General features: G+C 56.8%; 196 protein-coding genes, 1 pseudogene, 1 riboswitch and 1 other annotated feature (2 of these 199 only partly in view). Of the genes and pseudogenes, 94 read left to right on the forward strand and 103 right to left on the reverse strand.

Going from position 1 to position 230,686, the window contains the following annotated elements; all coding sequences use genetic code 11:
• The 19 genes from lpxC to ilvI all read right to left on the reverse strand — a co-directional run.
• On the reverse strand, window positions 1–792 hold the 5' portion of the coding sequence (lpxC, locus tag HFD87_RS13695) for a UDP-3-O-acyl-N-acetylglucosamine deacetylase (protein WP_010253894.1). It extends 126 nt beyond the left edge of the window; the window shows 792 of its 918 coding nt (coding positions 1–792); its start codon is at window positions 790–792; the stop codon falls past the left edge of the window.
• 101 nt (window positions 793–893) lie between these two features.
• Window positions 894–2,048: a cell division protein FtsZ gene (ftsZ, locus tag HFD87_RS13700; protein WP_010253892.1), complete on the reverse strand. Its 1,155-nt coding sequence runs from the start codon at window positions 2,046–2,048 to the stop codon at window positions 894–896.
• Window positions 2,049–2,119: 71 nt separating this feature from the next.
• Window positions 2,120–3,376, reverse strand: a complete 1,257-nt coding sequence (gene ftsA / locus HFD87_RS13705; RefSeq protein ID WP_010253890.1) for a cell division protein FtsA — start codon at window positions 3,374–3,376, stop codon at window positions 2,120–2,122.
• On the reverse strand, window positions 3,373–4,212 hold the full coding sequence (ftsQ, locus tag HFD87_RS13710) for a cell division protein FtsQ (RefSeq protein WP_010253887.1): 840 nt from the start codon (window positions 4,210–4,212) through the stop codon (window positions 3,373–3,375). The genes ftsA and ftsQ overlap by 4 nt, the downstream gene beginning before the upstream one ends.
• Before the next feature lies 1 nt (window position 4,213).
• Window positions 4,214–5,134: a D-alanine--D-alanine ligase gene (locus HFD87_RS13715; protein WP_010253885.1), complete on the reverse strand. Its 921-nt coding sequence runs from the start codon at window positions 5,132–5,134 to the stop codon at window positions 4,214–4,216.
• The gene (gene murC, locus HFD87_RS13720) at window positions 5,124–6,602 is read right to left on the reverse strand and encodes a UDP-N-acetylmuramate--L-alanine ligase (RefSeq protein WP_010253883.1); all 1,479 of its coding nucleotides are present in this window, start codon (window positions 6,600–6,602) and stop codon (window positions 5,124–5,126) included. The genes HFD87_RS13715 and murC overlap by 11 nt, the downstream gene beginning before the upstream one ends.
• Before the next feature lie 70 nt (window positions 6,603–6,672).
• Window positions 6,673–7,731: an undecaprenyldiphospho-muramoylpentapeptide beta-N-acetylglucosaminyltransferase gene (murG, locus tag HFD87_RS13725; RefSeq protein WP_163799010.1), complete on the reverse strand. Its 1,059-nt coding sequence runs from the start codon at window positions 7,729–7,731 to the stop codon at window positions 6,673–6,675.
• Window positions 7,728–8,942, reverse strand: a complete 1,215-nt coding sequence (ftsW, locus tag HFD87_RS13730) for a cell division protein FtsW (RefSeq protein WP_010253879.1) — start codon at window positions 8,940–8,942, stop codon at window positions 7,728–7,730. Before ftsW ends, murG begins: the two co-directional genes overlap by 4 nt.
• The gene (gene murD / locus HFD87_RS13735; RefSeq protein WP_010253876.1) at window positions 8,942–10,258 is read right to left on the reverse strand and encodes a UDP-N-acetylmuramoyl-L-alanine--D-glutamate ligase; all 1,317 of its coding nucleotides are present in this window, start codon (window positions 10,256–10,258) and stop codon (window positions 8,942–8,944) included. The genes ftsW and murD overlap by 1 nt, the downstream gene beginning before the upstream one ends.
• Window positions 10,259–10,260: 2 nt before the next feature.
• A complete protein-coding gene (gene mraY, locus HFD87_RS13740; protein WP_003854755.1) occupies window positions 10,261–11,343 on the reverse strand; it encodes a phospho-N-acetylmuramoyl-pentapeptide-transferase in 1,083 nt (360 codons plus the stop codon).
• Window positions 11,337–12,695: a UDP-N-acetylmuramoyl-tripeptide--D-alanyl-D-alanine ligase gene (gene murF, locus HFD87_RS13745; RefSeq protein ID WP_167423563.1), complete on the reverse strand. Its 1,359-nt coding sequence runs from the start codon at window positions 12,693–12,695 to the stop codon at window positions 11,337–11,339. The genes mraY and murF overlap by 7 nt, the downstream gene beginning before the upstream one ends.
• A complete protein-coding gene (murE, locus tag HFD87_RS13750; protein ID WP_010253868.1) occupies window positions 12,692–14,179 on the reverse strand; it encodes a UDP-N-acetylmuramoyl-L-alanyl-D-glutamate--2,6-diaminopimelate ligase in 1,488 nt (495 codons plus the stop codon). Before murE ends, murF begins: the two co-directional genes overlap by 4 nt.
• A complete protein-coding gene (locus tag HFD87_RS13755) occupies window positions 14,166–15,932 on the reverse strand; it encodes a peptidoglycan glycosyltransferase FtsI (RefSeq protein ID WP_010671821.1) in 1,767 nt (588 codons plus the stop codon). Before HFD87_RS13755 ends, murE begins: the two co-directional genes overlap by 14 nt.
• A 16-nt stretch (window positions 15,933–15,948) precedes the next feature.
• Window positions 15,949–16,269 (reverse strand): cell division protein FtsL, encoded by a 321-nt coding sequence (gene ftsL / locus HFD87_RS13760; RefSeq protein WP_003854764.1) that lies wholly within the window; start codon window positions 16,267–16,269, stop codon window positions 15,949–15,951.
• A complete protein-coding gene (gene rsmH, locus HFD87_RS13765; protein WP_010253859.1) occupies window positions 16,266–17,207 on the reverse strand; it encodes a 16S rRNA (cytosine(1402)-N(4))-methyltransferase RsmH in 942 nt (313 codons plus the stop codon). The genes ftsL and rsmH overlap by 4 nt, the downstream gene beginning before the upstream one ends.
• A 2-nt stretch (window positions 17,208–17,209) precedes the next feature.
• The gene (gene mraZ / locus HFD87_RS13770) at window positions 17,210–17,668 is read right to left on the reverse strand and encodes a division/cell wall cluster transcriptional repressor MraZ (RefSeq protein WP_111139399.1); all 459 of its coding nucleotides are present in this window, start codon (window positions 17,666–17,668) and stop codon (window positions 17,210–17,212) included.
• Between the two features lie 494 nt (window positions 17,669–18,162).
• Window positions 18,163–19,173: a catabolite repressor/activator gene (gene cra, locus HFD87_RS13775; RefSeq protein ID WP_010253851.1), complete on the reverse strand. Its 1,011-nt coding sequence runs from the start codon at window positions 19,171–19,173 to the stop codon at window positions 18,163–18,165.
• Window positions 19,174–19,369: 196 nt separating this feature from the next.
• Window positions 19,370–19,861, reverse strand: a complete 492-nt coding sequence (ilvN, locus tag HFD87_RS13780) for an acetolactate synthase small subunit (protein ID WP_003854770.1) — start codon at window positions 19,859–19,861, stop codon at window positions 19,370–19,372.
• Window positions 19,862–19,863: 2 nt separating this feature from the next.
• Window positions 19,864–21,585 (reverse strand): acetolactate synthase 3 large subunit, encoded by a 1,722-nt coding sequence (ilvI, locus tag HFD87_RS13785; protein ID WP_010671820.1) that lies wholly within the window; start codon window positions 21,583–21,585, stop codon window positions 19,864–19,866.
• A 731-nt stretch (window positions 21,586–22,316) separates the two neighbouring features.
• On the opposite strand from ilvI, the gene leuL reads away from it, so the two are divergent.
• The 5 genes from leuL (at window position 22,317) to leuD (ending at window position 27,166) form a co-directional block, all read left to right on the forward strand.
• Window positions 22,317–22,400 carry a leu operon leader peptide gene (leuL, locus tag HFD87_RS23175; RefSeq protein ID WP_167423602.1) on the forward strand — a complete coding sequence of 28 codons (84 nt, stop codon included), beginning with the start codon at window positions 22,317–22,319 and terminating at the stop codon, window positions 22,398–22,400.
• A gap of 89 nt (window positions 22,401–22,489) precedes the next feature.
• A complete protein-coding gene (leuA, locus tag HFD87_RS13795) occupies window positions 22,490–24,052 on the forward strand; it encodes a 2-isopropylmalate synthase (RefSeq protein ID WP_031594411.1) in 1,563 nt (520 codons plus the stop codon).
• A 2-nt stretch (window positions 24,053–24,054) separates the two neighbouring features.
• Complete coding sequence (leuB, locus tag HFD87_RS13800; protein WP_132499959.1) at window positions 24,055–25,146, forward strand: 3-isopropylmalate dehydrogenase; 1,092 nt, start codon at window positions 24,055–24,057, stop codon at window positions 25,144–25,146.
• 4 nt (window positions 25,147–25,150) lie between these two features.
• On the forward strand, window positions 25,151–26,557 hold the full coding sequence (leuC, locus tag HFD87_RS13805) for a 3-isopropylmalate dehydratase large subunit (protein ID WP_022625402.1): 1,407 nt from the start codon (window positions 25,151–25,153) through the stop codon (window positions 26,555–26,557).
• Between the two features lie 3 nt (window positions 26,558–26,560).
• A complete protein-coding gene (gene leuD, locus HFD87_RS13810; protein WP_010253835.1) occupies window positions 26,561–27,166 on the forward strand; it encodes a 3-isopropylmalate dehydratase small subunit in 606 nt (201 codons plus the stop codon).
• A gap of 272 nt (window positions 27,167–27,438) precedes the next feature.
• Here leuD and HFD87_RS13815 read toward each other — a convergent pair whose 3' ends face one another.
• Window positions 27,439–28,617 (reverse strand): MFS transporter, encoded by a 1,179-nt coding sequence (locus HFD87_RS13815; protein WP_010253833.1) that lies wholly within the window; start codon window positions 28,615–28,617, stop codon window positions 27,439–27,441.
• A 254-nt stretch (window positions 28,618–28,871) separates the two neighbouring features.
• Between HFD87_RS13815 and sgrR the strand changes: the two genes are divergently transcribed.
• The 4 genes from sgrR to thiQ all read left to right on the forward strand — a co-directional run bounded on the left by sgrR (window position 28,872) and on the right by thiQ (window position 33,975).
• Window positions 28,872–30,533, forward strand: coding sequence for an HTH-type transcriptional regulator SgrR (gene sgrR, locus HFD87_RS13820; protein ID WP_010671817.1), 1,662 nt, complete (start codon window positions 28,872–28,874; stop codon window positions 30,531–30,533).
• Between the two features lie 35 nt (window positions 30,534–30,568).
• Window positions 30,569–30,671, forward strand: a riboswitch (TPP riboswitch).
• A gap of 46 nt (window positions 30,672–30,717) precedes the next feature.
• Complete coding sequence (thiB, locus tag HFD87_RS13825; RefSeq protein ID WP_089414576.1) at window positions 30,718–31,704, forward strand: thiamine ABC transporter substrate binding subunit; 987 nt, start codon at window positions 30,718–30,720, stop codon at window positions 31,702–31,704.
• Window positions 31,680–33,290 carry a thiamine/thiamine pyrophosphate ABC transporter permease ThiP gene (thiP, locus tag HFD87_RS13830; RefSeq protein ID WP_033787387.1) on the forward strand — a complete coding sequence of 537 codons (1,611 nt, stop codon included), beginning with the start codon at window positions 31,680–31,682 and terminating at the stop codon, window positions 33,288–33,290. Before thiB ends, thiP begins: the two co-directional genes overlap by 25 nt.
• Entirely contained in the window at window positions 33,274–33,975 is a 702-nt protein-coding gene (thiQ, locus tag HFD87_RS13835; protein ID WP_031594583.1) for a thiamine ABC transporter ATP-binding protein ThiQ, read from the forward strand. The genes thiP and thiQ overlap by 17 nt, the downstream gene beginning before the upstream one ends.
• A gap of 5 nt (window positions 33,976–33,980) precedes the next feature.
• Here thiQ and HFD87_RS13840 read toward each other — a convergent pair whose 3' ends face one another.
• On the reverse strand, window positions 33,981–34,745 hold the full coding sequence (locus HFD87_RS13840; protein WP_010253821.1) for a DedA family protein: 765 nt from the start codon (window positions 34,743–34,745) through the stop codon (window positions 33,981–33,983).
• 168 nt (window positions 34,746–34,913) lie between these two features.
• Here HFD87_RS13840 and polB point away from each other — a divergent pair, with 168 nt between their 5' ends.
• The 3 genes from polB to rluA all read left to right on the forward strand — a co-directional run bounded on the left by polB (window position 34,914) and on the right by rluA (window position 41,026).
• The gene (gene polB / locus HFD87_RS13845) at window positions 34,914–37,274 is read left to right on the forward strand and encodes a DNA polymerase II (protein WP_167423603.1); all 2,361 of its coding nucleotides are present in this window, start codon (window positions 34,914–34,916) and stop codon (window positions 37,272–37,274) included.
• A gap of 152 nt (window positions 37,275–37,426) precedes the next feature.
• Window positions 37,427–40,333 carry an RNA polymerase-associated protein RapA gene (gene rapA / locus HFD87_RS13850; protein ID WP_010253817.1) on the forward strand — a complete coding sequence of 969 codons (2,907 nt, stop codon included), beginning with the start codon at window positions 37,427–37,429 and terminating at the stop codon, window positions 40,331–40,333.
• 39 nt (window positions 40,334–40,372) lie between these two features.
• The gene (rluA, locus tag HFD87_RS13855; RefSeq protein ID WP_167423564.1) at window positions 40,373–41,026 is read left to right on the forward strand and encodes a bifunctional tRNA pseudouridine(32) synthase/23S rRNA pseudouridine(746) synthase RluA; all 654 of its coding nucleotides are present in this window, start codon (window positions 40,373–40,375) and stop codon (window positions 41,024–41,026) included.
• Window positions 41,027–41,089: 63 nt separating this feature from the next.
• Here rluA and djlA read toward each other — a convergent pair whose 3' ends face one another.
• Window positions 41,090–41,899, reverse strand: coding sequence for a co-chaperone DjlA (djlA, locus tag HFD87_RS13860; protein WP_010253811.1), 810 nt, complete (start codon window positions 41,897–41,899; stop codon window positions 41,090–41,092).
• Between the two features lie 182 nt (window positions 41,900–42,081).
• Here djlA and lptD point away from each other — a divergent pair, with 182 nt between their 5' ends.
• From lptD to apaH, 6 genes are read left to right on the forward strand one after another with little or no spacing between them, the layout of a single operon-like run.
• Entirely contained in the window at window positions 42,082–44,457 is a 2,376-nt protein-coding gene (gene lptD, locus HFD87_RS13865) for an LPS assembly protein LptD (RefSeq protein WP_010671814.1), read from the forward strand.
• Between the two features lie 54 nt (window positions 44,458–44,511).
• Window positions 44,512–45,807: a peptidylprolyl isomerase SurA gene (surA, locus tag HFD87_RS13870; protein ID WP_010253800.1), complete on the forward strand. Its 1,296-nt coding sequence runs from the start codon at window positions 44,512–44,514 to the stop codon at window positions 45,805–45,807.
• Window positions 45,797–46,789: a 4-hydroxythreonine-4-phosphate dehydrogenase PdxA gene (pdxA, locus tag HFD87_RS13875; protein WP_167423565.1), complete on the forward strand. Its 993-nt coding sequence runs from the start codon at window positions 45,797–45,799 to the stop codon at window positions 46,787–46,789. The genes surA and pdxA overlap by 11 nt, the downstream gene beginning before the upstream one ends.
• Window positions 46,782–47,603, forward strand: coding sequence for a 16S rRNA (adenine(1518)-N(6)/adenine(1519)-N(6))-dimethyltransferase RsmA (gene rsmA, locus HFD87_RS13880; protein ID WP_003854805.1), 822 nt, complete (start codon window positions 46,782–46,784; stop codon window positions 47,601–47,603). Before pdxA ends, rsmA begins: the two co-directional genes overlap by 8 nt.
• 3 nt (window positions 47,604–47,606) lie before the next feature.
• Entirely contained in the window at window positions 47,607–47,984 is a 378-nt protein-coding gene (gene apaG / locus HFD87_RS13885; protein ID WP_003854807.1) for a Co2+/Mg2+ efflux protein ApaG, read from the forward strand.
• Window positions 47,985–48,037: 53 nt separating this feature from the next.
• The gene (gene apaH / locus HFD87_RS13890) at window positions 48,038–48,895 is read left to right on the forward strand and encodes a bis(5'-nucleosyl)-tetraphosphatase (symmetrical) ApaH (protein WP_033787393.1); all 858 of its coding nucleotides are present in this window, start codon (window positions 48,038–48,040) and stop codon (window positions 48,893–48,895) included.
• Window positions 48,896–48,928: 33 nt separating this feature from the next.
• Here the strand turns inward: apaH and HFD87_RS13895 are convergent, their stop codons facing one another.
• The 12 genes from HFD87_RS13895 to ribF form a co-directional block, all read right to left on the reverse strand.
• Window positions 48,929–50,812 carry a PhoX family phosphatase gene (locus HFD87_RS13895; RefSeq protein WP_010253756.1) on the reverse strand — a complete coding sequence of 628 codons (1,884 nt, stop codon included), beginning with the start codon at window positions 50,810–50,812 and terminating at the stop codon, window positions 48,929–48,931.
• An 89-nt stretch (window positions 50,813–50,901) separates the two neighbouring features.
• The gene (gene folA, locus HFD87_RS13900; protein WP_167423566.1) at window positions 50,902–51,384 is read right to left on the reverse strand and encodes a type 3 dihydrofolate reductase; all 483 of its coding nucleotides are present in this window, start codon (window positions 51,382–51,384) and stop codon (window positions 50,902–50,904) included.
• Between the two features lie 234 nt (window positions 51,385–51,618).
• Window positions 51,619–52,758, reverse strand: a complete 1,140-nt coding sequence (locus HFD87_RS13905; protein WP_010253747.1) for a porin — start codon at window positions 52,756–52,758, stop codon at window positions 51,619–51,621.
• 253 nt (window positions 52,759–53,011) lie between these two features.
• Window positions 53,012–56,239: a carbamoyl-phosphate synthase large subunit gene (gene carB / locus HFD87_RS13910; protein ID WP_010253739.1), complete on the reverse strand. Its 3,228-nt coding sequence runs from the start codon at window positions 56,237–56,239 to the stop codon at window positions 53,012–53,014.
• 14 nt (window positions 56,240–56,253) lie between these two features.
• Window positions 56,254–57,402: a glutamine-hydrolyzing carbamoyl-phosphate synthase small subunit gene (carA, locus tag HFD87_RS13915; RefSeq protein ID WP_010253731.1), complete on the reverse strand. Its 1,149-nt coding sequence runs from the start codon at window positions 57,400–57,402 to the stop codon at window positions 56,254–56,256.
• A 128-nt stretch (window positions 57,403–57,530) separates the two neighbouring features.
• The gene (locus tag HFD87_RS13920; protein ID WP_167423567.1) at window positions 57,531–57,809 is read right to left on the reverse strand and encodes a hypothetical protein; all 279 of its coding nucleotides are present in this window, start codon (window positions 57,807–57,809) and stop codon (window positions 57,531–57,533) included.
• Between the two features lie 61 nt (window positions 57,810–57,870).
• On the reverse strand, window positions 57,871–58,686 hold the full coding sequence (gene dapB, locus HFD87_RS13925) for a 4-hydroxy-tetrahydrodipicolinate reductase (RefSeq protein ID WP_010253726.1): 816 nt from the start codon (window positions 58,684–58,686) through the stop codon (window positions 57,871–57,873).
• Window positions 58,687–58,909: 223 nt separating this feature from the next.
• A complete protein-coding gene (gene ispH, locus HFD87_RS13930) occupies window positions 58,910–59,863 on the reverse strand; it encodes a 4-hydroxy-3-methylbut-2-enyl diphosphate reductase (RefSeq protein WP_010253724.1) in 954 nt (317 codons plus the stop codon).
• The gene (gene fkpB, locus HFD87_RS13935; RefSeq protein ID WP_010253720.1) at window positions 59,844–60,314 is read right to left on the reverse strand and encodes an FKBP-type peptidyl-prolyl cis-trans isomerase; all 471 of its coding nucleotides are present in this window, start codon (window positions 60,312–60,314) and stop codon (window positions 59,844–59,846) included. Before fkpB ends, ispH begins: the two co-directional genes overlap by 20 nt.
• Before the next feature lie 3 nt (window positions 60,315–60,317).
• Window positions 60,318–60,824 (reverse strand): signal peptidase II, encoded by a 507-nt coding sequence (gene lspA, locus HFD87_RS13940; RefSeq protein WP_167423568.1) that lies wholly within the window; start codon window positions 60,822–60,824, stop codon window positions 60,318–60,320.
• Window positions 60,824–63,640, reverse strand: coding sequence for an isoleucine--tRNA ligase (gene ileS, locus HFD87_RS13945; protein ID WP_010671810.1), 2,817 nt, complete (start codon window positions 63,638–63,640; stop codon window positions 60,824–60,826). The genes lspA and ileS overlap by 1 nt, the downstream gene beginning before the upstream one ends.
• A 29-nt stretch (window positions 63,641–63,669) precedes the next feature.
• Entirely contained in the window at window positions 63,670–64,599 is a 930-nt protein-coding gene (gene ribF / locus HFD87_RS13950; RefSeq protein ID WP_010253714.1) for a bifunctional riboflavin kinase/FAD synthetase, read from the reverse strand.
• Between the two features lie 306 nt (window positions 64,600–64,905).
• Between ribF and rpsT the strand changes: the two genes are divergently transcribed.
• Window positions 64,906–65,169: a 30S ribosomal protein S20 gene (rpsT, locus tag HFD87_RS13955; RefSeq protein ID WP_008925553.1), complete on the forward strand. Its 264-nt coding sequence runs from the start codon at window positions 64,906–64,908 to the stop codon at window positions 65,167–65,169.
• Between the two features lie 38 nt (window positions 65,170–65,207).
• Here the strand turns inward: rpsT and nhaR are convergent, their stop codons facing one another.
• The 4 genes from nhaR to dnaK form a co-directional block, all read right to left on the reverse strand.
• A complete protein-coding gene (nhaR, locus tag HFD87_RS13960) occupies window positions 65,208–66,116 on the reverse strand; it encodes a transcriptional activator NhaR (RefSeq protein ID WP_033770947.1) in 909 nt (302 codons plus the stop codon).
• Between the two features lie 30 nt (window positions 66,117–66,146).
• Complete coding sequence (gene nhaA, locus HFD87_RS13965) at window positions 66,147–67,325, reverse strand: Na+/H+ antiporter NhaA (protein ID WP_010253702.1); 1,179 nt, start codon at window positions 67,323–67,325, stop codon at window positions 66,147–66,149.
• An 804-nt stretch (window positions 67,326–68,129) separates the two neighbouring features.
• Window positions 68,130–69,275 (reverse strand): molecular chaperone DnaJ, encoded by a 1,146-nt coding sequence (gene dnaJ / locus HFD87_RS13970; RefSeq protein ID WP_010253699.1) that lies wholly within the window; start codon window positions 69,273–69,275, stop codon window positions 68,130–68,132.
• A gap of 104 nt (window positions 69,276–69,379) precedes the next feature.
• Window positions 69,380–71,290, reverse strand: coding sequence for a molecular chaperone DnaK (dnaK, locus tag HFD87_RS13975; RefSeq protein ID WP_010253698.1), 1,911 nt, complete (start codon window positions 71,288–71,290; stop codon window positions 69,380–69,382).
• Window positions 71,291–71,592: 302 nt separating this feature from the next.
• On the opposite strand from dnaK, the gene satP reads away from it, so the two are divergent.
• Window positions 71,593–72,162, forward strand: a complete 570-nt coding sequence (gene satP, locus HFD87_RS13980) for an acetate uptake transporter (RefSeq protein ID WP_050680515.1) — start codon at window positions 71,593–71,595, stop codon at window positions 72,160–72,162.
• A 52-nt stretch (window positions 72,163–72,214) separates the two neighbouring features.
• Here satP and HFD87_RS13985 read toward each other — a convergent pair whose 3' ends face one another.
• The 3 genes from HFD87_RS13985 to tal all read right to left on the reverse strand — a co-directional run bounded on the left by HFD87_RS13985 (window position 72,215) and on the right by tal (window position 75,296).
• Window positions 72,215–73,522: an MFS transporter gene (locus HFD87_RS13985; RefSeq protein ID WP_045140784.1), complete on the reverse strand. Its 1,308-nt coding sequence runs from the start codon at window positions 73,520–73,522 to the stop codon at window positions 72,215–72,217.
• A gap of 106 nt (window positions 73,523–73,628) precedes the next feature.
• Window positions 73,629–74,216 (reverse strand): molybdopterin adenylyltransferase, encoded by a 588-nt coding sequence (mog, locus tag HFD87_RS13990; protein ID WP_010253692.1) that lies wholly within the window; start codon window positions 74,214–74,216, stop codon window positions 73,629–73,631.
• 126 nt (window positions 74,217–74,342) lie between these two features.
• Window positions 74,343–75,296 (reverse strand): transaldolase, encoded by a 954-nt coding sequence (gene tal / locus HFD87_RS13995; protein WP_010253690.1) that lies wholly within the window; start codon window positions 75,294–75,296, stop codon window positions 74,343–74,345.
• Between the two features lie 209 nt (window positions 75,297–75,505).
• Here tal and yaaA point away from each other — a divergent pair, with 209 nt between their 5' ends.
• Window positions 75,506–76,279 (forward strand): peroxide stress protein YaaA, encoded by a 774-nt coding sequence (gene yaaA / locus HFD87_RS14000; RefSeq protein WP_167423569.1) that lies wholly within the window; start codon window positions 75,506–75,508, stop codon window positions 76,277–76,279.
• Window positions 76,280–76,340: 61 nt separating this feature from the next.
• Here the strand turns inward: yaaA and thrC are convergent, their stop codons facing one another.
• The 5 genes from thrC to HFD87_RS14025 form a co-directional block, all read right to left on the reverse strand.
• Window positions 76,341–77,624, reverse strand: a complete 1,284-nt coding sequence (gene thrC / locus HFD87_RS14005) for a threonine synthase (protein WP_010671693.1) — start codon at window positions 77,622–77,624, stop codon at window positions 76,341–76,343.
• 3 nt (window positions 77,625–77,627) lie between these two features.
• Entirely contained in the window at window positions 77,628–78,557 is a 930-nt protein-coding gene (gene thrB / locus HFD87_RS14010; protein ID WP_010671694.1) for a homoserine kinase, read from the reverse strand.
• A gap of 2 nt (window positions 78,558–78,559) precedes the next feature.
• Window positions 78,560–81,022, reverse strand: coding sequence for a bifunctional aspartate kinase/homoserine dehydrogenase I (gene thrA, locus HFD87_RS14015; RefSeq protein ID WP_167423570.1), 2,463 nt, complete (start codon window positions 81,020–81,022; stop codon window positions 78,560–78,562).
• 26 nt (window positions 81,023–81,048) lie between these two features.
• Window positions 81,049–81,167, reverse strand: a sequence feature (Thr leader region).
• Complete coding sequence (thrL, locus tag HFD87_RS14020) at window positions 81,106–81,174, reverse strand: thr operon leader peptide (protein WP_071591720.1); 69 nt, start codon at window positions 81,172–81,174, stop codon at window positions 81,106–81,108. Its footprint overlaps the feature before it by 62 nt.
• A 188-nt stretch (window positions 81,175–81,362) precedes the next feature.
• The gene (locus HFD87_RS14025; protein WP_010253680.1) at window positions 81,363–82,067 is read right to left on the reverse strand and encodes a tRNA/rRNA methyltransferase; all 705 of its coding nucleotides are present in this window, start codon (window positions 82,065–82,067) and stop codon (window positions 81,363–81,365) included.
• 609 nt (window positions 82,068–82,676) lie between these two features.
• On the opposite strand from HFD87_RS14025, the gene arcA reads away from it, so the two are divergent.
• Window positions 82,677–83,393 (forward strand): two-component system response regulator ArcA, encoded by a 717-nt coding sequence (arcA, locus tag HFD87_RS14030; protein ID WP_010253677.1) that lies wholly within the window; start codon window positions 82,677–82,679, stop codon window positions 83,391–83,393.
• 71 nt (window positions 83,394–83,464) lie between these two features.
• Here arcA and creA read toward each other — a convergent pair whose 3' ends face one another.
• Complete coding sequence (creA, locus tag HFD87_RS14035) at window positions 83,465–83,938, reverse strand: protein CreA (RefSeq protein ID WP_010253671.1); 474 nt, start codon at window positions 83,936–83,938, stop codon at window positions 83,465–83,467.
• A 194-nt stretch (window positions 83,939–84,132) separates the two neighbouring features.
• Here creA and robA point away from each other — a divergent pair, with 194 nt between their 5' ends.
• Window positions 84,133–85,014, forward strand: a complete 882-nt coding sequence (robA, locus tag HFD87_RS14040) for an MDR efflux pump AcrAB transcriptional activator RobA (protein WP_033756504.1) — start codon at window positions 84,133–84,135, stop codon at window positions 85,012–85,014.
• Window positions 85,015–85,054: 40 nt separating this feature from the next.
• Here robA and gpmB read toward each other — a convergent pair whose 3' ends face one another.
• Window positions 85,055–85,702, reverse strand: a complete 648-nt coding sequence (gene gpmB / locus HFD87_RS14045) for a 2,3-diphosphoglycerate-dependent phosphoglycerate mutase GpmB (protein ID WP_010253664.1) — start codon at window positions 85,700–85,702, stop codon at window positions 85,055–85,057.
• Between the two features lie 206 nt (window positions 85,703–85,908).
• Here gpmB and yjjX point away from each other — a divergent pair, with 206 nt between their 5' ends.
• Window positions 85,909–86,427 (forward strand): inosine/xanthosine triphosphatase, encoded by a 519-nt coding sequence (yjjX, locus tag HFD87_RS14050; RefSeq protein WP_010253660.1) that lies wholly within the window; start codon window positions 85,909–85,911, stop codon window positions 86,425–86,427.
• Here yjjX and trpR read toward each other — a convergent pair whose 3' ends face one another.
• Window positions 86,428–86,745: a trp operon repressor gene (gene trpR, locus HFD87_RS14055; protein WP_010253656.1), complete on the reverse strand. Its 318-nt coding sequence runs from the start codon at window positions 86,743–86,745 to the stop codon at window positions 86,428–86,430.
• A 45-nt stretch (window positions 86,746–86,790) separates the two neighbouring features.
• A complete protein-coding gene (gene sltY / locus HFD87_RS14060; RefSeq protein ID WP_010253653.1) occupies window positions 86,791–88,710 on the reverse strand; it encodes a murein transglycosylase in 1,920 nt (639 codons plus the stop codon).
• 269 nt (window positions 88,711–88,979) lie between these two features.
• Here sltY and atzF point away from each other — a divergent pair, with 269 nt between their 5' ends.
• The 8 genes from atzF to urtE all read left to right on the forward strand — a co-directional run bounded on the left by atzF (window position 88,980) and on the right by urtE (window position 100,623).
• The gene (gene atzF / locus HFD87_RS14065) at window positions 88,980–90,776 is read left to right on the forward strand and encodes an allophanate hydrolase (RefSeq protein WP_167423571.1); all 1,797 of its coding nucleotides are present in this window, start codon (window positions 88,980–88,982) and stop codon (window positions 90,774–90,776) included.
• Between the two features lie 2 nt (window positions 90,777–90,778).
• A complete protein-coding gene (gene uca, locus HFD87_RS14070; RefSeq protein ID WP_022625380.1) occupies window positions 90,779–94,396 on the forward strand; it encodes an urea carboxylase in 3,618 nt (1,205 codons plus the stop codon).
• A 9-nt stretch (window positions 94,397–94,405) separates the two neighbouring features.
• Window positions 94,406–95,107 carry a GntR family transcriptional regulator gene (locus HFD87_RS14075; RefSeq protein ID WP_167423572.1) on the forward strand — a complete coding sequence of 234 codons (702 nt, stop codon included), beginning with the start codon at window positions 94,406–94,408 and terminating at the stop codon, window positions 95,105–95,107.
• A gap of 28 nt (window positions 95,108–95,135) precedes the next feature.
• Window positions 95,136–96,404 carry an urea ABC transporter substrate-binding protein gene (urtA, locus tag HFD87_RS14080; protein ID WP_031292851.1) on the forward strand — a complete coding sequence of 423 codons (1,269 nt, stop codon included), beginning with the start codon at window positions 95,136–95,138 and terminating at the stop codon, window positions 96,402–96,404.
• Window positions 96,405–96,496: 92 nt separating this feature from the next.
• Window positions 96,497–98,062 (forward strand): urea ABC transporter permease subunit UrtB, encoded by a 1,566-nt coding sequence (gene urtB / locus HFD87_RS14085; RefSeq protein WP_167423573.1) that lies wholly within the window; start codon window positions 96,497–96,499, stop codon window positions 98,060–98,062.
• Window positions 98,062–99,135, forward strand: a complete 1,074-nt coding sequence (urtC, locus tag HFD87_RS14090; protein ID WP_033769609.1) for an urea ABC transporter permease subunit UrtC — start codon at window positions 98,062–98,064, stop codon at window positions 99,133–99,135. The genes urtB and urtC overlap by 1 nt, the downstream gene beginning before the upstream one ends.
• Window positions 99,132–99,923: an urea ABC transporter ATP-binding protein UrtD gene (urtD, locus tag HFD87_RS14095; protein ID WP_010253634.1), complete on the forward strand. Its 792-nt coding sequence runs from the start codon at window positions 99,132–99,134 to the stop codon at window positions 99,921–99,923. The genes urtC and urtD overlap by 4 nt, the downstream gene beginning before the upstream one ends.
• Window position 99,924: 1 nt before the next feature.
• Window positions 99,925–100,623 (forward strand): urea ABC transporter ATP-binding subunit UrtE, encoded by a 699-nt coding sequence (gene urtE, locus HFD87_RS14100; protein ID WP_033769607.1) that lies wholly within the window; start codon window positions 99,925–99,927, stop codon window positions 100,621–100,623.
• A gap of 7 nt (window positions 100,624–100,630) precedes the next feature.
• On the opposite strand, the gene HFD87_RS14105 is transcribed toward urtE, so the two are convergent.
• From HFD87_RS14105 to rbsK, 3 genes are read right to left on the reverse strand one after another with little or no spacing between them, the layout of a single operon-like run.
• A complete protein-coding gene (locus HFD87_RS14105; protein WP_167423574.1) occupies window positions 100,631–101,644 on the reverse strand; it encodes an aldose 1-epimerase family protein in 1,014 nt (337 codons plus the stop codon).
• The gene (fucP, locus tag HFD87_RS14110; protein ID WP_167423575.1) at window positions 101,641–102,966 is read right to left on the reverse strand and encodes an L-fucose:H+ symporter permease; all 1,326 of its coding nucleotides are present in this window, start codon (window positions 102,964–102,966) and stop codon (window positions 101,641–101,643) included. The genes HFD87_RS14105 and fucP overlap by 4 nt, the downstream gene beginning before the upstream one ends.
• Before the next feature lie 9 nt (window positions 102,967–102,975).
• Window positions 102,976–103,893 carry a ribokinase gene (gene rbsK, locus HFD87_RS14115; protein WP_010253623.1) on the reverse strand — a complete coding sequence of 306 codons (918 nt, stop codon included), beginning with the start codon at window positions 103,891–103,893 and terminating at the stop codon, window positions 102,976–102,978.
• A 392-nt stretch (window positions 103,894–104,285) separates the two neighbouring features.
• Between rbsK and deoR the strand changes: the two genes are divergently transcribed.
• From deoR to HFD87_RS14135, 4 genes are all read left to right on the forward strand, one after another.
• Window positions 104,286–105,050, forward strand: a complete 765-nt coding sequence (gene deoR, locus HFD87_RS14120) for a DNA-binding transcriptional repressor DeoR (protein ID WP_010253621.1) — start codon at window positions 104,286–104,288, stop codon at window positions 105,048–105,050.
• 191 nt (window positions 105,051–105,241) lie between these two features.
• Entirely contained in the window at window positions 105,242–106,909 is a 1,668-nt protein-coding gene (gene ettA / locus HFD87_RS14125; RefSeq protein ID WP_010253620.1) for an energy-dependent translational throttle protein EttA, read from the forward strand.
• 64 nt (window positions 106,910–106,973) lie between these two features.
• Complete coding sequence (locus tag HFD87_RS14130) at window positions 106,974–107,138, forward strand: YhfG family protein (protein WP_109652447.1); 165 nt, start codon at window positions 106,974–106,976, stop codon at window positions 107,136–107,138.
• Window positions 107,139–107,150: 12 nt separating this feature from the next.
• Window positions 107,151–107,753: a putative adenosine monophosphate-protein transferase Fic gene (locus tag HFD87_RS14135; RefSeq protein WP_089414589.1), complete on the forward strand. Its 603-nt coding sequence runs from the start codon at window positions 107,151–107,153 to the stop codon at window positions 107,751–107,753.
• Here the strand turns inward: HFD87_RS14135 and HFD87_RS14140 are convergent.
• Window positions 107,734–108,630, reverse strand: coding sequence for a LysR family transcriptional regulator (locus HFD87_RS14140; RefSeq protein WP_010253616.1), 897 nt, complete (start codon window positions 108,628–108,630; stop codon window positions 107,734–107,736). The two genes, HFD87_RS14135 and HFD87_RS14140, sit on opposite strands and share 20 nt — an antisense overlap.
• 204 nt (window positions 108,631–108,834) lie before the next feature.
• Between HFD87_RS14140 and HFD87_RS14145 the strand changes: the two genes are divergently transcribed.
• Window positions 108,835–109,836, forward strand: coding sequence for a zinc-binding alcohol dehydrogenase family protein (locus tag HFD87_RS14145; RefSeq protein ID WP_167423576.1), 1,002 nt, complete (start codon window positions 108,835–108,837; stop codon window positions 109,834–109,836).
• A 45-nt stretch (window positions 109,837–109,881) separates the two neighbouring features.
• On the opposite strand, the gene nadR is transcribed toward HFD87_RS14145, so the two are convergent.
• From nadR to serB, 3 genes are all read right to left on the reverse strand, one after another.
• Window positions 109,882–111,123: a multifunctional transcriptional regulator/nicotinamide-nucleotide adenylyltransferase/ribosylnicotinamide kinase NadR gene (gene nadR, locus HFD87_RS14150; protein WP_010253612.1), complete on the reverse strand. Its 1,242-nt coding sequence runs from the start codon at window positions 111,121–111,123 to the stop codon at window positions 109,882–109,884.
• Window positions 111,124–111,198: 75 nt separating this feature from the next.
• Window positions 111,199–112,581 (reverse strand): DNA repair protein RadA, encoded by a 1,383-nt coding sequence (gene radA, locus HFD87_RS14155; protein WP_010253610.1) that lies wholly within the window; start codon window positions 112,579–112,581, stop codon window positions 111,199–111,201.
• A 13-nt stretch (window positions 112,582–112,594) separates the two neighbouring features.
• Window positions 112,595–113,572: a phosphoserine phosphatase gene (serB, locus tag HFD87_RS14160; protein ID WP_033770935.1), complete on the reverse strand. Its 978-nt coding sequence runs from the start codon at window positions 113,570–113,572 to the stop codon at window positions 112,595–112,597.
• 107 nt (window positions 113,573–113,679) lie between these two features.
• Between serB and HFD87_RS14165 the strand changes: the two genes are divergently transcribed.
• The 3 genes from HFD87_RS14165 (at window position 113,680) to HFD87_RS14175 (ending at window position 117,241) form a co-directional block, all read left to right on the forward strand.
• Window positions 113,680–114,330 (forward strand): YtjB family periplasmic protein, encoded by a 651-nt coding sequence (locus HFD87_RS14165; protein ID WP_010253606.1) that lies wholly within the window; start codon window positions 113,680–113,682, stop codon window positions 114,328–114,330.
• Window positions 114,331–114,846: 516 nt separating this feature from the next.
• On the forward strand, window positions 114,847–115,743 hold the full coding sequence (locus HFD87_RS14170; protein WP_022623984.1) for an alpha/beta hydrolase: 897 nt from the start codon (window positions 114,847–114,849) through the stop codon (window positions 115,741–115,743).
• A gap of 1,105 nt (window positions 115,744–116,848) precedes the next feature.
• Window positions 116,849–117,241: a helix-turn-helix domain-containing protein gene (locus tag HFD87_RS14175; protein ID WP_243207482.1), complete on the forward strand. Its 393-nt coding sequence runs from the start codon at window positions 116,849–116,851 to the stop codon at window positions 117,239–117,241.
• A gap of 284 nt (window positions 117,242–117,525) precedes the next feature.
• Here HFD87_RS14175 and gorA read toward each other — a convergent pair whose 3' ends face one another.
• Window positions 117,526–118,878 carry a glutathione-disulfide reductase gene (gorA, locus tag HFD87_RS14180; protein ID WP_167423578.1) on the reverse strand — a complete coding sequence of 451 codons (1,353 nt, stop codon included), beginning with the start codon at window positions 118,876–118,878 and terminating at the stop codon, window positions 117,526–117,528.
• Between the two features lie 128 nt (window positions 118,879–119,006).
• Between gorA and rnz the strand changes: the two genes are divergently transcribed.
• On the forward strand, window positions 119,007–119,918 hold the full coding sequence (rnz, locus tag HFD87_RS14185) for a ribonuclease Z (protein ID WP_022623987.1): 912 nt from the start codon (window positions 119,007–119,009) through the stop codon (window positions 119,916–119,918).
• On the opposite strand, the gene HFD87_RS14190 is transcribed toward rnz, so the two are convergent.
• Together HFD87_RS14190 and HFD87_RS14195 are read right to left on the reverse strand one after the other, a co-directional pair.
• Entirely contained in the window at window positions 119,915–120,733 is an 819-nt protein-coding gene (locus tag HFD87_RS14190) for a CPBP family intramembrane glutamic endopeptidase (protein WP_167423604.1), read from the reverse strand. The two genes, rnz and HFD87_RS14190, sit on opposite strands and share 4 nt — an antisense overlap.
• A 60-nt stretch (window positions 120,734–120,793) precedes the next feature.
• A complete protein-coding gene (locus HFD87_RS14195; protein ID WP_167423579.1) occupies window positions 120,794–121,636 on the reverse strand; it encodes a 23S rRNA (adenine(2030)-N(6))-methyltransferase RlmJ in 843 nt (280 codons plus the stop codon).
• 430 nt (window positions 121,637–122,066) lie between these two features.
• Between HFD87_RS14195 and prlC the strand changes: the two genes are divergently transcribed.
• Window positions 122,067–124,109: an oligopeptidase A gene (gene prlC, locus HFD87_RS14200; protein WP_167423580.1), complete on the forward strand. Its 2,043-nt coding sequence runs from the start codon at window positions 122,067–122,069 to the stop codon at window positions 124,107–124,109.
• Window positions 124,110–124,117: 8 nt separating this feature from the next.
• The gene (rsmJ, locus tag HFD87_RS14205) at window positions 124,118–124,864 is read left to right on the forward strand and encodes a 16S rRNA (guanine(1516)-N(2))-methyltransferase RsmJ (protein ID WP_010253398.1); all 747 of its coding nucleotides are present in this window, start codon (window positions 124,118–124,120) and stop codon (window positions 124,862–124,864) included.
• A 50-nt stretch (window positions 124,865–124,914) separates the two neighbouring features.
• On the opposite strand, the gene uspA is transcribed toward rsmJ, so the two are convergent.
• Entirely contained in the window at window positions 124,915–125,352 is a 438-nt protein-coding gene (gene uspA, locus HFD87_RS14210; protein WP_010253396.1) for a universal stress protein UspA, read from the reverse strand.
• A gap of 416 nt (window positions 125,353–125,768) precedes the next feature.
• Between uspA and uspB the strand changes: the two genes are divergently transcribed.
• A complete protein-coding gene (gene uspB, locus HFD87_RS14215; protein WP_010253393.1) occupies window positions 125,769–126,104 on the forward strand; it encodes a universal stress protein UspB in 336 nt (111 codons plus the stop codon).
• Window positions 126,105–126,141: 37 nt separating this feature from the next.
• Here uspB and pitA read toward each other — a convergent pair whose 3' ends face one another.
• The gene (gene pitA / locus HFD87_RS14220) at window positions 126,142–127,644 is read right to left on the reverse strand and encodes an inorganic phosphate transporter PitA (RefSeq protein ID WP_010253391.1); all 1,503 of its coding nucleotides are present in this window, start codon (window positions 127,642–127,644) and stop codon (window positions 126,142–126,144) included.
• Window positions 127,645–127,887: 243 nt separating this feature from the next.
• Between pitA and HFD87_RS14225 the strand changes: the two genes are divergently transcribed.
• On the forward strand, window positions 127,888–129,072 hold the full coding sequence (locus HFD87_RS14225; RefSeq protein WP_010671506.1) for an NAD(P)/FAD-dependent oxidoreductase: 1,185 nt from the start codon (window positions 127,888–127,890) through the stop codon (window positions 129,070–129,072).
• Window positions 129,073–129,077: 5 nt separating this feature from the next.
• Here HFD87_RS14225 and HFD87_RS14230 read toward each other — a convergent pair whose 3' ends face one another.
• Entirely contained in the window at window positions 129,078–130,064 is a 987-nt protein-coding gene (locus HFD87_RS14230) for an aldo/keto reductase (RefSeq protein ID WP_167423581.1), read from the reverse strand.
• A 292-nt stretch (window positions 130,065–130,356) separates the two neighbouring features.
• On the opposite strand from HFD87_RS14230, the gene HFD87_RS14235 reads away from it, so the two are divergent.
• Both HFD87_RS14235 and HFD87_RS14240 read left to right on the forward strand, forming a co-directional pair.
• Complete coding sequence (locus tag HFD87_RS14235) at window positions 130,357–130,554, forward strand: hypothetical protein (RefSeq protein ID WP_010253388.1); 198 nt, start codon at window positions 130,357–130,359, stop codon at window positions 130,552–130,554.
• A gap of 1 nt (window position 130,555) precedes the next feature.
• Window positions 130,556–131,383 carry a hypothetical protein gene (locus tag HFD87_RS14240; protein ID WP_010253387.1) on the forward strand — a complete coding sequence of 276 codons (828 nt, stop codon included), beginning with the start codon at window positions 130,556–130,558 and terminating at the stop codon, window positions 131,381–131,383.
• A 58-nt stretch (window positions 131,384–131,441) separates the two neighbouring features.
• Here HFD87_RS14240 and HFD87_RS14245 read toward each other — a convergent pair whose 3' ends face one another.
• Complete coding sequence (locus HFD87_RS14245) at window positions 131,442–132,461, reverse strand: LacI family DNA-binding transcriptional regulator (protein WP_010253385.1); 1,020 nt, start codon at window positions 132,459–132,461, stop codon at window positions 131,442–131,444.
• A 228-nt stretch (window positions 132,462–132,689) separates the two neighbouring features.
• Between HFD87_RS14245 and HFD87_RS14250 the strand changes: the two genes are divergently transcribed.
• Window positions 132,690–133,367 carry an SDR family oxidoreductase gene (locus HFD87_RS14250; RefSeq protein ID WP_010253382.1) on the forward strand — a complete coding sequence of 226 codons (678 nt, stop codon included), beginning with the start codon at window positions 132,690–132,692 and terminating at the stop codon, window positions 133,365–133,367.
• 15 nt (window positions 133,368–133,382) lie between these two features.
• Here the strand turns inward: HFD87_RS14250 and HFD87_RS14255 are convergent, their stop codons facing one another.
• Entirely contained in the window at window positions 133,383–134,771 is a 1,389-nt protein-coding gene (locus tag HFD87_RS14255) for a sugar porter family MFS transporter (protein WP_163851034.1), read from the reverse strand.
• 271 nt (window positions 134,772–135,042) lie between these two features.
• Between HFD87_RS14255 and HFD87_RS14260 the strand changes: the two genes are divergently transcribed.
• The gene (locus HFD87_RS14260) at window positions 135,043–135,702 is read left to right on the forward strand and encodes an epoxyqueuosine reductase QueH (protein ID WP_022623997.1); all 660 of its coding nucleotides are present in this window, start codon (window positions 135,043–135,045) and stop codon (window positions 135,700–135,702) included.
• Here the strand turns inward: HFD87_RS14260 and HFD87_RS14265 are convergent, their stop codons facing one another.
• Entirely contained in the window at window positions 135,703–136,203 is a 501-nt protein-coding gene (locus tag HFD87_RS14265; RefSeq protein WP_064691023.1) for a helix-turn-helix domain-containing protein, read from the reverse strand.
• Between the two features lie 344 nt (window positions 136,204–136,547).
• On the opposite strand from HFD87_RS14265, the gene HFD87_RS14270 reads away from it, so the two are divergent.
• On the forward strand, window positions 136,548–137,570 hold the full coding sequence (locus tag HFD87_RS14270) for an alpha/beta fold hydrolase (protein WP_167423582.1): 1,023 nt from the start codon (window positions 136,548–136,550) through the stop codon (window positions 137,568–137,570).
• A 26-nt stretch (window positions 137,571–137,596) separates the two neighbouring features.
• Here HFD87_RS14270 and HFD87_RS14275 read toward each other — a convergent pair whose 3' ends face one another.
• From HFD87_RS14275 to uxuA, 5 genes are all read right to left on the reverse strand, one after another.
• Window positions 137,597–138,565 (reverse strand): diguanylate cyclase, encoded by a 969-nt coding sequence (locus HFD87_RS14275; RefSeq protein ID WP_010253370.1) that lies wholly within the window; start codon window positions 138,563–138,565, stop codon window positions 137,597–137,599.
• A gap of 103 nt (window positions 138,566–138,668) precedes the next feature.
• Complete coding sequence (gene hemB, locus HFD87_RS14280) at window positions 138,669–139,646, reverse strand: porphobilinogen synthase (protein ID WP_010671515.1); 978 nt, start codon at window positions 139,644–139,646, stop codon at window positions 138,669–138,671.
• A gap of 127 nt (window positions 139,647–139,773) precedes the next feature.
• Window positions 139,774–141,279 (reverse strand): glycine betaine/L-proline transporter ProP, encoded by a 1,506-nt coding sequence (gene proP / locus HFD87_RS14285; RefSeq protein ID WP_010253365.1) that lies wholly within the window; start codon window positions 141,277–141,279, stop codon window positions 139,774–139,776.
• A 424-nt stretch (window positions 141,280–141,703) separates the two neighbouring features.
• Window positions 141,704–143,311: an EAL domain-containing protein gene (locus HFD87_RS14290; protein ID WP_167423583.1), complete on the reverse strand. Its 1,608-nt coding sequence runs from the start codon at window positions 143,309–143,311 to the stop codon at window positions 141,704–141,706.
• 286 nt (window positions 143,312–143,597) lie between these two features.
• The gene (gene uxuA / locus HFD87_RS14295; protein WP_010253360.1) at window positions 143,598–144,782 is read right to left on the reverse strand and encodes a mannonate dehydratase; all 1,185 of its coding nucleotides are present in this window, start codon (window positions 144,780–144,782) and stop codon (window positions 143,598–143,600) included.
• Between the two features lie 149 nt (window positions 144,783–144,931).
• Between uxuA and HFD87_RS14300 the strand changes: the two genes are divergently transcribed.
• The gene (locus HFD87_RS14300; protein WP_010253357.1) at window positions 144,932–145,615 is read left to right on the forward strand and encodes a FadR/GntR family transcriptional regulator; all 684 of its coding nucleotides are present in this window, start codon (window positions 144,932–144,934) and stop codon (window positions 145,613–145,615) included.
• Here the strand turns inward: HFD87_RS14300 and HFD87_RS14305 are convergent.
• Window positions 145,604–146,659 carry an AI-2E family transporter gene (locus HFD87_RS14305; protein WP_010253354.1) on the reverse strand — a complete coding sequence of 352 codons (1,056 nt, stop codon included), beginning with the start codon at window positions 146,657–146,659 and terminating at the stop codon, window positions 145,604–145,606. The two genes, HFD87_RS14300 and HFD87_RS14305, sit on opposite strands and share 12 nt — an antisense overlap.
• Before the next feature lie 300 nt (window positions 146,660–146,959).
• On the opposite strand from HFD87_RS14305, the gene HFD87_RS14310 reads away from it, so the two are divergent.
• Window positions 146,960–148,183, forward strand: a complete 1,224-nt coding sequence (locus HFD87_RS14310) for an MFS transporter (RefSeq protein WP_033773075.1) — start codon at window positions 146,960–146,962, stop codon at window positions 148,181–148,183.
• An 84-nt stretch (window positions 148,184–148,267) separates the two neighbouring features.
• Here HFD87_RS14310 and HFD87_RS14315 read toward each other — a convergent pair whose 3' ends face one another.
• Entirely contained in the window at window positions 148,268–149,083 is an 816-nt protein-coding gene (locus HFD87_RS14315; protein ID WP_167423584.1) for a TIM barrel protein, read from the reverse strand.
• A gap of 421 nt (window positions 149,084–149,504) precedes the next feature.
• Here HFD87_RS14315 and HFD87_RS14320 point away from each other — a divergent pair, with 421 nt between their 5' ends.
• Complete coding sequence (locus HFD87_RS14320; RefSeq protein WP_010671520.1) at window positions 149,505–151,010, forward strand: CoA-acylating methylmalonate-semialdehyde dehydrogenase; 1,506 nt, start codon at window positions 149,505–149,507, stop codon at window positions 151,008–151,010.
• Window positions 151,011–151,129: 119 nt separating this feature from the next.
• A complete protein-coding gene (iolB, locus tag HFD87_RS14325; protein ID WP_010671521.1) occupies window positions 151,130–151,948 on the forward strand; it encodes a 5-deoxy-glucuronate isomerase in 819 nt (272 codons plus the stop codon).
• A 98-nt stretch (window positions 151,949–152,046) separates the two neighbouring features.
• Here iolB and HFD87_RS14330 read toward each other — a convergent pair whose 3' ends face one another.
• The gene (locus HFD87_RS14330) at window positions 152,047–152,889 is read right to left on the reverse strand and encodes a MurR/RpiR family transcriptional regulator (RefSeq protein ID WP_010253340.1); all 843 of its coding nucleotides are present in this window, start codon (window positions 152,887–152,889) and stop codon (window positions 152,047–152,049) included.
• Between the two features lie 440 nt (window positions 152,890–153,329).
• Complete coding sequence (gene iolC / locus HFD87_RS14335; RefSeq protein WP_033773070.1) at window positions 153,330–155,243, reverse strand: 5-dehydro-2-deoxygluconokinase; 1,914 nt, start codon at window positions 155,241–155,243, stop codon at window positions 153,330–153,332.
• A 545-nt stretch (window positions 155,244–155,788) separates the two neighbouring features.
• On the opposite strand from iolC, the gene iolD reads away from it, so the two are divergent.
• The 3 genes from iolD to iolE all read left to right on the forward strand — a co-directional run bounded on the left by iolD (window position 155,789) and on the right by iolE (window position 159,746).
• Window positions 155,789–157,729 (forward strand): 3D-(3,5/4)-trihydroxycyclohexane-1,2-dione acylhydrolase (decyclizing), encoded by a 1,941-nt coding sequence (iolD, locus tag HFD87_RS14340; RefSeq protein WP_033768026.1) that lies wholly within the window; start codon window positions 155,789–155,791, stop codon window positions 157,727–157,729.
• 62 nt (window positions 157,730–157,791) lie between these two features.
• Window positions 157,792–158,802, forward strand: coding sequence for a Gfo/Idh/MocA family protein (locus tag HFD87_RS14345; protein WP_033780961.1), 1,011 nt, complete (start codon window positions 157,792–157,794; stop codon window positions 158,800–158,802).
• Between the two features lie 47 nt (window positions 158,803–158,849).
• Window positions 158,850–159,746 (forward strand): myo-inosose-2 dehydratase, encoded by an 897-nt coding sequence (gene iolE / locus HFD87_RS14350; RefSeq protein ID WP_010253335.1) that lies wholly within the window; start codon window positions 158,850–158,852, stop codon window positions 159,744–159,746.
• 55 nt (window positions 159,747–159,801) lie between these two features.
• On the opposite strand, the gene HFD87_RS14355 is transcribed toward iolE, so the two are convergent.
• Window positions 159,802–160,356: a DcrB family lipoprotein gene (locus HFD87_RS14355; RefSeq protein WP_010253333.1), complete on the reverse strand. Its 555-nt coding sequence runs from the start codon at window positions 160,354–160,356 to the stop codon at window positions 159,802–159,804.
• A 116-nt stretch (window positions 160,357–160,472) separates the two neighbouring features.
• Window positions 160,473–161,138, reverse strand: a complete 666-nt coding sequence (locus HFD87_RS14360) for a 7-cyano-7-deazaguanine/7-aminomethyl-7-deazaguanine transporter (protein ID WP_010253331.1) — start codon at window positions 161,136–161,138, stop codon at window positions 160,473–160,475.
• Between the two features lie 204 nt (window positions 161,139–161,342).
• On the opposite strand from HFD87_RS14360, the gene tusA reads away from it, so the two are divergent.
• Window positions 161,343–161,594, forward strand: a complete 252-nt coding sequence (gene tusA / locus HFD87_RS14365; RefSeq protein ID WP_010253330.1) for a sulfurtransferase TusA — start codon at window positions 161,343–161,345, stop codon at window positions 161,592–161,594.
• Between the two features lie 54 nt (window positions 161,595–161,648).
• On the opposite strand, the gene HFD87_RS14370 is transcribed toward tusA, so the two are convergent.
• Together HFD87_RS14370 and HFD87_RS14375 are read right to left on the reverse strand one after the other, a co-directional pair.
• Window positions 161,649–163,940 carry a zinc/cadmium/mercury/lead-transporting ATPase gene (locus HFD87_RS14370; protein ID WP_064691026.1) on the reverse strand — a complete coding sequence of 764 codons (2,292 nt, stop codon included), beginning with the start codon at window positions 163,938–163,940 and terminating at the stop codon, window positions 161,649–161,651.
• Between the two features lie 93 nt (window positions 163,941–164,033).
• Complete coding sequence (locus HFD87_RS14375; protein ID WP_010253326.1) at window positions 164,034–164,663, reverse strand: lysoplasmalogenase; 630 nt, start codon at window positions 164,661–164,663, stop codon at window positions 164,034–164,036.
• Window positions 164,664–164,807: 144 nt separating this feature from the next.
• On the opposite strand from HFD87_RS14375, the gene HFD87_RS14380 reads away from it, so the two are divergent.
• Complete coding sequence (locus tag HFD87_RS14380; protein WP_033759060.1) at window positions 164,808–165,164, forward strand: DUF2500 domain-containing protein; 357 nt, start codon at window positions 164,808–164,810, stop codon at window positions 165,162–165,164.
• 26 nt (window positions 165,165–165,190) lie between these two features.
• Here the strand turns inward: HFD87_RS14380 and HFD87_RS14385 are convergent, their stop codons facing one another.
• A complete protein-coding gene (locus HFD87_RS14385; RefSeq protein WP_003852192.1) occupies window positions 165,191–165,463 on the reverse strand; it encodes a DUF1145 family protein in 273 nt (90 codons plus the stop codon).
• On the reverse strand, window positions 165,453–166,052 hold the full coding sequence (rsmD, locus tag HFD87_RS14390) for a 16S rRNA (guanine(966)-N(2))-methyltransferase (protein WP_124890383.1): 600 nt from the start codon (window positions 166,050–166,052) through the stop codon (window positions 165,453–165,455). The genes HFD87_RS14385 and rsmD overlap by 11 nt, the downstream gene beginning before the upstream one ends.
• 232 nt (window positions 166,053–166,284) lie before the next feature.
• On the opposite strand from rsmD, the gene ftsY reads away from it, so the two are divergent.
• The 4 genes from ftsY (at window position 166,285) to rpoH (ending at window position 170,721) form a co-directional block, all read left to right on the forward strand.
• The gene (ftsY, locus tag HFD87_RS14395; protein ID WP_124890382.1) at window positions 166,285–167,976 is read left to right on the forward strand and encodes a signal recognition particle-docking protein FtsY; all 1,692 of its coding nucleotides are present in this window, start codon (window positions 166,285–166,287) and stop codon (window positions 167,974–167,976) included.
• A 5-nt stretch (window positions 167,977–167,981) separates the two neighbouring features.
• On the forward strand, window positions 167,982–168,650 hold the full coding sequence (gene ftsE, locus HFD87_RS14400; protein ID WP_010253318.1) for a cell division ATP-binding protein FtsE: 669 nt from the start codon (window positions 167,982–167,984) through the stop codon (window positions 168,648–168,650).
• A complete protein-coding gene (ftsX, locus tag HFD87_RS14405) occupies window positions 168,640–169,623 on the forward strand; it encodes a permease-like cell division protein FtsX (protein WP_010253316.1) in 984 nt (327 codons plus the stop codon). Before ftsE ends, ftsX begins: the two co-directional genes overlap by 11 nt.
• 240 nt (window positions 169,624–169,863) lie before the next feature.
• Entirely contained in the window at window positions 169,864–170,721 is an 858-nt protein-coding gene (gene rpoH, locus HFD87_RS14410) for an RNA polymerase sigma factor RpoH (RefSeq protein ID WP_010253314.1), read from the forward strand.
• Between the two features lie 59 nt (window positions 170,722–170,780).
• Here rpoH and panM read toward each other — a convergent pair whose 3' ends face one another.
• Window positions 170,781–171,176: an aspartate 1-decarboxylase autocleavage activator PanM gene (panM, locus tag HFD87_RS14415; RefSeq protein WP_033759053.1), complete on the reverse strand. Its 396-nt coding sequence runs from the start codon at window positions 171,174–171,176 to the stop codon at window positions 170,781–170,783.
• A gap of 395 nt (window positions 171,177–171,571) precedes the next feature.
• On the opposite strand from panM, the gene HFD87_RS14420 reads away from it, so the two are divergent.
• The 10 genes from HFD87_RS14420 to ugpQ all read left to right on the forward strand — a co-directional run bounded on the left by HFD87_RS14420 (window position 171,572) and on the right by ugpQ (window position 181,937).
• Window positions 171,572–172,684 carry a branched-chain amino acid ABC transporter substrate-binding protein gene (locus HFD87_RS14420; protein WP_010253311.1) on the forward strand — a complete coding sequence of 371 codons (1,113 nt, stop codon included), beginning with the start codon at window positions 171,572–171,574 and terminating at the stop codon, window positions 172,682–172,684.
• A 134-nt stretch (window positions 172,685–172,818) separates the two neighbouring features.
• On the forward strand, window positions 172,819–173,745 hold the full coding sequence (gene livH / locus HFD87_RS14425) for a high-affinity branched-chain amino acid ABC transporter permease LivH (protein WP_009087789.1): 927 nt from the start codon (window positions 172,819–172,821) through the stop codon (window positions 173,743–173,745).
• Window positions 173,742–175,013, forward strand: coding sequence for a high-affinity branched-chain amino acid ABC transporter permease LivM (locus HFD87_RS14430; RefSeq protein ID WP_010671528.1), 1,272 nt, complete (start codon window positions 173,742–173,744; stop codon window positions 175,011–175,013). The genes livH and HFD87_RS14430 overlap by 4 nt, the downstream gene beginning before the upstream one ends.
• Window positions 175,010–175,777, forward strand: coding sequence for a high-affinity branched-chain amino acid ABC transporter ATP-binding protein LivG (livG, locus tag HFD87_RS14435; RefSeq protein ID WP_010253302.1), 768 nt, complete (start codon window positions 175,010–175,012; stop codon window positions 175,775–175,777). Before HFD87_RS14430 ends, livG begins: the two co-directional genes overlap by 4 nt.
• Before the next feature lies 1 nt (window position 175,778).
• Window positions 175,779–176,492 carry a high-affinity branched-chain amino acid ABC transporter ATP-binding protein LivF gene (gene livF, locus HFD87_RS14440; protein ID WP_167423585.1) on the forward strand — a complete coding sequence of 238 codons (714 nt, stop codon included), beginning with the start codon at window positions 175,779–175,781 and terminating at the stop codon, window positions 176,490–176,492.
• Window positions 176,493–177,021: 529 nt separating this feature from the next.
• On the forward strand, window positions 177,022–178,338 hold the full coding sequence (gene ugpB, locus HFD87_RS14445) for a sn-glycerol-3-phosphate ABC transporter substrate-binding protein UgpB (protein ID WP_010253297.1): 1,317 nt from the start codon (window positions 177,022–177,024) through the stop codon (window positions 178,336–178,338).
• A gap of 54 nt (window positions 178,339–178,392) precedes the next feature.
• The gene (ugpA, locus tag HFD87_RS14450) at window positions 178,393–179,280 is read left to right on the forward strand and encodes a sn-glycerol-3-phosphate ABC transporter permease UgpA (protein WP_010253295.1); all 888 of its coding nucleotides are present in this window, start codon (window positions 178,393–178,395) and stop codon (window positions 179,278–179,280) included.
• On the forward strand, window positions 179,277–180,122 hold the full coding sequence (gene ugpE, locus HFD87_RS14455; protein WP_010671530.1) for a sn-glycerol-3-phosphate ABC transporter permease UgpE: 846 nt from the start codon (window positions 179,277–179,279) through the stop codon (window positions 180,120–180,122). Before ugpA ends, ugpE begins: the two co-directional genes overlap by 4 nt.
• Before the next feature lies 1 nt (window position 180,123).
• Window positions 180,124–181,197, forward strand: coding sequence for a sn-glycerol-3-phosphate import ATP-binding protein UgpC (locus tag HFD87_RS14460; RefSeq protein WP_010253289.1), 1,074 nt, complete (start codon window positions 180,124–180,126; stop codon window positions 181,195–181,197).
• Complete coding sequence (gene ugpQ / locus HFD87_RS14465) at window positions 181,194–181,937, forward strand: glycerophosphodiester phosphodiesterase (protein WP_167423586.1); 744 nt, start codon at window positions 181,194–181,196, stop codon at window positions 181,935–181,937. The genes HFD87_RS14460 and ugpQ overlap by 4 nt, the downstream gene beginning before the upstream one ends.
• On the opposite strand, the gene HFD87_RS14470 is transcribed toward ugpQ, so the two are convergent.
• Window positions 181,934–182,221 carry a DUF2756 domain-containing protein gene (locus HFD87_RS14470; protein ID WP_022624015.1) on the reverse strand — a complete coding sequence of 96 codons (288 nt, stop codon included), beginning with the start codon at window positions 182,219–182,221 and terminating at the stop codon, window positions 181,934–181,936. The two genes, ugpQ and HFD87_RS14470, sit on opposite strands and share 4 nt — an antisense overlap.
• 206 nt (window positions 182,222–182,427) lie before the next feature.
• Between HFD87_RS14470 and ggt the strand changes: the two genes are divergently transcribed.
• Window positions 182,428–184,179, forward strand: a complete 1,752-nt coding sequence (gene ggt / locus HFD87_RS14475) for a gamma-glutamyltransferase (protein WP_031292113.1) — start codon at window positions 182,428–182,430, stop codon at window positions 184,177–184,179.
• Between the two features lie 251 nt (window positions 184,180–184,430).
• On the opposite strand, the pseudogene HFD87_RS14480 reads toward ggt, so the two are convergent.
• A pseudogene (locus tag HFD87_RS14480) lies at window positions 184,431–184,925 on the reverse strand (GNAT family N-acetyltransferase).
• 348 nt (window positions 184,926–185,273) lie between these two features.
• Here HFD87_RS14480 and HFD87_RS14485 point away from each other — a divergent pair.
• The 4 genes from HFD87_RS14485 to gntU all read left to right on the forward strand — a co-directional run bounded on the left by HFD87_RS14485 (window position 185,274) and on the right by gntU (window position 189,087).
• Window positions 185,274–185,969, forward strand: a complete 696-nt coding sequence (locus HFD87_RS14485; RefSeq protein ID WP_010671535.1) for a pirin family protein — start codon at window positions 185,274–185,276, stop codon at window positions 185,967–185,969.
• A 102-nt stretch (window positions 185,970–186,071) separates the two neighbouring features.
• Window positions 186,072–187,067 carry a gluconate operon transcriptional repressor GntR gene (gene gntR / locus HFD87_RS14490; protein WP_010253274.1) on the forward strand — a complete coding sequence of 332 codons (996 nt, stop codon included), beginning with the start codon at window positions 186,072–186,074 and terminating at the stop codon, window positions 187,065–187,067.
• Window positions 187,068–187,207: 140 nt separating this feature from the next.
• Window positions 187,208–187,744, forward strand: coding sequence for a gluconokinase (gene gntK, locus HFD87_RS14495; RefSeq protein WP_010253272.1), 537 nt, complete (start codon window positions 187,208–187,210; stop codon window positions 187,742–187,744).
• 2 nt (window positions 187,745–187,746) lie between these two features.
• Window positions 187,747–189,087: a gluconate transporter gene (gntU, locus tag HFD87_RS14500; protein ID WP_010671538.1), complete on the forward strand. Its 1,341-nt coding sequence runs from the start codon at window positions 187,747–187,749 to the stop codon at window positions 189,085–189,087.
• 13 nt (window positions 189,088–189,100) lie between these two features.
• Here the strand turns inward: gntU and HFD87_RS14505 are convergent, their stop codons facing one another.
• The 3 genes from HFD87_RS14505 to HFD87_RS14515 all read right to left on the reverse strand — a co-directional run bounded on the left by HFD87_RS14505 (window position 189,101) and on the right by HFD87_RS14515 (window position 190,566).
• Window positions 189,101–189,436, reverse strand: a complete 336-nt coding sequence (locus HFD87_RS14505; protein ID WP_371742443.1) for a DUF805 domain-containing protein — start codon at window positions 189,434–189,436, stop codon at window positions 189,101–189,103.
• Window positions 189,427–189,873 (reverse strand): hypothetical protein, encoded by a 447-nt coding sequence (locus tag HFD87_RS14510; RefSeq protein WP_233600688.1) that lies wholly within the window; start codon window positions 189,871–189,873, stop codon window positions 189,427–189,429. The genes HFD87_RS14505 and HFD87_RS14510 overlap by 10 nt, the downstream gene beginning before the upstream one ends.
• 99 nt (window positions 189,874–189,972) lie before the next feature.
• A complete protein-coding gene (locus HFD87_RS14515) occupies window positions 189,973–190,566 on the reverse strand; it encodes a YhgN family NAAT transporter (protein ID WP_003853054.1) in 594 nt (197 codons plus the stop codon).
• A 217-nt stretch (window positions 190,567–190,783) separates the two neighbouring features.
• On the opposite strand from HFD87_RS14515, the gene asd reads away from it, so the two are divergent.
• From asd to HFD87_RS14550, 7 genes are all read left to right on the forward strand, one after another.
• Window positions 190,784–191,893, forward strand: coding sequence for an aspartate-semialdehyde dehydrogenase (gene asd, locus HFD87_RS14520; RefSeq protein ID WP_010671542.1), 1,110 nt, complete (start codon window positions 190,784–190,786; stop codon window positions 191,891–191,893).
• Window positions 191,894–192,253: 360 nt separating this feature from the next.
• Window positions 192,254–194,437 (forward strand): 1,4-alpha-glucan branching enzyme, encoded by a 2,184-nt coding sequence (gene glgB, locus HFD87_RS14525; RefSeq protein ID WP_010253252.1) that lies wholly within the window; start codon window positions 192,254–192,256, stop codon window positions 194,435–194,437.
• On the forward strand, window positions 194,434–196,416 hold the full coding sequence (gene glgX / locus HFD87_RS14530; RefSeq protein ID WP_167423588.1) for a glycogen debranching protein GlgX: 1,983 nt from the start codon (window positions 194,434–194,436) through the stop codon (window positions 196,414–196,416). Before glgB ends, glgX begins: the two co-directional genes overlap by 4 nt.
• Before the next feature lie 10 nt (window positions 196,417–196,426).
• A complete protein-coding gene (gene glgC / locus HFD87_RS14535) occupies window positions 196,427–197,719 on the forward strand; it encodes a glucose-1-phosphate adenylyltransferase (RefSeq protein WP_010253246.1) in 1,293 nt (430 codons plus the stop codon).
• Between the two features lie 63 nt (window positions 197,720–197,782).
• Window positions 197,783–199,216 carry a glycogen synthase GlgA gene (gene glgA, locus HFD87_RS14540; protein WP_010253243.1) on the forward strand — a complete coding sequence of 478 codons (1,434 nt, stop codon included), beginning with the start codon at window positions 197,783–197,785 and terminating at the stop codon, window positions 199,214–199,216.
• A gap of 19 nt (window positions 199,217–199,235) precedes the next feature.
• Window positions 199,236–201,683 carry a glycogen phosphorylase gene (gene glgP, locus HFD87_RS14545; protein WP_010253240.1) on the forward strand — a complete coding sequence of 816 codons (2,448 nt, stop codon included), beginning with the start codon at window positions 199,236–199,238 and terminating at the stop codon, window positions 201,681–201,683.
• A gap of 222 nt (window positions 201,684–201,905) precedes the next feature.
• Window positions 201,906–202,841 carry a LysR family transcriptional regulator gene (locus HFD87_RS14550; protein WP_010253237.1) on the forward strand — a complete coding sequence of 312 codons (936 nt, stop codon included), beginning with the start codon at window positions 201,906–201,908 and terminating at the stop codon, window positions 202,839–202,841.
• Here the strand turns inward: HFD87_RS14550 and mdcH are convergent.
• The 9 genes from mdcH to glpD form a co-directional block, all read right to left on the reverse strand.
• Entirely contained in the window at window positions 202,822–203,724 is a 903-nt protein-coding gene (gene mdcH / locus HFD87_RS14555; protein WP_010253234.1) for a malonate decarboxylase subunit epsilon, read from the reverse strand. The two genes, HFD87_RS14550 and mdcH, sit on opposite strands and share 20 nt — an antisense overlap.
• The gene (locus HFD87_RS14560; RefSeq protein ID WP_010671544.1) at window positions 203,721–204,341 is read right to left on the reverse strand and encodes a malonate decarboxylase holo-ACP synthase; all 621 of its coding nucleotides are present in this window, start codon (window positions 204,339–204,341) and stop codon (window positions 203,721–203,723) included. Before HFD87_RS14560 ends, mdcH begins: the two co-directional genes overlap by 4 nt.
• A 1-nt stretch (window position 204,342) precedes the next feature.
• Window positions 204,343–205,302: an AEC family transporter gene (locus HFD87_RS14565; RefSeq protein ID WP_010253228.1), complete on the reverse strand. Its 960-nt coding sequence runs from the start codon at window positions 205,300–205,302 to the stop codon at window positions 204,343–204,345.
• Between the two features lie 133 nt (window positions 205,303–205,435).
• The gene (gene mdcE, locus HFD87_RS14570; RefSeq protein WP_167423589.1) at window positions 205,436–206,236 is read right to left on the reverse strand and encodes a biotin-independent malonate decarboxylase subunit gamma; all 801 of its coding nucleotides are present in this window, start codon (window positions 206,234–206,236) and stop codon (window positions 205,436–205,438) included.
• On the reverse strand, window positions 206,236–207,069 hold the full coding sequence (locus HFD87_RS14575) for a biotin-independent malonate decarboxylase subunit beta (RefSeq protein ID WP_111534734.1): 834 nt from the start codon (window positions 207,067–207,069) through the stop codon (window positions 206,236–206,238). Before HFD87_RS14575 ends, mdcE begins: the two co-directional genes overlap by 1 nt.
• On the reverse strand, window positions 207,062–207,361 hold the full coding sequence (mdcC, locus tag HFD87_RS14580) for a malonate decarboxylase acyl carrier protein (RefSeq protein WP_010253220.1): 300 nt from the start codon (window positions 207,359–207,361) through the stop codon (window positions 207,062–207,064). Before mdcC ends, HFD87_RS14575 begins: the two co-directional genes overlap by 8 nt.
• An 8-nt stretch (window positions 207,362–207,369) precedes the next feature.
• Window positions 207,370–208,230 (reverse strand): triphosphoribosyl-dephospho-CoA synthase, encoded by an 861-nt coding sequence (locus HFD87_RS14585; RefSeq protein ID WP_163763328.1) that lies wholly within the window; start codon window positions 208,228–208,230, stop codon window positions 207,370–207,372.
• The gene (gene mdcA, locus HFD87_RS14590; RefSeq protein WP_010253213.1) at window positions 208,230–209,885 is read right to left on the reverse strand and encodes a malonate decarboxylase subunit alpha; all 1,656 of its coding nucleotides are present in this window, start codon (window positions 209,883–209,885) and stop codon (window positions 208,230–208,232) included. Before mdcA ends, HFD87_RS14585 begins: the two co-directional genes overlap by 1 nt.
• A 381-nt stretch (window positions 209,886–210,266) precedes the next feature.
• Complete coding sequence (gene glpD / locus HFD87_RS14595; protein WP_010671548.1) at window positions 210,267–211,772, reverse strand: glycerol-3-phosphate dehydrogenase; 1,506 nt, start codon at window positions 211,770–211,772, stop codon at window positions 210,267–210,269.
• A 227-nt stretch (window positions 211,773–211,999) separates the two neighbouring features.
• On the opposite strand from glpD, the gene glpE reads away from it, so the two are divergent.
• The 5 genes from glpE (at window position 212,000) to malQ (ending at window position 218,619) form a co-directional block, all read left to right on the forward strand.
• Window positions 212,000–212,326: a thiosulfate sulfurtransferase GlpE gene (gene glpE / locus HFD87_RS14600; RefSeq protein WP_010253207.1), complete on the forward strand. Its 327-nt coding sequence runs from the start codon at window positions 212,000–212,002 to the stop codon at window positions 212,324–212,326.
• A 29-nt stretch (window positions 212,327–212,355) separates the two neighbouring features.
• On the forward strand, window positions 212,356–213,177 hold the full coding sequence (glpG, locus tag HFD87_RS14605; RefSeq protein WP_010671549.1) for a rhomboid family intramembrane serine protease GlpG: 822 nt from the start codon (window positions 212,356–212,358) through the stop codon (window positions 213,175–213,177).
• Window positions 213,178–213,208: 31 nt separating this feature from the next.
• Window positions 213,209–213,967: a DeoR/GlpR family transcriptional regulator gene (locus HFD87_RS14610; RefSeq protein WP_010253201.1), complete on the forward strand. Its 759-nt coding sequence runs from the start codon at window positions 213,209–213,211 to the stop codon at window positions 213,965–213,967.
• 155 nt (window positions 213,968–214,122) lie between these two features.
• Window positions 214,123–216,528, forward strand: coding sequence for a maltodextrin phosphorylase (gene malP, locus HFD87_RS14615; protein WP_167423590.1), 2,406 nt, complete (start codon window positions 214,123–214,125; stop codon window positions 216,526–216,528).
• 9 nt (window positions 216,529–216,537) lie between these two features.
• Window positions 216,538–218,619, forward strand: coding sequence for a 4-alpha-glucanotransferase (gene malQ / locus HFD87_RS14620; protein WP_167423591.1), 2,082 nt, complete (start codon window positions 216,538–216,540; stop codon window positions 218,617–218,619).
• 252 nt (window positions 218,620–218,871) lie between these two features.
• Here the strand turns inward: malQ and nfuA are convergent, their stop codons facing one another.
• The gene (gene nfuA / locus HFD87_RS14625) at window positions 218,872–219,447 is read right to left on the reverse strand and encodes a Fe-S biogenesis protein NfuA (RefSeq protein ID WP_010253194.1); all 576 of its coding nucleotides are present in this window, start codon (window positions 219,445–219,447) and stop codon (window positions 218,872–218,874) included.
• Between the two features lie 58 nt (window positions 219,448–219,505).
• Complete coding sequence (gntX, locus tag HFD87_RS14630; RefSeq protein WP_163799539.1) at window positions 219,506–220,186, reverse strand: DNA utilization protein GntX; 681 nt, start codon at window positions 220,184–220,186, stop codon at window positions 219,506–219,508.
• A 34-nt stretch (window positions 220,187–220,220) separates the two neighbouring features.
• Between gntX and bioH the strand changes: the two genes are divergently transcribed.
• Together bioH and HFD87_RS14640 are read left to right on the forward strand one after the other, a co-directional pair.
• Window positions 220,221–220,994, forward strand: coding sequence for a pimeloyl-ACP methyl ester esterase BioH (bioH, locus tag HFD87_RS14635; protein WP_033773020.1), 774 nt, complete (start codon window positions 220,221–220,223; stop codon window positions 220,992–220,994).
• A gap of 173 nt (window positions 220,995–221,167) precedes the next feature.
• Entirely contained in the window at window positions 221,168–221,437 is a 270-nt protein-coding gene (locus tag HFD87_RS14640; protein ID WP_010671554.1) for a YdgH/BhsA/McbA-like domain containing protein, read from the forward strand.
• Here HFD87_RS14640 and HFD87_RS14645 read toward each other — a convergent pair whose 3' ends face one another.
• The 4 genes from HFD87_RS14645 to yjbE form a co-directional block, all read right to left on the reverse strand.
• Complete coding sequence (locus HFD87_RS14645) at window positions 221,438–223,123, reverse strand: alpha-amylase family glycosyl hydrolase (RefSeq protein ID WP_010253185.1); 1,686 nt, start codon at window positions 223,121–223,123, stop codon at window positions 221,438–221,440.
• 128 nt (window positions 223,124–223,251) lie between these two features.
• Window positions 223,252–225,579 (reverse strand): Tex family protein, encoded by a 2,328-nt coding sequence (locus HFD87_RS14650; RefSeq protein ID WP_167423592.1) that lies wholly within the window; start codon window positions 225,577–225,579, stop codon window positions 223,252–223,254.
• 103 nt (window positions 225,580–225,682) lie between these two features.
• Entirely contained in the window at window positions 225,683–226,156 is a 474-nt protein-coding gene (gene greB / locus HFD87_RS14655) for a transcription elongation factor GreB (protein WP_010253180.1), read from the reverse strand.
• Window positions 226,157–226,338: 182 nt separating this feature from the next.
• Complete coding sequence (gene yjbE / locus HFD87_RS14660) at window positions 226,339–226,587, reverse strand: exopolysaccharide production protein YjbE (protein ID WP_033780986.1); 249 nt, start codon at window positions 226,585–226,587, stop codon at window positions 226,339–226,341.
• A 537-nt stretch (window positions 226,588–227,124) separates the two neighbouring features.
• Between yjbE and ompR the strand changes: the two genes are divergently transcribed.
• Both ompR and envZ read left to right on the forward strand, forming a co-directional pair.
• Window positions 227,125–227,844, forward strand: a complete 720-nt coding sequence (gene ompR, locus HFD87_RS14665; RefSeq protein WP_003853014.1) for a two-component system response regulator OmpR — start codon at window positions 227,125–227,127, stop codon at window positions 227,842–227,844.
• Entirely contained in the window at window positions 227,841–229,208 is a 1,368-nt protein-coding gene (envZ, locus tag HFD87_RS14670) for a two-component system sensor histidine kinase EnvZ (protein WP_010253168.1), read from the forward strand. The genes ompR and envZ overlap by 4 nt, the downstream gene beginning before the upstream one ends.
• 39 nt (window positions 229,209–229,247) lie before the next feature.
• Here envZ and pckA read toward each other — a convergent pair whose 3' ends face one another.
• Window positions 229,248–230,686 carry the 3' portion of a phosphoenolpyruvate carboxykinase (ATP) gene (gene pckA / locus HFD87_RS14675; RefSeq protein ID WP_167423593.1) on the reverse strand. Its footprint extends 181 nt past the window's final position, so 1,439 of the gene's 1,620 nt are visible here — the last part of the coding sequence; the start codon falls outside the window, past its right edge; the stop codon is at window positions 229,248–229,250.

Raw genomic sequence — 230,686 nt, forward strand, 5'->3', positions numbered from 1 at the left:
GCCCGATTTGAACGCAGTGAATGCGCCAATGATGTTGTGACCACACATAAACAAGTCGCCAATCGCGTCCAGCATTTTGTGACGGACAAACTCGTCCTCAAAACGCAGGCCTTCTTCATTCAGTACGCGGAAATCATCCAGACCTATCGCACAATCTAAGCTACCGCCCAGGCACAGGCCTTTAGACTGCAGATATTCGATTTCACGCATAAAGCCAAATGTACGCGCCCGGCTAATTTGACGAACAAAGGCGTCAGCAGAGAAGTTCATCGCATAACGCTGTGAGCTGGAATCAATAGCCGGGTGTTTGAAGTCGATGGTGAAATCAAGCGAGAAGCCGTTAAACGGTTTGATCTCGGCCCATTTGTCACCCTCTTCCACACGCACGGTCTGCTTAACACGCACAAATTTCTTCGCGCTGTTGAGCTGCTCGATGCCCGCATCCATCAGCAGATAGATAAACGGTGCTGCGCTGCCATCCATGATCGGGATTTCTGGCGCATCGACTTCAACAATAATGTTGTCGATACCCAGACCCGCCAGGGCGGCATTGAGGTGTTCAACCGTGGAAATACGCACGCCTTCATCATTCACCAGGCAGGTACTCAGCATGGTGTCGCGCACGTATTTTGCATCAGCCGGAAAATCTACCGGTGGATTCAAGTCGGTGCGACGATAGATGACCCCGGTATTAGCCGACGCAGGGCGTAATGTCAGGGTGACTTTTTTGCCGGTATGTAAACCGACACCAGTCGCCTGAACAATACGTTTTAATGTCCTTTGTTTGATCATCGTATTATCTCGCAATATCACCTGTCCGACCGCCAGTATACTTTACCAGCGGACAGAGACTTTAGCACAAAGAGCGGAGAATCCCAATTATAGGGTTAATCCTAATCGGCCTGCTTACGTAAAAAGGCCGGAATATCAAGATAATCGGGCTCTTTGTTCGACTGCGCAGCCTGGTCGTTAACGACTTTGGCAGCAGGTTTCTGCTCCTGCGGCAGCGGTGACATACCGTGCTGCTGATAGCGATGATCCATCACTGGCTGACTGGCTGGCTTGTTGGTTACCAGGGTGATTTCAGGACGCTTGTCCATGCCGATACCGGTTGCCACCACGGTAACGCGCAGTTCGTCATTCATTTCCGGATCCAGTGAAGTACCGATCACGACGGTCGCGTTGTCAGAGGCGAAGGCGCGTATAGTGTTACCCACGGTCTCGAACTCATCCAGACGCAGGTCGAAGCCCGCCGTAATGTTGACCAGCACGCCACGCGCACCAGAAAGGTCGATATCTTCCAGCAGTGGGCTGGAGATCGCCATTTCAGCCGCTTCTTCCGCACGATCTTCACCGCACGCGACGCCTGAACCCATCATCGCATAGCCCATTTCGGACATGACGGTACGCACGTCAGCAAAGTCGACGTTCATCAGGCCAGGACGGGTGATCAGCTCAGCGATACCCTGAACGGCGCCTTTCAGCACGTCATTAGCTGCACCAAACGCATCCAGCAGAGAGATACCACGGCCCAGCACTTTCAGCAGCTTGTCGTTTGGAATGGTGATCAGTGAATCGACATGCTTAGAGAGTTCGGCGATCCCCTGCTCGGCAAACGCCATGCGCTTTTTGCCTTCGAAGTTGAACGGCTTGGTGACAACCGCCACCGTCAGGATACCCAGCTCCTTAGCCACTTCAGCCACGACAGGCGCTGCACCGGTACCGGTACCGCCGCCCATACCTGCTGCGATGAAGACCATGTCTGCCCCTTCCAGCGCAGAACGCAGTGCTTCGCGATCTTCTTCTGCAGAGTTACGGCCCACTTCCGGGTTCGCACCCGCACCCAGACCTTTGGTAATGTTATTACCGATCTGAATGGTCTGGCCGACAGCTGTTTTACGCAGCGCTTGCGCGTCGGTATTCACAGCAAAGAATTCCACACCTTCGATACGCTCGCGTACCATGTGCTCTACGGCGTTACCGCCGCCGCCACCGACGCCGATGACTTTAATCACCGCGTCGTTGGTTAATTCCATAGGTTCAAACATGATTTCTCTCCGTTATGTGCCTGTCGCCTGGAGATCACTAAAGAAAACAGCATGATCCCCTTTCACAAAAATTAAAACTCTTTTTTTAACCAACTGTTAATACGCTTGAACCAGTTACCTACTGAGACCCGTTTTTCGGTCTCTGCATCACCGTTCATGTGCGACTCTTTGCCGTAATGCAACAGTCCCACGGCAGTGGAGTAGTACGATTCCTGCGCATAGTCAGTCAGGCCGGTAATATTCAGCGGCTGTCCGATACGCACCTGCGTATGGAATACGCGTTGCGCACAGGCCGCCAGTCCTTCGATTTGCGCTGCACCACCGGTCAGGACAATGCCTGCGGCTAAGTGATGCTTCACGCCCTGCTGACGCAGTTGTTCCTGTAACTGCAGAATCTCGTCATTGACCAGATTCAAAAGTTCGGTGTAACGCGGCTCAATCACTTCAGCCAGCGTCTGACGTTGCAGGCTACGTGGTGGACGTCCGCCCACACTCGGCACCTCAACGTTCTCATCTTTGCCGACAATCGAGCCCAGCGCGCAACCATGGCGCACTTTGATCGCCTCAGCATCCGTTGGTGGTGTGCCAAACGCATAGGCGATGTCGCTGGTAACGACGTTGCCTGCATACGGAATAACCTTAGTGTGCCGTAAAGCGCCGCCGGTATATACGGCTATGTCCATTGTACCGCCACCAATATCGACAACACACACGCCCAGCTCACGTTCGTCTTCAGTCAGAACGGCAAAACTGGAGGCGAGACCGGCAAAAATCAGCTGATCCACTTTCAGCCCGCAACGCTCAACGGCTTTAACGATGTTCTTAGCCATATCGTTGTGGCAGGTGATCAGATGCACTTTCGCCTGCATACGCACGCCGGAAAGCCCGACCGGATTTTTAATCCCTTCCTGATAGTCGATGGCGTATTCCTGAGGAATGACGTGCAGGATGCGATGCTCGTCACGTACTCTCACCGATTTGGCGGTATGTACGACGTTCTCTACATCATCCTGAGTCACTTCCTCTTCGGAAATCGGAACCATCCCGATTTCGTTCTGACAACTAATATGTTTGCCCGATAAAGCAAGGTAGACGGAGGAGATCTGGCAATCTGCCATCAGCTCAGCCTGATCGATGGCGCGCTGAACGCATTTCACCACCGACTCAAGGTCGTTTACGCCACCTTTATCCATACCGCGGGAAGGGCAGCTGCCCACCCCAATAATGTTGACCATACCATCGGGCAGAACTTCCCCAACCAGGGCGGCAACCTTCGCAGTGCCGATTTCGAGTCCAACTACCAGTTTTCTGTCCGTTGCCTTGATCATTGTTGTTTAGCCTGTGCCTGGTTCTGTTGCTGATTACTGTCCTGTGGCTCCATCACGATCGGTGTCCAGCCAACAGAAGCGCCAGAGTCGTATCGTAAATCCACGTAGCTGATACGTTTGCTCTCGTTCTGACCTTGCTGTTGCAGCACCGGGTAGAGCTCAATAAAGCGATTCAGTCGTTTCATGGTGTCGCTGCGGCCCAGTTCGATACGAACATCGTCGCTGGTGACCAGCTGCCATGAACGCCGCGCCGTCATCGACGCCACCTTCAGAGTAAACTTCCGGGCTTTCAGCACATCATCCATGCTGTGATAGCCCGCCAGGACCTCTTTCTCACTCCCTTCCGGCCCGTATAACATCGGCATTGTCTCTTTGCCGACATGACTGGCGGGTACGCTGAAGGAGACACCCTCAGCATCCACCATGTGCAAATCGTTCCAGCGCGCCACCGGTGTGTACTCCACAAGGTGGATCTTCAGTTCGTCCGGCCACTGCTTACGTACGCTGACCTGCTTAATCCAGGGCAGCCGCTCAATCTGCTGCTGCAGGATGTCCACGTCCTGAGACATAAACGTACCAGGCGGACCCAGCGACAAAATCGCCTGACGAATATCATCGTGTGTGGTGTAGTGCGTCTGTCCTGTCACCACCAGTTTTGACAATGGCAGCCGGGACGCATCGTTCATCCACTTCAGTACCACCAGCCCGCCAGCAACCATAATCCCGATGACGATCAGCAGAAAAATAATGCCGAACAGTCGGGCACCGTTACTGCGCCCGGTGCGAATACGCTCCTGCGGTTCACGGTTTCGAACTCTCATCGCCGCCTGTGACATATCAGTCGGCCAGCTCCAGAATATGGGCAACCAGCTGCGGGAAGCTCATGCCCGCCTGTTTCGCTGCCATTGGCACCAGACTGTGGCTGGTCATGCCCGGTGAGGTATTGGCTTCCAGTAACTGAAAGCGCCCTTCCCCGTCGGTCATCACATCAACCCGTCCCCAGCCGCGACATCCCAGCGCACGCCAGGCCGCAAGTACCAGCTGTTGTAATTCCGCTTCACGTTCAGCGCTTAAATCGGCCGGACAGACGTACTGAGTATCGTCAGAAATGTATTTAGCTTCATAGTCATAGAACTCGCTGGCGCTCTTTATTTCAATCGAGGGCAGAATACGATCGCCCACAATCGCGACGGTATACTCCGCGCCGCTAAGAAACGCCTCGACCAGCACGTCATTGTCATGCTTAAACGCCATGTCCAGTGCCGCCGGCAGCGCGCTCAGATCGTTAACCCGACTGATGCCCACGCTGGAGCCTTCACAGGCTGGCTTGACGAACAACGGCAGGCCAAGTGCCGCAATTGCCGCGTTGTTTTCTGCGTCCAGACCGGCATCAAACTGCTGACGCGTCAGCCAGACAAACTTTCCTGACGGTAAACCACGTCCCTGCCACAGCAGCTTGGTGCGCAGCTTATCCATAGTCACGGCCGATGCCATCACGCCGCTGCCGGTGTACGGCAGTTGCAGGAACTCCAGCACCGCCTGCAGCGTGCCATCTTCGCCGCCCCGGCCATGCAGTGCGATAAAGGCTTTGGTAAAGCCCTGCTCTTTCAGCGTCAGCACAGAGACATCACGGGTATCGATGCCATGCGCATCAATGCCCATTTCCCGTAATCCGGCGAGGACGGCCTGACCTGAGTTCAGCGAAACCTCGCGCTCTGCCGAGGTGCCACCCATTAATACTGCAACTTTATCCGCCATGACGATCCTCCGCTTTGCGTTCCGGCTGGAGCTTAGTGTCAGCCAGCTTGCGGGCAACCTTGCCGACGTTACCGGCTCCCTGCACCAGAATCAGGTCATTGCCTGACAGCAGCGGTGCCAGCATCTCTGGCAGCGCGTCATGTTCCGGCACCAGAATCGGATCCACCTTGCCGCGATTACGAATCGCACGGCACAGCGAACGGCTGTCAGCACCCGGAATAGCGGTTTCACCGGCAGAGTAAACATCCAGCATCAGCAACACATCCACATGCGACAGTACGTTGGCGAAATCATCAAACAGATCGCGGGTACGGCTGTAACGGTGCGGCTGAAACACCATCACCAGTTTTTTATCCGGCCAGCCTGCGCGCGCGGCTTTAATTGTCGCGTCCACTTCGGTGGGATGATGACCGTAATCATCAACCAGCATCGCGGTGCCCGGCTGTCCGTTGACCGGCTCTGTCGGGAATTCACCCAGCAGATCAAAGCGACGGCCCGTGCCCTGGAAACTCTCCAGCGCAGCCAGGATAGCATTGTCTTCAATGCCTTCTTCACTGGCGACGGCGACGGCGGCTGCCGCATTCAGGGCGTTGTGGCGTCCCGGCGCGTTCAGCGTAATCTGCAGCGGTGCTTTATCCTGACGGATCAAGGTGAAATGCCCCTGCGCGCCACTCTGTTCATAATTTTCAATGCGCAGGTCAGCATCATCACTGAAACCGTACGTGGTGATATGGCGTCCCACGCGTGGGATCAGATCACGAATAACCGCATCATCCACACACATCACCGCACGACCGTAAAACGGCAGGTTGTGCAGGAAGTTAATAAACGTCTGCTTCAGGTTCTCAAAATCGCCCTGATAAGTGTCCATATGGTCAGCTTCGATGTTGGTCACAATCGCCACCATCGGTTGCAGATGCAGGAACGACGCATCACTCTCATCCGCTTCAGCAATCAGATACCGGCTGTGACCCAGACGGGCATGGGTGCCTGCTGCTTTGACCAGTCCGCCGTTAACAAAAGTCGGATCGAGACCCGCTTCCGCATAAATACTCGACACCATCGCCGTGGTGGTCGTTTTGCCATGGGTACCCGCAACGGCGATGCCGTGACGAAAACGCATCAGCTCAGCCAGCATCTCCGCGCGACGGATCACCGGGATACGCTGTTCACGTGCCGCCACCAGTTCTGGGTTATCCTGCGAAACGGCGCTGGAAACCACCACGACGCTGGCATCGGTCACGTTTTCGGGGCGATGGTTAAAATAAATGGTGGCACCCAGCGCAATCAGGTTCTGCGTCACCGGGTTAGGGGCCAGATCTGAACCGCTGATATGGTAGCCTTCATTTGCTAACACTTCGGCAATACCGCCCATGCCAGCACCGCCGATGCCGACAAAGTGGATGTGCCGGACGCGACGCATCTCGGGCACGATAGAACGCAGTTTTGCCAATTGTTGTGTATTCATCGCTCTCAGTTACCTGCTATTTCAGTTTGTACCCAGTCCGGGTACAGGTCAGACGCGCTGACCGGAATGATTACTTTGCGGCGCGAGCCACTTCCTGAGCGACCCGTTCAGTCGCATCGGGGATCGCCACCTGACGGGCCTGCTCAGCCATCGTCAGCAGTGTTGCGCGATCCCAGTGGCGTAGCTGATCCGCTACAGCCTCCGCAGTAAATTGCGGCTGCTCAAAAATTCTGGCGGCGCCCGCTTTCTCCAGCGGCAGCGCGTTCCAGTACTGCTGGCGATCTTTGTGCTGAAATGGCACGAAAATCGCCGGTAAGCCAGCGGCAGCGACTTCGCTCACGGTTAACGCGCCGGAGCGGCACACCACCACATCAGCCCAGGCGTAGGCGGCAGCCATGTCATCAATAAACTCGCTCACCTTGTGCTGCGTCTGCCCGACCTGCTGATAAGCTTTCTCTGTTTCGGGCAACGACCCTTTACCGGTCTGATGCCACAGGGTGATCTCATCACCCACCAGCGCGGCAACCTGCGGCAGCGTCTGGTTCAGTATCCGCGCACCCTGACTGCCACCGATCACCAGCACCCGTATCGGGCCATGACGATCTGCCAGACGTTGCGCGGGTAAAGGCAGTGCCAGTACATCAGTGCGAACCGGATTTCCCACCACATCGGCGGCGGGAAACGCGCCCGGAAACGCCTGCAATACTTTCGTAGCGATTTTCGCCAGCCATTTGTTGGTCAGCCCGGCAATACCGTTCTGCTCATGCAGCACCACCGGAATACCGCAACTCCAGGCCGCTAAGCCGCCAGGACCGGAAACGTAGCCACCCATGCCCAGCACGACATCCGGCTGCCAGGCCTTCATGATGCGACGGGCCTGACGCCATGCATTAAAGATGCGCAGCGGTGCCAGCAGCAACGCCTTCATGCCTTTACCACGTAATCCGCTGATGCGGATGAAGTCGATGTCGATGCCGTGCTTTGGCACCAGATCGGCTTCCATACGGTCAGCAGTGCCTAACCAGCGGACCTGCCAGCCCTGTTCCATCAGATGATGGGCGACAGCCAGACCGGGAAAGACATGTCCGCCGGTTCCGCCTGCCATCACCATCAATCGCTTACCGCTCATCGACCACCTCGGGTAAACGCCTGCGCTTTCGCCAGGCGCGTTTCATAATCTATGCGTAATAAAAAGACGATGGCAGTCGACATAATGATCAGACTTGACCCACCGTAACTGATCAGCGGTAAGGTCAGACCTTTGGTCGGTAACATACCGGCTGCTGCACCGACGTTAACCAGCGCCTGGAAGCTGAACCAGACTCCGATTGAACAGGCTAAAAAGCCGGAAAAACGCTGATCCAGTTCCAGAGCACGACGGCCAATCGACATCGCACGAAAAGCGACGAAGAATACCATTAAAAGTGCCATTACCACACCGACGTAGCCGAGTTCTTCCCCGATGATGGCGAAAATAAAGTCGGTATGCGCTTCGGGCAGATATTCCAGCTTTTGCACGGAGTTACCGAGCCCCTGGCCCCAGAATTCCCCGCGACCAAATGCCATCAGTGACTGGGTCAGCTGGTAGCCGCTACCAAAGGGATCTTCCCACGGGTTCCAGAACGAGGTCACACGGCGCATACGGTAGGGTTCTGCAATGATCAGCAGGATCACCGCAAAGATGCCGGAACCGATGATTGCCAGGAACTGCCACAGTTTGGCGCCCGCCAGGAACAGCATCGCCAGGGTCGTCACAAACAGCACAACCACCGTACCGAGATCCGGCTGCGCCAGCAGTAACACGGCCAGCACCACCATCACGCCCATCGGCTTACAGAAGCCCCAGAAGTTGTTACGCACCTCTTCCACTTTGCGCACCAGATAACTGGCGAGATAGCAGAACAGAGAGAGCTTCGACAGCTCTGCAGGCTGAATACGCAGCGGACCCAGCGCGATCCAGCGCGATGCACCGTTAACCGAGCTACCGACCACCAGAACAATCAGCAGCATCGCGACCGTGACCATCAGCATCACGTTGCTGTAGCGCTGCCAGAAATCCATCGGCACCCGCAGCGTGACCAGCGCCATACATACAGCCAGCACGATGTAGAAAGCATCGCGCTTGGCAAAATAAAAGAGATCGTCATTCAGACGCTGACCCACCGGCATTGAAGCCGACGTCACCATCACGAAACCAATCACCGCCAGGCCCAGCGTCAGCCATAGCAGTGTGCGGTCATAGAGCACCAGCGAAGAGTCATCACTTTCGCGTGCGCCCATGACCCAGTCTTTCAGGCGTCCTGAGAAATATCCCGCCAGTCCGGCACCAGGAATACGCATCAGCTCAGCTCCTTCGCCAGTTGCGCGAACTGCTCACCGCGCTGCTCAAAGTTTCGGAACTGGTCAAGGCTGGCACAGGCTGGCGACAGCAGAACCATATCGCCTGCTTTAACCTGCGGCGCAATCTGCTCCATCGCCTGGCGCATGGTTTCAGTGCGCACGGCGATTTCAGGACGCAGCGCCGCCAGCGCATCGCCATCGCGACCAAAGCAGTAAAGGCGCACATTGTCGCCCTGCAGCCAGGGGATCAGCGGCGTAAAATCGGCCGACTTGCCATCACCGCCCATCAGCAGCCACAGCGTTCCCTTCACCTGCAGGCCATTCAGCGCTGCTTCGGTGCTGCCGACGTTGGTGGCTTTGGAGTCATTGATCCAGCGCACGCCCTGATGCTCATGGACCAGCTGGAAGCGATGCGCCAGACCGTTAAAGTGCGTTAAGGCGGCCAGACTGGAGGCGCGTGGCAGACCCACCGCATCGGCCAGCGCCAGCGCAGCCAGCGCATTGGTGTAGTTGTGCTGTCCCACCATCTTCATTTCGGCCGTGTTCAGGACCTTCTCGCCTTTCACCCGCAACCAGATACTGCCCTGCTGCTTGTTAAGGTGGTAGTCCCCGAAATCGACACCAAAGCTGACGCAGCGGGTGTCCGCGCCGCGTACCGGCATCGTCAGGGCATCATCGGCGTTAACGATGCAGACCTGTGCATTTTCATAGACCCGCAGCTTAGCGGCGCGATACTGCTGCATACCCAGCGGATAGCGATCCATATGATCTTCGCTGACGTTAAGTATGGTTGCCGCCGCGGCTTTCAGACTGTGCGTGGTCTCCAGCTGAAAACTGGAGAGTTCCAGTACATAGAGTTGCGCCGGTGACTGCAGCAGACTCAGCGCGGGCAGACCAATATTGCCGCCGACGCCCACCTGCCAGCCTGCGGCTTTCGCCATTTCACCCACCAGCGTAGTCACCGTGCTTTTACCGTTGGAGCCGGTGATCGCCACGATCGGCGCCTGCGCCTCGCGGCAAAAGAGCTCAATGTCACCGACAATTTCAATGCCGGCTTCGACGGCTTCGCTGAGAATCGGATGCGCCAGCGCGACGCCAGGGCTGGCAACAATCAGATCGGCCGCCAGCAGCCAGTCGCCGTTGATGCCGCCCAGATGGCGTTCAACCTGCCCGGGCAATTTATCCAGCCCCGGTGGCGAGACACGGGTGTCCATCACGCGAGGCGTTACGCCCTGCGCTAAAAAGAAATCAACACAGGAGAGCCCGGTGAGGCCCAGCCCGATGATGACGACTTTTCTACCCCGATAGTCAGCCATGATTAACGCACCTTCAGCGTGGCCAGGCCAATCAGCACCAGCATTAGCGAAATAATCCAGAAGCGCACAATGACGCGCGGTTCCGGCCAGCCCTTAAGTTCATAGTGGTGATGGATCGGCGCCATGCGGAAAATACGCTGGCCGCGCAACTTAAACGATCCCACCTGCAGGATCACCGACAGCGTTTCAACCACAAACACGCCGCCCATGATCACCAGTAAAAATTCCTGACGCAGCAACACCGCAATGGTGCCCAGCGCGCCGCCCAGTGCCAGCGAACCCACGTCGCCCATAAAGACCTGAGCCGGATAGGTGTTGAACCACAGGAAGCCCAGCCCTGCCCCGACAATGGCGGTACAGACAATCACCAGCTCACCGGCGTGACGCAGATAGGGAATGTGCAGATATTCAGCAAACTTCACGTTACCGGTGGCCCAGGCAACCAGCGCAAAGCCCGCGGCGACAAAGACGGTTGGCATAATCGCCAGCCCATCCAGGCCATCGGTCAGATTGACCGCATTACCCGTTCCGACAATCACAAAGTAAGCCAGCAGCACATAAAACAGACCTAGCTGCGGCATGATGTCTTTGAAAAAGGGCACGACCAGTTGGGTCGCGGGGGTATCTTTGCCCGCCGCATAGAGCCCGAACGCGACGCCCAGCGAAATTACCGACATCCAGAAATATTTCCAGCGGGCGATCAGGCCTTTGGTGTCTTTGCGTACCACTTTGCGGTAGTCATCGACAAAGCCGATGATGCCAAAGCCGATTAACACGAACAGCACGCACCAGACATAGGGATTCGACGGATATGCCCACATCAGCACCGAAATGGTGATGGAGGTCAGAATCATGATGCCGCCCATGGTCGGCGTGCCGCGCTTACTGAAATGCGATTCCGGGCCATCGTTACGGACGACCTGGCCAATCTGTAATTTCTGCAGCCAGGCGATCAGGCGCGGCCCCATCCAGAGAGAGATGAATAACGCGGTCAGCAGGCTGACAATGGCGCGAAACGTCAGATAGGAAAAGACGTTAAATCCCGAATAAAAAGCGACCAGATGCTCGGCCAGCCAAACTAACATGTTCCTTTCTCCTTTAAGCTCTGTACTACCTGCTCCATGGCGGCACTACGTGAACCTTTTATCAGGACGGTAATTTCTGAGTGTTCGGACAACAATTGACGCAAACGTTCAGTCAGCGCAGTCTTATCGCTGAAATGTTCGCCAACTTCACTGCTTTCACTGATGAAATGGCTGAATTTTCCGGTGCTCAGCACGCGATCAATGCCTGCATCACGTGCCGCTTGCCCCACTTCGCGGTGACAACTTTCGGTCTCTTCACCCAGTTCCGCCATATCACCCGTGACCAGCACCCGGTAACCCGGCATCTCTGACAGGACCTGAACAGCTGCTGTCATCGAACCGACGTTAGCGTTGTAGCTGTCATCCAGCAGCAGCTGATGCGCAGAGAGGCGAACCGGGAACAAACGACCTGGCACCGACTGCAGGTTTTTCAGCCCCTGCTGAACGGCGCTAAGCGGTGCATCCACTGACAGAGCCAGTGCCGCCGCCGCCAGGGCGTTGGCTATGTTATGCCGACCCGGCAATGGCAGCACGATCTCAGCTTCGCCACGCGGCGTTATCATCACAAAATGGGTACCATCCTGAGCAATGCGGATATCACGGGCGGAGAATTCACACTCTGCCGCCTGCGGTGAGAAACGCCACACGGTTTTATCCTGCAGCGTGCTCTGCCAGTTGGGCCAGTCATTGCTCTCTGCGTTCAGAATCGCAATGCCGTGAGCCGGTAAGCCCTGGAAGATCTCGCCCTTGGCTTTAGCGACACCGGCCAGCGAACCAAAGCCTTCCAGATGCGCCGCGGCCAGGTTATTCACCAGCGCGCTTTCCGGTTGAACCAGATCGGTGGTGTAAGCGATTTCGCCCTGATGATTCGCACCGAGTTCAATGACCGCATACTGATGTTCTGCGGTCAGCCGCAGCAGCGTCATCGGTACGCCATAATCGTTGTTGAGATTGCCTGCGGTGTAGAGCGTTTCGCCACACTGACGCAGAATCGCCGCCGTCATCTCTTTAACCGAGGTTTTGCCGGAGGAGCCGGTCAGCGCCACTACACGGGCGTTCGACTGCTGACGAACCCATGCACCCAGCCTGCCAAAGGCGAGACGGGTATCTTCAACCACCACCTGTGGCACAGCGACAGGTAAATGCTTACTTACCAGTAGCGCCTGTGCGCCATTCGCAATGGCATCGCCGGCGAAGTCGTGCGCATCAAAGCGTTCGCCCACCAGTGCAACAAACAGGCTGCCCGCCGTCACTTTGCGGGTATCGGTGGTCACGTCACTCAGCGTTAAATCGCTGCCGTGCAGCGTGCCGCCGGTGATCTCCGCCAGGGTTTTTAATGAAACCGGAATCATGCAACGCCTCCCAGCAGTGCCGCAACGGTGGCACGATCGGAGTAGTCGAGACGGCGATTGCCAATGATCTGATAATCTTCATGGCCTTTGCCAGCCACCAGTACGATATCGTCGGGCTGCGCCTGCATAATGGTGTTAGTGACCGCCTGCGCACGACCAGAGACCACGCGGGCGCGGCCTGGGTCCAGCAAACCGGTCAGAATATCTTTTACAATCGCCTGCGGATCTTCGCTGCGCGGATTGTCATCCGTAATCACCACCACATCCGCATATTGCTCAGCAATCGCGCCCATTAACGGGCGTTTGCCTTTGTCACGGTCACCGCCGCAGCCAAACAGGCACCAGAGTTTTCCTTTGCAGTGCAGACGTGCCGCTTCCAGCGCTTTTTCCAGCGCATCCGGGGTGTGGGCATAATCCACGACAACCGTCGGTTTTCCTGCGGCGCTGAACACTTCCATACGTCCGTTGACCGGCTGCAACTGCGGTGCAACGCTGATTAGCGTCGCCAGCGGATAATCCAGTGACAGCAGCGTCGCCAGCGCCAGCATCAGATTGCTGACGTTGAAGGCACCCATCAGCGGACTGTCGATTTCGCCGTTGCCCCAGCTGGAGCTGAAACGAATATGTGCGCCGTTATCGTGGTAATCCACCGCATCGGCTTTAAGCCAGCGCCCGTGGCAGCCCGGCTGGAGGTTATCCTCCATGGTGACCGCAACGGCATCAGGTAAGCGCGCCAGCCAGCGACGACCGACTTCGTCATCCGCGTTAAGAATCGCCTGCCCGACCTGATGCTCAGAAAAGAGCAGCCATTTAGCTGACTCATAGCTCTGCATATCACCGTGGTAATCGAGGTGATCGCGACTGAGATTGGTGAAGACCGCCGCGGCAAACGGCAGCGCAGCGACGCGATGCTGAACCAGTCCGTGTGACGAGATTTCCATTGCGGTCAGGGTCGCCCCTTTTTCAGCCAGATCGTGCAGCAGATGCTGAACATCAACCGCTGAACCCGTGGTATTTTCTGCCGCCGCTAAATGACCTACCAGCCCATTACCGACGGTGCCCATCACCGCGCTGGTCTCACCCAGTAGCGTCGCCCACTGCGCCAGCAGCTGGGTGGTGGTGGTTTTACCGTTGGTGCCGGTGACGCCAATCAGCTTCTGTTTTTCGCCCGGCTGCTGATAAAAACGGCCTGCCAGGGCCGAAAGGCGCTGATGCAGCTGCGCCAGATAGATAACCGGTACGCCGTGCATTTCACGGATTTCGCCGTCGACCGCTTCACCCTCAGCTTCCGCCACCACAGCGGCAACGCCCTGCGCAATTGCCTGCGGAATGAAACGGCGTCCATCAACCTGATGGCCTGCAACAGCGACAAACAGATCGCCAGAAGCCGCAATGCGGCTATCCAGGGTCATGTCACGCAGTGGGCGCGCCGGCGCGCCTGGCACCCAAGGGCCGAGTAAATCGCGCAGGTTACGATCTGTCACTTGATTCCTCACTTCTGTTAGTCACCAGCTCATTCTTGTCATTGGTCGGTAACGCGTCCGGCTCGATGTTCATGGTACGCAGTACGCCACCCATGATGGCTCCAAATACCGGAGCGGAGACCGCACCGCCGTAATACTTGCCGGCCTGGGGATCGTTGATCACCACCACCAGCGCGAATCGGGGATGACTGGCAGGCGCGACGCCTGCGGTGTAGGCAATGTATTTATTGACGTAGCGTCCGTCCGGCCCGACCTTTTTCGCCGTACCGGTTTTTATCGCAATGCGATAACCCTTGATTGCCGCTTTGACGCCCCCGCCACCGGGCAGCGCCACGCTTTCCATCATGTGCATCACGGTTTTCACCAGTGACTCATCGAAAACGCGTTGTCCCGCGACGGGCGGATCCACTTTGGTGATCGACAGCGGGCGATTAATGCCATAGCTGCCAATCGTTGCGTAGACTCGCGCTAACTGTAACGGCGTTACCATTAGCCCGTAGCCGAAAGAGAAGGTGGCCCTCTCTATGTCAGACCACCGTTGTTTTTTAGGGTATAAGCCACTGCTTTCCCCGACCAGCCCCAAATTGGTCGGTTTGCCCAGTCCAAAGCGCGCGTAAGTTTCTACCAGCGCTGAGGAAGGCATCGCTAACGCCAGACGTGAAACACCGACGTTACTCGACTTCTGTAAAACCCCTGTCAGGGTCAATTCGTTGTAGCGCGCCACATCTTTGATCTCATGACCATTGACGCGGTACGGCACGGTATTCAGGACGCTGTTCTCTCTCACCACACCACGCTGCAACGCCGTCATCACCACCATCGGCTTCACGGTAGAGCCAGGTTCGAAAATGTCGGTGATGGCGCGGTTACGCATCAGATCTTTTGGCGTGTTGCCGAGATTGTTCGGGTTGTAAGCCGGGCTGTTGGCCATCGCCAGCACTTCACCGGTATTGACATCCACCAGCACCGCCGTACCCGATTCCGCTTTGTTAAAGGCAACGGCGTTATTCAGTTCACGGTAAACCAGCGCCTGTAACCGCTCATCAATGCTCAGCGTCAGGTTATGAGCGGCCCGGCTGTCCACCGAAGAGATATCCTCGATGACCCGACCGTACCGATCTTTGCGCACCGTCCGCTCGCCGGGTGCACCGGTCAGCCACTTATCAAAGCTCTTCTCGATGCCTTCAATGCCCTGCCCGTCGATGTTGGTAAAGCCAATGAGATGGGAGGTGACCTGCCCGGCAGGATAGTAACGGCGCGACTCTTCGCGCAGATGAATACCGGGAAGTTTGAGTTTTTTAACGTAGTCGCCGATAGCCGGATTGACCTGGCGCGCCAGATAGACAAAGCGGCCTTTGGGATTGGCATTCACGCGGGCGGCCAGCTGATCAAGGGGAATAGAGAGCGCATCGGAAAGCGCCTTCCAGCGGCTGTCCAGCGTCACGCCGCCACCGGCGTGCAGCTCTTTGGGATCGGCCCAGATAGCGTTGACCGGCACGCTGACTGCCAGCGGGCGTCCGGCGCGATCGCTGATCATACCGCGTGAGGTGGGCACCGCCTGAACACGCAGCGAGCGCAGATCGCCCTCTTTTACCAGCTTGCCAGGATTAATCACCTGCAGCCAGGCCACACGTGACAGCAATCCACCCAGCGCCAGTAAAATACAGCCGCACAGCAACGCAAAACGCCAGCTTACAAAGCTGGCTTTATCTTCCGGTTTCTTCAATTTCAGCGTTCTGCCTGTGCCGCTCATTCGCTATCTGAGGTCCTTATTTCTGCACCACGATATTTTCTTGTGAAGGATCAACGTGCTGCAGTTGCAGCTTCTCGGTGGCGATGCGTTCAACACGGCTGTGATCGCCCAGTGCATTCTCTTCCAGGATCAGGTTGCGCCACTCAATATCGAGTGCGTCACGCTCCAGCACCAGCTGTTCGCGCTGCGCGGTTAACAGCCGTGTTTTATGGGTGGTGGTCACCACCAGCACGGCAGAAACCACTACAGCGATCAGCAACAGCACCGGAATCTTGCCCTTTCGCAGCAGATCCCCGCCGATGACGGCAGGCAGACTGTGACGCTCATTACCGATCATGCGTCGGTTTTCTCCGCGATACGTAATACCGAGCTGCGCGCACGTGGGTTTTCAGAGACTTCAGCGTCACCCGGCGACATTTTGCCGAGCAACTTCAGTTCACGCCCACCCAGGGCACGCAGCTGATGTTCAGTCATAGGAATCCCAGGCGGCACCTGCGGCCCGCGACTCTGATCGCGCATAAAGCGCTTCACCAGCCGATCTTCCAGTGAATGGAAGCTGATAACAGAGAGACGACCCTGCGGAGCCAGCACTTCAACAGCGCCTTTCAGGGCAATATCGATCTCTTCCAGTTCGCTGTTAATCCAGATACGAATCGCCTGGAAGCTGCGCGTGGCCGGATGCTTAAACTTATCTTTTACCGGCATGGCGATTGAGATCACCTCAGCCAGTTCCCGGGTCCGGGTCATCGGCTGTTCGCGATTACGCTCGACAATGGCCCGGGCGATACGTTTGGCGAATCGCTCTTCACCGTAAGTCTTCAGGACAAACGCGATATCCGCCTCTTCCGCGTGCAGCAACCATTCTGCGGCGGAGTGCCCGCGCGACGGGTCCATTCGCATATCCAGCGGTCCGTCACGCATAAAGGAGAAGCCACGTTCGGCGTCATCCAGCTGCGGTGATGAAACCCCCAGGTCCAGCAAAATGCCGTCAATCTTTCCGACCAGATCCCGTTCAGAGACATACTCTGCCAGCGCGGAAAAAGGGCCATGAATAATTGAAAAACGCGGGTCGGTGATCTCTGCGGCAGCGGCGATAGCTTGCGGATCACGATCGATGGCGATCAGCTTTCCCTTCTCTCCCAGCTGCGAAAGAATCAGGCGTGAATGGCCACCACGACCAAAAGTGCCGTCGATGTAAATACCGTCTTCCCTGATATTGAGGCCGTTAACCGCCTCATCCAACAGCACGGTGGTATGTTTGAAATTTTCCTGCATAGCTATAGCGACAAGTCCTGCAACCGCTCAGATAAAGGCTCCTGAGCCGACTGTTCTGCGTCAATATCGTCCCTGACTTGTTGATACCAGGTCTGTTCATCCCACAGCTCAAATTTATTGAACTGTCCAACCAGCATCACTTCTTTGGTTAATTTTGCGTGCTGCCGAAGCGTATTCGCCAGCAGCAGGCGGCCTGCACTGTCCATCTGACATTCACTGGCATGCCCCAGCAGCAAACGCTGCACGCGGCGCTCAAGTGGATTCATACTGGAAAGGCGTGCCAGCTTTTTTTCAATGATTTCCCATTCGGGCAGGGTATAAAGCAACAGGCATGGCTGGTGGAGGTCGATGGTACAGACCATCTGCCCCTGAGACTCCCCAATCAGCAAATCGCGATATCGCGTAGGTACGGCGAGCCGCCCTTTGCTGTCGAGATTGACTAACGTTGCTCCGCGGAACATGCCAGTCTCTTCTCCTCATCACCCATTTACGCCACTTTATCCCACTTTTTACCACGAAACGAGTTTAAGGATCCCATGAAATCCTTGTCAAGCCGGAGCGGCAGGTGAATATCACTATTTACAGAGTGAAGAATTAATCTCTGGCGACGATATAAACGAATAAAAGGGGAAAGTAAAAATTAAGCCGATGAATACCTGAATAAAAAAAACGACCCGGGAAAAAACGACTAAAAATGAAACAATGTAAAGGGCTAAATATTAATCGTGGTTTCTGAGACAGCGGCGGCATTTTAGGGGATTTCCGAAAGGAAGCCCAGCGGCTTCAGGCCAGACGGGAAAGTAAGTTTGTTGAAGTTGTAAGCAGATAATAAAAATAACCCTTTCTGCTTTGTTAGATTTGATGAGCAGAATTTACGCTTTTTTACGTCGACCTGTTTATTTAATCAGTTAAATCGTTAAATAAAATGGGCGGGCAGCGTAATACTGCCCGTGACTCATTTAACTTTTCGGCTTAATTGTCCGCGACGGTATAAATTACGGCGAATGCGGGTTAACCCGGGTTTTGGTTTTCTGGGTTCATCCAGCGAGGCTAAAACTAATTCCAGCACGCGCTCTGCCACGTCGCGATGACGCTGACCCACCGCCAGCACCGGACACTCAAGAAAGTCCAGTAATTCGTGGTCGCCAAAGGTGGCGATGGCCAGCTCGGTCGGAAGCCGTCCGTCTCGTTTCAGCGTCACATCCATCACACCCTGCAGCAGACCAAATGAGGTGGTAAAAAGCGCCTCCGGCATCGGGTGATCTTCAAGGTATTGTTCAAACAGTGCCGCGGCGGCTGTGCGTTCGAAGCTATTGCAGTAGATGTAGTCAATCGGCCGGGGATCGTCTTTCCATGCATCGCGGAAACCCAGCTCGCGCAGGAAACTTACCGACAGCTCGGGTAACGCACCGAGGAACAGCACATTTTTGACCTCAAGCTGACGCAGTTCAGCCGCCAGCATATGGGCATCGTCCTGATCGGCACCCACTACGCTGGTGAAATGTTCACGATCCAGCGCGCGATCTAACGCAATAATCGGCAGGGGATCGTTGATCCAGCGCTGATAAAAGGGATGCTCTGGCGGTAACGAGGTAGAGACGATGATCGCATCGACCTGCCGCTGTAACAGATGCTCAATGCAGCGCATCTCGTTATCGGGCTGATCTTCAGAACAGGCGATCAGCAGCTGATAGCCGCGCTGACGGGCCTGCCGCTCAAGATAGTTCGCAATACGGGTATAACTGGTATTTTCCAGATCGGGGATCACTAACCCAATTGAGCGCGTACGCCCGGCGCGCAGCCCGGCAGCCACCGCATTGGGGTGATAATTATGCTCACGTACCACCGCCATGACTTTCTCAACGGTTTTGTCGCTGACACGATACTGCCGCGCTTTGCCATTGATCACATAACTGGCCGTGGTGCGCGACACGCCTGCCAAACGCGCAATTTCATCCAGTTTCACGATAACCCCACCATCAAATCCGCTTTTACGGCAGAAATAGCCGCAGTTAAGCTATGGATAACTCATGGCTATCATCTAACAGCAGAAAAGTGCGCGGAGCAACCGCTTTTCTGAATGTAACTCGCCTGGCGCATAAAAAATAAAAAAACCCGGCATTTCGCCGGGTTAGGTGAGGATTGATGATGACGCTGCGTGATTAACGCATGATACGATCGCCGCGTGAAACGCCGACGATACCGGAGCGTGCCACTTCAACAATTTCGGCAACATCGCGGACGGTACTCAGAAAGGCGTCCAGTTTGTCACTGGTGCCTGCCAGCTGAACCGTGTACAGCGTCGGCGTCACGTCGATGATCTGACCGCGGAAGATCTCGGCGTTACGCTTCACCTCTTCACGTCCGTAGCCGCTCGCCTGAATCTTCACCAGCATGATTTCGCGCTCAACATAGGCGCCCTGCCCCAGCTCGGTAACGCGCAGCACATCTACCAGCTTGTGCAGCTGCTTTTCAATCTGCTCCAGCACCTTCTGATCGCCCACCGTCTGAATGGTCATCCGCGACAGCGTAGGATCATCCGTTGGCGCCACGGTCAGGCTCTCAATGTTATAGCCGCGCTGCGAGAACAGGCCGACGACACGGGATAATGCGCCGGATTCGTTCTCCAGCAGAACTGATAAAATACGACGCATAATTATGTCCTCTCCGTTTTGCTCAACCACATCTCATCCATGCTGCCACCGCGAATCTGCATCGGGTAAACATGCTCGCTACCGTCAACGGTGACATCCACAAATACCAGACGTCCCTTCGCCAGGGTTTCCAGCGCCAGCGCCAGCTTCTCTTCCAGCTCAGCCGGGTGCTCAATCGCGATCCCGACGTGGCCGTAGGCTTCCGCCAGACGCACGAAGTCAGGCAGTGACTCCATATAAGACTGGGAGTGACGACCGGAGTAGATCATATCCTGCCACTGCTTCACCATGCCCAGCACCCGGTTATTCAGGTTCAGCACCAGCACCGGCAGATCGTACTGCAGCGCGGTGGAAAGCTCCTGAATGTTCATCTGGATACTGCCATCGCCCGTTACGCAGATGACTGTTTCATCCGGCAGCGCCATCTTCACGCCCAGCGCAGCAGGCAGGCCAAAGCCCATGGTGCCCAGACCACCGGAGTTGATCCAGCGACGCGGTTTGTCGAAAGGATAATAGAGCGCAGCAAACATCTGATGCTGGCCCACATCCGAGGTCACATACGCATCGCCTTTGGTCAGACGGCTGATAGTTTCAATCACTGCCTGCGGCTTGATTTTGTCGCTGGTGCGATCAAATTCCAGGCAGTGACGACTGCGCCAGCCCTCAATCTCCTGCCACCAGTCGTGCAGGCTCTCAGCGCGCTGGCTTTCGCTTTGCGCCAGTAACTCCAGCATCTGCTGCAGCACCTGCTTCGCATCACCGACAATCGGGATATCCGCCGCCACCGTCTTAGAGATAGAGGTCGGGTCGATATCGATATGCATCACCGTGGCGTTGGGACAATACTTCGCCAGGTTGTTGGTGGTGCGGTCATCAAAGCGCACACCAATACCAAAAATCAGGTCGGTATTGTGCATCGTCATGTTGGCTTCGTACGTGCCGTGCATACCGAGCATGCCAACGCACTGACGATGAGTGCCAGGGAACGCGCCCAGGCCCATCAGCGAGGTCGTCACCGGAATATTCAGGCTTTCGGCCAGCTTTAACAGTTCGGCTTCGCAGCCTGCGGTAATGGCACCACCACCAGCGTAGATCACCGGCTTCTTCGCGGCCAGCAACGTGGTCAGCGCACGCTTAATCTGACCTTTATGGCCCTGAATGGTCGGATTGTAGGAGCGCATGCTCACCGTATCCGGCCAGTGATAAGGCAACTTATTGGCCGGATTCAGAATATCTTTCGGCAGATCGATCACCACCGGCCCCGGACGTCCGGTGGAAGCCAGCCAGAACGCCTTTTTCAACACGGTTGGGATCTCTTCGGTACTTTTCACCAGGAAGCTGTGCTTCACTACCGGACGAGAGATGCCGACCATGTCGCACTCCTGAAAGGCGTCATAGCCAATCAGCGACGAGGGAACCTGACCCGAGAGGATCACCAGCGGAATCGAGTCCATATAAGCGGTGGCGATACCGGTAATCGCATTGGTTGCGCCGGGTCCGGAGGTGACGAGCACCACGCCGACTTCACCGGTGGCGCGCGCCAGGCCGTCAGCCATGTGCACCGCACCCTGCTCATGACGCACCAGAATGTGATCGATACCCCCGACGGTTTGCAGCGCATCATAGATATCCAACACTGCGCCACCCGGATAACCGAATACCTGCTTAACGCCCTGATCGATTAACGAACGGACGACCATTTCGGCTCCTGACAACATCTCCATCTTCTGCCTCCAGGCTTGCGGACCCGGCTCTGTTAATACGCCCGTTAACGCGTACCACATAGCCCCGGTGCCTGCTTTGCCAATCAAAATCTTATGTTTATGCATGACAGCGGAAACAACTGCCGCTGTCCGGTTACAGAGAAATCTGTTGAGTTTATTTTTCTGAGAGTAGGTCGATTACCATAACCGCAGTTAACCGGGCAGGCAAACCGCAAACCCACGTAAATTAAAAGGCAGGGGCGTAAAGGCTCTGCCCGATAAGAATTGGCTGCGCGGATTAAACTAATTACGCGGCAGAACCGCAGAGGAAAATGCTGATTAAGAAATTATTTTCAGCGTGATCTAAGAAATAACGAAAACTTATTACCCGGCTGCCCTGGCCCACAATCGCCTGACACTTTTCTTTTCTGGCGTAATTAACCAGTAAATCGCTGAGACGCATTCGATTATGCTAAAGAGCAGGTGATATATCCTGTATCCTCGTGAGACACCTTCCCGATAAAGTCTTTAATTTTCAACACAATAAAATCAAATACCCGCAGAATCAGTGCTCATTCCCGGGTCGATTGCCTCCGCAGCCACTACGGCGCTGTTCATTACGCTGCCTGACCGTTAAATAACAGAATATCTTCCTCTGGCACCACTAAGAATACCCCTGCATTGAAGGTTGACATCCCTGAGTGATTCCAGTACCAATATGTACAGCACAACATTTTATAAGGTTTGAATCCATGTTTCGTTCTGTTCGCCTTCTCGGTCTACTACTAAACGCATTCAGCTTGCGCGGTAGACTTGTGGGCGGAATCAAACACTGATTCAAACCTGCTGAAAGTTAAAAACCCGCGCCTGTCGCGGGTTTTTTTATGCTCGTTGCCAGGCCAGAAAAAGCATAAGGATGATTACGATGAGCCAGCAAGTCATTATTTTCGATACCACTCTGCGCGACGGTGAGCAGGCATTACAGGCCAGCCTGAGTGTGAAAGAAAAATTGCAGATTGCTTTAGCGCTGGAGCGCATGGGCGTGGATGTGATGGAAGTCGGTTTCCCGGTCTCCTCACCGGGCGACTTTGAGTCTGTGCAGACCATTGCGCGCACCATTAAAAACAGTCGGGTTTGCGGTCTGGCACGCTGTGTGGAAAAAGATATTGATGCGGCGTACGAATCACTGCGCGTTGCCGAAGCCTTCCGTATTCATACCTTTATCGCTACCTCACCGATGCACATCGCCACCAAACTGCGCAGCACGCTGCCAGAAGTGATTGAGCGTGCGGTGCATATGGTGAAACGTGCGCGTAATTATACCAGCGACGTTGAGTTCTCCTGCGAAGATGGCGGCCGTACCCCGATTGATGACCTGTGCCGGATGGTAGAAGCCACGATTAACGCCGGTGCCACCACCATCAACATCCCGGATACCGTTGGCTACACCCTGCCAGGCGAGTATGCCCACATCATCAGTGAGCTGATGAATCGTGTTCCTAACATCGATAAAGCGATTATCTCTGTTCACACTCACGATGACCTGGGTATGGCAACCGGCAACGCCCTGGCTGCCGTACAGGCGGGCGCGCGTCAGGTTGAAGGAACGATGAATGGCCTGGGTGAACGTGCCGGTAACTGTGCGCTGGAAGAGGTGATCATGGCGATTAAAACCCGCCAGCAGATCATGAACGTGCATACCAATATCAATCATCAGGAAATCTACCGTACCAGCCAGATGGTCAGCCAGATCTGCAACATGCCGATCCCGGCGAACAAGGCAGTGGTCGGCTCTAACGCCTTCGCTCACTCCTCGGGTATTCATCAGGATGGCGTGCTGAAGAACCGCGAGAACTATGAAATCCTGACGCCGGAATCGATCGGCTTACACAAAATCCAGCTGAACCTGACCTCACGTTCTGGCCGCGCGGCGGTAAAACATCGTATGGAAGAGATGGGCTATGCCGAGCAGGATTACAATCTGGATACGCTGTATGACGCCTTCCTGAAACTGGCCGATAAAAAAGGTCAGGTTTTCGATTACGACCTGGAAGCGCTGGCCTTCATCAACAAGCAGAATGAAGAGCCGGAACATTTCCAGCTGCACGAATTTAACGTCCAGACCGGTTCCAGCATCACCGCCACCGCCTCTGTCAATCTGGGCTGCGGCGATGTCGCTAAATCGGATGCAGCCACCGGTAATGGCCCGGTTGACGCGGTCTACCAGGCGATTAACCGTATCACCCAGTTCGACGCTGAGCTGGTTAACTACAAGCTGACCGCGAAAGGCCACGGCGAGAATGCGCTGGGTCAGGTCGATATCGTCGTGAGCTACAACGGCCGCAAGTTCCACGGCATTGGTCTGGCGACCGATATTGTGGAGTCCTCCGCCAAAGCGATGGTCAACGCTCTGAACAATATCTGGCGTGCCCGTCAGGTTGAACAAGAATTGCAGCGCAAATTTAAAGATCAGAAGGAAACCGTATAACCATGTCCAGCTCATCTCATATCGCAGTTTTACCCGGTGATGGTATCGGCCCGGAAGTGATGGCGCAGGCTATGAAAGTGCTGGATGCCATTCGTCAGCGCTTTGATATGCAGATCACCACCCAGGAGTATGCGGTCGGCGGCATTGCTATCGATCAGCATGGCGAACCCCTGCCACCCGCAACGGTTGCAGGCTGCGAGCAGGCCGACGCGATCCTGTTTGGTTCCGTTGGCGGCCCGAAGTGGGAGCACTTACCGCCGGCATCGCAGCCGGAGCGCGGTGCGCTGCTGCCGCTGCGCAAACATTTTAAGCTGTTCAGTAACCTGCGTCCGGCTGCACTCTACAGCGGACTGGAGGCGTTTTGCCCGCTGCGCGCCGACATTGCTGCCAAAGGCTTCGACATTCTGTGCGTGCGTGAACTGACCGGCGGCATCTACTTTGGTCAGCCGAAAGGACGTGAAGGCAGCGGCCCGGAAGAGCGTGCATTTGATACCGAGGTTTATCACCGTTTCGAAATTGAGCGCATCGCCCGCATCGCGTTTGAATCGGCGCGCAAACGCCGTAACAAAGTCACCTCGGTTGATAAAGCCAACGTGCTGCAGACCTCCGTGATGTGGCGTGAAATCGTCAACGAAGTGGCCAAAGAGTACCCGGACGTGCAGCTGAGCCACATCTATATCGACAACGCCACTATGCAGTTGATCAAAGACCCGTCGCAGTTTGACGTGCTGCTCTGCTCCAACCTGTTCGGTGACATTCTCTCTGATGAGTGCGCCATGATCACCGGCTCAATGGGGATGCTGCCTTCCGCCAGCCTGAATGAAGCGGGCTTTGGCCTGTTCGAACCCGCGGGTGGCTCGGCGCCAGATATCGCCGGTCAGAATATTGCCAACCCGGTCGCCCAGATCCTGTCGCTGTCGCTGCTGCTGCGTTACAGCCTGAATGCCGATGAGGCTGCCGACAGTATCGAACGCGCCATCAGCCGTGCGCTGGAACAGGGCTATCGCACCAAAGATTTAGCCGGTGATGGCCCAGCGGTCAGCACAGATGAGATGGGCGGCATCATTGCCCGCTTTATCGCCGAGGAAAAATAAAAAAATGAAAACCTTATACCAGAAGTTATTTGATGCACATGTCGTCCACGAAACGCCAGAAGAAACGCCGTTACTCTACATTGATCGCCATCTGATCCATGAGGTGACCTCGCCCCAGGCCTTTGATGGTCTGCGCGCGCACGGACGTAAAGTTCGTCAGCCGGGCAAAACCTTTGCCACCATGGATCACAACGTTTCTACGCAGACCAAAGATATCAATGCGTCGGGAGAGATGGCGCGTATTCAGATGCAGGAGCTGATGAAGAACTGCGCTGAGTTTGGCGTACAGCTGTATGACCTGAATCATCCGTTCCAGGGCATCGTCCACGTTATCGGTCCTGAGCAGGGCATGACGCTGCCGGGCATGACGATTGTGTGCGGCGACTCGCACACCGCCACGCACGGTGCGTTTGGCTCGCTGGCCTTTGGTATCGGCACCTCTGAAGTTGAACATGTGTTTGCTACCCAGACCCTGAAACAGGGTCGGGCAAAAACCATGAAGATTGAAGTGCTGGGCCAGGCGTCAACCGGCATTACGGCTAAAGATATCGTGCTGGCGATCATCGGCAAAACCGGCAGCGCAGGCGGAACCGGCTATGTGGTCGAATTCTGCGGTCCGGCGATTCAGGCGCTGAGCATGGAAGGTCGTATGACCCTGTGCAACATGGCGATTGAGATGGGTGCGAAAGCGGGCCTGGTGGCACCGGATGAGACCACCTTCAACTATCTGAAAGGTCGTCAGTTCTCGCCGCAGGGTGAGAAATGGGAGCAGGCCGTTGATTACTGGCGCACCCTGAAGTCTGACGAAGGCGCGAAATATGATGCGGTGGTAACGCTGCATGCTGAAGAGATTGCACCGCAGGTCACCTGGGGCACCAATCCGGGTCAGGTCATTGCCGTTGATCAGGTGATCCCGAATCCGGCCTCGTTCGCCGATCCGGTTGAGCGCGCCTCAGCCGAAAAAGCCCTGGCCTACATGAACCTGCAGCCAGGCATCAGACTGACCGATGTGGCGATTGATAAAGTGTTTATCGGCTCCTGCACCAACTCACGCATCGAAGATCTGCGTGCCGCCGCCGCCATCGCCAAAGGCCGCAAAGTGGCGCCTGGCGTGGTCGCCATGGTGGTGCCGGGTTCCGGCCCGGTGAAAGCGCAGGCCGAAGCGGAAGGTCTGGACAAAATCTTCCTGGAAGCGGGCTTTGAATGGCGTCTGCCAGGCTGCTCTATGTGTCTGGCGATGAACAATGACCGCCTGAATCCGGGTGAGCGTTGCGCGTCAACCAGCAACCGTAACTTTGAAGGCCGTCAGGGTCGTGGTGGACGTACCCATCTGGTCAGCCCGGCGATGGCCGCGGCGGCTGCCGTAACCGGCCACTTTGCCGACATCCGTGAACTGACGACAGGAGCTTAAGTCATGGCGAATAAATTTACTCAGCACACTGGCATTGTTGCGCCGCTGGATGCCGCGAACGTCGATACGGACGCAATCATTCCCAAGCAGTTTTTGCAGAAGGTCACCCGCACCGGTTTTGGACAGCATCTGTTCCACGACTGGCGCTTTGAAGATGACGCGGGCACCGTGCCAACGCCCGGCTTTGTGCTGAACAAGCCTGAGTTCAAAGGCACCAGCATCCTGCTGGCGCGTGAAAACTTTGGCTGCGGCTCTTCACGTGAGCATGCGCCCTGGGCACTGACCGATTTTGGTTTTCACGTGGTGATTGCGCCGAGCTTCGCGGATATCTTTTATGGCAACAGCTTCAACAACCAGCTGCTGCCGGTGAAGTTAAGCGAAGAGGAAGTGGATGAGCTGTTCAGACTGGTTGCGGACCAGCCCGGCATCAGCTTTACGGTAGACCTGGAGGCGCAGACGGTCACCGCTGGCGATAAAGTCTATTCGTTCGAGCTCGACAGCTTCCGCCGCCACTGCATGATTAACGGCCTGGACAGCATCGGTCTGACGCTGCAGCACGAAGCCTCCATTTCGCAGTATGAGCAGAATCAGCCCGCCTTCCTGCGCTGATTGAGTTAAAGCAGGGCGACATCGGGTCGCCCTGATGTTACTGACAACGTCTGCTCTGGCCCAGCTGTAAGACCGAGCCTGCGAAGGGAACACGGTCAGATCGGAAAGTCGCTTAAACCATCCCTGGCCGCTCGGCCCGCGCCGTCCCTGGCGCGGGACGCTTTCCTCCTCTGCCCGTGTTCCCTGCGTGTAAAGCTTGTCAGCTGCGGTCCGATTCACTCGGGTTTGGGTTTGTCAGCACTCTGAGGGCGACATCCGGTCGCCCTTCTTCTTTATACGTCGCGCACTCGTGCCGACATCACCAGCGCCACAATAGCCAGCCCGAATGCCAGCCAGTAAACCGCCTCATGTCCCAGTCGCTCACTCAGCGTGCCCTGAATAACACCAGCCAGAATCATGCCGGTCGAGATCGAGTTGGTGAACATGGTGGTCGCTGCACCAGGCCGTCCTGGCATCAGATCCTGAAACCACAGCATCCCTATGCCAGCAATAATCCCGACAAACACCGCGTTAAACAGCTGCAACACCATCAGCGACGTGCGGGAATTGAACAGCACCAGCCCCAGATAAAACAGTACGCCAGCCGCCACCGCGATCAGCATTAACCGGCGCTTGCCGATACGCCGCGCGTAATGTCCGGCCAGCAGCATCACCGGGATCTCCAGCCCCGCCGCCGTCCCCATCAGCAGACCGGCCAGCTTCTCGGGCAGGCCCAGCGTGGTGCTGATATAGAGCGGCATATCGATGATATACATAGTGTTGCAGGTCCACATCGCGACTGAGGCCAGGAACAGTAAACGCACATCGCGATCGCGCCAGCCACTTAGCGGCAGCCCGCCGCTTTGCATCAGGGGCTGCGAACGTGGCACCGACGGCACGGTGAACCAGACCAGCAGGATACAGATCAGAAACAGCGCGGCGGCCACCATAAATAGCGTCACAAAGCCGTAGTTCAGCGCCAGCGCGAAGGAGAGCGGCGGCCCAATCACCCACGCCAGCGACAGCTGTGCACGCATCACTGAACTGAACATCACCGCTTCACGCGCCGACTGATCGGCATATTCCCGCGCCAGCGCAAACAGCTGAGGCATTGAGACGCTGGCCAGCGCTGACAGCAGCACGCCCAGCGTCAGTAAGGTCAGATAGTGGCGGGTAAAGGCAAACAGTAGCGCATTGACCAGCGCCATCAGGCAGCAGAAGAGAATGATATGACGACGATCGCCGACGCTGTCAGAGCGCTTTGCCACCAGCATGCTCACCACGATACCGGCCACCGCATTGATGGTGAAAAACAGTCCGACCCAGAAGGGCCGCGCCTGCACCTCGCGCGTCAGAAACAGGCTGAGCGTCGGCGCCTGCAGCGCGCCCGCGATGCCCAGCATGAACGAGGCGACCATAAAAGCGAGGTAAACCGGATTGATGCGGCGCTGCCGCGTTAACAGCGATTTCATACCGAAATCCCTTACAGAACAAACAGAGGGGAAAAAAGAAGGGTAGACGATACCGCGCAACATGAAAAAAGCCAGCAGAGATCATCTGCTGGCGGTGTAAATGCACCCTACTCAGAAAAGCACTCCGCTGAACAGCGAAGTCAGGGTCGAACGCCATTCAGTGCTGAATGCCTCCCGCTCTTCCCATAACGCAAAGTTTGCTCTTAAAATAGGGCAAGAAAAACAGAGCGCTTTTCACCGGGAGTTCCTCTTTTATGTCCTCATCACGTCTGAAGCAGCAGTTCATTCGCCTGTGGCAGAGCTGTCAGGGGCAAACGCAGGAGATTACCCTTAGCGAACTGGCTGACCTGCTGCACTGCTCGCGCCGCCATATGCGCAATCTGCTCAACCGGATGCAGGCCGCGGGCTGGCTAATCTGGCAGGCGGAAGCCGGACGCGGCAAGCGTTCACAGCTTACCTTCTGCTATACCGGACTGGCTTTGCAGCAGCAACGTGCCGAGGATTTGCTGGAGCAGGATCGCATCGATCAGCTGGTCCAGCTGGTGGGCGATAAAAATCAGGTACGGCAGATGATCGCCGCGCATCTGGGCCGCAGTTTCCGTCAGGGCAAGCATATCCTGCGGGTGCTCTACTATCGTCCGCTGCTCAATCTGCTGCCCGGTTCGCCGCTGCGGCGCTCCGAAACCCACATTGCGCGACAGATTTTCAACGGCCTGACGCGGATAAATGAGGAAAACGGGGAAATCGAGCCCGATATTGCGCACCACTGGCAGCAGACTTCCCCGCTTCACTGGCGCTTTTTTCTGCGTCCGGCGATTCGCTTTCATCACGGCAGAGAACTGGAAATGGAGGATGTGCTGGCCACGCTTGAGCGTCAGCGCCCTCATCCGCTCTTTTCCCATATCGAGCAGATCGACTCGCCCGCGCCCTGGACGCTGGATATCCGCTTAAGCCAGCCCGATGAAGGGTTGCCCTGGCTGCTGGGCAGCGTCAGTGCGATGATCCTGCCGCGCGAATGGCCGACGCTGCACGATTTTGCCCGCCAGCCGGTTGGCACCGGTCCTTACCGGGTGATCCGCAATCAGGAGAGTCAGCTGAAGATCGAAGCGTTTGATGACTATTTTGGTTTTCGCGCCCTGATTGATGATGTCTCGATCTGGGTACTGCCCGACATCAGCGATGAGCTGGTCTATGCCGGTGTCCGTCTGCAGGGCGACGGAGCCGATGAGGTTCAGGAGGAGAGCCGCCTTGAAGAGGGCTGCTACTATCTGCTGTTCGACCAGCGTTCAGAACAGGGACGCAACGAGGCGGTCCGGCGCTGGGTCAGCTACCTGTTTAATCCTATCGCCCTGCTCAATCACGCCGGTGTCGGCTACCAGCGCTACTGGTTTCCGGCGTATGGCCTGCTGCCGCGCTGGCATCACCGGCGCGACCTGACGCCAGTGGAAAAACCGCCCGGCTTAACCCACCTGACGCTGACCTGGTACAGCCAGCACGTGGAGCATGAAGGCATCGCTAACGCGCTGCGTCCGCTATTGGCAGAACATGGCGTCACGCTGGAGACCCGCGAGATCAGCTACGAAAGCTGGTATCAGGGCGAAGCGGAAAGTGATATCTGGCTTGGCAGCGTGAACTTTACCCTGCCGCTGAATTATTCTCTGTTTGCGCAGCTTTATGAGATCCCGTTGCTGCATCACTGTCTGCCGATCGACTGGCACAGCGATGCGGCCCGCTGGCGCGAGAAAACGCTGCCGCTGGCCGAATGGAGTAAACAGTTAGTCGAAGAAGCGGGTCTTCATCCGCTGTTTCACCACTGGCTGTTGCTTGAAGGTCAGCGCAGCATGCGCGGCGTTCGGATGAATACGCTGGGCTGGTTTGATTTTAAATCCGCCTGGTTCGCGCCACCCGCGCTGTGAGGCTTTCGCCCCGGCGCTGAAATGACTAGAATGTGACGTTCTCAACGGGGTGCCGCCTGCCACCAGCAAGCAGCTGAGAGATACCCGTCGAACCTGATTCGGTTAATACCGACGTAGGGATTTGGGAGGCCTCTGTGCTCAGATCCTTTGCGACTCATCCCCTATTCTCCTGAAGGAGCGCAAAGTGTTAAACAAAGTTCTGCCGGTGCTGCTGTTACTCTCCGCCCCCGTTCTGGCGGCTAAGCCGGTTCTCACGGTCTACACCTACGACTCCTTCTCCGCTGACTGGGGCCCTGGCCCGGCGGTTAAAAAAGCCTTCGAGGCGCAGTGCAAATGCGAGCTGAAATTCGTCACGCTGGAAGATGGCGTGTCGCTGCTGAACCGCGTGCGCATGGAAGGGAAAAACAGCAAAGCCGATCTGGTACTGGGGCTGGATAACAATCTGGTACAGGCGGCGCAGAAAACCGGTCTGTTTGCCGAAAGTCAGGTCGATACCTCGACATTAAAACTGCCCGGCGGCTGGCACAACACCACCTTCGTGCCGTTTGATTATGGCTACTTCGCGTTTGTCTATGACAAAACCCGGCTGAAGAATCCGCCAAAAAGCCTGAAAGAGCTGGTCGACAGCCCGGAGAAGTGGCGGGTGATCTACGAAGATCCCCGAACCAGCACCCCCGGCTTAGGCCTGCTGTTGTGGATGCAGAAAGTCTATGGCGATCAGGCACCGCAGGCGTGGCAAAAGCTGGCGCAGAAAACCGTGACGGTGACCAAAGGCTGGAGTGAAGCCTATGGCCTGTTCCTCAAGGGCGAAGGCGATCTGGTGCTGAGCTACACCACCTCACCGGCTTACCACATCATCGAAGAGAAAAAAGAGAGCTATGCCGCCGCGCCGTTTGCAGAGGGCCACTATCTGCAGGTTGAAGTTGCCGCGCAGTTAGCCAGCAGCAAGCAGCCGGCGCTGGCACAGCAGTTTATGAAGTTTATGGTGTCACCCGACTTCCAGCGCACGATTCCCACCGGTAACTGGATGTACCCGGTAATCGACACGCCGCTGCCTGCCGGTTTTAGCGCGCTCACTGTGCCCGCCACCGCCCTGCAGTTCTCGCCGGAAGAGGTTGCCAGCCAGCGTTCAGGCTGGATCAGCCAGTGGCAACGCGCCGTCAGCCGCTGATGCCGCGCTGGCTTATCCCCGGTTCGCTCGCCACGCTGCTGTTAATCAGCGTGGCGCTGCTGGCCTTCGGTGCACTCTGGAGCGCCGCGCCAGAGAATGACTGGCGCAGCGTGCTGCAGGATGATTACCTGCATCACGTTATCGCCTTCTCTTTTGGTCAGGCGCTGCTCTCCGCGCTGTTGTCGCTGTTGCCAGCGGTGCCGCTGGCGCGCGCGCTCTATCGACGCCGTTTCCCTGGCCGTCAGCTGCTGCTGCGTCTGTGCGCCATGACCCTGGTGCTGCCGGTGCTGGTGGCGGTATTTGGTCTGCTCACCGTCTATGGTCGTGTCGGCTGGCTGGCGCAGCTGTGCCAGCTGGCAGGGATTGATTACCACTTCTCTCCCTACGGTCTGTCGGGCATTTTGCTGGCGCACGTCTTCTTTAACCTGCCGCTGGCGACCCGCCTGATGCTGCAGGCGCTGGAGAGCATTCCGGCGGAACAGCGTCAGCTGGCGGCACAGCTCGACCTGCGCGGCTGGCACCATTTTCGTCTGCTGGAGTGGCCCTGGCTGCGGCGTCAGCTGCTGCCGACCGGCGCGCTGATCTTCATGCTCTGTTTCGCCAGCTTTGCTACCGTGCTCTCACTGGGCGGCGGCCCGCAGGCGACGACCATCGAGCTGGCGATTTTCCAGGCGCTGAGTTATGACTACGATCCGGGGCGCGCTGCACTGCTGGCGCTGATCCAGCTTGGCTGCTGCGTGACGCTGGTGCTGCTCAGCCAGCGCTTCAGCAAGGCCATTCCCGCCGGAACCAGCCAGCTGAACGGCTGGCGCGATCCGCAGGATTCGCGCGGGGCGCAGCTGGTTGATGCGCTGCTGATCCTGCTGGCGCTGATCCTGCTGCTGCCCCCGCTGGCGGCGGTTATCATCGATGGTCTGCACGGCGGACTGCGCGGCGCGCTGGCGCAGCCTGCACTCTGGCAGGCGACGTTTACCTCACTGCGCATCGCCACCGGCGCCGGTCTGCTCTGTGTGGTGCTGACCATGATGCTGCTGTGGAGCAGCCGCGAGCTGCGCCTGCGTCAGCGCCCGGCGGCGGCAACCCTTATCGACACCAGCGGCATGCTGATTCTGGCGATGCCAGGCATCGTGCTCGCCACCGGCTTTTTCCTGTTGTTTAACGCCACTATTGGTCTGCCGGCGTCGGCGGACGGGCTGGTGATCTTCACCAATGCGCTGATCGCCATTCCCTATGCGCTGAAAGTGCTAGAGAACCCGATGCGTGACGTCGCGGAGCGTTACGGCAGACTCTGTGATTCGCTGGATATCCACGGCTGGAACCGGCTGCGGCTGATTGAACTGCGGGCGCTGAAACGTCCGCTGGCTCAGGCGCTGGCCTTTGCCTGCGTGCTGTCGATCGGTGATTTTGGCGTGGTGGCGCTGTTTGGTACTGCCGATTTCCGCACCCTGCCGTTCTACCTTTATCAACAGATCGGTGCCTATCGCGGTGCTGACGGTGCAGTGACCGCGCTGCTGCTGCTGCTGCTCTGTTTGCTGCTGTTCACCCTGATGGAAAAATTACCAGGCCGCCATGCTGACACTGAATAACCTCACGTACCTTTATCAGCATCTGCCGATGCGCTTTAGTCTCAACGCCACCCGCGGCGAGCGCATCGCGATCCTCGGCCCCAGCGGGGCCGGTAAAAGCACCCTGCTGAGCCTGATTGCCGGTTTCCTGCCGGTGAAACAGGGCACCCTGATGATTGACGGCCAGGAGCACACCCACAGCGTGCCGGCCAGACGGCCCGTGTCGATGCTGTTTCAGGAGAACAACCTGTTTCCGCACCTCAGCGTGCAGCAGAACATGGCGCTGGGATTGCACCCCGGACTGAAGCTGAGCGCCGGGCAGCGCCAGCAGCTTGCAGCGCTGGCCGATCAGGTGGGATTAGGCGATCTGCTGACGCGGCTGCCGGGCGAGCTGTCAGGCGGACAGCGACAGCGCGTGGCGCTGGCACGCTGTCTGCTGCGTGACCGTCCGGTGCTGCTGCTGGATGAGCCTTTTTCTGCGCTGGATCCCGCGCTGCGTGGAGAGATGCTGCAACTGGTGCGTTCGGTGTGTGAAGCGCGCAGCATCACGCTGCTGATGGTGTCGCACAGTCTGGAAGATGCCCAGCAGATTGCGCCGCGCAGCGTGGTGATTGTGGATGGCCGGGTTTACTGGGATGGCGAGACCCGACAGTTACTGTCGGGCGACACGCGGGAGGCCGACGTGCTCGGCATCCCGCGTCGTTAAGCGATTCAGGCGAAGAAAACCTGCCACAGCAGATGACGGAAAATGGGCATCATCGGATGGAACTGAATGCCGACGAAAGCCGCGACGGCAATCACCAGCCCCAGCGGCCCAGCCCAGCGCAGGCGCTCAGGCGGCAGCCAGGCCGATGCCCAGTCGCGACTCTTGCCGCTGCGCCACCAGCGCCAGCATAACCAGACACCCAGCCAGATCAGCAGTGCTGCGCCGAGTAACAGCCATTTAAAGCTGCCGCCCTGCGCGGCTTTGGGCACATCGATCGCCACACCCGCCAGAATACCGGGCAGCAGATAGAGCGGCGGCCAGAGAATGCAGCCGATAATGTTTGGCGGCAGGAATTTACGCACCGGCAGCTCCAGCATACCGGCCGCCAGCGGGATCAGCGGACGCGTGGGGCCAACAAAGCGTCCGACCAGAATCGTAAACATGCTGTGCTGATGCAGGGCGTGCTCGGTTTTATCCAGCAGGCCTTTATACTTTTGCAGATACTTCCAGCGATGCAGCGGCCCCTGAAATTTCCAGCCGATGCCGTAGGAAACCCAGTCACCAATCAGGCAGCCCGCAAAGCCCGCCGCCCAGGCCGGGTAAAGGCCAAGTTCGCCACTGCCGACCAGCGCGCCCAGACTGGCCATCATCACCGTACCTGGCAGCAACAGCCCGACCAGCGCCAGCGACTCCAGAAACGTCACCAGCGCAACGGCAAACAGCGCCCACTCCAGGGACTGCGTAATCAGTTGTTGAATCCAGGCTTCCATAATCATCCTAAGTAAAAGCAGAAGGCTGGATTGTCCTGAGCCAGCCACACAGCGTCAAGGCAAGAATTGTAGGACAATGTTGACAAAACCGGGTGGCGGGAACTGTATAAATATCCATGTTATACTGAAGCGGTTTTCTCATCCTGAAATGCTGAGTCTGGAGAACATCTGAATATGCCCCGTGCAGGTTTTCTGCTCACCCGCCACTGGCGCGACAGCCCGCATGGCACCGAAATTATCCTCTGGCTCGCGACCGATGCGGGCGCGCAGCGCGTGGTGCTGCCGGTGCAGGAGTCCGTCGCGTTTATTCCTGAGGAATTTCAGGCGCAGGTCAGCGAATTACTGAAAGATGAACGTCAGTTTCGGATTCAGTCGCTGGCGCTGAAAGATTTTCGGCGTCGCCCGGTTTTCGGCCTCTACTGCCAGCAGAACCGCCAGCTACAGCGCATTGAAAAACGGCTGCGCGAAGAGGGTATTCCGGTCTATGAAGCCGATATCCGTCCGCCGGAGCGCTACCTGATGGAGCGTTTTATTACCGCGCCGGTCTGGTTTGACGGCGAGCAGCGCGGTGACAGCGTGGTCAATGCGCGGCTCAAACCCCATCCCGACTATCGCCCGCCGCTGAAATGGGTCTCGCTGGACATTGAAACCACACAGCATGGCGAGCTTTACTGCATCGGGCTGGAGGGATGCGGTCAGCGCCAGGTCTTTATGCTCGGCCCGGCCAACGGTGATGCCAGCACGCTGGATTTCGAGCTGATCTATCTCGACAGCCGGCCGCAGTTACTTGAAGCCCTGAACCAGTGGTTTGCAGAGCATGATCCGGACGTCTTAATTGGCTGGAACGTCGTGCAGTTTGACCTGCGGGTATTGCAAAAGCATGCCGATCGTTACGGCATTCCGCTGCGCCTGGGACGCCAGCAGGCCGTGCTGGAGTGGCGTGAACATGGCTTCAAACCCGGCGTATTTTTCGCTCAGGCCAGTGGCCGGTTGATTATCGATGGCATTGACGCGCTGAAATCAGCGTTCTGGGATTTTCCCTCATTCAGCCTCGAGTCCGTGTCGCAGCAACTGCTGGGAGAAGGGAAAGCGATTGATAATCCCTGGCAGCGTATGGAGGAGATCAACTGGCGTTTTGCCAACGATAAACCGGCGCTGGCGCGCTACAACCTGAAAGACTGCGAACTGGTGACGCGCATTTTTCACAAAACGGCGATTATGCCGTTTCTGCTGGAACGCGCGGCGGTCAATGGACTGGCGGTGGATCGCCACGGCGGTTCGGTAGCGGCCTTTGGTCATCTCTATATTCCGCGGATGCATCGCGCCGGGTTTGTCGCCCCGAACATGGGTGATGTGGCCCCGGAAGCCAGTCCTGGCGGTTATGTGATGGATTCGCGCCCCGGCCTGTATGACTCAGTGCTGGTGCTGGATTACAAAAGCCTCTACCCGTCGATTATCCGCACCTTCCTGATTGACCCGGTGGGTCTGGTGGAAGGGCTGGCCCATCCTGATGATGCCGATTCGATTGAGGGTTTCCGTGAAGCGCGTTTTTCGCGGCATACCCACTGCCTGCCTGCGATAGTTGAACAGATCTGGCTGGGTCGCGAAGCGGCGAAAAAGCAGAATAATCAGCCGCTGTCCCAGGCGCTGAAAATCATCATGAACGCCTTTTACGGCGTGCTCGGCACCAGCGCCTGCCGCTTCTTCGATCCGCGTCTCGCCTCCTCTATTACGCTGCGCGGTCACGCCATCATGCAGCAGACCCGAACGCTGATTGAGGCGGAAGGCTACGACGTCATCTATGGCGACACCGACTCCACCTTTGTCTGGCTGAAGTCGGCGCACAGTGAAGAAGATGCCGCCGCGATTGGTCAGCAGCTGGTGCAGAAAGTGAACGCCTGGTGGCGCGACCATCTGCAGCAGACGCAGGGGCTGACCAGCACACTGGAACTGGAGTATGAAAACCACTTCTGCCGTTTTCTGATGCCCACCATTCGCGGCGCGGAACAGGGCAGCAAGAAACGCTACGCCGGACTGATTCGTGACGCCGCCGGTGAGCGCATGGTCTTTAAGGGGCTGGAGTCGGTGCGAACTGACTGGACGCCGCTGGCAAAAGCGTTCCAGCAGCAGCTCTACCACCGTATCTTCCACCGTCAGCCGTGGCAGGATTATATCCGTACAACCGTGGCGCAGCTGCTGGCGGGTGAACTCGACGATCAGCTGATCTACAAAAAGCGGCTGCGGCGTCCGCTGAAAGAATATGAACGAAACGTGCCCCCGCACGTGCGCGCCGCCAGGCTGGCCGATGAGCACAATCGTAAATTAAACCGGCCCTTGCAGTACCAGAATGGTGGCCGGATCCGTTATGTCATCGCCACCGCAGGCCCCGAGCCACTGGAGGTGCGCAGCACGCCGCTGGACTATGACCACTACGTGACGAGGCAACTTCAGCCGGTTGCAGAGGGGATTCTGCCTTTTGTCGAGGGGGACTTTGCTACACTTATTACCGGACAGCTGGGGCTTTTTTGACAGGTGACGAACGTCCTGCCATCCAGTACCATAGCGCCCTTCCTGAAACTCACCGCTCTTAAGTACGCTCCAGGCCTTGTTGTCTGGCGGTAACGCTATTGCCTGAGCTTTGGGAACACCTCTAAAAACGTTAAAATTCGAGCAAAAAATATATGGTTTTTACATTAGGTCAGCGCTGGATTAGTGATACGGAAAGTGAACTGGGACTGGGCACCGTGGTGGCGATCGATACCCGCATGATCACCCTGCTGTTTCCGGCCACGGGGGAAAACCGCCTCTACGCCCGCAACGATTCGCCAGTTACCCGCGTCATCTTTAATCCGGGTGATACCATCACCAGCCACGAAGGCTGGCAGATGCGCGTCGATGAAGTACGCAACGAAAATGACCTGATGACCTATATCGGTACCCGTCTGGATACCGAAGAGAGCGAAGTGATGCTGCGCGAAGTCATGCTCGACAGCAAGCTGGTGTTCAGTAAGCCGCAGGATCGCCTGTTTGCCGGCCAGCTCGACCGGATGGATCGTTTTGCCCTGCGCTTCCGCGCCCGTAAATACCAGAGTGAGCAATATCGCCTGCCAATCAGCGGATTACGCGGCATGCGCACCAATCTGATCCCTCACCAGCTGCATATCGCCCACGATGTCGGCCGCCGCCATGCGCCGCGCGTCCTGCTGGCCGATGAAGTTGGCCTGGGTAAAACTATTGAAGCCGGGATGATCATCCAGCAGCAGCTGCTGGCTGGCCGCGCCGATCGCGTCCTGATCGTGGTACCTGAAACTTTACAGCATCAGTGGCTGGTCGAGATGCTGCGCCGCTTCAACCTGCGCTTTGCGCTGTTTGATGACGATCGCTATACCGAAGCGCAGCACGACAGCGATAACCCATTTGAGACGGAGCAGCTGATTATCTGCTCACTGGACTTCGTGCGCCGTAACAAGCAGCGTCTTGAGATGCTGGCCGATGCCGAATGGGATCTGCTGGTGGTCGATGAAGCGCACCATCTGGCCTGGTCAGAAGGCGAGCCCAGCCGTGAATATCAGGTTATCGAACAGCTGGCTGAGAAAACCGCCGGGGTTCTGCTGCTGACCGCAACGCCGGAGCAGTTGGGCATGGAGAGTCACTTCGCCCGTCTGCGTCTGCTCGACCCTAATCGTTTCCATGACTTTGCCGCCTTTGTTGAAGAGCAGCAGCATTTCCGTCCGATTGCCGATGCCGTCACCGCGCTGCTGGCCGATAAAGCGATCTCCCAGGAGGAGATGAACCGGATCAACGATCTGGTCGGCGAGCAGGATATTGAGCCACTGCTGCAGGTCGCCAACAGCGACCGTGACGGCAAGCTGGAGGCGCGTCAGGAGCTGATCTCCATGCTGATGGACCGCCACGGCACCAGCCGCGTGCTGTTCCGTAACACCCGTAACGGGGTTAAAGGCTTCCCGAAACGCGAACTGCACCAGATCCGCCTGCCGCTGCCTGCGCAGTATCAGACGGCGATTAAAGTCTCCGGCATTATGGGCGCGCGAAAAAGTGCAGAAGAGCGGGCGCGTGACCTGCTCTATCCGGAACAGATTTATCAGGAATTTGAAGGCGACAGCGGCACCTGGTGGAACTTCGATCCGCGCGTGGAATGGCTGATGGGCTATCTCACCACCAACCGCAAAGAGAAAGTGCTGGTGATCTGCGCCAAAGCGGCCACCGCGCTGCAACTGGAGCAGGTACTGCGTGAACGCGAAGGTATCCGTGCAGCGGTGTTCCACGAAGGTCTGTCGATCATTGAACGTGACCGTGCTGCCGCCTGGTTCGCCTCAGAAGAGAATGGCGCGCAGGTGCTGTTGTGCTCCGAGATCGGTTCTGAAGGCCGTAACTTCCAGTTTGCCAGCCGTCTGGTGATGTTCGACCTGCCGTTTAACCCGGACCTGCTGGAGCAGCGTATCGGTCGTCTGGATCGTATCGGTCAGGCGCACGACATTCAGATTCTGGTACCGTGGCTGGAGCAGACCGCACAGGCGGTTCTGCTGCGCTGGTATCACGAAGGGCTGGACGCGTTTGAACACACCTGCCCGACCGGCCGGACAATCTATGACAGCGTCCATTCGCAACTGATCGGCTATCTGGCCGCGCCGGAAAACAGCGAAGGTTTTGATGCGTTTATCACCGACTGCCGTAAACAGCATGACGCGCTGAAACTGCAGCTGGAACAGGGTCGCGATCGCCTGCTGGAGCTGAACTCCAACGGCGGCGAATCGGCTCAGCTACTGGCCAATGCCATCAGCGAGCAGGATAACGACACCGGTCTGGTGAACTTCGCGCTTAACCTGTTTGATATCGTTGGTATCAATCAGGAAGATCGCAGCGATAACCTGATTGTGCTGACCCCTTCCGACCACATGCTGGTGCCCGATTTCCCTGGCCTGCCGGAAGATGGCTGCACCATCACCTTTAACCGCGATCAGGCGCTGTCACGCGAAGATACCCAGTTCATTACCTGGGAACATCCGCTGATCCGCAACGGTCTGGATCTGATTCTGTCGGGCGATACCGGCAGCAGCGCACTGTCACTGCTGAAGAACAAGGCGCTGCCGGTGGGGACGCTGCTGGTCGAGCTGATCTATGTGGTTGAAGCACAGGCACCGAAGCATCTGCAACTGACCCGGTTCCTGCCGCCAACGCCAATCCGTCTGCTGATGGATACCAAAGGCACTAACCTGGCGGACAAAGTGGAGTTCGAAAGCTTTAACCGTCAGCTGAATGCGGTTAACCGTCATACCGCCAGTAAACTGGTGAATGCGGTGCAGCAGGATGTGCATGCGATTCTGACCCAGGGCGAAGAGAGCGTGGTCAGCGAAGCGCGTGCGGTGATTGATGCAGCGCGTGCCGAAGCGAATGAGAAGCTGGGCGCAGAACTCTCCCGTCTCAACGCGCTGAAAGCGGTGAACCCGAACATCCGTGACGATGAAGTCGAGGCACTGGAAAGCAACCGTGAACAGGTGCTGGAAAGTCTCGATCAGGCCAACTGGCGTCTCGACGCGCTGCGCCTGATTGTGGTGACACACCAGTAAGCTCAGGGGCCGCATGGCCCCTTATTTTTGGAAAGCCCCATGGAACCTTACAACCCACCGCGTGAACCCTGGCTGCACATCCTTTATCAGGATGCGCACATCATGGTGGTGAACAAACCCAGCGGTCTGCTCTCGGTACCCGGTCGGCTGGACGAACATAAAGATAGCGTGATGACGCGGGTTCAGCGTGATTTCCCGCAGGCTGAATCTGTCCACCGACTGGATATGGCGACCAGCGGCGTAATGGTCGTGGCGCTGACTAAGGCTGCTGAGCGCGAGCTGAAACGACAGTTCCGTGAGCGGGAGCCTTCCAAGACTTACGTGGCCTGCATCTGGGGTCATCCGGCGAAGGAAGAGGGATTGGTTGACCTGCCGCTGATTTGCGACTGGCCAAATCGTCCGAAGCAGATGGTCTGCTTCGAAACCGGCAAAGCCGCGCAGACGGAATATCAGGTGCTGGAATATCGTGCGGATGACAGTGCGCGTGTTTCGCTGAAACCGATTACCGGCCGCTCACACCAGCTGCGGGTGCATATGCTGGCGCTGGGCCATCCGATTCTGGGGGATAACTTCTATGCGCATCCGGAGGCCAAAGCGATGGCGCCCCGTTTACTGCTGCATGCGGAGTCACTGACCATTACCCATCCGGCATTTGGTAATGCCATGACGTTTCGTCAGCCCGCCGATTTTTAAGGTTTACTGCTCGCCTGTCACCGTGGCCTCCTCTGTTGCAGAAGCGGCCACGGAACAGGGTGTTTACTTAAAGCCTTTCTCTTTGCGAATCAGATCGTACGCCGCCTGAATTTCCTGCGCTTTCTGCTTCGCCATCTCCATCATCTCTGGTGGTAACCCTTTCGCTACCAGCTTGTCAGGATGATGTTCGCTCATGAGTTTGCGGTAGGCGCGTTTGATGGTGGTGGCGTCGTCGCTACTCTTCACACCCAGCACGCTACAGGCATCTTCCAGCGTTGGCCCGCGTTGCGCCTGCTGAAAACCGCCTGAACTGCGCTGACCACCGCCAAACTGCTGGCCACCTTCCATCATGCGCAGGAACTGATCGAACTGACCGCGTGAAATGCCCAGCTCTTCGGCAATCACATAGAGCACCTGGCGCTCATTGGGATGCAGTGAACCGTCGGCAAAGGCGGCCTGAATCTGGATCTCCAGGAACATCCGAATCAGATCAAACCGGCCAAAACAGGCGCTGCGCAGTTCACGCAGTTTGCTGCGTAACGGATAATCCGCCTGCTTGCCTTCGCGGAACGCGCGCTGGGCAGCCGTACGAGAGTCACCGTGCAGTTGCATCCGCTCCATTAACAGCGAAGCAATCTGAATATCCGCTTCCGTGACGCGCCCTTTTGACTTGGTCAGATGGCCCATCACCTGAAAGGTGGTGCTGAAAAACAGCGTCTGTCGGGTCTGATTATTTGAGAAGTAAGCCTTGCCTTGCGCGCCGCGTACTTTGTCAATCATATGGCCAATGATCAAACCGATCACAATACCCCAAAAGCCTGCGCCGGAAAGTAATCCCACCGCCAGACCCACAACTTTTCCCCAGTAGCGCATAAACTCCTCAATTCGCCATGCTTGCGGCTGAAAATTGCATTATCATACCTGTCATTTATCTCAGCGCCTAACGGCAACGCTGACTGACCAGGATTAACACTGGCGCAACGCCGGGCAGTAAGTTAGTCTCTGACCCGATTGTCGGCATGATGCCAGTTTTCATGGAATTCTCGATACCGCGTATGAAAAAACATATACCTACCCTGCTGGCCACACTGATCGGCGCAGCCATTAGCCAGCAAGCCTTTGCCGACGATTTGATGTCGCAGTGTATGTTAGGCGTGCCGAGTTATAACCGCCCGCTGGTGAATGGCGATACGAATCAGATGCCCGTCACCATTCACTCCGACGCCGCCAAAGGGAACTATCCCAACGATGCGGTATTCACCGGTAATGTGAATATTGAGCAGGGCAACAGCCGTATGCAGGCGGATGAAGTCCAGCTTCATCAGCGTCAGCAGGAAGGCCAGACCGCGCCCGTACGTACCGTCGATGCGCTGGGTAATGTGCACTACGATGACAATCAGGTCATCCTGAAAGGTCCGAAAGCCTGGTCAAACCTCAACAGCAAAGATACCAACGTCTGGAATGGTCAGTACCAGATGGTAGATCGTCAGGGGCGCGGCGTCGCAGATCAGATGAAGCTGCGCGGCGATAACCGCTACACCATTCTGGAAAACGGCACCTTTACCTCCTGTCTGCCCGGCTCCAACAGCTGGAGCGTGGTGGGTTCAGAGGTCATCCAGGATCGCGAAGAGGAAGTGGCGGAAATCTGGAACGCCCGCTTTAAAATCGGTTCCGTTCCGGTGTTCTACAGCCCCTATCTGCAGTTACCGATTGGCGATCGTCGCCGCTCCGGTTTCCTGATCCCGAATGCAAAATATGGCAGCAACAACGGCTTTGAGTTCACGCTGCCCTATTACTGGAACATCGCGCCGCAGGCCGATGCGACCATCACGCCGCACTACATGAGTAAGCGCGGCATGCAGTTTGAAAACGAATTCCGTTATCTGACCACGCTGGGTGCGGGTCTGGTTGAATTCGACTACCTCGGCTCGGACAAACAGTACGATAACGACAAAGCGGTGCGTGGCATCGCCGAAAATGACAGCTCCGATCGCTGGCTGTTCTACTGGCGTCATGCCGGTGTCTATGACCAGAACTGGCGTTTCAACGCGGACTACACCAAGGTCAGCGATAAGTACTACTTCAACGATCTCGACTCGAAGTACTACAGCTCGACCGACAACTACGCCACGCAGAAATTCAGCATCGGCTATGCGGACACCAACTGGGACGCTACGCTCTCCACCAAAGATTTCCAGGTGTTCGGCGATACCACCAGCAATAACGTCTACCGCGCCATGCCGCAGCTGGACGTCAATCTCTATCAGAACGATATCGGCCCGTTTGATGGCCGGGTTTATGCCCAGGCGGTGAAGTTCACCAACGTCAGCAGCCGCTATCCCGAAGCGACCCGTTTACATGTTGAGCCAACGCTGAACCTGCCGCTGTCAAACGGCTGGGCCAGCCTGGATACCGAAGCGAAGTTCCTGGCGACCCACTATCAGCAGACTGACGTTGATTTCTATAACAACGCTGCCAATGGTCTCAGGGGTGATAAGAGCGGCGAACTGGATGAGTCTGTCAACCGCACCCTGCCGCAATTTAAAGTTGATGGTCGTCTGGTGTTTGACCGCGATATGAACTCGGCGGTGGGTTATACCCAGACGCTGGAACCGCGCGTGCAGTACCTTTATATCCCGTATCGTAATCAGAGCAATATCTATCCGTACGACTCAACGTTGCTGCAAACCGACTACACCGGTCTGTTCCGCGATCGTACTTATAGCGGCCTGGATCGCATCGCTTCCGCCAATGAAGTGGCTACCGGCGTCACCTCGCGTATTTATGATAACGATCTGGTTGAACGTTTTAACGTTTCTGTAGGTCAAATCTACTCGTTTACCCCTTCTCGTACTGGTGTGAATCAAACCAGTAAAGAAGATGATACCGGCAGCCTGATCTGGGCTGGCGATACATACTGGAAAATCAGCGATCGCTGGGGCGTCCGTGGTGGACTGCAATATGACACCAAACTCGACAACGTCTCCCAGGGCAATACCGTACTGGAATACCGTCGTGATGCCGACCGCATGGTGCAGCTGAGCTACCGTTACAGCAGCCCGGAGTATGTTGCGACCGCGCTGAACGATAGCAGCCTGGTCACGAATCCTATCTACAAAAATGGGATTTCACAGGTAGGTACTACGGCCAGCTGGCCGATTGCCGACGCATGGTCTGTGGTAGGCGCTTACTACTACGATACCCGCAACACGCGTCCGGCTTCACAACTGGTTGGCCTGCAATACAGCTCATGCTGTTACGCTATCCGGGTCGGTTACGAACGCAAAATTAACGGTTGGGAAAACAACGACAGTAAGTATGACAACCAAATCTCATTCAACATTGAGCTGCGTGGTCTGAGTCCGAACTATGGCTTAGGCACCAACGATATGCTGCGTCAGGGCATTATCCCTTACCAGCCTGCTTTCTGATGTTGTGATGTTTGACAGGCAATCCCGCAGTGCGGAACCAACAATGGATAAAGTATGAAGAACTGGAGAATGCTGATTCTTGGTGTGGCAATCAGTGCCAACACCGCGTTCGCAGCACCACAAGTCGTTGATAAAGTTGCAGCCGTGGTCAATAACGGCGTGGTTCTTGAGAGTGACGTGGATGGCATGATGAGCACCGTTAAATCTCAGGCCCAGCAGGCTGGTCAGCAGTTGCCGGATGATAAAACGTTGCGCCATCAGATTCTGGAACGTCAGATCATGGACAACATCATCCTGCAGATGGGTGATAAAGCGGGAATTCAGATCAGCGACGAGCAGCTGGACCAGGCTATTCAGAACATCGCTGCGCAGAACAAGATGAGCCTTGATCAGCTGCGTAGCCGTCTGGCTTATGACGGCATGAACTACAGCGTGTATCGTTCTCAGATCCGCAAAGAGATGACTATCGCCGAAGTGCGCAACAACGAAGTGCGTCGTCGTGTCACGATTCTGCCGCAGGAAGTGGATACGCTTGCTACCCAGATCGGCTCTCAGAACAGCCAGGGTACTGAACTGAACGTCAGTCATATTCTGCTGCCGCTGCCGGAAAACCCGACGCAACAGCAGGTTGATGAGCAGGAAACGCTGGCGAAACAGCTGGTTGGCGAACTGAAAAATGGCGCTGACTTTGGCAAGATGGCCGTGACCTACTCTGCCGACTCCCAGGCGCTGAAAGGCGGCAACATGGGCTGGGGTAAAATCGAAGAGTTACCGACCCTGTTTGCTCAGGCACTCTCAAGCGCCAAAAAAGGCGATATCGTCGGGCCGGTGCGCTCTGGTGTGGGCTTCCACATCCTGAAAGTGAACGACCTGCGTGGCGAGAGCAAAAATGTCTCGGTCACCGAAGTCCATTCGCGTCACATTCTGCTGAAGCCATCGCCGATCCTGACAGACGATCAGGCACGCGCACAGCTGGAGCAGATTGCTAACGATATCCGCAGTGGCAAAACCACCTTTGCGGCGGCGGCTAAACAGTACTCTGACGATCCGGGTTCGGCGAACCAGGGCGGCGACCTCGGCTGGACCTCTCCGGAAGTCTTTGACCCGGCGTTCCGTGACGCGCTGCTGCGCCTGCAGAAAGGCCAGACCAGCCAGCCGGTTCACTCCTCTTTCGGCTGGCATCTGATTCAGTTGCTGGATACCCGTCAGGTGGATAAAACCGATGCGGCCCAGAAAGAGCGTGCTTACCGTATGCTGTTTAACCGTAAGTTCGCGGAAGAAGCGCAGACCTGGATGCAGGAACAACGTGCCAGTGCCTACGTGAAGATTCTGGATGGCAATGCGCAGTAATGCCCGTGTGGTGATCACGCCCGGCGAACCTGCCGGGATTGGTCCCGATCTTACCGTTCAGCTGGCCCAGCAGTCGTGGCCGGTTGAACTGGTGGTCTGCACCTCGCCTGCCCTGTTGCAGCAGCGTGCGGCGCAACTCGGTCTGCCGCTGACCCTGCGGCCCTACCAGCCTGGTGTGGCAGCCGAGCCACAGCAGGCGGGTACACTGACTATCCTGCCAATTGAAACGGCAGCGCCGGTCACACCCGGCGAGCTTTGCGTCGCCAACAGCGACTATGTGCTGGCCACGCTGACGCGCGCCTGCGACGGTTGTCTCGACGGTGAATTCGCTGCCCTGATTACCGGCCCGGTGCATAAAGGCGTGATTAACGATGCCGGCATCGCCTTTACCGGCCATACCGAATTCTTCGCCGATCGCGCAGGCGGCCATCGGGTGGTCATGATGCTGGCGACAGAAGAGCTACGAGTCGCACTGGCCACCACCCATCTGCCGCTGAAAGATGTGCCCGCTGCGGTAACCCGTGAATGTCTGCATGAAGTGATTACGATTCTGCATCGTGATCTGCAGCAGAAGTTTGCGATTGCCGAACCGCATATTTATGTCTGTGGTCTTAACCCTCATGCCGGCGAAAGCGGTCACATGGGTCGGGAAGAGATCGAGACCATCACGCCGGCACTCAATGAACTGCGTCAGCAGGGCATTAATCTGACCGGCCCGCTGCCTGCGGATACCCTTTTCCAGCCCAAATATCTGCAATACGCCGATGCGGTGCTGGCGATGTATCACGACCAGGGCCTGCCGGTACTCAAATTTCAGGGGTTTGGACGGGCGGTAAATATCACCCTGGGCCTGCCCTTTATCCGGACTTCAGTTGACCACGGCACCGCGCTTGAACTCGCTGGCCTGGGTCAGGCTGAGCCGGGCAGCTTCATCACGGCGCTTAACCTCGCCATCACTATGATCAAGAGCAGTAATGAATAATCGCGTCCATCAGGGGCACTACGCCCGTAAACGTTTCGGGCAGAACTTCCTGAACGATCAGTACATTATCGACAGCATTGTCTCCGCCATCCATCCTCAGCGCGACGAAGCGCTGGTGGAGATCGGCCCAGGCCTGGGTGCCTTAACCGAGCCGGTAGGCGAACGCCTCGATAAATTAACGGTGATAGAGCTGGACCGCGATCTCGCTGCGCGTCTGGAAACGCATCCGTTCCTTGGCCCGAAACTGACTATCTTCCAGCAGGATGCCATGACATTCGACTTCGCCGCGCTGGCGCAGGAGAGAGGCCAGCCGCTGCGGGTATTTGGTAACCTGCCGTACAATATTTCGACCCCGCTGATGTTCCACCTTTTCAGCTATACTGGTTCGATCAAAGATATGCACTTCATGCTGCAGAAAGAGGTGGTTAATCGTCTGGTTGCCGGTCCGGGTAACAAAACCTACGGTCGTCTGACGGTGATGGCGCAGTACTACTGCCAGATCATTCCGGTGCTGGAAGTGCCTCCGCACTCTTTCACGCCACCACCGAAAGTGGACTCTGCCGTGGTGCGTCTGGTGCCGTATGCCGAGCCGCCGTATCCGGTCAGCGATGTGCGTATCCTGAGCCGTATTACCACTGAAGCGTTCGGCCAGCGTCGTAAAACGCTGCGCAACAGCCTGAGCCACATGGTGGCCGCGGGTGCGCTGGAAGAGTTATCCATAGATCCAACCCTGCGTGCCGAGAACGTCTCGGTGGCGCAATATTGTCAGCTGGCGAACTGGCTGGCGAATCATCAGGGAAAATCGCAGGAGTAAGTCATGAGTGAAACGGCCCGCGTCTCCGTCCATGTGCAAAGCCAGTACGTCGCCTCACAATCCTCACCGGATGATGATCGCTACGTCTTCGCCTATACCATTACGATACGCAATCTGGGCCGTTCCTCAGTGCAACTGCTGGGACGCTACTGGTTGATTACCAACGGTAACGGCCGCGAAACGGAAGTTCAGGGTGAAGGCGTGGTCGGTGAACAGCCGCTTATCGCCCCAGGCAATGAATTTCAGTACACCAGCGGGGCCGTGATCGAAACCCCGATGGGCACCATGCAGGGGCACTATGTGATGGTCGACGAACAGGGTGACACTTTTCACGTAGAGATCCCGGTGTTCCGCCTCGCCATTCAGACCCACATTCATTGATTCACACGCTTTTTGCCCGTTAAGTCGGGCACCTTCCTGATGGATAAAACGTTATGAGCACATACCTGATTGGCGACGTTCACGGTTGCTACGATGAATTACGTGCATTGCTGCAACAGGTCGACTTCAATCCTGAACAGGATACCCTGTGGCTGACCGGCGACTTAGTGGCGCGCGGTCCTGGCTCACTGGAAGTCTTACGCTACGTAAAATCGCTGGGCGACGCGGTGCGTCTGGTGCTGGGCAATCACGATTTGCATCTGCTGGCGGTCTACGCCGGCATCAGCCGTAACAAGCCTAAAGATCGCCTGACCCCGTTGCTGGAAGCGGATGATGCGGATGAGCTGATCAACTGGCTGCGTCGTCAGCCGCTGTTACAGGTTGATGAAGAGAAAAAGCTGGTGATGGGACACGCCGGTATCACGCCGCAATGGGATATTGAGACCGCGAAAAAGTGTGCGCGTGAAGTCGAAGCGGTTCTCGCCAGCGACAGTTATCCGCTGTTCCTGGATGCCATGTATGGCGACATGCCGAACAACTGGAGTGAAGATCTGACCGGCCTGGCGCGTCTGCGCTTCAGCACCAACGCCCTCACCCGCATGCGCTACTGCTTCCCCAACGGCCAGCTGGACATGATCTGCAAAGATGCCCCGGAATCGGCGCTTCCGCCGCTGAAACCCTGGTTTAACATTGAGGGGCCGGTCGCACGTGACTACACCATCGTCTTTGGTCACTGGGCCTCGCTGGAAGGCAAAGGCACGCCAGAGGGCATTATCGGGCTGGATACCGGCTGCTGCTGGGGCGGAACGCTGACCCTGCTGCACTGGGAGACGCAGCGCTATGTGGTGCAACCTTCTAATCGCGAAAAAGCCCTGGCCTCCAGCGAAAGTCTGGCACCGCCCACGCTATAACGGCGATGCTGGCCATCAGGCCAGCATCCTGTTTTATGCGCCGATAATGCCGCCATCTTCACGGGTGATCATAATCACCGACGACCGCGGACGCGGACTGTTGTCTGGGAAGTGCGAGTCACCCTCTTCGCCGGGATGCTGCACATTCACGAACAGCGTTTTGTAATCGGGCGTGAAGGTAATACCGGTCAGCTCGCACGATTTTGGACCGACCATAAACCGGCGGATCTCGCCACTATCAGGATCACCCACCAGCATCTGATTATTCCCCTGCCCCTGATAATCCTCTTTGTTGCTGTACTTGCCATCGGTCAGGATCCATAACCGCCCCTGCGCATCAAACCCCAGCCCATCCGGACTGTTAAAGGTATTCTCCGCGGTGATGTTCGGTGTGCCACGATAGATCCCCTCAGGATGTGCTATCGGGTTGCCACACAGCGCATAGATATCCCACTCAAACGTCTGCGCGGTAGCATCGCCCTTCTCATCCCAGCGAATAATCTGACCGTAGATATTTTTTGGCCGCGGATTCGCTGCATTGACCGGCATGCCTTCATTTCCGCGCTTGTTGTTGTTGGTCAGAGTGCAGTAGGCACGGCCGTCATGCGGGTTAACCGCAATCCACTCCGGCCGGTCCATTCGCGTTGCGTTGACCACATCTGCCGCGGCACGCGCATTGATCAAAACATCGGCCTGGCTATTGAATCCCTTTTCAGCGGTGAGTCCATTTTCGCCCCACTTCAGCGCCAGCCAGCGCCCGGTGCCTTTAAGCGGCGTGCCCTGCGCATCGCCGTTGAACTGCGCCACATAGAGCGTGCCCTTATCAAGCAGTCCGTGATTGGCTTTAGCATCATCCGGAGTGACCTTGTCATCTGAGACAAATTTATAGATATATTCGCCGCGCTCATCGTCGCCCATATAAACCACCAGCTGGCCGGTTTTCGCGACCGTCACGGCGGCATTCTCGTGCTTGAAGCGGCCCAGCGCGGTCCGCTTTACCGGCACGGAGTGAGGATCGAAAGGATCGATTTCGACAATCCAGCCGTGGCGGTTAAATTCGTTGGGATTCTTAGCGATATCGAAGCGGGGATCAAAATCGGCCCAGTTGCGCTCCGGCTCAGCGGCATTCAGGGTATAGCGCTTCTGCTGTGGGGTCGGCGTAAAGTCCGCCTGATGGGTGCCAAAGTAGGTGTCGTAGTTCTCTTCACAGGTGAGATAGGTGCCCCACGGCGTTTTGCCGTTGGCGCAGTTACCAAAGGTGCCCAGGACATGCATTCCCTGCGGATCGGCGGCAGTCTGCAGCGCTTTATCCCCCGCTGCCGGACCGGAGAAGCGCATCGGAGTATTGGCGGTAATGCGGCGGTTATAGTCAGAGGGACGTACCACCTGCCAGCGATTGTCCTCACCCCGTTTGACTTCAACGATGGAGATACCGTGCGCCGCCTGCGACTTTTTGACATCTTCCAGGCTGGTCGCTTTACTGCCGCCGTGGGCGAACAGCGTCGGCTCATTCACATATTCATTGTTAATCGCCATCACGCCGCGATGGTCATTAATCGCGAAGAAGCTCATACCGTCGTTGTTGTCACCGAACTGCTTTTCCTGGTCTTCGGCGCTGTTGTTGCCCTGCGGATCAAACGCGGCTGCGCCATTCACCAGCGGATCACCCCAGGAGATCAACACGTCGGCGCGATAGCCAGGGGCTACCACAATCTCATCGGCCGTGGACGCGGCAATCGCCTGAAAGCCCAGCAGTGGGCTGCCCGCAGGCTTCTCCTGTGCCAGTGCACTGCCCGAGAGCGTCAGGCCGCCGCTGAGAAAGCCGGTCAGGCCGATAGCACCGGAACCGGCAAGGAATTTACGACGCAGTGGATCAGGCAGGCGGTCAGTGCTTAATGCGGAGAGTTCGATTTTCATTAGTGATTGCTTCCTTTGTGTCGATCCCAGAAAAGAAGCAATGCTAATGAATAAAGATGACAGCCAGGTTACAGCCCGGCAGGGGGGGATTAGCGACGACGGTCAAGGATCTCAAAGCAGTAGCTGTGGGAATTTTGCTCGTCAGCGTCGTGGAATTCGCTGAACGTTGACTGCCACTCATCCGGCTCGTAATCCGGAAACTGCGTATCACCTTCGACTTCCGCATCAATGTGCGTCAGATAGAGACGATCGGCACGCTTCAGCATCTGCTCATAGACGCGGCCACCGCCAATCACCATGATCTCTTCAGCGTCACCGGCTGCCTGTAATGCCTCATCCAGCGAAGTGACCCAGGTAACGCCTTCGGTGGTGCTCGGCTGGCTGCTGACCACGATATTCAGTCGGCCAGGTAACGGACGGCCAATAGATTCAAAGGTCAGTCGGCCCATAATCACCGGTTTCTTCAGCGTATGGCGCTTGAACCACGCCAGATCTGCAGGCAGGTCCCACGGCATGGCGTTCTCCATTCCAATAATGCGATCTGCTGCTAATGCCGCGATAAGACTAATCATGTTAACCACTCACTGAAAAAAATTGGCGCCATGATACGTAAAGGTGAAACTTTCGTCGATAGGGGGAAAGGTCTAATTGCGTAAAGCTTTTCATGACGTCGTTTTTCAAGGCCTGTGCAGCGTTTTTCACCGCCTAATCGCGTCAGTTTGCCGCAGCTCGCCAGCGATCGGCCTTATGCTGGCACAAAAGTCGTGCGCAAAAGAAAACGGCTCCCGGAGGAGCCGTCAGGGTTATCAGAAGTCGTAGCGCAGACGCACCAGATTCATATCACCCAGGTTATCGGTGCTGGAGGTAAACACATGTTCGTAATCGACACGGAAACCGTAGTCGAGGAACAGCACCACACCCAGACCGTTGTCGATGCGCTGATAATCACGGCCTGTCGCATACTCAATGCGATCGCCCATGACATATGGCTGTACCGCTTTCAGACCATACTGCCCCACCGGAATCTTGTAACCGGCGAAATATTCAATGCCCCACGCGTCGCCGGCAAAGTAGTCATGCACATCTTTGCGTTTGGTGGTCATGAAGTTCTCATACCAGCCACCGCCGGCTGACAACGTCCAGTTGCCTGGAGTCCAGCTCAGCGCGGTGCCGTAAATGTTCTGATCGTAATCGCGGCTGTCGCCGTTGTTCGGGTTACGCATCGCCGCGCGGGTGTAGTTCCACGCCGTGCCCCAGCTCAGATCGTCCGTGATGTGGTAGTCCACACCCAGCGAGCCGCCGCCTTTGCGCTTATAGCGCAGGCCGTTGCCTGGCAGATACTCGTTATCTTCGAACAGATAAGAGGCGTAAAGATCCGCATCGCCGAAGCTGTTTTTATACTTCAGCTGTTTGCGTGAGCGGTAAGATCCGTCGTAGTCGCCGTTGATCCCGTTACCCGGAGCCTGGCCGACCATGTCGTAATCCCAGATATCGGTCTTGGCGCCCACGGTATCGTAATAGACACTGTTCTGCTGACCAAAGGTAAGCTGGCCCCAGGTTTTGCTTTTCAGACCGGTGTAGAGCTGACGACGCGTGGTGTTATTGGCACCGTCCGCATAGTGACGATCCCAGCTGAAGACCGCCGGGACGTTAACGCCCAGCTCGTAGTAGCTGATCCAGCTGACGTCATCAAACAGGTAGTAGTCAGCGCCGAAACGGAAACGGGTGCCGCCATCAAAACCGTCGCGCTTGTAGGATTTATCATCCACGCCGGTCTGATGATTGAACTGAGCACGAATGCTGCCGCCAAAAGTAAAGTTAAGACGGCTAAGCGGATCGCCTGCCTGCGGATCCTGTTTCAACAGGGTAATTTCCGCCTGGCTGGCGAAAGGAAGAATTGCCATCAGTGCAGCCACTGCACTCAGAGAAAAAGTACGCATTTTCATTTTTTATTTATGTCCTGATACGCTCCAGTGATGAGCGGCAGGCATAGTACTGACGAAAAATCCGCACAGGAAGTGTTTATATTATAAATTTGTGCGAACCGGCCTTATTCGCACCTATAGCTAAAAAATTAAGCCAAATCAGTCACTTTAACGCAAACTCTTTGCTTTCCCTGGACCCTGCTTTCGGATTATCGCCAATAAGATGGTCAAAAAAAACGGCTCCCGCAGGAGCCGTTTTTCACATTATATCGCCTTACATCGCCTTGATCTGGGCATGCATCTCCTGAACGGAGATAACCTGTTCCGTCGGGTCTGCATTCAGTGCCATCGCGGTGGCGAAGCCGCCGTTCAGCGTGGTGTCGTAGTGCACTTTATACTGCAGGGCACTACGGCGAATCAGTTTCGAATCTTCAATCGCCTGACGACCCGCCGTGGTATTAACGATGTAGCTATACTCGCCATTCTTCAGACGGTCCTGAATGTGCGGACGCCCTTCGTGCACCTTGTTCACCAGGCGCGGATTGATGCCCGCTTCGCCCAGCACAACCGCCGTGCCGTGAGTCGCATCCAGTTCGAAACCAAACTTCTGCAGCTTAGCGGCCAGGTCGACAATACGTTTCTTGTCGCCTTCACGCACCGACAGCAGCGCACGGCCCGACTTCTTCATGTTGCTCTGTGCGCCCAGCATCGCTTTGGAAAACGCCTCAGCGAAGGTGCGGCCCACGCCCATGACTTCACCGGTAGAGCGCATTTCTGGCCCCAGAATCGGGTCAACGCCCTGGAACTTGTTAAACGGCAGCACCACTTCTTTGACAGAGTAGTAAGGCGGAATCACCTCTTCAGTGACGCCCTGCTCTGCCAGCGTTTTACCTGCCATCACGCGCGCGGCAACTTTCGCCAGCGGGACCCCGGTCGCTTTAGAGACGAACGGCACGGTACGCGCCGCGCGAGGGTTAACTTCGATCAGGTAGACTTCGTTGTCTTTCACCGCGAACTGGACGTTCATCAGGCCACGAACGTTCAGCTCAAACGCCAGCTTCTCAACCTGCTGGCGCATCACATTCTGAATCTCCTGACTCAGGGTGTAGGCCGGCAGTGAACAGGCGGAGTCACCGGAGTGAACGCCAGCCTGCTCGATGTGTTCCATGATGCCGCCAATCAACACCCGCTCACCGTCGCAAATCGCATCAACATCCACTTCGACCGCATCATCCAGGAAGCGATCCAGCAGCACCGGTGCATCGTTGGAAACCGAGACCGCCGTCTGGAAGTAGCGCTTGAGGTCGATCTCGTCGTAGACGATCTCCATGGCACGGCCACCCAGCACATAAGAAGGACGCACCACCAGCGGATAACCCAGGCCCGCGGCTTTCTCAACCGCCTGCTCCAGTGTGGCCACCGTGGCGTTGGCGGGTTGCTTCAGGTTCAGGCGATCAACCGCCTGCTGGAAACGTTCACGGTCTTCAGCACGGTCGATAGAATCCGGGCTGGTGCCGATAACCGGTACGCCTGCGGCTTCCAGCGCACGCGCCAGTTTCAGCGGAGTCTGACCGCCATACTGCACAATCACACCTTTTGGCTGCTCAATGCGCACAATCTCCAGCACATCTTCCAGCGTGACCGGCTCGAAGTAGAGGCGATCAGAGGTGTCGTAATCGGTCGAGACTGTTTCCGGGTTACAGTTGACCATAATGGTCTGATAACCATCTTCACGCAGCGCCAGGGCGGCGTGAACGCAGCAATAGTCGAATTCGATACCCTGGCCGATACGGTTTGGCCCACCGCCCAGAATCATGATTTTTTCGCGATCCGGACTTGGATTGGCTTCGCACTCCTCCTCATAGGTGGAGTACATATAGGCGGTGTCTGTCGCGAACTCTGCGGCGCAGGTATCCACGCGCTTATAAACCGGGTGCAGGTTAAACTGCTGACGCAGCTTGCGGATTTCGCTCTCTGCCACGCCCGCCAGTGTCGCCAGCCGTGCATCAGCAAAGCCTTTACGCTTCAGGGCGCGCAGGAACGTCTCATCCAGACTATTAACCCCTTCACGGGCAACCTGCTCTTCCAGCCGCACCAGCTCTTCGATCTGCACCAGGAACCAGCGGTCAATATTGGTCAGGTTGAACACGCCATCCACTGACATGCCGGCACGGAAGGCGTCCGCGATGTACCAGATGCGGTCTGAACCGGCATCTTTCAGCTCACGGCGGATGCGGGTTAATGCTTCCGGGTCGTCGAGGTGGACTTTCGGGTCGAAGCCGTTAGCGCCTACTTCCAGGCCGCGCAGCGCTTTCTGCATGGATTCCTGGAAAGTACGACCAATTGCCATCACTTCCCCGACCGACTTCATCTGCGTGGTCAGGCGATCGTTGGCACCGGCAAATTTTTCGAAGTTGAAACGCGGGATCTTGGTGACAACGTAGTCGATGGAAGGCTCGAACGAGGCTGGCGTTAAACCGCCGGTGATATCATTCATCAGCTCGTCGAGGGTATAGCCGACCGCCAGTTTGGCCGCCACTTTAGCAATCGGGAAACCGGTCGCTTTGGAGGCCAGCGCCGAGGAGCGTGACACGCGCGGGTTCATCTCAATGACAATCAGGCGGCCATCTTTCGGGTTAACCGAGAACTGCACGTTGGAGCCACCGGTTTCAACACCGATCTCACGCAGTACCGCCAGCGAGGCGTTACGCATGATCTGATACTCTTTGTCGGTCAGCGTCTGGGCAGGTGCCACCGTGATGGAGTCACCGGTGTGGATCCCCATCGCATCGAAGTTTTCAATTGAGCAGACGATGATGCAGTTGTCGTTTTTATCGCGCACCACTTCCATCTCATACTCTTTCCAGCCAATCAGCGACTCATCAATCAGCAGCTCATTGGTCGGTGAGAGGTCGAGACCGCGTTCGCAAATCTCTTCAAACTCTTCGCGGTTGTAGGCGATGCCGCCACCGGTTCCGCCCATAGTAAATGAGGGACGGATAATGCAGGGGAAACCGACATCTTCAGCCACGGCCAGCGCTTCTTCCATGGTGTGCGCAATGCCGGAGCGCGCGGTATCCAGACCGATGCTTTTCATCGCCACGTCGAAACGACGACGATCTTCTGCTTTGTCGATCGCATCAGCCGTTGCGCCGATCATGGTGACGCCAAACTCTTCCAGCACGCCATGACGTTCCAGCTCCAGCGCACAGTTCAGCGCTGTCTGACCGCCCATGGTCGGCAGTACCGCGTCCGGGCGCTCTTTTTCGATGATTTTGCGCACCACTTCCCAGTGAATCGGCTCAATGTAAGTCGCATCAGCCATTTCCGGGTCGGTCATGATCGTCGCCGGGTTGGAGTTCACCAGAATGACGCGGTAACCCTCTTCACGCAGCGCTTTACACGCCTGCGCACCGGAATAGTCAAATTCGCAGGCCTGGCCGATCACAATCGGACCGGCACCAAGAATCAGGATGGATTTTAGGTCTGTACGTTTTGGCATGAATTAGCTCCTGATTACTTCGCTTGCAGACGGAATGCGTCAATCAATTCAATAAAGTGGTCAAACAACGGCGCAGCATCGCCTGGGCCCGGGCTGGCTTCCGGGTGTCCCTGGAAGCTGAATGCGGGCTTGTCGGTGCGGTGAATGCCCTGCACGGTTTTATCGAACAACGAAATGTGTGTAACACGCAGGTTAGCGGGAAGATTGTTCTCATCGACCGCAAAACCGTGGTTCTGCGCGGTGATCATCACGCGATTGTTATCGAGATCTTTCACCGGATGGTTGCCGCCGTGGTGGCCCAGCTTCATCTTCACGGTCTTAGCCCCGCTGGCCAGCGCCAGCAGCTGATGACCCAGACAGATTCCGAACACCGGGATCTCTGTTTTCAGGAAGGCCTGAATCGCGCTGATGGCGTAGTCGCATGGCTCCGGGTCGCCAGGACCGTTAGAGAGGAAGATGCCATCCGGATTAAGCTTCAGTACTTCTTCGGCAGGCGTCTGTGCCGGAACGACGGTCAGACGACAGCCGCGATCGACCAGCATCCGCAGAATGTTGCGCTTGGCACCGTAATCGTAAGCCACCACATGGTAAGGCAGTGATTCAGCGTCGGCCTGCTCTGGCAGCCCTCCCTCCAGCGTCCAGCTGCCCTGCTGCCAGCTGTAGGTCTCAGTGGTGCAGACCTCTTTCGCCAAATCCATCCCTTTCAGTCCCGGGAACGCCTGAGCTTTTTGCAGCGCCAGCGCGGCATCCGGATTATCGCCCGCAATGATGCAGCCGTTTTGCGCACCTTTCTCACGCAGCAAGCGCGTCAGCTTGCGGGTATCGATATCGGCAATCGCCACGATGTTGTTGCGCTGCAGGTAGGCGGATAAGCCCTCTTCACTACGGAAGTTGCTGGCAATCAGCGGCAGGTCACGGATAACCAGGCCCTGCGCATGAATCTGGCTGGATTCTTCGTCGGCGGCATTGGTTCCGACATTACCGATATGGGGATAAGTGAGAGTAACGATTTGGCGGGAATAGGAAGGATCAGTGAGGATTTCTTGATAACCGGTCATTGAGGTATTGAAAACGACTTCTCCCACTGCCGACCCTGTTGCCCCGATGGCCCGACCGTGGAATTGGGTTCCGTCTTCCAGAACCAAGAGCGCTGACTTAATCAAAACATCCTCCAGGGAATAAACAGTCACAATATCTGCATATTAATTCAAAATAGCCGCCTGAATCAATGCAAAAACCGCCTGAATTGTCGATTTTTGGCAAATTGCGCGCATTCTAATGATCGCCCTGGCTATTGTCTACCCTGCGGCGGGATTTTTTCACCCTTATCTGCCTTCTGAGGAAAATAACGGGCATAAGCAGCAAAAATAGAGGAAAACTCGGTGGAATAATCGTTTGCCAGGCAGCGTAAAAGCAAAACAGATGCAGCGCGGCCTTTATTTTTGACCAAATGGTCAAAAATAGCATCCGGCAGAGCAAATAAATGAAGAAAACAGGCAAAAACAGAAGTCAGAGATAAATTTATATCGGGAAGGCACATTTCAGATAAAATTAAGGGCAATGAAAACATTGCCCCTTTTCAATCAAGCGATTATCGATTGAAACAACCACATCACGATGGTTCACAACACTTACAACATCGACAAATCCAGCACATCCCGCATGTCAAACAGGCCAGATTTCTTATCTTTCAACCATAAAGCGGACTTAACCGCGCCATTTGCAAAGGTCATACGGCTTGAAGCCTTGTGGGTTATCTCTACGCGCTCGCCAATATCTGCAAACATCGCAGTATGCTCACCGACGATGTCGCCCGCGCGTACTGTCGCAAAACCGATGCTCTGCGGCTGGCGTTCGCCGGTGTGGCCCTCACGCGTATAGACCGCATGCTCATCCAGTTTCCACTGCATCGCATCGGCAATCGCCTCACCCATCGCCAGCGCGGTTCCGGAGGGCGCATCCACTTTATGGCGGTGGTGCGCTTCAACGATCTCAATGTCCGCATACTCCCCCATCACTTTGGCAGCCTTCTCCAGCAGCTTCAGCACCAGGTTGACCCCCACGCTGAAGTTAGCGGCGAATACAATAGGGATATCTTCCGCCGCGGCCCGAATGGCCGCTTTGCCTGCTTCATCAAAACCGGTGGTGCCGATCACCATCGCTTTGCCCTGCTCACGGCAGATCGCCATATACTCCAGCGTGCCTTCCGGGCGGGTGAAGTCGACCAGCACATCAAAATCGTTAATCACCGCGCGTAAATCGTCAGCGATGATGATGCCATTTTTTCCGATGCCCGCTAATTCACCAGCGTCGCTGCCGGTCAGCGATGAGCCCGGGCGAGCCAGTGCCGCACCCAGTTCTGCGCCTTCTGCCTGCTGCGTCGCCTGAATCAGATTACGGCCCATACGGCCTGGCGCGCCCACAATAGCAATGCGGATTGTGTTCATATTTATTCATTCCTAAAACAAAACTATGCATCCAAAGCGTCATCAGGTTAACGATGAGTTAACAGTCACGCCACTATTAATCCGTGATAATAAGAATTTTATGCCAGCCGCCCGTGATTATCAGTAAAAGCAATCACCGCAGCAAATAACGACTTTTTTTGTCAGATTCAAAAAACAAAAAAGGCCGAACAGAGTCGGCCTTTTTATCAGTAATATCGCAGAGTTACTGCACGTTACGCACTTCGACACGTAACTCTTTTGGCACTTCGAAGACAATATTCTCTTCACGGCCAATCAGCTCAATTGCCGCTTCGCCGCCCAGTTCACGCAGCCGCTGGATCACCTGCTGCACCAGAATATCGGGCGCTGACGCGCCTGCGGTAACGCCAATGCAGGCCACGCCTTTTACCCACTCTTCCTGAATATCATCCGCAGAGTCGATCAGCTTCGCCAGCTTACCGGCACGCTGAGCCAGCTCAGCCAGACGGTTAGAGTTAGAGGAGTTCTTCGACCCCACCACCAGCACCACTTCCGCATCTTTAGCCAGAGTACGAACCGCTTCCTGACGGTTGGTGGTGGCGTAGCAGATATCATCTTTACGCGGCCCGATAATCGCCGGGAAGCGCTGGCGCAGAGCATCAATGATGTCAGAGGTGTCGTCCACAGAGAGCGTGGTCTGCGTCATGAAGCTCAGATTGTTTTCGTCTTTCACTGTCAGTCTGAAGACATCTTCCGGTGACTCCACCAGATACATGCCGCCATTAGGGTTGTTGTACTGCCCCATGGTGCCTTCAACTTCCGGATGACCCGCATGACCAATCAGTATTGCCTCAACGCCTTTACGGCTGGCGCGAGCCACTTCCATATGCACCTTGGTCACCAGCGGACAGGTAGCGTCAAACAGCATAGTCAGATTGCGCGCTTTGGCTTCGGCACGCACTGCCTGAGAAACACCGTGCGCAGAGAAGATCAGAATCGCGTTATCCGGCACTTCACTGATCTCTTCAATGAAGATGGCACCGCGCTCACGCAGGCTGTTTACCACGTAACGGTTATGCACCACTTCGTGACGGACATAGATTGGCGCGCCATACATCTCCAGCGCGCGCTCAACAATACTGATGGCACGATCAACGCCAGCGCAGAAGCCGCGCGGATTAGCTAACAGGATTTGCATCGTTGGCCTCCAGTGCGGGATCGATTTCCAGCACCTCTACATCAAACTGAATACGACGACCTGCCAGCGGATGGTTGAAATCCACAGTGATAGAGTCACCGGAGATTTCACGGATCACGCCAGGCATTTCACTGCCGCCCATGCCGCTGAACAGCATGATGGCTCCCACTTCCGGCTCACCCGCATCGATAAAGTCCCGACGCGAGAAATACTGGATCAGGTCAGGGCTGACGCCGCCAAAGGCGTCGTCCGGTTCCAGGGTAAACTGTTTAGTTTCACCCGCTTTCAGCCCCAGCAGTGCCTGCTCAAGTGCCGCAGAGAGGCTGCCATCACCGAGACGGAACAGCGCGGGCTTGCCGTTTGCACGGGTCGATTCCGCCGTCGAGCCATCTTCCAGCTTCAGCGTAAAATGCACCAACACCGCGCTTTCGCGCTGTACGGACTCAGTCATCACTTACCCTTTCTGTTTAGCCTTTTTGCCGTTCGGGCTGAAAAAGCCCTCCAGCACCACCAATGCAGCACCGATACAGATGCCGCAGTCAGCGATATTAAATGTAGCGAAGTGCCAGTTACCGACATAGAAATCGATAAAATCGACCACAAAGCCATGGTATGAGCGATCAAACAGATTGCCTATCGCGCCGCCGATGATCAGGGCATACGCGATGTTAGCGATCTTCTGACTGGCATGATTACGATACATCATCACGACCAGTGAGATCACGATAGCCAGCGCAATACCGGCAAAGAACCAGCGCTGCCAGCCGCCTTTGTCCGCCAGGAAACTGAACGCCGCGCCGTAGTTGTGCGCGTAGAACAGGTTCAGGTAGGGCATCAGTGGCTGGGTTTCATGCAGCATCATGTTGTTCATCACCCACTGCTTGCTGGCGAAGTCGACAACAATCACCACCAGCACCAGCCACAGCCAGCGCAATCCGGTTGATAAAATAGGTTTACGCATCAGGCAAATTCACGCTGTTCGCCGTCACCGGCTACGTTAGTGTAACAACGACCACAGACCTCAGCATGCTCAGGATTCTGTCCGACGTCGGTAGTGTAATGCCAGCAGCGCTGACATTTCTCGCCTTCCGCCTTGTGCAGCGCGATTTTCAGACCTTTCAGCAGCTCACTCTGCTGCGCTTCGTCGTTCGCCAGGGCGTAATCAGCCACCTGTGCGCCAGAGGTCAGCAGCACAAAGCGCAGCTCATTACCCAGCGCCTGCAGTTTAGCCGCCAGCTCCGGATCGGCATAGAGCGTTACCGTTGCTTCCAGTGCGCCACCGATACGTTTATCCGCACGCGCCTGCTCGATCACCTTGTTCACTTCGCCACGCACTTTCAGCAGCTCAGCCCAGTAGGCGTCATTCAGCGCTTCATCTTCAGCCAGGCCAAACAGCCCCTGATACCACTCTTCGGTAAAGACATACTGCGCACGTTCGCCTGGCAGGTAGCCCCAGATCTCATCCGCCGTAAAGGACATGATCGGTGCCATCCAGCGTACCAGCGCTTCGACGATATGCCACAGTGCGGTCTGGCAGCTGCGACGCGCCAGGCCATCGCCTTTCGCGGTGTACTGACGATCCTTGATGATGTCGAGATAGAAGCTGCCCATCTCAATTGAGCAGAACTGCATCAGACGCTGGATCACTTCGTGGAAATCGTAGTTCTCGTAAGAGGCAACGATATCGGCCTGTGCCGCCTGAGCGCGACCGACGGCCCAGCGATCCACCACCACCATCTCTTCCGGTTTCACCAGATCGGTAGCCGGGTTAAAGCCGCTGAGGTTAGCCAGCAGGAAACGCGCGGTGTTACGGATGCGGCGATAGGCATCGGCAGAACGTTTAAGGATCTCATCGGAGACCGCCATTTCGCCCGAGTAGTCGGTTGATGCCACCCACAGGCGCAGAATATCGGCGCCCAGTTTGTTCATCACATCCTGCGGCGCAACCGTGTTACCGATCGATTTCGACATCTTGCGGCCCTGACCATCTACGGTGAAACCGTGCGTCAGTACCTGACGATAAGGCGCTTTGCCCTTCATCGCCGTGGAGATCATCAGCGAGGACATAAACCAGCCGCGATGCTGATCGGACCCTTCCAGATAGAGGTCAGGCGCATGTCCGCCAAATTCCGGACGCGCATCAACCACGGAATAGCTGGTTGAACCGGAGTCAAACCAGACATCCAGCGTATCCGGCACTTTTACGTAATGATCGGCATCGTCGCCCATCAGTTCGCGCGGATCGAGATCCCACCAGGCCTGAATCCCCTCCTGCTCAACGCGCTGCGCCACTTTTTCCATCAGCGCCAGCGTGTCCGGGTGCAGCTCTTCGCTCTCTTTATGAACGAACAGGGCCATCGGTACGCCCCAGGTACGCTGACGAGAGATACACCAGTCAGGGCGGTTAGCCACCATCGATTCGATACGCGCCTGGCCCCAGTCCGGGATCCACTGTACGCCTTTGATCTCCTTCAGCGACTGCGCACGCAATCCTTTCTGATCCATGCTGATGAACCATTGCGGCGTGGCGCGGAAAATAATCGGCGTTTTATGGCGCCAGCAGTGCGGGTAGCTGTGCAGCAGTTTCTCAACGTGCAGCAGCGCGCCCTTCTCTTTCAGCAGCTCAACGATCATGTCGTTGGCTTTAAAGACGTTGACTCCATCCAGCGTCGGATAGGTGCCTGGCAGATAGCGGCCATCCGGTCCGACCGGATTGGCGGTTTCGATGCCATATTTCTGCCCGATAACATAGTCATCCGGGCCGTGGCCAGGTGCCGTGTGGACTGCACCGGTACCCGCTTCCAGGGTGACGTGATCGCCCAGTACCACCAGCGACTCAAGCGCCAGGAACGGATGCTGGAATTTCTGCAGCTCCAGCGCCGCGCCTTTGCATTCGCCCAGTACCTGCCATTCGCTGACGCCCGCGCGCTTCATCACGCTCTCGACCAGATCTTTTGCCAGGATCAGCGCGCGACCGTCGATCTGCAGCAGCTGATACTCAAATTCCGCGTTTAACGAGATGGCGCGGTTAGCCGGCAGCGTCCACGGTGTCGTCGTCCAGATCACCAGTGAAATCGGACCATTAACCTGTGCCACACCAAACGCCTGACGCACCGCGTCGGCATCAATGGCGTTGAACATCACATCAATCGACGGTGACGTTTTGTCGTAATACTCCACTTCCGCTTCTGCTAAGGCAGAACGGCAATCCAGGCACCAGTGCACGGGCTTAGCGCCTTTGTGCAGGTGGCCGTTGCCGATGATTTTACTCAGCGCACGAATGATGTTGGCTTCGGTACCGAAATCCATGGTCAGGTAAGGGCGATCCCAGTCGCCCAGCACACCCAGACGGATAAAGTCCGCCTTCTGGCCTTCAACCTGTTCCGCGGCATATTTGCGGCACGCTTCGCGGAATTCAGCAGCGGTGACTTTCTCGCCTGGCTTGCCGATCATCTGCTCAACTTTGTGTTCGATTGGCAGACCGTGACAGTCCCAGCCCGGCACATACGGCGAGTCATAACCCGCCATGCCTTTCGACTTAACGATAATGTCTTTCAGAATCTTGTTAACGGAGTGACCAATATGAATGCTGCCGTTCGCATACGGAGGGCCATCATGCAGGATAAAGGTTTTTTTCCCTTTTTTGGCTTCGCGGATGATGCCGTACAGGTTGTCGGCATACCAGCGTTGCAACATTCCCGGTTCGCGTTTGGCCAGATCGCCACGCATCGGGAATCCCGTTTCCGGCAAATTCAGGGTAGATTTATAGTCACTCATCAGATTCTCGATTCCGTTTTTCGCTCAGGTTAAAGCAGCCCAAAGAACTGCCGGGCCGTTACCACATCGTTCGCAATTTGTTCTTTCAACGCCTCCAGTGAGGCAAAGCGCTGCTCGTTTCGTATTTTCTGTTTCAGCACCACATCAATGTGACGACCATAGAGATCCATATTGATGTCGAGCAGGTGAACTTCAAGCTGCTGGCGTAAACCTTTTACGGTCGGACGGGTGCCGATATTGGCGACACCTGGCAGTGGCTCGGGCGTCAGACCCCGTACCTCCACCGCATAAACCCCTTTCACCGGCGAGACGCTGCGGCGTAAAGGGAGGTTCGCCGTGGGGAAACCCAGCGTGCGTCCCAGTGCATCACCGTGCACAACGCGGCCGGAAATAGTGAAAGGGTGACCAAGCAGCGACTGCGCCAGCGCTAAATCATCCACGGCCAGCGCCTGACGCACGGCAGTACTGCTGATTCGCTTACCACCATCACAGAAGGTTTCGGTGCTGACGACCTCAAAGCCGTACTCCGCACCGGCTTTCTGTAATAACAGGAAATCACCTTGGCGACCAGCGCCGAAGCGGAAATCATCGCCTACCGCAAGGTACTTTACGTCCAGCTTTTCGACTAACAGGTCACTGATAAAACGCTGGGCGGACAAGGCCGCAAAGCGACGGTCGAACCGCACGCACAACACTTTATCGACGCCGGCTTCCGCCATGTATCGCAGTTTTTCACGCAGACGCGTCAGACGAGCCGGCGCTTTGTCACCGGCAAACAGCTCCAGCGGCTGTGGCTCAAAAACCATGACCACCACCGGCAGATTGCGCTTACGTCCCTCTTCACACAGCCGCGACATCAGCGCCTGATGCCCACGGTGCACGCCATCGAAATTACCAATGGTCAGAACGCAGCCGCGATGCTGCTCGTTAAGATTATGAATACCGCGGATAAACTTCATGGCTGGCCCAAACCGGTGGAAATCGGCGGATTATACCCTTGAAAGCGACTCAGGTTAACCCGTCAGCACGCCTTTCATGCTTTAGGCGCTGCATTTCCTGTTGCAGAAGCGCATGTTAAGAATTTTGTCGCGAAATACTGTATTCAGCGAGGGGAAGCTGGTAGAATCCTGCGCCATCAAATACGTAACCGAGTGCCGCTCTCAGGGCGACGCTTATTTGCACAAATCCATTGACAAAATCAGGTTAGAAGGGCATAGTCCTCGGCCTTTGATTTGTCTCTATAGAACACATTTGGGAGTTGTACCTTGGCTAATATCAAATCAGCTAAGAAACGCGCCGTAACATCTGAGAAACGCCGTAAGCATAACGCTAGCCGCCGCTCTATGATGCGTACCTTCGTTAAGAAAGTATACGCGGCGATCGCTTCAGGCGACAAAGCTGCTGCGCAGAACGCATTCAATGAAATGCAACCACTCGTGGACCGTCAGGCTGCTAAAGGTCTGATCCACAAGAACAAAGCTGCACGTTATAAGTCTAACCTGACTGCACAGATCAACAAACTGGCTTAATCGCCTGTTGTTAATCGCTTTGTTAAAAAAGCCGGCGCTTACGCCGGTTTTTTTTCGTCTGTCCCCTGGCGGGGAAAGAGTTCGCTGAAGTCTGCGTGACAGAGTCGCTGCACCGCCGGATGCTGAATCATCCGCTCCGCGAAGAGTATGTGATACTCCTCTGATACCGCGTCGAGCCGCCCGACTTCATATATCCCCTCACGTTGACCCATCTCCAGCAAAGGCGCGACAAAAATCGCATTCTGTCGCGCACCAAACGCCGTCATCAGTGCCGCATCATCAAACTCACCGAGAATCTCCACCTGCACTCCCTGGGTGCTGATCCAGTTGAGGATTTTGCGCCCCAGCATGGAGCGGCGCCCCGGAATCAGCAGGGGACGCGTCTCCAGGCAGGCCGGAAAAGAGAGATCGCTGAGCGGCTGGGTTGACCAGAAGCTGATCGGGCATTCCCCCAGCTTCACCGAAAATAGCCCTTCCTGTTGGGTGGGGTCGATGGAGCAGTCAGAGATAATCATATCCAGCTTGTGCTGACTGAGCTGCTCCAGCAGCATTTCGTGGGTCGATTCAAAACAGCGCAGATGAATTTTCTCCTCTGCGACCACCGCCGTCTCCAGCACCTTGCTGACCAGCTGCTTTGAGAGCGCATCTGCCACGCCAACATCCAGTAGCAGATGAGACTCTTTGCGGTAATTCACAATATCCAGCATCTCCTGACTCAGCATAAACATGCGGTCAGCATAGCGAAAAACCAGCTGCCCCAGTTCAGTCGGTACCAGGCCCCGTCCCTGACGCCGGAAAAGCTTGCCCTGCAGGCGCTCCTCCAGTGCCTTAATCTGCCCGGTAATGGTCTGCGGCGTCAGGGAGAGTGCCTCTGCTGCCGCCGTAATTGATCCCGCACGGCAGGCGTGCCAGAAGTAGTAGAGATGATTGAAATTGAGCTGATTCATAGAAAAAAGGAGGCTTTCGCCTCCTCTCCATTAGCGCAGTTTAATTCGCAGCAGCGTATAGCCGATGACGGCTGAAAGCAGAGAGCCGGTCAGAATGCCCAGTTTAGAAAAGGTCACCAGCTGTTCATGCGCGGCATCAAAGGCCAGCGAACTGATAAAAATTGACATAGTGAAGCCAATTCCGCACAGCACACCAATCGCCATAATATCGCGTATGGTTGTGCCGTTGGGTAATACTGCCAGCCGCAGTTTTACCGCCAGCCAGCAGAAGAGCGTAATGCCTAATGGCTTACCGATTAACAGGCCGAAGATGATACCTGACGGTTCAGGCGAGAGGACATCACTCAGCGTAATGCCAGCAAGTGAGATACCAGCATTAGCAAAGGCAAACAGCGGCAGAATCATCCAGTTCACCCACGGCATCAGACCATGCGCCAGATGTTCCGCTGGAGAGTGCCCCTCTTTCTTCTCCAGAGGCACGAAAAAGCCCACAATGACGCCAGCCAGGGTTGCGTGGACGCCCGACTTCAGCACGGCGGTCCAGAGTACGATACCCACCAGTATGTAGACTGAGATTCTACGGACGTTAAAGCGGTTCAGGAGTGCCAGCACGACAATTGCGCCAGCAGCCACGCACAGGGAGAGTACTGAGAGATCACTGGTATAGAACAGAGCGATAATCACAATGGCACCCAGGTCATCAATAATCGCCAGTGCCATCAAAAAGACTTTCAGCGCAACGGGAACACGGCTGCCCAGAAGGGCCAGCACACCCAGCGCAAAAGCGATATCGGTTGCGGTGGGAATGGCCCAGCCGTTACGTGCAATCTCATCACCATGGTTGAAAAGCAGGAAGATCAGAGCGGGTAACGCCATGCCGCCTATTGCCGCGATGACCGGGAATATCGCCTTGTCACGGCTGGCAAGTTCGCCGACCATCAACTCACGCTTAACTTCCAGGCCAATAACCAGAAAGAAAAGTGCCATCAGCGCATCGTTGATCCACAACAGCAAATTTTTGCTGATATCCAGCGCCCCGAAGCGGATTTGTACCGGTTCATTCAGCAACGCCTGGTAACCCTGGGCGGTAGCGGCCGTATTGGCGAGGATCATCGCCGCGACCGCCGCCACAATCAACATCACGCCATTGCTGGCATCACTTTCAATAAAACTTTTTAGCAGATTTTTTAATTTGCGCGGCTTGTTCAACGTTCATCTTCCTGAGCAGAGACAGAATGTTAAACAGTGTAACGATTCATATAGTTCGTTAAAAGCAGCTTATACCGCGCTATATGCTCGGTTTCGCCGAGCAGTAATAGCAGTAAACGTCGACATTTTTATGAGTGCTGCGGTGAGGGAGAGATAATGCAGCCATCACAGGCAGGGGATTTAAAGTAAAAAAAAGCGGAGCCGGGGCTCTAATGCTGGTCAGTTAAGCGACAGGTGATAACGCAGTCTGGTGCCGGGCAGGGGCTGGCGGTCCTCGCGCCGCTTCGCGGTTCCTTCACTTCATTCCTCTGCCTGACGGACCGCCGGGGATGGCACATCCTGTGCCGCCCCGCCTTTCGCCCGCGTCCTGCGGGCTCTCCTGGCAGACTCATTCTGTTCAGCGCTGCGGATTGCCTGCCCCTGCCCGGCATCAGCCTGCTCTGAAATTTCAGTGTGTATTGTTAAAAAGGGCACGAGAATGGAGGCCTGAGCGCCTCTGCTGCTGAAAGGGCTATCCACAGCGCTGAGGCGTGACGGTGGGCCAGAAGTCCACGCCGGGAAGCGTGGACAGTTCGGGACCGGCCAGGGAGGGCCGATCCCCGAACGGTTCGTCGGCACGACGTCAAAGCCGAAGGTACCGCGTGAGCGGCGCGAGGACGGCCCGGCAGCAGCAGAGGTGCGCTGGCCCGCACTGCGGCTCGCTCGCCCAAAAAAAAGCTGCCACGTTTGACCGTGACAGCCTTTACAAATCTAATCTTAGCTGCTCAGCATCAGAGCCGGGGCTCCACTTTTTATCAGGCAGACTTAACGAGTCAGATCATCAAAGAATTTTTTCACGCCGTCGAAAAAGCTCTTGGAGCGTGGGCTGTTATGCTCGCCGCTCGGGCCGCCAAAACTCTCTTCCAGTTCACGCAACAGCGCTTTCTGTTTCTCATTCAGGCTGACCGGTGTTTCCACCACGACACGACACAGCAGATCGCCGACCGCGCCGCCACGCACAGATTTTACGCCACGTCCGCGCATGCGGAACAGCTTGCCGGTCTGAGTTTCTGACGGCACTTTCAGCTTCACGCGACCATCCAGGGTCGGTACTTCAATCTCACCGCCCAGCGCTGCCATCGCAAAGTTGATCGGCACTTCACAGTAAAGATTGTTCTCTTCACGCTCGAAGATCGGGTGTTTCTTCACCGAGACCTGAACGTAGAGATCGCCTGCAGGTGCGCCCTGCTCGCCCGCTTCGCCTTCGCCGCTCAGACGAATGCGATCGCCGGTGTCGACCCCTGCCGGGATTTTCACTGACAGCGTTTTCGACTTCTCAACGCGGCCATGACCATGACAGGCGTTGCACGGATCTTTAATCACCGAGCCGCGACCATGACAGGTCGGACAGGCCTGCTGAACGGTGAAGAAGCCCTGGCGCATCTGCACCTGGCCTGCACCGTGACAGGTTGAACAGGTTTGTGGCTGCGTTCCCGCTTTCGCGCCGCTGCCGTGGCAGACGTCACACTCTTCCAGCGTTGGAATGCGGATCTCTTTGGTCACGCCGCGTACCGCTTCTTCCAGCGACAGCTCCATGTTGTAGCGTAAATCGGCGCCACGGGAGGCGCGCTGACGGCGTCCACCACCAAAGATGTCACCGAACACGTCGCCAAAGATATCGCTGAAGTCTGCGCCGCCGCCACCAAAGCCGCCGCCGCCGTATCCACCGCCACCCATACCGCCCTGTTCAAAGGCTGCATGACCATATTGATCGTAGGCCGCACGCTTCTGCGCATCGGTCAGGATTTCGTACGCTTCCTTGACCTCTTTGAATTTGGCTTCGGCTTCTTTGTCACCGGGATTACGGTCCGGGTGAAATTTCATTGCCAGGCGTTTGTAAGCCTTTTTGATTTCACGCTCGTCCGCGGATTTGGCGACGCCTAAAATCTCGTAGTAATCACTCTTCGCCATGTTTATTTAGCCCTTAACATGATCGCACGGGCGTGGAGAGATCTCCTACGCCCGTGCTGGTTTCAACGGCTGTCAGGCCAACCGTCGCGCCCGGTCAGGGGCAATTATTTCTTGTTGTCTTTCACTTCTTCGAATTCAGCATCGACAACGTCGTCATCTTTCTTCGCTGACGCGTCACCGGCATCCGCTGCACCCGCCTGAGACTGCTGTGCCGCTTCCATCAGTTTGCCGGACACTTCCATCAGCGCCTGCATTTTGGCGTCGATTTCAGCTTTGTCTTCGCCTCTCAGCGCAGTTTCCAGCGCGGCCAGAGCGGCTTCGATTGGCGCTTTGTCATCAGCTGACAGTTTGTCGCCCGCTTCTTCCAGCTGCTTACGCGTGCTGTGGGCAATCTGATCGCCCTGGTTACGCGTCTGTACCAGCTCTTCGAACTTGCGGTCAGATTCAGCGTTCGCTTCCGCATCACGCACCATTTTCTGGATCTCTTCATCGCTCAGACCTGAAGAGGCTTTGATGGTGATTTTCTGCTCTTTACCGCTGTTCTTATCTTTCGCCGACACGTGCAGGATACCATCCGCATCGATGTCGAAGGTCACTTCGATCTGCGGCAGACCGCGTGGCGCGTTCTGGATACCGTCGAGGTTGAACTGGCCCAGTGACTTGTTGTCATTGGCGCGCTTACGCTCACCCTGCAGCACGTGAATGGTCACGGCTGACTGGTTATCTTCAGCAGTCGAGAAGACCTGGCTGTGCTTGGTTGGGATGGTGGTGTTCTTGCTGATCAGCGAAGTCATCACGCCACCCATGGTTTCGATACCCAGTGACAGCGGGGTAACGTCCAGCAGCAGCACGTCTTTCACGTCGCCACCCAGTACACCACCCTGAACCGCAGCACCAACCGCGACCGCTTCGTCCGGGTTCACGTCTTTACGTGGCTCTTTACCGAAGAACTCAGTCACTTTGGCCTGAACCAGTGGCATACGAGTCTGACCACCCACCAGGATAACGTCGTTGATGTCTGAAACAGACAGACCCGCATCCTGCAGCGCAACTTTCAGTGGCGCGATTGAGCGAGCAACCAGATCTTCAACCAGTGACTCCAGTTTAGAGCGGGTCACTTTGATGTTCAGGTGTTTAGGACCGGTCGCATCTGCCGTGATATATGGCAGGTTAACGTCGGTCTGCTGTGCAGAAGAAAGTTCGATTTTCGCTTTCTCTGCCGCTTCTTTCAGACGCTGCATCGCCAGTGGATCGTTGTGCAGATCGATGCCCTGGTCTTTCTTGAATTCAGCAACCAGATAGTTAATCAGGCGGCTATCGAAGTCTTCACCACCCAGGTGGGTATCACCGTTGGTCGCCAGAACTTCAAAGGTTTTTTCGCCGTCAACTTCGTCGATCTCAATGATTGAGATATCGAAGGTACCGCCACCCAGGTCATAAACCGCGATGGTGCGGTTACCCTGGCCTTTATCCAGACCGTATGCCAGTGCAGCAGCAGTCGGTTCGTTAATGATACGTTTGACTTCCAGACCTGCGATACGGCCGGCGTCTTTGGTTGCCTGACGCTGCGCATCGTTGAAGTAAGCAGGTACGGTAATAACCGCTTCAGTCACTGGCTCACCGAGGTAATCTTCGGCGGTCTTTTTCATTTTCTTCAGCACTTCAGCAGAGATCTGCGGCGGTGCCATTCTCTGACCTTTCACTTCCAGCCATGCGTCGCCGTTGTCAGCGCCGGTGATTTTGTACGGCATGATTTTAATATCACGCTGTACTTCTTCGTCCTGGAAGCGACGACCGATCAGACGCTTAATTGCGAACAGGGTATTCTGCGGGTTGGTCACTGCCTGACGTTTAGCCGGTTGACCGACCAGAATTTCGCCATCCTGTGTATACGCAATAATTGAAGGCGTGGTGCGATCGCCCTCGGCATTTTCCAGCACGCGTGCTTTAGTGCCATCCATGATCGCAACACAAGAGTTGGTTGTACCCAGGTCAATACCAATAATCTTACCCATCTAAACATCTCCCACTTAAATTCGTTGCCAATTTGGGTTGTGAACCTTTTATGTGGGCGGGTTGTTTGCATTCAACTGCCAGCACATGCTTTTTTTCCAACGTTCACAACGCTCGATGACAAGTAAATGGGGCCGCTTCGATGCGCATCAAGGGCTAAACCAAAAAAAAATTTTTACCTTTGGCCCTGTCGGGATCAAAGAACGCTGCCACAACGCTGAATATGATGCGTCGCCTTGTTCCCCTCAGGGAGCAGGACGGAATCCGTTTATTACATCAACGATCATTTTACTGCCGAGGAACTATGGCAAATTCAACGCTGGCTAACCCTGCCCCGCTGGGATTAATGGGATTTGGCATGACGACCATTTTGCTGAACCTGCACAACACGGGTCTGTTTGCCATGGACGTGGCGATTTTAGCCATGGGCATTTTTTATGGCGGGATTGCGCAGGTGCTGGCCGGTCTGCTGGAGTTTAAAAAGAACAACACTTTCGGGCTGACCGCCTTTACCTCTTACGGCATGTTCTGGTTAAGCTTTGTGGCGATTCTGCTGTTACCTGAAATGGGACTGGCAAAAGTGCCAGACGAACGTTTCCTGGGGGCCTGGCTGGCACTGTGGGGCATTTTCACGCTGTTTATGTTCGTCGGTACGCTGAAAGGTGCGCGGATGCTGCAGTTTGTTTTCGGCTCGCTCACGCTGCTGTTTCTGCTGCTGGCCGTGGCTCATCTTATGCACCTGCCGGCGCTGGTGGTCTCCGCGGGCTGGGTCGGGATACTCTGTGGTGCCAGCGCCTGCTATCTGGCGATGGGTGAAGTGCTGAACGAAACCTTTGGCCGCACCATTCTGCCGATTGGCGCGAAATCGCTTTAAGCCTGCTTTTACACATAAAAAAAGACGCGGAGCCAGGCTCCGCGTCCCCGCATTACAAAGAGTTAATCCCCTGCTGCAGGCCAGGCTCGTGGCTGACATCACGCCGCAGCCAGATCCCCGTCAGCAATCCTACCAGCGCCAGCGCCATCACATACCAGCAGGGTGCCATCACTGAGACGTTCATCAGCAGCGACACAAAGATCGGTGTCAGCCCGCCGAAGATCGCATAGGAGAGGTTGTAGGAAAATGAGAGTCCGGTAAAACGCACTTCTGCCGGAAAGGCGCGCACCATCACAAAGGGCACCACGCCGACGATACCGACGCTGAGACCCGCCACGCCATAAAGCAGGAAGAGCTGCTGTGGATAGAGGGCGGTCAGGTGATAAAACTGCCAGCTACAGATCGCCAGCAGCAGGCTGCCGACACACAGCGTACGACTGGCACCAAAGCGATCGGCCGCGAGTCCGGCAATAATGCAGCCAATGCAGAGCATCACGGTGGCGATGCTGTTGGCCTGCAGGGTCAGCGCAGGCGCGATGCCCTGCTGTTTTTGCAGCCACACCGGCGACATCAGGATCACCACCACGATGCAGGCGGAGAGCAGCCAGGTCAGCAGCATAGAGATGACAATCGACTTTTTATGCTCTGCCAGCACGGTCTTCAGCGGCAGGGTTTCCGCCAGCGCTTTACGCTGCTGCATCTCAATAAACACCGGCGTCTCATGCAGCCAGCGACGCAGGTACATCGCGACCAGCCCGAACACGCCGCCGAGGAAGAACGGGATGCGCCAGCCGCCATCATGGATCGCCTGCTGCGACATTGAGGTATTGATCAGCGTGGCTACCAGTGACCCCAGTAAAATGCCGATAGTCAGCCCGGCCGTCAGCGTGCCGCAGGCGATGCCGATACGTTTATAGGGCACGTGTTCCGCGACAAACACCCAGGCGCCCGGCACTTCACCGCCAATCGCCGCGCCCTGTAACATCCGCATCAGCAGCATCAGCAGTGGCGCAGCAATGCCAATCGTCTGCCAGGTGGGTAAAGCGCCCATCATCAGGGTCGGCAGCGCCATCAGCAGAATGCTCAGGCTGAACATCTTTTTGCGCCCGAGCTTATCGCCAAAATGCGCCATCACGATGCCGCCCAGCGGACGAGCCAGATAGCCTGCGGCAAAAATGGCAAACGTCTGCAGCTGACGCAGCCATTCTGGGATATCCGAGGGGAAAAAGAGTTCGCCAATCACGGTGGCGAAGAAGACGAAGATAATGAAGTCGTAGAATTCCAGCGCGCCGCCCAGCGCGGCCAGCGCCAGGGTCTTGTAATCCTTACCGGTCAGACGCTGAGTGTGAGTCGGATTCATAATATTCCAGAGGCAAAAGAGATAAGGTTGTAAAGATCTTATTACTATACCGTCAATCTTTTGCCACACCAGCAAGGCTATAGCTTATGCCTGAAATGGGGAATATTTAGTTATTTATCTCACGTATAGCGCTTTTAGGCCGAAATGCTGCTACTACGCTGGAATGCGTTTCGACGTAAGGCCCTTCCAGCAACTGTAAACAATAAGGTACAGATGCAAAGATGCCGTGAACTTTTACGTTGCCCTGCTCATCCTTCAGCCCTTCCAGCGTCTCTTTGATCGACTTCGGCTGACCAGGCAGATTGAGGATCAGCGACTGTTTGCGGATCACCCCGACCTGACGCGACAGAATCGCGGTCGGCACGAACTGCAGGCTAATCTGGCGCATCTGCTCACCAAAACCAGGCATTTCACGATCGGCAACGGCTAAGGTGGCATCGGGCGTGACATCGCGTCGGGCCGGGCCGGTGCCGCCGGTGGTTAACACCAGATGGCAAAAACGTTCATCGACCAGTTCGCAAATCGCCTGCTCAATCATCGGCTGCTCGTCGGGCACCAGTCGGGACTCAATCTCAAACGGGCTGCTGATTGCGCTGCCGAGCCAGCTCTCCAGCGCGGGAATACCCTGATCCTGATAAATGCCGTTCGCGGCGCGATCGGAGACCGAGATCAGGCCAATGCGTAATGTATTCATGATTAGCTTCGCTGTGATTTACCGCGGTGCGGTTGGAGTAAAAGGGGAATAGCCGAGAGGATAATATAAAGTGAAAGGGTCGGAAAAGGGAAAACCGTGGCAGCCTGCGCCGCCACGGTCAACAGATTACAGCAGTTCTGCCAGCATCTTCTCAAGTTTGCCCTGATCAACGGCAAAATTGCGGATACCTTCTGCCAGCTTCGCAACCGCCATAGGATCCTGGTTGTGCTGCCACAGGAACTCAGACTCGGTCATGCGGGCCGGACGCGCTTTCACTTCGCCGCTGTAGCTCAGTTTACGCTCCAGGGTGCCTTCGCTCTCCGCCAGCTCTTTCAGTAGCGCAGGAGAAATGGTCAGGCGGTCACAGCCAGCCAGCTCGATGATTTCGCCGACGTTACGGAAGCTGGCGCCCATCACCACGGTTTCATAGCCGTGCTGCTTGTAGTAGTTGTAGATTTCAGAAACTGAAACCACGCCTGGATCTTCGTGCGCGGCATACTCTTTCTTGTCAGTGTTGGCTTTGTACCAGTCGAGGATACGGCCAACAAACGGAGAGATCAGGAACACGCCCGCTTCAGCACAGGCACGCGCCTGAGCAAAGGAGAACAGCAGCGTCAGGTTACAGTTGATACCCTCTTTTTCCAGCTGCTCTGCAGCACGGATGCCCTGCCAGGTAGAGGCCAGTTTGATCAGGATGCGGTCGTTGCTGATACCGGCATCATTGTAGAGTTTGATCAGGCTGCGGGCTTTGGCGATGCTGCCTTCAGTGTCGTAAGAGAGACGCGCATCCACTTCCGTCGAGATGCGGCCTGGGATCAGTTTGAGGATTTCCAGACCAATGTTCACGGCCAGCTTGTCAGAAACCAGCTGCAGCTGCTCTTCTTTGTTGCTGCTCTGATCACGCGCCCAGCCGATCGCTTCATCGATCAGTTTACGGTATTCAGGAATTTGCGCGGCGTTGAGAATCAGAGAAGGGTTGGTGGTGGCGTCTTGTGGCTGATACAGCTTCATGGCTGCAATATCACCGGTGTCGGCGACGACGGTGGTGAGCTGACGCAGGGAGGTAAGTTTGTCCGTCATGTTCTTTTCTCTTAGTTAACTGTCAATGTGAAAAAAGGCTGTTGCGATAATATCACGCGGCAACGGTGGCGCAAGGTCAGGGAATGCCGTTTACGATAGCGCGAACAAATAGGTGTGATTCGTCATTCTTTGCGGCTTTTTTGGTACACTGCGAAGCCTGATAAGCAGCCAATGCCCTGTTAAACCAGGCATTAACCGAGGAAGCAACTATGTTGATGGTGATCTCTCCCGCCAAGACGCTGGATTATGAAAGCCCGCTGGCGACAACGCGTTTCACCCAGCCTGCGCTGTTAGAAAAGTCACAACAGCTGATTGAAATTGCGCGCGAGCTGTCACCCGCCAGCATCGCCTCGTTAATGGGCATCAGCGATAAACTGGCGCACCTCAATGCCGAGCGCTTTAACAGCTGGCAGCCCGATTTTTCCCCTAAGAATGCCCGTCAGGCTATCCTGGCGTTCAAAGGTGATGTCTACACCGGTTTACAGGCAGAGACCTTCAGCGATCAGGATTTCGATTTTGCTCAGCAGCACCTGCGTATGTTATCAGGCCTGTATGGCGTACTGCGTCCACTCGATTTAATGCAGCCTTACCGTCTGGAGATGGGCATTCGCCTGGCGAATCCGGCGGGCAAAGATCTCTACACCTTCTGGGGCGATCTCATCACTGAAACGCTGAATGCCGCGCTGGCGGAACAGGGCGATGAGGTGCTGATCAACCTCGCCTCGGACGAATATTTCCGGGCGGTTAAGCCGAAGACGCTGCGGGCACAGATGATTAAGCCGGTGTTCCTCGACGAGAAGAATGGCAGTTACAAAGTGATTAGCTTCTATGCCAAAAAGGCGCGTGGATTAATGAGTCGCTATGTGATTCAGCAGCGCCTGACGAAGCCGGAACAGCTTAAGGCGTTTGATCTGGATGGCTATCGTTTTAATGCAGCCAGCAGCAGCGAGAGCGAGCTGGTCTTTAAGCGCGCAGAGCAGTAACACCCCGCGCCCTCTGCTTTCCACAAACAGGCTTCCCGCAACCGGGAAGCCTTTCACAGGTTTACTTCAGCAGAAACGCCCGCAGCGAGGCGAAATCACCCTTCATCTGATGCGACAGCAGCGGCAGGTCGGCGCGCTCCGCTAACTCCGGCGGCAGCGTCAGGGTCTGTTCAAGGATCGCTTCCACACTTTCGCGGAATTTCGCCGGATGCGCGGTTCCCAGGAACACACCATACTCCCCTTCCTGCAGCTGATCGCGCAACAGACGCCAGGCGATGGCGGCATGCGGCTCGGAAATGTAGCCCATCTCAGCCAGTTCACGCATGGCGGCGCGCGTGGTCTCATCCGAGACCGCACCACAGGCCAGATCGGTTAAGCGCCAGGTTTTACGGCGGAACAGCTCTTCCACACGCGGCCAGTTATTAGGCTGGCTGACATCCATGGCATTCGACAGCGTAGAGACCGTCTGGTTTGGCTGCCACTCGCCGTTGCCCAGGAAGCGCGGCACCGTGTCGTTGGCGTTGGTGGCGGCGATAAAGCGTTTGATCGGCAGGCCCAGCGATTTCGCCAGCAGACCGGCGGTCAAATCACCAAAGTTGCCGCTCGGCACTGACACCACCAGCTGATTACGTTTTTCCTGAGGCAGCTGTGCAACCGCTTCAAAGTAGTAGCAGATCTGCGCCAGCAGGCGGCTGATGTTGATGGAGTTAGCCGAGTTCAGGCCAATCGCGCGCTTCAGCTCTTCATCATCAAACGCCTGTTTCACCAGCGACTGGCAGGCATCAAAATCGCCGTCGATAGAGATGGTTTCGATGTTGCCGCCCAGGGTACAGAAGAGTTTCTCCTGCAGCGGACTGATTTTGCCCTGCGGATAGAGGATCACCACGCGCACGTTCTTCATGCCGTAAAAGGCGTGCGCCACGGCCGCGCCGGTATCACCGGAGGTGGCGGTGAGAATGGTGATCTGCTCATCTGAGCCTGAGACATACGACAGCATCTGCGCCATAAAACGGCCGCCGAAATCTTTAAACGCCAGCGTCGGGCCGTGGAACAGCTCCAGACAGGCGATATCTTCGCTGACGGCTTTCACCGGGGCCGGAAAAGCAAAAGCGGCTTTAACACGCTCATGCAGCTGCTGGGCCGGAATCTCGTCACCAATGAAAGCCGAGAGAATTTTGCTGCTGCGGCTGACAAAATCCATCTCCAGCATCGCGTCGATGTCGGTCAGTTCAAACTCCGGCAGTTCCAGCGGAAAGAACAGACCCTGCTGCGAACCCAGACCCTGTTTCACCGCCTGGGCGAAGCTGACCTGCTCGTTGTGATCCTTAAGATTGTAGAGTTTCATGCGTTATCCCAATTGTCGTGCGCCAGCCGTGTCGAGACGGCAGATATGGACGAAGCCTTCATCATTCTGCAGATAGTGCTGGCTCAGCCAGTCAGCCATCCGCTGTGCCGTTTCCATCTGATTGCAAACGGCGAAAAGTGTCGGACCAGAGCCTGAGATACCGCACGCCAGTGCGCCAATATCTTTCGCGGCCTGCCGCGCCTCGGTGAAGCCTGGCAGCAGCCGGGTCCGGTAAGGTTCGGCAATCACATCCTGCATAAGTTTAGCTGCCAGCTGCGGCTGACGCGTATGGCAGGCGTGAATGAAGCCAGCCAGCAAGCGGCCATGCCTGATGCAGTCCTCTTTGCGGTACTGCGCCGGTAAAATGGCGCGCGCTTCTGCGGTTGAGACTTTAATGCCCGGATAGGCCATCACCCACAGCCAGTCATCAAAGCCCGGCACCGCCTGGCTAATGATGTCATTTTCCTGCAGCATCAGCTGAATGCCGCCGAGGAAGCAGGGGGCGACATTATCATAGTGCACGCTGCCGGAGATCCGCCCTTCCAGCTCGCCCATCAGGGTCAGTAACGTACTGTCGCTGAGTGGCTTGCCGCAAAACTCGTTCATCGCCATTAAACCGGCCACCACCGAGCAAGCGCTGGAACCCAGCCCGGAGCCGATGGGCATGTTCTTCTCCAGCGTCATCGCCACCGGGATCGCTTTGCCGATTTCCTGGCAGAAACGCTGCCAGCACTGGTAAACAATATTCTCTTTCGGATCGGCGGGCAGCTTACTGACAAAACGTCCGGCGTTGGTCAGTGAAAACTGCTCTGCCGCTTCTACGGAGACGCAGTCACCCAGCAGGGAGCCATCTACCGGCGAAACCGCCGCGCCCAGCACATCGAAGCCGACGCTGACGTTACCAATCGAGGCCGGTGCGTAAATTTTTACCATGATTAAACTCCCAACTTCCATGACAGCGTCCGCAGCAGGTCGGCAAAAACACCGGCCGCTGTGACATCATTTCCTGCACCGTACCCGCGCAGCACCAGCGGAATCGGTTGATAGTAGCGGCTGTAAAACGCCAGCGCATTCTCGCCGTTTTTCACCTTATAGAGTGGATCGTTGCCGTCAACGGCGTCGATCTTCACTTTGCAGATGCCGCCCTCTTCAATCACGCCAACATAGCGCAATACTTTGCCCTCATCCTGCGCCTGCGCAACCCGGGCGGCAAAAGCGTTATCCAGCTCAGGCAGACGCTGCATAAACTGCTCAATGTCCTGGATTTCGGTCAGGCTGGCGGGCAGCAGCGGCTCAATCTCAATGTCGCTCAGCTCCAGCTGATGACCCGCTTCACGGGCCAGGATTAGCAGCTTACGCGCCACATCGGTGCCGGAGAGGTCGTCACGCGGATCGGGCTCGGTAAAGCCCATCTCACGCGCCATCGTTGTCGCCTGCGACAGTGACATTCCGTCATCCAGCTGGCCGAAAATGTAGGACAGCGAGCCAGAGAGGATACCGGAGAAGCGCAGCAGCTCATCACCGGCGTTCATCAGGTTCTGCAGGTTTTCGATCACCGGCAGTCCGGCGCCGACGTTGGTATCATAAAGGAATTTACGCCGCGATTTGGCAGCGGCGGCGCGCATCTGCTGATAGTAATTCCAGGATGAGGTGTTGGCCTTTTTGTTTGGCGTCACCACATGGAAACCTTCGCTGAGAAAATCAGCATACTGATCGGCGACCGCCTGGCTGGAGGTACAGTCCACAATCACCGGATTGAGCAGATGATACTCTTTCACCAGACGGGTCAGACGACCGAGATTGAACGGCTCTTTCGCTTCGCCTAATGCCGCCTGCCAGTTGCTTAAATCGATGCCGTGGACGTGGGTTAACAGCGCACGGGAGTTAGCGATGCCGCAGACGCGCAGGTCGATATGCTTTTTCTTCAGCCACGCCTGCTGGCGATGTAACTGATCCAGCAGCGCGCCGCCGACGCCGCCGACGCCGACCACAAACACTTCGATTACCTGATCGGTGGCGAACAGCATCTGATGCACCACGCGAACCCCGGTGATCACTTCATCATTGTTCACCACCACCGAGATTGAACGCTCGGAGGAGCCCTGAGCAATCGCCACGATATTGATATTAGCGCGCGCCAGCGCCGAGAAGAATTTGGCTGAAATGCCGCGCAGCGTGCGCATGCCATCGCCCACCACCGAAATCACCGCCAGGTTTTCAATGATATCCAGCGGATCCAGCAGGCCATCTTTCAGCTCCAGGTAGAACTCCTCCTCCAGCACCTGACGCGCCCGCGCCAGCTCGCTCTGCGGCACGCAGAAACTGATGCTGTATTCGGAAGAGGATTGGGTGATCAACACCACCGAGATGCCGGTGCGCGACATCGCCGCAAAGACTCTGGCCGCCATCCCGACCATCCCTTTCATGCCAGGACCGGAGACATTGACCATCGCCATATTATTCAGGTTGGTGATGCCTTTTACCGGGTTCTCATCCTGTTCGCCTTCTGCTCCAATCAGGGTGCCGGGTGCCTGCGGATTGGCCGTGTTTTTGATCAGGCAGGGGATCTGGAACTGGGCAATGGGCGCGATGGTGCGGGGATGCAGCACTTTGGCGCCGAAATAGGAGAGCTCCATCGCCTCCTGATAGGACATCGACTTCAGCAGGCGCGCATCCGGCACCTGACGCGGATCGCAGGTATAGACGCCATCCACATCAGTCCAGATTTCACAGCAGTCGGCGCGCAGACAGGCGGCCAGCACAGCGGCTGAATAGTCAGAACCGTTACGGCCCAGTACGACCAGCTCGCCTCGCTCGTTACCAGCCGTGAAGCCCGCCATCAGGATCATGTTCTGCGGCGGAATCTGACTTGCTTCAATGCGGCGGGTTGATTCGGCGATATCGACAGTAGATTCAAGGTAGTGGCCAACCGCCAGCAATTTTTCCACCGGATCGATCACGCTGACCTCATGGCCGCGCGCCTGCAGCAGCGCTTCCATGACCGCAATCGAGAGTTTTTCACCGCGGCAGATAATCGCCGCGTTGACGCTGTCCGGGCACTGCCCCAGCAGGCTGATACCGTGCAGAACCTGCTTCAGCTGCGCAAACTCCAGGTCAACGCGGGTTTTCAGTCGATCGTACTCAAAGCCCGGCTGCGCGTCAGCCAGTCCCTGCAACAGCTCGCTGAAGATGCGTTCGGCGTCGCTGATATTCGGCAAAGCATCCTGACCACTGATGGTTTTTTCAATCATCGCCACCAGATGGTTAGTGATCTTTGCTGGCGCAGAGAGCACGGTTGCAACCTGTCCTTGTTGCGCATTACTTTCCAGAATGTCAGCGACGCGAAGAAATCGCTCCGCATTCGCTACCGAGGTCCCGCCGAATTTCAGCACTCGCATAATATAAACTCTCCTGAATTTAAGCCGAAAAAAAAGCCCGCACTGTTTAGGTGCGGGCTTATTTTCTGTTTTTCCTGTATGCGTCAGCCCGCACCGTTACCTGTGGTAATGGTGGTGGTAATAATTGTGGTGTTCAGGCTGATTTTACGCATTTAGATTTATTTTCTGTCTGTTTTTGTCTGTCCGTCTTGCTTCCAGAAGTAAAGCAAAGCGCACATTAAGTCAACCCGATTTGTCCGGCGGACAGATTTCCACCACTGCGCACAGCCACCGGTGAAAGCGTAAAACGCTGTTCGATCGGTTGCTATGCAGAAATTCCCTGCGATCTGTTGCTGTAAAATCAGCTTTTTGCCGAGGATTTATCTGTGAGTTTTTTTTCAATATCGTGCAGCAGACGATGCAGCATCGCACTGTCGCGCTGTTCCAGCAGCCCCACCCGCTGATCGATCCAGTCTGACAGCTTCTCATCATCACTGACCTCCAGTTGCGCCAGCAGCTGATGGAAACGCTGACGCAGCGCCTGCAACTGCTGCCCATCCGCCGCAGAGGCTTTTGATGCCTCAACCTGATTCAGCTTCGACAGCTGATAGCAGTAGACCATCACCGCCTGTCCGAGATTGAGTGAAGGATAGTCATTCGCCATCGGGATGCCGGTCAGCAGGTCTACAAGCTCCAGCTCCTCGTTGGTCAGCCCGCTATCTTCGCGGCCAAACACCAGCGCCATACTGTTTACCCACTGGCGTTTCTCCAGCAGTTGCGTTTCAACCTGCTCCGGTGTGGCGTAATAACGAAACTTTGCCCGGCTGCGCGCGGTGGTCGCGACCGAAAAATCGATGTCCGCTAACGCGTCGGCAAGGGTTGCAAAGGTCTGAACGTTGTCGAGAATTTCGCCGGCACCATGTGCCACCCGGCGCGCGGCGGGATCCTGCCAGGCGTCACTGGCAACGATGCGCAGCTGACTGAATCCCATGGTTTTCATGGCACGCGCCGCAGCGCCGATATTTTCTGGCCGCGCGGGCGAGACGAGAATCAGGGGAAAAAGCATATTTATTCCATTGGTCCATTAACATAACGCCATATTAACATGGCTGTTAATGATTCAGTCGCCAGAAGGTAATAAGAAAATCGTGTGTTAACCATGTTAAAACTGGTTAAAAGTGATGGCCTGAATCTTTTTATCCCTGAAACGTGCTTTATTAAAGAAATCATTATTAAACCATTTAACTTCAACGAGATAGAATGTGATTTCCGTCGGGTTTTATTTTGGCCCGACTGCATAAAAAATGTAACGAAAATGATGCTTTTTGTGAGCTAAACAGGCAATCTGCGAGAAGTTTTTCACAAAAGTGTTAACGTGCTACAATTGCATTTGATATAAGTCAACGAAGCGTTGTTTTTATGCTTATCGGTTGTAGTTGGTGCTGTTAGGTTGCTGTTAATACAGTTAGGATATGCGCCATTATCATTAACGCCCGGGGCATGCAATTTTCATCCTGACTGGCTGAGCTAATACTGTTGTTGACGTTGATAGATGGCTTATCAAAATATGATTTCGTACAACGGTTCAGCGCGGCCCGCCGCTCTCGATGATGGAGAACGCCATACCGCTGTACGCCCTGTTTTCAATTTGTTGGCAAATTTTAGGTAGCTAAACATGCAGACCCCGCACATTCTTATCGTTGAAGACGAACTGGTCACGCGTAATACCCTCAAGAGTATTTTTGAGGCGGAAGGTTATGTGGTGTATGAGGCGACTGATGGTGCTGAAATGCATCAGGTGCTGACCGACAATGACGTTAACCTGGTCATCATGGACATCAACCTGCCCGGTAAAAACGGCCTGTTGCTGGCCCGTGAACTGCGTGAGCAGGCCAATGTCGCCCTGATGTTCCTGACCGGCCGTGACAACGAAGTCGATAAAATTCTTGGTCTGGAAATTGGCGCTGACGACTACATCACCAAACCGTTTAATCCGCGTGAGCTGACTATTCGTGCCCGCAACCTGCTGTCGCGCACCATGAATCTGGCCATGCCAGGCGAAGAGCGTCGTCAGGTAGAGAGCTACAAGTTCAACGGTTGGGAGCTGGATATCAACAGCCGCTCACTGATCAACCCGAACGGCGAGCACTACAAACTGCCACGCAGTGAGTTCCGCGCCATGCTGCACTTCTGCGAAAACCCGGGTAAAATTCAGACCCGTGCCGATCTGCTGAAAAAAATGACCGGCCGCGACCTCAAGCCACACGATCGCACTGTCGATGTCACCATCCGTCGTATTCGTAAGCATTTCGAATCAACGCCGGACACGCCAGAGATCATCGCCACCATTCATGGTGAAGGTTATCGCTTCTGCGGTGACCTGCAGGATTAAACCCCTGTCAGACGCGGCAAATAAAAAACGCCCCTGCGGGCGTTTTTTTTGTCCTTAGTGTGACGGCATAATCAGTGCCACGGCATAATTGGCACAGCGCTAATCGCATTTTTCGGTGAGCCATCAACCACTTTATCGGAATAGGTCAGATAGACCAGGGCGTTGCGCTTTTTGTCGAAGAAGCGTACAACCTGCAGCTTCTTGAAGATCAATGAGGTGCGCTGGCGGAATACCACTTCACCCTCTGCTTTGCCCTGAGCGATTTTATCACTCAGTTCGACCGGACCCACCTGCTGACAGGAAATCGCGGCATCAGAGGTATCTTCTGCCAGACCCAGTCCGCCTTTAATACCCCCGGTTTTCGCCCGACTGATATAACAGGTTACATTTTTAACGTCCGGATCATCGAAAGCCTCAACGACAATCTTGTGGTCAGGCCCGAATATCTTGAATACCGTATCAACAGAGCCAATCTGTTCGGCAAACAGCGGGCTGGAAAAGGTCAGCGTGGTCAGCGCAGCGATCATAAGTCGGAATATTGTCATGGAGTTACCATTGCAAATGGAATAGATGAGAATGTAATGTACTGTTAATCGAGTTAATGACCAAACCAAAACGGGTTGAAGCCCGTACTGATTTAGCACAACCTTCCCCGGAAAACGGCCCACGTCTTTTGAGCAATGAGTGCTAATATTCTTCGAATGCGTTTAGCTGCACCACCAGAGTATGAGGATGTTTTATGGACCAAGCCGGTATCATTCGCGATTTGCTTGTCTGGCTGGAGAGCCATCTGGATCAACCCCTTTCACTGGACAATGTTGCCCAGAAAGCCGGTTACTCTAAATGGCATTTACAGAGGATGTTTAAAGACGTAACCGGACACGCAATAGGTGCCTATATTCGTGCGCGTCGTCTGTCTAAAGCCGCCGTGGCGCTGCGCCTGACCAGCCGCCCGATTCTGGACATCGCACTGCAGTATCGTTTTGATTCACAACAGACTTTTACTCGCGCATTCAAGAAGCAGTTTGCTCAGACACCGGCGTGGTATCGCCGCTCTTCCGACTGGAACTCATTCGGTATTCGTCCCCCTATTCGCCTGGATGATGAGACGCAGCCGGAACCGGCTTTCGTCACCTTACCGGAGACGGTGCTGGTAGGACAAACCCAGAACTACACCTGTATTCTGGAGCAGATTTCCAGCTACCGCGACGAAATGCGTATTCATTTCTGGAAGCAGTTCCTGCTGGAAACCGACACGGTGCCGCCGGTACTATATGGCCTGCATCAGGTGCGCGCCAGCCAGGACAAAGATGATGAGCAGGAGATTCTCTACACCACGGCGGTGCCTGCTGACAGCGCGGTCAACCTGCACTCCGGGCAGAACGTGATTCTGGAAGCGGGCGACTACGTGCAGTTCACCTATACCGGCCCGCGCGTCAATCTGCAGGAGTTTATTCTGCTGCTCTATGGCACCTGCATGCCGACGCTGGGGCTGACCCGCCGTCAGGGACAGGACATCGAACGCTTTTACACCGATGGCGGTAAAAAACGCGCTGAGCCACCGACCGAGATCCGTTGCGAATATCTGATTCCCATTCGCCGCCAGACCGTAGCCAGCTGACGTTAAGGCTGCCGTCATCGCGACGGCAGCCTTAAGTAAATCAGCGTTGAAGCTCGTCGAGTGCAGGCGCATCCAGATGGGAAATATCCCCCGCCGTCTCGACAATCCAGCCTTCTGCCAGCCAGGCGCTCTGCTGATAATCAACACGTGAGAGTGAGCAGTTACGCAGACGCAGACGACGTTCCGCATAGGCGGGCAGACCGAGGATCGTGCTGACCAGCGCCCCCAGCGCCATACCGTGACTGACGAGCAGTGGACGGCTTCCGGCAGGAAGATCAAGACAGGCATTCAGCGCGGCGTGCATGCGCGTCGCCATCTCAGTCATCGACTCCCCTTCAGGAATACGGCCCCCTTCGGTGCCGTTGACCAGCGTGGCGCGCCACTGCTCTTCTTCCGCGGTTAAGCCATCCAGCGGACGCTTCTCCAGCACCCCCATATTCAGCTCACGCAACCGCGGATCAAGCGTGACTGAGCAACCGCAGGCATCCGCAATAATCTCCGCGGTGCGGCGCGTACGCCCCAGATCGCTGGCAATAATGTGCGTAATGCCCAGATGTTTCACGCGCTCACCCACCTGCCAGGCTTGCTGCTCACCTTTTTCCGTCAGCGGACTGTCGGACTGACCCTGAATGCGACGCTCCGCATTCCATACCGTTTCACCGTGACGAACAAGATAGACCTGTAGCATGTTAGTTTCCGTTATACTGCGACAAAAATCGCTTTAGAGCTTACCCCATCAGGCGTCATTGTTGCAGTCAGTCTGCACACGGAGAGCGCGAAACAACCGGCGCGTACGGAAAGTACGTGAGGATTGTGAGCACTGCCCGGGTTCAGAATGACAAATCAAACAGCCCGATAGGCCAGGCGCTTAATCACCTGAGGGTTCAACCAATTATGTACCATGTTGTCGCAGCCACCACCAATCCAGCGAAAATTCATGCGATTGCTCAGGCATTCAACGACGTTTTCGGCGAGGGATCCTGCCATATTGAAGGGGTCGAGGTCGATAGCGGCGTAGCAGCACAACCGTTAACCCATCTCGAAACGCGAACTGGCGCACGTCAGCGCGTGATGAATGCCCGGCAGGTCCGGCCAGAAGCGGCGTTCTGGGTAGCGATTGAGGCGGGCATTGAAGATGACAGCGCGTTTGCCTGGATGGTGGTAGAAAATCAGAAGCAGCGCGGCGAATCGCGCTCGGCCAGTTTCACCCTGCCGCCGGTGGTGCTGGCGGGTCTGCGTGAAGGCCGGGAGCTGGGCGAAGAGATGGCGCGGTTAACCGGCATCGAAAATATTAAACACCAGGGTGGCGCTATCGGGGCGTTCACAAACGGCCTGCTCAGCCGCTCCAGTGTCTATCATCAGGCACTGATTCTGGCGCTCTGCCCGTTCATCCATCCGCTTTACCAGCAGTGATCAGGCGCGTCCCAGACGCGCCTCCAGCCAGCGTTTCAGCTCCGGCGGCGCCTCTTTCAGGCTGTTCGAGCCACGTGTAATGGTCGCGATGCCGACGCCAAGCTCATTTTTCAGTTCACGCTGGCTCATCTCGCCGTTCATTAACTCTTCGATAATCCGCAGGCGGGTGCCGAACGCTTCCCGCTCGTCGGGCGTCATCATCAGTTGCATCAGTGGCAGCGCATGACCATCAGCAAAGGCCTGCTGCATCAGCACGACAAAGCGCTGCCAGCTATCTTCTGCCGGATGCGCATCGGTGGGGGAATCAGAATGGGTCATGAAGAGGCTTCCGTACTCGCTAAAGAGTACGGAAGCTTAGCACAGCTAGTAACGGCGATTCCACTCAGCATCTGACAGGATCTTGTCAGGCTTGCCCATGAAGTGACGATAGTAGGCGTCGTACGCCAGCACATTCTTCACATAGCCACGCGTTTCAGAGAACGGGATGGTCTCGATAAACGCGACGGCATCAAGATTGCCTGCACTGGTTTTCTGCCAGCTTCGCACCCGGCCCGGCCCGGCATTGTAGGCCGCCGAGGCGAAGATCCGGTTCTGATTGAACTGCTGATAGACATATTCCAGATACTGGGTGCCGATCTGAATATTGGTTTCCGGATCGAGCAGCTGGCTGGTGTTGCTGTAGCCAGGGATGTTGTACATCTTCACGGTATGCGCCGCCGTGGCAGGCATAATCTGCATCAGACCGCTGGCGCCGACCGGTGAACGCGCTTTCGGATTCCAGGCGCTCTCCTGACGCGAAATCGCCATCGCATAGCTTGGCGGGATCTGCTTCACCGCGGTGTTGCGCTCATAGACGCTCTGCCACGCCAGCGGGAAACGCTCTTTCAGGCTGTCCCACATTTTGGCCGTGATGGTCGCCTGCACGCTGAGATCCCACCAGTCCTGCTCATTGGCGTAGCGCGCCAGCATCTGCTGCTGCGTGTGCGTGCGGCTGCCGATCAGGTTGCTCCACTCGCTGCGCGCCAGGTTATCCAGACCCCAGTACATCAGCTCGCGAACGCGGGCCAGCTCAGGTCCCTGCACCGTGGCACTGTCAGGCTTCGGCGCTTCATCCACCTGCAACGGGTAGTCAACGCCCAGCCGCTGCGCGGCCACCATTGGATAGAAGCCACGCGCCTGCATCAGTTTGCGCAGGATCTCTTCCGCTTCCTCTTTACGATCTTTCTCAAACAGCAGATCGGCCTGCCAGTACTGCCACTCATCTTTCTCTTTGGCTTCCAGCGGCAGACGGGCGATCCAGGTGTTGAGGCCGCGTCGGTCATGCTGAGAGAGTGCCAGTCGTACCCGGCGTTCTACCAGCGCGGTAGACTCGCTGTTCATCACCACCGCATCGCGCCAGCGTGCCTGCTCAGAGGTGAGATCGCTGCCCATCATGCGCCAGACCACAATCTCCTTCAGCGCCTGCTCATCCTCCGGTCCCATCTTCTGCGCCCGGACCAGGATCGGAATCAGGCTGCGGGCATTTTCCATGTCCTGCCGCGCCACACGCGTAAAGGCGTAAATCGTCGCCTGGCGGGTAAAGTCGGTTGGCCCGACGGCGCTGGCGAAGGTGCTGACCGTTAACGGGTCCTGCTGCAGGGCCTGTATCGCGTCAGACATGGTCTGATAGTCAGTTGGCAACGTTTTCGCCAGATAGCTCACCAGGCTGTCGTTGCCTGCTTTCATCGCCAGCCGGATACGCTCCAGGATCGTAATTGGCGAAATCTGACCGGACGCCTGCCAGACCGAAAAGAGCTTATCGCAGTCCGCGGGCAGCGCCGTGCCGCGCAGCCAGATCTGCTTCGCGCCGTCAAACGCGGCCTGCTGCTGACCGGTGGCCCATTTGGCGTAATACCAGTTACAGCGTGCCTGCACCGGCTTAGGTTCGGTCGGACTGAAGTTCAGCACACCCTGCCAGTCCTGTCGGTAAGCCAGCACATTAATAAAGCGGGTGCTGAGCGAACGCGCGGGTGGCAACGTTGGATACTGGCGAATAAAGTTCTGTACCGCCAGGGTGGTCTCCTGATCGAGATCCTGTGCCAGCAGGCGATATTGCAGATAAGGATAGAGCGGATAATCCTGTAGCGTGGGCAACAGCTGATCCACGGTGGCCATCTGATTGCTGTCCCAGGCCTGTTTAATTTGTTGATAACGTTGCCGTTGTTGATCAAGCGAATCGGCCCATGCGCTGCTGGCCGTGCCGGCCATGCAGATCCCTATCATCCAGTTACGCCACTTCACCACGTAAATCTCCTCTGTTGCTGGGGCCGGCGAGTTGCCAGACAGTCTTCATGCTAACCAGGCCACCGGACTCTTGCCATGTTCTTCACAAAATTTACGCACACGAAAGGTAAACGCACCGTCATCGTTCAGCGTACGCGCCGTAATTGTGCAAATTATCATCAGAAAATCTTATCACCGAACGCATTAAACTGTTGAATCATCGCGTTAAAAAAGTGGCACAGCCTTTGCTCTGTTGAATTCCATCTTGTATACCAGCTGGAATTCTTCGTATGACTTCAACCTTTGGCCTGACGCTTCACACCTGGCAGCAGCGCTATCAGCAGGCGCCGCAACAGATTACTTCGCTGCTGAGCGCACACCTGGCGGCTCTCGACACGCACGATAATGCCTGGATCTATCTGGCGACACCGGAGCAGTTAGCGGCTCAGATTGAGCCACTGCTGGCGCACTATCAGCGCGATCCCGGATCGCTGCCGCTGTTTGGTGTTCCCTTCGCCGTCAAAGACAACATTGATGTGGCGGGCTGGCCGACCAGCGCCGCCTGCACCGCCTTTACCTATACCGCCAGCGAAGACGCGGTAGCGGTCGCCCGGCTGAAAGCCGCCGGCGCGATAGTCATCGGCAAAACCAACCTCGATCAGTTCGCTACCGGCCTGGTGGGCACCCGCTCCCCGTTTGGCGCGGTCAGTAACACCTTTGATGCCGATTACGTCAGTGGCGGCTCCAGCTCCGGCTCCGCATCGGTGCTGGCGCGCGGGCTGGTCGCCTTTTCACTGGGCACCGATACCGCGGGATCGGGCCGCGTTCCGGCGGGCTTTAACAATATTGTCGGACTGAAGCCGACCAAGGGCTGGTTCTCTGCACGCGGCGTGGTGCCCGCCTGCCGCCTCAACGACACGATTTCCGTGTTTGCGCTGACGGCAGAAGATGCCTTTAGCGTCGCCAGCGTCATGGGTGGCTATGATGCCGGTGACGCCTATTCGCGCATTAATCCGCGCACCGCACCGGCCAGCCTGCCCGTCCATCCCCATTTTGCGGTACCTTTGAACCCGGAGTTTTTTGATGATGCCGCCGCCGAAGCCGCCTGGGACCAGGCGCTGGAGGCATTGCAGGCGGGTGGCGTGACGCTGCACCCTATCGACTTCACCCCGTTCCGGAAGCTGGCTGAACAGCTCTACTACGGTGCCTGGGTCGCCGAACGCACGGCGGCGGTGGGCGGGATGCTTGATCGCCCGGCGGAGATGGATCCGGTGGTACACGAGATTATCGCCAGTGGCCTGAAATACAGCGCAGTCGATGCCTACAAGGCGGAGTATCTGCGGGCCGAACTGACGCGTCAGATTCAGCAGACGCTGGCACAGTTTGACGCGCTGGTGGTGCCGACCTCGCCCACGATTCATACCCTGGAGGAGATGAAGCAGGAGCCGATTCACTTCAACTCGCAGTTCGGCACCTATACCAACTTTACCAACCTTGCCGACCTCGCCGCGCTGGCGCTGCCCGCACCGTTTCGCAATGACGATCTCCCGGCAGGCATCACGCTGATTGCGCCCGCCTGGCACGATCGGGCGCTGGCTGAGTTTGGCATTCGCTGGCAGCAGCAGCTTGCTCTGCCACTGGGCGCGACCGGCCAGCCCTGCCCTGCCTGGCGCACCAGCCTGCCCGCCTCCGCCGACCATGTCCGGCTGGCGGTAGTGGGCGCGCATCTCACCGGAATGCCGCTTAATTTCCAGCTCACCGATCGCCATGCCGTCTGGGTGGAAGAGACGAAGACCGCGCCACACTATCGCCTGTTTGCCCTGCTGGAGGGCGCGATCAAAAAACCCGGCCTGATGCGTGACGAACAGGGCGCCGCTATCACCGTGGAGCTGTGGGATATCCCGCTGGCGCGCTTTGGTGAGTTTGTGGCCGAGATTCCCGCACCGCTGGGCATCGGCAGCCTGACGCTGGCGGATGGGCGGGTGGTGAAAGGCTTTATCTGCGAAGGCGCGGCGCTGAACAACGCGCTGGAGATTACTGAGACGGGCGGCTGGCGCAACTGGCTGGCATCACAGGGGAGTCACTGATCATGTTCACCACCGTACTGATTGCCAACCGCGGCGAAATTGCCTGTCGCGCCATTCGGACGCTGAAGCGCCTGGGCGTCAAAAGTGTCGCGGTCTATTCAGATACTGACCGCAACGCGCAGCACGTTAAGCAGGCGGATATCGCTATCGCGCTGGGCGGCGATAAAGCCAGCGACAGCTATCTGCGCATCGACAAAATTCTGGCGGCGGCTCAGCAGAGCGGCGCCCAGGCTATCTGGCCGGGCTACGGTTTTCTTTCAGAAAGCCAGCCGTTTGCCGAAGCCTGTGAAGCGGCGGGGATCGCCTTTGTCGGCCCCACCGCGCAGCAGATTGGTGAGTTCGGCCTTAAGCACCGTGCCCGTGAGCTGGCAGCCAGTGCAGGTGTACCAATGACGCCCGGCACACCGCTGCTTGCGTCGCTGGAGGAGGCGATGCAGGCGGCCGATAAGATCGGCTATCCGGTGATGCTGAAAAGCACGGCGGGCGGCGGCGGCATTGGCCTGACGCGCTGCGCCGACGCCGGTGCGCTCGCCAGCGCCTGGGAGAGCGTACGCCGTCTTGGCGAGCAGTTCTTCAGTGATGCGGGCGTGTTTCTGGAGCGCTGCATCGATCGCGCCCGCCACGTAGAAGTGCAGATTTTTGGTGACGGTAACGGCACTGTGGTCGCGCTGGGTGAACGCGACTGCTCACTGCAGCGCCGCAATCAAAAGGTGGTGGAAGAGACGCCCGCGCCCGGCCTGTCTCCGGCGACGCGTGACGCCCTGCTCGCCTCGGCGGTGCGGCTCGGCGAGCGGGTAAACTACCGCAGCGCAGGCACCGTGGAGTATATCTACGACGTCGACCAGCAGGCCTTTTACTTTCTGGAAGTGAACACCCGCCTGCAGGTGGAGCATCCGGTCACTGAGTGCGTCACCGGACTCGATCTGGTGGAGTGCATGTTGCAGGTGGCGGCGGGCGATGCGGTTGACTGGTCACGTCTGCAGCAGGCGCCGCAGGGCGCCGCCATTGAAGTGCGGCTCTATGCGGAAGATCCACTCAAGAACTTTCAGCCCAGCCCCGGCCTGCTAACCGGCGTAACTTTCCCTGACGGCGTGCGGGTCGACAGCGGCATCGAAACCGGCAGCGAGGTCTCCAGCTTCTACGATCCGATGATCGCCAAACTGATCGTGCATGCCGACACCCGCGATGCGGCGCTGGAAAAACTTCGCCATGCGCTGGATGCCACTCAGCTGCACGGCATCGCCACCAACCTCGACTATCTGCGCCAGATTACCGCCAGCGACGCGTTTCGCAGCGGCAACGTCTGGACGCGCTACCTCGACAGCGTGGTGCCTGCCTCCTCCGTGGTGGAAGTGCTGCAACCTGGTACCTTCAGTTCGGTTCAGGACTATCCAGGCCGCCTCGGCTACTGGGATATCGGCGTGCCGCCTTCCGGCCCGATGGATGACTTCGCTTTCCGGCTGGCTAACCGCATCGTCGGTAATCATGACGCGGCGGCGGGGCTGGAATTTACCCTGCAGGGGCCGACGCTGCGTTTCCACTGTGATGCCATCGTGGCGCTGACCGGTGCTGACTGCGACGCCACGCTGGAGGGCGAACCGGTCAGCACCTGGCAGCCGCTGGCGGTGAAAGCGGGAGAGACTCTGGCGCTGGGACGCGCCCGGACGGGCTGCCGCAGCTATCTGGCCGTACGTAACGGCTTCGACGTGCCGGAGTATCTGGGCAGCCGCAGCACCTTTTCGCTGGGCCAGTTTGGCGGTCACGCCGGACGCACCCTGCGGGTTGCCGATATGCTGGCGATCTCCCAGCCTGATCGGGCAGCCTGCACCACGCCTGCCCCGGTCAGCGATCCGCAGCCGCTCGATGCGGCGCTGATTCCGCACTACGGCAGCGAGTGGCGCATCGGCGTGCTCTACGGCCCGCACGGCGCACCGGACTTCTTCACCCAGGCCGCCATCGATGCGTTCTTCGCCAGTGACTGGCAGGTGCACTACAACTCCAACCGCCTCGGCGTGCGGCTGGTCGGCCCGAAACCGACCTGGACCCGCGCCAACGGCGGCGAAGCGGGCCTGCATCCCTCCAACGTTCACGACTGTGAATATGCCATTGGCGCGGTCAATTTCACCGGCGACTTCCCGGTGATCCTGACGCATGACGGCCCAAGCCTCGGCGGCTTTGTCTGTCCGGTGACTATCGCCAAAGCCGAGCTGTGGAAAGTGGGCCAGGTTAAACCTGGCGACACCATCCGCTTCCACCCCATCACCGCAGACGATGCGCTGGCGCGGGAAAAAGCGCAGATGCATCTGATTGAGACATTGCGGCCTGAGCATCCGCCCACATTTGCCGTGCCGTCACTGGCCGAAACCGCCCACGGTTCCGCCACGATTCTGGCCGCTCTGGAGGCCACGACCAGCACGCCGAAAGTGGTCTATCGCCAGGCGGGCGACAAATATGTGCTGATTGAGTATGGCGACAATGTGCTGGATCTGGCGCTGCGTCTGCGTGTCCATCTGCTGATGAATGCGCTGACGGCGCAGGCGGAGCCCGGCGTAGAGGAGCTGTCGCCTGGCGTGCGTTCGCTGCAGGTGCGCTACGACAGCCGCATCATTAACCAGTCCCGGCTGATGTCGCTGCTGCTGGCGCTGGAAGCGACGCTGGGCGACGTCAGCACGCTGAAAGTGCCCTCCCGCGTGGTGTGGATGCCGATGGCATTTGAAGACAGCGCCACGCTGGGTGCCGTCAGCCGCTATCAGGAGACGGTGCGCGCCAGCGCCCCCTGGCTGCCCAACAACGTGGACTTTATCCAGCGGATTAATGGCTTAAGCAGCCGCGATGAGGTGCGCGATACCCTGTTCAACGCCAGCTATCTGGTGCTGGGGCTGGGCGACGTCTACCTTGGCGCGCCCTGTGCCGTTCCGATCGATCCACGCCATCGCCTGCTGAGTTCCAAATACAGTCCGGCGCGCACCTTCACCGCCGAAGGTACCGTAGGGATCGGCGGCATGTACATGTGCATCTACGGCATGGATTCGCCCGGTGGCTATCAGCTGGTGGGCCGCACGCTGCCCATCTGGAACACCTTCCTGAAAAATCCGCAGTTCGCTACCGATGCGCCGTGGCTGCTGCGCTTCTTCGATCAGGTGCGCTTCTATCCGGTGAGTGAAACCGAACTGACCCAGCTGCGCGAAGATTTCCGCGAAGGCCGCGCCAGCCTGCGTATTGAAGAGACGCAGTTTGATTTTGCCGCCCACCAGCAGTTCCTCGCCGACCACGCCGCTGAAATTGCAGCGTTCCGCCAGCGCCAGGCCGCCGCCTTTGAACAGGAAGTGCAGCTATGGGCGCAGGAAGAGCAGAACGCGCCGCCGGAGGATGAAACGCGCGCCAGCGTCAGCGAAGAGGAGGAAAACGGGCTACCGGTGCAGGCGGATCTCAATGGCAACATCTGGAAAGTGCTGGTGCAGCCGGGCGACGAGGTCAGCGCCGGGCAGACGCTGATTATCGTAGAGGCGATGAAGATGGAGCTGGCGATAGTCGCCCCGCAGGCCGGTCGTGTGACGCGGATTGCCTGTCAGGCGGGCCGTCCGGTCAGTCCTGGCGATAACCTGCTGTGGCTGGAATAAGGAGCGGTAATGACAACGCAACCCCACTCCCCTAAAGCCCGCCCGGAAGCGCTGGCGGAACGGGTTTATCAGGCGCTGAAGGACGATATCTTCGCCTTTCGCCTGATGCCGGGCGATCGCTTCAGCGAAAGCGAAATCGCCGGACGGATGGCGGTCAGCCGCACCCCGGTCCGTCAGGCGCTGTTCCGGCTGGAACGCGAAGGCTTTGTCGAAGTCTGGTTTCGCAGCGGCTGGCAGATTAAGAACTTCGATTTCGCCTGGTTCGAATCGCTGTATGACCTGCGCACCGTGCTGGAGTGCGAGGCGGTCAAACGCCTCTGCGCACTGCCTGCGCCGCAGTGTGTCGCGCTGTTAAACGAACTGAACCAGTTCTGGTGCGAGGCGGAAGCGCTTACAGAGGGCCTGGTGGTATCGCAGCATGACGAGGCATTTCACATGACGCTGGTGGCAGCAGCGGGTAACCCGGAGATGGCACGCATTCATGCCGAACTCACCGAGAAGATCCGCATTATCCGTCGGCTCGACTTCACTCGCGACGATCGCATCTGTGCCACTTATCAGGAACATGCACAGATTTTACAGGCAATTTTTCAGCAGCAGACCGCCGGGGCGCAACGCATCCTGACCGATCACATCGCCGTGAGTAAGGCGGAGGTCAGAAAGATCACGCTGCACCGCCTTCAGCAGGCCCGACTCCAGCTCACCGAATAACACAACAACTACTCAGGGGTTTCAGATGATGAAAAGACGTTCGTTGATCAAGGCTTTCGCCCTCTCCGCTACCGTTGTCAGCATGGGGTTCGCCTGGAGTGCGCAGGCGGCTGACACCATCAAAGTGGGGATCATGCATTCGCTCTCCGGCACCATGGCGATTTCGGAAACGCCGCTGAAAGATGTGGCGCTGATGACCATTGATGAGATCAACGCCAAAGGGGGCGTGCTGGGGAAAAAGCTGGAGCCGGTGGTGGTCGATCCCGCCTCTAACTGGCCGCTGTTTGCCGAGAAGGCGCGGCAGCTGCTGACCCAGGATAAGGCGGCGGTGGTGTTTGGCTGCTGGACCTCGGTGTCGCGCAAATCGGTGCTGCCGGTGTTTGAAGAGCTGAACGGCCTGCTGTTCTATCCGGTGCAGTATGAAGGGGAAGAGATGTCACCCAACGTCTTCTACACCGGCGCTGCGCCTAACCAGCAGGCGATTCCGGCCGTGGAGTATCTGATGAGCGAAGATGGCGGCAGCGCGAAACGCTTCTTCCTGCTTGGCACCGACTATGTCTATCCGCGTACTACCAACAAGATCCTGCGCGCCTTCCTGCACAGCAAAGGCGTGGCGGATAAAGATATCGAAGAGGTCTACACGCCGTTTGGTTACAGCGACTACCAGACCATTGTCTCCAACATCAAAAAGTTTGCGGCTGGCGGCAAAACGGCAGTGGTTTCCACGATCAACGGCGACTCCAACGTGCCGTTCTACAAAGAGCTGGCGAACCAGGGGATCAAAGCCACTGACATTCCGGTGGTCGCTTTCTCGGTGGGCGAAGAGGAGCTGCGCGGCATCGACACCAAACCGCTGGTGGGTCAGTTAGCCGCCTGGAACTATTTCGAGTCTATCGATAATCCGACCAACGCGAAGTTTGTCGCCGACTACCGCGCATATGCCAAAGCACATAACCTGCCGAACGCCGCCACCGTCGTCACCAACGACCCGATGGAAGCGACCTATGTTGGCATTCATATGTGGGCGCAGGCGGTGGAAAAAGCGGGCACCACGGATGTGGACAAAGTGCGGGCGGCGATGGCCGGTCAGACCTTTAAAGCGCCGGATGGCTTTACCCTGACCATGGATCAGACCAACCATCATCTGCATAAGCCGGTCATGATTGGCGAAGTGGAAGAGAACGGCCAGTTCAGCGTGGTGTGGCAGACCGATCAGCCGGTACGCGCGCAGCCGTGGAGCCCGTACATTGCCGGTAACGACAAAAAACCCGATCACCCGGTGAAGACCGCGCAGTAATCGCGGGTTGCTGATAGATACGCAGCGTCACCCGCTGTGAAGCGGCAGCACGGCACCCCGCCGTGCTGCCCTCCCCTGACGAGGCTCCTTTTATGAATCTATGTCGCTGCTTTTTCAGCCTGCTGCTGCTGATGCCGCTGTTGGCCAGTGCCGGACCGGCGGCTGACTTTGCCGCCGCCAGCCGCAGTCAGCAGGCCACGCTGCTGCAACAGTGGGCCGCCGCACCGGATAGTCCTCGCCTGCCGCTGCTGGAAGCGCTGCATGCCGAAACGGTGGTCATCGACCAGAATAAACAGCCGTTCAGCCAGCAGGGAGCCACGCTGCAGCCGCTGGATGCGGTGGCGCAGCCCACGGGCAACCTGAAAAAGCTGTTTATGAACAATCGCCTGCGCGTGCTGGTTAACAACGCGCTGGCCGCCCACCAGCTTGTCAGCACTGATACGGCCCTGCGTCTGCGTGCAGCGCAGCAGTTGCAAAGTGAGGGCGTTGCCGACCAGCTGCCGCTGCTGGAGCAGCGTTTTGCCGCCGAGCAGGACAGCCGGGTTCATGCCGCACTGGCACTGGCGCTGGCGAATCTGCAACTGGCGGATGGCGAGCCGATGGTGCGCCTGCGGGCGGTGAAACTGCTGGGTGAGTCCAGCGATCCCAATACGCAGGCCAGCCTGCAACGCCTGACCCAGCCCGCGAATGAGCCGGACGCCACGGTACGGGCCGCCGCGGCGGAAAGTCTGCAACAGATTCAGAAACGGCTGATGTGGGGCGATCTGCTGGGGCAGGCCTTTAGCGGCCTGTCGCTGGGTTCCATACTGCTGCTGGCCGCGCTGGGTCTGGCGATCACCTATGGCCTGCTCGGGGTGATCAACATGGCGCACGGTGAAATGCTGATGCTCGGCGCTTACGCCACCTGGTGGGTACAGAGCCTGTTTCAGCAGTTTGCGCCGCACTATTTAGCCTGGTATCCGCTGCTGGCGCTGCCGGTTGCCTTTCTGGTTACCGCCGCCATCGGCATGGCGCTGGAACGCACGGTGATCCGCCATCTCTATGGCCGTCCGCTGGAGACGCTGCTCGCCACCTGGGGGATCAGCCTGATGCTTATCCAGCTGGTGCGGGTGCTGTTCGGGGCGCAAAACCTGGAGGTGGCGAATCCGGCGTGGCTTTCGGGTGGCTTGCAGTTGCTGCCCAATCTGGTGCTGCCGTGGAACCGCATCGCGGTGATCCTGTTTGTGGTGTTTGTGCTGGCACTCACCTGGCTGCTGCTGAACCGGACCCGCCTTGGCATGAACGTGCGCGCCGTGACCCAGAACCGCGCCATGGCGGATTGCTGCGGCGTGCCGACCGGCCGCGTCGATATGCTGGCGTTTGGCCTTGGCTCGGGGATTGCCGGGCTGGGCGGCGTGGCGCTGTCGCAGCTCGGTAACGTCGGGCCGGAGCTGGGCCAGGGCTACATTATCGACTCGTTCCTGGTAGTGGTGCTGGGTGGCGTCGGTCAGCTGGCGGGCACCGTGGTTGCCGCGTTCAGCCTGGGCATTCTCAACAAAGTGCTGGAGCCGCAGATTGGCGCCGTGCTGGGCAAGATCCTGATTCTGGTGATTATCGTGCTGTTTATTCAGAAACGTCCGCAGGGGCTGTTTGCGGTAAAAGGAAGGGTGACTGACTGATGACGCAACCCATCACGCTTCGCGTGGCGCGCACCGCGCCGCGCCTGACCATCAGCATTGGCCTGGCGATTACCGTGGCGCTCCTGGTGATGCCGTTTCTGGCGCTGCTGCCCGCCACGCATCCGCTGGCGATCTCCACCTATACCCTGACGCTGGTCGGCAAAATCCTCTGCTACGCGGTAGTCGCGGTGGCGCTGGATCTGGTGTGGGGCTACGCCGGACTGCTGTCGCTGGGCCACGGCCTCTTTTTCGCCCTGGGTGGATATGCCATGGGCATGTACCTGATGCGCCAGGCCGCAGGCGAGGGTTTACCCGCCTTTATGTCCTTTCTCTCCTGGCGTGAACTACCCTGGTTCTGGACCGGCACCGACTATTTCGTCTGGGCGCTCTGCCTGAGCATGCTGGTGCCGGGCCTGCTGGCGCTGATTTTTGGCTTCTTCGCCTTTCGCTCGAAGATCAAAGGCGTCTACTTCTCCATCATGACCCAGGCGCTGACCTACGCCGGGATGCTGCTGTTCTTCCGTAACGAAACCGGTTTTGGCGGCAACAATGGCTTTACCGGCTTTACCACCCTGCTCGGCTTTTCGGTGACGGCAACCCCCACCCGTATCGGGCTGTTTATCGCCACGGTGCTGCTGCTGCTGCTGAGCCTGGCGATCGGCTTCGCCCTGGCGCGCAGCAAATTTGGCCGGGTGCTGACTGCGGTGCGGGATGCGGAGAACCGCCTGATGTTCTGTGGTTACGACCCGCGCGGTTTCAAGCTGTTTGTCTGGACGCTCTCCGCCGTGCTGTGCGGCCTGGCCGGGGCGCTCTATGTGCCGCAGGTCGGCATTATCAATCCGGGTGAGATGTCACCGGCCAACTCGATTGAAGCGGCGATCTGGGTGGCGCTGGGCGGACGCGGCACGCTGATTGGCCCGCTGCTGGGCGCGGCGATTGTTAACGGCGCACGCAGCTTCTTCACCGTCGCCTTTCCCGAATACTGGCTCTTTTTCCTGGGGCTGATGTTTATCCTGGTCACGCTGTTTCTGCCGCACGGCGTGATTGGCCTGTTGCGCCGGAGGAAAAAATGAGTGATGTCCTGTTTACCCAAACTCAGCTGGCGGATCGCCATCGGGTGCAGCGCGATCCGGTGCTGCAGCTGGAGAAGATCAGCGTGTCGTTTGAAGGCTTCCGGGCGCTGACCGATCTTTCGCTGCAGATCGGCGTCGGGGAACTGCGCTGCGTGATCGGCCCCAACGGCGCGGGCAAAACCACGCTGATGGATGTGATCACCGGCAAAACCCGGCCCGATGCCGGCCGGGTGATCTACGACCAGGACAGCGATCTGACCCGTCTCTCACCGGTGGAGATCGCCCGCGCAGGGATCGGCCGCAAGTTCCAGAAGCCCACGGTGTTTGAGGCGTTAACCGTGTTCGAAAATCTGGAGATCGCGCTTAAAGCCGATAAATCGGTCTGGGCCAGCCTGCGCGCCCGCCTCAGCGGTGAACAGCGTGATCGCATTGATGAGGTGCTGAAACTGCTGCGGCTGGGCGGCGAACGCCAGCGTCGCGCGGGCCTGCTGTCGCATGGCCAGAAGCAGTTTCTGGAGATCGGCATGCTGCTGGTGCAGGAGCCGCATCTGCTGCTGCTGGATGAACCGGCCGCGGGTATGACCGACGCCGAAACGGACTATACCGCCGAGCTGTTCCGCAGCCTGGCGGGCAAGCATTCGCTGATGGTGGTGGAGCATGACATGGGGTTTGTCGAAACCATTGCCGACCATGTGACGGTGCTGCATCAGGGTCAGGTGCTGGCCGAGGGTTCGCTGCGCGACGTGCAGGCCAACGAGCAGGTTATCGACGTTTATCTGGGGCGCTGAAATGTTACAGGTTACTGAACTGAATCAATATTATGGCGGCAGTCATATTCTGCGCGGCCTGTCGTTTGAGGTAAAGATTGGCGAAATCACCTGTCTGCTGGGGCGCAATGGCGTTGGGAAGACCACGCTGCTGAAATGCCTGATGGGGCTGATCCCGGCGAAGTCGGGCGAGATTCACTGGCAGCAGCAGCGCATGAATGGCCGCAAGCCGCACCAGCGGGTGCAGGCTGGCATCGCCTATGTGCCCCAGGGGCGGGAAATCTTTCCGCGTCTGACGGTGGAAGAGAATCTGCTGATGGGGCTGTCACGCTTTCCGGCTGCGCAGGCGCGTGAAGTGCCGGAGGAGATCTACCAGCTCTTTCCGGTGCTGCTGGCGATGAAGTCACGCCGGGGCGGCGACCTCTCTGGCGGTCAGCAGCAGCAGCTGGCGATTGGCCGGGCGCTGGCCTGTCGGCCTCAGCTGCTGATCCTTGATGAGCCGACCGAAGGGATCCAGCCTTCGGTGATCAAAGAGATCGGCGCAGTGATCCGCCAGCTGGCGCAGCGGGGAGATATGGCGATCCTGCTGGTGGAGCAGTTTTATGACTTCGCGGCGGAGCTGGCGGACAGCTATCTGGTGATGTCGCGCGGAGAAATTGTGCAGCGTGGCCGCGGCGACACCATGGAAGCAGAGGGTGTGCGCGGCCTGGTGGCAATTTAAACCCGGCTCAGAGTAAGCCGGTCTCGACAGAAAAGTGGCGCTGTTCACCGTGCGCCAGGGTGATCAGCGTGCCAGCCTGCTGCGCGGCAAGAAAGCCCTCTGGCCGGCAGGTGGCGGGCAGAATATAGGCCGCCACCTGCTGATCGTGGTTGTGCAGCAGCCAGCGAGTGGCGTGCGGGAACTGTGCGGTAGAGAAGCGCGTCATCAGCGCATAGCCCTGCGGCGCATGCAACTCAAACTGCACCTCATCGCCATACTGCGGCAGATCGTCCGCGAAGAAGACGATCTCCGGATCGCAAAGCTGCGGCTGATCGAGCTGCTGTAACGCCTGCGGATCGCGCGCCAGCCGATCGGTGTAATCCCGCCAGGCGGGCGTTGGTCGCAGATGCGCCGGGATCGAGCGACGCAGCTGGAATGCCTGTTCGGGGATCGACTGCCGGAAGCGGCCCTGATCGATCCACGCGCTGTTGAGGTGACACATATACTGCAGCGGCATCGGCGCGCCAGCCAGATTAGTGACTGTCATCTCAATCGTCAGCCGGGGCTGGCCGGCCGGAATGCGGACGGCGGGTGCGGCCAGGTAGTGATGGCCGAAGCCTTTGACATATTCACACTCCCCTTCCAGCGACAGCGTCTGATCCTCCAGCACCAGCCAGGCGCTGTCCATGCGGGCGCAGGCCATCTCACCGTGCAGCGGATGATCGTCCTCTGGTGCGGGACAGCCGTTGGCCAGCAGTCCCGAATGAAACGCGAAACAGCCATAGGTGTCGATGATCGAATTTGCGGGCAGTGGCTGCTTAAAACTGTGGCCCATGGTCAGGTTGTGATCGTCGAACTCTGCGTCCCAGATCATCTGCCCGAGAAACGGCAGCACGGTCACGCTGCCGCGCCGGTTATGAATGCGCACCGCCTCAATGCCCGCCGGATAGCGAAACAGCTCAACCCGGAAATCATCGCTCTCCAGCAGCACCCAGGGTGTGGTGTGAAACTGTTCACGCGCTAAGGGTAAACGGGTTTTCATGGTAACTCCTCCGCCAGACGACCGGTCGCAACCGGCTGTTTTTTATGGCGCAGTTCGCCATAGAAGTAGAATCCGACCCAGGCGAAACAGAGCAGCGAGACGCCAAATGCCAGCTGCATAGAACCCAGTGAGTCCGAAACCAGGCCCTGCAGCGCCGGGACAAAGGCCGCACCGACAATCGCCATCACGATAAACGCGCCCGCGACTTCGGTGTATTTGTTATCGACCGTCGCCAGCGTTCCCGCGTAGATCGTCGCCCAGCAGGGACCAAACAGCACGCTGACAAAGACGGCAGCGTAAACGGCGGTAAAGTTCGGCACCAGCATCACATAAGCCAGCGTCAGCACGCCCAGCACCGAATAGGCAATCAGCACCTTCTCTGCGCGGAAACGGGTCATCAGGAAGTTCGCCACGAACTTGCCGATAAAGAAGCAGATGAAGCTGTAGATCATAAAGTTCGAGGCGTGACGTTCATTAGTCGCCCCCAGCGTCAGCGCCAGACGAATGGTAAACGACCAGACGGCCACCTGCATGCCGACATAGAGGAACTGGGTCACAATTCCGCGTTTAAAGTGTCGGTTGCCAGCCAGATAGCGGAAAGTCTCGCCCAGCGAGGGGCGCGACCTCTCGCTGCTTTCGGGTTTACAGCGCGGATAGCGGGTGAACATAAACAGCAGCATCACCACCATCAGCACCATCACCAGATATTTGTAGGGCTCCAGCGTGTGTTCCAGCATCGTCAGGCGGAACGCATGCGCCTGCTCTGCCGTCATGGTCGCCATCTGACTCTCCAGGCTGTCGCCATCCTGGAACACCAGATATTTACCCAGCACGATCCCCATCAGCGCACCTATCGGATAGAAGGTCTGGCTGACGTTGAGGCGCAGCGTGGCGTGATCACGATGGCCAATCATCGAGCTGAAGGTGTTGGCGGCGGTTTCCAGGAAACTCAGGCCGATGGCGATGGCAAATATCGCTGCCAGGAACATGGTGTAGGTCGCCATGTGCGAGGCGGGATAGAAGGCGATACAGCCGGCGATGTAGAGCGCCAGGCCGATCATGATCGCCATCTTGTAACTGGTCTTGCGGATCACCAGCGACGCGGGGATCGCAATCAGAAAATAGCCGCCATAAAAGGCACTCTGCACCAGCGCACTGGCAAAGTCGCTCAGGGCAAATACGCTTTTAAACTGGGTGATCAGGATATCGTTAAGACTCGCCGCACAGCCCCAGAGCGGAAAGAGGCACGACAGCAGAATGAACTGGAACAGCGGCGTTTTATTCAGATAGCCATCAGATTGCTGAACAATTTTCTGGTGCATGGCAGAACCTCAGTTACGGTTGAGAAAACGCTGGAAACTCTCTGCGTCGGGATAGGCGCGCTGGGTGCCGCGCCCGGTGACGCTGCAGGCGGCATAGGCAGACGCCTGGGTCATGGCGGCTGCCACATCGCCGGTTTCCACCAGCAGATACGCAAAGCAGCCGATAAAGGCATCGCCCGCGCCGCTGGTGTCGACCGCCTGAACCGGTGTGGCATCCACGCGATGGATCTCGTCGCCGCTCATCCAGACCGATCCCCGGCTGCCCAGGGTGATGATCAGATTTTTAAGGCCGCGTTTCAGCAGCGACTGTCCGGCGAGGATCACCTCTTCATCGCTGCTGACCGGCAGGCCGGTGAGGATCTCCAGCTCGGTTTCGTTGGGCATAAAGAAGTCGCATTTGCAGGCGTAATCAATATCAAGCGTGGCGACGGCCGGCGCCGGATTAAGGATCACGTTGATCTGATGCTGGCGGGCAAAATCGATGGCGTAATAGACCGTCTCCAGTGGGATCTCCAGCTGCAGGATGATCAGCTGGCAGGCTTTCAGCGCCTCAGCCGCGTCGTCGATATCGGCCGGTTTCAGCTGCTGGTTAGCACCTTTGATAATCAGAATGCGGTTCTGCGACTGGTCATCGACAAAAATTGGTGCCACGCCGCTGGAGGTGCCCGGTGCGGTGGTGACGAAGCGCGTGTCCACGCCCTGTTGTTGAAGATTTGCAACGGTGTTCGGAGCAAAGAGATCGTCACCGACCTTGCTGACCATCATCACGTTGCCGCCCATTTTTGCCGCCGCGACCGCCTGGTTGGCCCCTTTACCGCCGCAGCCAATGGCAAAGTCGGGCGCTTCAAGGGTTTCGCCCGCTTTCGGCAGGCTGTTGGTATAGGTAATCAGATCGACCATGTTTGAGCCGATGACCGCAATTGTCATGACCTTTTCTCCCGGATGTTTTTTAAACTTAAAATGTTATTAAAGTAACAATAACAATTCTTAAAGGTTAAATATGTGACAAAAACCACATCCTGACACGGTGGTGATGGGCGAACAACGGCATGCAATGGGATTTTCAGTGTTATTATTATAACAATCTAACATCATTGAACGCGGATGGTGAAAGCCACAACCGCCCGCGGTGATGTGCCGATATCACCACGCGCTGACAGTACGGCGGAGGTTTGCGGCCCTCACGGATTGCGGGTAAGATTGACTGCCAGCCTGGCGGATGAGACGCAACTCATTCAAATCTGTGAGGTTTGTAGCGTATTGACGTCGATCCCGGCGTCTTTCCTCCGCACTGCAGGATAGGGAACAGAGAGATGACCATGGAAACCCGGCGCGACGAACGCATTCACAAGCTGACGCAGGCGCTGAAACGCACCGACAAACTGCATCTGAAAGATGCGGCCCAGCTGCTTGGCGTCTCAGAGATGACGGTTCGCCGCGATTTAACCGAGCCGGGCTCCAGCGTAGTCCTGCTGGGCGGCTATATCGTCAGCGATCCGAAAAGTCATGCCAGCCACTATTTTGTCAGCGATCAGCATGGCCAGAATGCCGCCAGAAAGCAGCGGCTGGCACAGGCGGCCGCCAGCCTGATCAATGAGAACGATACGGTCTTTTTTGACTGCGGCACCACCCTGCCCTACATCGTGGATGCGATTCCCGACACCCTGTCGTTTACCGCCATCTGCTGCGCCATGAATACCTTTCTGACCCTGAAAGAGAAACCGGCCTGTAACGTGATTCTCAGCGGCGGTGAATTTCATGCCGACAACGCCCTGTTTACGCCGATTGGCGTGCATACCATCCTTGACGATCTCTGCCCGACGCTGGCCTTTATCTCTGCGGCGGGCATCGACAAAGATCAGGGCGCGACCTGCTACAACACCAATGAGCTGATGATGAAACATCACGCCATGCTGCGCGCCCGAAAGTCGGTGCTGGTGGCTGACAGCAGTAAATATGGCAAGGTGCTGCCTGCCCGCATCGCCGAGCTGCAGCGCTTTGATCTGCTGGTGAGTGACAGCGCGCCCGATCAGGCGTTGCAAAACTGGCTGGCCCAGCAGGCGATCCCGCTGCGCCTGCCCTGACGCCTCTTTCTGACATCCTCTCCTGACTCTGTCAGCGATTGAGCGTGGAAATCAGTCAGTTATGCCTGACATCGCCCGGCATCGGCTCCGCCACGCTAATATTCGCCGCCCCCCGGCTGGGATTAAACGGTGAAAAAGGCTAAACTTCGACATCATTCAAACGACCAACAGACCCAGAGGCTCAAACCAACGTGGCTCAATTCGTCTATAGCATGCATCGCGTCGGCAAAGTGGTTCCGCCGAAGCGACATATCCTGAAAAACATCTCGCTCAGCTTCTTCCCTGGCGCAAAAATTGGCGTACTCGGCCTGAACGGCGCGGGTAAATCTACCCTGCTGCGCATCATGGCCGGCATCGATAAAGATATCGAAGGGGAAGCGCGTCCGCAGCCAGGCCTCAAGATTGGCTACCTGCCGCAGGAACCGCAGCTTAACCTTGAACACACCGTGCGTGAGTCGGTAGAAGAAGCGCTGTCAGAAGTCGTTGGCGCACTGAAGCGTCTCGACGAAGTCTATGCGCTCTATGCTGAAGAAGGTGCAGACTTCGACAAACTGGCCGCTGAACAGGGCCGTCTGGAAGAGATCATCCAGGCTCACGATGGTCACAACCTGAATACCCAGCTGGAACGTGCTGCCGATGCGCTGCGCCTGCCTGACTGGGACGCGAAAATCGCCACCCTTTCCGGTGGTGAACGTCGTCGCGTCGCCCTCTGCCGCCTGCTGCTGGAAAAACCAGACATGCTGCTGCTGGACGAACCGACGAACCACCTGGACGCCGAATCTGTCGCCTGGCTGGAGCGCTTCCTGCACGACTTCGAAGGCACCGTCGTCGCGATTACGCATGACCGTTACTTCCTGGATAACGTTGCAGGCTGGATTCTGGAACTTGACCGCGGCGAAGGGATTCCGTGGGAAGGTAACTACTCCTCCTGGCTGGAGCAGAAAGATGCGCGTCTGGCGCAGGAAGCCTCCTCTGAAGCCGCTCGTCGCAAGTCGATTGAGAAAGAGCTGGAGTGGGTGCGCAAAGGGCCAAAAGGCCAGCAGTCTAAAGGCAAAGCCCGTCTGGCACGCTTTGAAGAGCTGAACAACACCGACTACCAGAAGCGTAACGAAACCAACGAACTGTTCATTCCGCCAGGTGCCCGTCTGGGTGACAAAGTGCTGGAAGTCAGCAATCTGCGTAAGTCTTATGGCGACCGTGTGCTGATTGACGATCTCTCGTTCTCGGTACCGAAAGGTGCGATTGTCGGGATTATCGGTCCGAACGGCGCGGGTAAATCAACGCTGTTCCGCATGATGTCTGGTCAGGAACAACCTGATTCCGGCGAGATTGTACTGGGTGAAACCGTGAAACTGGCCTCTGTGGATCAGTTCCGCGACAGCATGGATAACGCCAAAACCGTGTGGGAAGAAGTTTCCGGCGGTCAGGACATCATGCGCATCGGTAACACCGAGATGCCAAGCCGCGCCTATGTCGGCCGCTTTAACTTTAAAGGCGTCGATCAGGGCAAACGCGTAGGCGAACTGTCGGGTGGTGAGCGTGGTCGTCTGCACCTCGCGAAGCTGCTGCAGGTTGGCGGCAACATGCTGCTGCTCGATGAACCAACCAACGACCTGGACATTGAAACCCTGCGCGCGCTGGAAAACGCCCTGCTGGAGTTCCCGGGTTGTGCCATGGTGATCTCGCATGACCGCTGGTTCCTGGACCGTATCGCCACACACATTCTGGATTATCAGGATGAGGGCAACATCGAATTCTTCGAAGGTAACTTTACCGAATATGAAGAGTATAAGAAGCGTACCCTCGGCGCCGAAGCGCTGGAGCCGAAGCGCATCAAGTACAAGCGTATGACGAAGTAACGATGTCAGGGGGAGGCTCAGGCCTCCTCCTGCTTCACCAGTGACGTTTTAAGGGCTGAACGCAATGAAGAAAAAAGCTGAGCGGCCAGTGGCTAAAAAAGCTGAAGCGATTTATGAAGCCACTAAAGTCGCAAACTTTGCCGCAAGTTCCCTGCTGGAGGGGATACGTATTTCAGCAGATGCTGAATTATCGACCCTGGAACAGGTTCGACGCCGCTATAAGCAGTAGCAGGAAGCCAACGTGAATCGTTATCTTGTCTGGCGAGATCACTACTGTTATCCCGATTCCGATGTGCTGATCAATCGCTATGATATCCGCGAACAAACCCTGCTGGATCAGGCTGAGCGTGATGTTACCGCACTGACCATTCACACCATTAAGCTCTCTCATCCTCCTTTTACCCTTCAGTCACTGTGTCACATTCATTACTGCCTGTTTAACGAGCTTTATAGTTGGGCGGGGCAGATACGCGATATCTCTATCAGCAAAGGAGAGACCCGCTTTTGCCAGCCGGCTTTTATTCTGCGTGAAGCGGAGAAATTATTTGCAAAACTGGCGTGCGAAAGATGGCTGGAGCAGACTGACCATGAAGCTTTTTGTCATCAGGTTGCCTGGTATTACTGCGAGTTCAATATCCTGCATCCCTTTCGGGAAGGAAACGGTCGGGCATTACGCATTCTGTTCGAGCATATCATTCTTCACGCAGGCTATCAGGTGAGCTGGGAAGGCGTGAGCCCCAGCGACTGGTTAGCGGCAAATATCGCGGGTTACCAGAGTGGCCCGGAAAAAATGGCGGCACTCTTCCTGCGCCACATTGTACCGGTCAGCGATAAAACTCCCTGAACACCGGTGACTGCAGCGCGAACTCAATAAACCGCGCCAGCGCAGGTGAATTCAGTTTACGGCCCGGATAGACCAGCCAGAGCTCATTCCCCTCGATTTCCCATTCCGGCAGTACCGGCACCAGCCGGGGATCCGCCATCGCCCCGTCGGTCAGAAAGTGCGGCAGCAGCGTAATGCCCGCATCGCCCAGCGCAGATTCGCGCGCATAGAGTAAATTATCCGTGAGATGGCCTGGCGGCAGCAGCCAGCGGTAGAACTCATCATCGCGCTGCAACACCCATTCATTCCAGGCACGATGCGCTATACAGCGGTGGGCAGACAGCTGCTGTGGATGAACCAGCGGCGGATGCTGATCAAGATAGCGCTGTGAAGCGACCAGCAGTCGCGGGCAGTTGCCTATCCGGCGGCCAATCAGCGAGGACTCCTGCGGCTGACCGGTGCGCAGCGCCACATCAAAGCCCTCCTGCACCAGATCACGCATCTCATCGGAGATCGAGACATCCAGCGTCACATCGGGATAGAGACGTAAAAACGCCGCGTTACAGCGCGCCAGCAGCGTGGCACCAATCCCCGCCGGGCTGGTGATGCGCAGACGCCCGCTGGGGTTTTCGCGCAGGCTGGCGATCGCCTGATCGGCGCGTTCACTGGCCTGCATCATCTCCTGACAATGCAGCAGATAGCGCTCACCGGCAAAGGTCAGATTGAGCTGGCGGGTGGTGCGGTTCAGCAACCGAATTCCCAGCCGCTGCTCCAGCTGGCTGATGCGCTGACTGACGCTCGATTTTGGCAGCCCAGCACGTTCTGCCGCGCCGGTAAAGCTGCCGCACTCCGCCACCAGCGCAAACAGTGCCATATCCTGCCACTGACGAAATGCCATTGTTCACCTCAGACGAACACTCTATGAAAGATTGTCCATCTTATCACTGCTAAAATCAGGTTCTACACTTAAAGCCTGTTCCGAATCATCAGCCAGTCTGCCACGGACAGCGTGGCACAGCCCCTGCGGAGTGTGAGCACTCTTCAGGGCCAGAATGGCAACCACCAGATCCAGGCTTCCAGCCTGACTAAACAGGAAAAATTTATGTCTATTCGCGCTATCGCAATTAATCCGGAAAGTCCTGAAAACTTCACTGAAATTTTCCCTGACACCCCAGCACCAGGTGAGTATGACCTGCGGGTCGAAGTCAAAGCCGCGTCGGTCAACCCGGTCGATACCAAGGTTCACAAAGGGGCGAAGAAGAACGGATTAGAGCAGCCACGCATCCTCGGCTGGGATGCCAGCGGTGTGGTGCTGGAAGTGGGCAGCAAAGTCAGCAACTTTAAGCCAGGCGATAAAGTTTTTTATGCGGGTGACCTGACCCGTCCTGGCAGTAACAGCACCGAGCAGCTGGTTGACTCACGCATCACCGGTCACAAGCCAGAGAGCCTGGACTGGGCGCAGTCGGCCGCGATCCCGCTGACGGCCCTGACCGCCTGGGAAGGGCTGTTTGAGCGACTGAACCTGGAGACGGCAACGGAAGATCAGACGCTGCTGATCGTGGGCGGCGCAGGCGGCGTCGGATCGCTGGCGATCCCGCTGGCGAAACTGCGCAGCAAGGTGAAGATCATTGCCACCGCTTCGCGTGAAGATTCCGCGCAGTGGTGCCGCGATCGTGGCGCCGATCTGGTGATCAACTACAAAGATATGATTGGAGAGCTGGAAAAACAGGGCATTAAGCAGGTCGATTATATCTTCTGCCTGAATGATACCGACGGTCACTGGGAAACCATGGCAAAGCTTATTGCCCCGCAGGGTCATATCTGCACCATCGTGGAAAATGAACATCCGCTGTCGATGGATCAGCTGAAGCTGAAGAGTGCCGCACTGCACTTCGAGCTAATGTACACCCGCAGCATGTTTAACACACCGGATATGGCGCGTCAGGGTGAGATTCTGGATGCCGTCTCGGCGTTGCTGGATGAAGGTAAGCTGCAAACCACACTGAGCGAGACGCTGCACGGCCTAAGCGTTGAGACGTTAACTGCCGCCCATCAGCGCGTGCTGGAAGGCCACATGCGCGGCAAAGTGGTGATGGTGTATTAATGCGCTGACCCGGCTGCCCTGCGGCAGACCGGGTTACAGCATGCGTTACGGCTGGGCGTTTTTCTCGCCCAGCATCGCTTTCACCAGTTCAATGCAGCGCAGGAACCGGGTGTCATAATCATCTTCCTGCACGTGCAGGAATTCGATGTTGTTTTCCCGCAGCATCGTCACCAGCATCGACTGAAACTCGCGTCGATCCACGGAACTGCCCAGGCTGCGCAAGCCATCCGCAACCCACGGCACGTTGTTCTCCAGCAGAATCACCAGATCAAAGCGATATTCATCGATCAGTGCCTGCACAAACGGATGTTCACGCCCTTCATACTTCAGACAAAACGCCTGCGTGGTCACAAAGTCGGTGTCGATAAACGCCACTTTATTGGCGTATTTAACCGCGAAATCGATGTACTGCGCCTGGCCCAGCGCGATCTTGTCGTAATCTGAATATTGCAGCGCCATTTCATCACCGCCCAAGTGGGAAAAGACATAGTCGCGGCCATATTCCCAGGCACTGGTGGTATTGAAGATGTTGGCGAGTTTATTCACCAGCGTCGATTTACCGCTCGACTCCCCGCCGAGGATCGCCACGGTGCGCACAAAGAAAGGTTTCACTTCGGTCGGGATGTAATCCCAGAAGCGGAACGGATCCTGACGGATCTGCGCGCCGCTGATGCTCATAAAGGATCGGCTGGGATCGACCAGTACGGTCTGAATGCCCAGATGCTGCTGATACATCTCCGCATCGGGCGCTTCGCTGGTGTAGATGCAGTCCGGCGCAATACCGTGCTCGCTGAGAAACGCGCTGACGCCCTTACTCCAGACATCCCAGCCGTGTGGATAGGGCTCAATCCCCTCCTCATCAAAGGCGTGAATGCGGATATTTTTCTGATACTTAAAGGTCTGCAGCAGCCAGCGCAGGCGATCGCTGACCGTGGGCTGTTGTGACATCGCGCTGTTCTCAAACAGTTCGCGGTCACGTGGCTCGTCGTAGCCCATAATGATATGCAGCTCATCGACCTGGCTACAGGCGCGCTGAATCAGATAGATATGGCCGGTGTGCAGCGGATAGAATTTACCAAACACCACGCCGACCGTTTTATCGCGGCGCGGAAACTCCAGACCCAGAAAACGGTGCAGCGCCTCCAGCTTTTGCGCGCTGGGGCTTTTGATTTTGGCATTGAGCAACTGGCTCAGATAGCCTTTGGTCATGCCGCTGGCATCAGCGACCTGTTGCAGCGTGTGACCCTGCTGGCGAATGGCCGTTTTCAGATAATCAAACGACGACATGTCGTGCCTCCTGCATCAATGCGGTTAAGGTGGGAGCGGCCTGCCAGCGGCTTTTCGCTGGCGGCCGCAGGCGCGTTACAGATCGTCCAGAATCGCCAGCGCATCGGCCAGCTTCTTCGCGCTGAAAACCTGCATCCCGGCAATCGGTTTTTTCGGTGCATTCCCTGCCGGCACTATGGCGCGTTTGAAGCCATGCTTCGCCGCTTCAGCGATGCGCTCCTGACCGCTGGGCACCGGACGGATTTCGCCCGCCAGTCCCACTTCGCCGAAGATCACCAGATCCTGCGGCAACGGACGATCGCGCAGGCTCGACACCATCGACAGCATCAGCGCCAGGTCAGCACTGGTTTCAGTGACTTTGACGCCGCCGACCACGTTAACGAACACATCCTGATCCGCCATCTGCAATCCGCCATGACGGTGCAATACTGCCAGCAGAATCGCCAGGCGGTTCTGCTCCAGACCCACGGCCACGCGGCGTGGATTGCCCATCATGGAGTGATCGACCAGCGCCTGAATCTCCACCAGCAGCGGTCGCGTTCCCTCCCACAGCACCATCACCGAACTGCCCGAGGTGATCTCTTCGCCGCGCGACAGGAAAATAGCTGACGGGTTGCTGACTTCACGCATGCCCTGCTCGGTCATGGCAAACACACCCAGTTCATTAACCGCGCCGAAGCGGTTTTTATGACTGCGCAGGGTGCGGAAGCGGGAATCGGCATCGCCATCCAGCAGCACCGAACAGTCGATACAGTGTTCCAGCACTTTCGGTCCGGCCAGGGAGCCATCTTTGGTGACGTGACCGACCATGATGATCGCCACGCCGCGCGTCTTGGCGAAGCGCGTCAGGTAAGCGGCGGTTTCACGCACCTGGGCGACGCTGCCCGGCGATGACTGGATCTCCGCCATGTGCATCACCTGGATCGAGTCGATCACCATCAGTTGCGGCTGCTCCTGTTCGGCGATCAGGCAGATCTGCTCAATGCTGGTTTCCGACAGCATATTCACATTTTCGGTGGGTAATCCCAGACGATGGGCGCGCATTGCCACCTGCTGCAGTGACTCTTCGCCGGTGACATACAGGGTTTTCATCCCCTCTGACAACCGGCACATCACCTGCAGCAGCAGCGTGGATTTGCCTGCGCCGGGGCTGCCGCCAATCAGAATGGCGCTGCCCGGCACCACCCCGCCGCCCAGCACCCGGTCAAACTCTTTGAAGCTGGTCGAGAAGCGCGGTAACGCCTCCAGGCTGATTTCAGAGAGCTTCTGCACCCGGCTGGTTCCGGCGCTGCCAGCATAGCCACTCAGGCGCTCGTTACGCGCAGCCGCGGGCGAGGCGGCAATGCGCACCTCGGTGATGGTGTTCCAGGCGTGACAGGCGCTGCACTGCCCCTGCCAGCGTGGGTAATCTGCGCCACATTCGTTACAGACAAATGCGCGTTTTGCCGCTTTGGCCAAATCAATACCTCAGTTAACGCTCTTCGTGGATCAGGCTGCCGGTGAGGATGCAGAACACCCCCATTAAATCGGCATGGCGAATGGTGACCGCAGTCTGCTCATTCACCTTAGGTTTAGCATGGAACGCAATGCCCAGCGCTGAGGCTTTGATCATCAGCAGGTCATTGGCACCATCGCCGATCGCCACCGTCTGTTCCGGCGCGATGTCAAAACGCTGCGCCAGCTTCTTCAGGGTATCGGCTTTGTATTGTGCGTCGACAATCGGTCCCAGCACGTTGCCGGTCAGTTTGCCGTCGCGAATTTCGAGTTCATTAGCCACCACCGCCGACAGATGCAGCTTGTCGCGCAGGTATTCGGCGTAGTAGGTAAAGCCGCCAGACGCGATGGCAACCTGCCAGCCCAGCGCCTGCAGCTTCTGCGTCAGGGTGGTTAAGCCAGGCATCAGCGGCAGGGCATCACGCACCTGTTTCAGAATATTGGCGTCCGCGCCCTGCAGCGTGGCCACGCGCTGACGCAGGCTGGCGGTGAAGTCGAGTTCGCCGCGCATCGCACGTTCCGTGACTTCCGCCACCTGCTCGCCGCAGCCCGCCAGTTTTGCAATCTCGTCGATGCACTCGATCTGAATCGCGGTGGAGTCCATATCCATCACCAGCAGGCCTGGCGTTTTGAGATGCGGGATTTTGCCCAGCGGCGCAACATCCAGTCCGGCGTCGTGCGCCAGCTTGCTGGCAAACGGCGTCAGCGATCCCGCCAGGCGAATCACCTGATACTCATCGACGTTCCAGGCGCTGACGATCACCATGGCGGCACCCAGCTGGTGCTGGTAATCGGTCAGCCGCTGCTTATCCAGCCCGCGGCCATACAGCAGCCAGCCGGTACGGCCAGCGCGATAATCCAGCGGCATCACTTCATCACCGCTAAGAGAAAGGGGCAAACCCGGCCAGAGGGAGACATCGGCGGGAAGATCGCACCAGGTTAAACGATTTGGCATCAGAGCTCCTGTAGGGACAACAAAACCACGCAAGAGGCTACCTTGTCTGCGCCGCTTCTGGCAACATAATCTCCAGGCTTTCTGTTGTGATATGACCCGGATGATTAATGGCTAAAACCGCACTGAAATTTCGCTTACATCGTACCGTGATCGTTCTCATCTCGATGGCGCTGCTGGTCGTGCTGATGCAGGGCGCATCCTGGTTCAGCCTCGGCCATCAGGCGGCGCGTTCTGAACAGGTCGAGGAGCTGGCGCATACGCTGACCAGCCAGGTGGCGTTCAGCCTTAAGCCGTTGATGGACAACAGTGAAAATAACCGGACTCAGATAGAAGCCATTCTTAATCAGATGACGGCTAACAGCCGTATTCTGGATGCATCGGTCTATGACGGCGACGGCAGCCTGGTGGCGCACAGCGGTGAAAACATCAATGTCCGCGATCGGCTGGCGCTCGACGGCCAGCGCGCGGGCAGCTATTTCAACCATCAGATTGTGCAGCCGCTGGCCGGAAACGAGGGTCCGCTGGGCTTTTTGCGCGTGACGCTGGATACCCACGTGCTGGTCACCGACTCACATCAGGTCGATAACACCACCAATATTCTGCGTCTGATGATGCTGCTGGCGCTGGCAATTGGCATTATTCTCTCACGCACCCTGCTGCGCCACCGCCGCACCCGCTGGCAGCAGTCGCCTTTCCTGCTCACCGCCAGTACACCGGTGAAAGAGGATCGGGATGAGGACGACGAGAAGAAAGAGTAACGCTCCGGCTGCGGTAAAGATAAAACAAGAAAGGCCCGCTATGCGGTAATGCCAGTCAGTTAAGATTAGATTTGTAAAGGCTGTCACGGTCAAACGTGGCAGCTTTTTTTTTATGGGCGAGCGAGCCTCAGTGCGGGCCAGCGCAGGCTGGTGCCGGGCAGGGGCAGGCAATCCGCAGCGCTGAACAGAATGAGTCTGCCAGGAGAGCCCGCAGGACGCGGGCGAAAGGCGGGGCGGCACAGGATGTGCCATCCCCGGCGGTCCGTCAGGCAGAGGAATGAAGTGAAGGAACCGCGCAGCGGCGCGAGGACCGCCAGCCCCTGCCCGGCACCAGACGGCGTTATCACCTGTCACTTAACTGATCAGCATTACGCCTGGCGGGCGCGTTTTTTTATGGCTTTTCAGGGGCCATTGCGTACATAATCGCCAGCCATGGCACCCGACTTGCATCTGTTGATTCTACTGCAGCCTGCCGCAACGGTTTGCTCACTCTTCTGGTATCACATAACAGGCATTATGATTACGCGTCGACGCTTTATTCTCGGCACGGGAGCGCTCGGGCTCTCCATGACCACTGGCAAAATATTTGCCCGCGATGACATTATTCCCCTCTGGCCGGACGATCCGCCCGGCGGCGGCGGCCCATCGGGCCAGTTGCATATTAACAGCACCGGTTCCTGGTCAAATATCGTCAGCCCGGCGATTCAGCGCTTTAAACCTGAAAATCCCAATGGCGAAGCGGTATTAATTGCAGCGGGTGGCGGTTATCGCTGGATCGGCATGGGACGCGAAGCCTGGCCGGTCGCGCGCTGGCTCAATGCCAATGGCTATACCGCCTATGTGCTCAGCTACCGGCTGCCGCATGAGAAGTGGCAGGCGGGGCGGCTGGCACCGCTGCAGGATGCGCAGCGTGCCATCCGGCTGGTGCGATCCTTTGAGCGCAAGGTGCATGTGCTGGGCTTCTCGGCAGGTGGGCATCTGCTGGGGCTGGCGGCGGCGCGTCCGGACTTTGAATCCTATCCGGCCATCGATCCGCTGGATGAAGTGGTGCCCAAAGTCGACAGCGTGGGTCTGATCTATCCGGTCATCACCCTGGAAGCGCCTTATCAGCACACCAATACCCATCTGATGATGGTCGGCAAAAATGCCACGCCGCAGGATGAGGCGAACTGGTCAGTGCAGAACTACGTAACCCGGCAATATCCGCCGACGTTTCTGGCGCAGGCCGAGGACGATCACACCTCAAATCCGTTCAACACCGAGCTGATGCGCGATACCTGCCGCCGTAATCGTGTGCCGGTTGAGCTGATTCAGATCAGCAAAGGCGGGCATGGCTTTGGCCTTGGCAAGGCGGGCACGCCAGCGGCGTTATGGGATCAGGCTTATGTTCGCTGGCTGGATCGCGTGAGCTGAGTTGCACTGGCGCGGTGCACAACTGCACCGGGGGATCCGTTCTCCCCCTGCCTGGCGCAAGGTCACCAGATCGAAGGTGGCCTTTTGTCCCGGTCCCGGTTAATGCTGCGTCCTCTGTCATCTTAAATCTCCCAAACCCAAACCCAGCCCCTCAATATTGATATCAGCGGACTAGGCTGACAGGTCAGGGCGCATTAATAACTCATTCTTATTTATCACGTTAACGAGGATGTATGGAGCTAAGGGGCACTCACGCTTATTTCTGACTCTGTATACAATGAGATGACAATCTCCTGCCGTTAGTACGGTACAAAATAGCTAAATAAGGACGCTTTAATAATTATCTTAATAAACAAACGGATCTGATTAATTCCCGGGCAAAGAACATTCCTATCTCATATCTTTTGCTTCTGTTTTTCCGCCATTACTTTGCTTTTTCCACCGATATATTGCCAGTTGATACAGATCAAAAATTGGCCAGAAATATCAGATCTTATGGATTATAAAAAAACTAATGAAAGCGTTGAAGCGGGCTTGTTCGGATGACGCAATCGTCTTTCAATCCAAAGCGATTCTTCTTTTAAGCTTTATTTTGGCTGATTCTGCTACAGATGGTCGTAATAAAAACCGTAAGTTTTGAACTAAAATAAAAATCCCACTTTATTGTCTTCGTTAACGTTAGATGATTTCATAACGGCTACGCATAAGATGAGGCAAATCAGACAGCAATCCATCCTGGTCAGTTTATCGGTGGTTTCTGATTTAACTAAGAAATATTTAAGTTTTTCTTGTCGGCGATGATAAGCAACAACATCTTATTGCATTCTGTCGGATGAGTATTAAGGTCAGTCTGCTTCTCCGCCAGAACAGACTTATTTATTATTACTTTTATTAACGATGTGGCGAGGTGGATAGTCAGGATTTTAACACACAACAAAGCGTTATATGCATGACGATCATCGAGGCATCGCTATTACAGACCAGGAACAATGGAAAGGCGTGGCCAGGGCTGATTAAAAAGTAATGTACAAATAATGAAGGGATGTTTTTTAAATACCTGAATAAAAGTTATTATCTTGTTTTCATCATTGTTCTGGAGAACCTCATGCTACCGGGTAATGAAGTAAATTTTATTGGCTATCTTATTGAAGGGAACGTGGTTTATTTACACAAGACAAAGCGACTAATTTGTTTGAATGGGTATGGTGAAGATATCATCCTGAGAAAAACCATGGCGCACGTATTAGAGTATCTTTTTGAAAATGCTACCGTCGATGTTGTCACGGATTCGGAACTGATGGAGAACGTCTGGGATAAACATGGACTGAGTTCTTCTACGCAGCGGGTCTGGCAGGTTATGTCTAATTTAAAGTCGAAGTTCTTTTTTCTGGGTTTAAGTGATGATGTGATCCTGAGAGTTTCGAAGAAAGGCTATCTCCTCAAAAGCGACAGCGTGGAGAGGTTATTTAGCAGTCGTATCACTTCAGGCATTCATTAAGCACAGCGATAAATTCACTAACGATAATCCTGTGGAAATGGAGGCCGGGACTGTGAATATAATCGGTAGTCATTAAATAATTTCATATATAAATGGATTTAATTACTGTCGGTTCGGTTTTTCCGCTGTTAATCAGCCTGGCTCTTGCTGGGTGTTGAAAATATGAAGAGAAACGCAGGTTTTACATTTCGCGTCAGCGGGCGCATTAATTTTCGTTGAGCGCAGTTGCAGGAAAAAACTGGCCCTGATGACCAGTTTTTCCCAATAGTATTTTGTTCGGGGAATTAACGCATCGTCACAAACTCTTCCGCTGCGGTCGGATGGATCGCCACGGTGTTATCGAAGTCCTTTTTAGTGGCACCCATTTTCAGCGCCACAGCGAAGCCCTGCAGCATCTCATCCATGCCGAATCCGATACCGTGGATGCCGACAATTTTCTCATCTGCACCCACACAGACCAGCTTCATGCGACACGGCTGACGGTGCTGGGTTACCGCAGTGTACATGGCGGTAAATGACGATTTATAAACCTTCACCTGGTCGTCGCCATACTGTTCCCGTGCCTGCGGCTCGGTCAGTCCCACGGTACCAATCGGCGGATGACTGAACACCACCGTCGGAATATTGCTGTAATCCAGATGCTCGTCCGGTTTGTTGTTAAACAGACGCTCAGAGAGACGACGGCCCGCCGCGACCGCAACCGGCGTCAGCTCAACCGCACCGGTGTTGTCGCCTACGGCGTAGATGCCTGACACATTGGTGTTCTGGAATTTATCGACTTTGATATAACCTTTGTCGTCCAGCGCGACGCCAGCGGCGTCAATATTCAGGGCATCGTTGGCGGGCTCACGGCCAATCGCCCAGACCAGGCAATCCACGGTATATTCGCTGCCGTTTTCCAGTTGCAGCGTCAGGCTACCATCGCCGTTTTTAATCACAGCTTTTGGAATAGATTCGGTGTGCAGCGCCGGGCCTTCGCTGTTCATCACTTCGACCAGCGTTTCGGTGAGTAGCGGATCGAAGCTGCGCAGCGGCGCGTGTTTACGGACGAACAGATGCGTTTCCGATCCCAGCGCGTTAACCACGCCAGCCAGCTCAACCGCAATGTAGCCTGCGCCGATGACCGCCGTACGTTTTGGCAGCGCGTCCAGCTCAAAGAAACCGTCGGAATCAATGCCGTACTCTGCACCCGGTATAGAAGGGTGGACCGGACGACCGCCGGTGGCGATCAGAATATGGTTAGCCGTGATAATCTCGCCGTTGACTTCAACGCTGTGCGCATCGACAAAGCGGGCAAAGCCTTTGATCACTTCGACTTTGTTTTTACCCAGCACGTTGTCATAGGAGTTGTGGATGCGATCAATGTAGGCGCTGCGGTTTTTCACCAGTGTGGCCCAGTCGAAGCAATTCACGGTGGTGTCGAAGCCATAATCCGGTCCGTAGAGATGGATCGCTTCGGCGATTTGCGCGGCATGCCACATGATTTTCTTCGGCACGCAGCCCACGTTCACGCAGGTGCCGCCCAGCTCTTTCGCTTCAATCAGGGCACATTTCTGGCCATACATAGCCGCACGGTTAATTGAGGCGATGCCGCCACTGCCGCCGCCAATGGCGAGATAGTCGAAATGTCGGGTCATTGAAGTATCCATCCGGTTGCATAAAAAATTGGGGTTGAGTGTAACGCTGCGGGTCGAAATGACGCAAAGTTTGCGCCTATGATTGTAATAGGGTTCTGTTTTTTCACTCGCTTACAGGGAAGCATACCATGCACCTTACTTTTCTCGGCACCGGCGGCGGTGCTCCCAGCCTGCAACGTAACGTCACGTCTATTGCTTTTACCCGCGCGCTGAGTGGTGAAACCTGGCTGTTCGACTGCGGGGAAGGCACACAATTACAGTTTATGCGCTCCAGCCTCAAACCGGGCAAGCTGGATAAGATTTTTATCACCCATCTGCATGGCGATCATATTTTCGGGCTGCCGGGATTACTCACCAGCCGGTCAATGGCCGGGCTGACCACACCGATGACGGTCTATGGCCCCAGGGGATTAAAAACCTTTGTTGAGACGGCGCTGTCGATCAGCGGCTCTTACACCGACTACCCGCTGACCATCGTTGAGATTGAGGCGGGCTGGACGCTGGACGACGGTGAGTTTCGTATCAGCGCCTGGCCGCTGAGCCATCCGGTGGAGTGTTTTGGCTATCGCATTGAACAGCATGACAAACCCGGCCTGCTGGATGCCGCCCGGCTGAAAGCGGAAGGGGTGCCACGCGGCCCGTGGTTTCAGCAGCTGAAGCAGGGTGAATGCGTGACGCTGGAAGATGGGCGGGTAATCAACGGTGCTGACTATCTTGGCCCCGCGACACCCGGCAAAACGCTGGCCATCTTTGGCGATACGGCACCTACTGAGGTCGCGCTGCAACTGGCGGCCAATGTTGATGTGATGGTGCATGAAACCACGCTGGAGGCCGCGATGGTGGAAAAAGCCAACGGGCGCGGGCACTCCACCACACTGCAGGCCGCCGAAGTGGCAAAACGCGCCGGGGCAAAACGGCTGATCGCCACCCATTTCAGTTCACGCTATCTGGCAAAAGACATGAACCGCCTGCTGGCGGAGTGCCAGACGATTTTTCCCTGCACCGAGCTGGCCTGGGATCTGGCGGTTTTTAACCTCTAATGATGCAGTGCGGGATAAGTGAAAAACAGCAGATGGGTCAGGTTAAGGCCAAAATGCAGGGCGGTCGCCAGCCATAAGCGGCCGCTCCAGTGCCACGCCAGCCCATATAACAGCCCGGCCAGGGTGGCGAAGATCACCAGCAACAGGCCGCCGCTCAGATGCACCAGACCAAACAGCAGCGCGCTCAGTAACAGCGCAGGGATGCCGCCCACTACCTGCTTTAATCGCTGCTGCAGATAGCCACGAAACAGGGCCTCTTCCGCCAGCGAAACAAAGAACAGGTTGGCGAGCATAAATTGGCCCAGCCAGTCCGGCGTATGTTGCTCAAACGCTAATCCGCCCAATAATACCGCGCAGTACAGCAGCAGCGGAATGGCCGCGATCAGCGCCAGTGCGGCGGGTAGCCGATAGCGTGGTGGCGTGGCAGGCGCGCGAAACAGCGTCGGCAGGCAGGCCAGTAGTACAAAAGGAATAAGCGCTTTATCGAAGTTAAACCCGAAGCTGAAAGGCACGCTGCGCGGTCCGGCCTGCACATCCTCTGCCTTAAGGGGATTATTAAAGCCTGGAAAAAGATGGAGGAGCAACCCGATGGCGATCAGCACCAGCAGCGCTTCGGTCACTATTTGTCGTCGATGATGGTCACGGTCATAAATACGGAGTGCCACCACAGCGGCGGTGCCGGTAAACAGCAGCAGCACCGGCCACGCTAATACGTCCTGATAAAAACCCAGCAGTGTGGCGAGCGCCAGTAATAATAATGCCAGCCGTCGGGCCGGTTGCAGCGCGGCCAGCGCGCCAGCCAGTATGATCCACATGGTAAAGACCTGGTACAACGCCGCCGCACCGGTAGTGAGCGGCGTAGAAGACAAAGAGAGTTATTCGGGTACGATCTGGTTAACCGCGTAGTGGCCGGTACCCGTCGGAACCAGTTTCTGGTGCAGCCACGGCAGCAGGGTATTCATCTGCTGGGCCAGCTTCCACGGCGGGTTAATCACGATCATGCCGGAGGCGGTCATGCCGCGCTGATCGCTGTCCGGACGGGCCGCCAGTTCGATTTGCAGAATATTGCGAATGCCGGTCGCTTCCAGATCGCGCAGCATATGTTTGATTTGCTGGCGTAAAACCACCGGATACCACAACGCAAAGACGCCGGTGCCAAAACGTTTATGGCCTTCCTGAATCCCTTTCACCACTGCCTGGTAGTCGCTTTTCATCTCATACGGCGGATCGATCAGCACCAGACCGCGACGTGACGGCGGTGGCAGTTTCGATTTTAACTGCTGATAACCGTCGGCACGATCGACGCGGGCGCGGTCATCTTTGCTGAATTCGTTACGCAGCAGCGGATAGTCGCTGGAGTGCAGCTCAGTGAGTTGCAGTTTGTCATCTTCACGCAGCAGATGGCGGGCAATCAGCGGCGAGCCGGGATAATAACGCAACGTCCCGTTACGGTTTAATGCACGAATCGCATCAAAATAGGGTTGCAGCAATTCCGGCGCATCGGGCTGCTGCCAGATACGTGAGATGCCTTCCAGATATTCACCGGTACGCTCGGCGTGCTCGCCGCTCAACTGGTAGCGACCTGCGCCCGCATGGGTATCCAGGTAGAAAAACGGTTTCTCTTTCTCTTTCAGCGCCGTGATGATCAGGCTCAGAACGGTGTGCTTCAGCACGTCGGCGTGATTGCCAGCATGGAAGCTATGGCGATAACTCAGCATTGTTTATCCTGTTGAATGTATAAGGTTTTAATTGATGGAAAATCAATTTATACCAATTATTACCTCACGTATTACCCACAGAACGACGCACAGCAACCGACGCAGGAAAAGCATGAGAATCCGCGATTATATCAGGGATGACCTGTTGATGGGCCAGAAGCGTGATAACAAATCGGGATTACCGCAAGCCGCTCAGGGCGGGGCGTGTGGTTCCCGGCACGCAGTCAAGGAAAGCGACCGCAAATCCTCCCCGACGTGCCAGCCAGCATTACGTGCATGAGATAAAAGCGTGCATCTTCCGTGCTGCTATTCGCGCGTTTCTTCCCCACCTCATCCTGGCTGCCATTGATTTTCGCTACACTAAGCCGCATGTTACTTAGATTGCGTTGCGCGACCCGCTGCGCCCCATACATCTATAAAGGACTGCGCTATGACCAATCCGCTACTGACATCTTTTACGCTACCCCCTTTTTCTGCCATTAAGCCTGAACATGTGGTGCCTGCCGTGACGGAAGTGCTGAGCCACTGTCGCGCAGAAGTCGAAAAAGTCGTGGCGCAGGGTGCGCCGTATACCTGGGATAATCTGGTTCAGCCGCTGGCAGAAACTGACGATCGCCTGAGCCGTATCTTCTCACCGGTCAGCCACCTTAATGCGGTGAAAAACAGCCCGGAGCTGCGTGAAGCCTATGAGCAGACGCTGCCGCTGCTCTCTGAATACAGCACCTGGGTTGGTCAGCATGAAGGGCTCTATCAGGCGTATCGCAACCTGAAAGGGGGCGATCAGTACGCTGCACTGGATCTGGCGCAGAAGAAAGCGGTCGATAATGCCCTGCGTGATTTCGAACTCTCCGGTATCGGCCTGCCAAAAGATAAACAGCAGCGCTACGGCGAAATCGCCGCGCGCCTCTCTGAGCTGGGCTCGGCTTACAGCAACAACGTGCTTGATGCCACCATGGGCTGGAGCAAGCTGATTACCGATGAAAGCGAGCTGGCCGGTATGCCGGAAAGCGCGCTGGCGGCGGCGAAAGCACAGGCTGAAGCCAAAGAGCAGGAAGGCTGGCTGCTGACGCTGGATATCCCAAGCTATCTGCCGGTCATGACCTACTGCGACAACGCCGCGCTGCGTGAAGAGATGTATCGCGCCTATGCGACGCGCGCCTCCGATCAGGGTCCGAACGCCGGTAAGTGGGATAACGGCCCAATCATGGCGGAAGAGCTGGCGCTGCGTCACGAGCTGGCACAGCTGCTGGGCTTCGACTCCTACGCCGATAAATCGCTGGCGACCAAAATGGCGCAAAGCCCGTCCCAGGTAATCGACTTCCTTAATGACCTGGCGGAACGCGCCCGTCCGCAGGGTGAAAAAGAGCTGGAGCAGCTGCGCGCCTTTGCCCGTAAAGAGCACGGCGTGACCGAGCTTAATCCGTGGGATCTCACCTATTACGGTGAAAAGCAGAAGCAGCACCTTTACACAATCAGCGATGAGCAACTGCGCCCTTACTTCCCGGAAGAGCGTGCGGTCGCCGGTCTGTTTGAAGTGGTGAAACGCATTTACGGCATCACGGCGAAGCAGCGTAACGACGTTGAGGTTTATCATCCTGACGTGAAGTTCTTCGATCTGTTCGATGAAACCGGCGAACTGCGCGGCAGCTTCTATCTCGATCTCTACGCCCGCGAACATAAACGTGGCGGTGCCTGGATGGATGACTGCGTCGGCCAGATGCGTAAAGCCGATGGCAGCCTGCAGAAGCCGGTTGCCTACCTGACCTGTAACTTTAACCGTCCGGTGAAAGGCAAACCTGCGCTGTTCACCCATGACGAAGTGATCACCCTGTTCCATGAGTTTGGTCACGGCCTGCATCACATGCTGACCCGTATCGAAGCGCCTGGCGTCTCCGGTATCAGCGGTGTGCCATGGGATGCAGTGGAACTGCCAAGCCAGTTCATGGAGAACTGGTGCTGGGAACCGGATGCGCTGGCCTTTATCTCGGGCCACTTTGAAACCGGCGAACCGCTGCCGAAAGAGCTGCTGGATAAAATGCTGGCGGCGAAGAACTATCAGGCTGCGCTGTTTATCCTGCGTCAGCTGGAGTTCGGCCTGTTCGATTTCCGCCTGCATACCGAGTTTAATCCGGAGAAAGGCGCACAGATTCTGGAAACCCTGCGCGAAGTGAAAAGCCGCGTGGCAGTGGTTCCGGGTCCGGAATGGGGCCGTTTCCCGCACGCTTTCAGCCACATCTTTGCCGGTGGCTATGCGGCGGGTTACTACAGCTATCTGTGGGCAGACGTGCTGGCGGCGGATGCTTACTCCCGCTTCGAGGAAGAGGGCATCTTCAACCGTGAAACCGGTCAGTCCTTCCTGGATAACATCCTGACCCGTGGCGGTTCTGAAGAGCCGATGGAACTGTTCAAACGCTTCCGTGGCCGTGAACCGAAGCTCGATGCGATGCTGGAACATTACGGCATTCAGGGATAAGTCGGTTCGTGAAAATCTGTTTGCTCGATGAATCAGGCGCCGGAGACGGCGCCTTATCACGTTTAGCGCAGCGCTGGCAGCTGGAGCACGATGAAGACGCACTGCTGGCGCTGGTGCAGACCCCGACGCACCTTGAACTGCGCAAGCGTGATGAGCCAAAGCTGGGCGGCATTTTTGTTGATTTCGTCACTGGCGCGATGGCCCATCGCCGTCGCTTCGGCGGTGGACGCGGCGAAGCCGTCGCCAAAGCGGTCGGCATCAAAGGCGGTTATCTGCCGGATGTGGTCGATGCCACCGCCGGGCTGGGACGAGATGCGTTTGTACTGGCGGCGCTGGGCTGCCGGGTGCGAATGCTGGAGCGTCATCCTGTTGTCGCTGCGCTGCTGGAAGATGGATTGCAGCGCGGTTATCAGGATGCGGAAATTGGCCCCTGGCTGCGCGATCGGCTGACGCTGATTCATGCGGCCAGCGCGCAGGCGCTGGGGGATATCACGCCGCCGCCGGATGTGGTCTATCTCGATCCGATGTATCCCCATCGCCAGAAAAGTGCGCTGGTGAAAAAGGAGATGCGGGTGTTTCAGTCGCTGGTGGGGCCGGATGAAGATGCTGACGCATTACTGGAACCCGCTCGCCGGCTGGCGAAGAAACGCATCGTGGTTAAACGGCCAGACTATGCACCGCCGCTGGCGGGTATTGTGACGCAGGCGGCCGTGGTAACCAAAAGCCATCGCTTTGATATTTACCCACCGCTTTAAAGCATAAAAAAGCCGGCTCTGCGCCGGCTTTAATCATTTATACGGCGAAATTACGCCTCGTCTTCATCGCGCAGCGGCACAATCAGCATGTCGATATGCACGGTGTTGATCAGCTGACGGGCTGAGGACATCAGCTTGCTCCAGAAATCCTGATGATGACCACATACTACAAGGTCAACGTCATATTTTCTGATCGCGTCAACCAGTACCTGGCCGAGGTCGCCACTGCCGCTCAGCGTCTCACTGATCGGGTAGCCCGCCGCATCTGACAACCCTTTCAGCGCCGCATGCGTCTCTTCAGAGATACGCTTCTGCATATCCCCTAAGTTGACATCAATCAGGCCGGTGTAGAGGTCGGAGTAATTGACATCAACGTGAATCAGGGAAATTCTGGCATCGTACGGACGAGCCAGCGAGACGGCCTTATCCACCAGCAACTGGCTTTCGGGAGAAAGGTCTACTGCAATCAGGATATGTTTATAAGCCATGATAAAACTCCTTTCACGAGGTTAAGGATGGCATCCGGTGTTCCTGCCGCGTCACAGCTTAGCGAAATCCCTTGCGCGAGCGGGCGATGAGCGCCACCAAAGTGTCTACCTGCATTGCAGGTGATGATGTTGTTATGTCCTCAGTATAGCCTTCTCCCACTGTAAATGCTGCCGTTGCCGCCTGGCTTATGAATAAGATCAAGGCTATGCCAGATTTACTCGCGCTGAACGAAAATCATCGTTGGAAAAAATGTAAAGATTTCTCCTACACTGAAAAAAGGCGGTCCGATTCGCAACCGCTCAGGGGGTCGAAAAACTTTCGCAGTCCGGTGATTCAGTGGCTGGTTATTTCTGCAGGTGGACTCAGTATCTGACGCTGGGCCTGTTGCTGCGATTCCAGCCGGGAGGGGGAGAATATGATCAGCACTATTGCGCTTTTTTGGGCGCTTTGCGTGGTGTGTATCGTGAATATGGCGCGCTATTTTTCATCCCTGCGCGCCCTGCTGGCGGTCTTACGCGGTTGTGATCCGCTGCTGTATCAGTATGTCGATGGGGCGGGTTTTTTCACCTCTCATGGTCAGCCGAGCAAGCAGGTGCGGCTGGTCACTTATATCTGGGCAAAGCGCTATCTTGATCATCACGACGATGAGTTTATCCGGCGCTGCGAGCGGGTGCGTGGGCAGTTTATGCTGACCAGTGCGCTGTGCGGACTGGTGGTCATCAGTCTGGTGGCGCTGGCGATCTGGCATTAAAAAAGGGCGACTTGCGTCGCCCTTTTTTTAGCTGGCATCACACCAGTTTTAAGGCAATCCAGTAGAGCGAACCTGACAGCAGAATACAGACCGGCAGGGTGAAGATCCACGCCATGGCGATGTTCTTGATGGTCCGGCTCTGCAGCCCGCCACCGTCGACCAGCATGGTACCGGCAACCGATGAGGAGAGGATATGCGTGGTGGAGACGGGCATGCCGGTATAGCTGGCGACGCCAATCGACAGCGCTGCTGTCACCTGTGCTGACATTCCCTGCGCATAGGTCATGCCTTTTTTACCAATCTTCTCACCAATGGTGGTGGCAACACGACGCCAGCCAATCATGGTGCCGATGCCCAGCGCCAGCGCGACGGCCACAATAATCCAGATAGGCGCATACTCGATGGTGCCAAGCAGGTCGCTTTTCAGCTTATTGAGGAAGCGTTTGTCATCTGGCGAGGTTTCCTGCAGACGGGCCGCTTTATCGGCGGTATCGGAGATACACAGCAGCAGACGACGCATCTGACCGCGCTGATCAACCGTCAGCTGATCGTAGCTCTGCAGGTTATTCAGCAACACCTGCGCACCCTGTACCGCCTGTAATGCGCGCGCGCTGTCACAGTGGAACTCCTGCGGGCTGGTTGCTGGCACTTCTTCCGGCGTTGGCAGCTTAGGCGGTGCCATCTGGATGATGTGGGTCAGCGAGGCGTTATGCTGCTGATAATACTGCTCCAGGTGATTGACCGCATCGCGGGTTCGCGTGATGTCGTAACCGGAGGCATTCATATTCACCACGAAACCAGCAGGTGCCACGCCAATCAGGACCAGCATGATCAGGCCGATCCCTTTCTGACCGTCGTTTGCACCGTGCGAGTAACTTACGCCAATTGCCGAAACAATCAGGGCGATACGGGTCCAGAACGGCGGCTTTTTCTTGCCGTCGATCTTCTCACGGTCAGCAGGCGTCATATGAATACGCGCACGCTTTTTGGTATTGCTCCAGTAGCGACGCAGTATAAAGATTAAGCCGCCCGCCATCACCAGGCCGACAATCGGCGACAGGATCAGAGAAAGGAAGATGTTCAGCACTTTCGGGATGTTGAGCGCATCAACCACCGAGGTTCCGCTCATCAGGGCGTTGGTCAGACCGATACCGATAATGGCGCCGATCAGCGTATGGGAGCTGGATGCCGGCAGACCGAGATACCAGGTGCCGAGGTTCCAGATAATCGCCGCCAGCAGCATAGAAAACACCATGGCGAGACCGTGAGCCGATCCAACGTTTAACAACAGATCGGTGGGAAGCATATGAACAATAGCGTAAGCGACACTCAATCCACCGAGCAGCACGCCAAGGAAGTTAAATACACCCGCCATGACCACAGCAAGCTGGGCACGCATGGCACGCGTATAGATGACCGTCGCAACTGCGTTGGCCGTGTCGTGGAAACCGTTGATCGCTTCGTAAAACAATACAAACAGCAGGGCAAGAACCAATAACAGGCTAGTACTGAGGTCTAGACCAGCAAACAGATGTAGCATAAACGTTACGCCATTTTTGGAGGACATGAACGCGGCGCATTATCCGCGACAACGTGCTGTATGGGAAAGGAAAATATAGCGCTAATTTAACCTTTCGATGTAAGGCGTAAGGGTAACTCAGAGAAAAAGGGTTAGATATTAGACAGATACAATATGACACATTTGCGGCATTTTTTTGACGCTGGCGTCTCAGTGAGCAGATCACTACAATCTGCGCCTTTCCAGTTAAGTGAGCGAGTCGTAGTGGAACAGTTTGACGTTATCATCATTGGTGCCGGAGCCGCAGGGCTGTTCTGCGCCGCCCAGGCCGGGCAGCGGGGACGCCGCGTGTTACTGCTGGATAACGGCAAAAAGCCGGGACGTAAAATTCTGATGTCTGGCGGTGGCCGCTGCAACTTCACCAATCTCTACACCGAACCGGCGGCGTATCTGTCGCACAATCCTCATTTCTGTAAATCGGCGCTGGCGCGTTATACCCAGTGGGATTTTATCGATCTGGTTAATCGCCACGGCATCGCCTGGCACGAGAAAACCCTGGGCCAGCTCTTCTGCGACGACTCCGCCCAGCAGATTGTCGATCTGCTGCTGGCCGAATGTGACAAAGGCAATGTCACCCTGCGGCTGCGCAGTGAAGTGCTCAGCGTGGCGCGCGATGAAAGCGGCTATACCCTGCAACTTAACGGCAGCACGGTTCAGGCGGAGAAGCTGGTCATCGCCAGCGGCGGTCTGTCGATGCCAGGCCTGGGCGCCACGCCGTTTGGCTATAAAATAGCGGAGCAGTTCGGGCTGAGCGTCTTTCCGACGCGGGCGGCGCTGGTGCCCTTTACCCTGCACAAGCCGCTGCTGGAGCAGTTGCAGACGCTGTCAGGCGTCGCGCTGGAGACCACTATCGATGCGCAGGATGGCACCCGCTTCAAAGAGGCGATGCTGTTTACCCACCGCGGCCTCTCCGGCCCGGCGGTGTTACAAATCTCCAGCTACTGGCTACCCGGAGAATTCGTCACTATCGATCTGTCGCCTGCCACGCCGCTTGAGGCGTTTCTGACGGCGCAGCGTGAAGCACACCCTAATCTCAGCCTGAAGAACAGCCTGGCGAAAATCCTGCCGAAGCGTCTGGTGGAAGTATTACAGGCGCTGAAGGTGGTGCCGGATATCACTCTGAAGCAACTTAACAGCAAACAGCAAACCGAGCTGGCGCAGACGCTGCACGCCTGGCGCATTCAGCCAAACGGTACCGAGGGATATCGAACTGCTGAAGTGACACTGGGCGGCGTGGATACCACACAGCTCTCCTCGAAAACGATGGAGGCGCGTGCGGTGCCGGGACTTTACTTTATTGGTGAAGTGGCTGATGTCACCGGCTGGCTGGGCGGCTATAACTTCCAGTGGGCGTGGAGTTCCGCCTGGGCCTGCGCCCAGGCGTTGTAAGGCGCTTACCAGCGCTGATGCACGTGAGGCGCGATCTTCTCCTGATAGATCTGCTTCAGCGCCGCCATCGTATCTGCAGAGAGCGCATCGACATCGCTGGCGCGGGCATTGGCTTCAGCCTGTTCGCGGTTTTTCGCGCCAGGGATCACTACGCTGACATCTTCGTTCATCAGGATCCAGCGCAGGGCAAACATCGCCATGGTGGTGTCGCCAGTGACAAAGCGGCGAATCTCTTCAACCGCCTCCAGCGCCACCTCATAAGGTACGCCGGAAAAGGTCTCGCCTTTATCGAACGCTTCGCCATTACGATTAAAGGTGCGGTGGTCGTCATCGGCAAACACGCTGTCGGCACGCATTTTGCCGGTCAGCAGGCCCGACGCCAGCGGCACACGGGCGATGATCGCCACATCACGGCGTTTCGCTTCACGCAGCAGCAGTTCAGCCGGACGCTGGCGGAAAATGTTGTAGATCAGCTGAATTGACGAGACGTTTGGAAACTCCAGCGCCTTCAGACCTTCTTCAACTTTCTCAACGGAGACACCGTAGTGACGGATTTTTCCGGCAGCGACCATCTCATCCATCACCGCAAAGACGTCCGGGTTGTAGTAGACCTCGGTCGGCGGGCAATGCAGCTGCACTAAATCCAGCGTGTCGGTTTGCAGGTTCTCGCGTGAACGGTCAATAAAGGCGTTGAGGTTTTCAGCATTGTAACCTTCAGCCACATGTGGCGAGAGGCGACGCCCCAGCTTGGTGGCGACAAACGGACGTTCACCGCCGCGCTGATTCAGCACCTCTGCGATGATTTTTTCGGAACGGCCATCGCCATAGACATCGGCGGTATCAATAAAGGTGATGCCCGCATCCAGCGCAGCATTCAGCGCGGCTTTGGCATCCTCCATGCTCACTTCCCCCCAGGTTCCGCCAATGGCCCATGCGCCAAAGCCAATTTCGGAGACGCGCTGACCGGTACGGCCCAGTGTTCGTAGTTTCATGCAAACATTCCTCGATGCGTTTCAGACAGGGTGACAGAAAGCGGCTAACCAATGAGCTTAGCGCTTCCTGGCAGAGAGGCGATGTGACGTCGTTGCAGACCTGCACGGTAAAAATACGATGCTGCTACGCCATGCTGCTGGTTACGTTGAAGATTTCAGCGGAAAACGGCATGGGCAAGGTGACTACCGCTTCGCTAATTAATTGATTTTAAGAAATTTCACCCGAAATTAAACAGGCGAGAGTGTGGATTCGGTCACATACTTCAATTTTAAGGCCAACAAGTGGATCGCTATGTTTAAATTTGTTAAGTCGGTCTTTGCCAGTCCGGATAAGTTTCTGCAGATCATGACCCGTCAGGATATCAACGACTCGATCGCTGAAGGTGAGCGCATCATTATTGATGAAAACGGCAATATCTCGGTCAACACGCTGAGCGAGGAAGTCCATGAAGATTTTGCCCGCCACGTGAATACGTTAAAGGGAGTGTGAGGTGGGTACCGCAATATTTATGGTGTTGATGGTCAGTGGTTACTGGTACACCAGCCGTGATTTGAACAGCCGCTTTAAAATCCGTCGTTCGTCGGGCTGGGATGTCTATTTCCTGGTCGCGCTTTACGGTTGTATTTTCGTCCTGCAGGGTGTGTTTGCGACCGGTATCATCTGGCTGGTGCTGCTCTGTATCTCCGGCATCGCCAACGCCGTCCAGATGATCCCCGGCGTCCACCTGAAGTGGCAGGTGGAGTTTATGAACTGGAGTTTCCTGGGCATCCAGGCTCCCGTGGTGATCATGCTCACCTTTGCCATTCTTCTCTGCCTTTACCGCTCAAACTGGGCAGGCAGTGCACGACTGAACGTTTCCGGTCGTAAAGACCTCTATCAGCAGCTGTCACGCTCTAATGGTGTGGAGCAACTGTTATTTCAATGCATGGAAGAGGGCGAACTGGCGTGGATTACAATGAAGTCGCGCCGCATTTACATTGGCATGATCCATGCTTCAACTTTTGAATATGAGAGCACCAAAAATATCGTGCTGATCCCGATGCTGAGCGGATATCGCGACAGCAAGACGCTGAAGCTGGCGGTGGAACATAACTACAGCAAGTGGTACGCCGAGCACGACATCACGCTCGACTCGAAACCCAAAGATGCGATGTCGTTCCGTAAAGTGATCATGGTTGACCAGATTGAGAGTCTGTCGCTGTTCGACCCGGCCAGTGCGGCTGCGCTTTCGATGGGACATCCGCAGGAAGTGGAGAAGAGCCAGGGTAATGACGATGCGGACAGCCCGGACGATAAAAGCCGGGATGCCGCGGGTTAATCGAGCCCGATCTGTTTCCCTTAATGACAGCGCTTCATCAGGGGAAACAGATTCCACCTCACACCATATTTTCCGCCGTAAACAGCCGAAAGGCCACTTTGCCCGCCTGATAGACATCCGGCTGATAGCCGGTTTCGAGATGACTCAGCATCAGATCAATCGCTAAACGGGCATGCTGCTGAGCATGCTGATCCAGGGTAAAGGCCACTTCATCGTTCAGCAGTAGCTGGCGGGTGACATCATAAAGCTCATGGGTGATGTAGGTGCATTTACCCAGCAGCTGGTGGGCGCGCAGGGTGTCGCTGACATCACTATTCCCCATGCCGGTGTTATAAACCCCTGCAATCGCCTGCGACGGACGCAGATGGCGGGCCAGCTCACTGCGGATGGTTTCCCGCTGATCCTGACCCGACAGCACTTCCCGCAGATGACGCTGCGGCGCGCGCTGCTCCATGGCCTCACGAAATCCCGCGATGCGCTGACGATGGGCGCGGTAATCAAAACGGCCACTGACCATCAGAATATCGCCGGGCTGATTCACTGTCTTACTCATCAGCAGTCCGGCTGTGCGTCCCGCCTGATACTGGTCGATACCAACATGACACAAACGGTCGGCATCGGGCAGATCGGTGACGATGGTGATCACCGGCACATTGCGGCTGCGGCACAGCGCCAGTGCCCGATAGATGGGCGGCGAGTCATGCGCAAAAACAATGATGCCGTCGCGGGTGCTGCTGCGGGCGATAATGCTTTGCGCCAGCTGCTCAGGCTGCGCTTCGGCCACCAGGGTTTTGTGTAGTTTCAGGCGGCGATAGCCAAGCTGACTGGCGACCTCGCTGAAATGGGTGGTGAGCTGTTGAAAAAAGGATGAGCCGTTATTGCTGAGGAACACCTCAATCTGCCACGGATGCTGGTACTCCTCTGGCAGCAGACGCTTCAGCCCCACTTCGCGTGCGGCTTTCAGGACTTTACGGCTGGTCTCCAGGGAGACGCCGCCGCGCTCATTCAGCACCCGATCGACCGTCGCAATCCCGACGCCTGCCATTTTTGCCACCACCTCTAAGGTGAGCTTTTTCATTCAGACTCCATGCGAAAATGGCAAATTGACTGCTGCCTGCCAGACTGTTTATCTCTTCTAACCGGTTAAAAGTAAAAGATAAAGCGATTTAATGATGGAAAACCATCAACAGCGCTACGCCGTGGGGTTTTACCTGCAGTGCGGTCGTCTGGCTAAAAAGCACAACTGGCCGCTGCCTGGGCAGATTTACCGTTAAGCTTGTGACGAGACAATCAACGAGGAATGAATATGGCTCAGCAAAAAGAGGTTCTGATTATTGGTGCTTCACGCGGTATCGGTCTGGCGGTGGCGCAGGCCTTTGCCGATGAGGGCTGGCAGGTCACGGCCACGCATCGCAGTGGCATCCCGGAGCAGGGTAACCGGCCAGACATTCACTGGCATTCGCTGGATATGACCCACTCATCAGCGGTTCAACAGTTTGCCAGCCAGCTCAGTGGCAAGTCGTTCGATGCGATTCTGATTAACGCCGGGATTTCCGGGCCTGCGCACCAGAAGGTGTCGCAGAGTGACGATCAGGCGCTGGCGCAGCTGTTCCTGACCAATGCGATAGCCCCGGTTCGCAGCGCAGAGATCCTGTTGCCGCTGCTGAAACAGGATGGCGTGCTGGCGCTGACCTCATCCCAGCTCGGCAGCCTGAATGAAAATCCGGAGGCGCAGATGCCGATTTACTCGGCAAGCAAAGCCGCACTGAATATGCTGAGCCGCACGCTGACTCCGGCAGTGGAAGCGCAGAGCGGGACGCTGCTGACGCTGCATCCCGGCTGGGTGAAAACGGATATGGGCGGCGAGAGTGCGCCCCTGACGGCAGAAGAGAGTGCCGCCGGTATCGTCCAGCAGCTGATCCAGTGGCGCGGTCGCGGTGGTCATCACTACGTCGATTACGCCGGCCAGCAACTGCAGTGGTAGCCTGAAGCGGGGCGGTTACGCCCCGATGTCACGCAGCGCTTTACCCTTCATCAGATTGCGTTCAATGTGCTCCAGCGTCACATGTTTGGTCTCCGGTACCAGCATCAGCGTCAGCACGATAAACACCAGGTTGAGCGCGCCGTAGAACCAGAAGGTGTTGGCATTACCCAGTTGATCCAGCATGGTCAGGAAGGTGGCGCCAACAATCATATTGCCGACCCAGTTAGTGGTGGTGGAGGCGGTAATGCCGAAATCACGCCCTTTCAGTGGCTGAATCTCTGAACAGAGCAGCCAGATCACCGGTCCGGCCGCCATCGCAAAGCCGACGATAAACATCAGCAGCATCGCGACAGCAAAGTATTTGCGGAAATCTGTTTCAACGCCGATGTGCAATAGCGTTCCCAGCACGCCCATGCCAACCGCCATCACCAGAAAACTGGTGGTGAGCATCGGCTTGCGACCCCAGCGATCGACAAAGAAGATTGCAATCAGCGTGGCCAGCATATTGACCAGCCCGACAATCACTGTGCCCCACATCTGCTCGCTGGTGCTGGAGAAGCCGGCGATGTTGAAGATTTTAGGTGCGTAATACATCACCACATTCATGCCGGTAAACTGCTGCATAACCTGTAGCAGCATACCCAGCCACACCGCGCGGCGGAAATTGCCATTAGAACGGAACAGCGACCAGCCGCGCTGCTTCACCTGCAGGCTTTCCCGGATCTCTTCCAGTTCCTCCCGGGCCTGTTCGCTGCTGTTACGCAGCCGATCCAGCACCCGCTGCGCCTCGTTAAAGCGTCCGTGCGCCGCCAGCCAGCGCGGACTGTTGGGCAGAAACAGCACGCCGATAAACAGGATCACCGCCGGAATGGCGATCACGCCGAGCATCCCGCGCCAGTTACCGCTGTAGCTGAACGCGGTGTCGGAGAGATAGGCCACGACAATGCCAGTGGTCAGCATCAGCTGGTACATCGAAATCATTGAGCCACGAATACGTTCAGGCGCAATCTCCGCCAGATAGAGTGGCGCGGTGTAAGAGGCGATCCCCACCGCCAGACCCAGCATCACGCGGGCACAGACCAGCGACGCCACATCCGGTGAGAAGGCTGACCACAGCGAGCCAATGACAAACAGCGTCGCCCCCGCCAGCATACTTTTCTTGCGTCCCAGCTTTGATGACATCCAGCCCGCCGCTAGTGCGCCCAGCGCCGCGCCAAACATCATCGAACTCACTACCCACTCCTGCTGATGGTTAGTGATCTGCAAATCCTTCGCCAGAAACGGCAAGGCACCTGCAATGACGCCGATATCCAGACCAAACAGCAGGCCGGACAGCGCAGCCATAAAACAGACGAACCAGGTAAAGCGGTTCTGTTGATTTCCCGATTTTTTTGCCGCGACCATGCGAGTCTCCTTGCGGGGGGTCAGTGTCAAGATTGTTAATGTTATGTAAACATAGTCGATGCCAGCGTGGGGGCGATCACACTTCCGGCTATCACCGGTGCCACACAGCATTGCTGCGATAAGAAAGCATCAGAGATCAGCGGGTTGGTTCAGGAGAGGGAAACCGCGGCCGGGGCACGATTACGCAAAACAGGGCGCGTCAGGTCAGGTTTTGCAACTGCCCGCCTGCGGCATTACACTGCCGCTTTACTGCTATTGATTGAAGGTGCTTATGTCTGAACCTTTCCAGCGTCAGCCGCTGCCTCTGCCGGGCGGCCATAAAAAAGTCCTGCTGCACTCCTGTTGCGCACCCTGCTCGGGTGAGGTGATGGAAGCGATGCTGGCATCCGGCATTGAATACACGATCTATTTCTACAACCCGAATATTCACCCGCTCAAAGAGTATGAGCTGCGTAAAGAGGAGAATATTCGCTTTGCCGAAAAATTTGGTGTGCCGTTTATTGATGCGGACTATGACCGGGATAACTGGTTTGAGCGGGCGCGCGGCCTGGAGTGGTCACCGGAACGGGGTGAACGCTGCACCATGTGCTTTGATATGCGCTTTGAACGTACGGCACTCTATGCCCATGAGAACGGTTTTCCGGTGATGACCAGTTGCCTGGGTATTTCGCGCTGGAAAGATATGAAGCAGATTAACAGCTGCGGAGTCCGCGCAGCGGCGGCGTATCCGGATCTGATGTACTGGGATTTTAACTGGCGTAAAGGTGGTGGGTCATCGCGCATGATTGAAATCAGCAAGCGCGAGAGTTTCTATCAGCAGGAATATTGTGGCTGTGTCTATTCACTGCGCGACACCAATCGTCATCGCGTCACCCAGGGACGTGAGCGTATTCAGATTGGTGTGCAATATTATCAGCCGGATGAATCCTGATTAACCTATTTCGCGGAAAGCGTCTGATGGCGCATATCCACGCGCTGAGCGCGTAACAGGCCGGACTGTTACGCCACAGCTCTGCTTTATCCTTTCCGCCCGACCGTAACTGCACAGCGCACAGGGATCATCAACGTCGGCCAGCTGCTGCTTTGCCTCGTCCTTCATCAGACGTTTACGGCAGACGCTCGGCGTGCAACCCATAATCTGCTTAAAAGATCGGGTAAAGGATTGCTGGCTTTCAAAATGGTATTTCAGCGCCAGGCTGATGATGGGCGTGCGGCTGTTTTTTAAATCATGAACACTGGCGTTAAGCTTTTTCTTACGAATATATCGCGCCAGGGTTTCATTATGATAACGGGCAAAAAGTTTCTGTAAATACCACTTAGAGTAACCCGCCTTTTCTGCAATATCATCAACGCTTAAACGCTGATCCAGATTATTATTAATCCACTCAGTGATAGAGACGATCACGCTTTCGTTATATTTATTTTCGTTCATAGAACCCCCTGTTTGATTTAAGAAGATTCTAAAATATTTATCTTAATGTGCTTATTCTTTGCGTAAAGATTTTTCAGGATTTTAATCGTTATCTCTGAAGATATTCATTTGAGGGGGTGTTATTAATAAAAAAGATGAATTGTGATTAATCTGTTGGTAATTGTAGGTGAATGAATAAGTGGTTCCGCGGGACAATAATCAAAATGAGCCGTGAGTCCGCAGCCAGACTCACGGTTTACCTTGCCGGAATCTCTGTAATCACGGCTATAGCACGGCACATCAATAGATTTTTGGCTGCGACATGCCAGGCTTACGGCTCACCTTTAACCTGGAGAACCCCCCGGATGAGCCCGACATACGCGCTGAAAAAACCGCTTGCCGCCTTGCTCACCTCGCTGGCGTTATTTGCTCATGCACCTGCCAGTGCCGCTGGTGTGTATGGCGAACAGCTGGAAGGATTTCAATACCCCTATCCGTTGCAGCATTTTGATTTTAAATCCCAGCAGCAATCGCTGAGTATGGGCTATATGGATGTGAAACCGGCGCAACGGGCCAACGGCGAAACCGTGGTGCTGATGCACGGTAAAAACTTCTGTGGCGCGACCTGGGAAGAGACCATTCGCGCACTCAGTCAGCAGGGATATCGCGTTATCGCGCCCGACCAGATTGGCTTCTGCAGCTCGACCAAACCAGCCAGTTACCAGTACAGTTTTCAGCAGCTGGCAGATAACACCCATCAGCTGCTCGCCCGGCTGGGTGTGAAGAAGGCGGTGATTATGGGTCACTCCACTGGCGGAATGCTGGCAACACGTTATGCGCTGATGTACCCGGAACAGACACAGAAGCTGGTGCTGGTTAACCCGATCGGGCTGGAGGACTGGAAAGCCAAAGGCGCACCGTGGCGATCCGTGGATCAGTGGTATCAGCGCGAACTCAAACTCAGCGCAGAGGGCATTAAGAAGTATGAGCAGCAGACCTACTATGTCGGTCGCTGGAAACCCGAATATGACAAGTGGGTTGATATGCTGGCCGGACTCAACAGTGGGCCAGGGCACCAGAAGGTGGCGTGGAACTCCGCCTTAATCTACGACATGATCTTCACTCAGCCCGTATTTTATGAATTCGGCGATCTGAAAGTGCCCACCACGCTGATGATCGGCACCTCAGACACGACTGCCATCGGCAGTGATATCGCTCCGGCAGAGGTGAAAGCCCGGCTGGGTGATTACGCGGTACTGGGGAAAGAGGTCGCAAAACGCATTCCGGGGGCGCGCTTAATCGAATTCCCCGGTATGGGACACGCGCCGCAAATGGAAGAGCCGGCAAAATTTAACCAGACGCTGCTCGACGATCTGGCGCGTCCCTGAACCGTCAGGCGCTGCGGCGCCTGACCTTAGATCGCCACGCGTTTCTGCTTTTTACTGAGGTACATCTGCTCATCGCTGTCGTGCAACAACTGCTCCAGCGATTGCGGATGCGCCGCGTCAAACTCCACGACGCCGGACGAGAATTGCAGGCGGTAACGGCGGTTCAGACTGACTGATTGCTGTTGCAGATAACGGTCAAACTGCAGGAGCAGCGCTTCGCTCTGCTGCTGCTGCAGACCATTAAACAGCACCACAAATTCATCGCCGCCCAGACGGGCAAACAGATCCGAATGCTTAAACACCACTTTCATCGCATCGGCAAAGTCCATCAGCGCGCGGTCGCCTTCACGGTGGCCCAGCGTGTCATTAATCTGCTTAAATTTGTCGAGATCGAGAAAGGTCAGGCAGGCAGGCCGGTTTTTCAGCCGGCACTCGTTCAGCACCATCTGTCCCAGCGTCATAAAGCCGCGACGATTGGTGATCTGCGTCAGTTCATCACAGGTGGCAGTCTGAAAGGCGACCAGTTCCGCTTCGGCCATGGCGGCCAGGTCGCGCATCGTGGCCTGATCCTCTTCATTAAACTGACGCGGTTCACGACCAATGATACAGAGGGTACCCATTTTAGCGCCGCCCGGTGCCCGCAGCGGACAGCCGGCATAAAAGCGGATGTGCGGTTCGCCGGTAACCAGCGGATTATCATAAAAACGTTCATCTTCTGCGGCATCTTCAACGATCATAATCTCATCCTGCAGGATGGCATGACCGCAAAAGGAGATGTCGCGGGGCGATCCTGCGGGTTCATAGCCCTGAGCGGATTTAAACCACTGATGATCAGCTTCCAGCAGGCTGACTAACGCGATAGGAACGTCATACAGGCGGCGCGCCAGACGGGTTAAACGATCAAATCGTTCTTCCGCTGGTGTGTTCATTATGTTCAGCGCACGCAACTGCGATAAACGTTGTGCCTCGTCGGCAGCGATTTCAGGTGCTTTCATCACAGAGCCCTTTATTTTTTTAGCTCAAGCCAGGTTCTGGTGTTTGCCTTACGGCGAAGAAGAAGAGCGTGACATAGCCATCACGCTCTTTATAAGGAGGGGATCAGAGCACTTTTTGTTCGGCGAGATCAAGGGCGAAATAGCTGAAAATCAGGTCTGCACCGGCACGTTTAATCGCACCCAGGCTTTCCAGCACCACATTGCGTTCATCAATTGCACCGGCCTGAGCGGCAAATTTGATCATCGCGTATTCACCACTCACCTGATAAGCCGCCAGCGGCAATTCGGTACGTTCACGGATATCGCGCAGGATATCCAGATAAGCACCTGCCGGTTTCACCATCAGTGAATCCGCGCCCTGTGCCGCGTCGAGCAGCGATTCACGGATCGCTTCACGGCGGTTCATCGGATTCATCTGGTAGGTTTTACGGTCGCCTTTTAGCGCCGTTCCGGCCGCTTCACGGAACGGGCCGTAAAACGAGGAGGCGAATTTGGTGGAGTAAGACATGATGGCGGTCTGAGTGAAGCCCGCGGCGTCCAGTGCCCGGCGAATCGCCTCAACCTGACCATCCATCGCCGCTGACGGGGCGATGAAATCCGCACCGGCTGCTGCGGCAACGACGGCCTGCTTACCCAGGTTTTCCAGGGTAGCATCGTTATCGACGCCGTGATCACACAACACGCCACAGTGGCCGTGGCTGGTGTATTCACAGAAGCAGGTGTCAGACATCACGATCATTTCTGGCACGGTATCTTTGCAGATGCGGGACATACGTGCCACCAGACCGTTCTCGTTCCAGGCATCGCTGCCGGTGGCATCGGTATGGTGCGAAATACCGAAGGTCATCACCGAGCGGATACCCGCTTTGGCGATGCGCTCAATTTCATAGGCGAGACGTTTTTCCGGAATACGCATCACGCCAGGCATCGCCTGAATCGCTTTGTAATCGTCGACTTCTTCTTCAACAAAGATGGGCAGAGCCAGATCGTTCAGGCTCAGTGAGGACTCCTGGAACATTTCACGCATTGAGGCGCTGGCGCGCAATCTTCTTGGGCGCTGGATAAGGGAATAATCAGACATTTTCATTCTTACGCAGGTGAAAAAAGTGACAACAGTTTACTCCCTTTGCCCGCGAGGGATGAAGGTTTGTGTGCGGTAAGAGAGGGGGAAAAGAACTCTCCCGCCGGGCGGCGGGAGAGCAGAAAGGTTACTCGTTGATATCCGGATGCTGCTGCACCAGGTTTTTACGTTTCGCTTCCAGACGGGAGATCTCTTCGTCGATATCTTCGATTTTGTGCTCGATGTTATCGTGATGTTCCTGCAGGATTTCGCGCGCTTCTTCCATATCAGAAGCCGCCGGTGTCGCGCCTTTCAGGGGCTTGTTGGCAGTTTCTTTCATGTACAGACCGGTAATCAGACCAATCACTGCCACCACCATCAGATAGTAGGCTGGCATGTAGAGGTTATTGGTCGTTTCTACCAGCCAGGCAGCCAGCGTTGGCGTCAGACCGGCAACCAGTACCGAGATGTTAAACGCACTCGCCAGCGCACTGTAGCGGATGTGCGTTGGGAACATCGCAGGCAGTGAAGAGGCCATCACGCCAGTAAAGGCGTTGAGGATTACCGCCAGCAGCAGCAAACCACCAAAAATCAGTCCCAGTACGCCACTGTTGATCATCATAAAGGCAGGAATCGCGAAGATCATCAGGGCGATACTGCCGATGATGACAAACGGACGACGGCCGAAACGGTCACTCATCATGCCGATCATAGGCTGGACAAACAGCATACCGATCATGATGGCGATGATAATCATCACACCGTGGTCTTCGCTGTAGTGCAGGTTATGTGACAGGTAGCTCGGCATGTACGTCAGCAACATGTAGTAGGTGACGTTAGTGGCGATAACCAGACCGACACAGGAGAGCAGGCTGCGCCAGTGTTTGGTCGCAATCTCTTTAAACGATACCTGTGGACCATCCTGCAGGCCTTCGCGGTCGCCCTGTTCCAGTTTGTCTACGTGCTGCTGGAATGCCGGGGTCTCTTCCAGCGCATGACGCAGGTAAAGACCGATAATTCCCAGCGGCAGCGCGACGAAGAACGGCAGACGCCAGCCCCACTCAAGGAAACTCTCTTCTCCGATAATGGAGGAAATCAGCACCACCAGGCCCGCACCGAGCACGAAGCCCGCAATCGAACCAAAGTCGAGCCAGCTTCCCATAAAGCCGCGTTTACGGTCAGGCGAATATTCGGCCACAAAGATTGAGGCACCGGTATATTCACCGCCCACCGAGAAGCCCTGAGCCATCTTCGCTAACAGCAGCAGAATAGGTGCCCAGATGCCGATGGAGGCGTAGGACGGTATCAGGCCGATACAGAAGGTACTGACCGACATGATGATGATGGTGATGGAGAGGATTTTCTGACGACCATATTTGTCGCCCAGCATACCGAAGAACAGTCCACCCAACGGGCGAATCAGGAAAGGAACAGAGAAAGTGGCGAGCGCCGCAATCATCTGAACGCCCGGTGAAACGTCCGGGAAAAAGACCTTACCCAGCGCATAGGCCACAAAGCCGTAAACACCGAAGTCGAACCACTCCATCGCGTTGCCCAGAGAGGCCGCGGTGATGGCTTTACGTAAACGGGTATCATCGATGATAGTCACATCATCGATCCCAATTGGTTTTACACGCTTCCTACGCAATTTCATAGAATTACCCTGTATTGGAACACGAAAGTCCTCAACGGCGCGAGCCGGGTGTGAGTCGTTCAGACCGCTGCGTTGAGAAATTTAAGCATAGCCGTAAATAAGCACTGTTTATGCGCCGGCAGACACAATAATTACTGTTGTGATTATTGCGAACAGCGACAGAGTATACCGTTTTTGTGTGATATCTGTCATGTTTGGGCTACATCCGGCCTGTTTTTACAACAAATAGAGCTGTTTGCAACCGCAAAAAAATTATCACTGAGCGTGACGACCGCCGTTTTTTTCAGCAAAACAGGGGCAAAGAGGAGGAAGTTACGGGCCATGCTGGCACCGGAAGCGGTTATCCGCTTTGCATCACAGGGCGGAGAGCAGAAAGATGAGTGAATGTGGCTCGACTGGCGGTTCAGCTGCCATCTGCTCTGGTTCAGACGTCGGGTTCCTGCCGGGTCTGAAGAGCCGGCTCCCGGTCAATCGGCTGTTCGCCCCGATCGGTCAGCCAGGCAACCAGCGCCGTGTTGTCCATCGGGCGGGCATAATAATAGCCCTGGATAAAGACCACGCCGCGCCGTTGCAGATAGCTGAACTGTAACGCGGTCTCAACGCCTTCTCCCAGCACTTCCAGCTCAAGCTCATGGCTGAGCTGGATAATCGCGTCCAGCACCGGCGTTCTGCCTTCCAGGGATTCAATCGCGTTGATAAAGCCGCGATCGATTTTCAGATAATCTATCGTGAAGGTCTGTAAATAGCTCAGCGAACAGTGTCCGGTCCCAAAATCATCAATCGCGACCTTCATGCCGCAACCACGTAACTGCTCCAGCTTGCGAGCCACCTCAGCGCCATCTTTGATCAGGCTGCGTTCGGTCAGCTCAAGGGTAATCAGGAACTGCTTATCTTTGATCCGTTCGGCAAACTGCAGCATATCGTCGACAAAGTCAGGATGCTGCAGATGATCCGCCGCCACGTTAATGGCCAGGTGGAAATGGGGCTCAACCTGCCACGCCTGCACATCCTCTGCAATTAAATCGAGCAGATGGCGGGTCAGCGGCACAATCATGCCTTCCGCTTCTGCTGCGCCGATAAAAATATCTGGCCGCACGCCTTTACCGTCGGGCGTTGTCCAGCGCAGCAGGGCTTCAGCACCGCTGCAGCGTTGCAGCCGGTTGTCGTAGACCGGCTGATAGTGCGCCCTGAACTGGCCGCTGGTGATGGCCCGGCGAATCTCATCGCGCCATGAAATACGCCGTTTCAGCCAGTTCGCCATCAGCATCATCAGCAGAATAGAGAAGATAGCGGCCATCGGCATGATGATAAACATCACCTGACGCCAGGCCGAGATCAGTTCAGAGGGTGAGGCAATGAGGGTGACAGAGAGCGGATAGCGATGGGAGATAGCCTGATAAATCATGGGTTCAAACCAGCTGGACGCGGCGATGTGCGGATCGCCAAACGAGATCGGCGCGCCGCCGCTGAACGTCATGCTGAAATGATAGAGATGGCTGCTGCTGATCGCGCGCATAAAATCGATCAGATACTGGCCATCAATCACTGCCCAGAATCCCTCGCCATCGGGCAAATCGCGCATAAAAATCACGGCCGGACGATTCGGTACGCCCGTTGTTCCGGCAATGGACAGACTCCACCAGGCTTTTCCGGTAACCGGCGCGTCGCGCATGATCATCTCTTTCAGCAGGCCTGGGCGTGAACCATACACCGATGAGCAGGCGATGTGATCCTGCTCCATTTTACCGATCGCACGAAAATAGGGGTTTAGCGAGCCAATGCGCTGCAACTGGTTTTCAATCTGGCTGCAGGGCTGATGATGAAACTGGCGCAGCACGGTAATCATATCCCAGGCGCTGTCGCTCATTCTCTCAGCCTGAGATAACAGCGTATTCGCCGCGGTGACCTGCTGCTGATGCACGGTGTGGCGCGCATCCAGGGCGGTGAAAAAAATGCCAATAATCAGAGGCAGCACGCCGGAAATAATAATCACCAGCCTGGCGTAGTCGCGTTTTCGTTTCAGTAGCGGCACCGCTGAATCCTCTGAGTATTATTGGTGTTATGCGGAGGTGCTGATCAGTGGCGCAGCATAGCATCTCTCCGGGCGGTGCAGATTAGCGTTTTTGCGATCAGGAGAACTGACTAAGGTCAATTATCGACCAGACATTGCATTTTTTGACAGGTTGTTTGGTTTTCGTTGCTATGCAGGAAAAAATCAAATGAAAACGGGAGGCAGGCAGGGCAGAAGGCCGATCCGCCGCAGCGGCCAGGAGAGACCCTGGCCCGTCACAGGGCGGGCGCAGGGCAGGACGTTTTACTCAATCGGCAAAATAGATCTGTTTCAGCGCTACTTCAACGCCGCGCAGTTCGGCAAGGCCTTTCAGGCGGCCAATGGCGGAATAACCGGGATTGGTGCGCTTATGCAGGTCGTCCAGCATCTGATGGCCGTGATCGGGACGCATGGGAATCGCCCGCAGGTTGCCCGCCCGACGGCGGCGCTGCTCTTCCGCCAGAATAACCTTGATCACGCCGACCATATCGACGTCGCCCGCCAGATGCGCCGCTTCATGGAAGCTGGCCGGGTTTGCCTCGCGTTTCGTGGCGCGCAGATGGATAAAGTTAATGCGGTCGGCATAGGTTTCCGCCATCTCTACCAACGCATTGTCGGCACGCACGCCATAGGAGCCGGTACAGAAACAGAAACCGTTGTGCAGGCTGTCCACGGTTTCTTTCAGCCACTGCATATCTTCCTGGGTAGAAATAATGCGCGGCAGGCCCAGAATAGGACGTGGTGGGTCATCCGGATGCACCGCCAGTTTAACGCCCGTTTCCTCCGCAACCGGCACAATGGCACGCAGGAAGGTCGCCATATGCTCGCGCAGTTTCGCTTTGTCGATGCCGTCATACTGCGTCAGCTGCGCCTGAAACTGCTCCAGGGTGTAACCCTCTTCGGCGCCAGGCAGACCGGCGATAATATTGCGCACCAGGGTGCTTTTCTCTTCTGCGCTCATGGCGGCAAAGCGCTGAGCGGCGGCCTGCTGCTCGGCAGCGCTGTAATCCTGCTCCGCCCCCGGACGCTGCAACAGATAAAGCTCGAAGGCCGCGAAAGCGTCGGCGTCGAAGCGCAGCGCTTTTGCGCCATCCGGCAGCGTCCAGGCGAGGTCGGTTCGGGTCCAGTCCAGCACCGGCATGAAGTTGTAGCAGACGGTATCAATGCCGCAGGCGGCCAGATTGCGTATCGACTGCTGATAATTGGCGATATAGCGAAGGTAGTCACCACGCTGGGTTTTAATCGCCTCATGGACCGGGATGCTCTCCACCACCGACCAGACCAGACCTTTTTCCGCCAGCAGTGCCTGACGCGCTTTAATCTCCTCAACCGGCCACACCTCGCCGTTAGGGATATGGTGCAGCGCCGTCACAATGCCGGTCGCGCCCGCCTGACGCGCATCATCCAGTGAGACCGGGTCGTTGGGGCCGTACCATCGCCATGTATGTTCCATTTTTACTCCTCAACTGTGATGTGGCCCAGTGGTCAGGCCACTGGACCAAGAGTATGATAGTGGAAAAAACAGGGCCGTGATCCGGATCGCAGCATGACAAACTGCATCGGTGAAGAGATCGCTTTTAAGTGCAATCAGAGGAGAGGGTGATGACGCTGCCAGTAATAAAAACCGAGCGCCTGTACCGTCAGATCGCCAACGTCATCATGGCCGGTATCACGCGCGGTGACTTTGTGGCAGGTGGTTTACTGCCACCGGAGCGTGAGCTGGCAAAACAGCTGGGTGTCAGTCGTTCATCAGTGCGTGAAGCATTGATTGCGCTGGAGATGACCGGCTGGGTCGATATCCGCACTGGCAACGGCGTTTACGTCGCCCAGCCGTTGCCGCAGGCTGCGGTTCCGCAGGAGAGTGAAACCTGCAGTCTGCAGGATCTGTTGCAGGCGCGTGAAGCCTTTGAGGGGATGCTGGCAGGATTTGCCGCACGTAACGGCACCACCGTTCAGCGTGCAGCACTGCTGGCGCTGACCGCTGAACTGCAGCAGTACAATGAAAACGACGCGGCCTTTCTGGAGCAGGACAAGCGCTTCCATCTGCTGATCAGTGAGATGAGCGGCAATGATGTATTACGCGACCTGCTGGAGCAGTTATGGAACCGGCGCCACAGCCCGCATGTGCAGCGACTGGAGCGCCATTATGCCGATAACAGCTTCGCGCAGGAGATGAACGCTGACCATCAGCAGATCGCCAATGCGATTGTGGCGGGCGATGAAGCAGCAGCCCGTCAGGCGATGGAGAGCCATCTCCAGCACGTGCAGCAGCGGCTACTTGGTTAATGCCCGCGCCCGCTTGGGTCGTCCTGTGCCCAGCATAATCGCCAGACGGCTGCCGCCTGGCGTGGTTTCCATCAGAATTTTAGTAATGCTGGTGAGCGGCACCGAGAGCAGCATGCCGACCGGACCGAGCAGCCAGCCCCAGAACACCAGCGACAGAAACACCACCAGTGTCGATAAGCCAAGACCGCGCCCCATCAGGCGCGGTTCCAGCATATTGCCAAACACCATATGAATCGCGGTAAACAGCGCCGCCACCATCGCGGCATCAAACAGGCTGTTCAGTAACAACGCCTGCAGGAAGGGCGGGATACCGGCGATAATCGGGCCGATATTGGGAATAAAGTTGAGGATAAACGCTACGACACCCCATAACAGCGCAAACTTCACATCCAGCAGATAGAGACTCAGCCAGACTGCGATGCCGGTTATCAGACTCACCAGGGTTTTCAGCGCCAGATAGTGCGTGACGCCTTTCAGCGCTTTATGCAGTCCGGCGATGCGAATTTTCGGATTCACCAGCGCGTTGCGCATTTTATAGGGCAGGTGATGGACCTCAAACAGCATAAAGACCACGGTCAGCACCAGCAGCACGGTATTGGTCATCGCGCCGGAAAAGCCGCTCAGCGCCACGGTAGCCAGGTTCATCATGGTATTAGGATCGAAACGCTGTACCAGCGCATCGGTTGAAATATTAAGATGAAAGCCCGCCGCCAGATGTTGCAGCACCGTCATTTTCTGCTCCATGGTGGCGCGCAGTTGCGGATAGAGATCGGAAAACTCGCTCATTGAGCTGGCAATAATGGCACCCAGCAGCACGAGAGCGCAGAAGATCACCGTGATCACCAGCCCAATCGCCAGTCCACGGCGGAAGCCACGCCGCATCAGCATCGTCACCAGCGGATTCAGCACAATGGCAAAGAACGCCGCCAGCAGAAGCGGGACCAGAATGTCTGACGCTGCCCGAACCCCGGCGAGGATAATGACCAGCATCGCCAGTTTTATCAGAATATTTTGTCCGATCTTTTCCCGTTGCAGCTCGCTCATTCTTTCTCTCGTAACGTAAATTGGCTGTTGAAAGTGTAGCTGAAACAAAATTAACAATCTGATTTATCAGAGAAACGGTAAAGCGCGGTGGCAGGTGGGTGAGGTAATCAGCGCCACAGCACTCAGCTATCGCGGCAGAGCAGCAACTCCCCATTGTGCCGGTTTTTACCCGGCTTTCTGCTGCAGGTCCGGGCAGGGGCAGCCGCCCGATAACCGTGTCATTAAGAGGCACCAGTGGCGAAAGCGGGTATAGTTAAAGGATAAACCTTATCATTCAGCCAAATACGAGCGCGAGGACTCATGCCTGAACAGCCTGCCGCGGAACCGAACACCCCATCCGGAAACCTGAACATCTCTCTGCTGATCCTCTCTATCGTGGCCTACAACTTTGCCAGCTATCTCACTATCGGTCTGCCGCTGGCGGTATTGCCAGGATGGGTGCATGACCAGCTGGGCTTCAGCGCATTCTGGGCGGGCCTGGTGATCAGCCTGCAATATGTGGCGACGCTGCTGAGCCGCCCACACGCCGGACGCTATGCCGATCTCTGGGGGCCAAAGAAAGTGGTGGTGACCGGCCTGGTGGGCTGTCTGATCAGCGGGTTGTGTATTTTGCTGGCGGCGCTCATCGAATCACCGCTGTTAAGCCTGACGCTACTCTGCGTGGGCCGCTTGATTCTGGGCGTGGGCCAGAGTTTTACCGGCACCGGCACCTCGTTGTGGGGTGTGGCGCGGGTGGGTTCGCTGCACATTGGCCGGGTTATCTCCTGGAACGGCATTGTCACTTATGGCGCGATGGCGATTGGCGCGCCGCTCGGCGTGGTGATATTCCGGGCGGGTGGCCTGCTGTGGCTGTCGCTGGTCATTGTTGCTATCTGCGTGGTAGGCATCGTCTGCGCGGTGCCGCGTCCGGCCGTAAAAGCCAGCCGGGCCAGACCCCTGCCGTTTCGTGCGGTGCTGGGGAAAATCGCCGGTTTTGGTGCGATTCTGGCGATGGGTTCGGCGGGTTTCGGTGTCATCGCCACCTTTATTACCCTGTTCTATCAGGATAAAGGCTGGGAAGGGGCCGCCTTTGCGCTCTCTCTGTTCAGCGGCGCTTTCGTCGGCGCGCGCCTGCTGTTCCCGAATGCGATTAACCGCCACGGCGGTCTGCGGGTCGCCAGCATCTGCCTGGCGGTTGAAGCCGCCGGACTGTTTCTGGTAGCCGCAGCGGGTGATCCCTGGATGGCAAAAGCAGGCGCATTTCTGACCGGTGCCGGGTTCTCGCTGGTATTCCCGGCGCTGGGCGTGGTGGCGGTAAAAGTGGTGCCGCAGCAGAATCAGGGCAGCGCGCTGGCGACCTACACCGCCTTTATGGATCTGTCGCTGGGGATAACCGGGCCACTTGCCGGATTCATCATGACTTATGCGGGTGTCTCACGCGTCTACCTGCTCACGGCGCTGCTGGTCTGCGTCGCTTTTTTCTGCACGCTGCGCATGCAGCGGCGTCAGGCGGTGTTGCCGGCAGCAGACGATTCTTCAGGATAAAAAAAATGGCCCAGCAGCGGGCCAGAACGTCTTTTCAGACACAGATAAACCGATTAATGGTGCGCGCAAAGCGCAGAACAGGATTCAGGCTTGCAGCAGTTCAATACTGTTGCGGATCTGGCGTTCAACCTCCGCAGGGGTCCAGTTGCTGAGCTGACTGGAGAAAGGCTCAAAGGCATAAACGCCCTTATAGCCAAGCATCTCCAGCCGCTTCACCTGCACCACGCTCTTCAGTACATCGTTATCACTCAGCATGATGCGTTCTTCATCGGTCAGTTCGGCGGTCGGACGGCGATCTTCCACGCCCGAAAGGTGCACCAGACCAATCTGGTTAACATCAATGCCGGCTGGAAACTCCTGCTCAGCCTGCTCATAGAGATGATGGTGGAAGGTATCCAGCAATAACTTAAAGGGCACGTCCGCCGCGGCGATCAATTGCTGCGCTTGTACCGCCGAACGCAGCGAGCTGACCGGAAAACCCAGCGGCTCCACCAGCCCCTGAATGCCATAGTGGGCAAAGCGCGGGGCCAGCTGCTGCATCGCCGCCTGGGTTTGCTGAGGCGACACGGCTATCCCCTCATTCAGCGGACACATGACCAGCGCCTTAGCACCAATCTGTTGTGCTGTCTGTAACAGTGCTTCGGCCCGGGCCAGTAGCGCGTCATCAATGCGGTTAAACGGATAGAGCGCATTAATGGTGATGATATCAATATGATACCTGTCGGTCAGAGCGCGCAGCTGATCGGTGCTGAGATCGTCAGTGACGCTGCCGCCCGGCATGTCATTACGCAGTTCAATCTTGCTCAGCCCCAGGCGCTGAACCAGCTGAAAAAATGCCTCCAGCGAGAGCCGGGGCGCAATTTTGCGGTTGATACAGAAACGGGTTGGATCGATGGCCATGCGCTGACTCCGGGACAGGAGGATGATGCGACCAAAGAGAACATTTATTTCATTAATAGTGAATAATGAAACGCAAATTATTAGATCAGCCTCGCATTAATTTCATATTCCGTTTCAGCCTGATGCATAAAGGCTGGATCGACTTCGCAGTAAAACGCTCAAACCACTCCCCGGCTATTACCCTGCTACGCTGAGGCTGGCCGCTATTAGTGGCCTCCCGTCATCGTGATGCCGGGAGAGACTAAGTGGCGGGAAAAATGCGATCTGTGCCGCTAAAATCAAATTTTCCAAAAAGAACCATTTGAAAAATTTGTTCCACTGTAATAGCTTCATAGCACGCTTTCAGGTTTGCCTGGTCAGGCAGTGTGGCAGGTCGCATGGTCCGTCTGCAGGGAACTTAACCATCTAAAGAGGCAACATCATGACAATCATAGGTAACTTTATTGGCGGTAAAACCACTTTCAGCGCCAGCAACGAAACCATTCCTGTTTACGATCCGGCAACCGGCAAAGTGGTACGTGAACTGACGCAAAGTACCGCTGATGAAGTGGCCCAGGCGATTGGTGTCGCGCATGACGCTTTTGCCGCCTGGTCGAAAACCTCGCCGCTGCGTCGCGCCCGCGTTCTGTTCAACTTCAAAGCCCTGATGGAGAAGCACCGTGACGAGCTGGCGGCGCTGATTGTCTCTGAGCACGGCAAAGTCTGGTCTGATGCGCTGGGTGAACTGACGCGTGGCATCGAAGTGATTGAGTTTGCCTGCGGGATCCCCCATCTGCTCAAAGGCGAATATTCCCCGAACGTCGGCAGCGGCGTTGACAGCTACTCGCTGATGCAACCGGTCGGCGTCGTGGCGGGCATTACGCCGTTTAACTTCCCGGCGATGGTACCGCTGTGGATGTTCCCGATAGCCCTGGCCTGCGGTAACACCTTTGTGCTGAAGCCACCGGCGCTGGATCCTTCTGCTGCAGTGCGTATGGCTGAACTGCTGACCGAAGCGGGCCTGCCCGATGGCGTATTTAACGTCGTACACAGTTCCAATGAAGATGCTGAGCAGCTCTATAAAGATCCGCGTATTGCCGCGGTGAGCTTCGTCGGTTCTTCTGGCGTGGCTGAGCATATCTATAAAACCGCCAGCGCCCACGGCAAGCGGGTACAGGCGTTTGGCGCGGCGAAAAACCACGCTATCGTTATGCCGGATGCCGACCTGGATGCCACCGTCAACGCCATTATGGGTGGTGCGTTTGGCTCTGCTGGTGAACGCTGCATGGCGCTGCCGGTTGTGGTCGCCGTGGGCGATGATACCGCCGACAAGCTGATCGCCCGTCTGACTCCGCTGGTGAACGCGCTGCGTATCGGCCCTGGCATTAATCAGGGCGCTGATGAAAATGAGATGGGACCGGTCGTTTCGGCGGCGCACCAGAAGAAAGTGCTGGGCTACATCGACAAAGGCGAGCAGGAAGGCGCGAAGCTGGTGGTCGATGGCCGTAACGTGCAGGTTGCAGGTCACGCCGAAGGTTACTACGTCGGCGGCACGCTGTTTGATCATGTCACCTCTGAGATGGTGATCTGGCGTGAAGAGATTTTCGGGCCGGTGCTGAGCATCATGCGCGCGCCGGACTACGACAGTGCGCTGCAACTGGTTAACAGCCATGAATTCGGCAACGGCAGCGCGATTTTCACCAGCAACGGTCACACCGCACGTGAGTTTGTGCAGAACGTTGAAGCGGGTATGGTCGGTGTCAACGTGCCGGTTCCGGTGCCGATGGCATTCCACAGCTTCGGCGGCTGGAAGCGTTCAGTGTTTGGCGCGCTCAATGTTCATGGACCGGATGGCGTGCGTTTCTATACCCGCATGAAAACGGCCACCGTACGCTGGCCATCCGGTCAGCAGACCGTGTCTGAATTCAGTATGCCAACCTTAGGCTGATTCATTTCAACGCTGATCCCGGTGCGCGACCGGCAGGATAATCTGCCGGTCGCTTTGTTCGCTGGCACCGCGCCCGCGAGCCCACCGCAGCGTCAATCGTGACAGAGAGGAGTATCAGGATGTCTTTACTGTCGAAAGCACAAGCCCCTGACGCGCAGGGTCGTATTCAGCATGTGACGCCTGAGCGCGCCGGCTGGCGTTATGTGGGATTTGATGCCTATTTGCTGAAGAAAGGGGAAACCCTGCGTCTCAGCAGTGGTGATAAAGAGCTGTGTCTGGTGCTGGTGGCCGGGCTGGCCTCGGTAAAAACCCGCCATGCTGATTTTCCCGGTATCGGTCAGCGCATGTCGCCTTTTGAGCGCGTTCCGCCTTATTCCGTTTATGTGCCGCATGATGATGAAGTAGAGGTTTACGCTGACAGCGATCTTGAGCTGGCGGTCTGTAATGCGCCCGGTCAGGGGAATCTGCCTGCGCGCCTGATTGCACCAGCCGATGTTGGTGTTGAGCATCGCGGAAAAGGGCGCAACCAGCGCCTGGTTCACAATATCCTGCCTGACAATGAGCCGGCTGATAGCCTGCTGGTGGTGGAAGTCTATACCAACGAGGGCGATACCAGCTCTTATCCCAGCCACAAGCACGACCAGGAGGAGAGTGAAAACGAAACCTACCTGGAAGAGACCTACTATCACCGTTTCGATCCGGAACCTGGCTTTGCCATGCAGCGCGTCTACACCGATGACCGTTCCCTGGATGTCTGTATGGCACCCTATAATCGCGACGTGGTGATGGTACCGCGCGGCTATCATCCGGTAGCGACGCTGGCGGGATACAATAACTACTATCTGAACGTGATGGCGGGGCCGGTGCGGCTGTGGAAATTTACCTGGGAGAAAGATCACGCCTGGGTGAACAGCGACAGCTATCCGCGGAAAGCGTAAGTCTTCGCTGAAAAATAAACAGCATTCACGGTTTATAACCCGCGTTCATATCAGTAAAAAGGGCAGCCTGTCGCGCTGCCCTTTTTTGTGTGTGGAACTCAGCTGGTCTTTGCGTTGTTCAGTGCCAGCGAAACCGCCAGCGTCTGTGCCAGGCAGAGTGAAGCGACCTGCGAACGGAAGCCATCGACCTGCGCTTCACGTACTACAAAGCAGACATCGCTGAAGGCGGCCAGCGGACTGACCTGACTGTCGGTAATGGCAATCTGATGCGCACCGCGTTTGGCACCCATTTCAACCACCTCGACCGCTTCACGTGCATAAGGCGAGTAGCTGATCGCAATCACCACATCTTTCGGGTTGACCAGGCTGAGCTGCTCGGTAAACATCCCGCCCAGGCCATCAATCAGGAAAGCGCGGCGCTCAAGATGACGCAGCGCGTAGACCAGGTAGGAGGCGACGCTGAAAGAGCGGCGCAGTCCGATGACATAGATATTCTCAGCTTCATTCAGCAGCTTCACCGCTTTGTTCAGCTGCTCAGGATTAACCTGCATCGCCAGCTGCTGCAGCGCCTGGCTGTTAACCATGGTAAAGACGTTGAGGATTTCCGCCGGACTTTCAGGCGCACTGGCGCTGTCGTCCGTGGAGGTCTGGCGAAACAGGCGAGCGCGCTCGGTATAGTTGACCGTCTCCTCCATCAGATGCTGACGAAAAACCTGTTTCATTTCGTTGAAGCCGCTGAAGCCAAAAGCATTCGCAAAGCGGATCAGCGTCGACGGTGGCACATCGGCCTGTTGAGCAATCGAGGCGACGGTATCGAAAGCAATACTGTTACTGTTATCAAGGATGTAGCGCGCAACCTGTTTAAGACGCTTGCTCAGCGTTTCGTAGCGGCGACGAATATCGTCCTGCAAGAGAGAAAGTTGGGTGGGATTATTGTTCATCACTTCTGCCCGTATAATTAGAATAATGGCTGCATAATGAGCGCTATAGTATCAGATGGATGGAAAATTTCATTTCTTTGCGTCAACGACGCGGTTTATTTCATGGCTTTATGAAATGGTTCACAGATTAGCTTTAGCGCCCGATGCATGACTTTTCGCGGGCAATGTCAGGATGAAAGCCGGGATGAAATGCCAGCAGGGATGGAAGTATGCAGTCTTTCACCATTCAGATTGGAATGGCTGCAGATTGCTGAAAAATCGGGTCTGGCAGCAACACATTAGCTAAACGAGCAGGGAACACGGTCAGAAGAGGAAAGCGTCCCGCACCAAGGATGGTGCGGGCCGAGCATGCCATGGATGGCAGCTTTTGCGTCTTTCCGATCTGACCGTGTTCCCTGTGGCTGCACGGTCTAAAAGCGGCTTTTTGACAGAGCAGCAAATCAGGCTCGGGCAGCGCGCCAGTACTCAATCAGTCGCAGATAGTTGCCTTTAACCGTCTCAATCAACGCCTGATCGTCCAGCTCCCCCTGTAACCACTGGCGGGAAGGCTGACCAAAGATAGTGCGGCCTACCGCAAAACCTTTCACCCAGGGCGCTTTGGCCGCCGCGGCGAAGCCCGCTTTAAGCTTCTCTTCGGGCGCATCCAGACCGAGTAACAGAATGCCGCGACAGTGGGGATCCTGCTGCTCAATCAGACCGCTGATCGCCTGCCAGCTTTCCGCCGACAGCGGTGGCAGTTTCCACCAGTCAGGCTGGATGCCCAGACTGTAGAAATGGCTCAACATATCAAAGTAATACGTTTCATTCTTATCCGGGTTGTTGTCAGGCAGAATCACTTCCAGCAGCAGCTCATGACCGCTTTTGTTACAGCCGTTCCAGACGTCGAGCACCAGCTCATCCTGCTCTTTACGCAGTTCAGCACTGTCATGCGGATGATAGAAGACCAGACATTTCACCACGTGTTCGGCAGGCCAGTCGATCAGCTGCGAGCCGATGTTGCCATGCTCCAGGCGCAGCGGACGCGAGCTCGGCAGCTCAATCGGGCGGCCAATCCACCAGTTCTTACCGGTAATGGCGTTCAGCGCCTTCTGACCGTAGGTCGTATCCGCCAGAATCCCGCTTTTATTCTCTAATCCTGCCTCTCTGGCAGCCTGCTGAGCGGCTTCCAGCAGCAGCAGTTTCAGCTCCGGAATGCGGCTCTCGTCCACGCCCGCTTCCTGCGCCATATCCGCCAGCTGTTTGCGGTGGTCGAAGGCGAAGACATTCAGCTCCGGCCACTGCTGCTTGCGGGTAGTCACGCGGTGCAGATGGTTCAGACGGCTGTCGAGATCGGGACGTTTCACCTCTTTGTCGCGACTCAGGAAATCATCCAGCTCCGCTTTGGTTGGCATGGCGGGCGCACAACCGTGGCGTGATACCACCAGCGCTCCGCAGGCGTTGGCGTAACGGCACGCCTGAGTCCAGCCCTCATCATTCAGCCAGCCGCGCAGCAGGCCAGACATAAAGGCATCGCCCGCGCCCAGCACGTTGAGAACCTCGACGCGTACGCCCGTGTGCAGCTCAGTCTGTTCCCAGCTATCCGGGATCTCGCCTTCAAACACCACGCAACCCAGCGGTCCACGTTTGCAGACCAGCGTCGCCTGACTCGCCTGACGCACGTTTTTCAACGCGGTCAGGGTGTCGGTGCTGCCACCGGCAATATGAAACTCCTCTTCGGTGCCGACGATCAAATCGAAATAGTGCACCACTTCCTGTAACTGCTGCGTGACCTGTGACGACTCAATAAAACGCGTTTCACCGTCGCCCAGAGAGGTCAGTCCCCACAACACCGGGCGGTAATCGATATCCAGCGCCGTGCGCAGGCCGTTGCGGCGGGCGATATCCAGCGCTTTCAGCACCGCTTCGCGGGTCTGAGGATGGGATAAGTGGGTGCCGGTAACCGCCACGGCGCGCGCAGAGGTAATAAAGGCTTCATCGATATCGTCCGGAACCAGACCCATATCGGCGCAGTTATCGCGGTAGAAAATCAGCGGAAAAGTCTCTTCATCTTTGATGCCGAGGATCACCAGTCCGGTCAGACGCTGCGGATCGGTGATTAGCGCATCGGTGTTACAGCCTACGCGCTGCAACTCTTCACGCAGAAAGCGACCATTATGCTCATCTCCCACCCGCGCCAGCATCGCCGATTTCAGCCCCTGAATCGCGGTGCCATAGGCGACATTGCCTGACGAGCCGCCCAGATATTTAGCAAAGGAGGTGACATCTTCCAGTCGCGCCCCGATTTGCTGGCCATAAAAATCAACGGCGATGCGCCCGATACAAATCACATCAAGCGGTTTCTGTTGTGTACTCATACCTGTGGTTTCCTTCTGTGATTAGCAGCGCTGGCGGGCGTAAAGACCGACACCAGTTACGCTCTGCTTCCGGGTCTGTAGGTGTCTGACTGGCTATGAGGGGAGTATGAGGAATAAAAATTCCATATTCAATACGAAATGAAATATCCATCGCAATTTTGTGAACCAGGTAAAACTCCTGATTGCCGCCCGCCTGCGCAAACTCTGCCAGCGTGATGTGCGGTATGTCAGGGTTGTGAAGGGGATCGCAGGAATCCGCACGCCAGTCAGGCAAGCTGCTGCATTGAAATGAATTTTTTTATCAGGCACCACTCTCTGTTAAACGTTCCAGATTTCCCCACTGCAATCGCCCGCCAGACCTGTTGCCGTCATTAAATTTGATCTCACTCGCAAAATGAAATGTTTCTTCTGTAATCGTGTTTTATGAAAAATATATTTGTTTATAATCGCCTCACGTTTCAGTTATTCAGGTCGCCTTTTCCGCCGATGACAACGCCTGGCGTGCTGTCGCGGAAGTCGGGGTCCACCAGCATGTAAGGAAGAATATGGGCACTATCAGACTGACCACGGCACAGGCGCTGGTTAAATTTCTTGATAATCAATTCATTGATGTCGATGGCGTTGAGACGAAGTTCGTAAAAGGCATCTTCGCCATTTTCGGACATGGCAACGTGCTGGGGCTGGGCCAGGCGCTGGAACAGGATAGCGGCGATCTGGTGGTCTACCAGGGCCGTAATGAGCAGGGTATGGCTCATGCTGCCACCGGCTTTGCGCGCCAGTCGCTGCGCCGCCAGATTATCGCCTGCAGTTCGTCTGTGGGGCCTGGTGCGGCCAATATGATCACCGCCGCGGCGACCGCGACCGCCAACCGCATTCCTCTGCTGCTGCTGCCAGGCGACGTCTTCGCCACCCGCCAGCCCGATCCGGTGCTGCAACAGATTGAGCAGAGCTACGATCTCAGCATCAGCACCAACGATGCCTTCCGCGCCGTCAGCAAATACTGGGATCGCGTCAGCCGCCCGGAACAGCTGATGTCCGCCTGTATCAACGCCATGCGCGTACTGACCGATCCGGCAGAAACCGGCGCGGTCACGCTGTCGCTGCCGCAGGATGTGCAGGGCGAAGCCTGGGATTACCCGGACTACTTCTTCCAGAAACGGGTGCACCGTCTGGATCGCCGCCTGCCGGTGGCGGCGCAGCTGGCAGATGCCCTGACGCTGATTAACCGTAAGCGCAAGCCGATGATTATCTGCGGCGGCGGAGTGAAATACTCCGAAGCGGGCGAGGCGCTGCGCCAGTTTGCCGAGCGCTATCAGATTCCCTTTGCGGAGACGCAGGCGGGCAAAGGCACGCTGGTCTCTGACCATCCGCTGAATGTCGGCGGCGTGGGCGAAACCGGCTGTCTGGCGGCTAACCTGCTGGCGAAAGAGGCCGATTTAGTGATCGGCATCGGCACCCGCTACACCGACTTCACCACCGCGTCGAAATGGATTTTCCAGCATCCCGATGTCAGCTTCCTGAACATCAACGTCAGCAACTTTGACAGCTACAAGCTCGATGGCGTGCAGCTGCTGGCCGATGCCCGCGAAGGGCTGACCGCGCTCACCGCCGGTCTGGCCTCGCAGCACTACAGTAACGACTGGGGCAATCAGATTGAGCAGGCGCAGAGCCAGCTGCTGAAAGAGACGCAGCGTGTCTACCAGGTGGAATATCACGATGGCGACTTTGTGCCGGAGATTGCGGATCATCTCGACCGTAAAGCGGTGTTCGCTGAGTTTAACCGCCTGACCCAGTCGCTGCTGACGCAAAGCAGCGTGCTCGGCACCTTAAATGAGCAACTGCCGAAAGACGCAGTGGTAGTGGCAGCGGCGGGCAGTCTGCCGGGCGACCTGCAGCGCGTCTGGCGCACCAAAGATTACAACGCCTATCACGTTGAATATGGCTACTCCTGCATGGGTTATGAAGTGAATGCCGCGCTGGGTGTGAAGCTGGCGCAGCCGCAGCGCGAGGTCTATGCGCTGGTCGGTGATGGCTCCTTTATGATGCTGCACTCAGAGCTGGTCACCTCGATTCAGGAAGGGGCGAAGATCAACGTAGTGCTGCTGGATAACATGACCAACGGCTGCATCAATAACCTGCAGATGGAACACGGCATGGACAGCTTTACCACCGAGTTCCGGTTCCGTAATGCGGAAGGCGGCAAGCTGGACGGCGGCTTTATCCCGGTCGATTTTGCCGCTATCGCCGCCGGTTATGGCTGCAAAACCTATCGTGTGACCACGCTGGAGCAGCTCAAGGCGGCGCTGGAAGATGCCCGCACCCAGACGGTTTCCACCCTTATCGACATCAAAGTGCTGCCAAAAACCATGATCCACAAATATTTCAGCTGGTGGCACGTCGGCGTGGCGCAGGCCTCGAAGACCGAACGTTCTCAGGCGGTGGCGGACAAGCTCAACAGCCATCTGGATCAGGCGCGAAAATATTAATTTCAGGGCCGTGCCGCGGCCCGTTTTGCTCTTCTCCGTACGAACCCTACACAGGTGTAATTATGACTTTGAAACTTGGCGTCATCGGTACAGGTGCAATTGGTCAGGAACATATTCGTCGCTGCAGCCACGTGCTGCAGGGTGCACAGGTGGTTGCCGTCTCTGACATTAATGTCGAAGGCGCGCGTGCCGCACTGCAACGCCTGAATATTGAGGCGGAGGTATTCGAAAATGGACACGACGTGATTCAGTCTCCGAATGTTGATGCGGTGCTGGTCACCTCATGGGATCCGACCCATGAAGAGTTCACCTTAGCGGCGATTGCCGCCGGTAAACCGGTGTTCTGTGAAAAGCCGCTGGCGATGAGCGCCGAGGGCTGCCGCCGGGTCGTGGATGCAGAGATTCAGGCGGGTAAACGCCTGGTGCAGGTCGGCTTTATGCGTCCTTACGATGCGGGCTACCGTGCACTGAAAAAAGTAATTACCGATGGCGATATCGGTGAGCCGCTGATGCTGCACTGCGCGCACCGCAACCCGACCGTGCCGGAGAACTACACCACGCCGATGGCGATCACCAACACCCTGATCCACGAGCTGGATGTGCTGCGCTGGCTGACAAACGATGACTATAAAACGGTGCAGGTAGTCTTCCCGCGCGTTACCTCGAAGTCACACAGTCAGCTGAAAGATCCGCAGATCGTGCTGTTCGAAACCCAGAAAGGGGTTCGCATTGACGTCGAGATCTTCGTTAACTGCGCTTACGGCTATGACATTCAGTGTGAAGTGGTGGGTGAAGAGGGGATTGCGCGCCTGCCAGAGCCCTCTTCGGTGCAGCTGCGCAAAGAGGCCCGCCTGTCGAACACCATTCTGGTGGACTGGAAAGATCGCTTTATCGAGGCGTACGACGTTGAGCTGCAGGCGTTTATCAACGACATCAAAGCGGGCCAGTTGACCGGTCCTTCTGCCTGGGATGGCTTTGCCGCCTCAGTCGCCGCCGATGCCTGCATTAAAGCGCAGAACAGTGGTGCGATTGAGCCGGTAGAGATGCCGCCGCGTCCTGCTTTCTATAACTGATTTAGCTGTCTATGCGGCATGGCCGCTCTCCGCCTGGGAATAAGATAATGAACAAAGAGAATGTAAAACTGGCGATCGCCCCGATCGGCTGGACCAACGATGACATGCCGGATCTCGGCAGTGAGAATACCTTCCAGCAAACCGTCAGTGAGATGGCGCTGGCTGGCTTTACCGGCAGCGAAGTAGGCAGCAAATATCCCCGCGATCCGGCGATCCTGAAACCGATGCTCGACATTCGCGGCATTGAGATCTGCAACGCCTGGTTCAGCACCTTTTTCGCTAATGGCGATAAACAGAAAACCATCGAACAGTTCATCGAGCATATGAACTTCCTGCATGCGATGGGCGCGCGGGTGATTGGCTGTTCCGAGCAGAGCAAAAGTATTCAGGGCACCGGGCTTGCGGTGTTTGAAGAGAAGGCCATTTTCAGCGATGAAGAGTGGCAGTTAACCGCGGAAGGCTACAACGAACTGGCCCGCATCGCGGCGGAGAAAGGGATGCGCGTGACGCTGCATCACCACATGGGCACCGGCATTCAGACCACTGAAGAGATTGACCGGTTTATGGAGATGACCGACGAGCAGGTCGGTTTGCTCTATGACACCGGCCACGTCTACTACTCCGAAGGCTCCCAGCAGAAGATGCTGGCGGTACTGGAGAAATATCTGCCGCGCATCTTCCACGTTCATCTTAAGGATGTGCGTGATGAGGTGGTCGCCGAGGTGCGTGAGAACCATCTCTCGTTCCTGGAAGGAGTGAAAAAGGGCACCTTTACCGTACCGGGCGATGGCGTGATCGACTTCAGACCGGTGTTCAAAATCCTGGATGATTACGGCTATAAAGGCTGGATGGTGGTTGAAGCGGAGCAGGATCCGGCACTGGCCAATCCGTTTGAATATGCGGTGAAAGCGCGGAAATATATTCGCGAGAATGCAGGTTTATAAAAAGCCCTTCTGACCGAAGGCTGGCTTCCCCGTGCAGGGAAGCCAGCCTTTTGTTTTACTTCAGCGTAATGCTTTTCACGATGTTGTCAGCATCGCTCTGCGCCTGCTGCTGATTATCACCTGGCAGCGTAATCTGCAGCGTCACCAGTTTGCCATCTACTTTCGCCAGAACCACTGAAGACCATGAGGTCTGGTTATTGGCAGAAATCACCGTATCCAGCTGCTGTGCGGGCTGATCTTTCAGCGTCACAGATTTGTTCGACACCACCTGCAACTGCGGATCGCGGTTACGCTGCTGCTGTTCCATACGCTGCGACAGCACATCCAGACCATCATTGGTCGGGTCGCCGGCAATCACAATAATGGCGCGGGCACCGGTTTCATCCGCATAAACGTGCATGTTAGTGGTCTGCGAACCCAGTTTACCGCTTTTATCGGACATGCCTGGTGGCAGCGAGAAGCTCAGTTTGCCATCCATCAGCGTGACGGTTTGCGCCGACTGACTGGCGCTGACGCCGTTGTCATTCGCCGCTTCATCTTTCTTCTGGTCACAGGCTGCTAAGCCGAGTACCAGTAAACCCATTCCTACATATTTCACCAGGTTGCGCATCAGAATCCCTTTTTAAGTTTCCAGTCAGGCATTAATACAACAGGAATCAGGTTGCAAACGCAACCTGATGATTGTCAGAAGATCTTAGCGGATAGTAGTGGAAACCGTATGGGCGCTTAGCCGAAATTGACCTGGCGGGCGGTCTGGCGTTCAGCCAGACGTTTCAGCGCCGCGTTGAGCAGCACGCCGTAGGCGGGCAGGAAGAAGACCATGCAGATCAGCACTTTGAAGCTGTAATCCACCAGGGCAATCTCAACCCAGTGCTGCGCCATAAACGCATCGGGGCTTTTATAGAAGGCGATAAAGAAGAAGGCCAGCGTATCGCTGATATTCCCGAGAAACATGGCGCAGCCCGGCGCAATCCACCACTGTGGCAGGCGACGCAGACGGTTGAACACGTGAACGTCGAGGATCTGACCCAGCGCGTAAGCCATAAAGCTGGCGCAGGCGATACGGGCAACAAACAGATTCATCACTTCCAGTGCCTGCCAGCCCTGCCATTCACCCTGATAGAACAGCGCCGAGACACTGTAAGAGATAAACAGCGCCGGGATCATCACGGCCAGAATAATGCGTCGGGCCAGCGGTGCGCCAAAAATACGCACGGTGAGATCGGTCGCCAGGAAGATAAACGGGAAGCTGAATGCACCCCAGGTGGTGTGGAAGCCAAACACTGAAATAGGCAACTGAACCAGATAGTTACTCGAAGTGATCACCAGCAGGTGAAACAGCGATAACCAGAAAAGCGCATGCATGCGCTGACGCGAAGAAAATGCGAGCATATTCAACCTTTTTAATGTTGGGGTGAGGGAACCCATTGCGGGACGCCGTTCGGGCAGCGCCTGGCAGTTTTATGAGCAAAAAGCGGCGGCATCTTACCGCGTTGTGCTTTTTATGCAATGGTTAATTTTAGCGCAATCGTTATCGCCTTGCTTCACCGCCAGCACGCGCTAGAATGAGCGCCCTTTACCTGAACCGAGTTGATTATGAGCGATGCTTTTTCCTCTGCCGACCATCAGCTGGATGCCCGTGGCCTGCGTTGCCCGGAGCCGGTGATGATGGTGCGCAAAACCGTACGCAGCCTGCAGGATGGCGAGACGTTGCTGATCATCGCCGATGATCCGGCCACCACGCGCGATATTCCCGGCTTCTGCCGCTTTATGGAACATGGCTTGCTTGCGCAGCAAACCGACACGCTGCCCTATCAGTTTCTGATCCGCAAAGGCATGGCGGGTTGACGACAGCCGTACAGGCCGCCGTTAACCTCACTCTTCAGATCAGAAGCCGCCTGCTCAGGCGCGGCGACGCAGTAACCGCAGCGCGTTGGCGGTGACCAGCGCGGTCGCACCCGAATCTGCCAGCACCGCCAGCCAGAGTCCGGTCAGACCCAGCAGGGTTGTGACCAGGAAAATCGCCTTTAGCCCCAGCGCAATACCGATATTCTGACGGATGATGCGCCGAGTCCGGCGTGCCAGCGCAATCATCGGAGCCAGATTGCTGAGCTGATTACGCGTCAGGGCAGCATCGGCCGCTTCCAGCGCCACATCGGTGCCGCTGCCCATCGCAATGCCCAGCGTTGCCGCTTTCATTGCTGGCGCGTCGTTAATGCCATCCCCGACCATCGCCAGCGGCTGTTGCTGACTCAGTTCGCGGATCGCCGCGACTTTATCGGCGGGCAGCAGACTGGCGCGATAATCAATATCGAGCTGGCGGGCAATGGTCGCCGCAGCGCGCGGATTGTCGCCGGTCAGCATCAGGCTCTCAATACCCAGCTTTTTCAGCGCCTTTAACGCCTCGACGGCGTCGTCGCGCAACTGATCGCGCAGAGCCAGCGCACCCAGCGCTTCGCCATCGCGCATCAGCACCACCAGGGTTTCACCTTCAGCTTCCTGTTGCGCTATCTGCGCATTTTGCTGCGGCGTCAGACCGGGTGCATGGCCGGGCGTCAGCAGCTGAATCTGCTGGCCAGCGACTTTCGCGCTGATGCCGCGTCCCGCCTGCACCTGCTGATCCTGCGCGTCAGGAATCACCAGATCACGCGCCTGCGCGGCCGCCACGATAGCGCTGGCCAGCGGATGGGTGGCACCCTGTTCCGCAGCGGCGCTCAGCGCCAGCATCTCTGACTCGCTGGCCGTGCCAAAGCGCAGGATCTGCGTCAGCTGCGGCTTGCCCAGCGTCAGAGTACCGGTTTTATCAAACGCCATTCTGCGCACCGAACTCAGCCGCTCCAGCGCCGCACCGCCTTTGATCAGTGCGCCCTGTCGCGCCGCTGCAGCCAGCCCGGAGGTAATGGCGGCAGGCGTGGAGATCACCAGTGCACAGGGGCAGCCAATCAACAGCAGTGTCAGCCCTTTGTAGATCCACGGCTGCCAGTCGCCTGCGCCGAGCAGTGGCGGCACCACCATCACCAGCAGCGACAGCAGCATGACCAGCGGCGTGTAAATACGGCTGAACTGGTCGATAAAGCGTTCGACCGGCGCACGATGCGTTTCCGCTTCTTCAATCAGCTGCAGGATACGGTCGATCGCGCTTTCACCCGGCTTCGACACCACTTCCAGCATCACCAGGCGATCAACGCTGGTAGCACCGGCGAGGATTTTTTCGCCGCTGGCCCGCGTTACCGGCAGTGATTCACCGGTTAGCGCGCTCTCATCGAAACTGGCAAGCGGGCTGATTAAGCTGCCATCGACCGGCAAGCGGCTGCCCGCCGCGACTTCAATCACATCGCCGGGTTGCAGCGCTGCGAGCGGTACCTCAGTACGTTTGCCCTGTTCAAGACGGATCGCCGATTCAGGCCGCAACGCCATCAGGCTGGTAACGCCGCTGCGCGCCCTGGAAGCGGCATAGCTTTCCAGCTGTTCGCCCAGCTGAAACAACACCAGCACCATCGCGGCTTCAGCGTGTGCGCCAATAATCAGTGCGCCAGCTGACGCCAGCGTCATTAATGTCTCAATAGTAAAAGGCGATCCGCTGCGCAGACGCTGCCAGGCACCGCGCGCCACCGGGACCAGGCCGACCAGCGTGGTCAGCACAAACAGCCGATCGCCCCAGGCGGGCGCGAACTGGCTGAGAATGCTACTGGCAAGCACCAGCAGCGCCAGCAAAATCAGCATCCGGTTATGCTGCCAGCCCGGCGTAGCGGGGGATGTGGCCGACGTGGCTGATGGGGTTGCGAGCTGGAAGCCGGCTTTTTTCACCGCCTGTTCAACGGCGTTTTGTACATCGTGTTCAGCGTTGACCACCAGTTTCTCGCTGCTGAACAAGACACGGGCGTCGGTCACGCCACTTACCTGACGGACAGCGGTTTCAATGGTGCGGGCACACGACGGGCAATCCATCCCGCTGACCTGCCAGCTAAAGGGATAACTGTCGGCGCCTCGCCGGTCGCTTTCCTCAGCGGTGTCGGCGTCGTTGCCAGGGCTGCAGTGACTGTCACAGCAACAGCCTGCCGTCTCGGCAGGTACAGGCGTCGCGGCGTGAATAGAAAGGGAGAGGGGGCGGGCCTGGCGAACCTGGCACAGCGGTTTTGCTGCGGCGTGACTGGCACGGGGTTTGCCGCAGCCACAGGCGTGATGTTGATGCATATGACCTCCAGAGTGTAAGAATAGTGGGATGAGCAACGCAGCCCATCCTTTATCCTACACTCTGGAGTGAACTCCAGAGTCAAGGCTATTTTTTCAGACGACCCACAACGAGCGCACGATCATAAAGTGACCGGCGAAGTAGCAGGCGGCGACAATCGCGCTGTCGGCGGTAAAGCGGCGGCGATAGTGTGAGATAAACCAGACGGCGTTTGCCAGCAGCAGCAGACCGGCACCCACCATGATCGAGAAGCTGTAATCGGTCGGGCGGAAGAAGTACTGCTCGGTCGCTATCCAGGTCATCACCAGCGTCATGCCGATAAAGGTGCAGACAGGCCAGCGCAGATCTTCCAGTCGGCTCCAGATGATGCCAATCAGGGCGGCACCGATGATGAGCAGCGTCAGCGGAATCGGCCAGAAGAAGGTCATGGTCATGCTGGCGGCGAAGCAGAGGGTATAAAGCAGGTGCGACAGGAAGAAAGCCCCGATGGCATAGAGCATCTGCTGACGCGGCAGCAGCGTTAACGCATCACCGACCAGCGTCGCGACCAGACCGGCCAGAATCAGGTAGTCCGTAGTCTGCAGCACCGGTGCCTGCCAGGCCAGCCCGACAAGCAGCAGCAGCGTGACCGGCTTAAATAACCAGCGTTGCCATTGCGGGCCGCGATAGGTGGCGTCGACGTAGAGCCAGCCGGAGAAAAGTACAGCGAGGAAAGACCAGAGCATTGTTTCTCCCTTTTTTGTTCAAAATGGTGAAAGATCCCAAAATATCCCTTCCAGTTTAGGTTAAGCCTCTGAGATGTGACAATCAGGCAACTCTGGTTGTATGCTTTGCCGCCTGATTAATCATCCTGCAGGCACAAGAACGCTATGAGCAAACCGCCGCTAATCTTTATCATCGTTCTGGCGATTATCGCCGTGCTGGCGACCCGTCAGTTCATTAAGCAACGCCGGGAAGTGGCGGTGAATGACGCTTCACCCGAGCGTTCTCTGCAGGTTGAGGTCAAAACCAAACGTGAATTTCCTGCACCCAATCGCCGTTCACGGCAGCGGGAAGTGATCGCCGGGGAAGAGATGCGCTACGAGGTGCTGTTTCACCCGCTGAACGGTGCCAGCGACATCAAAGTGCAGCTTAAAGAGGCGGAATATCATCAGCTGGACAAGGGCGCCAGAGGCGAGCTGAAGATGCAGGGCACGCGCTTTATCAGCTTCACACCCCGGCAGTAACCGGCGGGCATTGCGCCCGCCCGGGATTATTTCTTGCGTGGGAAGTTTTTCTTCTGCCAGGCGACCAGTTCGAACACCCCGAACAGAAACACTTTGGCCTGGGTGACGCGGTCAATCGGCGGCGCATCTTTGGTCTGCGTGGTGCGCAGTAACACCAGCTGCAGACCATGCATCAGGATCATGAAAATCAGCGCAACGTTGATAAAATAAGTCAGCGGTTTCGGGTAGGGATGAACCAGGTTAGCCAGCAGAAATCCCCACACGCATAGCATCAACAGACGCCCCAAATTAAGTAACATCCTGCGTCTCCTGTTGACGTTGATACAAACGATAAGCCACTTGTCCGGCTATTTTCTCGCGATAAAGATCCCACTCTGGCGGCACCGGCGGTGCGCCATTTTCCACTTCACTTTCGACGTAAATCAGCGCCTGATCGGCCAGCCAGTGATTCTGCTCCAGCAGCTGTAACGTCTGTTCCAGCAATCCCTGACGAAACGGCGGATCGATAAACACCACATCAAAGGGTTCACCTGGCTGTGCCAGCCAGTTTAACGCATTGGTCTGAATCACGGTGCCATTACTGGCGCGCAACGTCTGCAGATTTTTTGTCAGCTGCTGCGCCACCGGCCGTTCCAGCTCGAGCAGCGTCGCCGATCCCGCGTAACGCGACAGGGCTTCCAGTCCTAATGCGCCGCTACCGGCAAAGCAGTCGAGGCAGCGCGCCTCTGGCAGCACCGGGGCCAGCCAGTTAAACAGCGTCTCACGTACCCGATCGGTGGTCGGGCGCAGTCCGGCGCTGTCCGGCACCGGCAGTTTGCGTCCGCGCCACTGGCCGCCAATGATGCGAATCTGCCCGGCACCGCCTGTACTGCGGGGTTTTTTATTCATCTTGCTCACAACTCGTCATAATTTGTTGCGTAGTTTAACGGGCGAATCGGTGAGAAGAAACGTTAAAAAAGGGTGCTGTGGTGAGCTGGCTGGAAAGTGTTAGACTACTGAGTTGCTGAAGTCATGCATTATTCTGCGGTTTACGCCGGTCTGGCGCTGACCAACTTTCATTGATTTACCCCTGGAAACCACGCGCGACCGGGACAAAGCCATCGAGGAGTGTCGTCACACAATGGCAAAAGAGAAAAAACGTGGCTTTTTTTCCTGGCTGGGATTTGGCAAAGAGGAAGAGAAACAACCTGTAGCGGAGGAGCAGACACAAGAGGTCGCAGAACCCGCAGAGCAGCAGGCAGAACAGGACGCCCCGGCATTAAGCCAGGCTGAAGCGCAAGCGGAAGAGACTGTCGTTATCACCGAAACGGTGGCCGGGCAGCAGCGTGAGGCGGAAGTCACCGCGGCAGCGCCGCATGAGTCGGCACCCATGGTGCTGGATGAAGCTGCGCCGATTGAGGCCGATCCTGAAGCACTACTGGAAATCGCCGCACCTGAACATGACGCGACGCCGGTTATCGACGCCGACGACGTGGTAAAACCAGCCGTTGATGCGGAACCCGCGGATGCGCCGTTAAGCGAAGAAGAGCTGACCGCGCTGGCGCTGGGCGACGCCCCGATCGTTGAAACCCCGGACAGCGAAGCGGACGCGCCATTAAGCGAAGAAGAGCTGACCGCGCTGGCGCTGGATGACGCCGGGATCGTTGAAACCCCGCACAGCGAAGCCGAAGCGCCGTTAAGCGATGAAGCGCTGACGCCGGACGAGGCTGCGATCGTTGAAACCCCGGACAGTGAAGCGGAAGCACCGCTCACCGAAGAAGAGCTGACCGCACTGGCACTGGGCGAAGCCGAAGTCACCGACGCGGAACCGGCAGAGACATTATCCGATACCGTCAGCGATCTCCCGCTGGCCGCCGCGCCACTCATCGTGCAGGAGCAGGAGCGTCCCAGCAAAGAGGGCTTCTTTGCCCGCCTGAAGCGCAGCCTGGTGAAAACCCGTCAGAACCTCGGTTCCGGTTTTATCAGCCTGTTCCGTGGCAAAAAGATTGATGATGAGCTGTTTGACGAGCTGGAAGAGCAACTGCTGATTGCGGATGTGGGTGTGGATACCACTCGCCGCATCATCACGCATCTGACCCAGCAGGCAAACCGCAAGCAGCTGCGTGATGCGGAAGCGCTCTACGGTCTGCTGAAAGCGGAGATGGCCTCGATTCTGGCGAAAGTGGATGCGCCACTGGACGTCTCAGGCAAAACGCCGTTTGTGATCCTGATGGTTGGCGTCAATGGTGTAGGTAAAACCACCACCATCGGTAAACTGGCGCGCCAGTATCAGGCTGAAGGCAAATCTGTGATGTTAGCGGCTGGTGATACCTTCCGCGCCGCGGCTGTTGAACAGCTGCAGGTGTGGGGCCAGCGCAATAACATTCCGGTGATTGCTCAGCACACCGGTGCAGATTCCGCTTCGGTGATCTTCGATGCTATTCAGGCGGCGAAATCCCGTGGCGTTGACGTGCTGATTGCCGATACCGCGGGTCGTCTGCAGAACAAATCGCACCTGATGGAAGAGCTGAAAAAAATCACCCGCGTGATGAAAAAACTGGATGATTCAGCGCCACACGAAGTGATGCTGACGCTGGATGCCAGCACCGGACAGAATGCGGTCAGCCAGGCCCGACTGTTTAATGAAGCCGTTGGCGTGACCGGGATTGCGCTTACCAAGCTGGATGGCACCGCCAAAGGCGGCGTGATCTTCTCGGTGGCCGATCAGTTCGGTATTCCGATTCGCTACATTGGTGTCGGTGAAGGCATTGAAGATTTACGGCCGTTTAAGGCGGAAGATTTTATTGAGGCACTGTTTGCCCGAGAGGACTAATTAGGATGATTCGCTTTGAAGAGGTCAGTAAGGCATATCTCGGCGGACGTCAGGCGCTGCAGGGGGTAGATTTCCGTCTGCGTCCCGGCGAAATGGCGTTTCTGACCGGCCACTCCGGTGCCGGTAAAAGTACCTTGCTGAAGCTGATTTGTGGCATTGAGCGCCCGAGTGCCGGAAAAATCTGGTTCAGCGGCCATGACATTTCCCGCCTGCGTAACAGTGAGGTGCCTTTCCTGCGTCGTCAGATCGGCATGATTTTCCAGGATCACCACCTGCTGATGGATCGTTCGGTTTATGAAAATGTGGCGATCCCGCTGATTATCTCCGGTGCCAGCGGCGAAGACATTCGTCGTCGCGTTTCGGCGGCACTGGATAAAGTGGGTCTGCTCGACAAAGCGAAAAGTTATCCGATTCAGCTTTCTGGCGGTGAACAGCAGCGTGTGGGCATCGCCCGTGCGGTGGTGAACAAGCCCGCCGTGCTGCTGGCCGATGAACCGACCGGTAACCTTGACGACGCGCTGTCAGAAGATATTCTGCGCCTGTTCGAAGAGTTTAACCGCGTCGGCGTCACCGTCCTGATGGCGACGCATGACAGCGGTCTGATTGCCCGACGCAACTACCGGATGATGACGCTGAATCAGGGACGTCTGCACGGAGGCCACGATGGTCAATAAACGCATTAAACGTCCGGCTGCGCCGAAAGCGAAGCAGCAGTCGAAGAGCAAAGCGCTGAAAGGCGGCTGGCAGGAGCAGTGGCGCTATGCGCTGCGCGGCACGCTTTCTGATATGTGGCGTCAGCCGCTGGCCACCCTGCTGACGGTGATGGTCATCGCCATTTCACTGACGCTGCCCAGCGTCTGCTACATGGTGTGGAAAAACGTCAGCCAGGCGGCAACGCAGTGGTATCCGGCGCCGCAGTTAACCGTTTATCTCTCCAAAACGCTGGATGACACGGCGGCAGAAAACGTGGTGGCGCAGCTCAAGCAGGTCGAAGGCGTGGATAACGTCAACTACCTGACGCGGGAAGAGGCGCTGAACGAGTTCCGCAACTGGTCAGGCTTTGGCGGCGCAATGGATATGCTGGAGCAGAATCCGCTGCCTGCGGTGGCCATCATTACACCTAAGCTCAATTTCCAGAACTCAGACACCATGCAAAGCCTGCGCGATCGGGTGACCAAAGTGCAGGGCGTGGATGAAGTGCGGATGGATGATAGCTGGTTTGCGCGGCTGGCGGCGCTGACCGGGCTGGTGGGGCAGATCGCCTCAATGATTGGCGTGCTGATGATCGTGGCAGTGTTCCTGGTGATCGGTAACAGCGTCCGGCTTAGCATCTTTGCCCGACGCGACACCATTAACGTGCAGAAGCTGATTGGTGCCACTGACGGCTTTATCCTGCGTCCGTTCCTCTATGGCGGGGCGCTGCTGGGCTTCAGCGGGGCAGTGCTGTCGCTGCTGCTGTCGGAAGTGCTGGTGCTGCGTCTGCAGTCCGTTGTTGCCAGTGTAGCAACCGTATTTGGTACCACCTTCTCGCTGGAAGGCTTCTCGTGGGATGAGGCGCTGCTGCTGTTACTGATTGCGGCGATCATCGGCTGGGTGGCTGCGTGGCTGGCAACGGTACAACATTTACGTCGATTTACGCCGCAGTAAACGCCTGCAACATTTTTTTGTTATAATGGTCCTCTGCTACCGATGGTGGGTGCAGAGGATATTTCCCCTCTTCCTTTCCTGTCATCTGTGTGTAAAATATTCACCGCTATAATTGAACTTGTGGATAACTTTACCACTCTAAGTAGCACAGATTGCTTTCGGATTTCGCGCGACGTTGACGTAATGTATCGTCTGCGCAGGGAAATGTGCGGCAATTCCACTGAATTTGTGAGGGTTTGAATGACCAAAGAAATGCAAACTTTAGCTATTGCTCCTCTTGGCAACCTGGAGTCTTACGTCCGGGCTGCGAATACCTGGCCGATGCTCTCGGCAGAAGAGGAAAAAGCGTTGGCTGAACGGCTGCATTACCAGGGCGATCTGGATGCGGCAAAGACGCTGATCCTGTCTCACCTACGCTTTGTAGTTCATATCGCTCGTAATTACTCCGGCTACGGTCTGCCACAGGCTGACCTGGTCCAGGAAGGCAATATCGGCCTGATGAAAGCGGTACGTCGCTTCAACCCAGAAGTGGGCGTGCGTCTGGTTTCGTTTGCCGTGCACTGGATTAAAGCGGAGATTCACGAATACGTGCTGCGTAACTGGCGTATCGTGAAAGTCGCGACCACCAAAGCACAGCGTAAGCTGTTCTTTAACCTGCGTAAAACCAAGCAGCGTCTGGGCTGGTTCAATCAGGACGAAGTCGAGATGGTTGCGCGTGAGCTGGGCGTAAGCAGCAAAGATGTGCGTGAAATGGAATCGCGTATGGCCGCGCAGGATATGACCTTTGATATGTCTGCCGACGACGAGAGCAGCGAAGGCCGCTCTATGGCACCCGTGCTTTATCTTCAGGATAAAACCTCTGACTTTGCTGACGGCATTGAAGAGGATAACTGGGATGCGCACGCGGCTGACAAGCTGAGCTATGCGATGGAAGGTCTGGATGAGCGTAGTCAGCACATTATTCGCGCCCGCTGGCTGGACGAAGACAATAAAACCACGCTGCAGGAGCTGGCCGATCAGTACGGCGTGTCAGCCGAACGTGTCCGGCAGCTGGAAAAGAACGCCATGAAGAAACTGCGTATGGCGATCGAAGCGTAACGCACTTCGACATCTTAAGGGGCGACTTTATGTCGCCCTTTTTGTTTTTCTGCGCCTGACTATTCTACCGCCATTATCCAGCCGTCACTCTGCGCCCTGAAGCCACACGCCTGCATAAAGGCTGCCCGCACCTGCTGATCGTCACTGCCATCATCGGCAATCCACCAGTCCGCTATCGACCCATTCTGCCTGATCGTCTCCTCCAGTAAATATTGTCCCACCCCGCGTCGCCGGGTGACATCGCGCACCGACAGCCGGTGAATTTTGCCGTGGATCCCGGCGATTTCCAGCTGCAAACCCGCCAGTAGCCGGTCGTTAAAACGGGCAGCATAGAGACGATGGCGCTCATCCAGCTGCTGCTCCAGTTGTTCAATCTCCAGATCCGGCCAGACTTTGCCAAGATCGATGCGGTCCTGCGCGGTCAGCGTGGTTAAACGCTGGATAGTGAGCTTCATAACAAAAACCTCTGTAACAGGGGAAAGTGCAGCGAAAATGTACAACCAGAGTGCTACCACATTTTCATCAATAAAACAGGTCAAAAGATGGTCGGGATGCCAGGATGATAGTTGTAAACAGGGAGAGCGTGCGATCAATCCAGCATAACGCGCTGGCAAAGCGGTGAAAAACCGGCCGTTGCCTCCAGTGTATTATGCTGTTTCACTCAGTCAATTCTGAATATGTCAGTTGATTTACAGAAGAAACTTCCTGTTTAATAACCTGAAAAATAAAGCCTTATTAATAAAAAATGTCAGAAAAGTACGCTAACTCATTCATGCTTAATCAGTTTTCGACTTTATCTGACAGCACAAACACTCACAACATACACGACAAAACAAATGGGGTAGTCAGGATGAAAATGAAAGGTCGCGCATTACTGGCGGGATGTGTAGCACTGGCGATGAGCCATGCGGCGCTGGCTGAAGATATCAAAGTGGCGATTGTCGGCGCAATGTCTGGCCCGGTGGCGCAGTACGGCGACATGCAATTCGCCGGTGCGACTCAGGCGATTGAAGATATCAACGCCAAAGGCGGTGTTAACGGCAACAAACTGGTTGCGGTGAAATATGACGACGCCTGTGACCCGAAACAGGCGGTTGCGGTAGCGAACAAGGTGATTAACGACGGCATCCGCTACGTGATCGGCCATCTCTGCTCTTCATCCACCCAGCCCGCTTCTGACATCTATGAAGATGAAGGCGTGCTGATGATTACCCCGGCGGCGACCGCCCCTGACCTGACTTCCCGCGGCTATAAACTGATTATGCGCACCACCGGTCTCGACTCCGATCAGGGTCCGACCGCCGCGAAATATGTGATGAGCGAGCTTAAACCGCAGCGCATCGCCGTAGTGCATGACAAACAGCAGTATGGCGAAGGCCTGGCGCGCTCCGTACAGGAGAGCCTGAAAAAGCAGGGCGCTAATATCGTGATGTTTGAAGGTATCACCGCTGGCGATAAAGATTTCTCTACGCTGGTCGCGCGCTTCAAGAAAGAGAACGTCGATTTCGTCTATTTCGGCGGTTACTACCCGGAAATGGGCCAGATCGTGCGTCAGGCACGTGCTGCGGGCCTGAAAACCCAGTTTATGGGACCGGAAGGCGTGGGTAACGCCTCGCTGTCCAACATCGCCGGTGCCGCTTCTGAAGGCATGCTGGTGACCCTGCCAAAACGCTATGACCAGGTTGAAACCAACAAACCGATCGTGGAAGCGCTGAAAGCGAAGAAACTGGATCCGACCGGACCGTTCGTCTGGACCACCTATGCCGCACTGCAGTCGCTGGCAACCGGCATGGAGCGCAGCAAGAGCGCTGAGCCGGACGCTATCGTGAAAAACCTCAAGGAAGGTGCCGCGGTGCCAACCGTGATGGGCAACCTTAACTGGGATGAGAAGGGTGACCTTAAGGGCTTTGAATTCGGCGTCTTTAAATGGCATGCCGATGGCACCTCGACTGCTGTGAAGTAAACCAGGCTGTTTTGTGGTGAGCGGGAGACCGGTTAACCGGTTTCCCCTGACCAGCGACACGAACGCCTGGTGCTGGTCTGCCAGGCGTTTTTTGTACCCCGATCGCCTATGATCGGTTAAGTAAGGGTCAAGGTATGTCCGAGCAGTTTCTCTATTTTATTCAGCAGATGTTTAACGGTGTGACCCTGGGCAGCACCTACGCGCTGATCGCCATCGGTTACACCATGGTTTACGGCATTATCGGCATGATCAACTTCGCCCACGGCGAGGTCTACATGATCGGTAGCTATGTCTCCTTTATCGTGATTGCCGCCCTGATGATGATGGGCATCGACACCACCTGGCTGATGATTGCGGCCGGCTTTGTGATGGCGGTAATTATCTCCAGCGCCTACGGCTGGAGCATTGAGCGCGTCGCCTACCGGCCTGTGCGCTCGTCCAAGCGCCTGATTGCGCTGATCTCCGCCATCGGGATGTCGATATTCCTGCAAAACTACGTCAGCCTGACGCAGGGTTCACGCGACCTGGCGCTGCCGAGTCTGATTACCGGACAGTGGACGGTAGGCGAGAGCAACGGCTTTGCCGCCACGATTTCTACCATGCAGATAGTGATCTGGGTGGTGACGTTCCTGGCGATGCTGGCGCTGACCACCTTTATCCGCTATTCACGCATGGGCCGCGCCTGCCGCGCCTGCGCAGAAGACCTGAAAATGGCCAGCCTGCTGGGGATAAACACTGACCGCGTGATCTCGCTGACATTTGTCATCGGTGCCGCGATGGCCGCGGTGGCGGGCGTATTGCTGGGACAGTTCTACGGTTCAATCAACCCCTTCATCGGCTTTATGGCAGGTATGAAAGCATTCACCGCCGCCGTGCTGGGCGGGATTGGCAGTATTCCGGGCGCGATGATTGGCGGCCTGGTGCTGGGCATCGCCGAGGCGCTGACCTCGGCCTATCTCAGCACAGAATATAAAGATGTGGTCTCGTTTGCTCTGCTGATTGTGGTGCTGCTGGTGATGCCGACCGGGATTCTGGGTCGCCCGGAGGTCGAAAAAGTATGAAGACTTCCTTGATCAATGCCCTGATCTCCTCGGTGATGCTGCTGGTGCTCGCCACCTTCTTTATGGGGCTGCGCCTGAATCTGGACGGCACTAATCTGGTGGTGCAGAACGCCGGTAGCGTGCGCTGGAACTGGATCGCCACAGGCTGTGCGGTGGTGTTTCTGTTTCAGCTGCTGCGTCCGGTATGGCAAAGCGGCCTGAAGAAAATTTCCGGTCCGGCGCTGGTGTTACCGGGTCTGGATGGCTCGACGCCGAAGCAGAAGCTGGTGATGGCGGTGCTGATTATCGCCGCCGTTGCCTGGCCATTCCTGGTGTCACGCGGCACCGTCGATATCGCCACCATGACGCTGATCTACGTGATGCTCGGTCTGGGCTTAAACGTGGTGGTCGGCCTCTCTGGCCTGCTGGTGCTGGGTTATGGCGGCTTTTACGCTATCGGTGCCTACACCTTTGCGCTGCTGAACCACTATTACGGTCTCGGCTTCTGGCAGTGCCTGCCGCTCTCCGGCATAGTTGCCGCGCTGTTTGGTCTGCTGCTGGGCTTCCCGGTGCTGCGACTGCGCGGCGACTATCTGGCGATAGTGACGCTGGGCTTCGGTGAGATCGTGCGTATTCTGCTGCTGAACAATACCGCCCTGACCGGCGGGCCGAACGGCATCAGCCAGATCCCGAAACCGACGCTGTTTGGTCTGGAGTTTGGTCGTACGCCGCGGGAAGGCGGCTGGGATACCTTCCATAACTTCTTTGGGCTGAAGTACGATCCCAGCGACCGCATTATCTTCCTCTACCTGGTGGCGCTGTTGCTGGTGGTGCTGACGCTGTTTGTGATCAACCGGCTGCTGCGGATGCCGCTGGGCCGAGCCTGGGAAGCCCTGCGTGAGGATGAGATTGCCTGCCGTTCACTGGGCCTCAGCCCGACCCGCATCAAGCTGACCGCCTTTACCATCAGTGCCGCGTTTGCCGGTTTTGCCGGCAGCCTGTTCGCGGCGCGTCAGGGCTTTGTCAGCCCGGAATCCTTTACCTTTGTCGAATCCGCCTTTGTGCTGGCGATTGTCGTCCTGGGCGGGATGGGGTCGCAGTTTGCGGTGATTCTGGCCGCCATCCTTCTGGTGGTGTCACGCGAGCTGATGCGCGATCTCAATGAGTACAGCATGCTGGTGCTGGGTGGCCTGATGGTGCTGATGATGATCTGGCGTCCGCAGGGCCTGTTGCCGATGAAGCGTCCGCATCTGAAGCTCAGAACCGGTAAACAAGGAGAGCAGGCATGATTCAGCCTTTATTAGCCGTTGAAGGCCTGATGATGCGCTTCGGCGGTCTGTTAGCCGTGAACAATGTGGCGCTGGAGCTGCGTCCGCAGGAGATCGTTTCGCTGATTGGCCCCAACGGTGCCGGTAAAACCACCGTGTTTAACTGCCTGACCGGCTTTTACAAGCCAACCGGCGGGACGATCACATTGCGTGAGCAGCATCTGGAAGGGTTGCCGGGCCAGAAGATTGCGCGGATGGGCATCGTGCGGACGTTCCAGCACGTGCGTCTGTTCCGTGAGATGACGGTCATTGAGAACCTGCTGGTGGCGCAGCATCAGCATCTGAAAAGCGGCGTATTTTCCGGTCTGCTGAAAACCCCGGCGTTTCGCCGCAGTGAGAGTGAGGCGCTGGATCGTGCGGCGACCTGGCTGGAGCGGGTGGGGCTGCTGGATCTGGCTAACCGTCAGGCGGGCAATCTGGCCTATGGTCAGCAGCGTCGGCTGGAGATTGCGCGCTGTATGGTGACGCGCCCGGAAATCCTGATGCTGGATGAACCGGCGGCGGGCCTTAATCCCAAAGAGACGCACGAGCTGGACGCGCTGATTGCGGAGCTGCGTGGTGAACACAAGGTGTCGGTGCTGCTGATTGAACATGATATGAAGCTGGTGATGGGGATTTCTGACCGTATTTATGTGGTCAATCAGGGAACGCCGCTGGCTAACGGAACGCCGGAAGAGATTCGTAATAACCCGGATGTCATTCGTGCCTATTTAGGAGAGGCCTGAGATGGCAAATGCGATGTTAACCATTGAGAACGTCAGCGCCCACTACGGCAAAATTCAGGCGCTGCACAACGTCAGTCTCTATATCAATCAGGGCGAAATCGTCACCCTGATTGGCGCTAACGGTGCAGGAAAAACCACGCTGCTGGGTACGCTATGCGGCGAGCCGCGCGCGACGCAGGGCACCATTACCTTTGATGGCAAAACCATTACCGACTGGCAAACCTCACGCATTATGCGTGAAGCGATCGCCATCGTGCCGGAAGGCCGACGGGTCTTTTCGCGCATGACGGTAGAAGAGAACCTGGCGATGGGGGGCTTTTTTGCCAGCCGTCCGGACTATCTGACGCGGATCAAGCGCGTTTATGAACTCTTCCCGCGTCTGGAGGAGCGTAAAATCCAGCGCGCCGGGACGATGTCGGGCGGTGAACAGCAGATGCTGGCGATTGGTCGTGCGCTGATGAGCCAGCCGCGCCTGCTGTTGCTGGACGAACCGTCGCTGGGACTGGCACCGATCATTATTCAGCAGATCTTCGACACCATTGAGCAGCTGCGCAGCGAGGGGATGACGATTTTCCTGGTGGAGCAGAATGCGAATCAGGCGCTGAAGCTGGCGGATCGGGGCTATGTGCTGGAGAACGGGCATGTGGTGCTTGATGACACAGGTTCAGCACTCCTTTCCAACGAAGCCGTCCGCAGTGCTTACTTAGGTGCCTGATGGGGCACGGCCTGGCTTACTTGCCATTTCGACACCGGGCAGTGCTCGTAATCCTCACGTATATATATACGTGAGGATTACTGCGCGCTTTGGTACACAGGCCTGGCTTACTGGTCAGGTTGCGGTTGGGCAGTGCTCGCCATCCTCACGTACTACGTGTACGCTCCGGTGGCTGCGCGCTGTCCGCCCGCAACCTGCCTGCGCCGCCGACGGCCTTCAAAATGGGTGTGTGATGCGGCGCAGACGGCCTTGAGTGTCGGTGTTAGAGGGGCCGCCATCGCCTTTTGCATTTGGTGAAGTAGAATCCGCTGCGGGCTTTTTTACTGCCCAGCCGCTCTGCAAATTATGTAACCAAAACCTGGCAGCAGTGACGCGTTACCGCTGCGCTGCCAGCCTCCTCTTTTGCGCATACCGGTCTGTCACCCGGCTGTCATCCTTCTGTTATTAATCCTTCATTTCCCCGTGTCATGTTACTTCGCGAAACAGAAATCCGTGATTTCACGCGTATTTACCTGCACAGGAAAATTCTATGTCCGTCGTTACCTTTCGTCGTAGCCTGATGAGCGTGCTGCTCGGTCTGACGCTCAGCAGCCATGCCATGGCCGCCACTGAAATCCCTTTCTGGCACTCTATGGAAGGCGAGCTAGGCAAAGAAGTGGATTCGCTGGCACAGCGTTTTAACCAGACGCATCCCGATTACAAAATTGTTCCGACCTACAAAGGTAACTACGAGCAGAGCCTGGCAGCAGGGATTGCGGCAGTGCGCAGCGGCAAAGCCCCTGCGGTGCTGCAGGTTTATGAAGTCGGTACGGCGACCATGATGGCCTCGCAGGCGATTGTGCCGGTGCATCAGGTCTTCAAAGACGCCGGTATCCCCTTTGATGAAAAGCAGTTCGTGCCAACGGTGGCGGGCTACTACAGCGACAGCAAAGGTCAGCTGATCTCTCAGCCGTTCAACAGCTCGACGCCAGTGCTCTACTACAACAAAGACGCCTTTAAAAAAGCGGGTCTGAACCCGGATCAGCCGCCGAAAACCTGGCAGGAGCTGGCGACGGATGCCGCTGCACTGCGCAAATCGGGCATGAGCTGTGGCTACGCCAGCGGCTGGCAGGGCTGGATCCAGATTGAAAACTTCAGCGCCTGGCACGCTCTGCCGGTAGCGACCAAAAACAACGGATTTGACGGACTTGATGCGGTGCTGGAGTTCAACAAGCCGGTACTGGTTCGTCATATCGAGCTGCTGGAAGCGATGAACAAGAAAGGGGACTTCACCTACTTTGGCCGCAAAGATGAGTCCACCGCCAAGTTCTACAACGGCGACTGCGGTATCACCACTGCCTCATCGGGTTCGCTGGCTGATATCCGTCATTACGCCAAATTCAACTTCGGTGTTGGCATGATGCCGTATGACGAGACCGTGCCGAATGCGCCGCAGAACGCCCTGATCGGCGGTGCCAGCCTGTGGGTGATGAAAGGCAAAGATGCGACAACCTACAAAGGCGTGGCTGAGTTTATGCAGTTCCTCGCTAAACCGGAAATCGCCGCGGAATGGCACCAGAAAACCGGCTATCTGCCGATTACCACCGCCGCCTACGAGCTGACTAAACAGCAGGGCTTCTACGATAAGAATCCGGGCGCGGATATCGCTACCCGTCAGATGATGAACAAGCCGCCACTGCCGTTCACTAAAGGCATGCGTCTGGGCAACATGCCGCAGATTCGTACCGTGATCGACGAAGAGCTGGAAAGCGTCTGGACCGGCAAGCAGTCGCCGCAGAACGCGATGGATAACGCAGTGAAACGCGGTAACGAGTTGCTGCGCCGCTTCCAGCAACAGGTGAAGTAATCTCTCCTTGCGGGCCAGCTCAGGCTGGCCCCTCTCTCTGACGCCAGGTGCACCATGTCTTCATCTCGTCCGGTCTTTCGCACCAGTCTGTTGCCCTATCTTCTGGTGCTGCCGCAACTGCTGATTACCGCCATCTTCTTTCTCTGGCCTGCCGGTGAAGCGCTGTGGTACTCGCTGCAAAGCCTCGATCCCTTTGGCATCTCCAGCAGCTTTGTCGGGCTGGAAAACTTCAGACGCCTGTTTGCCGATCCTTACTATCTGGATTCGTTCTGGACCACCATAAAATTCAGCGGCATGGTCACGGTGTTCGGCATGGTCTTTTCGCTGCTGCTGGCGGCGCTGGTGGATTATGTGGTGCGGCTGCGCCGTCTCTATCAGACGCTGTTGCTGCTGCCCTACGCCGTTGCGCCTGTCGTGGCCGCGGTACTGTGGATGTTCCTGTTTAATCCGGGCCTGGGCCTGTTCAGCTATCTGCTGAACCACATCGGCTACAACTGGAACTATGCGCAAAACAGCGGTCAGGCGATGTTCCTGATTGTGCTGGCATCAATCTGGCAGCAGATGAGCTACAACTTCCTGTTCTTCTTCGCTGCGCTGCAATCGATCCCCAAATCGCTGGTGGAAGCCGCCGCCATTGACGGTGCCGGACCGGTGCGTCGCTTCTTCAACCTCTCGCTGCCACTAATTACGCCGGTCAGCTTCTTCCTGCTGGTGGTGAATCTGATCTACGCCTTCTTCGATACCTTCCCGGTGATCGATGCCGCCACCGGCGGCGGGCCGGTGCAGGCGACCACCACGCTGATCTACAAAATCTATCGCGAAGGCTTTACCGGTCTGGATCTCTCCTCGTCCGCTGCGCAGTCGGTGGTGCTGATGCTGCTGGTCATCGGGCTGACGGTGCTCCAGTTCCGCTTTGTTGAACGTAAGGTGCAATACCAATGATTGAGAATCGACGCGGGCTGGATCTCTTCAGCCACATCGTGCTGGTGCTGGGCGTGCTCACCATCCTGTTTCCGCTCTATGTTGCCTTTGTGGCGGCGACGCTGGATAACGAAGCGGTCTATCAGGTGCCGATGACGCTGGTGCCCGGCACGCACCTGTGGGAGAACATCTCGCGCATCTGGACGCATGGCGTCAACGGCAACGGGCCGGCGTTTGGCCTGATGCTGCTCAACAGCATGATCATGGCGCTGGGCATCACTTTCGGCAAAATCACGGTGTCGATGCTGTCGGCGTTTGCGCTGGTCTGGTTCCGTTTTCCGCTGCGTACGCTCTTTTTCTGGCTGATCTTCATCACCCTGATGCTGCCGGTTGAGGTGCGTATTTTCCCGACAGTGCAGGTGATCGCCGATCTCAACCTGCTCGACAGCTACAGCGGATTAACCCTGCCGCTGATGGCTTCGGCCACCGCCACCTTCCTGTTCCGTCAGTTCTTTATGTCGCTGCCGGATGAGCTGGTGGAGGCGGCACGCATCGACGGTGCCAGCGCGATGCGCTTCTTTATCGACATTGTTCTGCCGCTGTCGAAAACCAATCTGGCGGCGCTGTTTGTGATCACCTTTATCTACGGCTGGAACCAGTACCTCTGGCCGCTGCTGATCATCAATGACGCCAGCCTCGGCACGGCGGTGGCGGGGATTAAAAGCATGATCTCCTCCAGCGGATCGCCGACCCAGTGGAATGAAGTGATGGCGGCAATGTTATTAACCCTGATCCCACCATTGGTGGTGGTGTTAGTCATGCAGCGTGCCTTTGTGCGCGGTCTGGTTGAGAGTGAGAAATAAGATGGCAGGCGTAACCCTTCAGGCAGTAACCAAATCCTACGATGGCAAAAATCAGATCATTCAGCCGCTGAATGTCACCATCAATGACGGCGAATTTATGGTGATGGTCGGACCATCCGGCTGCGGTAAATCGACCCTGCTGCGCATGGTGGCCGGACTGGAGCGCGTCAGCTCCGGCGATATCTATATCGACGACCGGCGCGTTACTCAGGAAGAGCCAAAAGATCGCGGGATTGCAATGGTGTTCCAGAACTACGCGCTCTATCCCCATATGTCGGTGGAGGAGAACATGGCCTATGGCCTGAAAATCCGTGGCATGGGCAAAGAGCAGGTCCGCCAGCGGGTGCTCGACGCGGCGCGCAGCCTGGAGCTGGATCACCTGCTGATGCGTCGGCCTCGCGAACTCTCCGGCGGACAGCGGCAGCGCGTGGCGATGGGCCGCGCGATCGTGCGTGAACCGGCAGTTTTTCTGTTTGATGAGCCGCTCTCCAACCTTGATGCCCGTCTGCGGGTGCAGATGCGGCTGGAACTGCAACAGCTGCATCGCCGCTTACAGACCACCAGCCTCTATGTCACCCACGATCAGGTGGAGGCGATGACGCTGGCGCAGCGGGTGATGGTGATGAACAAAGGGGTGGTCGAGCAGCTCGGCACGCCGGTCGAGGTGTATGAGCGTCCCGCCAGCCAGTTCGTTGCCTCGTTTATTGGCGCGCCCGCCATGAATCTGCTGAAAGGGCAGTTCAGCAGCGATGGATCACGCTTTGACCTCGACGCCTCGCACGCTCTGCCGCTCAGCGACAGTAAAGCGAAATGGGCTAACCGGCCGGTGGTGCTGGGTATCCGGCCAGAGCACATCCGGCTCAGTAGCCGCGAGCAGGGCGGCGTGCCGCTGCGGGTCGATACGCTGGAGATGCTGGGGGCTGATAATCTGGCACATGGCCGCATCGGTGACACGCCACTGGTGGTACGCTTAGCCCACAGTGAACGTCCGCAGCCAGGCAGTACGCTGTGGCTGCATCTGCCGTCAGATGCGTTACACTTCTTCGATTCAACCCATGGAAAGCGTCTGGAATGAGCACACAACACTGGCCCTATCCCCGCATCGTCGCCCATCGCGGCGGCGGTAAACTGGCACCGGAAAATACGCTGGCGGCGATCGACACCGGCGCGAAATATGGTCATCAGATGATTGAATTTGATGCCAAATTATCGGCCGATGCGCAGATCTTCCTGCTGCATGACGACACGCTCGATCGCACCAGCAATGGCTGGGGCGTGGCGGGTCAGCTGCCATGGGAGAAGCTGTCGCAGCTTGATGCGGGCAGCTGGTTTGGCAACGCGTTTACCGGTGAAAAGCTGGCGCGGCTGGATCAGGTGGCGGCACGCTGCCGTCAGCATCAGATGATGGCGAACATCGAAATCAAACCGACCACCGGCAGCGACGCTGAAACCGGACGCGCCGTGGCGCAGGCTGCCGCGATACTGTGGCAGGATCAGGTCGCACCATTGCTCTCTTCGTTCTCTTTTGAGGCGCTGGAAGCCGCGATGAGGGCAGAGCCGCAGTTGCCGCGTGGCCTGCTGTCGCACAGCTGGGATCCGCAGTGGCAGGAGAAAACTGCTGCGCTGGCGTGCATCTCAATTCACCTTAATCATAAGGTGCTGACCGCTGAGCGGGTCGCCGAACTGAAAGCCGCAGGCCTGAAGATTCTGGTTTATACCGTGAACAGCCCGGATCGGGCGCGGGAATTGCTGAAATGGGGCGTCGATGCCATCTGTACTGATGCCATCGACATCATCGGCCCCGATTTTCATTAGTTCTGGTTTAGATTCTGATTCTGCTGGCCCGGCTGCGTGGTAATCACTCGCTGCTGGGCGCTGTTCCGCTGTTCCTGCATTTTACGCTGCGTGTCCTGCGTCTGACGCTGCTGATCCTGGCGCAGCTTCAGCTGTTGCTGCTGCTGCTGGGTCTGCATCTGCGACTGCATCCGCTGCTGGCTGGGGTTATAGCCAGGTTTATTCGGATCGTTAGTGCTGTTCAGCGTGTTCGCCTGACTGGCGAAAGGCAGCAGAGCGGCCAGAATAATCATCCACTTTTTCATCACTCCTCCTTCCTTAAAGCGACAGGGTTTTGGGTGCACAACGGCGTACACCGATATCAGGGTCGTAGCCATAAGTTTACCCGATATCACAGACCTTACTTTCCGATCTATTCCTGATTTGACTTAACCCCGGTTATTTTGCTGTATTTGTAGGCACTTGCAGAAATGATAAAAAAATGTAAATAACAATATGGGATGGTGGCAGGATGAAAATGCAGCAAACAGTGCGTCAGCTTAGCTGGTCGCTGGTGATGAGTTTCACCGTAGTGGCAGGCGCTAACGCCGCGCCAACGCAGGCTCCGCCGGTTTCCTACGGTGTGGACAGTGACACTTTTCACCCGGTAAAAGCGCAGCACGGCATGGTAGCGTCAGTGGATGCGATGGCGACGCAGGTTGGCGTCGAGATCCTGCGTCAGGGCGGCAATGCGGTGGATGCCGCGGTGGCGGTGGGCTTTGCGCTGGCCGTGACGCATCCGCAGGCGGGCAACCTCGGCGGCGGCGGTTTTATGCTGCTGCGCACTGCCTCTGGCCGCGCCACGGCTATCGATTTCCGTGAGATGGCCCCGGGACACGCGTCGCGCGACATGTTCCTGGATAAGCAGGGCAACGCCGACAGCAAGCTGTCGCTGACATCACATCTTGCCTCCGGCACGCCGGGCACCGTAGCCGGACTGGCGCTGGCTGCGCAGAAATATGGCACTCTGCCGCTGAGCACGCTGCTGGCACCGGCAATCAAACTGGCGCGTGACGGTATTCCGGTCAACGATGCGCTGGCGGATGACCTGAAGACCTACGGCAAAGAAGTGCTGATCACCCATCCCAACAGCAAAGCGATTTTCTACAAACCGGACGGTACGCCGTGGCAGAAGGGCGATCGGCTGGTGCAGAAAAACCTCGCGCACAGCCTGCAACTGATTGCCCGTCAGGGGCCGGATGCTTTTTACAAAGGTGAAATCGCGGATGAGATCGCCGGAGAGATGGCGCAGCATGGCGGGCTGATCAACAAAGCTGACCTGGCGGCCTATCGTGCGGTCGAGCGTAAGCCAATTAGCGGGACATACCGTGGCTATGAAGTCTTCTCAATGCCGCCGCCGTCATCCGGTGGCATCCACATCGTGCAGATTCTGAATATCCTGGAGAACTTCGATCTGGCGAAGATGGGCTTTGGCAGTGCTGATGCCATGCAGGTGATGGCAGAAGCGGAGAAATATGCCTACGCGGACCGTTCGGAATATCTCGGCGATCCCGATTTCGTGAAGGTGCCGTGGCAGGCGCTGACCAGTAAAGCCTATGCCAAGACCCTGGCGCAGCAGATCGATGTGGCGAAGGCGCGGCCTTCCAGCGAGATCAAACCGGGCAAGCTCGAACCTTACGAAAGTAATCAGACCACCCATTTCTCGGTGGTGGATAAGCAGGGGAATGCGGTCGCGGTGACTTATACGCTTAACACCTATTTCGGCAGCGGAATTGTGGCGGGCAACAGCGGCATCCTGATGAATAACGAGATGGATGACTTCTCAGCCAAGCCCGGCACGCCCAATGTCTATGGACTGGTCGGCGGGGAAGCGAATGCGGTGCAACCTGCGAAACGTCCGTTGTCATCGATGTCGCCGACCATCGTCGCCAAAGGAGGAAAAACCTGGCTGGTGACGGGTAGTCCTGGCGGCAGCCGCATTATCACCACGGTGTTGCAGATGGTGGTTAACAGCATCGATTTCGGGATGAACGTGGCGGAAGCCACTAATGCGCCGCGCTTCCATCATCAGTGGCTGCCGGATCAGCTGCGGGTGGAGAAGGGCTTCAGCCCCGATACGCTGCGTCTGCTGGAAACCAAAGGTCAGCATGTGAAGGTACTTCCGTCGATGGGCAGTACGCAGAGCATCATGATCGGGCCGGATGGCATGCTCTATGGCGCTTCCGATCCGCGCAGCATCGATGATTTGAGTGCGGGTTATTGAGATTTAAAACTGCTGACAAACTCAAACCCGGGTGAATCTGACAGCAATAAATAAGCTTAACGCGCAGGGAACTGGGTCAGAATAGGAAAGCGTCCCGCGCCAGGACGGCGCGGGCCGAGCATGTCATGGATGACGGCTTTTGCGTCTTTCCGATCTGACCCTGTTTCCTGCGCAGGCGCTAGCTGACAGCGAACCTTGTCAGTGTTTATCAGCAGAAAGGGCGCCTTCGGTGCTCTTTCTGCTTCCACACGTCAGGCTTTAACCCGCGCCATATAATGCGCGTCGATCAGTTCACCGTGCCGCATTGCGAAGCCTTTAGCCGTTCCCTCAATCTCAAAACCGAAACGCTGATAAAGGGCGATAGCCGGGCCATTATCGACGAACACGGTCAGTTCCATTCGGCTCACCTGTAGCCAGTTGTCGCACAACGCGACCATTTCACGCATGAGTGCGGTTCCGACGCCACGCTGACGATAGCGTTCATCCACGCCCATACCCAGTGAGGCCACATGACGCCGTCTGGCGCGCTCTTACACATGCAGCGCACACTGACCGACGACGACATCATCGATACAGGCCACCAACAGATGCGCATGGGGCTGAGGCGTCGCGAGACGGGTATGCCACATCTGGAGTGATGAGTGGGGCAAATGGAGTGTGCTGGCCTGGGTATCTGGCTGACCGTAGATCCTGTGAAGCGCAGCAGCATCTTCAGGCGTGACGTGGCGGACAACTATTTCACTCATTGTTTCTCCTTTAGCCCATTAAACCCTTTAAACATCAAGGTATTCACCGCGTTAATCAGGGTAAAAAATGTGAAAATGACTTTACAGACGCGAATGATAATGATTATTATTGTCATGCATTCTCGGGAGGTCGCCCGACAGCCTGAGAAAGCACGACATTGCTCACATTGCTTCCAGTATTATTTAGCCAGCTTATCCGCTGGCTTTTTTTTTGCCTGCCCTTCTTCAGTGCTTTTCAGCCACTGCTCAATGCTCATTCAACTATTTTGAACAGAGGCGTGAAGTTTTTCAGCTATCAATCAGACCGCCTCAGGGACAGACTATAAAAAACATTGAGGAGATTTGAACATGATTTATGTACGCAAAGCTGAAGAACGCGGTCACGCAAACCATGGCTGGCTGGATAGCTGGCACACATTCTCTTTCGCCAGCTATCACGATGCGAACTTTATGGGTTTCTCCGCGCTGCGGGTCATCAATGAAGATGTGATTGATGGCGGTCAGGGATTTGGTACCCATCCTCACAAGGATATGGAAATCCTGACCTACGTGCTCTCCGGTACAGTTGAGCATCAGGACAGCATGGGCAACAAAGAGCAGATCCCGGCAGGGGAGTTCCAGATTATGAGCGCCGGCACCGGCGTACGTCACTCTGAGTACAACGCCAGCGAAAGCGAGCCGCTGCACCTTTATCAGATCTGGATCATTCCTGAGCGTACCGGTATCGAGCCACGTTACGATCAGCGCCGCTTCCCGGATGTGCAGGGGCGTCAGCTGGTGTTAAGCCCGGATGCCCGTGAAGGATCGCTGAAAGTCTTTCAGGACATGACCTTATCGCGCTGGGTAATGGCTGCCGGCGAACAGGACAATGTCGCGATTGATGCGGGACGTCGTATCTGGATTCAGGTGGTGAAAGGTGATGTTACCGTTAACGGCAACGCGATCACCACCAGCGACGCCCTGGCGATCTGGGACGAAAGCGCGCTGACCATTGAAGCCAGCTCGGCTGCAGAAGTCCTGCTGTTTGATCTGCCACCGGTCTAAGCAGATAACGGGCGCGCATCGTCGCGCCCGGTTGGCAATTTTGTGACAGAAAAGTGATAGACTCATCGTACTTTAGCTTTAAGGGCGATCCCAGGCGCTACGATGAAGAAGAAAAGACCGGTATTACAGGACGTTGCCGATCGCGTCGGCATTACTAAAATGACCGTCAGCCGTTACCTGCGTAATCCAGAGCAGGTCTCCGTTGCCCTGCGGGATAAGATTGCGGTGGCACTGGATGAGCTGGGTTATATCCCCAATCGCGCCCCCGATATGCTTTCTAACGCCACCAGCCGCGCCATTGGCGTACTGCTGCCGTCACTCACAAACCAGGTTTTTGCTGACGTATTGCGCGGCATCGAAGCCGTCACTGACGAAGCCAACTATCAGACGCTGGTCGCCCACTTTGGTTACAACCCGCAAAAAGAGGAGCTGCAACTGCGCTCGCTGCTGGGCTGGAACATTGATGGGGTTATCCTCACCGAACGCACCCATACACCAGGCACGCTGCGCATGCTGGAAGTGGCCGGTATCCCGGTGATTGAGGTGATGGACAGCGTCACGCCCTGCCTGGATATGGCGGTAGGCTTTGATAACGTTGAAGCGGCCCGGCAGATGACGCAGGCGATCCTCAGCAAAGGTCATCGTCATACCGTCTACCTCGGCGCACGCCTGGATGAACGTACGCTGCAGAAGCAGCGCGGTTACGAAATCGCGATGCGCGAAGCGGGGCTGACGCCACGCAGTGTGATGATGGAAGATGCCTCTTCATTCAGCGCTGGTTGTGATCTGCTGCGTGAGGCGCAGCGCCTTTACCCCGAAACAGATAGCCTGTTCTGTACCAATGACGATCTGGCGGTCGGCGCGATGTTTGAGTGCCAGCGCCAGGGATTGCAGGTGCCCTCTCAGATGGCGATAGCCGGTTTCCACGGCCATGACATCAGTCAGGTTGTCACGCCACAACTGGCAACAGTGCTGACGCCACGCGACCGCATGGGGCGCGAAGCCGCGGCGCTGCTGCTGGCGCGCATTGCCGGAGAAACCAGCACCTGCCAGCCGCTGGATGTCGGTTTTGAGATCAGTGAAGGTGGCAGCATCTGATTGTGGCGTTTTTATGAGTCAGCTCACACTTTCATGCATTTCCTGGTAAAAAGGTTGCCAGGCTGTTAAGCGGCCAGGAGAATGAGAAACGATATTGTTATCGGTAACATTGGCAAATTCTCACCTGCCGGAGCAGAAAAATGACAACGCAATCCCCGTCGCATCACGTTTTTATCCTGATGGGCGTTTCAGGCAGCGGAAAGTCTGCCGTCGCCAATCAGGTCTCTCACCAGCTGAATACAGCCTTTCTTGACGGTGATTTTCTCCACCCACGCGCCAACATCCTGAAGATGGCCGATGGTCATCCGCTGGATGACAACGATCGCCAGCCGTGGTTACAGGCACTGAACGACGCCGCGTTTGCCATGCAGCGCACCCAGGCAATTTCCGTGATTGTCTGTTCAGCCCTGAAGAAAAGTTATCGCGACATCCTGCGTCAGGGAAATGACAACCTGCGTTTCGTCTACCTGAAGGGCGATTTCGACACCATCGAAGCCCGCCTGAAAGCGCGTAAAGGCCACTTCTTCAAGCCGCAGATGCTGGTGACGCAGTTTGCGACGCTGGAAGAGCCGGGTAGCGATGAGCCGGATGTACTGGTGGTGGATATCGCGCATTCACTGGACGATGTGGTGGCGGCTACGGTTGCGACTATCCAGGACGCTATCAGCCAGGGTTAGAGATGAATACCGCAACACTCGTTTTGACCGCAGCAGGCTCCGTCCTGCTGCTGCTTTTCCTGGTGATGAAGGCCCGTATGCACGCCTTCGTCGCATTGATGTTAGTGTCCATCGGTGCCGGGCTGTTCTCCGGCATGCCACTGAATCAGATCGCTGAAACCATGCAGAAGGGGATGGGCGGCACGCTCGGCTTCCTCGCGATTGTGGTCGCGCTGGGCGCGATGTTCGGCAAAATCCTGCATGAAACCGGCGCAGTTGATCAGATCGCCATCCGGATGCTGAAAACCTTTGGTCAGAGCCGCGCCCATTACGCGATGGGCATTGCCGGTCTGATCTGCGCGCTGCCGCTCTTTTTTGAGGTGGCAGTCGTGCTGTTGATTAGCATCGCTTTTGCGGTGGCACGGCGTACCGGCGGCAATCTGGTGAAGCTGGTGATCCCGCTGTTTGCCGGTGTGGCCGCAGCGGCGGCGTTCCTGCTGCCCGGACCGGCGCCGATGCTGCTGGCTTCGCAGATGCACGCAGATTTTGGCTGGATGATCCTGCTGGGTCTCTGTGCGGCGATCCCGGGCATGCTGATTGCCGGGCCCCTGTTTGGCAACTTCATTGGCAACCACGTCTCGTTCAGCGCGCCGCCGGAAGATCATCAACCGGATGTCGATGAGAGCAAGCTGCCGTCGTTTGGCTTCAGCCTCTCACTGATTCTGTTTCCGCTGGTGCTGGTTGGCCTGAAAACCATCGGCGCACGCTTCACGACCGAAGGCACCACCCTGTATGAGTGGCTGGAATTTATCGGCCATCCTTTCACCGCAATCCTGCTGGCGCTGCTGGTGGCGATTTATGGCCTGGCTTACCGTCAGGGTATGGATAAAGAGCGGGTAATGCAGGTGTGCGGCAGTGCGCTGCAACCGGCCGGGATTATCCTGCTGGTGATTGGCGCGGGCGGCGTGTTTAAGCAGGTGCTGGTGGACTCCGGCGTGGGTCCGGTGCTGGGCAATGCGCTGACCGGCGCAGGACTGCCGATTGCGCTGGCCTGCTTTATCCTGTCAGGTGCGGTGCGGGTGATTCAGGGATCGGCAACAGTCGCCTGTCTGACCACGGTCGGATTGATCATGCCGGTGATTGAACCGCTGCACTACAGCGGCGCTCAGCTGGCGGCGCTGTCGATCTGCATCGGCGGTGGCTCAATCATTATCAGCCATGTGAACGATGCCGGGTTCTGGCTGTTTGGTCGCTTCACCGGGGCCAGCGAAGCGGAAACGCTGAAGACCTGGACACTGATGGAAACCATTCTCGGTACTACCGGGGCTATCGTAGGTATGATTGCTTTCGAACTGCTTTCCTGACCAACCCGACGGGCTATCGGCCCGTCAGGTTTTTTTCCCGCGAGCGGGGGAAGAGTAAAAAAGGGAACAGCAGATAAGGCGCCACTACCAAAAGGACAATGACGCCGCGTGAATAGCCAGAGTCATTTATTCTCCTCACCCCACAGGAAAAAACAGGCAAAATAAACAGCAGCAGCGCGATTAAGCCTATTTCATGTTGTGGCCCGGTAAACCATTGCAGATAACTGCAGAACCAGACCAGCTGAAACAGCAGGAAAATAAAATAGCTCGTCCTTCCTTCACGCCCCTCATAGTTAAACGTACGCAGCAGACAGCTTTTGATAATCTGCAGCAGCCTGTTCATGCCCATTTTCTTCTTATCACAGCAAAAACAACCAGCGTAATGGCGGCGGCAAGTAAGTAAACCCAGGCAAAATCAGTGACGTCAACATGGATCAGCTGCACGTCATTCAACGCCGCTTTCCGGCCCGAGACGGATAATACGGTCAGTCCAGCCAAACAGAGTATATTTGCCAGAAAGAATAGTGCCTGAAAGGCTGTTTCTTTAGCCGCGGACAGAAAGGCAATTTTTCTGAAACCCCACCAGGCTACCAGATAAACCAGCAGCCAGAGCAACGCGCAGAGTAGCGGGGCAACCAGATAACTGCGCATATCGGTGATCACTCCTGAATGGCCGCCGTTGGCATACTGCAGCACTTCCTGAAGGGAGAAGTAACCTGTTATCAGATAGAGCGCACCGAAAAAAAAGGGCAATAACAACCTCATTATATAAATAATATTGTTCATTTCAATGCCGTAACTTTGTGATAAACAGGCTGGATTAATGCGGTTGCCTGCCAGCCTGCCAGGGCAAAAGGGCAAAAGGGCAAAAGGGCAAAGGTGCGGTTATAACTTCAGATAAGCCCGAATGCCGTCCAGGAACATCTGAGTTGCCAGCATAATCAGTATTAATCCCATCAGCCGCTCCAGCGCATTCACGCCTTTGTCGCCCAGCAGCCGCAGGAACAGACCTGACATCAGAAGAATACCCACCGTCACGCCCCAGGCGATCAGCAGCGCGCCGACCAGGTGCGACATCTGATGCGGATATTGATGCGACAGCAGCATCAGCGTCGCCAGCAGCGATGGCCCGGCTACCAGTGGGATCGCCAGCGGCACCAGGAAGGGCTCTTCACCCGCCGGTAAACCAGAACTGCTGCTTTCCGCCGACGGGAAAATCATCTTAATGGCGATAAGAAACAGGATTATCCCGCCGGAAATCGACACCGTTTCAGTACGCAGATTCAAAAATGCCAGGATGCGTTCACCGGTAAACAGGAACAGCAGCATGATGATCAGGGCAATCAACATTTCACGGATCAGCACCACTCGCCGCCGTTTCGGCTCCAGATGCTTTAAAACCGACATAAAAATCGGCAGATTGCCCAGCGGATCCATAATTAACAACAATAATATTGTCGCTGAAATCATTTCAGTCATCGGTTTTACGCCATGTTGTTCACGAAAAAGCGGAGTTATTAGTTACGCTGCTGAAAAAGTTAGCGTAATCGAATTAATTCACTTGCTACCCGGCCTGCATTTTGTAGAGTGAAGGGACACAGGTAAATCTTATTATTACGCAGAGCGGCGTGAAAATAGCACGCCGCTCTCTCCTCTGAAATGAAAAGCAGGTGTAACTGCCTTAGACGGACACGACATGAAGAATGTAGGTTTTGTTGGTTGGCGCGGTATGGTCGGCTCCGTGCTGATGTCCCGCATGAGTGAAGAGCGCGATTTTGATGCAATCAATCCGGTCTTCTTCTCGACGTCGCAGCATGGTCAGGCGGCACCCGCATTTGCGGGCAAACAGCAGGGCACACTGCAGGATGCGTTTGATATTGAGGCGCTGCGGGCGCTGGATATCATTATTACCTGCCAGGGTGGCGACTACACCAGTGACGTCTATCCAAAGCTGCGCGCCAGCGGCTGGCAGGGATACTGGATTGATGCGGCCTCCACGCTGCGCATGAAAGATGATGCCATCATCATCCTCGATCCGGTCAACCATGCGGTGATTCGCCAGGGCATCGACAGTGGGATCAAAACCTTTGTCGGCGGTAACTGTACCGTCAGCCTGATGCTGATGTCGCTGGGCGGCCTGTTTGCTCAGGACCTGGTGGAGTGGGCTTCGGTTGCCACCTATCAGGCGGCCTCTGGCGGCGGCGCGCGCCACATGCGTGAACTGCTGACCCAGATGGGCATGCTGCACGATCACGTTGCGCCTGCGCTGCAGAACCCGGCCTCCGCCATCCTCGACATCGAGCGTAGCGTGACCGACTTCACCCGTTCCGGCACCCTGCCGACCGATAACTTCGGCGTGCCGCTGGCGGGCAGCCTGATCCCGTGGATCGACAAACAGCTGGAAAACGGTCAGAGCCGCGAAGAGTGGAAAGGCCAGGCGGAAACCAACAAGATCCTCGCCACCCGTAACGTCATCCCCGTTGATGGATTGTGCGTGCGCGTCGGGGCACTGCGCTGCCACAGCCAGGCCTTTACGCTGAAGCTGAAACGCGACCTGCCGCTGGCTGAAATTGAGCAGCTGCTGGCCTCTCACAATGAGTGGGTCAAAGTGGTGCCGAATGACCGCGAACTGACGATGCGTGAACTGACGCCTGCCGCTGTCACCGGTACGCTGACCACGCCGGTTGGCCGATTGCGTAAACTGAATATGGGGCCGGAATATCTCTCTGCCTTCACGGTGGGCGACCAGCTGTTATGGGGCGCAGCCGAACCGCTACGTCGCATGCTGCGGTTGTTAACCAGCTAAACAGAAAACATCGCCAAAGGCCGGATTTATCCGGCCTTTTTTGTTTTTGTCGTACACGAAACAATCTGCCGTTTCGCTTACTCAGTGATCAACTTCCCTTTTTTGCCGGTCGGTAAAGATTATTTTGCTTTAGTCCATGGCAAGTGCCGTGACCAAGCTATGATTTAACCATGATGTGCCACAGGTAACTCCTGTGCTTTCCGGATTAAATGGTTGTGGTACACGGCAAAAACACTTTTCCCACGGAATGGCCTGACTTCTTTGTCGTTGTACGTATGGCTCAATGAAGAGCAGCGCAGGTGAACCGCGACAGGCTGTGTCGCGTTCATTTCGGCTGCCAATTATCACAGGAAGAAAGTCATGTCAGAGCTTCCCGATCGCGATGCGATCAATGCCCTGTTTGCGGGTAATTATGCCGACCCTTTTTCGTTACTAGGGATGCACCGAACTCAGCAAGGCCTTGAAGTCAGGGCATTGCTCCCCGAAGCGCTTGAAGTGTGGGTCATTGAAACCTCCACCGGGCGCAAACTGGCTCAGCTGGTGTGTGAAGATGCACGTGGCTTCTTCAGTGGCGTCATTCCACGCCGCAAAAACCCGTTCCGCTATCAGCTGGCGGTGAACTGGCACGGCCAGCAAAACCTGGTAGACGATGCCTACCGCTTTGGTCCGCTGCTGCAGGAGATGGATCTGTGGTTGCTGGCAGAAGGGACGCACCTGCGCCCTTATGAGACGCTGGGCGCGCACGGTGACGTCATCGATGGCGTCTTCGGCACCCGCTTCTGCGTCTGGGCACCCAACGCCCGTCGCGTGTCAGTGGTTGGCGATTTCAACTTCTGGGATGGCCGCCGTCATCCGATGCGTCTGCGTCAGGAACTGGGCATCTGGGAGCTGTTTGTACCGGGCGCGGTCAACGGCCAGCTCTACAAGTATGAAATCATCGACGCCAATGGCGAACTGCGCATCAAAGCGGACCCGTACGCCTTTGAGGCGCAGATGCGTCCGCAAACTGCGTCGATGATCTGTGGTCTGCCAGAGCCTGTTGAGATGAAAGCGGAGCGCAAGGCGGCCAACGCCTTTGACGCGCCGATCTCCATCTATGAAGTGCATCTGGGCTCCTGGCGTCGTCACACCGACAACAACTTCTGGCTGAGCTACAAAGAGCTGGCTGAACAGCTGGTGCCCTACGTCAAAGAGATGGGCTTTACCCATATCGAACTGCTGCCGATCAACGAACATCCGTTTGATGGCAGCTGGGGCTATCAGCCGCTGGGCATGTATGCGCCGACCCGACGTTTTGGTACCCGTGACGAGTTCCGCGCCTTCATTGACGCCGCCCATGAGGCGGGCCTCAACGTGCTGCTCGACTGGGTGCCGGGCCACTTCCCCAGCGACGATTTCGGTCTGGCAAGATACGACGGCACCGAGCTCTATGAGCACAGCGACCCGCGTGAAGGCTTTCACCAGGACTGGAATACCCTGATCTACAACTTTGGTCGCCGGGAAGTGAGCAACTACCTGTCGGGCAATGCGCTCTACTGGACGGAGCGCTTTGGCATTGATGGCCTGCGTGTGGATGCGGTGGCGTCGATGATCTACCGCGACTACAGCCGCAGCGAAGGGGAATGGGTGCCGAATCAGTATGGCGGCCGTGAAAACCTGGAAGCGATTGAGTTTCTGCGTCACACCAACCGTACGCTCGGCACCGTGGCATCCGGTTCGGTGACCATGGCCGAAGAGTCGACAGACTATCCTGGCGTGACGCGTCCCACCGAAGACGGCGGGCTGGGCTTCTGGTTCAAATGGAATCTGGGCTGGATGCACGACACCCTCGACTACATGAAGGTCGATCCCATCTACCGTAAGCACCATCACGATCTGATGAGCTTCGGCATGATGTACAACTACACCGAAAACTTTGTGCTGCCGCTGTCGCATGACGAAGTGGTGCACGGTAAGCGCTCGATTCTCGATCGTATGCCGGGCGATGCATGGCAGAAGTTCGCCAACCTGCGTGCTTACTACGGCTGGATGTGGGGCTTCCCCGGCAAGAAACTGCTGTTTATGGGCAACGAATTTGCCCAGGGTCGCGAGTGGAACCACGATGTCAGCCTTGACTGGCATCTGCTGGAAGGGGACGACAACTGGCACCACGGCGTTCACCGTCTGGTGCGCGATCTCAACCACACCTATCAGTACTACACGCCGCTGCATCAGCTCGACTTCGATCCGGCAGGCTTTGAGTGGCTGGTGGTAAACGATGCGGAACACTCCGTCTTCGCCTTTGTCCGTCGTGACCGTGAAGGCAACGAAGTGATCGTGGTCAGTAACTTTACGCCGGTGCCGCGTCCGGGCTATCGCTTTGGCGTTAACCAGCCTGGCTACTGGCGTGAAGTGCTGAATACCGATCAGCATGAGTATCACGGCAGCGACGTGCGCAACCATCGGGTGCATACCGATGAGCAGGAGAGCCACGGGCGACCGCAGTCGCTGAGTCTCAATCTGCCGCCGCTGGCAACGGTATGGCTGGTGCGGGAGGCTGAATGACCATCACTGCCGGAGATCCCGAACCGCTGGGTGCCAGTTACGATGGCAAAGGCGTCAACTTCACCCTGTTCTCACAGCATGCCGGGCGCGTAGAGCTCTGCCTGTTTGATGAGCAGGGCGCAGAACAGCGTCTTGACCTGCCTGGCCGCAGCGGGGATATCTGGCATGGTTATGTTCCGGCGTTAAAACCGGGACAGCGCTACGGCTACCGGGTGCATGGTCCCTGGGCACCGCAGCAGGGACACCGTTTTAATCCGGCGAAGCTGCTGGTTGACCCCTGCGCCCGCGCGGTTGAGGGCGATGTACCGGATGACCCGCTGTTTCATAGCGGCGAGGCGCAGCCCGATCCGCATGACAACGCGGCGATTGCGCCGAAGTCACGGGTAGTCGCGGAGGATTTTGACTGGCAGGACGACGTCGCACCGGGTATTCCCTGGGGTAACACGGTGATTTACGAAGCCCACGTGCGCGGCCTGACGCAGCAGCATCCGGAAATTCCGGAAACGCTGCGCGGGACTTACGCGGCGCTCGGTCATCCTGTTATGGTGAATTACCTGCGCAGTCTGGGGATTACCACCCTTGAGCTGCTGCCGGTGGCGCACTTCGCCAGCGAGCCGCGACTGCTGCAGCTCGGCCTCAGCAACTACTGGGGCTATAACCCCTTTGCGCTCTGGGCGGTGGATCCCCGTTACGCCTCCGGTCAGCCGGGCGTGACGCCGTTGCAGGAGTTTCAGCAGGCGGTCAAAAACCTGCACGCCGCGGGTATCGAAGTGCTGCTGGATGTGGTGTTCAACCACACCGCTGAACTGGATGAGATTGGCCCGACAATCTCCATGCGCGGCATCGACAACGCCAGCTACTACTGGCTCGATGAGCAGGGCGATTATCAGAACTGGACCGGCTGCGGCAACACGCTGAATATCCATCATCCGCAGGTGATGACGTGGGCTTTAGAGGCGCTGCGCTACTGGGTGCGGGTCTGCCACGTCGACGGCTTCCGCTTTGACCTCGCGCCGGTGCTGGGCCGCACACCGGATTACCAGCGTGATGCGCCATTTTTTGAGGCGATACGCGCCTGTCCGCTGCTCTCTCAGGTCAAGCTGATTGCTGAACCCTGGGATATCGGCCCTGACGGCTATCAGGTTGGTCGTTTTCCGCCGCCGTTTGCCGAATGGAACGATCAGTTTCGCGACACCGCGCGACGTTACTGGCTGCACGGCGACATAAGCAACGGCGAGTTCGTCCGTCGCTTTGCCGCCTCCAGCGATCTCTACCAGCATGATGACCGGTCGCCACACGCCACGGTTAACCTGATCACCGCCCACGACGGCTTTACGCTGTGGGATGTGGTGAGCTTCGAACGTAAACACAACGAAGCGAACGGGGAAGATAACCGTGATGGTCACGGCGATAACTACAGCCACAACCACGGCAAAGAGGGGCTGAACGTCAGCTTCGACGTGATTGAACGTCGCCGTCGCAGCGTGCGGGCACTGCTGACGACGCTGCTGCTGTCACAGGGCACGCCGATGCTGCTGGCAGGCGATGAGCGCGGCCACACCCAGCGCGGCAATAACAACGCTTACTGTCAGGACAACGCCCTGAGCTGGCTTGACTGGCAGGCGGATGAGAAGGGATTAGTCGGATTCACCGCTGCACTGATCGAGCTGCGCCAGCGCATTCCGGCGCTGACCGCAGATCGCTGGTGGCAGGACGGTGACGGCAATGTGCAGTGGCTCAATGCCGGTGGCCAGCCACTGCAACACGATGAATGGGCACAGGGGATGCACAGATTGCAGATCCTGCTGTCCGGCCGCTGGTTAATAACAATAAACGCCACGGATACGGTGAATGACATCGTGTTACCAGACGGAGAATGGCGCGCCCTTCCTCCTTTCGCCGGGGACGACAACCCCATCCTGCTAACTGTCTGGCATGGTCCCGCACACGGTGTGTGCGTGTTCCAAAAGCAATCATAAGGAGTCAGACATGGTTAAGTTAGATAGAACAGATCACCTGATGCTGGCCCGCCAGCTCCCTACACAGACGGTTGCTCTGATCCTCGCCGGCGGACGCGGCACGCGCCTGGTCGATTTAACGGCCAAACGTGCCAAACCGGCGGTGCATTTCGGCGGCAAGTTCCGCATTATCGACTTTGCCCTCTCCAACTGCGTCAACTCCGGTATCCGACGGATTGGCGTGATTACTCAGTATCAGTCTCATACCCTGACTCAGCACATCCAGCGTGGCTGGTCGATCTTCAATGAAGAGATGAATGAGTTTGTCGATTTGCTGCCAGCGCAGCAGCGATTTTCGACCGAACAGTGGTATCGCGGGACGGCCGATGCCGTGACGCAAAACCTTGATGTGATTCGCCGCTATCAGGCGCAGTACATCGTGATCCTCGCCGGGGACCACATTTATAAGATGGATTATTCACGCATGCTGCTGGATCACGTGGTCAACGAGGCGAAATGTACCATCGCCTGTTTACCGGTACCGGTGCATGAAGCCACGGCGTTTGGCGTGATGGCAGTGGACGAAGAGAACATGGTGATCGACTTCGTGGAGAAACCCGCGAAACCGCCCACCATGCCGGGTGATGACACCCAGGCGCTCGCCAGCATGGGGATCTACGTTTTCAACGCAGACTATCTCTATGAACTGCTGGAAGAGGATCTGCAGACGCCAGGCTCTAACCACGACTTCGGCAAAGATATCCTGCCGAAAATCGTGGCAAGCGGCGAAGGCTATGCGCACTCCTTCGCGCTCTCCTGCGTACAGAACGATGACAATGCGCCGCCTTACTGGCGCGACGTCGGGACGCTGGAAGCCTACTGGCGCGCCAATCTCGACCTGGCATCGGTGATGCCTGAACTCGATATGTATGACGTCACCTGGCCGATTCGTACCCACATGGAGCCGCTGCCGCCGGCCAAATTTGTTCAGGATCGTTCCGGCAGTCACGGGATGACCATGAACTCGCTGGTCTCGGGGGGCTGCATCATCTCCGGTTCAGTGGTGGTCAATTCGGTGCTGTTCCCGCGGGTACGCGTTAACTCTTTTTGCAATATAGATTCAACTGTACTGCTGCCTGATGTGGTAGTGGGCCGATCGTGTCGTCTGCGTCGCTGCGTCATTGATCGTGCCTGCGAGTTACCGGAAGGCATGGTCATTGGCGAAAACCCGGATGAAGACAGTCGCCGGTTTCACCGTTCGGATGAAGGCATCGTACTGGTAACCCGCGCCATGCTGGCCAGGCTGGCCAAAGCGGGGCTGTAAGCGATAAGCGAAACTTACGCAATCGGCACGCGGAGCGTGTCGGATAACTTAATGAGGTCGAGGATGCAGGTTTTACATGTCTGTTCGGAACTTTTCCCGCTGCTAAAAACGGGCGGACTGGCTGATGTAGTCGGGGCATTACCTCAGGCACAAATTGCGGGCGGCACGGATACGCGGGTACTACTGCCCGCTTTTCCCGCATTGCGCAAAGGCATACCTGATCTCCAGGTCGTGACAGAGCGAGAAACATTTGCCGGTCATGTACGTCTGCTATTTGGTGAATTTAACGGTGTGGGCATCTACTTGATTGATGCTCCCGGCCTCTACGATCGTCCGGGTAGTCCCTACCATGACGAATCGCAGTTTGCGTATGTCGACAACTATCTGCGCTTTGCGCTGCTGGGCTGGGTTGGCTGTGAACTGGCGTGCGGCATGGACGCGATGTGGCGTCCCGATATTGTGCATGCCCATGACTGGCATGCAGGCCTGACCTGCGCCTATCTGGAAGCGCGTGGTCGTCCGGCTAAATCGGTCTTCACCGTGCACAACCTGGCGTATCAGGGGCTGTTCATGGCGCACCACATGGAAGAGATTGGCCTGCCATGGTCGTTCTTTAACATGCACGGGCTGGAGTTCTTCGGTCAGATCTCCTTCCTGAAAGCGGGACTTTTTTACGCCGACCATATCACGGCGGTCAGCCCGACTTACGCCCATGAAATTACCTCTGCCGAATATGCTTACGGCATGGAAACCCTGCTGGCACAGCGGATGCGTGAAGGCCGTCTTAGCGGCATTCTCAACGGCGTTGATCCCTCTATCTGGGATCCGGCGCACGATCTGCTGCTCAGCGCGCGTTATAACCGCGACACGCTGGAAGCGAAAGCGGAGAACAAACGTCAGCTGCAGGTGGCGATGGGTCTGAAGGTAGATGATAAAGCGCCGGTGTTCTGCGTGATCAGCCGTCTGACCAAACAGAAAGGGCTGGACCTGGTGCTGGAGGCGCTGCCCGGCTTGCTGGCGCAGGGCGGTCAACTGGTGCTGCTGGGCCAGGGCGATGCTGAACTGCAGCAGGGCTTCCTGGCGGCGGCGGCAGAGCATCCGGGCAGCGTCGGCGTGCAGATCGGCTATCACGAAGCGTTCTCACACCGCATTGTCGGCGGCGCAGACGTGATTGTGGTGCCGAGTCGCTTTGAGCCCTGCGGTCTGACACAACTTTATGGCCTCAAGTATGGTACGTTGCCGTTAGTGCGCCGCACCGGCGGGCTGGCCGATACCGTGAATGACAGCTCACTGGAGAATCTGGCCGACGGCATCGCCAGTGGATTCAGTTTTGAAGATGCCAACGCCTGGTCACTGCTTCGGGCTATCCGGCGCGCGTTCGTGTTGTGGTCCCGTCCTTCGCTCTGGCGCTATGTTCAGCGCCAGGCAATGGCGATGGACTTTAGCTGGCAGGTGGCAGCACAAGCCTACCGTGATCTCTACCAACGTTTGATGTAACGGATTGGGAAAACTGGATATGAATGCACCTTTCACTTACGCCTCACCAACGTTGACGGTTGATGCCTTAAAGCATTCGATTGCCTATAAATTGATGTTTACCATCGGCAAAGATCCCTCTATCGCCAATAAGCATGAGTGGCTTAACGCCTCGCTGCTGGCGGTGCGTGACCGGATGGTGGAGCGCTGGCTGCGTTCCAGCCGTGCTCAGCTGTCGCAGGATGTCCGGCAGGTCTATTACCTGTCAATGGAGTTCCTGATGGGCCGCACGCTGGGCAATGCGCTGCTGGCGATGGGGATTTATGACGATCTCAACCAGGCGCTGGATGAGATGGGTCTGGATCTGGCCGAGCTGATGGAAGAGGAGAACGATCCGGGGCTGGGCAACGGTGGTCTGGGTCGCCTGGCGGCCTGTTTCCTCGACTCGCTGGCGACGCTGGGCATGCCGGGCCGTGGCTATGGCATCCGGTATGACTACGGCATGTTCAAACAGAACATTGTGGAAGGTGAGCAGAAAGAGTCGCCGGATTACTGGCTTGAATATGGTAATCCGTGGGAATTCCAGCGTTTCAATACCCGTTACAAAGTGCGCTTTGGTGGCCGGGTTCAGCACGAAGGCGCGAAAGTGCGCTGGCTGGAGACCGAAGAGATCCTGGCGATGGCCTATGACCAGATCATTCCGGGCTTTGACACCGACGCTACCAACACCTTACGGCTGTGGGGCGCGCAGGCCAGCAACGAAATCAACCTCGGCAAGTTCAACCAGGGCGACTACTTTGCGGCGGTGGAAGATAAAAACCACTCTGAGAACGTGTCGCGCGTGCTCTATCCGGATGATTCGACCTACTCAGGCCGCGAACTGCGACTGCGTCAGGAATATTTCCTGGTCTCCGCGACGGTGCAGGACATTCTGAACCGTCACTGGCGGATGCATCAGACCTGGGACAACCTGGCGGATAAAATCGCTATTCACCTGAATGATACCCATCCGGTGCTGGCGATCCCCGAACTGATGCGCCTGCTGATCGACGATCATAAATTCAGCTGGGACAACGCTTTTGACGTCTGCTGTCAGGTCTTCTCCTACACCAACCATACGCTGATGACCGAAGCGCTGGAAACCTGGCCGGTCGATATGATCGGCAAGATCCTGCCGCGTCACCTCAGCATTATTTTTGAAATTAACGACTTCTTCCTTAAGACCATTCAGGATCACTATCCCGATGACCTGGATCTGCTGTCGCGCATTTCGATCATTGATGAAAACGATGGCCGGCGGATACGCATGGGCTGGCTGGCGGTGGTGGTCAGCCACAAAGTAAACGGCGTTTCGGAGCTGCACTCCAACCTGATGGTACAGTCGCTGTTTGCCGATTTCTCCCGTCTGTTCCCTGGTCGCTTCTGTAACAAAACCAATGGCGTCACTCCGCGCCGTTGGCTGGCGCTGGCGAACCCGGCGCTGTCAGAGGTGCTGGATGAGGAGATTGGCCGCAACTGGCGCACCGATCTCAGCCAGCTGGGCGAGCTGAAGGCGCAGATCGACTATCCGGCGTTTATTGAAAAAGTGGCGGTCGCCAAGTATCAGAACAAGCGTCGGCTGGCCGACTGGGTGGCGAAGAATCTGGACGTGGTGCTCGACCCGAACGCGCTGTTTGATGTGCAGATCAAGCGTATTCACGAGTACAAACGCCAGTTGCTCAACGTGCTGCATGTGATCACCCGATACAACCGTATCAAGGCCGATCCGCAGGCGGATTGGGTGCCACGCGTCAATATCTTTGCCGGTAAAGCGGCATCGGCTTACTACGTTGCCAAGCACATCATTCATCTGATCAACGATGTCGCCAATGTGATCAACAACGATCCGCAGGTGAAGAACAAACTGAAGGTGGTCTTCATCCCGAACTACAGCGTGAGCCTGGCGCAGATCATTATTCCGGCGGCCGATCTCTCTGAGCAGATTTCTACCGCAGGGACGGAAGCGTCCGGCACCAGTAATATGAAGTTTGCGCTGAATGGCGCGCTGACCATCGGTACGCTGGATGGGGCCAACGTTGAAATGCTGGATCACGTCGGTGAAGAGAACATCTTCATTTTCGGTAATACCACGCCGCAGGTCGAAGCCCTGCGTAAAGGGGGCTATAACCCGCGTGACTATTACGAAAAGGATGAAGAGCTGCATCAGGTGCTGACCCAGATTGCTTCCGGTCTGTTCAGTCCGCAGGATCCGGGCCGCTACCGCAATCTGTTCGATTCACTGGTCAACTTCGGCGATCACTACCAGTTGCTGGCGGATTATCGCAGCTATGTGGATACCCAGGATAAAGTGGATGCGCTCTACCGTAAACCGGATGAGTGGCAACGCCGCGCGGCTAAAAACATCGCCGGAATGGGCTACTTCTCGTCGGACCGTACGATTCAGGAGTACGCTGATGAGATCTGGAATATCTCGCCAGTAAGGTTGTAAGGCGCGTGCAGTAAGGTTTCTGACTTTCTTTGCGGCCGAGGGATCGGCCGCACTCTCCTTTGCTCTCTTTGCTCACCGTCTATCCCGCACCTCTTTCAGCAGGTTCAGCCTCTTATCGCCTCTGCCTCCGTAAGTGCCTCTTGTGCGAGCCAGATCATTACACCCTGGCTGAGAATCGCTACTATGCGGGAAAGCAAAATGACCCTACAGGCAACAGCAGCAATGAGTGACAACATCAACCAGGAAATTACCTTCCGTAAACTCAGCGTCTTCATGATGTTTATGAGCAAGGGCAATATCGCCCGTACGGCGGAAGCGCTGGCGCTGAGCAGCGTCAGCGTGCATCGCGCACTGCATACGCTGGAAGAGGGCATCGACTGCCCGCTGTTTATCCACAAGGGCCGCAACCTGGTGCCGCTACCTGCCGCCTGGACGCTGCTGGACTATTGTCGCGATGTGACCACCCTGATGGGCAAAGGCATTGAAGAGGCGCGCAAAGTCGCAGGCATCGGCGGAGGGCGTCTGCGACTTGGCACGCTCTACTCCCTGACGCTGGAGACCATTCCCCGGCTGATCATGGGCATGAAGCTACGTCGGCCCACGCTGGAGCTCGATCTGACCATGGGTTCCAATCAAATGCTGCTGAATATGCTTGAAGATGATGCGCTGGATGCGATTCTGATCGCCACCGATGACGGCGAACTCAGCGACGCGCATTTTGATGTGATTCCGCTGTTTGAGGACAGGATCTTTCTGGCCACACCGGCCGGTGAGACGCGGGACGGAGCCGGTCCGGTGGATCTGCGTGATTATGCCGACCGTGATTTTGTCTCGCTGGCTGAAGGGTTTGCCACCTATGCCGGTTCGCAGGAGGCGTTCCAGATAGCCGGATTTGAACCGCGTATGGTCACCCAGGTGAATGACATCTTCTCGATGATAAGCCTGGTGCAGGCGGGCGTCGGCCTGGCACTGATCCCGGGACGGATGAAGAAGGTGTATGAAAACAACATTCAGCTGCTGACGCTCGCTGAGCCTTACCAGATGCGTCAGCAGATCTCGATTGTCTACTCACATCGCCGCGAACGGGATAATGACCTGCTGGCACTGGCGGCAGAAGGGCGGATGTACGCCCGCAGCCTTACTGACTCAGCCGTTTAACCAGATGGAGTGCAACCTCAACGCTGTTGCGCTCCAGACAAATCGCGTCGCCCTGCCAGCCCGCCTGAAGCGTCAGGCCGGTCAGCACATTGCCAGGCGGCATCTCAATCGCCAGTCGGGCATCGCGCTGATTGGCTGAAACCATCGCATCATTCCACTGCACCGTACGCGCCATATTAAAGGCAAGATCGTCGGCAATCTTCTCCGGCTCCCAAATCACGCGTCCGGTTGAACCGCTGAGGTAAGCGCAATGGGGACGGGAAAGGCTGACGGACCCGAACGCGCGCGCCAGTTCTGCAGCGGGCTTATCCAGCAGCGCGCAGTGCGACGGCACGCTCACCGCGAGTTTAATCGCTTTGCTGGCACCGGCATCCAGCGCTTTCTGCGCGACTACCGCCATATCCTCATCGCGGCCAGCAATCACAATCTGCGTTTCCGCATTCAGGTTGGCGATATAGGTGTTGCTGCCGGGCAGCAGTTTTTCCAGACGACTCAGCGTCAGGCCGGTGATGGCGGTCAGGCCATATCCCTCCGGATAAGCCTGCTCCATCAGATCGCCGCGCAGTGCCACCAGCCGCAGAGCATCACTGAAATCCAGCGCGCCGGAAATCACCGCAGCAGGAAACGCACCGATCGACAGACCGCTGACGATATCGGGTTTCACCCCACGGCGGATCAGCTCGCGCGCCCAGGCAACACCGCAAATCAGCAGACTGAGCTGCACGGCGCGCGTGTGGCGCAGTGCATCGGCACTGTCGAGCTGGTCAGTCTCGTCGCCCAGCACTGCACGCACGCTGTTTAACAGGGCGTCGCCGTCGGGAAGGTGCTGTAACATCCCGGCACGCTGAGTGCCCTGGCCGGGAAAGGTAAAGAGTATTTTCATTGTAGCTCCCTGCTCCAGGGTGAAGCGGTCAGTATCGGCCCGGTAACGGTTTTGACCAGCGCGCGGCCTTCACGCAGCCACTCGCTGAGGGCAAACGCGCCGGACGGCGTTTCTATCTGCGTATCGACCCGACAGGCCAGCGTGTCGGTTTGCGCCTGCCAGCGTTGCAGCGCATCGCGCGCCAGCGGCTCTGGCGCGCGAATAACTAAATCAAGATCGCTGGCGGCATGCAGCGTGGGTTGCTGAGTTGCCAGTGCGTAACCGGTACTGCCGGTAATGCCCCAGCGCCACGGCCAGTCGTGCTCACTGAGGGCAATCGCCGCGCCGACCGGCGCATAAGCGGTGAACGGCGAGGCAAGCAACTGCGCACGCGCCGCCAGCATCTCCGGTGTGACAACGCGAACGATGTCCGCTGCATTGACCCATCCGGCGGCGCGCTGTTCGCGGCGCTCGCCGCGCACACCCACCGGTATCAGCCCGGTTTCGCTTCTGTCGCGCCGCACCACGACCGGAAGGCCGGGATGCCAGAACTGACTGACCCAGCTCTCACTGATGGCGGCTAAGGCGTTGCCGTCTCGCAGCCAGAGCAGATCGTGGGGGCGCGGTACAGAGCTCATATTACATTCCTGATGTCAGCGTAATGAACAGCGGTAATGACAAAATACAGAGAATAGAGCTGAGCAGCAGCACAGCCTCTGCATCCGGCGACTGCACGCCAAAGCGGTTGCCAAACACCACCCCGAAGAAACCGGCGGAGAGCGCAATCATCAGAATGGCGGTAATTGCCACAGGACCGCTGAGACCCAATGCCAGCACCAGACCCCAGGCGATAAAGGGCTGAATCAGCAGTTTAGTTACCGTGCCGACGCCCACCACCGCGTTGAGTTTCAGTTTGCGTGCCGACAGGATGACACCGGTCAGGAAGAGTGCAGCGGCGGTAGCAGCCAGACCCAGCGGTTTGATGGCAGCCAGCACCAGATCAGGCATTTTAACGCCCAGCGCTGATAACACCACGCCAATCAACGGTCCCAGTACGATCGGTTTTTTCACTGAACGCCACATCAGAATCGGCAGCATGGTCAGGGTTGAACCGTGTTCGGTGCCGTCGGCAAACGCTTTTTCACGTTCCAGAATCAGCAGGCAAAGCGGTGTAAGCAGCACTGAACCACAGGCGATGGAGACCGCTACCGAGAGCGAGGTGGCACCATTTTCACCCAGCACGCTGGCCAGAATGGGCAGGCCCAGCGCGGCATAATTTGGCAGCGCCACAGTCAGTGTCAGCACAGCCGCATCCTGCGGTGACTTTTTGAAAACTTTTGTAGCCGCGAAATAGACAGCTCCATAGGTAATCCACATTGCGCCGGTAATAACCACAATCAGCGGCCATTGCGCCACGATGCCCGGCCAGGGCGTTTGTACCGTGGCACTGAACAGCGCGGCGGGCAGCGCAAAATCCATGACGAAAATATTCAGCAGAGAGACGTCTTTGTTGTTGACCATTCCGGCCTTACCGGCCCAGAAACCCAGAAGCATGATGACAAAAATCGGAGCAAGGGCATGAACAATTATATAAATCATAAATCACCTGTATTTAAGAAAGAATTTTCTGTTAACAGCGATGTTTATAATTCTGAACACGGCCACTGCCCCGGGGCGCACTTAGCAATGCGCCCCGTCAGACCGGTTTCGGCAGGTTTATTTTTTTATTTAATTACCAGGTTGCGCGCATCCGCTCGCGAACCAGGGAGGAGCTGTGGCGATTGGATGCGCCCAGCCGGTTTTTCAGGCTCGGATCCTGACGCGCATCGCTAATGGCTTTCTGCAAGGCGATCTCGACCATCGCCACATCGGCGTCAGAAGGCGCATCAGGATTAGCCACGTTCAGCAGATCGGAGAGCAGACCCAGCGTATGGAAGTTGCTGACGTCATAGGCCATCGGCGGAATGGTCGCCGCCAGTTTCTCCAGCGCCTCCACGGAACGCAGCGTGATACGCGCGGCGGACTCTTTACCCATCGCGTGCACCAGCACACCCTGATCGTTGAGCGCAATCAGGCGGTTGGCCTGATAACCGTGCGCCAGGAAGGCACCAGACATCGCTTTGCCAACAATCAGCCCAATCACCGGATGACCCGCAAGGCGTGCTTTGGCATAAGCGCCCGCAGCCCCGGCCAGCGCCTGATGAATACCGAACGCCTCTTCGCGACGGCCATATGCCTGACTCGGCACGTCGATCACCGCCACAATCGGGCGTTTCACGTCGCTGTTCTTGTCCTCTTCCAGCGTTTCATTCACCACTTTCGCCAGCGTCCAGCCTTCCAGCAGACCGACTTCGCCCCTCGCGGCACGCGGATAGTGGTTTTGTGCATCGGGCACCACGGCGATAAAGCGCACGCTTTCACCATTAAGTTCACCGTCAGCCACCTGGACAGAGGCGCACAGGCCGCTGAGGCGCTGCGCATCAGGTGCAAGTTTTTCCAGCCAGATTGCACCGCGGCTGTTTGTCTGGGTCATTATTTATCCTCCCGGGCGAAAAGCTGTTTAATCTGCGCCGTGTCCGCCTGCTGACGGGTGTCGAACTGCGTCAGACGTGGCAGGAAATCGGCATATTTATCGCTGCGGTGCTGCGCCGGAACGCCTTTAGCGATGAAGTCATTCATCGCACTCTTAACCGCATTGACGCCATCACCGACCAGCGCATCGACCAGGCCGCTGGCGTAGCGGATTTCACCGCCGGTCATGCTCCAGATAAACGGGCGATCGCGCGAGTCATACTCTTCAATGCCCGCTTCCTGCTCAATCACCTGCGGACCGTTGAGCCCCAGGCGCGCTTCACGCGTCACAATCAGGTAGCTGCACAGCGCAGCGGCGATGGACATCCCGCCAAAGCAGCCGACGGTACCGGCAATAATGCCGATAACCGGGGTATAGCGGCGCAGATCGACAATCGCGGCATGAATATCGGCAATCGCCGCCAGCCCCAGATTGGCTTCCTGTAAACGCACGCCGCCGGTTTCCAGGCAGAGCACCGCCTGAGTGGGTGTTCCGTTGCGGTTGTCTTCGGCTGCCAGTTCCAGCGCCGCCGCCATTTTGGCACCGGAGACTTCGCCCATGCTGCCACCCTGGAAGGTGCCTTCAATGGCGATAACGACCGCAGGCTGCCCGTTCAGCGTGCCGCGTGCCACCACCATGCCGTCATCTGACTGCGGCACCACACCCTGCGGGGCCAGCCACGGCGACATGATGCCTTCAAAAGGATCCAGCAGTTCGCGATAGCTGCCGTCGTCCAGCAGTGCACGGGCGCGCTCACGGGCGCGTAATTCAATAAAACTGGCATCGTTACGCATGGCTCACCTCCTCAAAAACCTGTTCAATACGGATACGCGCCACGCCGGGTGTCGCGCCGAAATCGTGAATAATCAGCTTTCCGGCAGGCAGACCGTTGGTTAAATTCAGGCGGTCAAACAGCGCCTTCCAGCGGGCGTCGCTGTTATCCAGTGAGGTGGTGATATCAATGCTAAGCGTTTGTCCTTCAGTTGCGGTGTACAGCACTTCCATATCACCGGAACCAACGACCCCTGCCAGAGCTTTACCGCTGAGTGAGCGGTTAGCAGGTAAAGATAATGTGATGTGTTCCATAATGGCCTCTAGAAATAAGAATGTTCAGGTGAACAGACCCGATCAATAAACAGCGTCGCGGCCAGCAAATCGGCGGCCCCGCCAGGCGAAGCGTTTAGCGACAGCATGCGCTGGTCGAGCTGCGCCAGCGCCTTCTGACCGCCTGCTGTGCGACAGCCGCCAGACAGCAGCACGGCGCGTGCTCCCTGCTGCATCGCTTTCAGTCCGGTCATACCGGCCCGTGACAGCACGCAGGTATCGCTGAGCGAGGTCATGATCGCCATCAGCGCATCAAGGCGGGCTTCGCTTTCACTGGCACCCGTTGCACGACTTGTCAGCAGCTGCGGCAGCGCCAGCTTCATCACGTGAGGAAACGCCTGTTGCGCCTCTTCGCGTGCGCCGGGCACCTGATAGCGATGCGTCGCTTTTAACCCTTTGCTGAACAGTTTTGGCGCGGCGCGGTCGGGCAGGCTGGCCAGCGCGGCTGCTGTGCGGGTCAGCTGGTCGGCACTGGCCGCGCCACCGTGCATGGCTGCAGCACTGACCAGCAGTCCCAGCGCCCAGATCGCACCCCGATGGGTGTTGACGCCGCCGGTTGCCGCCATCATCTGCTGTTCACCGTCACGGCCCAGCCGACCCACCGTTTCACGCAGGGCAATATCAGCAGGACGCAGCCAGCTGTGACGGGCCAGCGCCAGAAAGGTCGGCACAAGGCTGTGAGCGGAACGCTCCATCAGCGCCAGCGTCAGGTCCTGATGCGCGCCGTTTCCCCGACTGTCTACCAGACCCGGCTTGGGGCTTAGCCGCGCTTCATCGGTCAGACAATCGCGCGCAATCATCGCCAGCTGGCTGGCCTGCGCCTCGGTTTGAGTCTGCGACAGAAGTTTCATTACCAGCTCCGGAATTTTGCCGGTGGGTTATAAAGACCACCCGACCATTCCACCAGGTCAGAGACGCTGCTGGCGGCGAGCAGTGAGCGGGTCGCATCTGAACGACGAATGCCCATATCTTCCGGATAGACCACTTTGCCGCTTTTACGCAGGGCCGCCACGCGCGCCGCATCGACGCCAAGGCCGATATCGGTGATGCCGGCTACCGCAGCGACCATCGCACGGCGCTCTTCAAGGCTTTCCGCGCGATAGAGATAGGCAATACCCTCTTCGGTCAGCACGTGGGTGACGTCATCGCCATAGATCATCACCGGTGCCAGCGGCATACCGGTCGATTTCGCCACTTCAACGGCATCAAGCGTTTCAACAAAGGTCGGTTTGGCACCGGCCTGGAAGGTTTCCACCATCTGAACCACCAGTTTTTTACCGCGCTGCATCGGATCCGGTTCGGTGATCATATTGAGCCATGCAGGCGTGGCATGGCGTCGGCCGTGCGGATCGTGGCCCATGTTAGGCGCACCGCCGAACCCTGAAAGGCGACCGCGGGTCACGGTTGAGGAGTTTGCCAGGCCATCGACCTGCAGGGTGGCACCGATAAACATATCCACCGCATACTGACCTGCCAGCTGACAGAAGGCGCGGTTAGAGCGCATAGAGCCGTCGCTGCCGGTGAAGAAGATATCGGGACGGGCGCGAATGTACTCTTCCATGCCCAGTTCGCCACCGAAGCAGTGCACGCTTTCAACCCAGCCGCTCTCAATCGCCGGGATCAGCGTCGGATGCGGGTTAAGGGTCCAGTGCTTACAGATTTTGCCTTTCAGGCCGAGTTGTTCGCCGTAGGTGGGCAACAGCAGTTCGATCGCGGCGGTGTTAAAACCGATACCGTGGTTAAGTGACTGCACCTGATGTTCGGCGTAAATGCCTTTAATCGCCATCATCGCCATCAGGATATGTTCCTGTTTAATCAGGCGCGGATCGCGGGTAAACAGCGGTTCGATAAAGAAAGGTTTATCGGCTACGACGATGTAATCGATCCAGGAGCCGGGAATATCGACGCGGGGCAGGTCGGTCTCGTCATCGACCAGCTCATTTACCTGGGCAATCACGATACCGTCACGGAACGCGGCGGCTTCCACCAGGGCAGGCGTATCTTCAGTACTCGGGCCGGTGTAAAGGTTGCCTTTGCGGTCAGCTTTATAACCGGCAATCAGCGCGACGTTTGGACTCAGATCGACATAAAGGCGGGAATAGAGTTCGATATAGGTGTGGATTGCGCCTATTTCCAGCTGACCATCTTCTAACAACTGAGAAATACGCAGACTTTGCGGACCGGAAAAAGAGAAGTCGAGTTTACGCGCAATGCCTTTTTCGAAAATATCCAGATGCTCACTGCGACCCACGCTCGGCATAATCATATGCAGGTCGTGTACTATCGCCGGATTAACCTCAGCCAGGGTACGTGATAAAAAATCGGCCTGCTTCTGGTTATTCCCTTCCAGTACCACCCGGTCGCCCGGTGCAATCAGTTTTTCAAATGCTTCTACAGCTCTTTCAGTAGGAATGACTTTGCCATCAACAGGGAAGGATGCCAGACGACGCGCTTTTTCACTGCGGCGTGTGTTCCATTCCCGGGCAGGCGTTTGGCCTGTGTTCATTTCAACCTCCTGATTAAAATAACGGTTGTTTCGTTTTTACTGAGGAAAGTTTGTGCTTTCTGATGACGTCGTTCAATTAAGCAAAAAGCCTGAACGTTATATTTACAGTAACAATAGGATGTGAACGTTTTGATATGCGAAGCAGAAAGCGTTGAGTTTAGGCGCTGACCAAAAATGTGATCGCATAAACGGATTTCTGTATAAAAAATGGTTTGAGCCTGGCATTTTTAATAAAAAGTTCGTCGTACAAAAATAAACTCTGCTGCACGCTGAAAAGCGCAACCTGTCGGATCAGCACCCGGATTCACCGACCCGCTATCGCAGACATAAAAAAAGCAGGCCGAAGCCTGCTTTCTGATTCTTTAGTTAGTTACTGTCCGTTTATGATGCCAGCGACAGGGCGGGTTTAGCTTTCGCTGCCAGCCACTCGGTGACTCGCGCCTGCTGCTCTTTGGTCAGCCACATGCCCTGTTTGGTACGACGCCAGATAGCATCATCCAGCTCACGAACCCACTCATGCTGCACCAGGTAGCGTAATTCTGCTTCGTAAAACTCGTGACCGAAGTTCTCGCCCAGATCGTCCAGGCTTTTCGCGCCAGCCAGCAGGGTTTCAGTGCTGCTGCCGTAGGTGCGCGAGAAGTGGCGCGCCATATTTTCACTGATAAACGGATAGCGACGACGCAGGCTGGCCGCATAATCTTCACGGGTGCCGGAGATATTTCCGCCTGGCAACACGCAGTTCTTCGTCCATGCCGGGCCCGCGTTCGGGTAGTACTTCGCCAGTTTCTCCAGCGCATGTTCTGCCAGCTTACGGTAGGTGGTCAGCTTGCCGCCAAATACCGACAGCAGCGGAGCCTGACCATTATCGTCGCGCACATCCAGGGTGTAATCACGGGTGATCGCCTGTGGCGAATCGGATTCGTCATCACACAGCGGACGGACACCGGAATAGGACCAGACGATATCGTCAGCGGTCAGCTGCTTTTTAAAGTGTCCGTTGAACACTTTCAGCAGATAGTCGGTCTCGCTGTCATCAATATTGACGTTTTTCGGATCGCCTTTGTACTCGACGTCGGTGGTACCGATGATAGAGAACTCATCCATCCACGGGATGACAAACACGATGCGGTTATCTTCGTTCTGCAGAATGTAAGCCTGCTTTTCGGTATGGACGCGTGGCACCACGATGTGGCTGCCCTTGATCAGGCGAATACCGTAAGGCGATTTCAGCTTCAGGCTGTCGTCGAACAGCTGTTTGACCCACGGGCCGGCAGCATTGACCAGGCCTTTCGCCTGCCAGGTAAAGGTTTTACCGCTGTCGACATCTTCCGCTTCGACCTTCCACAGGCCGCCTTCACGCCAGGCACGGGTCACGCGGGTGCGGGTACGGACTTCGCCGCCACGCTTCACGACTTCCTGTGCGTTCAGTACCACCATGCGGGCATCATCGACCCAGCAGTCAGAATATTCGAATCCGCGCGTAATTTCCGGCTTCAGGGCCGAATCCGCGCCAAATCGCAAACTTTTACTGCCTGGCAGACTGGTACGCTTGCCAAGATGGTCATACATAAACAGGCCGGTGCGAATCATCCACGCCGGACGCAGATGCGGACGGTGCGGCAGACGGAAGCGCATCGGGAACGCCAGATGCGGAGCCATTTTCAGCAGCACTTCACGCTCGGCCAGTGCTTCACTGACCAGACGGAATTCGTAATGTTCAAGGTAGCGCAAGCCGCCGTGAATCAGTTTTGAACTGGCAGAGGAGGTCGCGCAAGCCAGATCCCGCGCCTCCAGCATTAACACCGACAGTCCGCGTCCTGCAGCATCTGCTGCAATGCCGGCACCGTTGATGCCGCCGCCGATCACGATCAGGTCTTTGGTTTCCACGTCATCTCCTCCGATGTTCGGAATAGTTCACTAATGTTCGTTTTCGAGCATAATCATAATCGCAAACCAACATTGACGCCAGCTTTTAACCAGGTAAAAACATTTTTGCGTGATATAGCTAACATTCTGCCCACCAAAAAAACCGATAGCCGTAACGATTGTCAGGTTATCGGCGTCGATTCTCGGGTTACACTACGCGCTATTGTGACGCTGTTATGAGAGATCCCATGGAAACGTTCGAATGTATTGATGTGCAGCAGGCGCAGGCGCGTCTGGCGCAGGGTGCGCTGCTGGTAGATATCCGCGATCCGCAAAGTTATGCCCTGGGTCATGCGGCCGGTGCGTTGCATCTGACCAACAGCAACCTCAGCGATTTTGTCAGCGGCGCCGATCACAGCCTGCCGGTGCTGGTGATGTGCTATCACGGCAACAGCAGCAAAAGCGCGGCACAATATCTGCTGGGACAGGGCTTCAGCGCGGCGTACAGCATTGATGGCGGCTTTGATGCCTGGCGTGCTGCCTTTCCTCAGCAGGTTGCCCTCGGCAGCGAATAGATTGCCGCTCGTCACATGGAGAGTTACTGATGCGCATTACCCAATTTAATCAGCCCCGCATGGCGCAGGCCTTTGTTGACTACATGGCGACGCGGGGCATCACGCTGCGTATTGAGCATGAAAATCACTACGTCATCATGCTGGATGATGAGAGCAAGATTTCACTGGTCGAAAACGAACTTCAGCAGTTTTTGCACGACCCTAACCATCCGCGTTATCAGGCCGCCAGCTGGCACAGCGGAAAAACTGACAGTGGCCTGCGCTATGAGCGCAGCAATATCTGGGCGAATATCCGTGAGCGTGCCGGTCCGCTGACCATGACGCTGATGGTGCTCTGTATCGCGATATTTATTCTGATGCAGGTCATGGGCGATCGTACCGTGATGGCCTGGCTCTCCTGGCCGGATGCCGATCAGCATCTTCAGGTCTGGCGCTGGTTCAGCCATGCGCTGCTGCACTTTTCACTGCTGCACATTCTGTTTAATCTGATGTGGTGGTGGTATCTGGGCGGCGCGGTTGAGAAGCGACTTGGCAGCGGCAAACTCTTTGTCATCCTGCTGATTTCGGCTCTGCTTAGCGGCTGGCTGCAGGCGAAGTTCAGCGGCATCTGGTTTGGTGGCCTGTCGGGCGTGGTCTATGCCCTGATGGGTTACTGCTGGCTGCGCGGGGAGCGCGATCCCGACAGCGGCGTCTATCTTGAACGGGGATTGATCGGTTTTGCGCTGGTCTGGCTGGTGATTGGCTGGTTTGGCGTCTTTGGTCTGGCTATTGCCAACGCGGCGCACGTCGCCGGTCTGGTGGTCGGACTGGCGATGGCGCTGGTGGATACGCGTAAAGTCACGCGTCGTTAGACAGGATTATGCGGGTTAACAGGAGAGGAACGTGAAGCAGACGCAACGTCATGACGCGATTATCGATTTAGTCCGTCGTCAGGGATATGTCAGTACTGAGGAGCTGGTGGATCATTTTGAGGTCAGCCCGCAAACCATTCGTCGCGATCTCAACGATCTGGCCGATCAGAACAAAATTCAGCGTCACCACGGCGGCGCGGCGCTTCCCTCCAGCTCTGAGAATACCGCCTGGCACGACCGTAAAATGATGTGGTCAGCGGAAAAAGCGCGGATTGCCCAGCGCGTGGCCAGCCAGATCCCGGATGGTGCCACGCTGTTTATCGATATCGGCACCACGCCGGAAGCGGTGGCGCATGCGCTGCTCAACCACAGCGATTTGCGCGTGGTGACCAATAACCTTAACGTCGCCATGCTGCTGATGGATAAACCCGATTTCCGGGTCATTATCGCGGGCGGTGAAGTGCGGACCCGTGATGGCGCGGTAATGGGTGAAGCGACGCTCGACTTTATTTCTCAGTTCCGTCTCGACTACGGCATTCTGGGGATCAGCGGCATCGATATGGATGGTTCGCTGCTGGAGTTTGACTATCACGAAGTCCGCACCAAGCGCGCCATCATTGAAAATTCACGCTGCGTGATGCTGGTGGTGGATCACTCGAAGTTTGGCCGTAACGCGATGGTCAACCTCGGCAACATGAGTCTGCTTGACTACCTCTACACCGACAAAACGCCGCCTGCCAGCGTAATGAAGGTGATTGAGCAGCATGAGGTTCACCTCGAACTCTGCTGATTCCTGCCACGCCAGCCTCCCGGCTGGCGTTTTTCTTTGATTGCTGTCGCTTTTTTCCTCACTCCCGTCTTTACTTAACGGTTGCTGGCACCCGGTTGCCAGCCCGTGCGCTTTCTATTTTTGCTTCACCTCATTGCGTAACAGAAGGGAGTGATATGCCGCAGCAAAAATTTAATAAAGCCCGTTTTAATGCCGCCTTTACCCGCCAGTGGCAACAGTTAAGTCTCCGTTCCGCCCAGCAGATGACCCCGCACCAGGCGTGGCAGGCGGTCAGCGCGGCGCTGGCGGAGCTACTGGACGCACAACCGGCACCGCGTCCGGCTGTGCAGCAGCGTCACGTTAATTACCTCTCGATGGAGTTTCTGATTGGCCGTCTGACCGGCAACAACCTGCTCAATCTCGGCTGGTATAACGACGTCAAAGCGGCGCTGGCTGAGCACGAGTTCGATTTAACGGAACTGCTGGAGCAGGAGGTCGATCCGGCGCTGGGTAACGGCGGGCTGGGACGACTGGCCGCCTGCTACATGGATTCGATGGCAACGGTGGGGCAGTCCGCCACCGGCCACGGACTGAACTACCAGTATGGCCTGTTCCGCCAGTCTTTCGATGATGGTCAGCAGATTGAAGCGCCCGATGACTGGCAGCGTGAGCGCTATCCCTGGTTCCGCCACAACGCGGCGCTGGATGTTGAGGTGGCGATGGGGGGCCGGGTAGAAAAGCAGGAAAACGTCGGTGTACGCTGGCTGCCCGATTTTACGCTGCGCGGCGAGGCCTGGGATTTGCCGGTGACCGGCTACCGCAACGGTGTGACGCTGCCGCTGCGCCTGTGGCAGGCAGTGAGTGCGCATCCTTTTGATCTCACGGCGTTTAACGACGGTAATTTTCTGCAGGCGGAGCAGCCGGGCATCGAGGCGGCAAAACTGACCAAAGTGCTCTATCCCAATGACAATCATCAGGCCGGCAAGCGGCTGCGCCTGATGCAGCAATATTTCCAGTGCGCCTGTGCGGTGGCGGATATCCTGCGTCGTCACCATCTGGCGGGACGCAGCATTCACAGCCTGCCTGACTTCGAAGTGATTCAGCTCAACGATACGCATCCCACCATCGCCATCCCGGAGATGCTGCGCGTGCTGTTGGATGAGCATCAGCTGAGCTGGGATGAGGCGTGGCAGATCACCAGCCGGTTGTTTGCCTACACCAACCACACGCTGATGCCGGAGGCGCTGGAGCGCTGGGATGAGAAGCTGATGCGCAGTCTGCTGCCGCGCCATATGCTGATCATCAAAGAGATCAACCAGCGGCTGAAAAAGCAGGTGAAGCAGCGCTGGCCGGATGACAAAGCGATGTGGCACAAGCTGGCGGTGGTCGCTGACGGTCAGGTGCGGATGGCGAATCTCTGCGTCGTCAGCGGGTTTGCGGTCAACGGCGTGGCGGCGCTGCACTCAAGCCTGGTGGTCAGCGATCTTTTCCCGGAATATCACCAGCTCTGGCCGCAGAAATTCCACAACGTCACCAACGGCATCACACCGCGCCGCTGGCTGAAGCAGTGTAATCCGGCGCTGGCCGGGCTGATTGATGAGACGCTGAAAACCGAGTGGGCCAATAACCTTGAGGCGTTAAGCGGTCTGGAGGCCTATGCCGACGATCAGGCGTTTCGTCAGCGCTATCGCAGCATCAAACAGCAGAACAAAGCGCAGCTTACGGAGTATATCGCCCGCCACACGGGGATTATCGTGAACCCGGCCGCGCTGTTCGATGTGCAGATCAAACGACTGCATGAGTACAAGCGCCAGCACCTCAGCCTGCTGCATATCCTCTACTGCTATCAGAAGCTCTGTCATAACCCGGAGGATGTCACCTTTACGCCACGGGTGTTCCTGTTCGGGGCCAAAGCTGCGCCCGGCTATTACCTCGCCAAAAATATCATTTACGCCATTAACAAGGTGGCGGAGGTGGTGAACAACGATCCACGGGTCGGTGATCGACTCAAAGTGGTGTTTATCCCGGACTACCGCATCACCGTGGCCGAACTGATGATCCCGGCGGCCGATCTCTCAGAGCAGATCTCCACCGCCGGATATGAAGCCTCCGGCACCGGCAACATGAAGCTGGCACTGAACGGTGCGCTGACGATTGGCACGCTGGATGGCGCCAATGTCGAGATTGCCGAACAGGTGGGTGAGGAGAATATCTTTATCTTCGGTCACACCGTGGATGAGGTCAAAGCGCTCAAGGCGAAAGGCTATAACCCGAAAAAGGTGCGTAAGCAGAACAAGCCGCTGGACGATCTACTGAAATCGCTGGAGAAGGGGAAATTCAGCAACGGGGATAAACATGCGTTTGACCTGATGCTGGAGAGCCTGACGAAACATGGCGATCCCTGGCTGGTGCTGGCCGATTTCCAGGCCTACATCGAGGCGCAGCAACGGGTGGAAGCCCTGTGGCGCGACCCGGAAGGCTGGACCCGCGCCGCCATCCTCAATACGGCACGAACCGGCATGTTCAGTTCGGACCGGTCAATTCGTGACTATCAGCAACGTATCTGGCAGGCACCGCGCTAAGGAGCAGCAATGAAGCAACATTCACTCGGTCAGGCCGCCCGTGCCGCGGGAATTTCACTGGACTACATCAACGTCAATGGCGAGAAAGAGGCGATCAGCGATGAGACCCTGCAGGCGCTGCTGGCGGTGATGGATGACCCGCAGGACGCAAAAAAATCGCCGCTGCCGCCGGTCGCGGTGTTCAGCGGCAGTGGCAAGCGACAGCTGACGCCACAGGGCAGCGGCGTTTACCGCTGGCAGTTGCAGACTGAAAACGGCAAACAGCACAGCGGCGAGTTAACCGCCAGTGAGCCTTTTACACTGCCTGGCCCGCTGGCGCAGGGGTACCACCAGCTCACACTCAGTAAGGGCAAAAAAAGCTGGCAGACGCGGATTATCGTCGCGCCGCGCCGCTGCTATCTGCCTCCGGCGCTGGAGGCGGGGGAAAAACGCTGGGGTGCGCTGGTGCAGCTCTACACCGTGCGCTCTGAACAGAACTGGGGCATCGGCGACTTCGGCGATCTCGACCAGCTGCTGGTGCAGCTGGCTGAACGCGGTGGCGATTTTGTCGGGCTGAATCCGCTGCATGCGCTCTATCCCGCCAGCGCCGGTTTCGCCAGTCCGTATAGCCCGTCGTCGCGCCGCTGGCTGAACGTCATCTATATCGACGTCAGTCAGGTAGCCGATTTTCAGCAAAGCTCGGCGGCACAGAAGTGGTGGAAAAGCGCCAGAACCCGGAAGGCGCTGACCAAAGCGCGTGAGGCGGAGCTGGTTGACTACGAGGCCGTAATGGCGCTTAAGCTCGCTGCGCTGCGGCACGCCTGGGCACACTTTCAGACGCGAGACAGCCAGAGCGAAGAGCATCAATCCTGGGCGGCCTTTGTGCATGAAGGCGGCGACAGCCTGCGTTATCAGGCCGCCTACGACGGCATACAGCTGGAGCGACGGGCAGATAAGGCGCAGCAGGGCGGCTGGCCTGCGTGGCCGGAAGGGTGGCGCAACAGCCAGTTGCCGGAGGTGCAGCAGTGGTGTGCACAGCATGAAGAGGAGATCGCCTTCTGGCAATGGCTGCAATGGCTGGCGCAGCAGCAGTTCTCTGGCTGCTGGACGCACAGTCAGGCGCTGGGCATGAGCGTCGGACTCTATCGTGACCTGGCAGTGGGCGTGGCGGAAGGCAGCGCGGAAACCTGGCACGACCCGGAGCTTTACCGCCTCAAGGCCTCGGTGGGTGCGCCGCCTGACCGCCTCGGTCCGCTGGGACAAAACTGGGGCTTACCGCCGATGGATCCGCATGTCATGAAGGCGCGCGGCTACCAGCCATTTATCGACATGCTGCGCGCCAATATGCGCGACTGCGGCGCGTTGCGCATCGACCATGTGATGTCACTGCTGCGTCTGTGGTGGGTGCCTGCCGGGGAAACGGCGGATAAAGGCGCCTATGTGGCCTATCCGGTCAACGATCTGCTGGGCATCCTGGCGCTGGAGAGCCACCGGCTGCGCTGTATGGTGATTGGTGAAGACTTGGGCACCGTCCCCCAGGAGATTGTCAGCCTGCTGCGTAAAAGTGGCGTCTTTTCATGGAAGGTGCTCTGGTTTGAGCAGGAGAAGGATGAGCGCTATCGCGCGCCGCAGGACTATCCGCGCCAGTCTATCGCCAGCGCCAGCACGCATGATCTGCCTACGCTGACCGGCTTCTGGGAGCAGGGCGACCTGGCGCTGGGTGAGAAGATTGGCCTCTATCCGGGCGATGCGGTGAAAGCGTTACATCAGCAGCGCGCCGCGCAGAAGCAGGCGCTGCTGGATGCGCTTCATCAGGCGGGCGCCTTACCGGCACGCAGCCAGAAGAAGGCAGAGAAGCTCACCATGACGCCTGCGCTGAATCGGGCAATACATCGCTTCCTGGCGGATACCGACAGTGCGCTGCTTGGCCTGCAGCCTGAGGACTGGCTTGGCATGACCACGCCGGTCAACGTGCCGGGCACGGTGGATCAGTACCCTAACTGGCGACGCAAGCTGAGCAAAACGCTGGAGGAGATCTTTGCGGACAAGGAAGTAAATGCACTGCTGAAGGTGGTCAGCCAGCAGCGTCAGTCAGGACAGAAAGGGCAATAACAGAAGCGCAGCAGCCAGGCTGCCGTTTCTGACCGATGATAAAACTTGATCAGAATAAATCTGGCAGCAACTGCTCAACTCAACACGCAGGGAGCGCGGGCAGAGGAGGAAAGCGTCCCGCGTCAGGGATGGCGCGGGCCGAGCGTGTCAGGGATGACGGATTTTGCGTCTTTCCGATCTGACCGCGTTCCCTGAGCAGGCTCGATCTCTCAGCGGAGAGGGCAGATTCTGACTGCAAACCCCGCTTATTCATCAGTAGAACGAGTGTTCACCGCGCTGATGCTCAGTAATATCCCGCACGCCTTTGAGTTCCGGGAAGGCGGCCAGCAGCTCTTTCTCGATACCATCTTTCAGGGTCACGTCGATCATCGAACAGCCGTTACAGCCGCCGCCAAACTGCAGAATGGCGTAGCCCTCATCGGTGATCTCCATCAGCGACACGCGACCGCCATGGCCGGCCAGCTGTGGGTTGATCTGCGCCTGAAGCAGATACTCCACGCGCTCAACCATTGGCGCATCATCAGAGACTTTACGCATTTTGGCATTCGGCGCTTTCAGCGTCAGCTGTGAACCAAGATTGTCGGTAACGAAGTCAATTTCAGCATCTTCCAGATACGGCTTGCTCAGTTCATCAACGTAAGCAGAGAGCTTTTCGAACTTCAGTTCGGTGTCAGTAGCTTCAACGGCATCGGGCGGACAGTAAGAGACGCCACACTCGGCTGTTGGCGTACCCGGGTTAATCACGAATACGCGAATCTGGGTGCCATCTTCTTGTTTGGATAGCAGTTTAGAAAAATGTTCCTGGGCAGAGTCAGTAATTCGGATCATGTCGATTGCTCAATAGTTGACTAATTTAGTTGGTTATAATACGCCCATCAAAGACGCTCTACAAGGTACGGCACAGGCACCAGACCTGCACGCTGGCGGCACCCTGGGCCATTAATAGTCGGCTGATTTCATCTACCGTACTGCCGGTGGTAATGACGTCATCCAGCAGAGCGATATGGCGTCCCTGCACCACCATTTCAAGGCAGAAAGCACCCCGTAAGTTGGTGCGGCGCTGGCGGGCGCTGAGCTGATGCTGTAATGCGCCCCCGCGCTTGCGGGAAAGACCTTCGCGCCATTCACATCCCAGCCAGTGCGCCAGCGGTGCGGCCAGCAGTACCGTCTGATTAAAGCCACGCTGCCAGCGTCGTCGCCGATGCAGCGGAACCGGCAGCAGCAGATCGGGACGCGGCACACTGCCACGCCGGTAAACATTAAGCCAGCTTAGCAAAAGCAGCCGCGCCAGCATCACCCTGAGTGCGGTTATGTGAGAAAATTTAAGCTGGTTAACCCACTGGCTGAACGGCGGACAATAGTCATTGACGCAGACCAGCGCCTGCCAGGCGGGCGGTTTAAGCTGGCAGCGGCCGCAGGCGACCTTTGCTGAACCTGCCGGCAATCCGCAGCGTGGACAGAGCAGCGGTAACGGCGGTAATCCGCGCAGACATAAGCTGCAGATGCCGTGCCGGGCTATCCGCAACGGCATCCGGCATAGCCAACACAGGGCGAGCATTGCTAGCATAGCGACCTCCTTATCATTTTCGGGATAGTAACTGATGACGTCGCTCTACTGGCACACCTGCGGAGAAGGAAAACGCGATCTTGTGCTGCTGCACGGATGGGGACTGAATGCCGAAGTCTGGCAAAGCATCATTCCGCGACTCAGCGCGCACTATCGCCTGCATCTGGTCGATCTGCCCGGCTATGGCCGCAGCCAGCATTTCGGTGCGCTGACGCTGGAGCAGATGGCAGCGCAATTGCTGCCCGCGCTGCCACCGCAGGCGATTGTGGTGGGCTGGTCGCTGGGCGGACTGGTGGCGACGCAGCTGGCGCTGAGTGCGCCAGAAAAACTGGCTGCATTGATCACCGTTGCCTCGTCGCCCTGTTTCACCGCCACAGAGAGCTGGCCCGGCATTAAACCGGAGACGCTGCAGAACTTTCAGCAGATGCTCAGCAACGATTTCCAGCGCACGGTGGAGCGCTTTCTGGCGCTGCAGACGCTGGGTACCGAAACGGCTCGCGCCGATGCGCGGCAGCTGAAAGAGGTGGTGCTGTCGCAGCCGATGCCGGAGGTGGCGGTGCTGGATGGCGGACTGGAGATTCTGCGCCAGGTCGATCTGCGCGACGCGTTACCGCAGATTACGCTGCCGTTCCTGCGGCTCTATGGCGCGTTAGACGGACTGGTGCCGCGCCGGATTGTGGCGGAGATTGATGAAATGTTGCCAGCATCGCCCTCAGTGGTTATCGAAAAAGCCGCACATGCGCCTTTTATTTCCCATCCTGAGAGCTTTTGCCAGCATATTGTTAATTTTATCAGTAATCTGCCGTGATAATGACGCTTTGAACTGGCAAAATCGCAGACAGCAGCAATACTTCTCTCTGTGAGCGAGGCCGTTGCAATTTTATGTGATTAGTCATGGAAATGACTATGCCGTTCCATACTGCCTTACGCGTTTAGCGGCTGCTTACATCTCACAATGGATCATGAATGAGGGTAAACATAATGAAGGTTTTTAAATGGGTTGTGGCTTCAATGATGATGGGCGCGATTTCATTTTCTGCGATGGCAGCGAAAGAAGTCACCCAGGAAGAAGTTAAAACAATGAACCTGCAAAAGATCGGCAACGTTAACACCACGGCGGAAACCACCTCGCCAATGGATGCTAAGAAAGTGTTGTCGAAGCTCGCTGACGAAAAGGGCGGTAAATATTACCGCGTGATCGCAGGCCGCGAACACGGTAAATTCAGCGCAACGGCTGAAGTCTACAAGTAATTAACGTAGCCACATGAACTGCCAGGCATCCAGCTTAACCGGCTGGGTGCCATCAATTTTCTCTCCGCTCACCACATCCTGCAACGTATGCGCCACCGGTAATTGCGTCTCCACTGACCGTCCACTGAGATTAAACACGCACAGCAGCCCGTCGCCGCTTTCTGGCTGATGACGTCTGAGCACCAGCACGGCGTTTTCGCTCTCATAAAGCGTCATCGGATTATCCGGGTGAAACGCAGGCTGACGACGACGCAGCTGAATCAGTTGCCCGAGCCGGGTATAGACCTGCTGGCGCAGCCAGTTACCGCCCGCCAGATCTCCCTCAATCTGCTGTAAATCATACTTCTGCCGATTAATCGCCCGGTTGTGTCCGGCGGCGCGCACGCCATCGTAATGGTTACGACCACCCAGAATGCTCTGGATATAGATGGCAGGCACGCCGGGAAAGACCAGCAGAATCGCATGGGCCAGCAAAAAACGTTTCAGCCGCGTGGCGTCATCGTCATCTTCACGGTTGAGCGCATCCAGATAGGTGACGTTGATTTCATAGGGGCTGGTGGTGCCGTCAGGGTTGTTTTTATAGGAGACCAGCGCGCCTTCCAGCGCCAGATCGCGCACCAGCGCCACAATCTCTACTTCAGACAAAATGCCGCGCGCCGGATTAAGGCCGATGCCGTCGTGTGACGCCAGAAAGTTGAAAAAGGTGGTGTCGTTGCTGCTGAGATCCAGAGCGCTCGCCCACTGCCGCAGTGCGCGCGCCGAGCCGGTGTGAATCGCATGCAGTACCAGCGGCGGCAGTGAAAACTGATAGACCATCTGCGCCTCATCGTGCCCGTTGCCCAGATAGCTGATGTTGTCCTGATGCGGCACGTTAGTCTCGGTGATAATCACCGTGCCAGGCGCAACCTGGTCGGCAATAGCGCGAAACAGCTTCACCAGCTGATGAGTCTTTTCCAGATGAATACAGCGCGTGCCGGGCGTTTTCCACATGTAGCCGACCGCATCGAGACGCACATAGTCAGCGCCGCGTTTCAGGTAGTCGAGCAGCACATTGACCATGCGCAGCAGCACCTCAGGATTGGCAAAGTTGAGGTCGATCTGGTCGGCGCTGAAGGTGGTCCAGATAAAGCGGGTTTCGCCATCCGCCATTTTAAACGGCGTCAGCAGCGGCGAGGTGCGCGGACGCGTCACGGCGCTGAGATCGGTGGCGGGCGGCATACTGATAAAGAAATCGTCCCAGCCGGGATCCTGCGCCAGGAAGTGGCTGAACCAGGCGCTGTGTGCCGACATATGGTTGCAGACAAAATCGAACATCAGCCGGGTTTCCTGATGCAGCCGCGCGATATCCTGCCAGTCGCCGCACAGCGGATCGACCTGATGGTAATCAATCACCGAAAAGCCGTCATCGGACGACCAGGGGAAAAAGGGCAGCAGGTGAACCAGCGGAAACGTGGATTGCAGGTGCTGCTGATAGAACCGGGAAAAGGTGCTGAGCGTGGGTTTATCGGCTTCGCGAAACTGATCGGCATAGGTGATCAGCACCACATCCTGCTCATCCCAGTGTGCCTTGCGCGGCAGCTTAATGGCCTCGCGGGCGGTGGCGATGTCAGCCAGCAGGCGCGCAAAGGTCGCCTCCGGAAATGTGCCAGCATAAATCTTATCAATCAGATCGGTGATCGTTTCCATCGTGAATTGGGTGCCACAGCAGGTGTTGTTTTTATGACAGGCGTCTTTTTAGCGTAGCGCGATGGCGGGGATTTTCAACCGGGGAGAAGGGTGTGAAGAGGGGGCCAGGCAGTGGCCCCCTGAAAAGCTTAGCGTTTTTTACCGAAAGCCGCAGCCAGCGCATCACCCATCGCACTGTTACCTGCTGACGAGCTGACCGGACGCGGACGACCTTTCGCGTTGTTCTGACGTTTCTCCTCGCGCGGAGCAGCGTTTTTCGCGCCACCACGGGCATTGCCTTCGCCTGGCTGCTCATCAAGACGCATGGTCAGGGCAATACGCTTGCGCTGGAGATCGACCTCCATCACTTTCACTTTGACGATATCGCCCGCTTTCACCACCTGATGCGGATCTTCCACGAAGCGATCGGAGAGCGAAGAGATATGCACCAGGCCATCCTGATGAACGCCGATATCCACAAATGCACCGAAGTTGGTCACGTTAGTGACGGCACCTTCGAGGATCATGCCCGGCGTCAGATCGTTCAGCGTCTCTACGCCTTCAGCGAACTGTGCAGTTTTAAACTCAGGACGCGGATCGCGGCCCGGCTTCTCAAGCTCTTTCATGATGTCGGTGACGGTCGGCAGACCAAAACGTTCATCAATGAAATCGCGGGCGCTGAGATTACGCAGGCTGCCTGCGTTGCCCATCAGATCGCTCAGTGCCTGCTCGGTGGCGGCCAGGATGCGCTCCACCACCGGGTAGGCTTCCGGATGCACAGTCGAGGCATCCAGCGGGTTATCGCCATGGTTGATGCGCAGGAAGCCCGCACACTGCTCAAAGGCTTTTGGCCCAAGGCGGCTCACTTTCAGCAACTGCTGACGGTTCTGGAAGCGGCCATGCTCATCACGCCAGCCGACAATATTCTGCGCCATCATGCGCGTCAGGCCCGCCACGCGGGTCAGCAGCGGCACCGAGGCGGTGTTGAGGTCAACGCCGACGGCGTTCACGCAATCTTCTACTACCGCGTCGAGTTTCTTCGCCAGCTGGCTCTGACTGACGTCATGCTGATACTGACCGACACCGATCGATTTCGGGTCGATTTTCACCAGCTCAGCCAGCGGATCCTGCAAACGTCGGGCAATCGACACCGCGCCGCGCAGCGAAACATCGAGATCCGGGAACTCCAGCGCCGCCAGTTCTGAGGCCGAATAGACAGATGCGCCAGCTTCACTGACAATCACTTTCTGCGCCGTGACCTGCGGGAACTGCTGCTGCAGATCCAGGAAGAAGCGCTCAGTTTCACGTGAAGCAGTGCCGTTGCCAATCGCCACCAGCTCAACCTGATGCTTAATGCAGAGTGCGGCTACGGCGGCTGCGGCTTTCGCGGTCTGGCCGGTATGCGGATAGACGGTATCGGTCGCGACGACCTTGCCGGTGGCATCGACCACCGCCACTTTGACGCCGGTGCGCAGGCCCGGATCCAGCCCCATGGTGGCGCGCATACCGGCGGGAGCGGCCATCAGCAGATCGTGCAGGTTGCGGGCAAAGACGTTAATCGCTTCATCTTCTGCGCGTTCGCGCACCGTGCCCATCAGCTCTGTTTCCAGATGCAGCATCACCTTGATGCGCCACGTCCAGCTCACCACCGCTTTACGCCAGCTGTCGGCAGGAGCGTTATTCAGGCGCAGGTTCAGGTGCTCAGCAATCAGCGTTTCGCCGTGGCTCTCACGCGGTGCTTCATCAAACTGTGGATCGGCATTCAGCGACAGTTGCAGCACGCCTTCGTTGCGGCCACGCAGCATCGCCAGCGCACGGTGCGACGGCACGCCGCTCAGCGCTTCATGGTGATCAAAGTAGTCGCGGAACTTCGCGCCTGCTTCCTCTTTGCCTTCGACCACGCGTGACACCAGATGGGCATTTTTCCACAGGTAATTACGCACCTTCGCCAGCAGCGCGGCATCTTCAGCGAAACGCTCCATCAGAATGTAGCGGGCACCATCCAGCGCGGCACGGACGTCTGCGACGCCTTTCTCGGCATCGACATACTGTTCGGCAAGCTGCTCAGGAATGTGAGACGGCTCCTGCCACAGCGTCTCCGCCAGCGGCTCCAGACCCGCTTCGATAGCGATCTGTCCACGCGTCCGGCGTTTCTGTTTGTAGGGCAGGTAGAGGTCTTCAAGCTCGGTTTTGCTGAGGGTGGTGTTGATCGCGCGGGCGAGGTCGTCAGTGAGTTTCCCCTGATCGTCAATCGACTTCAGAATCGACTGACGGCGCTCTTCAAGTTCACGCAGATAGCTGAGGCGGGTTTCCAGCTGGCGCAACTGGGTATCATCCAGCCCGCCGGTGACCTCTTTACGATAGCGTGCGATAAACGGCACGGTATTCCCTTCATCCAGCAGGCGAACGGCGGCGTCAACTTGCTCTGGACGCGCCTGGAGCTCACTGGCAATTATCTGGCTCAGAACTTTCATCATCAGGATTGTCTTGCTTTCCGGGTTGAGAAATAGCCGACAGTTATACGGATTGATGGTTAAAATTGCCAGAGACGCGGGCGGCTTTCAGCGATAATCTGAAGGGTTATTGCGGGTAGTCAATCGCGTTGATATACCACAGCGCCGGCCCCACTGGCGTCTCGACGGTGGCAGCATCGCCGACCTCTTTTTTCAGCAGCGCCCGCGCCATGGGCGAGTCGATGGAGATGTAATCTTTGCGGCCAAAAATCTCATCGTAGCCCACAATGCGGAAGCGTTTGAGGTCGCCCTCATCGTTTTCAATTTCCACCCAGGCGCCAAAGAAGACTTTGCCATCCTGCTGGGGTGAATAGTCAACGATACGCAGCTGTTCAAGACTTTTGGTCAGATAGCGAACGCGACGGTCGATTTCACGCAGCCGTTTTTTGTTGTACTGATAATCGGCATTTTCACTGCGATCGCCAAGACTGGCAGCCCAGGTGACTTTTTTTGTCACTTCCGGTCGCTCTTCACGCCAGAGATAGTCGAGTTCTGCTTTCAGCTTATCGAAGCCTTCGCGGGTAATGAGTCGGGTTTTCATGCTATACCGGCCAGAGAGATCCAAAGAAGAACAGTGTAAGACAAAGGGGGCGCGGCAAAAAAGGGCGGGGAAAGGGTTTTTAAAGGCTAAAAACCCACGTTGACTTCCCCGGCGGCGAAAGGGTTGGTGCTGAACAACAATCTGAAGCCAGTAATCTGAAGCTGTAAAAGAAGTCGTGATACTTATTTACCGGCGTGAGTCGCCGTGGTGGTCGATGTACCGGTGCTGTGACCGTCACCGCCGCCGCCGCCCATGGTGGCCAGCGCAACGCCCAGCAGGGCTGCGACTGCGCCAACACCGATGGCGTTAGAGTTACCTTGTGCTGTGGTGGTTGCCGCTGCGCCAGCTGCTTCACCGGTGGCTGTGGCAGCATAAGCTGGAGTGACGCTGCTTAATGTCAGCGCGCTCAGCAGTAAAATTGTTTTTTTCATTGTGTGTAATCCCCGTTGAGACATCGAATGTTGCCTGAGCAGTCTGGTTGAAAACGGAGAAGGCGAAAAGTTGGCTTTACTGATTGATTTAACGGACTTTAATTTCAACTGGTCTTGCTGGTGGCATCGCTGAAACTAATCCGAGAGGAGAGTGGGGCGTTACGCAGGTTTGCTGGAATATTATGCTGCCTGACTGCTGTTGAGGTAGATTATCTGGAGCTTATCCACAATGATGGCTGATCATTAAGTCAAATTGTCTGCTAACTTGCTGAATTCGTTCATCGAATAAAAACTGGCCCGCTTCTGACGCCAGCGATTCAGAGAAACAGAGCCGTTTTTTCAGATTTGCCGTAACAGGGGCCGGGCAGCGCCAGACGCGTTAAAACTGACCCGAAATCGCCTTAAATCAAATATAAGCTCCTGTTTAATATGCTTTGTAACAATTTTGGCTAGAATATAAACCATTAATGACTGTCACTATAAGGCATCTTTTTTTAACAATGTTGGCTCAGGCAATAGCGCCTTTGGGAGTTGAAAATGCAAGAGAACTACAAAATTCTGGTCGTCGATGATGATATGCGTCTGCGTGCACTGCTTGAACGCTATCTCACCGAGCAGGGCTTTCAGGTGCGCAGTGTCGCTAATGCCGAGCAGATGGATCGTCTGTTAACCCGTGAATCCTTTCATCTGATGGTGCTCGACCTGATGTTGCCAGGCGAGGATGGTCTCTCTATCTGCCGTCGTCTGCGCAGTCAGAGCAACCCGATGCCGATTATTATGGTGACCGCCAAGGGCGAAGAGGTGGATCGTATCGTGGGGCTGGAGATCGGCGCTGACGACTATATTCCTAAACCCTTTAACCCGCGTGAGCTGCTGGCGCGCATCCGTGCGGTGCTGCGCCGTCAGGCCAATGAACTGCCAGGCGCGCCTTCGCAGGAAGAGGCGATCATCGCCTTTGGTAAGTTCAAACTTAACCTCGGCACCCGCGAGATGTTCCGTGAAGATGAGCCGATGCCGCTGACCAGCGGTGAGTTTGCGGTGCTGAAAGCACTGGTCAGCCATCCACGTGAGCCGCTGTCTCGCGATAAGCTGATGAACCTGGCGCGTGGGCGTGAATACAGCGCCATGGAACGTTCGATTGACGTCCAGATCTCCCGCCTGCGTCGCATGGTGGAAGAGGATCCTGCGCATCCGCGTTATATCCAGACCGTCTGGGGTCTGGGCTACGTCTTTGTGCCGGACGGCAGTAAAGCATGAAGCGACTGCGCTTCTCGCCTCGCAGTTCGTTTGCCCGCACCCTGCTGCTGATCGTTACCCTGCTGTTTGTCAGCCTGGTAACGACCTATCTGGTGGTGCTGAACTTCGCCATTCTTCCCAGCCTGCAACAGTTCAATAAGGTGCTCGCTTACGAAGTTCGTATGCTGATGACCGACCGGTTGCAGCTGGAAGATGGCACGCAGCTGGAAGTGCCACCGGCGTTTCGCCGGGAAATCTACCGCGAACTGGGGATCTCGCTCTACACCAATGCAGCAGCAGAGGAGAGCGGATTACGATGGGCGCAGCACTATGAATTCCTGAGCGAGCAGATGGGCCAGCAGCTTGGCGGTCCCACCGATGTGCGGGTTGAGGTTAACAAAAACTCGCCCGTCGTCTGGCTGAAAACCTGGCTGTCGCCCGATATCTGGGTGCGGGTGCCGCTGACTGAAATTCATCAGGGCGACTTCTCGCCGCTGTTCCGCTACACCCTGGCGATTATGCTGCTGGCGATTGGCGGTGCCTGGCTGTTTATCCGCATCCAGAACCGCCCGCTGGTGGATCTGGAGCACGCCGCCCTGCAGGTCGGGCGCGGGATTATTCCGCCGCCGCTGCGCGAGTATGGCGCGTCAGAAGTGCGATCGGTGACCCGCGCCTTTAACCAGATGGCGGCCGGGGTGAAGCAGCTGGCGGATGACCGCACGCTGTTAATGGCGGGCGTCAGCCACGATTTGCGAACGCCGCTGACCCGTATTCGTCTCGCCACCGAGATGATGAGCGAGCAGGATGGCTACCTGGCCGAATCGATTAATAAAGATATCGAAGAGTGCAACGCCATTATCGAGCAGTTCATCGACTACCTGCGTACCGGTCAGGAGATGCAGACTGAGCGCGCCGACCTTAACAGTGTGCTGGGCGAAGTGGTGGCCGCTGAAAGCGGCTATGAACGTGAGATCGAAAATGCGGTGATGCCGGAAGAGTTAATGCTGGATATCAACCCGCTGTCGATTAAACGGGCATTGGCTAACCTGGTGGTCAATGCCGCGCGATACGGTAATGGCTGGATCAGGGTCAGCAGCGGACGGGAACTGCATCGTGCCTGGTTCCAGGTGGAAGATGATGGACCTGGCATCAAGCCGGATCAGCTGGCGCATCTGTTCCAGCCCTTTGTGCGCGGTGACAGCGCCCGCAGCACCAGCGGAACCGGTCTGGGCCTGGCGATCGTGCAGCGTATCATCGATGCTCATCAGGGCTCGCTGGAGATTGGCGAGAGCGAACGCGGCGGTTTACGCATTCGTGCCTGGTTGCCGTTAGTGGAAAGCATGGCGCTGAGCCACAACAACGGCAGCAACAGCGTGTCGGGATGATAAAAACGGCGCGGCAGTTTCATTGCCGCGCCGCTTCTTTTAGCGTTGCGGGCCAGCTTTCACCAGCGCAGCACCTGCGGCGTTATCCGTGTACTTGTCGAAGTTATCAATAAAGCGCTGCGCCAGACCTTCGGCGGCGGCGGTCCACTTCTCCTCACTCTCCCAGCTACGACGCGGATCGAGCGTATCACTATCCAGTTCGCCCAGCGTAACCGGCATCTGCAGATTAAAGATCGGCAGCGTTTCCATCGGCGCATCATCCAGCTCACCCGCCAGAATGGCATTGATAATGGCGCGGGTATTCTTCAGTGAGATGCGTTTGCCGCTGCCGTTCCAGCCGGTATTGACCAGATAAGCCTGCGCACCGGACGCCTCCATCCGTTTCACCAGCACTTCCGCATACTGCGTCGGATGCAGCATCAGGAACGCCGCGCCGAAACAGGCGGAGAAGGTGGGGGTCGGCTCAGTGACGCCACGCTCGGTCCCCGCCAGTTTGGCGGTGAAACCTGACAGGAAATGATACTGCGTCTGCTCCGGCGTCAGACGTGAAACCGGTGGCAGCACGCCAAACGCATCGGCGGTCAGGAAAATCACTTTCTTCGCGTGGCCCGCTTTTGAGACCGGCTGCACGATATTGTCGATGTGATTGATCGGATAGGAGACGCGGGTGTTTTCGGTTTTGCTGCCGTCGTCATAATCGACGCTGCCATCTTCGCGAACCACTACATTTTCCAGCAGCGCATTGCGGCGAATGGCGCGGTAGATCTCCGGCTCAGCCTGCTCAGAGAGGTTGATGGTTTTGGCGTAGCAGCCGCCCTCGAAGTTAAACACGCCATCATCGTCCCAGCCGTGCTCATCGTCACCGATCAGCTGGCGGTCAGGATCGGTAGAGAGTGTGGTTTTACCGGTGCCCGAGAGGCCAAAGAAGACCGCCACATCGCCCGCTTTACCCACGTTTGCAGAGCAGTGCATCGAGGCGATGCCTTTCAGCGGCAGCAGGTAGTTCATGATGGCGAACAGACCTTTCTTCATCTCGCCGCCGTACCAGGTTCCGCCAATCAGCTGCATGCGTTCAGTCAGATTGAAGGCGACAAAGTTTTCAGAGTGAAGACCCTGCGCCTGCCAGTCTGAATTGGTGCATTTGGCGCCGTTCATCACCACAAAGTCGGGAGTGAATTCGGCCAGTTCAGCGTCGTCAGGCTGGATGAACATGTTCTTCACGAAGTGTGCCTGCCAGGCCACTTCGGTGACAAAACGTACGCTCAGACGGGAATCGGCATTGGCACCACAGAACGCATCCACCACAAACAGGCGCTTGCCGGAAAGCTGGCGGGTGACGCAGCTTTTCAGCGCGTTCCAGGTCTCCTGCGACAGGGGCTGATTGTCGTTTTTGCCGGTGCCCTGGTCGTTCCACCACAGGGTATCGCGCGTGGTGTCGTCACGCACAATGTACTTATCCTTTGGCGATCGCCCGGTGA

The sequence above is a fragment of the Pantoea sp. EKM21T genome (assembly GCF_011800405.1).
Classification (GTDB): Bacteria; Pseudomonadota; Gammaproteobacteria; order Enterobacterales; family Enterobacteriaceae; genus Pantoea; species Pantoea agglomerans.

Bases quoted from the DNA above. Each gene is read 5' to 3' on its own strand.
- ftsZ (WP_010253892.1), bottom strand. From the start codon at position 2,048: ATGTTTGAACCTATGGAATTAACCAACGACGCGGTGATTAAAGTCATC.
- ftsA (WP_010253890.1), bottom strand. From the start codon at position 3,376: ATGATCAAGGCAACGGACAGAAAACTGGTAGTTGGACTCGAAATCGGC.
- ftsQ (WP_010253887.1), bottom strand. From the start codon at position 4,212: ATGTCACAGGCGGCGATGAGAGTTCGAAACCGTGAACCGCAGGAGCGT.
- HFD87_RS13715 (WP_010253885.1), bottom strand. From the start codon at position 5,134: ATGGCGGATAAAGTTGCAGTATTAATGGGTGGCACCTCGGCAGAGCGC.
- murC (WP_010253883.1), bottom strand. From the start codon at position 6,602: ATGAATACACAACAATTGGCAAAACTGCGTTCTATCGTGCCCGAGATG.
- murG (WP_163799010.1), bottom strand. From the start codon at position 7,731: ATGAGCGGTAAGCGATTGATGGTGATGGCAGGCGGAACCGGCGGACAT.
- ftsW (WP_010253879.1), bottom strand. From the start codon at position 8,942: ATGCGTATTCCTGGTGCCGGACTGGCGGGATATTTCTCAGGACGCCTG.
- murD (WP_010253876.1), bottom strand. From the start codon at position 10,258: ATGGCTGACTATCGGGGTAGAAAAGTCGTCATCATCGGGCTGGGCCTC.
- mraY (WP_003854755.1), bottom strand. From the start codon at position 11,343: ATGTTAGTTTGGCTGGCCGAGCATCTGGTCGCTTTTTATTCGGGATTT.
- murF (WP_167423563.1), bottom strand. From the start codon at position 12,695: ATGATTCCGGTTTCATTAAAAACCCTGGCGGAGATCACCGGCGGCACG.
- HFD87_RS13755 (WP_010671821.1), bottom strand. From the start codon at position 15,932: ATGAGCGGCACAGGCAGAACGCTGAAATTGAAGAAACCGGAAGATAAA.
- ftsL (WP_003854764.1), bottom strand. From the start codon at position 16,269: ATGATCGGTAATGAGCGTCACAGTCTGCCTGCCGTCATCGGCGGGGAT.
- rsmH (WP_010253859.1), bottom strand. From the start codon at position 17,207: ATGCAGGAAAATTTCAAACATACCACCGTGCTGTTGGATGAGGCGGTT.
- mraZ (WP_111139399.1), bottom strand. From the start codon at position 17,668: ATGTTCCGCGGAGCAACGTTAGTCAATCTCGACAGCAAAGGGCGGCTC.
- ilvN (WP_003854770.1), bottom strand. From the start codon at position 19,861: ATGCGTCGTATTTTATCAGTTCTGCTGGAGAACGAATCCGGCGCATTA.
- ilvI (WP_010671820.1), bottom strand. From the start codon at position 21,585: ATGGAGATGTTGTCAGGAGCCGAAATGGTCGTCCGTTCGTTAATCGAT.
- leuL (WP_167423602.1), top strand. From the start codon at position 22,317: ATGTTTCGTTCTGTTCGCCTTCTCGGTCTACTACTAAACGCATTCAGC.
- leuA (WP_031594411.1), top strand. From the start codon at position 22,490: ATGAGCCAGCAAGTCATTATTTTCGATACCACTCTGCGCGACGGTGAG.
- leuB (WP_132499959.1), top strand. From the start codon at position 24,055: ATGTCCAGCTCATCTCATATCGCAGTTTTACCCGGTGATGGTATCGGC.
- leuC (WP_022625402.1), top strand. From the start codon at position 25,151: ATGAAAACCTTATACCAGAAGTTATTTGATGCACATGTCGTCCACGAA.
- leuD (WP_010253835.1), top strand. From the start codon at position 26,561: ATGGCGAATAAATTTACTCAGCACACTGGCATTGTTGCGCCGCTGGAT.
- HFD87_RS13815 (WP_010253833.1), bottom strand. From the start codon at position 28,617: ATGAAATCGCTGTTAACGCGGCAGCGCCGCATCAATCCGGTTTACCTC.
- sgrR (WP_010671817.1), top strand. From the start codon at position 28,872: ATGTCCTCATCACGTCTGAAGCAGCAGTTCATTCGCCTGTGGCAGAGC.
- thiQ (WP_031594583.1), top strand. From the start codon at position 33,274: ATGCTGACACTGAATAACCTCACGTACCTTTATCAGCATCTGCCGATG.
- HFD87_RS13840 (WP_010253821.1), bottom strand. From the start codon at position 34,745: ATGGAAGCCTGGATTCAACAACTGATTACGCAGTCCCTGGAGTGGGCG.
- rapA (WP_010253817.1), top strand. From the start codon at position 37,427: ATGGTTTTTACATTAGGTCAGCGCTGGATTAGTGATACGGAAAGTGAA.
- rluA (WP_167423564.1), top strand. From the start codon at position 40,373: ATGGAACCTTACAACCCACCGCGTGAACCCTGGCTGCACATCCTTTAT.
- djlA (WP_010253811.1), bottom strand. From the start codon at position 41,899: ATGCGCTACTGGGGAAAAGTTGTGGGTCTGGCGGTGGGATTACTTTCC.
- lptD (WP_010671814.1), top strand. From the start codon at position 42,082: ATGAAAAAACATATACCTACCCTGCTGGCCACACTGATCGGCGCAGCC.
- surA (WP_010253800.1), top strand. From the start codon at position 44,512: ATGAAGAACTGGAGAATGCTGATTCTTGGTGTGGCAATCAGTGCCAAC.
- pdxA (WP_167423565.1), top strand. From the start codon at position 45,797: ATGCGCAGTAATGCCCGTGTGGTGATCACGCCCGGCGAACCTGCCGGG.
- rsmA (WP_003854805.1), top strand. From the start codon at position 46,782: ATGAATAATCGCGTCCATCAGGGGCACTACGCCCGTAAACGTTTCGGG.
- apaG (WP_003854807.1), top strand. From the start codon at position 47,607: ATGAGTGAAACGGCCCGCGTCTCCGTCCATGTGCAAAGCCAGTACGTC.
- apaH (WP_033787393.1), top strand. From the start codon at position 48,038: ATGAGCACATACCTGATTGGCGACGTTCACGGTTGCTACGATGAATTA.
- HFD87_RS13895 (WP_010253756.1), bottom strand. From the start codon at position 50,812: ATGAAAATCGAACTCTCCGCATTAAGCACTGACCGCCTGCCTGATCCA.
- folA (WP_167423566.1), bottom strand. From the start codon at position 51,384: ATGATTAGTCTTATCGCGGCATTAGCAGCAGATCGCATTATTGGAATG.
- HFD87_RS13905 (WP_010253747.1), bottom strand. From the start codon at position 52,758: ATGAAAATGCGTACTTTTTCTCTGAGTGCAGTGGCTGCACTGATGGCA.
- carB (WP_010253739.1), bottom strand. From the start codon at position 56,239: ATGCCAAAACGTACAGACCTAAAATCCATCCTGATTCTTGGTGCCGGT.
- HFD87_RS13920 (WP_167423567.1), bottom strand. From the start codon at position 57,809: ATGTTTTCATTGCCCTTAATTTTATCTGAAATGTGCCTTCCCGATATA.
- dapB (WP_010253726.1), bottom strand. From the start codon at position 58,686: ATGAACACAATCCGCATTGCTATTGTGGGCGCGCCAGGCCGTATGGGC.
- ispH (WP_010253724.1), bottom strand. From the start codon at position 59,863: ATGCAAATCCTGTTAGCTAATCCGCGCGGCTTCTGCGCTGGCGTTGAT.
- fkpB (WP_010253720.1), bottom strand. From the start codon at position 60,314: ATGACTGAGTCCGTACAGCGCGAAAGCGCGGTGTTGGTGCATTTTACG.
- lspA (WP_167423568.1), bottom strand. From the start codon at position 60,824: ATGCGTAAACCTATTTTATCAACCGGATTGCGCTGGCTGTGGCTGGTG.
- ileS (WP_010671810.1), bottom strand. From the start codon at position 63,640: ATGAGTGACTATAAATCTACCCTGAATTTGCCGGAAACGGGATTCCCG.
- ribF (WP_010253714.1), bottom strand. From the start codon at position 64,599: ATGAAGTTTATCCGCGGTATTCATAATCTTAACGAGCAGCATCGCGGC.
- nhaR (WP_033770947.1), bottom strand. From the start codon at position 66,116: ATGAATCAGCTCAATTTCAATCATCTCTACTACTTCTGGCACGCCTGC.
- dnaJ (WP_010253699.1), bottom strand. From the start codon at position 69,275: ATGGCGAAGAGTGATTACTACGAGATTTTAGGCGTCGCCAAATCCGCG.
- dnaK (WP_010253698.1), bottom strand. From the start codon at position 71,290: ATGGGTAAGATTATTGGTATTGACCTGGGTACAACCAACTCTTGTGTT.
- satP (WP_050680515.1), top strand. From the start codon at position 71,593: ATGGCAAATTCAACGCTGGCTAACCCTGCCCCGCTGGGATTAATGGGA.
- HFD87_RS13985 (WP_045140784.1), bottom strand. From the start codon at position 73,522: ATGAATCCGACTCACACTCAGCGTCTGACCGGTAAGGATTACAAGACC.
- mog (WP_010253692.1), bottom strand. From the start codon at position 74,216: ATGAATACATTACGCATTGGCCTGATCTCGGTCTCCGATCGCGCCGCG.
- tal (WP_010253690.1), bottom strand. From the start codon at position 75,296: ATGACGGACAAACTTACCTCCCTGCGTCAGCTCACCACCGTCGTCGCC.
- yaaA (WP_167423569.1), top strand. From the start codon at position 75,506: ATGTTGATGGTGATCTCTCCCGCCAAGACGCTGGATTATGAAAGCCCG.
- thrC (WP_010671693.1), bottom strand. From the start codon at position 77,624: ATGAAACTCTACAATCTTAAGGATCACAACGAGCAGGTCAGCTTCGCC.
- thrB (WP_010671694.1), bottom strand. From the start codon at position 78,557: ATGGTAAAAATTTACGCACCGGCCTCGATTGGTAACGTCAGCGTCGGC.
- thrA (WP_167423570.1), bottom strand. From the start codon at position 81,022: ATGCGAGTGCTGAAATTCGGCGGGACCTCGGTAGCGAATGCGGAGCGA.
- HFD87_RS14025 (WP_010253680.1), bottom strand. From the start codon at position 82,067: ATGCTTTTTCCCCTGATTCTCGTCTCGCCCGCGCGGCCAGAAAATATC.
- arcA (WP_010253677.1), top strand. From the start codon at position 82,677: ATGCAGACCCCGCACATTCTTATCGTTGAAGACGAACTGGTCACGCGT.
- creA (WP_010253671.1), bottom strand. From the start codon at position 83,938: ATGACAATATTCCGACTTATGATCGCTGCGCTGACCACGCTGACCTTT.
- robA (WP_033756504.1), top strand. From the start codon at position 84,133: ATGGACCAAGCCGGTATCATTCGCGATTTGCTTGTCTGGCTGGAGAGC.
- gpmB (WP_010253664.1), bottom strand. From the start codon at position 85,702: ATGCTACAGGTCTATCTTGTTCGTCACGGTGAAACGGTATGGAATGCG.
- yjjX (WP_010253660.1), top strand. From the start codon at position 85,909: ATGTACCATGTTGTCGCAGCCACCACCAATCCAGCGAAAATTCATGCG.
- trpR (WP_010253656.1), bottom strand. From the start codon at position 86,745: ATGACCCATTCTGATTCCCCCACCGATGCGCATCCGGCAGAAGATAGC.
- atzF (WP_167423571.1), top strand. From the start codon at position 88,980: ATGACTTCAACCTTTGGCCTGACGCTTCACACCTGGCAGCAGCGCTAT.
- uca (WP_022625380.1), top strand. From the start codon at position 90,779: ATGTTCACCACCGTACTGATTGCCAACCGCGGCGAAATTGCCTGTCGC.
- HFD87_RS14075 (WP_167423572.1), top strand. From the start codon at position 94,406: ATGACAACGCAACCCCACTCCCCTAAAGCCCGCCCGGAAGCGCTGGCG.
- urtA (WP_031292851.1), top strand. From the start codon at position 95,136: ATGAAAAGACGTTCGTTGATCAAGGCTTTCGCCCTCTCCGCTACCGTT.
- urtB (WP_167423573.1), top strand. From the start codon at position 96,497: ATGAATCTATGTCGCTGCTTTTTCAGCCTGCTGCTGCTGATGCCGCTG.
- urtC (WP_033769609.1), top strand. From the start codon at position 98,062: ATGACGCAACCCATCACGCTTCGCGTGGCGCGCACCGCGCCGCGCCTG.
- urtD (WP_010253634.1), top strand. From the start codon at position 99,132: ATGAGTGATGTCCTGTTTACCCAAACTCAGCTGGCGGATCGCCATCGG.
- urtE (WP_033769607.1), top strand. From the start codon at position 99,925: ATGTTACAGGTTACTGAACTGAATCAATATTATGGCGGCAGTCATATT.
- HFD87_RS14105 (WP_167423574.1), bottom strand. From the start codon at position 101,644: ATGAAAACCCGTTTACCCTTAGCGCGTGAACAGTTTCACACCACACCC.
- fucP (WP_167423575.1), bottom strand. From the start codon at position 102,966: ATGCACCAGAAAATTGTTCAGCAATCTGATGGCTATCTGAATAAAACG.
- rbsK (WP_010253623.1), bottom strand. From the start codon at position 103,893: ATGACAATTGCGGTCATCGGCTCAAACATGGTCGATCTGATTACCTAT.
- deoR (WP_010253621.1), top strand. From the start codon at position 104,286: ATGGAAACCCGGCGCGACGAACGCATTCACAAGCTGACGCAGGCGCTG.
- HFD87_RS14130 (WP_109652447.1), top strand. From the start codon at position 106,974: ATGAAGAAAAAAGCTGAGCGGCCAGTGGCTAAAAAAGCTGAAGCGATT.
- HFD87_RS14140 (WP_010253616.1), bottom strand. From the start codon at position 108,630: ATGGCATTTCGTCAGTGGCAGGATATGGCACTGTTTGCGCTGGTGGCG.
- HFD87_RS14145 (WP_167423576.1), top strand. From the start codon at position 108,835: ATGTCTATTCGCGCTATCGCAATTAATCCGGAAAGTCCTGAAAACTTC.
- nadR (WP_010253612.1), bottom strand. From the start codon at position 111,123: ATGTCGTCGTTTGATTATCTGAAAACGGCCATTCGCCAGCAGGGTCAC.
- serB (WP_033770935.1), bottom strand. From the start codon at position 113,572: ATGCCAAATCGTTTAACCTGGTGCGATCTTCCCGCCGATGTCTCCCTC.
- HFD87_RS14165 (WP_010253606.1), top strand. From the start codon at position 113,680: ATGGCTAAAACCGCACTGAAATTTCGCTTACATCGTACCGTGATCGTT.
- HFD87_RS14170 (WP_022623984.1), top strand. From the start codon at position 114,847: ATGATTACGCGTCGACGCTTTATTCTCGGCACGGGAGCGCTCGGGCTC.
- HFD87_RS14175 (WP_243207482.1), top strand. From the start codon at position 116,849: ATGCTACCGGGTAATGAAGTAAATTTTATTGGCTATCTTATTGAAGGG.
- gorA (WP_167423578.1), bottom strand. From the start codon at position 118,878: ATGACCCGACATTTCGACTATCTCGCCATTGGCGGCGGCAGTGGCGGC.
- rnz (WP_022623987.1), top strand. From the start codon at position 119,007: ATGCACCTTACTTTTCTCGGCACCGGCGGCGGTGCTCCCAGCCTGCAA.
- HFD87_RS14190 (WP_167423604.1), bottom strand. From the start codon at position 120,733: ATGTGGATCATACTGGCTGGCGCGCTGGCCGCGCTGCAACCGGCCCGA.
- HFD87_RS14195 (WP_167423579.1), bottom strand. From the start codon at position 121,636: ATGCTGAGTTATCGCCATAGCTTCCATGCTGGCAATCACGCCGACGTG.
- prlC (WP_167423580.1), top strand. From the start codon at position 122,067: ATGACCAATCCGCTACTGACATCTTTTACGCTACCCCCTTTTTCTGCC.
- uspA (WP_010253396.1), bottom strand. From the start codon at position 125,352: ATGGCTTATAAACATATCCTGATTGCAGTAGACCTTTCTCCCGAAAGC.
- uspB (WP_010253393.1), top strand. From the start codon at position 125,769: ATGATCAGCACTATTGCGCTTTTTTGGGCGCTTTGCGTGGTGTGTATC.
- pitA (WP_010253391.1), bottom strand. From the start codon at position 127,644: ATGCTACATCTGTTTGCTGGTCTAGACCTCAGTACTAGCCTGTTATTG.
- HFD87_RS14230 (WP_167423581.1), bottom strand. From the start codon at position 130,064: ATGAAACTACGAACACTGGGCCGTACCGGTCAGCGCGTCTCCGAAATT.
- HFD87_RS14235 (WP_010253388.1), top strand. From the start codon at position 130,357: ATGTTTAAATTTGTTAAGTCGGTCTTTGCCAGTCCGGATAAGTTTCTG.
- HFD87_RS14245 (WP_010253385.1), bottom strand. From the start codon at position 132,461: ATGAAAAAGCTCACCTTAGAGGTGGTGGCAAAAATGGCAGGCGTCGGG.
- HFD87_RS14250 (WP_010253382.1), top strand. From the start codon at position 132,690: ATGGCTCAGCAAAAAGAGGTTCTGATTATTGGTGCTTCACGCGGTATC.
- HFD87_RS14255 (WP_163851034.1), bottom strand. From the start codon at position 134,771: ATGGTCGCGGCAAAAAAATCGGGAAATCAACAGAACCGCTTTACCTGG.
- HFD87_RS14260 (WP_022623997.1), top strand. From the start codon at position 135,043: ATGTCTGAACCTTTCCAGCGTCAGCCGCTGCCTCTGCCGGGCGGCCAT.
- HFD87_RS14265 (WP_064691023.1), bottom strand. From the start codon at position 136,203: ATGAACGAAAATAAATATAACGAAAGCGTGATCGTCTCTATCACTGAG.
- HFD87_RS14270 (WP_167423582.1), top strand. From the start codon at position 136,548: ATGAGCCCGACATACGCGCTGAAAAAACCGCTTGCCGCCTTGCTCACC.
- HFD87_RS14275 (WP_010253370.1), bottom strand. From the start codon at position 138,565: ATGAAAGCACCTGAAATCGCTGCCGACGAGGCACAACGTTTATCGCAG.
- hemB (WP_010671515.1), bottom strand. From the start codon at position 139,646: ATGTCTGATTATTCCCTTATCCAGCGCCCAAGAAGATTGCGCGCCAGC.
- proP (WP_010253365.1), bottom strand. From the start codon at position 141,279: ATGAAATTGCGTAGGAAGCGTGTAAAACCAATTGGGATCGATGATGTG.
- uxuA (WP_010253360.1), bottom strand. From the start codon at position 144,782: ATGGAACATACATGGCGATGGTACGGCCCCAACGACCCGGTCTCACTG.
- HFD87_RS14300 (WP_010253357.1), top strand. From the start codon at position 144,932: ATGACGCTGCCAGTAATAAAAACCGAGCGCCTGTACCGTCAGATCGCC.
- HFD87_RS14305 (WP_010253354.1), bottom strand. From the start codon at position 146,659: ATGAGCGAGCTGCAACGGGAAAAGATCGGACAAAATATTCTGATAAAA.
- HFD87_RS14310 (WP_033773075.1), top strand. From the start codon at position 146,960: ATGCCTGAACAGCCTGCCGCGGAACCGAACACCCCATCCGGAAACCTG.
- HFD87_RS14315 (WP_167423584.1), bottom strand. From the start codon at position 149,083: ATGGCCATCGATCCAACCCGTTTCTGTATCAACCGCAAAATTGCGCCC.
- HFD87_RS14320 (WP_010671520.1), top strand. From the start codon at position 149,505: ATGACAATCATAGGTAACTTTATTGGCGGTAAAACCACTTTCAGCGCC.
- iolB (WP_010671521.1), top strand. From the start codon at position 151,130: ATGTCTTTACTGTCGAAAGCACAAGCCCCTGACGCGCAGGGTCGTATT.
- HFD87_RS14330 (WP_010253340.1), bottom strand. From the start codon at position 152,889: ATGAACAATAATCCCACCCAACTTTCTCTCTTGCAGGACGATATTCGT.
- iolC (WP_033773070.1), bottom strand. From the start codon at position 155,243: ATGAGTACACAACAGAAACCGCTTGATGTGATTTGTATCGGGCGCATC.
- iolD (WP_033768026.1), top strand. From the start codon at position 155,789: ATGGGCACTATCAGACTGACCACGGCACAGGCGCTGGTTAAATTTCTT.
- HFD87_RS14345 (WP_033780961.1), top strand. From the start codon at position 157,792: ATGACTTTGAAACTTGGCGTCATCGGTACAGGTGCAATTGGTCAGGAA.
- iolE (WP_010253335.1), top strand. From the start codon at position 158,850: ATGAACAAAGAGAATGTAAAACTGGCGATCGCCCCGATCGGCTGGACC.
- HFD87_RS14355 (WP_010253333.1), bottom strand. From the start codon at position 160,356: ATGCGCAACCTGGTGAAATATGTAGGAATGGGTTTACTGGTACTCGGC.
- HFD87_RS14360 (WP_010253331.1), bottom strand. From the start codon at position 161,138: ATGCTCGCATTTTCTTCGCGTCAGCGCATGCATGCGCTTTTCTGGTTA.
- tusA (WP_010253330.1), top strand. From the start codon at position 161,343: ATGAGCGATGCTTTTTCCTCTGCCGACCATCAGCTGGATGCCCGTGGC.
- HFD87_RS14370 (WP_064691026.1), bottom strand. From the start codon at position 163,940: ATGCATCAACATCACGCCTGTGGCTGCGGCAAACCCCGTGCCAGTCAC.
- HFD87_RS14375 (WP_010253326.1), bottom strand. From the start codon at position 164,663: ATGCTCTGGTCTTTCCTCGCTGTACTTTTCTCCGGCTGGCTCTACGTC.
- HFD87_RS14380 (WP_033759060.1), top strand. From the start codon at position 164,808: ATGAGCAAACCGCCGCTAATCTTTATCATCGTTCTGGCGATTATCGCC.
- HFD87_RS14385 (WP_003852192.1), bottom strand. From the start codon at position 165,463: ATGTTACTTAATTTGGGGCGTCTGTTGATGCTATGCGTGTGGGGATTT.
- rsmD (WP_124890383.1), bottom strand. From the start codon at position 166,052: ATGAATAAAAAACCCCGCAGTACAGGCGGTGCCGGGCAGATTCGCATC.
- ftsY (WP_124890382.1), top strand. From the start codon at position 166,285: ATGGCAAAAGAGAAAAAACGTGGCTTTTTTTCCTGGCTGGGATTTGGC.
- ftsE (WP_010253318.1), top strand. From the start codon at position 167,982: ATGATTCGCTTTGAAGAGGTCAGTAAGGCATATCTCGGCGGACGTCAG.
- ftsX (WP_010253316.1), top strand. From the start codon at position 168,640: ATGGTCAATAAACGCATTAAACGTCCGGCTGCGCCGAAAGCGAAGCAG.
- rpoH (WP_010253314.1), top strand. From the start codon at position 169,864: ATGACCAAAGAAATGCAAACTTTAGCTATTGCTCCTCTTGGCAACCTG.
- panM (WP_033759053.1), bottom strand. From the start codon at position 171,176: ATGAAGCTCACTATCCAGCGTTTAACCACGCTGACCGCGCAGGACCGC.
- HFD87_RS14420 (WP_010253311.1), top strand. From the start codon at position 171,572: ATGAAAATGAAAGGTCGCGCATTACTGGCGGGATGTGTAGCACTGGCG.
- livH (WP_009087789.1), top strand. From the start codon at position 172,819: ATGTCCGAGCAGTTTCTCTATTTTATTCAGCAGATGTTTAACGGTGTG.
- HFD87_RS14430 (WP_010671528.1), top strand. From the start codon at position 173,742: ATGAAGACTTCCTTGATCAATGCCCTGATCTCCTCGGTGATGCTGCTG.
- livG (WP_010253302.1), top strand. From the start codon at position 175,010: ATGATTCAGCCTTTATTAGCCGTTGAAGGCCTGATGATGCGCTTCGGC.
- livF (WP_167423585.1), top strand. From the start codon at position 175,779: ATGGCAAATGCGATGTTAACCATTGAGAACGTCAGCGCCCACTACGGC.
- ugpB (WP_010253297.1), top strand. From the start codon at position 177,022: ATGTCCGTCGTTACCTTTCGTCGTAGCCTGATGAGCGTGCTGCTCGGT.
- ugpA (WP_010253295.1), top strand. From the start codon at position 178,393: ATGTCTTCATCTCGTCCGGTCTTTCGCACCAGTCTGTTGCCCTATCTT.
- ugpE (WP_010671530.1), top strand. From the start codon at position 179,277: ATGATTGAGAATCGACGCGGGCTGGATCTCTTCAGCCACATCGTGCTG.
- HFD87_RS14460 (WP_010253289.1), top strand. From the start codon at position 180,124: ATGGCAGGCGTAACCCTTCAGGCAGTAACCAAATCCTACGATGGCAAA.
- ugpQ (WP_167423586.1), top strand. From the start codon at position 181,194: ATGAGCACACAACACTGGCCCTATCCCCGCATCGTCGCCCATCGCGGC.
- HFD87_RS14470 (WP_022624015.1), bottom strand. From the start codon at position 182,221: ATGAAAAAGTGGATGATTATTCTGGCCGCTCTGCTGCCTTTCGCCAGT.
- ggt (WP_031292113.1), top strand. From the start codon at position 182,428: ATGAAAATGCAGCAAACAGTGCGTCAGCTTAGCTGGTCGCTGGTGATG.
- HFD87_RS14485 (WP_010671535.1), top strand. From the start codon at position 185,274: ATGATTTATGTACGCAAAGCTGAAGAACGCGGTCACGCAAACCATGGC.
- gntR (WP_010253274.1), top strand. From the start codon at position 186,072: ATGAAGAAGAAAAGACCGGTATTACAGGACGTTGCCGATCGCGTCGGC.
- gntK (WP_010253272.1), top strand. From the start codon at position 187,208: ATGACAACGCAATCCCCGTCGCATCACGTTTTTATCCTGATGGGCGTT.
- gntU (WP_010671538.1), top strand. From the start codon at position 187,747: ATGAATACCGCAACACTCGTTTTGACCGCAGCAGGCTCCGTCCTGCTG.
- HFD87_RS14505 (WP_371742443.1), bottom strand. From the start codon at position 189,436: ATGGGCATGAACAGGCTGCTGCAGATTATCAAAAGCTGTCTGCTGCGT.
- HFD87_RS14510 (WP_233600688.1), bottom strand. From the start codon at position 189,873: ATGAACAATATTATTTATATAATGAGGTTGTTATTGCCCTTTTTTTTC.
- HFD87_RS14515 (WP_003853054.1), bottom strand. From the start codon at position 190,566: ATGACTGAAATGATTTCAGCGACAATATTATTGTTGTTAATTATGGAT.
- asd (WP_010671542.1), top strand. From the start codon at position 190,784: ATGAAGAATGTAGGTTTTGTTGGTTGGCGCGGTATGGTCGGCTCCGTG.
- glgB (WP_010253252.1), top strand. From the start codon at position 192,254: ATGTCAGAGCTTCCCGATCGCGATGCGATCAATGCCCTGTTTGCGGGT.
- glgX (WP_167423588.1), top strand. From the start codon at position 194,434: ATGACCATCACTGCCGGAGATCCCGAACCGCTGGGTGCCAGTTACGAT.
- glgC (WP_010253246.1), top strand. From the start codon at position 196,427: ATGGTTAAGTTAGATAGAACAGATCACCTGATGCTGGCCCGCCAGCTC.
- glgA (WP_010253243.1), top strand. From the start codon at position 197,783: ATGCAGGTTTTACATGTCTGTTCGGAACTTTTCCCGCTGCTAAAAACG.
- glgP (WP_010253240.1), top strand. From the start codon at position 199,236: ATGAATGCACCTTTCACTTACGCCTCACCAACGTTGACGGTTGATGCC.
- HFD87_RS14550 (WP_010253237.1), top strand. From the start codon at position 201,906: ATGAGTGACAACATCAACCAGGAAATTACCTTCCGTAAACTCAGCGTC.
- mdcH (WP_010253234.1), bottom strand. From the start codon at position 203,724: ATGAAAATACTCTTTACCTTTCCCGGCCAGGGCACTCAGCGTGCCGGG.
- HFD87_RS14560 (WP_010671544.1), bottom strand. From the start codon at position 204,341: ATGAGCTCTGTACCGCGCCCCCACGATCTGCTCTGGCTGCGAGACGGC.
- HFD87_RS14565 (WP_010253228.1), bottom strand. From the start codon at position 205,302: ATGATTTATATAATTGTTCATGCCCTTGCTCCGATTTTTGTCATCATG.
- mdcE (WP_167423589.1), bottom strand. From the start codon at position 206,236: ATGACCCAGACAAACAGCCGCGGTGCAATCTGGCTGGAAAAACTTGCA.
- HFD87_RS14575 (WP_111534734.1), bottom strand. From the start codon at position 207,069: ATGCGTAACGATGCCAGTTTTATTGAATTACGCGCCCGTGAGCGCGCC.
- mdcC (WP_010253220.1), bottom strand. From the start codon at position 207,361: ATGGAACACATCACATTATCTTTACCTGCTAACCGCTCACTCAGCGGT.
- HFD87_RS14585 (WP_163763328.1), bottom strand. From the start codon at position 208,230: ATGAAACTTCTGTCGCAGACTCAAACCGAGGCGCAGGCCAGCCAGCTG.
- mdcA (WP_010253213.1), bottom strand. From the start codon at position 209,885: ATGAACACAGGCCAAACGCCTGCCCGGGAATGGAACACACGCCGCAGT.
- glpE (WP_010253207.1), top strand. From the start codon at position 212,000: ATGGAAACGTTCGAATGTATTGATGTGCAGCAGGCGCAGGCGCGTCTG.
- glpG (WP_010671549.1), top strand. From the start codon at position 212,356: ATGCGCATTACCCAATTTAATCAGCCCCGCATGGCGCAGGCCTTTGTT.
- malP (WP_167423590.1), top strand. From the start codon at position 214,123: ATGCCGCAGCAAAAATTTAATAAAGCCCGTTTTAATGCCGCCTTTACC.
- malQ (WP_167423591.1), top strand. From the start codon at position 216,538: ATGAAGCAACATTCACTCGGTCAGGCCGCCCGTGCCGCGGGAATTTCA.
- nfuA (WP_010253194.1), bottom strand. From the start codon at position 219,447: ATGATCCGAATTACTGACTCTGCCCAGGAACATTTTTCTAAACTGCTA.
- gntX (WP_163799539.1), bottom strand. From the start codon at position 220,186: ATGCTAGCAATGCTCGCCCTGTGTTGGCTATGCCGGATGCCGTTGCGG.
- bioH (WP_033773020.1), top strand. From the start codon at position 220,221: ATGACGTCGCTCTACTGGCACACCTGCGGAGAAGGAAAACGCGATCTT.
- HFD87_RS14640 (WP_010671554.1), top strand. From the start codon at position 221,168: ATGAAGGTTTTTAAATGGGTTGTGGCTTCAATGATGATGGGCGCGATT.
- HFD87_RS14645 (WP_010253185.1), bottom strand. From the start codon at position 223,123: ATGGAAACGATCACCGATCTGATTGATAAGATTTATGCTGGCACATTT.
- HFD87_RS14650 (WP_167423592.1), bottom strand. From the start codon at position 225,579: ATGATGAAAGTTCTGAGCCAGATAATTGCCAGTGAGCTCCAGGCGCGT.
- greB (WP_010253180.1), bottom strand. From the start codon at position 226,156: ATGAAAACCCGACTCATTACCCGCGAAGGCTTCGATAAGCTGAAAGCA.
- yjbE (WP_033780986.1), bottom strand. From the start codon at position 226,587: ATGAAAAAAACAATTTTACTGCTGAGCGCGCTGACATTAAGCAGCGTC.
- ompR (WP_003853014.1), top strand. From the start codon at position 227,125: ATGCAAGAGAACTACAAAATTCTGGTCGTCGATGATGATATGCGTCTG.
- envZ (WP_010253168.1), top strand. From the start codon at position 227,841: ATGAAGCGACTGCGCTTCTCGCCTCGCAGTTCGTTTGCCCGCACCCTG.